Annotated in this window: 151 protein-coding genes, 3 tRNA genes, 1 rRNA gene, 3 pseudogenes and 1 riboswitch (2 of these 159 cut by a window edge); of the genes and pseudogenes, 76 read left to right on the top strand and 82 right to left on the bottom strand. The window is 37.5% G+C overall.

The features are described from left to right. A 16S ribosomal RNA gene (locus F0365_RS07680) occupies positions 1-945 on the bottom strand (it extends 581 nt beyond the left edge of the window). 1,001 nt (positions 946-1,946) lie between these two features. Next, a complete protein-coding gene (locus F0365_RS07675; protein ID WP_240961948.1) occupies positions 1,947-3,209 on the bottom strand; it encodes a multidrug effflux MFS transporter in 1,263 nt (420 codons plus the stop codon). Between the two features lie 134 nt (positions 3,210-3,343). Here F0365_RS07675 and F0365_RS07670 point away from each other — a divergent pair, with 134 nt between their 5' ends. The 7 genes from F0365_RS07670 to F0365_RS07640 all read left to right on the top strand — a co-directional run bounded on the left by F0365_RS07670 (position 3,344) and on the right by F0365_RS07640 (position 10,255). Further along, positions 3,344-4,045, top strand: a complete 702-nt coding sequence (locus F0365_RS07670) for a selenophosphate synthetase (RefSeq protein WP_169933165.1) — start codon at positions 3,344-3,346, stop codon at positions 4,043-4,045. Continuing rightward, complete coding sequence (gene kynU / locus F0365_RS07665; protein WP_169933164.1) at positions 4,045-5,307, top strand: kynureninase; 1,263 nt, start codon at positions 4,045-4,047, stop codon at positions 5,305-5,307. The genes F0365_RS07670 and kynU overlap by 1 nt, the downstream gene beginning before the upstream one ends. Positions 5,308-5,362: 55 nt before the next feature. Continuing rightward, positions 5,363-6,757, top strand: coding sequence for an FAD-dependent oxidoreductase (locus F0365_RS07660; RefSeq protein ID WP_169933163.1), 1,395 nt, complete (start codon positions 5,363-5,365; stop codon positions 6,755-6,757). A 190-nt stretch (positions 6,758-6,947) separates the two neighbouring features. Beyond that, a complete protein-coding gene (locus F0365_RS07655; protein WP_169933162.1) occupies positions 6,948-7,172 on the top strand; it encodes a hypothetical protein in 225 nt (74 codons plus the stop codon). A gap of 280 nt (positions 7,173-7,452) precedes the next feature. After that, a complete protein-coding gene (locus F0365_RS07650; RefSeq protein WP_169933161.1) occupies positions 7,453-7,857 on the top strand; it encodes a RidA family protein in 405 nt (134 codons plus the stop codon). Between the two features lie 57 nt (positions 7,858-7,914). Further along, positions 7,915-8,895, top strand: coding sequence for an isoaspartyl peptidase/L-asparaginase family protein (locus F0365_RS07645; RefSeq protein ID WP_169933160.1), 981 nt, complete (start codon positions 7,915-7,917; stop codon positions 8,893-8,895). A 25-nt stretch (positions 8,896-8,920) separates the two neighbouring features. Then, entirely contained in the window at positions 8,921-10,255 is a 1,335-nt protein-coding gene (locus tag F0365_RS07640) for a sugar MFS transporter (protein ID WP_169933159.1), read from the top strand. Positions 10,256-10,568: 313 nt separating this feature from the next. On the opposite strand, the gene F0365_RS07635 is transcribed toward F0365_RS07640, so the two are convergent. From F0365_RS07635 to F0365_RS07605, 7 genes are all read right to left on the bottom strand, one after another. Beyond that, positions 10,569-14,024 (bottom strand): T9SS type A sorting domain-containing protein, encoded by a 3,456-nt coding sequence (locus F0365_RS07635; RefSeq protein ID WP_169933158.1) that lies wholly within the window; start codon positions 14,022-14,024, stop codon positions 10,569-10,571. 777 nt (positions 14,025-14,801) lie between these two features. Further along, positions 14,802-16,088, bottom strand: coding sequence for an NADH:ubiquinone reductase (Na(+)-transporting) subunit F (nqrF, locus tag F0365_RS07630; RefSeq protein ID WP_169934798.1), 1,287 nt, complete (start codon positions 16,086-16,088; stop codon positions 14,802-14,804). A 27-nt stretch (positions 16,089-16,115) separates the two neighbouring features. After that, entirely contained in the window at positions 16,116-16,730 is a 615-nt protein-coding gene (gene nqrE, locus F0365_RS07625) for an NADH:ubiquinone reductase (Na(+)-transporting) subunit E (protein ID WP_169933157.1), read from the bottom strand. An 18-nt stretch (positions 16,731-16,748) separates the two neighbouring features. Then, positions 16,749-17,450: an NADH:ubiquinone reductase (Na(+)-transporting) subunit D gene (locus F0365_RS07620; protein WP_169933156.1), complete on the bottom strand. Its 702-nt coding sequence runs from the start codon at positions 17,448-17,450 to the stop codon at positions 16,749-16,751. Positions 17,451-17,494: 44 nt separating this feature from the next. Continuing rightward, on the bottom strand, positions 17,495-18,220 hold the full coding sequence (gene nqrC / locus F0365_RS07615) for an NADH:ubiquinone reductase (Na(+)-transporting) subunit C (RefSeq protein WP_169933155.1): 726 nt from the start codon (positions 18,218-18,220) through the stop codon (positions 17,495-17,497). A 2-nt stretch (positions 18,221-18,222) separates the two neighbouring features. Continuing rightward, positions 18,223-19,398, bottom strand: coding sequence for an NADH:ubiquinone reductase (Na(+)-transporting) subunit B (locus F0365_RS07610; protein WP_169933154.1), 1,176 nt, complete (start codon positions 19,396-19,398; stop codon positions 18,223-18,225). 3 nt (positions 19,399-19,401) lie between these two features. Beyond that, complete coding sequence (locus F0365_RS07605; protein WP_169933153.1) at positions 19,402-20,745, bottom strand: Na(+)-translocating NADH-quinone reductase subunit A; 1,344 nt, start codon at positions 20,743-20,745, stop codon at positions 19,402-19,404. A 235-nt stretch (positions 20,746-20,980) separates the two neighbouring features. Here F0365_RS07605 and F0365_RS07600 point away from each other — a divergent pair, with 235 nt between their 5' ends. The 4 genes from F0365_RS07600 to pruA all read left to right on the top strand — a co-directional run bounded on the left by F0365_RS07600 (position 20,981) and on the right by pruA (position 25,642). After that, a complete protein-coding gene (locus tag F0365_RS07600) occupies positions 20,981-22,189 on the top strand; it encodes a DUF5103 domain-containing protein (protein WP_240961947.1) in 1,209 nt (402 codons plus the stop codon). Positions 22,190-22,218: 29 nt separating this feature from the next. Further along, entirely contained in the window at positions 22,219-23,439 is a 1,221-nt protein-coding gene (locus F0365_RS07595) for a DUF3667 domain-containing protein (protein ID WP_169933151.1), read from the top strand. 3 nt (positions 23,440-23,442) lie between these two features. Further along, the gene (gene apaG / locus F0365_RS07590) at positions 23,443-23,829 is read left to right on the top strand and encodes a Co2+/Mg2+ efflux protein ApaG (protein ID WP_169933150.1); all 387 of its coding nucleotides are present in this window, start codon (positions 23,443-23,445) and stop codon (positions 23,827-23,829) included. A gap of 184 nt (positions 23,830-24,013) precedes the next feature. Beyond that, on the top strand, positions 24,014-25,642 hold the full coding sequence (gene pruA, locus F0365_RS07585; RefSeq protein WP_169933149.1) for an L-glutamate gamma-semialdehyde dehydrogenase: 1,629 nt from the start codon (positions 24,014-24,016) through the stop codon (positions 25,640-25,642). Between the two features lie 60 nt (positions 25,643-25,702). Here pruA and rsmG read toward each other — a convergent pair whose 3' ends face one another. Continuing rightward, on the bottom strand, positions 25,703-26,344 hold the full coding sequence (rsmG, locus tag F0365_RS07580; RefSeq protein ID WP_169933148.1) for a 16S rRNA (guanine(527)-N(7))-methyltransferase RsmG: 642 nt from the start codon (positions 26,342-26,344) through the stop codon (positions 25,703-25,705). A gap of 95 nt (positions 26,345-26,439) precedes the next feature. Here rsmG and F0365_RS07575 point away from each other — a divergent pair, with 95 nt between their 5' ends. Beyond that, a complete protein-coding gene (locus F0365_RS07575) occupies positions 26,440-27,627 on the top strand; it encodes a pyridoxal phosphate-dependent aminotransferase (protein ID WP_169933147.1) in 1,188 nt (395 codons plus the stop codon). Positions 27,628-27,877: 250 nt separating this feature from the next. On the opposite strand, the gene F0365_RS07570 is transcribed toward F0365_RS07575, so the two are convergent. From F0365_RS07570 to F0365_RS07545, 6 genes are all read right to left on the bottom strand, one after another. Then, entirely contained in the window at positions 27,878-28,222 is a 345-nt protein-coding gene (locus F0365_RS07570) for a hypothetical protein (RefSeq protein ID WP_169933146.1), read from the bottom strand. A gap of 381 nt (positions 28,223-28,603) precedes the next feature. After that, positions 28,604-28,894: a type II toxin-antitoxin system RelE/ParE family toxin gene (locus tag F0365_RS07565; RefSeq protein WP_169933145.1), complete on the bottom strand. Its 291-nt coding sequence runs from the start codon at positions 28,892-28,894 to the stop codon at positions 28,604-28,606. After that, on the bottom strand, positions 28,894-29,178 hold the full coding sequence (locus F0365_RS07560) for a hypothetical protein (protein WP_169933144.1): 285 nt from the start codon (positions 29,176-29,178) through the stop codon (positions 28,894-28,896). The genes F0365_RS07565 and F0365_RS07560 overlap by 1 nt, the downstream gene beginning before the upstream one ends. Positions 29,179-29,240: 62 nt before the next feature. Beyond that, complete coding sequence (locus F0365_RS07555) at positions 29,241-29,681, bottom strand: hypothetical protein (protein WP_169933143.1); 441 nt, start codon at positions 29,679-29,681, stop codon at positions 29,241-29,243. Between the two features lie 601 nt (positions 29,682-30,282). After that, on the bottom strand, positions 30,283-30,585 hold the full coding sequence (locus F0365_RS07550; protein WP_169933142.1) for a type II toxin-antitoxin system RelE/ParE family toxin: 303 nt from the start codon (positions 30,583-30,585) through the stop codon (positions 30,283-30,285). Beyond that, on the bottom strand, positions 30,585-30,824 hold the full coding sequence (locus tag F0365_RS07545; protein ID WP_240961945.1) for an addiction module protein: 240 nt from the start codon (positions 30,822-30,824) through the stop codon (positions 30,585-30,587). The genes F0365_RS07550 and F0365_RS07545 overlap by 1 nt, the downstream gene beginning before the upstream one ends. A gap of 869 nt (positions 30,825-31,693) precedes the next feature. Between F0365_RS07545 and F0365_RS07535 the strand changes: the two genes are divergently transcribed. Together F0365_RS07535 and F0365_RS07530 are read left to right on the top strand one after the other, a co-directional pair. After that, a complete protein-coding gene (locus F0365_RS07535; protein ID WP_169933140.1) occupies positions 31,694-31,930 on the top strand; it encodes a hypothetical protein in 237 nt (78 codons plus the stop codon). After that, positions 31,920-32,210 (top strand): type II toxin-antitoxin system RelE/ParE family toxin, encoded by a 291-nt coding sequence (locus F0365_RS07530; protein ID WP_169933139.1) that lies wholly within the window; start codon positions 31,920-31,922, stop codon positions 32,208-32,210. Before F0365_RS07535 ends, F0365_RS07530 begins: the two co-directional genes overlap by 11 nt. Positions 32,211-32,641: 431 nt before the next feature. On the opposite strand, the gene F0365_RS07525 is transcribed toward F0365_RS07530, so the two are convergent. The 8 genes and pseudogenes from F0365_RS07525 to trkA all read right to left on the bottom strand — a co-directional run bounded on the left by F0365_RS07525 (position 32,642) and on the right by trkA (position 42,010). Further along, the gene (locus F0365_RS07525) at positions 32,642-33,319 is read right to left on the bottom strand and encodes a hypothetical protein (RefSeq protein WP_169933138.1); all 678 of its coding nucleotides are present in this window, start codon (positions 33,317-33,319) and stop codon (positions 32,642-32,644) included. Positions 33,320-33,514: 195 nt separating this feature from the next. Beyond that, entirely contained in the window at positions 33,515-34,387 is an 873-nt protein-coding gene (locus F0365_RS07520) for an RHS repeat domain-containing protein (protein WP_262889041.1), read from the bottom strand. An 892-nt stretch (positions 34,388-35,279) separates the two neighbouring features. Then, positions 35,280-35,711, bottom strand: coding sequence for a hypothetical protein (locus F0365_RS07515; protein WP_169933136.1), 432 nt, complete (start codon positions 35,709-35,711; stop codon positions 35,280-35,282). Between the two features lie 8 nt (positions 35,712-35,719). Continuing rightward, entirely contained in the window at positions 35,720-36,727 is a 1,008-nt protein-coding gene (locus tag F0365_RS07510) for an RHS repeat-associated core domain-containing protein (RefSeq protein ID WP_262889040.1), read from the bottom strand. Between the two features lie 766 nt (positions 36,728-37,493). Then, positions 37,494-38,027 carry a hypothetical protein gene (locus tag F0365_RS07505; RefSeq protein ID WP_169933134.1) on the bottom strand — a complete coding sequence of 178 codons (534 nt, stop codon included), beginning with the start codon at positions 38,025-38,027 and terminating at the stop codon, positions 37,494-37,496. A gap of 118 nt (positions 38,028-38,145) precedes the next feature. Further along, a pseudogene (locus F0365_RS07500) lies at positions 38,146-39,120 on the bottom strand (RHS repeat-associated core domain-containing protein); the annotation flags it as partial. A 44-nt stretch (positions 39,121-39,164) separates the two neighbouring features. After that, positions 39,165-40,661: a TrkH family potassium uptake protein gene (locus F0365_RS07495; RefSeq protein WP_169933132.1), complete on the bottom strand. Its 1,497-nt coding sequence runs from the start codon at positions 40,659-40,661 to the stop codon at positions 39,165-39,167. Continuing rightward, a complete protein-coding gene (gene trkA, locus F0365_RS07490; RefSeq protein WP_169933131.1) occupies positions 40,661-42,010 on the bottom strand; it encodes a Trk system potassium transporter TrkA in 1,350 nt (449 codons plus the stop codon). Before trkA ends, F0365_RS07495 begins: the two co-directional genes overlap by 1 nt. Positions 42,011-42,214: 204 nt before the next feature. Between trkA and ubiE the strand changes: the two genes are divergently transcribed. Both ubiE and F0365_RS07480 read left to right on the top strand, forming a co-directional pair. Beyond that, positions 42,215-42,949 carry a bifunctional demethylmenaquinone methyltransferase/2-methoxy-6-polyprenyl-1,4-benzoquinol methylase UbiE gene (gene ubiE, locus F0365_RS07485; protein WP_169933130.1) on the top strand — a complete coding sequence of 245 codons (735 nt, stop codon included), beginning with the start codon at positions 42,215-42,217 and terminating at the stop codon, positions 42,947-42,949. A 1-nt stretch (position 42,950) separates the two neighbouring features. Beyond that, positions 42,951-43,652, top strand: coding sequence for a porin family protein (locus F0365_RS07480; protein ID WP_169933129.1), 702 nt, complete (start codon positions 42,951-42,953; stop codon positions 43,650-43,652). Between the two features lie 138 nt (positions 43,653-43,790). On the opposite strand, the gene F0365_RS07475 is transcribed toward F0365_RS07480, so the two are convergent. Continuing rightward, on the bottom strand, positions 43,791-44,519 hold the full coding sequence (locus F0365_RS07475) for a TrmH family RNA methyltransferase (RefSeq protein ID WP_169933128.1): 729 nt from the start codon (positions 44,517-44,519) through the stop codon (positions 43,791-43,793). Positions 44,520-44,547: 28 nt separating this feature from the next. Between F0365_RS07475 and F0365_RS07470 the strand changes: the two genes are divergently transcribed. The 5 genes from F0365_RS07470 (at position 44,548) to F0365_RS07450 (ending at position 50,761) form a co-directional block, all read left to right on the top strand. Continuing rightward, a complete protein-coding gene (locus F0365_RS07470; RefSeq protein WP_169933127.1) occupies positions 44,548-47,100 on the top strand; it encodes a BamA/TamA family outer membrane protein in 2,553 nt (850 codons plus the stop codon). 56 nt (positions 47,101-47,156) lie between these two features. Further along, positions 47,157-48,224: a class II fructose-bisphosphate aldolase gene (fbaA, locus tag F0365_RS07465; protein WP_169933126.1), complete on the top strand. Its 1,068-nt coding sequence runs from the start codon at positions 47,157-47,159 to the stop codon at positions 48,222-48,224. Between the two features lie 56 nt (positions 48,225-48,280). Then, positions 48,281-49,144, top strand: a complete 864-nt coding sequence (gene accD, locus F0365_RS07460) for an acetyl-CoA carboxylase, carboxyltransferase subunit beta (RefSeq protein ID WP_169933125.1) — start codon at positions 48,281-48,283, stop codon at positions 49,142-49,144. Positions 49,145-49,298: 154 nt separating this feature from the next. After that, entirely contained in the window at positions 49,299-49,733 is a 435-nt protein-coding gene (locus F0365_RS07455; protein ID WP_169933124.1) for a DUF4174 domain-containing protein, read from the top strand. A 47-nt stretch (positions 49,734-49,780) separates the two neighbouring features. Continuing rightward, positions 49,781-50,761, top strand: coding sequence for a YpdA family putative bacillithiol disulfide reductase (locus tag F0365_RS07450; RefSeq protein ID WP_169933123.1), 981 nt, complete (start codon positions 49,781-49,783; stop codon positions 50,759-50,761). A gap of 202 nt (positions 50,762-50,963) precedes the next feature. Here the strand turns inward: F0365_RS07450 and F0365_RS07445 are convergent, their stop codons facing one another. Then, positions 50,964-52,556, bottom strand: a complete 1,593-nt coding sequence (locus tag F0365_RS07445; protein WP_169933122.1) for a 4Fe-4S binding protein — start codon at positions 52,554-52,556, stop codon at positions 50,964-50,966. Positions 52,557-52,580: 24 nt separating this feature from the next. Continuing rightward, positions 52,581-53,921 (bottom strand): NAD(P)/FAD-dependent oxidoreductase, encoded by a 1,341-nt coding sequence (locus F0365_RS07440; RefSeq protein WP_169933121.1) that lies wholly within the window; start codon positions 53,919-53,921, stop codon positions 52,581-52,583. Positions 53,922-54,556: 635 nt separating this feature from the next. Between F0365_RS07440 and F0365_RS07435 the strand changes: the two genes are divergently transcribed. The 4 genes from F0365_RS07435 (at position 54,557) to F0365_RS07420 (ending at position 58,682) form a co-directional block, all read left to right on the top strand. Next, positions 54,557-54,940: a type II toxin-antitoxin system death-on-curing family toxin gene (locus F0365_RS07435; RefSeq protein WP_169933120.1), complete on the top strand. Its 384-nt coding sequence runs from the start codon at positions 54,557-54,559 to the stop codon at positions 54,938-54,940. A 5-nt stretch (positions 54,941-54,945) separates the two neighbouring features. After that, positions 54,946-55,989 carry a glycoside hydrolase family 113 gene (locus F0365_RS07430; RefSeq protein WP_169933119.1) on the top strand — a complete coding sequence of 348 codons (1,044 nt, stop codon included), beginning with the start codon at positions 54,946-54,948 and terminating at the stop codon, positions 55,987-55,989. A gap of 807 nt (positions 55,990-56,796) precedes the next feature. Next, on the top strand, positions 56,797-56,982 hold the full coding sequence (locus F0365_RS07425) for a hypothetical protein (RefSeq protein ID WP_169933118.1): 186 nt from the start codon (positions 56,797-56,799) through the stop codon (positions 56,980-56,982). A gap of 47 nt (positions 56,983-57,029) precedes the next feature. Beyond that, on the top strand, positions 57,030-58,682 hold the full coding sequence (locus tag F0365_RS07420; RefSeq protein ID WP_169933117.1) for a M1 family metallopeptidase: 1,653 nt from the start codon (positions 57,030-57,032) through the stop codon (positions 58,680-58,682). Here the strand turns inward: F0365_RS07420 and F0365_RS07415 are convergent. Beyond that, entirely contained in the window at positions 58,674-58,874 is a 201-nt protein-coding gene (locus F0365_RS07415) for a DUF1731 domain-containing protein (RefSeq protein WP_240961942.1), read from the bottom strand. The two genes, F0365_RS07420 and F0365_RS07415, sit on opposite strands and share 9 nt — an antisense overlap. Positions 58,875-59,234: 360 nt before the next feature. Here F0365_RS07415 and F0365_RS07410 point away from each other — a divergent pair, with 360 nt between their 5' ends. From F0365_RS07410 to F0365_RS07395, 4 genes are all read left to right on the top strand, one after another. Beyond that, positions 59,235-59,906, top strand: coding sequence for an HD domain-containing protein (locus tag F0365_RS07410; protein WP_169933116.1), 672 nt, complete (start codon positions 59,235-59,237; stop codon positions 59,904-59,906). 10 nt (positions 59,907-59,916) lie between these two features. Continuing rightward, positions 59,917-60,462: a hypothetical protein gene (locus F0365_RS07405; protein WP_169933115.1), complete on the top strand. Its 546-nt coding sequence runs from the start codon at positions 59,917-59,919 to the stop codon at positions 60,460-60,462. After that, complete coding sequence (locus F0365_RS07400; RefSeq protein ID WP_169933114.1) at positions 60,459-61,265, top strand: tRNA pseudouridine(38-40) synthase TruA; 807 nt, start codon at positions 60,459-60,461, stop codon at positions 61,263-61,265. Before F0365_RS07405 ends, F0365_RS07400 begins: the two co-directional genes overlap by 4 nt. Before the next feature lie 81 nt (positions 61,266-61,346). Continuing rightward, the gene (locus F0365_RS07395; protein ID WP_169933113.1) at positions 61,347-61,946 is read left to right on the top strand and encodes a DUF2911 domain-containing protein; all 600 of its coding nucleotides are present in this window, start codon (positions 61,347-61,349) and stop codon (positions 61,944-61,946) included. 76 nt (positions 61,947-62,022) lie between these two features. On the opposite strand, the gene F0365_RS07390 is transcribed toward F0365_RS07395, so the two are convergent. The 3 genes from F0365_RS07390 to F0365_RS07380 all read right to left on the bottom strand — a co-directional run bounded on the left by F0365_RS07390 (position 62,023) and on the right by F0365_RS07380 (position 64,373). Then, positions 62,023-62,820, bottom strand: a complete 798-nt coding sequence (locus F0365_RS07390) for an acyloxyacyl hydrolase (protein ID WP_169933112.1) — start codon at positions 62,818-62,820, stop codon at positions 62,023-62,025. A gap of 165 nt (positions 62,821-62,985) precedes the next feature. Next, the gene (locus F0365_RS07385; protein WP_169933111.1) at positions 62,986-63,306 is read right to left on the bottom strand and encodes a 2Fe-2S iron-sulfur cluster-binding protein; all 321 of its coding nucleotides are present in this window, start codon (positions 63,304-63,306) and stop codon (positions 62,986-62,988) included. Further along, positions 63,306-64,373, bottom strand: a complete 1,068-nt coding sequence (locus F0365_RS07380; protein WP_169934795.1) for an NAD(P)/FAD-dependent oxidoreductase — start codon at positions 64,371-64,373, stop codon at positions 63,306-63,308. The genes F0365_RS07385 and F0365_RS07380 overlap by 1 nt, the downstream gene beginning before the upstream one ends. 399 nt (positions 64,374-64,772) lie before the next feature. Here F0365_RS07380 and F0365_RS07375 point away from each other — a divergent pair, with 399 nt between their 5' ends. Then, entirely contained in the window at positions 64,773-65,675 is a 903-nt protein-coding gene (locus F0365_RS07375; RefSeq protein WP_169933110.1) for an IS1595 family transposase, read from the top strand. 336 nt (positions 65,676-66,011) lie between these two features. Here the strand turns inward: F0365_RS07375 and F0365_RS07370 are convergent, their stop codons facing one another. Next, positions 66,012-66,419, bottom strand: coding sequence for an RrF2 family transcriptional regulator (locus tag F0365_RS07370; RefSeq protein ID WP_169933109.1), 408 nt, complete (start codon positions 66,417-66,419; stop codon positions 66,012-66,014). A gap of 109 nt (positions 66,420-66,528) precedes the next feature. Between F0365_RS07370 and F0365_RS07365 the strand changes: the two genes are divergently transcribed. Together F0365_RS07365 and F0365_RS07360 are read left to right on the top strand one after the other, a co-directional pair. Continuing rightward, complete coding sequence (locus F0365_RS07365) at positions 66,529-67,755, top strand: tail fiber domain-containing protein (RefSeq protein ID WP_169933108.1); 1,227 nt, start codon at positions 66,529-66,531, stop codon at positions 67,753-67,755. A gap of 205 nt (positions 67,756-67,960) precedes the next feature. Beyond that, the gene (locus tag F0365_RS07360; protein ID WP_169933107.1) at positions 67,961-69,166 is read left to right on the top strand and encodes a sensor histidine kinase; all 1,206 of its coding nucleotides are present in this window, start codon (positions 67,961-67,963) and stop codon (positions 69,164-69,166) included. Positions 69,167-69,230: 64 nt separating this feature from the next. On the opposite strand, the gene F0365_RS07355 is transcribed toward F0365_RS07360, so the two are convergent. The 3 genes from F0365_RS07355 to F0365_RS07345 are packed head-to-tail and all read right to left on the bottom strand — an operon-like array spanning position 69,231 to position 72,649. Next, positions 69,231-70,316: an aspartate kinase gene (locus F0365_RS07355; protein ID WP_169933106.1), complete on the bottom strand. Its 1,086-nt coding sequence runs from the start codon at positions 70,314-70,316 to the stop codon at positions 69,231-69,233. 23 nt (positions 70,317-70,339) lie between these two features. Then, entirely contained in the window at positions 70,340-71,356 is a 1,017-nt protein-coding gene (locus F0365_RS07350) for an alpha/beta fold hydrolase (protein WP_169933105.1), read from the bottom strand. Further along, a complete protein-coding gene (locus tag F0365_RS07345; RefSeq protein WP_169934794.1) occupies positions 71,357-72,649 on the bottom strand; it encodes an O-acetylhomoserine aminocarboxypropyltransferase/cysteine synthase family protein in 1,293 nt (430 codons plus the stop codon). A 288-nt stretch (positions 72,650-72,937) separates the two neighbouring features. Then, a riboswitch (SAM riboswitch) is annotated at positions 72,938-73,059 on the bottom strand. Positions 73,060-73,793: 734 nt separating this feature from the next. Here F0365_RS07345 and metK point away from each other — a divergent pair. Further along, positions 73,794-75,050 (top strand): methionine adenosyltransferase, encoded by a 1,257-nt coding sequence (gene metK, locus F0365_RS07340; protein ID WP_169933104.1) that lies wholly within the window; start codon positions 73,794-73,796, stop codon positions 75,048-75,050. A 366-nt stretch (positions 75,051-75,416) separates the two neighbouring features. On the opposite strand, the gene F0365_RS07335 is transcribed toward metK, so the two are convergent. The 4 genes from F0365_RS07335 to F0365_RS07320 all read right to left on the bottom strand — a co-directional run bounded on the left by F0365_RS07335 (position 75,417) and on the right by F0365_RS07320 (position 84,621). Continuing rightward, entirely contained in the window at positions 75,417-77,876 is a 2,460-nt protein-coding gene (locus F0365_RS07335; RefSeq protein WP_169933103.1) for a sodium-translocating pyrophosphatase, read from the bottom strand. Positions 77,877-78,131: 255 nt separating this feature from the next. Continuing rightward, complete coding sequence (locus tag F0365_RS07330; protein WP_169933102.1) at positions 78,132-80,447, bottom strand: BspA family leucine-rich repeat surface protein; 2,316 nt, start codon at positions 80,445-80,447, stop codon at positions 78,132-78,134. A gap of 487 nt (positions 80,448-80,934) precedes the next feature. Next, positions 80,935-83,397 (bottom strand): DUF5686 and carboxypeptidase-like regulatory domain-containing protein, encoded by a 2,463-nt coding sequence (locus F0365_RS07325; protein WP_206071313.1) that lies wholly within the window; start codon positions 83,395-83,397, stop codon positions 80,935-80,937. 243 nt (positions 83,398-83,640) lie between these two features. Continuing rightward, positions 83,641-84,621, bottom strand: a complete 981-nt coding sequence (locus F0365_RS07320) for a pyruvate dehydrogenase complex E1 component subunit beta (protein ID WP_169933101.1) — start codon at positions 84,619-84,621, stop codon at positions 83,641-83,643. A 280-nt stretch (positions 84,622-84,901) separates the two neighbouring features. On the opposite strand from F0365_RS07320, the gene F0365_RS07315 reads away from it, so the two are divergent. The 10 genes from F0365_RS07315 to F0365_RS07275 all read left to right on the top strand — a co-directional run bounded on the left by F0365_RS07315 (position 84,902) and on the right by F0365_RS07275 (position 94,616). Further along, positions 84,902-85,450, top strand: coding sequence for a hypothetical protein (locus tag F0365_RS07315; protein WP_169933100.1), 549 nt, complete (start codon positions 84,902-84,904; stop codon positions 85,448-85,450). A 317-nt stretch (positions 85,451-85,767) separates the two neighbouring features. After that, positions 85,768-86,514 (top strand): electron transfer flavoprotein subunit beta/FixA family protein, encoded by a 747-nt coding sequence (locus F0365_RS07310; RefSeq protein WP_169933099.1) that lies wholly within the window; start codon positions 85,768-85,770, stop codon positions 86,512-86,514. A 181-nt stretch (positions 86,515-86,695) separates the two neighbouring features. Then, the gene (locus F0365_RS07305; protein ID WP_169933098.1) at positions 86,696-87,664 is read left to right on the top strand and encodes an electron transfer flavoprotein subunit alpha/FixB family protein; all 969 of its coding nucleotides are present in this window, start codon (positions 86,696-86,698) and stop codon (positions 87,662-87,664) included. Positions 87,665-87,929: 265 nt separating this feature from the next. Further along, the gene (locus tag F0365_RS07300; protein WP_169933097.1) at positions 87,930-88,541 is read left to right on the top strand and encodes a bifunctional nuclease family protein; all 612 of its coding nucleotides are present in this window, start codon (positions 87,930-87,932) and stop codon (positions 88,539-88,541) included. A gap of 17 nt (positions 88,542-88,558) precedes the next feature. After that, entirely contained in the window at positions 88,559-90,001 is a 1,443-nt protein-coding gene (locus F0365_RS07295; RefSeq protein WP_240961941.1) for a NupC/NupG family nucleoside CNT transporter, read from the top strand. Then, on the top strand, positions 89,931-90,272 hold the full coding sequence (locus F0365_RS16545; protein ID WP_240961940.1) for a nucleoside transporter C-terminal domain-containing protein: 342 nt from the start codon (positions 89,931-89,933) through the stop codon (positions 90,270-90,272). Before F0365_RS07295 ends, F0365_RS16545 begins: the two co-directional genes overlap by 71 nt. A 74-nt stretch (positions 90,273-90,346) precedes the next feature. After that, the gene (locus F0365_RS07290) at positions 90,347-90,748 is read left to right on the top strand and encodes a thymidylate synthase (protein WP_240961939.1); all 402 of its coding nucleotides are present in this window, start codon (positions 90,347-90,349) and stop codon (positions 90,746-90,748) included. A gap of 105 nt (positions 90,749-90,853) precedes the next feature. Further along, positions 90,854-91,678, top strand: coding sequence for a thymidylate synthase (locus tag F0365_RS07285; RefSeq protein WP_169933096.1), 825 nt, complete (start codon positions 90,854-90,856; stop codon positions 91,676-91,678). An 809-nt stretch (positions 91,679-92,487) separates the two neighbouring features. Then, positions 92,488-93,654 carry an ergothioneine biosynthesis protein EgtB gene (gene egtB, locus F0365_RS07280; RefSeq protein ID WP_169934791.1) on the top strand — a complete coding sequence of 389 codons (1,167 nt, stop codon included), beginning with the start codon at positions 92,488-92,490 and terminating at the stop codon, positions 93,652-93,654. Next, a complete protein-coding gene (locus F0365_RS07275) occupies positions 93,651-94,616 on the top strand; it encodes an L-histidine N(alpha)-methyltransferase (protein ID WP_169933095.1) in 966 nt (321 codons plus the stop codon). Before egtB ends, F0365_RS07275 begins: the two co-directional genes overlap by 4 nt. A 53-nt stretch (positions 94,617-94,669) precedes the next feature. Here the strand turns inward: F0365_RS07275 and F0365_RS07270 are convergent, their stop codons facing one another. Next, a complete protein-coding gene (locus tag F0365_RS07270; RefSeq protein ID WP_169933094.1) occupies positions 94,670-95,683 on the bottom strand; it encodes a zinc metalloprotease in 1,014 nt (337 codons plus the stop codon). Positions 95,684-95,839: 156 nt separating this feature from the next. Between F0365_RS07270 and F0365_RS07265 the strand changes: the two genes are divergently transcribed. The 6 genes from F0365_RS07265 (at position 95,840) to F0365_RS07240 (ending at position 100,985) form a co-directional block, all read left to right on the top strand. Beyond that, on the top strand, positions 95,840-96,124 hold the full coding sequence (locus tag F0365_RS07265; protein WP_169934790.1) for a DUF427 domain-containing protein: 285 nt from the start codon (positions 95,840-95,842) through the stop codon (positions 96,122-96,124). Between the two features lie 943 nt (positions 96,125-97,067). Next, positions 97,068-97,523: a 50S ribosomal protein L13 gene (rplM, locus tag F0365_RS07260; protein ID WP_169933093.1), complete on the top strand. Its 456-nt coding sequence runs from the start codon at positions 97,068-97,070 to the stop codon at positions 97,521-97,523. Position 97,524: 1 nt separating this feature from the next. After that, a complete protein-coding gene (rpsI, locus tag F0365_RS07255; RefSeq protein WP_169933092.1) occupies positions 97,525-97,911 on the top strand; it encodes a 30S ribosomal protein S9 in 387 nt (128 codons plus the stop codon). Positions 97,912-98,100: 189 nt separating this feature from the next. After that, a complete protein-coding gene (gene rpsB / locus F0365_RS07250; RefSeq protein ID WP_169933091.1) occupies positions 98,101-98,922 on the top strand; it encodes a 30S ribosomal protein S2 in 822 nt (273 codons plus the stop codon). Between the two features lie 38 nt (positions 98,923-98,960). Continuing rightward, entirely contained in the window at positions 98,961-99,926 is a 966-nt protein-coding gene (gene tsf, locus F0365_RS07245; RefSeq protein ID WP_169933090.1) for a translation elongation factor Ts, read from the top strand. A 153-nt stretch (positions 99,927-100,079) separates the two neighbouring features. Beyond that, complete coding sequence (locus tag F0365_RS07240; protein ID WP_169933089.1) at positions 100,080-100,985, top strand: hypothetical protein; 906 nt, start codon at positions 100,080-100,082, stop codon at positions 100,983-100,985. A 205-nt stretch (positions 100,986-101,190) separates the two neighbouring features. Here the strand turns inward: F0365_RS07240 and F0365_RS07235 are convergent, their stop codons facing one another. Together F0365_RS07235 and ruvC are read right to left on the bottom strand one after the other, a co-directional pair. Continuing rightward, positions 101,191-101,703, bottom strand: coding sequence for a rhodanese-like domain-containing protein (locus F0365_RS07235; protein ID WP_169933088.1), 513 nt, complete (start codon positions 101,701-101,703; stop codon positions 101,191-101,193). 3 nt (positions 101,704-101,706) lie between these two features. Next, positions 101,707-102,261, bottom strand: coding sequence for a crossover junction endodeoxyribonuclease RuvC (gene ruvC / locus F0365_RS07230; protein WP_169933087.1), 555 nt, complete (start codon positions 102,259-102,261; stop codon positions 101,707-101,709). 18 nt (positions 102,262-102,279) lie between these two features. Here ruvC and F0365_RS07225 point away from each other — a divergent pair, with 18 nt between their 5' ends. Together F0365_RS07225 and F0365_RS07220 are read left to right on the top strand one after the other, a co-directional pair. Beyond that, the gene (locus tag F0365_RS07225; RefSeq protein WP_262889032.1) at positions 102,280-103,194 is read left to right on the top strand and encodes a flippase-like domain-containing protein; all 915 of its coding nucleotides are present in this window, start codon (positions 102,280-102,282) and stop codon (positions 103,192-103,194) included. Next, positions 103,191-104,333, top strand: coding sequence for a glycosyltransferase family 2 protein (locus F0365_RS07220; protein ID WP_169933085.1), 1,143 nt, complete (start codon positions 103,191-103,193; stop codon positions 104,331-104,333). The genes F0365_RS07225 and F0365_RS07220 overlap by 4 nt, the downstream gene beginning before the upstream one ends. On the opposite strand, the gene F0365_RS07215 is transcribed toward F0365_RS07220, so the two are convergent. Together F0365_RS07215 and F0365_RS07210 are read right to left on the bottom strand one after the other, a co-directional pair. Then, on the bottom strand, positions 104,305-104,793 hold the full coding sequence (locus tag F0365_RS07215; RefSeq protein ID WP_169933084.1) for a hypothetical protein: 489 nt from the start codon (positions 104,791-104,793) through the stop codon (positions 104,305-104,307). The genes F0365_RS07220 and F0365_RS07215 overlap by 29 nt on opposite strands. Before the next feature lie 20 nt (positions 104,794-104,813). Then, on the bottom strand, positions 104,814-105,938 hold the full coding sequence (locus F0365_RS07210) for a tetratricopeptide repeat protein (RefSeq protein WP_169933083.1): 1,125 nt from the start codon (positions 105,936-105,938) through the stop codon (positions 104,814-104,816). A gap of 52 nt (positions 105,939-105,990) precedes the next feature. On the opposite strand from F0365_RS07210, the gene F0365_RS07205 reads away from it, so the two are divergent. Then, complete coding sequence (locus F0365_RS07205; protein ID WP_169933082.1) at positions 105,991-106,536, top strand: dihydrolipoamide dehydrogenase; 546 nt, start codon at positions 105,991-105,993, stop codon at positions 106,534-106,536. Positions 106,537-106,588: 52 nt separating this feature from the next. Here the strand turns inward: F0365_RS07205 and F0365_RS07200 are convergent, their stop codons facing one another. Then, entirely contained in the window at positions 106,589-107,392 is an 804-nt protein-coding gene (locus F0365_RS07200; RefSeq protein ID WP_169933081.1) for an HAD family hydrolase, read from the bottom strand. A gap of 263 nt (positions 107,393-107,655) precedes the next feature. Here F0365_RS07200 and F0365_RS07195 point away from each other — a divergent pair. From F0365_RS07195 to F0365_RS07185, 3 genes are all read left to right on the top strand, one after another. Beyond that, positions 107,656-107,729 (top strand) — tRNA-Asp (locus F0365_RS07195). A 603-nt stretch (positions 107,730-108,332) separates the two neighbouring features. Further along, positions 108,333-109,418 (top strand): heparan-alpha-glucosaminide N-acetyltransferase domain-containing protein, encoded by a 1,086-nt coding sequence (locus F0365_RS07190; RefSeq protein ID WP_169933080.1) that lies wholly within the window; start codon positions 108,333-108,335, stop codon positions 109,416-109,418. A 435-nt stretch (positions 109,419-109,853) separates the two neighbouring features. Next, complete coding sequence (locus tag F0365_RS07185) at positions 109,854-110,441, top strand: DUF6642 family protein (protein WP_169933079.1); 588 nt, start codon at positions 109,854-109,856, stop codon at positions 110,439-110,441. 1,101 nt (positions 110,442-111,542) lie between these two features. Here F0365_RS07185 and F0365_RS07180 read toward each other — a convergent pair. The 6 genes and pseudogenes from F0365_RS07180 to F0365_RS07150 all read right to left on the bottom strand — a co-directional run bounded on the left by F0365_RS07180 (position 111,543) and on the right by F0365_RS07150 (position 117,646). Beyond that, positions 111,543-112,097 carry a DUF427 domain-containing protein gene (locus tag F0365_RS07180; protein WP_169933078.1) on the bottom strand — a complete coding sequence of 185 codons (555 nt, stop codon included), beginning with the start codon at positions 112,095-112,097 and terminating at the stop codon, positions 111,543-111,545. Between the two features lie 252 nt (positions 112,098-112,349). After that, entirely contained in the window at positions 112,350-112,586 is a 237-nt protein-coding gene (locus tag F0365_RS07175; protein WP_240961938.1) for a DUF262 domain-containing protein, read from the bottom strand. Between the two features lie 158 nt (positions 112,587-112,744). After that, a complete protein-coding gene (locus F0365_RS07170; RefSeq protein WP_169933077.1) occupies positions 112,745-113,605 on the bottom strand; it encodes a DUF2971 domain-containing protein in 861 nt (286 codons plus the stop codon). A gap of 14 nt (positions 113,606-113,619) precedes the next feature. Continuing rightward, positions 113,620-115,518 (bottom strand): annotated as a pseudogene (locus F0365_RS07165) (Eco57I restriction-modification methylase domain-containing protein). Positions 115,519-115,581: 63 nt separating this feature from the next. Continuing rightward, positions 115,582-117,382 (bottom strand): annotated as a pseudogene (locus tag F0365_RS16540) (Eco57I restriction-modification methylase domain-containing protein); the annotation flags it as partial. Between the two features lie 182 nt (positions 117,383-117,564). Further along, positions 117,565-117,646 (bottom strand) — tRNA-Leu (locus F0365_RS07150). Positions 117,647-117,756: 110 nt separating this feature from the next. Here F0365_RS07150 and F0365_RS07145 point away from each other — a divergent pair. Continuing rightward, the gene (locus tag F0365_RS07145; RefSeq protein ID WP_169933075.1) at positions 117,757-119,142 is read left to right on the top strand and encodes a dipeptidase; all 1,386 of its coding nucleotides are present in this window, start codon (positions 117,757-117,759) and stop codon (positions 119,140-119,142) included. A 109-nt stretch (positions 119,143-119,251) separates the two neighbouring features. Here the strand turns inward: F0365_RS07145 and F0365_RS07140 are convergent, their stop codons facing one another. After that, positions 119,252-120,691: a cell wall anchor protein gene (locus F0365_RS07140; protein ID WP_169933074.1), complete on the bottom strand. Its 1,440-nt coding sequence runs from the start codon at positions 120,689-120,691 to the stop codon at positions 119,252-119,254. A 317-nt stretch (positions 120,692-121,008) separates the two neighbouring features. On the opposite strand from F0365_RS07140, the gene F0365_RS07135 reads away from it, so the two are divergent. The 5 genes from F0365_RS07135 (at position 121,009) to F0365_RS07115 (ending at position 128,468) form a co-directional block, all read left to right on the top strand. Continuing rightward, positions 121,009-121,374: a BlaI/MecI/CopY family transcriptional regulator gene (locus F0365_RS07135; RefSeq protein ID WP_169933073.1), complete on the top strand. Its 366-nt coding sequence runs from the start codon at positions 121,009-121,011 to the stop codon at positions 121,372-121,374. A 2-nt stretch (positions 121,375-121,376) separates the two neighbouring features. Beyond that, entirely contained in the window at positions 121,377-122,918 is a 1,542-nt protein-coding gene (locus tag F0365_RS07130) for a M56 family metallopeptidase (protein WP_169933072.1), read from the top strand. A 72-nt stretch (positions 122,919-122,990) separates the two neighbouring features. Further along, complete coding sequence (locus tag F0365_RS07125) at positions 122,991-124,505, top strand: M56 family metallopeptidase (protein WP_169933071.1); 1,515 nt, start codon at positions 122,991-122,993, stop codon at positions 124,503-124,505. Positions 124,506-124,828: 323 nt separating this feature from the next. Then, positions 124,829-127,255 carry a M56 family metallopeptidase gene (locus F0365_RS07120; protein WP_169933070.1) on the top strand — a complete coding sequence of 809 codons (2,427 nt, stop codon included), beginning with the start codon at positions 124,829-124,831 and terminating at the stop codon, positions 127,253-127,255. A gap of 112 nt (positions 127,256-127,367) precedes the next feature. Further along, complete coding sequence (locus F0365_RS07115; protein WP_169933069.1) at positions 127,368-128,468, top strand: DUF4407 domain-containing protein; 1,101 nt, start codon at positions 127,368-127,370, stop codon at positions 128,466-128,468. 243 nt (positions 128,469-128,711) lie between these two features. Here the strand turns inward: F0365_RS07115 and F0365_RS07110 are convergent, their stop codons facing one another. Continuing rightward, positions 128,712-129,740 carry an App1 family protein gene (locus F0365_RS07110; RefSeq protein ID WP_169933068.1) on the bottom strand — a complete coding sequence of 343 codons (1,029 nt, stop codon included), beginning with the start codon at positions 129,738-129,740 and terminating at the stop codon, positions 128,712-128,714. Between the two features lie 377 nt (positions 129,741-130,117). On the opposite strand from F0365_RS07110, the gene F0365_RS07105 reads away from it, so the two are divergent. The 4 genes from F0365_RS07105 (at position 130,118) to F0365_RS07090 (ending at position 131,963) form a co-directional block, all read left to right on the top strand. After that, positions 130,118-130,510: a hypothetical protein gene (locus F0365_RS07105; RefSeq protein WP_169933067.1), complete on the top strand. Its 393-nt coding sequence runs from the start codon at positions 130,118-130,120 to the stop codon at positions 130,508-130,510. A gap of 32 nt (positions 130,511-130,542) precedes the next feature. After that, positions 130,543-130,701 carry a hypothetical protein gene (locus F0365_RS07100; protein WP_169933066.1) on the top strand — a complete coding sequence of 53 codons (159 nt, stop codon included), beginning with the start codon at positions 130,543-130,545 and terminating at the stop codon, positions 130,699-130,701. 192 nt (positions 130,702-130,893) lie between these two features. Continuing rightward, a complete protein-coding gene (locus tag F0365_RS07095) occupies positions 130,894-131,166 on the top strand; it encodes a hypothetical protein (protein WP_169933065.1) in 273 nt (90 codons plus the stop codon). A 41-nt stretch (positions 131,167-131,207) separates the two neighbouring features. Next, positions 131,208-131,963, top strand: a complete 756-nt coding sequence (locus tag F0365_RS07090; RefSeq protein ID WP_240961935.1) for a hypothetical protein — start codon at positions 131,208-131,210, stop codon at positions 131,961-131,963. Positions 131,964-132,065: 102 nt separating this feature from the next. Here F0365_RS07090 and F0365_RS07085 read toward each other — a convergent pair whose 3' ends face one another. The 6 genes from F0365_RS07085 to arsS form a co-directional block, all read right to left on the bottom strand. Continuing rightward, positions 132,066-132,890: a metallophosphoesterase family protein gene (locus F0365_RS07085; RefSeq protein ID WP_169933063.1), complete on the bottom strand. Its 825-nt coding sequence runs from the start codon at positions 132,888-132,890 to the stop codon at positions 132,066-132,068. Next, positions 132,872-134,221: a sodium:solute symporter family transporter gene (locus tag F0365_RS07080; RefSeq protein WP_240961934.1), complete on the bottom strand. Its 1,350-nt coding sequence runs from the start codon at positions 134,219-134,221 to the stop codon at positions 132,872-132,874. The genes F0365_RS07085 and F0365_RS07080 overlap by 19 nt, the downstream gene beginning before the upstream one ends. A 615-nt stretch (positions 134,222-134,836) precedes the next feature. Continuing rightward, on the bottom strand, positions 134,837-136,291 hold the full coding sequence (locus F0365_RS07075) for a SusD/RagB family nutrient-binding outer membrane lipoprotein (RefSeq protein WP_169933062.1): 1,455 nt from the start codon (positions 136,289-136,291) through the stop codon (positions 134,837-134,839). A 224-nt stretch (positions 136,292-136,515) separates the two neighbouring features. Next, positions 136,516-139,725 carry a SusC/RagA family TonB-linked outer membrane protein gene (locus F0365_RS07070; protein WP_169933061.1) on the bottom strand — a complete coding sequence of 1,070 codons (3,210 nt, stop codon included), beginning with the start codon at positions 139,723-139,725 and terminating at the stop codon, positions 136,516-136,518. Between the two features lie 51 nt (positions 139,726-139,776). After that, positions 139,777-140,340 carry a DUF2064 domain-containing protein gene (locus tag F0365_RS07065; RefSeq protein ID WP_410505479.1) on the bottom strand — a complete coding sequence of 188 codons (564 nt, stop codon included), beginning with the start codon at positions 140,338-140,340 and terminating at the stop codon, positions 139,777-139,779. Between the two features lie 129 nt (positions 140,341-140,469). After that, positions 140,470-141,534 (bottom strand): arsenosugar biosynthesis radical SAM (seleno)protein ArsS, encoded by a 1,065-nt coding sequence (gene arsS, locus F0365_RS07060; protein WP_169933060.1) that lies wholly within the window; start codon positions 141,532-141,534, stop codon positions 140,470-140,472. Between the two features lie 173 nt (positions 141,535-141,707). Here arsS and F0365_RS07055 point away from each other — a divergent pair, with 173 nt between their 5' ends. Next, positions 141,708-142,169 carry a hypothetical protein gene (locus tag F0365_RS07055; RefSeq protein ID WP_169933059.1) on the top strand — a complete coding sequence of 154 codons (462 nt, stop codon included), beginning with the start codon at positions 141,708-141,710 and terminating at the stop codon, positions 142,167-142,169. 236 nt (positions 142,170-142,405) lie between these two features. Here the strand turns inward: F0365_RS07055 and F0365_RS07050 are convergent, their stop codons facing one another. The 8 genes from F0365_RS07050 to F0365_RS07015 form a co-directional block, all read right to left on the bottom strand. Further along, on the bottom strand, positions 142,406-142,741 hold the full coding sequence (locus F0365_RS07050; protein WP_169933058.1) for an arsenosugar biosynthesis-associated peroxidase-like protein: 336 nt from the start codon (positions 142,739-142,741) through the stop codon (positions 142,406-142,408). Between the two features lie 266 nt (positions 142,742-143,007). After that, positions 143,008-144,429: an alpha-amylase family glycosyl hydrolase gene (locus tag F0365_RS07045; protein WP_169933057.1), complete on the bottom strand. Its 1,422-nt coding sequence runs from the start codon at positions 144,427-144,429 to the stop codon at positions 143,008-143,010. A gap of 67 nt (positions 144,430-144,496) precedes the next feature. Continuing rightward, complete coding sequence (locus F0365_RS07040) at positions 144,497-146,854, bottom strand: alpha-amylase family glycosyl hydrolase (protein WP_169933056.1); 2,358 nt, start codon at positions 146,852-146,854, stop codon at positions 144,497-144,499. A gap of 300 nt (positions 146,855-147,154) precedes the next feature. Continuing rightward, positions 147,155-149,104, bottom strand: coding sequence for a glycoside hydrolase family 13 protein (locus tag F0365_RS07035; protein ID WP_169933055.1), 1,950 nt, complete (start codon positions 149,102-149,104; stop codon positions 147,155-147,157). Positions 149,105-149,107: 3 nt separating this feature from the next. Further along, entirely contained in the window at positions 149,108-151,411 is a 2,304-nt protein-coding gene (locus F0365_RS07030; RefSeq protein ID WP_169933054.1) for a glycoside hydrolase family 65 protein, read from the bottom strand. After that, positions 151,408-152,070, bottom strand: coding sequence for a beta-phosphoglucomutase (pgmB, locus tag F0365_RS07025; protein WP_169933053.1), 663 nt, complete (start codon positions 152,068-152,070; stop codon positions 151,408-151,410). The genes F0365_RS07030 and pgmB overlap by 4 nt, the downstream gene beginning before the upstream one ends. Next, on the bottom strand, positions 152,071-153,528 hold the full coding sequence (locus F0365_RS07020; protein ID WP_169933052.1) for an MFS transporter: 1,458 nt from the start codon (positions 153,526-153,528) through the stop codon (positions 152,071-152,073). 161 nt (positions 153,529-153,689) lie between these two features. Next, complete coding sequence (locus F0365_RS07015) at positions 153,690-154,709, bottom strand: LacI family DNA-binding transcriptional regulator (RefSeq protein ID WP_169933051.1); 1,020 nt, start codon at positions 154,707-154,709, stop codon at positions 153,690-153,692. A 190-nt stretch (positions 154,710-154,899) separates the two neighbouring features. On the opposite strand from F0365_RS07015, the gene F0365_RS07010 reads away from it, so the two are divergent. The 4 genes from F0365_RS07010 to F0365_RS06995 all read left to right on the top strand — a co-directional run bounded on the left by F0365_RS07010 (position 154,900) and on the right by F0365_RS06995 (position 163,341). Continuing rightward, a complete protein-coding gene (locus tag F0365_RS07010) occupies positions 154,900-157,782 on the top strand; it encodes a SusC/RagA family TonB-linked outer membrane protein (protein WP_169933050.1) in 2,883 nt (960 codons plus the stop codon). Between the two features lie 12 nt (positions 157,783-157,794). Then, positions 157,795-159,393 (top strand): RagB/SusD family nutrient uptake outer membrane protein, encoded by a 1,599-nt coding sequence (locus F0365_RS07005; RefSeq protein ID WP_169933049.1) that lies wholly within the window; start codon positions 157,795-157,797, stop codon positions 159,391-159,393. Positions 159,394-159,412: 19 nt separating this feature from the next. Beyond that, a complete protein-coding gene (locus F0365_RS07000; RefSeq protein ID WP_169933048.1) occupies positions 159,413-160,549 on the top strand; it encodes a SusE domain-containing protein in 1,137 nt (378 codons plus the stop codon). 62 nt (positions 160,550-160,611) lie between these two features. Further along, the gene (locus F0365_RS06995) at positions 160,612-163,341 is read left to right on the top strand and encodes an alpha-amylase family glycosyl hydrolase (protein ID WP_169933047.1); all 2,730 of its coding nucleotides are present in this window, start codon (positions 160,612-160,614) and stop codon (positions 163,339-163,341) included. A 408-nt stretch (positions 163,342-163,749) separates the two neighbouring features. Here the strand turns inward: F0365_RS06995 and F0365_RS06990 are convergent, their stop codons facing one another. The 12 genes from F0365_RS06990 to F0365_RS06935 all read right to left on the bottom strand — a co-directional run bounded on the left by F0365_RS06990 (position 163,750) and on the right by F0365_RS06935 (position 176,217). Next, positions 163,750-164,679: a DUF58 domain-containing protein gene (locus tag F0365_RS06990; RefSeq protein ID WP_169933046.1), complete on the bottom strand. Its 930-nt coding sequence runs from the start codon at positions 164,677-164,679 to the stop codon at positions 163,750-163,752. A 130-nt stretch (positions 164,680-164,809) separates the two neighbouring features. Next, positions 164,810-165,808, bottom strand: coding sequence for an NADP-dependent oxidoreductase (locus F0365_RS06985; RefSeq protein ID WP_169933045.1), 999 nt, complete (start codon positions 165,806-165,808; stop codon positions 164,810-164,812). Positions 165,809-165,996: 188 nt separating this feature from the next. Further along, positions 165,997-166,317, bottom strand: coding sequence for a thioredoxin (gene trxA, locus F0365_RS06980; RefSeq protein ID WP_169933044.1), 321 nt, complete (start codon positions 166,315-166,317; stop codon positions 165,997-165,999). A gap of 462 nt (positions 166,318-166,779) precedes the next feature. Further along, entirely contained in the window at positions 166,780-167,616 is an 837-nt protein-coding gene (gene rsmA, locus F0365_RS06975; RefSeq protein ID WP_169933043.1) for a 16S rRNA (adenine(1518)-N(6)/adenine(1519)-N(6))-dimethyltransferase RsmA, read from the bottom strand. Positions 167,617-167,995: 379 nt separating this feature from the next. Next, complete coding sequence (locus F0365_RS06970) at positions 167,996-168,319, bottom strand: DUF4286 family protein (RefSeq protein ID WP_169933042.1); 324 nt, start codon at positions 168,317-168,319, stop codon at positions 167,996-167,998. Positions 168,320-168,342: 23 nt separating this feature from the next. Beyond that, a complete protein-coding gene (locus tag F0365_RS06965) occupies positions 168,343-170,133 on the bottom strand; it encodes a tetratricopeptide repeat protein (RefSeq protein WP_240961933.1) in 1,791 nt (596 codons plus the stop codon). A 12-nt stretch (positions 170,134-170,145) separates the two neighbouring features. Further along, complete coding sequence (serS, locus tag F0365_RS06960; protein WP_169933041.1) at positions 170,146-171,417, bottom strand: serine--tRNA ligase; 1,272 nt, start codon at positions 171,415-171,417, stop codon at positions 170,146-170,148. A 68-nt stretch (positions 171,418-171,485) separates the two neighbouring features. Further along, positions 171,486-172,847: an HTTM domain-containing protein gene (locus F0365_RS06955; RefSeq protein WP_240961932.1), complete on the bottom strand. Its 1,362-nt coding sequence runs from the start codon at positions 172,845-172,847 to the stop codon at positions 171,486-171,488. Continuing rightward, the gene (locus tag F0365_RS06950) at positions 172,807-173,742 is read right to left on the bottom strand and encodes a bifunctional riboflavin kinase/FAD synthetase (RefSeq protein ID WP_169933040.1); all 936 of its coding nucleotides are present in this window, start codon (positions 173,740-173,742) and stop codon (positions 172,807-172,809) included. Before F0365_RS06950 ends, F0365_RS06955 begins: the two co-directional genes overlap by 41 nt. A 178-nt stretch (positions 173,743-173,920) precedes the next feature. After that, positions 173,921-174,559, bottom strand: coding sequence for an aminoacyl-tRNA hydrolase (pth, locus tag F0365_RS06945; RefSeq protein WP_169933039.1), 639 nt, complete (start codon positions 174,557-174,559; stop codon positions 173,921-173,923). A 68-nt stretch (positions 174,560-174,627) separates the two neighbouring features. Beyond that, on the bottom strand, positions 174,628-175,248 hold the full coding sequence (locus tag F0365_RS06940; protein ID WP_169933038.1) for a 50S ribosomal protein L25/general stress protein Ctc: 621 nt from the start codon (positions 175,246-175,248) through the stop codon (positions 174,628-174,630). A 24-nt stretch (positions 175,249-175,272) separates the two neighbouring features. Beyond that, positions 175,273-176,217 (bottom strand): ribose-phosphate pyrophosphokinase, encoded by a 945-nt coding sequence (locus tag F0365_RS06935; protein ID WP_169933037.1) that lies wholly within the window; start codon positions 176,215-176,217, stop codon positions 175,273-175,275. Positions 176,218-176,350: 133 nt separating this feature from the next. Between F0365_RS06935 and F0365_RS06930 the strand changes: the two genes are divergently transcribed. The 6 genes from F0365_RS06930 to F0365_RS06905 all read left to right on the top strand — a co-directional run bounded on the left by F0365_RS06930 (position 176,351) and on the right by F0365_RS06905 (position 179,872). Next, positions 176,351-176,432 (top strand) — tRNA-Leu (locus F0365_RS06930). Positions 176,433-176,704: 272 nt separating this feature from the next. Beyond that, entirely contained in the window at positions 176,705-177,448 is a 744-nt protein-coding gene (locus F0365_RS06925) for a MotA/TolQ/ExbB proton channel family protein (protein WP_169933036.1), read from the top strand. 22 nt (positions 177,449-177,470) lie between these two features. After that, positions 177,471-177,953 (top strand): hypothetical protein, encoded by a 483-nt coding sequence (locus F0365_RS06920; RefSeq protein ID WP_169933035.1) that lies wholly within the window; start codon positions 177,471-177,473, stop codon positions 177,951-177,953. Between the two features lie 3 nt (positions 177,954-177,956). After that, positions 177,957-178,586 (top strand): ExbD/TolR family protein, encoded by a 630-nt coding sequence (locus F0365_RS06915; RefSeq protein WP_169933034.1) that lies wholly within the window; start codon positions 177,957-177,959, stop codon positions 178,584-178,586. A 2-nt stretch (positions 178,587-178,588) separates the two neighbouring features. Next, positions 178,589-179,074 carry an ExbD/TolR family protein gene (locus F0365_RS06910; RefSeq protein WP_169933033.1) on the top strand — a complete coding sequence of 162 codons (486 nt, stop codon included), beginning with the start codon at positions 178,589-178,591 and terminating at the stop codon, positions 179,072-179,074. An 87-nt stretch (positions 179,075-179,161) separates the two neighbouring features. Further along, on the top strand, positions 179,162-179,872 hold the full coding sequence (locus F0365_RS06905; RefSeq protein WP_169933032.1) for an outer membrane beta-barrel protein: 711 nt from the start codon (positions 179,162-179,164) through the stop codon (positions 179,870-179,872). A 373-nt stretch (positions 179,873-180,245) separates the two neighbouring features. Here the strand turns inward: F0365_RS06905 and F0365_RS06900 are convergent, their stop codons facing one another. The 3 genes from F0365_RS06900 to asnS form a co-directional block, all read right to left on the bottom strand. Then, positions 180,246-180,851, bottom strand: coding sequence for a hypothetical protein (locus F0365_RS06900; RefSeq protein WP_240961931.1), 606 nt, complete (start codon positions 180,849-180,851; stop codon positions 180,246-180,248). A gap of 6 nt (positions 180,852-180,857) precedes the next feature. Further along, positions 180,858-182,318, bottom strand: a complete 1,461-nt coding sequence (rpoN, locus tag F0365_RS06895; RefSeq protein WP_169933031.1) for an RNA polymerase factor sigma-54 — start codon at positions 182,316-182,318, stop codon at positions 180,858-180,860. A gap of 154 nt (positions 182,319-182,472) precedes the next feature. Then, positions 182,473-182,874: the 3' portion of an asparagine--tRNA ligase gene (gene asnS, locus F0365_RS06890; protein WP_169933030.1), read on the bottom strand. 1,047 nt of this gene lie beyond the right edge of the window; 402 of the gene's 1,449 nt are visible here — the last part of the coding sequence; its start codon lies beyond the right edge, outside the window; the stop codon is at positions 182,473-182,475.

The following is a 182,874-nucleotide window of genomic DNA, read 5'->3' as shown; positions in this document are numbered from 1 at the left end:
ATGCTCCACCGCTTGTGCGGGCCCCCGTCAATTCCTTTGAGTTTCATTCTTGCGAACGTACTCCCCAGGTGGGTTACTTATCACTTTCGCTTGGCCACTCAGTACTCAATCGTACCGAACAGCTAGTAACCATCGTTTACGGCGTGGACTACCAGGGTATCTAATCCTGTTCGCTACCCACGCTTTCGTCCATCAGCGTCAATATATTGTTAGTGATCTGCCTTCGCAATCGGTATTCTATGTAATATCTAAGCATTTCACCGCTACACTACATATTCTAACCACTTCACAATAATTCAAGACTAACAGTATCAATGGCAGTGCCGGAGTTAAGCCCCTGCATTTCACCACTGACTTATTAGCCCGCCTACGGACCCTTTAAACCCAATGATTCCGGATAACGCTTGCACCCTCCGTATTACCGCGGCTGCTGGCACGGAGTTAGCCGGTGCTTATTCTTACGGTACCGTCAACTCTCTACACGTAGAGAGGTTTCTTCCCGTACAAAAGTAGTTTACAACCCATAGGGCCGTCTTCCTACACGCGGCATGGCTGGATCAGGCTTGCGCCCATTGTCCAATATTCCTCACTGCTGCCTCCCGTAGGAGTCTGGTCCGTGTCTCAGTACCAGTGTGGGGGATCTCCCTCTCAGGACCCCTACCTATCGTAGCCATGGTGAGCCTTTACCTCACCATCTAGCTAATAGGACGCATACTCATCTATTACCGTAACCTTTAATTACTAAATCATGCGATTCAATAATACTATGAGGTGTTAATCCAAATTTCTTCGGGCTATCCCTCAGTAATAGGTAGATTGTATACGCGTTACGCACCCGTGCGCCGGTCGCCATCATCTAGCAAGCTAGATATGCTGCCCCTCGACTTGCATGTGTTAAGCCTGCCGCTAGCGTTCATCCTGAGCCAGGATCAAACTCTTCATCGTCGAATCTTTTTAAAGATCATTTAATATATGATGCTTTTTTGAAACTACTTAATTAGCATTGTGCTTATCTAAATTTATTATATAACTATAATTACCACCCTAAAGTGATAACTCTAATTTGTGCTGTCAATCAATATCTCAATGAACATCTTCAAAATCTAAAACTAAAATCTTACCATAAATCTTCACGATTTTATTGTTGATCTTTTAGCCTTTTTTGAAGAACATTTGCCTCGTTAAACATATACCTGTTTTCCTTAGCGGGTGCAAATATACAGACACTATCTGTTACAAACCAAACTTTTTAATGAGAAAAAATGAAAATAATTTGAAATGAAAAACAAACACCTCATTTACAGTAAACTACTATTTGAAATGATTTGATATACTCTTTACATATAAGCCCCATCTTGAGCTAAACGATCCTCCTCCCCGCGGCCGCGTTATAACCGCTACATAAATACCTCTATCTTAAAAATAACAAAACAGCCGAAAGTGATAGATAAAACCAGTCATTAAGCAAGTGTTTCTTTGATTTAAAAAAATTAGAAGGTGCAAAGACCTCCTTTAGATTTCCTTAACTGGTAATTATAAGATCTATTTATACCGCTCCAAAATTTTGTTAACGATGCATCTGCATCACCCAACAAGTTACTACCTTCAAATACCTTATCCCCTTTAACCCATTAAAAGCTTGCTGGCTCGGATATCAATAGGGCTTCTAATGTCAGAATAATGACTGATAGTTCTACCTATTCTATAGTTTCCTAGTTCCACTGTTATAAAACCCTATTTCAAAAGCTGCTTTAAAAGCCTTGTCTATTGAGCCTCTATGATGAGTTGATCTCTTTTTAGGAAAGCATAATAAACATCAAACTCTGATACTTCACCATTAAAAAGGAATCGGCTACATCAATAAGGTCATGTTTAAAAACGCTTTTGGGGAATCAGAAGACTTTGGTTATTCTATATACTTGGAACATAATAGCGATCCCCTCTATCTAAAAGTCTGATAATTGGTCTTCTCTTTTTTTAAACTTATAAGGGTGTTTTAAGTAGGCTTTCGCGAAAGCGTAACCCTGAGCATAATTCATCCTAAAATATTCTACTGCGATATGAGCGAGCAGTGCCCCACCTGAAAGCATGGCAAACAGAGGAAATAAAGAAACAGTTACAAATCGAGACACATACCAGCTGGCTATCGAACCAAAAATCATACTTACCGCACCTACAAAGGCACTGGCACTACCGGCGCGCTTGGTAAACGGATTCAAAGCAAGAGCCGTGACATTTGGGTTTTGAAAACCTATACACATCATCATCATAAACAAGGTAGGATACACCACCCAAAATACAGGCGTAAAATTCCAAACATAGATAAAACCAAAACCAGTGATCAACACCAATAACAAACTCACCACATAAGTTATTTGAAATGTAGTAAATCGAGTAAGGGCGAGTCGGTTCAACTGGCTACCGGCTATTAATCCAGCCGCATTACTACCGAAGATGTAGGCAAAGTTCTCTTGACTCATATCAAAGTAATCCATAAAAATAAATGGTGCCGCTGCTACGTAACCTAACAGTAAGCCTATTACAAAACCACGAGCTGTGGCAAAGACAAAAAAGTCTCTGTGTTTATAGATACCTATATATTCCCGCAGCACCGGAATAGGATGTAAACTGGTCGCCCGATTAGGTTTAGAACTTTCTGGAAGTACAAAAATAACATTGAGCAACATCAAGGTAGCAAAGCCTGCTAACCCATAAAAAATCATTTCCCAATGATAATGCTTGATCACAAAACCGCCAATGGTAGGAGCTATAATAGGAGCAATTCCCATGATTAACATTAAAGTAGAGAGTACATCTGCCACTTTTTCTTCATCAAATAAATCCCTAACTATGGCCTTACTAGCTACCATTCCTGCACAAGCTCCAAGCGCAGTAAAAAACCTCAAAGTTGCTAGAGAAGTCACATCCCAAGCATAAGCACTCATAAGACTGGTTACAATATATAAGACCAGTCCAAACATCAATGGCTTTCTTCTACCGAATCGATCCATTAACGGGCCGTAAGCTAACTGTCCTATACCTATACCTATAAAATAAGTGGTCAATGTAATACCTATAGCACTAGTATCTACTTTAAAATCACCAGCAATTTGTTTAAAAGCGGGCAAGTAGGCATCTATGGAAAATGGTCCTACCGCGATTAAAGTACCTAGGACGAGAATAATACTCACTCTGCGCCCTTTACTCATTTTATTTTTTTCTACCCACTTCACTTTCATGCTGCAAAGCTACGTTTTAGCATAATCTTTATTCAGATTATTCACAAAGCTTTACCATTTAGTAACCCCTTATAATTTGTATTTTTAGACCAAATATATTTCCGATGAAAAATACCTTTTTAGTTCTTTGTGCCATTGCAATGATAAGCAGTTGTAAAAATGAAACATCAACAAGTACTGACTCAGAGACGGCAGCTTCTGAAAAAACAACAGAGCTTTCTACTTCTCAACGTCTAGCAAAAATAGCTGGTCTGGAAAGCTGGAATGAGGTAGAAGAAATCAAATTCAGCTTTAACGTAGGTAAAACAGGTAAAACGGTGTTGACTAGAAATTGGACTTGGAACCCTAACACTAACGACGTACAGTTGATCGCTTTAGGAGATACCATTAGCTACAATCGCGACTCCAAATTAGACAGCCTTCAAATTAGTTCTGATCGCGCTTTTATCAATGATGTGTATTGGTTGATTCCTGAATTTAAACTTGTCTGGGATCAAGGAACAACTATCACTGAAAAGAAATCTCAAACGGCCCCTATATCAAAAGACACAATGGATATGATTAGCATACTTTATAATAATAAAGCCGGCTATACTCCAGGGGATGCTTATGATATCTATTATGACGATGACCACAAATTTAAAGAATGGGTATACCGCAGAGGAAATGACAGCACTCCTTCTATGATCACTACTTTTGAAAAATTTAAAACTATTGAAGGCCTTACTTTTGCAACAGATCACCGCTCTTCAGATGGCACTACCAGTATTAATTTTACCGGTATCGCAATTACTAAAACCAAATAATGACTTTTAAAACAGATCGTAATTTTGCTTTACAGTTAGATCGTGAAGATTCTTTGTCTCGCTTTCGCGAAAGCTTCTACATACCAAAACATACAGACGGAACAGAGTCTATATATTTATGTGGAAATTCGTTAGGACTGCAACCGCGTCAGACGAAAGCTTATCTCGATCAAGAACTAGATGATTGGGCACGACTAGGGGTTGAAGGACATTTCCATGCCGCAAATCCATGGATGCCTTATCATGAGATCTTAACCGAAACTACGGCTCAGGTGGTAGGAGCAAAACCTCACGAAGTAGTTATCATGAATACCTTAACGACTAACCTGCATCTAATGATGGTTAGTTTTTATCAACCTAAGGGCAAGCGCACTAAAATCATTATCGAGGCCGATGCCTTTCCTAGTGATCGCTATGCGGTAGCTTCTCAGGTACAATTTCATGGTTATGATGATAAAGAGAACATCATAGAGTGGTCACCGAGAGTTGGCGAGCATACCCCGAGAATAGAAGACCTGGAAACCTTATTAAAAGAACAAGGCGATAGTATTGCTTTGATCATGGTAGGTGCTGTAAATTATTATACAGGCCAGTTTTTTGACCTTAAAAAAATCACCTCTTTGGGACATGCAGCTGGGGCTATGGTAGGCTTTGACTGTGCACACGGAGCTGGAAATGTAAATTTAGAGCTGCACGACTCTGCAGCCGACTTTGCCGTGTGGTGTACTTACAAATATATGAACTCTGGACCTGGTAGTCTAGGTGGTTGTTTTGTACACGAGCGTCATGCTAACAATACGGACTTACCGAGATTCACCGGTTGGTGGGGACATAATAAAGATACCCGTTTTAAAATGCGAGACGACTTTGAACCTATGCCCGGTGCCGAAGGTTGGCAACTATCCAACCCTCCCATATTGAGTATGGTAGCGATAAGGGCTAGTTTAGACTTATTTGCACAGGCAGGTTTTGACCATCTTCGAGAGAGATCCATAAAGCTTACCGGTTATTTAGAGTACCTTTTAAAGGAACTCAAAGACGACCGTATTTCGATTATCACCCCTAGTACTGCTAAAGATCGCGGTTGCCAGTTATCACTAGCGGTTAAAAATGCAGATAAATCACTTTTTGAGGCCATAACTGCAAAAGGTGTGATTGCCGACTGGCGGGAACCAGATGTTATTAGAGTAGCACCTGTTCCTTTATATAACAACTATGAAGATTGCTGGAGATTTGTAGAAGTTTTAAAGAGTGAGATGTAAGAGACTCCTTATAAAACGTCCTAATACTACATACTAATTACTTAGTACTTACAAAATGAAAACAACTAACAAAAAAACTAAAATACTCATCACCGGAGCTGGACTTTGCGGTTCACTTTTGGGTTTGCGACTCGCACAAAAAGGATATCATGTAGATATTCTTGAAAAACGTCCCGATATGCGTAAAGCAATTGTAGATGGTGGTCGCTCTATCAATTTAGCACTTTCTGATCGTGGTCTAGCTGGATTAAAGTTAGTTGGCCTTGAAGAAAAAGTACGCGAGTTGTGTATCCCTATGAACGGAAGATTGATTCACGATATAGAAGGAAGTACCTTTGCTTCCAACTACAGCGGCCGTGAAGGAGAATATATCAATTCGATCTCACGAGAAGAACTCAACAAACTTCTGCTGGACGAAGCTGAAAAGTACGATGACGTACAAATAGACTTTGATGATAAGGTAACTGCCGTAGATTTAAAAAATGCTTCTGTCACCTATCAAGATTCAGAAACAGAAACAGAGAAAGAATGGAAAGCTGACATCCTTTTAGGAACTGATGGAGCTGGTTCTGTGGTGCGCAAGGCGATGATGAAACAACGCGACTTTTTGTTTTCTCAAGGCATGAACTGGTTGCCTCACGGATATAAAGAGCTCAGCATTCCGCCTGCAGAAAATGGAAAGTGGCGTATAGAAAAAAACTTCTTACACATCTGGCCACGTGGTGGTTTTATGTTGATCGCTTTGCCTAACCTAAATGGTAGTTTTACATTGACTTTATTCATGCAATATGATGGTGATGGACCTGCATTTAACAGTATTACAACAGACCAAGAAATAAAAGACTTCTTCAACACCTACTTTAAAGATGTGGTAGAACACATTCCAGATTTAGTAGAGCAATACCATACCAATCCAGCACCACCACTAGGAACTGTACGTTGCTCCCCATGGTCAGCTTACGGTACGAGTCTTATTATAGGGGATTCGGCACACGCGATTGTTCCTTTTTACGGTCAAGGAATGAATGCTAGTTTTGAAGACGTCGTGGTTTTTGACCAGATGCTGGACCAAAACGAATCTTGGGCCGATGCCTTCACCGCTTTTTCAACAAAGAGAAAACCAGATGCTGATGCTATTGCAGATCTTGCTCTAGACAATTTTGTAGAGATGCGAGATAGCGTAGCTAATCCTAACTTCCAGTTAAAACGTCAGATTGAAATGCGATTAGAGTCCGCTTTTGCGAAAGCGGAATACCAATCTAAATACTCCTTAGTTACCTTCCCGCAAGAAGGAATCAGTTACCGAGATGCGATGCTTAAAGGGCGTGCCCAAGACAAAGCTATATTATGGTTGTTAGAAAAAGAAATGATCGCCGTAGATGACGACTTGGATACTTTACTCCTTAAAATCAAGGAGAAAACGGAGGAAGTTCTTTGGCTGCGTGGGTAATTTAAAAATCAGGATAGTAAAAACCCCAAAGGTTTTCAAAACCTTTGGGGTCTGCTAATGCTGATAAAGATAGAGAGAAATACGACCTTCTAGAACCGGATCAATACTATCATATCTACCATCGAGGTAATGATGAAATTAGCCTGTTTAAAAACGAAAGTAAGTAATTATTTATTTTTCTTACAGCCTTTTGAAAGATATAATTGCAGTTGCTCCTGTTTATGCTTATGCATTGATGCCTAAGCATTTTCATTTCTTAATTCAAATAAAGACTGGTTCTAATGAGAAACTGGCATCTCAGGCTTTTAGTAATTTGTTTAATAGTTATGTAAAAGCTTTTAATAAGCAACAAAACAAAAGTGGTAGCTTATCTAGAAGAAAGTTCAGGAAAAAATTGAAAGTGAGCAGTATTTAAATAATACCTTAATATATTTTCATAATAATCCAGTATAACACGGTTATTCCAATAGTGTGATAGAATATCCTTGGACTTCCTATCGCGATTATCTTTCAGATGATACAACATTTATAAACAAAGAAGCTATCAAATGTTTTGATGGACTAGAAGTTTTTAAAGAAGCGCATCGATAATTGAAAACACCCAAAGATTTTGGAAACCTATGGGGTATAGTTCTTGAAAACCTTTCACGTATAAAATTAAATCTTCATCTTTATACCAATAATTAAAAACAACCATGGCAGTATTACAAGACAAAGCAAGACCTAGAGGTAACTACCCACATATCAAACGGGTGGGTGATTTTTTATTTGTTTCAGGAACTAGTAGTCGTAGGGCAGACAATACTTTTGCAGGTGTAGCAGTGGACGAAATGGGAACAACCAACCTTAACATCAAAGCGCAAACCGCTGCGGTACTTGAAAACATAGATGCCATTTTACAAACAGAAGGTGCCTCTTTAAAAGATGTTGTTGACGTGACTACGTTCTTAGTAAACATGAATGATTTTGGCGGTTACAATACTACGTACGGTGAGTTTTTTGATTTTAATGGTCCTACCAGAACTACTGTTGCCGTGCATCAATTACCGCATCCACATTTATTGATCGAGATTAAAGCGATGGCTTTTAAGCCTCTTTAATATTCCTTTTGAAAGAGTTTCGAGTTTTTAATTGCTAAAATCGTATTTTTCGAGCTCGTGAACAGACGTAAATTCATCATTAAAAGTACTAAAGCTGGTGTTGCCCTTTCCCTAGGAGCGACATTACTAGCTTGTGTAGACAAATCTCCCTCCACTATGACCGATAAAAAACAACCCATTGCCATTTGCACTTGGGCGTTTGCAAAAGCTAATGACGCTGCTGGAAAAGCGCTAGATGCAGGAGTTTCAGCTCTAGACGCTGCCATAATAGGTGTTGCTGTTGAAGAAGAAAATATTAAAAACACAACCGTAGGGAAAGGCGGAACTCCAGATCGCGAAGGTAATGTGACACTAGACGCATGTGTTATGGATTCTAATGGCGATTGCGGCGCTGTGGTTTGTGTAGAGAACATCACTAATGTTGCAGCACTTGCAAAAATTGTTATGGAAGAAACGCCACACGTAATGCTCGCTTCTCAAGGTGCTGAAGAACTGGCATACAAATACGGTTTTCAAAAGGAACAATTACTCACAGAATCTTCAGAAAAAGCTTATCGCACATGGCTCAAAACCAGCGAATACAAACCCATCATCAATATCGAAAATCACGATACCATAGGCATGCTGTGTATGGATCAAAATGGTGATATTGCTGGTGCTTGCACCACATCTGGTCTTTCTTATAAAATGAAGGGTCGTGTAGGTGACTCTCCTATTATAGGTGCTGGACTGTTTATAGATAATGAAATAGGCGGTGCAGCGGCTACGGGTATGGGTGAAGAGATCATGAAAAATGTGGGCAGCTTTTTAATTGTCGAGCTCATGCGACAAGGGAAAAGTCCTCAAGAAGCCTGTGAAGAGGCTTTAAACAGAATCGTCTTAAAAAACGATCAAATAGACCACTTTCAAGTAGCCTACATTGCCATAAATAAAGCTGGTGAAACGGGTAGTTATTGCATACATCCGGGGTTTGCTCGAATGGAATATAAAAACTCTATAAATACCAGAATAGAATCAAGAGCCTATTTAAAGTCTTAAAATCATTAATTGCAACCTATTTAGTATGAGTAATAAAAAAGATTATACGTCAGCCTTTGCCTTTTTAACCACCCTTTTCTTTATGTGGGGTTTTATAACGGTATTAGTAGATGCCTTAGTTCCCAGGTTAAAGGATGTGTTTGAACTAAGTTATGGGCAGTCCATAATGGTTCAGTTTGCATTTTTCGGCGCGTTTTTTTGTTTTGCTATTCCGTCTAGTTTTTTATTGGAAAAAATAGGCTATCAAAGAGGCATTGTTACCGGCCTTATAGTCATGGGAGTTGCTTGTTGCTTATTCTATCCCGCAGCCAGCTACCGACAGTTTTGGATTTTTATAACCGCTTTCTTCACATTAGCTGCTGGAATTACATTGCTGCAGGTTGCTGCAAATCCATATGTAACACTGCTGGGTGATGAAAAGACGGCTTCTAGCAGGTTGAACCTATCACAGGCATTTAATAGTTTTGGAACCCTACTCGCTCCTATAGCTGGAGCATTATTCTTACTGAGTGATAGCGTGATGTCTAGTGAAGGTATTTCAAAATTATCCGATTCAGATAAAATTACTTATTACGCTGGAGAGGCATTAACAGTTCAGGAACCCTTTCTTATCATTGCAGGGGTACTCTTTACACTTGCAGCTATATTTGGCTTTACCAAACTACCTTCTCTCCTACAAAAAGCTCCTAAAGACGGCTATTCCAAATTGCTATCTAACAAAAGGTTTTTACTAGGAGTCTTAGCTATTTTCATGTATGTAGGAGCAGAAGTCTCTATAGGTAGTTTCTTAGTGAACTATTTTCAAGAATTAGATGTCATAACGACCATAAAAAATAGCGACTTTTTAAGCAGCTTATCTTCTTTCCTTCTTATAGGGAAAGACATCAGCGAGGTGGATGCTAATGCTATCCTAGGTTCCTTTGTAACTCTTTATTGGGGTGGAGCGATGATAGGAAGGTTTGTCGGGGCCTTGTTAATGAGGTTTATAAGCAGCGGCAAATTATTGATGGCTTTTGGCATACTAGCTATCGCGATGATTTTGATTTCTATAAGCAGCAGTGGCACAACAGCCATGTTTGCTATACTAGCGGTAGGCTTGTTTAATTCTATCATGTTTCCAACTATATTTAGCCTTGCTTTAGATGGCTTAGACAACTTAAAAGCGCAAGCCTCAGGTCTTCTCGTGATGGGAATAGTAGGTGGCGCGTTTATTCCGAAGTTAGTTGGTACAATAGCAGATGCTTTTGGTACAGACGTTGATGGAAATACTACTGGAACAGGTTTAAGCATTGCCTTTCTTGTTCTTTTATTGTGCTACGGTTACATTGCTTACTACGGTTCAAGTAAAAGAAAAGTGTAACCTATAACTTAAATAATAATTTAAAGCCATTGCAATTGCGATGGCTTTTTTTTAGCTCGTTGCTCAAATAGTTTATTAAAACAGGTACGCCTGCTTCCAGAATTGTAAGCTGGGAACATTAGCTGAGTTAAATAATGAATTCAACCTTATCTTTATGAAGTAGCACCTCTTATTTGCTCCTATAAGTTAATGATGAAACCGTTGAAATTGGATGTTTGTTCCGCTTTCGCGAAAGTGATACAACTAAAAATCCTTAACCATTTTCATGATTAAGGATTTACATAACAGTGTAAGCTTCTAATTTCCCAATAAGTTACTTCACTAATAATTTCTCTACATATTTCTGACCGTCTACAACAACTTTCACTAGATACGTTCCTGCAGATAAGTCGCTCGTATGAATAGTCAGCTTAGACAGGCCTTTAGTTTCTTGCGTGCTTACCAATTGACCTAAAACATTATAAACACTTACCTGTGCATCACTAGATTTAAGACCTAGATCTAAGGTCACAAAGTCTCCAGTTGCTGGGTTAGGATAGATCTTAATTCCTGTAGTATCTGTGATCACATCATCAACACCTAAAGTCGTGTTTTCAAATACAATTTTAAAACGATCTGAGGCGATGCTTTGAGCATTAGCATTATCCACTGTAAAACTGTAGCTCGTGGACTGACCTTCGTTTAAAATAGTTCTAGTGCTGTTTAAGTTATCCACAAGCACCCCTTGAACTTGACCAAGGTTGGTTGCAGCTACTTCAATAATATAGTTAGTGTTTCTATAGTTGTTGTTAAATAATTGAAGCTCTTCTCCATCAAAAGGAAGCGCTCTGTTCTCTATACTCAATAAGGAACCACTAGTATGTTGTCTAGCCATGTTCTCATCGATATTGCTAAATTTAACTGCATCGCTATTATCAACACCGTTGTTAGAACCGTTTTCAAATCTAATCATCAATCCATCTATAGAGGCTGCAGCAGATGTAGTACTAGTGTTATCAAATAAAGAGATCATTAAAGAGGAGTTAGAATTTATTTGGTTTCTAAGACCCGGTATTAACGGAGTATCATTTGAAGTTCTGTTAAGAATCACATTCCCGTTTGCAGCTCCTGAAGCAGCTATAAAAAAGGACTGACCAGGTGCTATAGTACCAGGTATCATTCTGGAATTAGGTATTTGCGCTCCTACAAAACTATTTGTCACTAAGTCATACGTTCTATAAACTCCCTCTTGATTTCCTAAGGCGTCCCATACATAGTAAAAATTAGGATCTACAGCAGTAAGATCGATAGAGCTATTAGTTAGGAGCTTTCTTAACTCTGATGCCAAATCTAAATTAGACTGGTATGGATTTCCTATCATCATATATTCGCCTGAATTTAGCGCTATATCATTTACTACTTTACTGCTATTTTCTAAGGTTCCATTTGCTCTTAAAACGGTTTGTGAAGGAGCACTTGAATTAGAAGTTAAATCCGTCTGTCTATCTCCTCTTACCAATAATCTATATGGTTTTCCAGCTGTAAAAACATCCTGTTGTTGATTGGTAGACGTTTGTGGTATCCAGCTTTGATTTAGGTTATCATACCCAAACATAGAAGGGTTGTTAGAACCACTGGTGTCAAAACCATTTGCAGTCCCACCAGCCCCAGTAATATGAGTACCTAGTCCCACAATAAGGTCGTCTCCACTTTCTTGCCAATTTTGATATATAGAGGTAGTAGAACTAACTGAAGATGATAAGAATCGGAATGATCTGCGGCTTTCCATAAAGTTTTCTGTATCAACACTTCCAATAACATTTATAAAAGCACCGTCTATAACAGCCGTTTTATCAGCAGTCGATCTGAAAATCACATCAGCATTAGAAGCGTCAACTATAGATGTGGAAGTCGCATCATTATTGAATAGCTTGCTATTGATGATATAGTTCCCTGTAAGTACCAGGTTGGAATTTTCAACCGCAAGAACTTCAAAAGATGCTTTGTTAGAAAACCAAGCTACTGTATTATTTACTTCAGCTGCTGTGAAACTTCTTGTGCTAATCATGTTCCCTTGATTATCTAATTTGTTGTAGACAGACACATCACTAGTAAAGGAAACATAAACCGCTGGTGCTATGATAATGTTTTTTGCGATAAGTTGGTCCCCATAAACAATATCTTCCATTATTTGAATGCTGTGATCTCTTGTAGAAGGGTTGTTTAGATCACTTGGATCATTTGGGGTCCATGCGCCATTGTTAAAAATAAAATCCTTTTCTATTTTGATATCTACCGTTTCTGCACCGCTACAATCCCCATCAGTAGTATAAGTTACTTGATACGCTCCAAAAGCAGATGCCACCACATCAACAACTCCAGTTAAAGGATCTATCACAAGACCATTTGTTCCTGTAAAAAATCCATTTGAAACAGTAGCTGCACCTAACTGAGGTACTGCCGTTATATCCTCTGGATAAAAAGAAATACTTGCATAACTAAACTCTGCCACATCTCTCGCCGTCATCGTCACTACAATTTCATTAGAGTAATTGGCATTACCACAAGTATCGCTTACTTTCTTACGAAAAGTAGTTGATCCAGTTAAAGGAGCATTAAAGTCTAAACTCCCATCATTTTCATTTACTAAATCCACCCAGATTCCTGCAACATTCTGCTGCCATTGTTGAGTTAAACCATTATATAAAGTGTTCGTGTAATTTACAGTTCCTAAAGCATTAGGTAATTCACCTGCACAAAAGGATTGTGCCCCATCTATAGAACCAGCGTAAATTGGCTCGTTATTGTTAAAACTAATATCATCTACAAAACCTCTATCTAAATGTTCAGAAACGTAAGCATCCTTAGCATACTCCCATGTTATAATATTCGTTCCACGATCAAGAGGTAATGTTACTGTAGCCCAATTTGTCTCTCCAGAAATTTGTCTTTCTAAGTTCCCGTTTACATATACCTTTAAAAAATCATAAGAAGCTTCAGAAGAAACTCTCCAATTAAAACTTACTTCTGTCATACAAGTGACTGTGGTACTAAAAGAAGAAGTTTGATGGTCGTCTATAGATCCAGAAGCAGCGGTATTCTCATTTGAATTACCCCAAGCTCCTTGCGCTCCCCAAAAAGGAAGGTCTCCATCAGTTGTGAAGGTCCCATTATAGCTGGTAGCATTTTCTAAAGAAGTAGTTGCGTATTGATAAGAGAAAGAAACCCTCATGTTCATTTTGGAAGTGCCACATCTCCAATTTCTAGATTGCGAAACATTCTCCACAGCATCTGTGACACTGAAATAACTTGTTTTTTGCACTCGACAGTCGTCAACAGCACTATCATAGTTACATAGATCAACTCTACTACCGCCATTTCCATTTCCATTTCCATTTCCATTTCCATTTCCATTTCCGTTTCCATTTCCGTTTCCGTTTCCGTTTCCGTTTCCGTTTCCGTTTCCGTTTCCATTTCCGTTGTCATTACTGTCGTCTTCCCAACCGTCAAATCTTGTTATGATTTGAGTAGAAGCTATATTAGTTCTGGTTCTTGTAAGGAAATTTCCTGCGTGGGTCGTTGGACCGTTAGATTCGTTAGTTATACAACCTGTTGCATCTTCTGTAACATCAAAATCATCAGAAAGCCATCCGTTCCAAGTATACTCTTCATTGCCGCTTCTATCTGGGCAATCCCCGAAGAACCCAGTTACATTACTTGTATAATCAATGTTTTGACCTAAAACAGGCAACATTGCAAATAAAATTACTAATTGTAGGTATTTTTTCATGAATTGTGTGCTTAACAAATGTTTAGTATATCTAGATTATTTAACAATCAGATAATAGTTATCCCTGATTACTCAACAATTATAGTAGGATTCCTGCTTCTGTACACCATTCAAAACATCTGAAAAAGCAACTTTCAACGAATAAAATAACCTGTTAACGAAAATATATCAGAAATACTAAAAATACATGCGTATTCTAGATGCGTGCATAGGAAAAAAAGCAATCAAAATACCATATGTTATTGGATAAATAAACCTTAACCATTCGATAAACAGCGCTTTATAGCGTTCATTTAATAGATGTGATCGGTTAAAAACCATTATTTAAGACCAAGTGAAACACTTAAAAATACCGATAAAGTGTGGAAAGGGCTACTTTGAAAGAACTCCCTGAGTATTTGGATCGTCTCTTATCATAAAACTACAAATTTCACTAGTACCTTTTACAACAATAACATCTGTGGCTTGCAAATTAAACATTGTTATTAAACGAAACCAATAAACAATTCTTTTCCATTCATAGGAATTGGCTATTAAAATCGTTGCGCCTTTATTTATGTAGAGCCAAACAAGTATCACCATCGATTTATAACCTATATCCACTTTAAAGAGTATTTAAAATGCCAATTATCGAACTGGAAAAGGATGATGAAGACCTATGTTTAACGCAAAGTTTATAATCTAAAGGTTTCTTTAAATCGTCTAAATAAGGAGCAAAAAAAAGCCTGATCTTACTTAGATCAGGCTTTAATATTTAATGTAAGAATGATGCTATATCTATCCTCCAAAGTCATCAAAACGTATATTCTCAGGATCCACACCAAAATCCTCTGCCATTTTACCAACGGCGTTATTCATTAATGGCGGTCCACAGAAATATACCTCCATATCTTCTGGGGCTTCATGTTTGTTTAAGTATTGATCTATAACCACCTGGTGAATAAAGCCTACAAATCCATCACCTTCAGAATCGATGTCTTCTTTTACTTTCCAATTATCTCCTTCAGCTGGCTCAGAAAGTGCTAGATAGAATTTAAAATTAGGAAATTCGCGTTCTAAGGAACGAAAGTGTTCTATGTAAAACAATTCTGCTTTGGAACGACCTCCGTACCAATAAGTCACCTTACGGTTAGTTTTGAGTGTTCTGAAGAGCTCGTACAAGTGAGAACGCATAGGAGCCATTCCTGCTCCACCACCTACATAAAGCATTTCTGCCTCAGAGTGATTGATAAAGAATTCACCGTAAGGTCCAGAAACAACTACTTTATCACCTTTCTTTTGATTGAATATAAAAGAACTAGCGATACCTGGATTCACATCCATCCATCCGTTCTTTGCTCTATCCCATGGTGGCGTAGCAATACGCACGTTTAACATAATCTCACGACCTTCAGCTGGAAAGGAAGCCATAGAATAAGCTCTTTCTACTGTCTCCGGATTTTTCATTACCAGAGGCCATAGATTGAATTTTTCCCACTCTGCTTTAAATTTATCTGGTGTATCGTGCTCTTCTGGATGAGCGGTGATGTCCATATCTTCAAATCGCACTTCACACTTAGGAATTTCAATTTGTATATATCCACCCGCTTCATAATGCATGTCTTCTGGAAGTTGAACGACAAATTCTTTGATAAAAGAAGCTACGTTGTAATTACGAACAACCGTTGCTTCCCATTTTTTGATCCCAAAAACTTCTTCAGGAATTTCAATCTTCATATCCTGCTTTACTTTAACTTGACAACCAAGTCTCCATCCAGCAGCAATTTCTTTTCTTGTAAAATGAGGTACCTCTGTAGGCAAAATAGAACCACCACCTTCAGTAACAATGCATTTGCATTGCACACATGTACCACCACCACCACATGCAGATGGCAAGAATAATTTATTATCCCCTAAAGTTCCAAGAAGCGTACTTCCCGAGCCTGTAGTAATATCTTTTTCTCCGTTAACGTTAATAGTAACCGGCCCAGAAGGAAGCAATTTAGATTTTGCTCCTAATAGAAGGGACACTAATAATAAGATAAGTGTCAAAAATATTGAAACACTTGCTAAAACTGTAATCATGTTAGAATCCATAACGATGTTTTCTTTTTAAATTTCTATTCCCATAAAACTCATGAAACCTAAGGCCATAAGTCCTGTGATGATGAATGTTATTCCCAGTCCACGTAGCGGTGCTGGTACGTTTGAGTAAGTGATTTTCTCCCGTATAGCGGCAATAGCTAAAATCGCAAGGAAAAAACCTATACCGCTTCCTATACCATAAGTCGCAGCTTCTGAGATTCCTGAAAAATCTTTTTGTTGCATGAATAGAGATCCTCCTAAAATGGCACAGTTTACAGCAATAAGAGGTAAAAAGATACCTAATGCACCATATAATGCCGGAGCGAAACGTTCTACCACCATCTCTACCAGTTGCACCATACTAGCGATTACCGCAATAAACATGATAAAACTAAGGAATGATAAATCTATACTGGCATACTCAGCATCTAACCATGCTAAAGCCCCTGGCTTTAATAAATAGGTGTCTAATAACCAGTTAATAGGCACTGTAATACCTAAAACAAATACTACTGCAGCTCCAAGACCTACGGCGGTCTTAACCGACTTTGAAACGGCTAAGTAAGAACACATACCTAAGAAATAGGCGAAAACCATGTTCTCTATAAAAATACTTTTTACGAAAATGTTGATTAAATCCATTTTGTTCGATTTCTTAAATTAATTTTGTTCTATTAAAGATCTGCTGCGACTACGTTGCACCCAGATAATAAGACCGACTGTTATCAAAGCCATGGGCGATAATAACATTAAGCCGTTATTAGAATAACCAGCTTCATACCAAGAGTCTGGGATGATTTGATAACCTAATAACTTTCCAAATCCTAAAAACTCTCTGAAGAAAGCCACTAGAATAAGTATAAAGGCGTATCCCGCTGCATTCCCTATTCCATCTAGGAATGATTTATAAACGCCATTTCCTAAAGCAAAAGCTTCCAGACGTCCCATTACTATACAATTCGTAATAATTAATCCAACAAAAACCGATAGTTGTTTAGACACATCATAAGCATAAGCTCTTAAAATTTGATCCACAAGAATTACGAGAGCAGCAACAATTACCAACTGCACGATAATTCTGATACGAGATGGGATAGAATTACGTAACATAGAAATGATCATGTTACTAAAGGCCATCACCGCCATCACCGCTAGGGACATTACAATTGCAGGCTCTAATTTAACAGTAATTGCCAATGCACTACAAATACCTAAAACTTGTACTGTTATGGGGTTATTATCTGTAAGTGGATCAGAAAGTAACTTTCTATTTTTCTTACCTAGAAGTCCTTCTCTCTCATCGGTATCCGATAGAAAAAGAATCAAATCTTCTTTTTTACTTAATTCTTTATTTTCAGCCATTGCGGTTGTTTTTATATCGCTTTCGCGAAAGCGAAACTAATAAACTAGTTATATGCCACTTTTACGTTAGTCTTATTTTTAAAGTAAGGTAAATAGTTTACCAGACGCTCTGAAATCATGTCTGTAACACCATCACCGGTAATTGTGGCACCAGAAATAGCGTCTACTGCATTATCGTTTTTATTATCGCCTCCTTGGTATCCTTTTGCTACGTCAACGCCTACAAAGGTACCACTTGCGCCCATAATTTTCTCATCAGTAAAACTTTCCTTGAACCACGCCTGTGTAATTTCAGCACCTAGACCAGGTGTTTCCCCTTTATGGTCAAATACCGCACCTTTTATAGTGTTTACATCTTCCTTAAGAGCAACGTATCCCCAAATAGCATCCCAAAGACCTTTACCTCTAAGTGGAACAATATAATATTTGGATCCTTCAACGTCTGCAACATAAAGTGGAAAAGCTTGTTCTGCAACTGGCTTCTTCAATTCTTTTTTAAGTTCTATATCGAAAGCATTTACGTCTGTTCTCTCATTACCCTTATTATCTAAAGCAATGCGCTCTATAATGTATTTTTCAAAAGGAATCTCAGCACTGTCTCTTGCTACTTCAATACCTACTGTACCGAGTATATTTTGCATTTTTTCGTTCTTCACATTCTCTGCTTGCGCCGGTTGTAATGACGTAGCCGTTAAGGCTAAAGCACTTGCCACTACCGCAATAAGCAGTATCACAAATAAGAAAGTATAAGCATTTGAATTTCTATCCATTTCTAAGCTGTTTGAAGTTGAACCTTTGCTTTTGCTAGGCGTTTTTTACGTTTAGACACATTTCCTTGAATCACATAATGATCAATAGTTGGCGCAAATACGTTCATTAATAATATCGCTAGCATAATTCCTTCTGGATATGCTGGATTGAATACCCGTATCATGACGCCAAAAAATCCACAAAGAAAACCGTATATCCATTTTCCTTTCATGGTTTGTGAAGCACTAACTGGGTCAGTAGCCATGAACACAAGTCCAAAAGCTAAGCCACCTACTACTAGATGCATGTACCAATCGAATTGCATTAAGGAATTAAGACCAAAAGCATTAAAAATTAATCCCATCACTGCTGCACCTGCAAAACCACTTAAAATGATTCTCCAGCTACCCACCTTAGTAAGAATTAAAATTGCTGCTCCTAATAAAACTGCAATAGTTGATGTCTCAGATACAGATCCTGGTATAAAACCTGTTGCCGCATCCATAAAACTATAAGCAACCGATTTACCTTGAGCAAGCGTACCTAATATAGTTTCTCCAGACATACCGTCCATAGCGCCATTATGGACCCACACGGCATTACCTGACATATACAAAGGATACGCAAAGAATGCAAATGCACGAGCCGTCAGTGCAGGATTCAAAATATTCATTCCCGTACCACCGAAAGCTTCCTTTCCTATCAATACTGCAAAAGCCACAGAGATAGCCAGCATCCATAAAGGGATATCTACTGGAAATATCATGGGAATCAATAAACCCGTTACTAAATAACCTTCATTGACCTCGTGACCTCTATAGATCGCAAAAATAAATTCGATGGTTAATCCTACTACGTAACTCACAATAATTAATGGAGTAACTAGTATCGCACCTTCTATAAAAGCATCCCAAAACGGTACATCTGTAACGTTTGCAAGGCCCAAGTCTTGATACAGATATTGAGCCCCTGTATTCCACATACCAAAAAGAAGTGCTGGTACTAAAGCAAATACAACAGTGATCATTGTACGCTTTAAATCCACAACATCACGTATATGTGCTCCTTTTTTAGTGGTGTGATTAGGAGTGTATAAAAAAGTATCAAAAGCATTGATCGCCGGAGCAAATTTTTCAAATTTTTGCCCAGGCTCAAATGGCTTTCTTGCTTGATCTAGTTTGTTTCTAACCCATTTCATAATTTATCCTACTTCTGTTATCATTAAATCTAATCCTAGACGAATCACTTCTTGAGCCTCTAGTTTAGACGTATTTGTAAAATCAATTAATGCAAAATCCTCTGGAGCTACTTCGTAGATTCCTAAATTTTCCATTTGTTCAATATTTCCTGCCATACAGGCCTTAATTAGTTGCAATGGATAGATATCCATAGGCAACATTTCTTCCATTTCTCCAGTCACAACTAGTGCACGTTCTTCCCCATTAAGATTGGTATCCACGGTGCGCTTTCCTCCTAGTAATTTAGAAAAAGAGGTACCTGCATTAGAGGGTACATTGTTGCGGGTAAATGGCATCCAACCTAAGAAAGCGTATTCATTACCTTCTGGAATTAGAGTTAGCGTATTGTGGTAATAGTTCAAAAACTGATCATTGCTCAATTTATCTCCAGTCAACACGTCACCTGAAATGATACGTGTGTGATTTGTATCTACTGTTCCGGCTATAGTATTCACTTGCGACCCTACTAAAGTTTTATAGTATTTGCGATCTGCTTCTTTTACATCAGTACCTACTAACGCAACTGTTCTTTCTGGTTTAAACTCTCCAGTAAGGAAAAGGTGACCTATAGTGGCTACATCTTCTGGACCTACCGTCCAAACGCGTTCACCCATATTGATGGGATCAAGCCTGTGAATTTGCACACCTACATTACCTGCAGGATGCAATCCTGTTACGGTATGCACCTCAGCGTCTTTACCACCTTTGATAGCAGAATCTTTGCCTACACAAAGATGTACTTTCCCGCTAGTCAATTTGCTTAAAGCAGTAATACCGACTTGAAAATCTTCCATCTTATCTGCAAGATATACTTCTGGATCTCCCGCAAGTGGAGCCGTTGCATATGCTGATATAAAAATAGATTTAGGTGTGTCTTCAGAGTTGGCTATAATGCTATATGGACGCTGTATAATAAATGGCCAGCAACCACTTTCTAACAACAGGTCTTTCACTTGATCTTCAGTTGCAGTAGACAGGTCGACATTCCCATAATTTATAGCTTGATTACTTGCGTTAGCCGTAATTTTAACTTCAAGAATGCGTCTTTTTGCACCACGTAGAATTTCAGTAATAGTTCCACTCACTGGAGCAGAAAATTTTACCTTCTCATCATATTTGGAATAAAAAACAGGTTCACCAGCTTTAACCGTTGCTCCTTCCTTAAGAATTAATTTAGGAACAACCGCATGAAAATCAGCAGGTTTTATGGCATAAATAGAAGAATGGGGGGCAGTAACAATATTCTTGCTAGCCTCACCTTTGAGCTTTAAATCAAGCCCTTTTCTTACTCTAATGTCCTTTGACATAGGATGTTATATTTAATCTTTTTTAAAAGTCTGCAAATTTACGCAATAAAGCCCTGATAATATACTCTTAATATTATTTAGATATGTTCTAAATAGATATTTTCCTTTACTTTGGCATCGCTTTCGCGAAAACGCAACTATTACCAGCAATTCCTCTATATTTATACCTTTCAATCCAACTTATATGAAGTCGTATATTTTATTCCTTATTACAGTTTTTTTAATCTTTTTCACTGTGAACTCACAGACTGAAAAAGAACTGATCAATGATCCTGATTATATCAAATCAGTGACCTTTAATAAACCTCCTGAAAACATGCTGCCCATATTCAACTTGGGCGATGCCTTTGAAATGAGTTTTGACGATGTCATAGGAGATGAGGCCGATTACTATTATAAGTTTGAACATTATGATTACGACTGGAAACCTAGCCAGCTCTTTAAAAATGAGTTTCTTTTAGGAATCGATGACATGCGCATATTTAATTACCGCAATTCATTTACCACCATCCAGCCTTATTCTCATTATGATTTAAGAATACCGAATCAGTTTACACAAGGTTTCAAAGTAAGTGGCAATTACATGATACATATTTATAATTCTAACCAAGAACTTGTTTTCTCTAGAAAATTTATGGTCTTGGATCAAAAATCTGTAGTAGGGGTCGAAATCAAACGCGCACGTGATTTGAATTATGTTTTGACTCAGCAACGTGTGCAGTTTTTTATAGATTCTAAACAAATTAATTTTATCAACCCAAATGATCAGCTTCAAGTAGCGATTATTCAAAACAGTGATTTAAACACCACCATCACAGATATAAAGCCTCAGTTTAATTTAGGAAATAAGCAAGTATATCGATATGATGAACAAACGTCTTTTTGGGCAGGAAATGAATTTCTCAACTTTGAAAATAGAGATTTCAGATCTCCTAACATGAATATAGATTTTGTACGCAAAGGAGAACTTTACAATGCTTATCTGTTTGTGGACGGGCCGCGTAAAAATCTTGAGTATACTTTTAATCCAGACATCAACGGTAATTATCTGGTAACAACTTTAGATAATGAAGACAATGATGTGCAAGCAGAGTATGTCAATATTCATTTTGCTCTAGATACACAAGGAATACAGTTGCCACCAAACGCAAAAATTTACATCATGGGGAATTATAATGCCTTTGAATTACAGCCCGAAAACGAGGCTATCTATAATGAAAAGTCTGGAAAATACGAAGCTATCATACTGTTAAAACAAGGTTTTTACAACTACCGTTATACCGTAATTTATGAGAACGGATCGCAAGATACAGGCTTTATAAGTGGCAACAAATGGCAAACGGAAAACCAGTATTCTGTACTTGCCTATTACAGAGAGTTAGGCGGTCGTTATGATCAATTGATAGGTATAGGTGAAGCTAATTCGCAAAATATAACGAATTAACTACCTTTACCAGCGACCAACCATCATTCATGAAACCTACCACCAGATCGCATATTAAATACAGAGGGGAAGAATGCCTTAACTGCGCTACACCACTTGATGTAGAAGATAAATACTGCCATCAATGTGGACAACTCAATTCTAAGAAGCCGTTAGCTCTTAAGGATTTCTTTGGTGAGTTCTTTTCTAATATGTTTTCTTATGACAGCCGCATTTGGCGTACGATTAAACATTTGTTATTCAAACCAGGATATGTAAGTAAGCACTTTATAGCCGGTAAACGTTTTAGTTATGCAAATCCGTTTCGCTTTTTCTTGAGTGTGTGTATTGTGTTCTTTTTAATGATACAAGCACAGGAATTGGTTCAACTATTTACCGATGACCAGATAGAAAAAGCAGTTGCAAATGTGAGGAATGATAATGCTGATATAGAGATAGAGAATGGATTGCTCTCCGTTAAAGTGTCAGATAAAGATAAAGTCACAGAAAAGGAATTACAAGAAATTGAAGAGGCCTCCTATGCTGGTAAATTTATTGCAAAAAAAATAAGAGAAGAATATGCTGAAGAAATCAAGCAGCAAGAGGACTCTATTTTAAATACCAAAGCTACAGATAGCATCACTAACCTAAAAGGTGAAAAAAAAGCAGCAGTTATTGAATCCTTCACACAAAGCGAAATGGACAGTCTAAGTTCCTTTTTACGCTTTTTTGAGCAAATGGACTATTATCAGACCTTCTACACAACACATAAAATATCTGATCCAGAAACGGCATTGGTTAAAATGAAACACAACAATACCAGATACAATCAAGCACTTTATGAAAAAATGACGTTCATAGATAAGATAGGCAATGATCCTTCTATTTTAATAGATATCATGTTACCTAAACTGCCGGTATTTCTATTTCTGTTTACACCTGTTTTAACTTTATTTCTTTGGTTGCTTTATGCGCGCAGGGAATTCACTTATATGGAACATTTGGTTTTTGCATTCCATGTATTTACCTTTATTTTCTTGAGCATGATTCTTCTATTCTTGATTAAATGGATCACTTTTGGTTATATAAACCTCACTCAACTCTTTTTTTGGTTTATTGGACCTTTCTATTTGTACAAATCCATGCGCAATTTTTATGGACAAAGACGTTTTAAAACCATTACTAAATTTCTTTTAGTAAGCTTTATATTTGTAGTGGGACTATTATTAGGAGTTAGTTTATTACTTTTGATAGGAATAGCACTTTATTAAATTATGATACAACAAGTTACAAGAGGTATTAAAATCTCGGTACAAACGAGTTTTGAAGGTACATTTTATAAAAATTATAAGATGCACTTTGCCTTTACCTATGTCATAACTATAGAGAATCAGAGTAAAGATTCTGTACAACTCAACAGTCGCCACTGGCGTATTAAAGATAGCTTAAGTCGCACAGAGCACATAGATGGTGAAGGTGTGATAGGTAAAAAACCAGTTCTTAAACCCGGACAATTACACATGTATCAAAGCGGTTGCTTACTTACCTCTCCTTTTGGAAATATGAGTGGTTTTTACAATATGATTAATTTTACCACCTCTAACCAATTCAGCGTTATTATCCCTGCTTTTAAACTCAGCGCCCCTTTTGCGTTGAATTAGATTTCAAGAATCTCCGTTTTTATTTTATCCAAAAATAGTAGCTCACGATCAACCTTGGTTTATTCTAAAAGCGCAATTCCTATACATCTACTATTCTACATTAAGATTACTTTACCAGCATAGAGTCCAAAGAAACGCTAGATTATTTGTAATTTCACGCGTAAATTAAAAAAACAAATACATCATGGGAAAAGGATTTTTCAACGTCCCAGTTGCCGTAAACGAGCCTATTAATACATATGCTCCAGGAACTGTAGAAAGAGACCAAGTGCTAGCAGCTTACAAAGAATTGTGGAACGCAAATACAGAGGTGCCTTTATATATCAATGGAAAAGAGATAAAAACTGGAGATACTGTACCTATAAGACCGCCACATGATCACCAACATATAGTAGGGAACTACCACAGAGCTGGAAAAAAAGAAGTTCAAGATGCCATCGCTACTTCGTTAGAAGCACGTAAAAAGTGGTCGCAGATGCCATGGGAACAAAGAGCTGGTATTTTCTTAAAAGCTGCAGAGCTTATAGCTGGCCCCTACAGAGCACGTATTAATGCTGCGACCATGATCAACCAGTCTAAAACTGTTTTCCAGGCAGAAATTGATGCTGCTTGTGAGCTGGTAGATTTTTTAAGGTTCAATGTGCAATACATGACAGAGATTTATGCAGAGCAACCTGAATCCACTTCTGGCGCTTGGAATAGATTAGAATACAGACCTTTGGAAGGTTTTGTATACTGTATATCTCCATTTAACTTTACGGCTATTGCTGGTAACCTTCCTTCTAGCGCTGCCTTAATGGGTAATGTTTGTATATGGAAGCCTAGTGACCATCAAATGTTGAGCGCACAAGTAATTGTAGAAGTATTTAAAGAAGCTGGAGTACCTGATGGTGTTATCAATATGGTAAATGCAGATCCTGTGATGATGACTAACGAGGTAATGACGCATGCAGATTTTGCTGGTGTTCACTTCACTGGTTCTACAACAGTATTCAAAAGCCTGTGGACTAAAATAGGTGAAAACATAAATACCTATAAGACTTATCCTAGAATAGTAGGTGAAACAGGTGGTAAGGACTTTATCGTTGCTCATAAAAGTGCTGTTCCTGCACAAGTCGCTACAGCTATAGTACTAGGTGCTTTTGAATTCCAAGGTCAGAAATGTAGTGCCGCTTCCCGTGCCTATGTACCTAAGAGTATGTGGCCAGAGGTGGAAAAACTCATTCGCAGAGATGTAGATAGTTTTAAAATAGGATCTCCAGAAGACATGAGTAATTTTATTACTGCTGTGATTCATGAAGGTTCGTTTGATAAGCTTGCCACCTATATAGACGGAGCAAAAAAAGATGCAAATGCTGAAGTGATCATAGGAGGAAACTACGACAAGTCTAAAGGATGGTTTGTAGACCCAACGGTTATTTTAACTACCGACCCAAAATATGTAACCATGGAGACCGAATTATTCGGCCCAGTGATTACTATTTATGTGTATGAAGATGATGAATATACAGAGATGTTAAAACTGGTTGATGAAACTAGTGAATACGCTCTTACTGGCGCTATTCTAGGACAAGATCGCTATGCAGTCACACAAGCCACTCAAGCACTTGAAAACTGTGCAGGTAACTTCTATATTAATGATAAGTGTACAGGAGCAGTGGTAGGTAAGCAACCGTTTGGCGGGGCTCGTTCTTCTGGAACAAATGATAAAGCAGGTTCTAAATTGAACTTACTAAGATGGGTTTCTGCTCGTATGATTAAAGAAACATTTGTAACACCTACAGATTACAGATATCCTTTTATGGGGGAGTAATGAAATACCTCTAAGAATTATTAAAATCCGTTATCATAAAAATGATAACGGATTTTTACTTTATAAAGGCAAGTGCACTACTTTCTTCGTTTCAAAGAAGGGGTCTTCAAAAACTTCTTCTAATTCGTAAATACGCGCTTTAGGAAACTGTTTTAACTCTTCGGTAAGATCACCTCCTTTTAAATAGAGAATCCCATTTTTCAAGGTATGAAAACTGTCTTTTCTAACTTTATTCTTTACCCAACTAACAAAATCAGGCATGTTAGTAACTGCTCTGGAAACTATAAAGTCAAAACGACCTTTCACCGTTTCTGCTCTTCCGTGCTCTGTAGTTACGTTCTCTAATCCCAAAGCCTCAACAATAGCATCTACTACCTTGATTTTTTTACCTATCGCATCGATAAGGTGGAAACTTGTTTTAGGAAACATAATAGCCAGTGGTATCCCTGGAAATCCGCCGCCAGTTCCTACGTCTAGTACTCTAGTTCCACCTGGTTTATTGGGTAAGCTTTCGCGAAAGCGGACAACAGAAACAATCCCTAGAGAATGTAAAACATGTCGTGTATACAATTGATCGATGTCTTTTCTAGAGATCACATTGATCTGAGCGTTCCACTCCGTATACAAATCTCCCAGTCTTGAAAATTGTTCTAACTGATGATCTGTAATATGTGGGAAGTATTCTTTTATTTTTTGATGCACTATTTATAATTTGTGCAAAAATAAAATATTAATTGTCGTCATATGCGATTGTTAATTCAAGTGTTATGATATTTTTGTATTATAATTCAACTATTATGAACTCTCAACTATCTGATCGCATTAACAATTTACCTGTAAGTGCCACACTTGCCATGGCAGCGAAAGCTCGCGAATTAAAAGAACAAGGTAAAGACATCATAGGTTTAAGCCTTGGTGAACCTGATTTTAATACTCCAGATTTTGTCAAAGATGCGGCTATCAGAGCCATCAACGAGAATTACAACAGCTATTCTCCTGTAGATGGCTACAATGAACTCAAAGATGCAGTCATACTCAAATTTAAAAGAGATAACAAGCTTACTTACGACCGCAGTCAGATCGTAGTGTCAACAGGAGCAAAGCAATCTATTGCAAATGTTGCTTTGGTGTTGCTCAATAAAGGAGATGAATGTATTCTTCCTGCTCCTTACTGGGTAAGCTATGCAGCCATAGTGGAACTTGCTGAAGGAACACCGGTAGAAGTAAAAGCTGGTGTAGATCAAAATTTTAAAATTACCGCTGAGCAATTGAGAGCTGCCATTACTCCTAAGACTAAAATGATGTTGTTTTCTTCTCCTAACAATCCAAGTGGCAGTTTGTACACAGAAGAAGAGCTTCAAGCATTTGCAGATGTACTTGTTGATTATCCGAATATTATCGTAGTAAGTGATGAGATTTATGAACACATCAACTATACTGGAACGCATGCAAGTATGGCAGCTATTCCAAGTATGTACGATCGTACCGTCACCATTAACGGTGTAAGTAAAGCCTTTGCCATGACTGGATGGAGAGTAGGTTATATAGGCGCTCCAACATGGATTGCAAGAGCTTGTAATAAAATGCAAGGTCAAATTACCAGTGGCACCAATTGTATCGCACAACGCGCTGTAATCACTGCACTAGAAGCTCCGGTTTCTAAAATACAGTACATGATTGATGCCTTTGCAGAACGTCGTGACTTGATTTTAAACCTGCTTTCTGAACTTAAAGGCTTTACTACAGACGTTCCTGACGGTGCTTTTTATGTATTTCCAGATATTTCAGCATGGTTTGGAAAAACAGTAAAAGGACATCAAATAGAAAACTCAACAGATTTTTCATTGATGCTCCTTGAAGAGGCCAATGTAGCCACCGTTTCTGGTGATTCTTTTGGGACTCGTGAATGTATACGTATTTCTTATGCTGCTAGTTCAGAGCAAATCACAGAAGCTGTTAGAAGGATTAAAGAGGTGCTTTCTTAATATCCTAATATTTGCGGCTTAAAGGTCAAGTAACAGGAAGTAAACACTTGCTGTTTATAACACAAAAAGGAAAGCTAGAAATGGCTTTCCTTTTGTTTTTTACTTCCTGTTTACTCCTGCCCGTACTAGTTGCAAACTAGCATCAGCGAAGCTGTTATATGAGTGCAAGCAAAAGATCGCAAACACATTCTTTATGCCCTGGACGTTATGATCAGGGATACTGAGGCTAGATTTACTTATTCTATGAAGTTTACCAGCCTGCTACATCTTGATAATACTCCTGTAATTCACCATCCACGTCCACGTAGACATAAATAAAAAAACCGCCTCTACCTCGTAGATTCGAAAACTTATACCATTGGTCTTTTTCTAGATTGCCGATGGTAGTATGTATTTCGTTCTCCTTATAATTACTTGCTACTTTGGTCCATTTCCATCCGTTATCCCTATTAAAATATACCTTGCCTTTAGGATTTGGTCTCTTATCCCTAAAGCCGCTATACTCATAAATATAGGTGCTATCCACTTGCAACAGCGTAAAATTTTTACCTATGCTATCCAAATCAGTTCTTATCATCTGGACTGAATCACGCATCTGCATTTTTTCAACCTTGATTTGGTTGTTATAGTCGTCCCAAGCTTCATTACTTATGTAAGTTCTGGTTAAAACAATGTCGCCGGGATCGAACGGATTGCAAGATACCAGCAATATTAAAAATAATAGAACCATATATTTTCTCACATTCGTCAATATCTGCCATTATGTGGTGTTGCATCATTCTTCTTTTCTTTCCTACCTCCATGCAAAGCATATATCTTCCCTCGCTGGCGACAGCTTCTCGCTCCTGACCTTTTTTATGGTTTCCTTACTTTTTAAATAGACAACATTTTATAAAAAAGCAAGGTGCAGCTTGAGCGTTGGCAAGCGTCCATAGCAGGTGCGGCTGGGTTGGGTTGGTTGAAGTTGTTGCTAAGTTTATTTCTTCTTCTTTTCTGGGTTTTGCCAAGTGTTGAACACAGCATATATAATCACTTTGTTTTTCTCGATTTCATAGATTATTAAGAATGGAAAACGTTTTATAAATGCTTCTCTATATGGCTTGCGTTTTTTCGGGAAGTGTTTAGGGTTGGTAGTTATTCTCTCAAAATATATGCTTAAATGTTCTAAAAACTCTTCGCCTAATCCTGTGCGTTTTCCTTCATAATAAAGATAAGCTTCGATAGTTTCTAAATTAGCTTCATCTTTAATTTCTAAACTGCATTTCATTATTCAATAGCCTTTCTTGCATTTTGTTTTACTTGTTCCCAAGTGAAAGACTGACTTTCATTTTTTAAATGAGATGCTCTGCGTTTGTCAATCATATCGTACTGCTCTTCACTCAAGGTAAAGGTTTCTTGCTGATCATTTTGATAGCTTTCTGCTAATGCTTTTATCATTTTTAAAAGCCTCACATCTGCCGTATCTATATAGTCTTTGACTGTATCTCTTAAATCTGTCGTTGCCATAATAGTTGTCTTTCTCTTATCGTAAAGGTACAATTTCTGTTCCATAGACTTACTATTTCTAACTAAACGGATAAAACAAATTGACCGTTTCATGCAAACTTTCTAGATCATTCTGCTGTTATTTTTCTGTAGAACTGATGTCTTTGTGTCCTGCCATGTATTGGGTTTTTCTTAGATTGTTTGAAGAAAGCCAATTGACGATTACTGATTTGCTGCATATTGACAAAACTATTATTGATCGTTTTGAGCTCTTTGGTTAAGGCATAAATTATATTTGATAAACGGTTGCTTTTGCCTTTATATAATTCTACTTCTTCTGTTCTGATTCTTTGTAGTTCGCTAGTTGAAATTCCTTGATATACTAGTAATCCTAAGATGATCTTGTTACGTTTTCGTACCCTAACACGTGCGGCATAAACTTCTCCTATACGCTTTCGCGAAAGCGTATAGGAAGAAAGCGTACTTTTAATTTCTACTTGATAACTATAATAAAAACCTTCTTTAATAAAAATGTAGCTTCGCTTTAAACCGCTTTTTAAATAACTCATTCCATAAAACAACACTCAGAATCCCTATACCACGCTCACACTAACAGCAAGGAACTTTAAAAAGGTCCTAAAACCAACTGTTTAAAATCCTTATCTGTTGGAATCCTTTATACACGGTGCTTGTCCCAACCTTTCGATATACTCAGGACAGGCTTTGGAACGCTTTTGTCGCGGTTTTGATGATTTGCAACTCTTTTTTACTTCCTGTTTACTCCAGATCACGAGCGAGACGCTCGCGCCAGCTGGGGACTGTTGAGATCCATTTATACATAATACTTGTCCCAACCTTTCGATATACTCAGGACAGGCTTTGGAACGCTTTTGTCGCGGTTTTGATGATTTGTAACTCTTTTTTACTTCCTGTTTACTCCAGATCACGAGCGAGACGCTCGCGCCAGCTGGGAAGTGCTAGAACTTCTATTATATAAAGATCGCTTGGGGCTTTTGGATGGTGTGAGCGCAATGGCAGCAGCTCTTTACCTTTTTTATGGTTTCCTTACTTTTTAAATAGACAACATTCTATAAAAAAGTAATGTGCTGCGGGAGCGCAAGGGCAAGCCAAAAATGCAGGTGCGGCTGGCGAGCGCAATGGCAAAAAGCCTTATATTCTTTTTCTTGCTATTTCTGGATTTCTACTCGTATGTAAAACACCAAAAATTACGATACGCTTTTGCTCTTCTTCAACTAGATAGAAAATAGCATAAGGAAAACGAGTTACTAAAGACTGACGCAACTCTTTATACCTAAGTTGATAATGTTCTGGATATTGCTTTATATAATCGATTTCTTTATTGACTTCGTGCTTAAATTCTATAGATAATTTTTCATTTTTATCGCCATACCATTTTTTAGCTTCTTTTAAGTCTTTTAGAGCAATAGGAAGTAACTTAATTTTACAACTCATTACCAGTCAGCTTTTACATCTTCCCAATCTAGAACATCGCCTGGATTGTTTTTATAGCTTTTTAAACGACTGTCTAATTCCTTTTTATGAGCTGTTGATATTTCTTGACTTTCTTCTTTCTCTCTTTTTAAAACACGTTCCAAAGCTGTCATTACTTGCTCTTTATCAATTTTAAAAAGTTCTTGTATAAACTGATATTTACGTGCTTCTAAATCCATGACATTACTATTTACATTCATAACAAAGGTAATTTATTGTTTGGTCTTTTCTTTGCAAAATTTATTTCTAACTAAAAGGATGAAACATATTTACCGTTTCCTGCAAACTTTCTAGATCATCCTGCCGATATTTCTCTGTAGAACTGATGTATTTGTGTCCTGCCATGTATTGGGTTTTTCTTAGATTGTTTGAAGAAAGCCAATTGACGATTACTGAGTTTCTAATTTGCTGCATATTGCTGAAGAAAAACGCTCGATGATTTTTTAAATGATTGATTCTTCTCTTACTAAAAAGAAATTCAAAGACTTCTTTAACAAAAATGTAGCTTCGCTTTAAAATATAAAAGGAAAACCATTTCTAGGTTTCCTTTTGTAGATTTAAAAATTCTTTAAACCGCTTTTTAAATATCTCATTCCATAAAACAACACTCAGAATCCCTGCACCAAGCTTCAAGCTCATACTAACAGCAAGTAACTTTAAAAAGGTCCTGTGACCAACTCTTTAAAATGCATGACTGTTGAGATCCATTTATACATAATACTTGTCCCAACCTTTCGATATACTCAGGACAGGCTTTGGAACGCTTTTGTCGCGGTTTTGATGATTTGTAACTCTTTTTTACTTCCTGTTTACTCCAGATCACGAGCGAGACGCTCGCGCCAGCTGGGGCAACTAAAAAGGGAGTGCTAGAACTTCTATTATATAAAGATCGCTTGGGGCTTTTGGATGGTGTGAGCGCAATGGCAGCAGCTCTTTACCTTTTTTATGGTTTCCGTATTTTTAAAATAGATAAAATGCTATAAAAAAGCAAGGTGCAGCTTGAGCTAGGCAGCCAGACAAAAATGCATGTGCGGCCAGCGCGCGTTGGCTTTTTTACTATATTTGTTTTATGGATGTTCAAACAGCAAAACTTGAGCTTATTAACTGGCTCGTTAATCTAAAAGATGAAGCCGTAATCAGCACGCTACAATCAATTAAAAACAGCAAGCAAGATTCCATTGATTCCTTTATTGATAGCAATAATGATGTTCAACAACTTCTTGATAATCGTCTAGAAGAAAATGCTGCTGATTTTATAGATGCAAGAAGTTCCTTAAAAAAGTTGAGGCATCAACATGGAATTTAAAATTACGATCTCTCCACTTGCGGATGTAGACGTAGCAGATGCTTATCAGCATTATTCAGATGTTTCTTTAAAAGTTCTCAAAGATTTTGATATCGAGATAGAAGCCTCATCCAAAGCTTTAGAACAAAATCCTTTCTTTAAAGTACGCTATAAAAACGTGAGAGGTTTACCTCTTAAAAATTTTCCTTTCATCATTTTTTATACGCTAGATGAAGTAAATCAAACCGTTGAAATCAGAAGTGTTTTTAACACACATCAAGATCCTGCAAAATACCGATAGATTCTTATTGACTAAGAGGATGAAACCTATGAACCGTTTCATGCAAACTTTCTAGATCATCCTGCTGATATTTTTCTGTAGAACTGATGTATTTGTGTCCTGCCATGTATTGGGTTTTTCTTAGATTGTTTGAAGAAAGCCAGTTTACGATTACTGAGTTTCTGATTTGCTGCATATTGCTGAAGAAAAACGCTCGATGATTTTTTAAATGATTGATTCTTCTCTTACTAAAAAGAAGTTCAAAGACTTCTTTAATAAAAATGTAGCTTCGCTTTAAAATATGCAAGGAAAACCATTTATAGGTTTCCTTTTCATTACTTTTTTACTCATACTCGGTACTAGTTAAAAACTAGCACTAGCCGTCGTGGATACTAGCGCCAGAAGGAGCGCCAGCTGGGTGGTATTAAAAGCGTCATTTTAATATAGAAGCCCTAATTTCTATTAAAAGGTGACATTGTGTCTTTTTGTTGATAGATAGCTACTATAGTTCCTGGAAAAGGAATGTAAATAAAATACAAGTCACCCCTTAAATGCGATACCCTAATGTCATCTCCAAAATAAAGAGGCTCATACCAATCTTTACACTCATCTGTCTTCATATGAAGATTATAGGAATTATTTAGGTATTCTAATAAAATATTACAATCTTCAGTAAATTCTATTTTTTCCACAAGCCTTCCTTTTTCATTAGTAAGTGTACATTCCGCTTGTAATTTTTTTTCTACAAATGGTTTAAACTCTATTTTCTGAATATTTTTTGGGATTTCAGGCAGTTTTATAAATACTTTCGTCCATTCATAATGAGAAAATAATTTTGTGTTCTCTTTTGAAAAACATACTACAATAAAATACTCAAATTTTCCTTTTTCATAATCTAATGTTATATTGAATTCTTCATTCTCTTCAAAACTATGATTCGCATAATCATAAGTAGAATTATACTTAATGTCTGAATATATTCTATCCACTATATATAAGTCTTCAGTTAGCGTATCAAAGTATAAAAGACCATTAACTGATTGCCCTTGAAAAGTAGAGACTTTCTGTGCATTAAGATTTTCAAAGCATAACAGTCCAAAAATTAAAATTATAAATTTCATATTAATCATAAGTTGTTGTTTTAACAGACATCTGAGGTGGTGTATCTGGATCAATAGTAGATTTTACTTCGAACTGACTTTCTGGAATATTATAAGCCCTCAAATGTTTCTTGACTCTTTCCACCCTGTCTGCTGCTAAATCTGAAGCTCTATATGTTTCTCTATCTTCTCCTATTCCAAAGAAACTTCTAGTACCAGGTCTAACTACATGATAACCCTAGGAATTTCAACCTTGACAGTAATCACAATTTTGCTCATAGGATCAGATTTAATTTTATCCAGAATTGGGTTTAATGTTGATCTTGCTGAATTGTAATTTTCATATTTTGCTTCCGTAGGCAAAAAAGGTATATCTACTAACGTGTTATTTACAGTGGGGCTTCTTCTTTCTTGTGGTATGGGATTTTCATTTGGTATAACTGTATTCGCTTTTTCTCCCTCCTCTACTCTGACAGCTGGCTTTTTCTTTTGGATATTTTCTGGTGGCTCAGGATTTTGAATTGGTGATGGTGGTGGTGGTGGAGTAGGTTGATGGATACTATCTAGACTCCTAGTTATATATGCTTGCATAAAAATGGTTCCATTTTTATTAATTGATGGCATTGGTGGTATTGTATATTCATTAGAACTATAAACTGTACCACTTCCTTTATAACTATCTCTAACAGTTTCCCAACCTGTGGTTATATTTTTTTGAAACCTCTTATTAGGGTTAGACTCATTTAGGAGATAGAGGTTAAAAGTTTGTCCATCAACACCTTCTTGTATTTGAGTCCTATCACTTTTGGTAACGACATGTTTTACAACAATTTGTTCTTCCAATCCATCTAAGTCAATAGCATATATAGGTTTGTTTCCCGCAAATTGATAAGGAGTATAGAAAGGATCTAGGTTCAAGAATCTTGCCAATCTTGGATCATAAATTCTAAACCCATAATCATATTGTGCGCCACCACCTTTCACTTCATCATCACCTTCCTGTCCTTGGAAACCGTAGCGATAGCTATCAGAATCCACAGCTCCATGTCTATTATTAAGTAACATACCATACGGATAGTAATCAGCGCATTTTTTCAGAAAAAATCACTTTTTTTTGCGCATACCTTGGCTTAAAACCTGCTTTTTTTATTTTAAAGAACGACTGCCTTTTACGGTAACTTAAATATAGTCTTTTCCTTGATTCCTACCATAGCCTGTGCTGAGCTTGTCGAAGTGCTTTGCCAGCTGCACAGCACTACAGCCACTATGACCAAGCAAGCCTTTTTAATTTGTTATTGTTTTGGGTTTGTAAAAACCCTTACTCAAAATGGTCGTGGCAGTAGTACTTCCCAAAGCACTAGCTGTTGTGGATAGTCAGCCCAGCAGGGGATATAATCGGAGAAGACAAGGGTCTGATTATTAAATTTCATGATGTAACTATTAGAGAGTATAAAGCAAAGAAAGCTTACGCATCTTAAAAGCACACCATAAAAAAAGGAAAGCCCGTAACGACTTTCCTTTTTAAATAACTCATTCCATAAAACAATACTCAGAATCCCTGTACCAAGCTCACACAAACAGCAAGCAACTTTAAAAGATTCTAAGACCTACTCTTTAAAATGCATATCTATTAGAATCCCATTATACACGGCACTTGTCCCAACTTTGGAACGCTTTTGTAGCGGTTTTGACGATTTGCAACCGGTGCTTGTCCCAACCTTGGAACGCTTTTGTAGCGGTTTTGATGATTTGTAACCTAAAATAGTTGCGATTATAACGACCTCTATTTGAGCTACATCCCATTTATGGGACAGCCTATTTCAAAACACCCTCGCAGGTAGCAGCGCTAGCTTTCCTTTTCATTACTCTTTTACTCATACTCGGTACTAGTTACAAACTAGCACTAGCCGGCGTGGATTCTCACGCCAGCAAGAGGTTCCTGCGATTTACACCGGTTGTACTACACTTGATACTTGCACTACCATTTTTTCTACCAACAATTATTATGTGTTATATCATCTTTAAAGCGTACAAACAAATACTCTTTTCCACTTTTTTTGAAATAAATAGTATCATTTTGAATTTTAGACACCTCTAAACTATAACTTTTATATTTTAAGGTCAATTTATTATCTATCTCTTTAATTATATAGGTATTATTTGTCCATTCAACATCATCAAATTGATATGTGCTTAACACTTCAGGATTAAGATAATTTCTTTTGCATTCATGCCATTCTTTGTTATTATAATCGAAGGCGACTATCCCATTAAAAACATAACTTAAATTATTTTTTTCATATTCTTTCCAAATTTTAATTTTTTGATTCGTTAGGTCATTTTCAAATGATACTTTCTTGTTTTCACAACTAGTTAGTGTAATTAAAAGAAAGTAAAGATAAATAGTTAAAAATCTATACATAAAATTGTTTATTTACCAATGTCAATAGGTGGAGCCACGTATATTTGTTCATAAGATACTCTTAAGTTTTCTTCATCAAAGTTTAATTGAAACCCTGTGAAAACTGATCGGAGATTAAAATCATTAACTCTATTTTTTACATTATCAATCCTACTGCTAAAAGATTGATTGTCAAAACTGTTCAGTTCATTATTCCTAAGATACTTATTTAGATAGTCTGTAGAATGGCTAAATAATGTTTCTTTATAATCTTGCGAAATTTCGTCAAATGTTTCATGATCAATTTGTTCTAAATATCTCTCAGTATGATCTAGATCCGTTCTCTCATCCTTATCTCTTATATGACCATCCTCATGAACGATAGTACTTTTCATATTACCTATATGACCAATAGCAGGAGATATATTACCTTTATTATCCAAGCTAATAAAAATTTCCTTTTTGTTTCTCGTAGTCATAATAGATTTTCGTTTTCCATTTAGCTTGATGTTTTCCTTTACGCTATTTACTTCATGAACGTTTAATTTTCCGGAATAATAATTTGCTATAGTCAGTAACATGTTTTGATTTTCAAAAGTATTAAAATTATAATCTGTTAATAAATTACTATTATTACTGATACTCTCTACACCGAGTATTATAGAATTATAAAATGATATTTCTTCACCTTCACAAACAATTTTTATCAATTTAGATTTTTTATCGTCTGACCCTAAGTAAGCACCTCTTATTGAGAAGTAATCATCATCACCTAAAGGATCAATTTTTACAATTGGATTATTTGACATCATTCCATACATACTCATTTCAGATCTCATTACAGGGTCTAAACTAAAAGTTCTTCCCAGCCTAGAGTCAAATTTTCTAAAGAAAGTAGTATAACTATTCCCTTCACCTTTTACTTCATCATCCCTTTCCATACCGTTAAAACCATATCGGTATGCGTCAGAATCCACACTTCCATGTCTATTATTAAGTAACATACCATACGGATAGTAATCAGCGCATTTTTTCAGAAAAAATCACTTTTTTTTGCGCATACCTTGGCTTAAAACCTGCTTTTTTTTATTTTAAAGAACGACTGCCTTTTACGGTAACTTAAATATAGTCTTTTCTTTGATTCCTACCATAGCCTGTGCTGAGCTTGTCGAAGTGCTTTGCCAGCCGCACAGCACTACAGCCACTATGACCAAGCAAGCCTTTTTAATTTGTTATTGTTATGGATTTGTAAAAATCCATACTCAAAATGGTCGTGGCAGTAGTACTTTCCAAAGCACTAACTGTTGTGGATAGTCAGCCCAGCAAGGGATATAATCGGAGAGGACAAGATTCTGATTATTAAATTTCTTGATGTAACTATTAGAGAGTATAAAGCAAAGAAAGCTTACGCATCTTAAAAGCACACAATAAAAAAAGGAAAGCCAGTAACGACTTCCCTTTTTTAATAACTCTTTCCATAAAACAACACTCAGAATGCCTGTACCTAGCTCACACCAACAGCAAGAAGCTTTAAAAAGGTCCTAAAACCACCTCTTTAAAATGCATATCTATTAGAATCCCATTATACACGGCACTTGTCCCAACTTTGGAACACTTTTGTCGCGGTTTTGACGATTTGCAACATACGCTTGACGCACTGATCAAAAATGTAAGACTTAAATCTATCGCATAAAAAAAGGAAAACCATCTCTAGCTTTCCTTTTCTTTACTCTTTTTACTCACTCTCGGTACTAGTTAAAAATTAGCACTAGCCGCCGTGGATTCTCCCGCCAGCAGGAGCCGTTACCATAGATTTAAATAATTAGATTCAAAAACCTTAATTAAATCATTCAATTCATTTTTAGTTTTATCGACTAATGCAAAACTTAGCTCTTGTATAACTTCATCTTTATTCAAAAAATAATCAGTAAAACTATTTTTTATAAGCTTATCTATTTCCAAATTCCAAAATATCATACCTAACTCTAGACACTGTTCACCATATATAAACCAGTTACTATTGCTTGCCTGAACTGATAGCCCTTCAAAAGAGTTGAAATGAAGACCATCAAAAAAAGTTGTCTCATAAGTATTAATGATTTTTTTCAAAGTAATATCTGATGTCTCTTTGAGTTGTATCTCCACGGTTAACTCCAAATCTCTTCCCGAACGAAATATAATTTTATCGCAATTTGTTGCATAACATAGCTTTACAATTCTTTCTAAAAAATCAAAATCATCGCTATCAACACATAATATATCTGCGCTCCTTATAAATTTATTATTATTATATTTTTTATCCTTAAAAATATATTCTGGAAAAATAGATCTATTCATAATTATTATTCATTTTGTGATATTCTATATGATTCATCATCTTTCCATTTACCATTATTTTTTTGAACAGATCTTTTAATGGTATTTCCACCTGTAGATTTGGCTTTATCATAATAAGTTAGTTTAAAAGCGTCCCCGTTTTATTATTTTTTATCAAATAACTTTGAGTTGCTGATGTAGATGTGCCATGTACCACCTCTACAGTAAGATCTTTTGCTTTTTTCAAATCATCAATAACAGATTTAAAAAGATCCCTTCCAGACATACCATTAAGTTTTGCTGTATAATTTCTTAAGCCTTTAGTACTTGTACCTGTAAGCTGAAGGTTACCATTTGTTCTAGTAGCTAAACCTCCTTTTAAAGCACCTAATCTACCTAATGTTGGCACACCTACATTTGCCAAGTTAGAAACATCCGCAATTTCCTGTTGAGTATACACTGCATCTGGTGCTTGATTGTTTCTGTTCCAAATGGCCTGTTCTATAAATAGCTCATCCATCCCTGGCGCCCAATGACCTCTAGATCTGTAGTTACTAGCGAATTCTGAATCATCTTGTTTTCTAATAGATTCAGTGAAATAATCGGTATAATTATAGCCTGCACTAGCTTTCAAACCCCTGAGCCTTGGATCATAATCCCCATAATCTGCAGGTTCCATTGTATTATATTCTTGTTGTGTTTGACCATTAGCTACGATCCTGTGTACTGTCATTGCCAATGGCATATCCTTACCACCATATTTACCTTCCAAAGGATAATCAGGCCATATCTTAACACTTATAACTTTTTTAATGTAAGAATCTCCATTTTGATGAAGTCCAACTTCGTAAGTAACAATTTTAAGTTCCAACCCCTCTAATTCAACAGCGTCTATAACACTATTCTCACTAAAAGCGTAAGGACTATTATAAGAGTATTTAACAGACAAAGGATCCACCGCAAAGAAACGCCCTAATCGAGCATCATGCATCCTATATCTATAATTATAACTATTCCCTTCACCCTTCACTTCATCGTCTCTTTCCTGTCCTTGAAACCCATATCTATAAGAATCGCTGTCTACACTACCGTGGCGGTTATTTAGTAGCATCCCATACGGATAGTAGTCATTAAAAAACTAAATACCCTTTATATAGCCTACCTATTCCTCCAGAAGAACGGTGTCAACAATATCAAAACCGTGAATAATTCCAGCCTTCCTATCAACATTAAAAAACAACACCACCATTTTCCTAATTGCGGTAATCCAGAAAAATTATCTACAGGAGATAGATCACCAAAAGCTGGCCCCACATTCCCTAGACTACTTAAAGCCCCACCTATGGCTGTTTCAAAATCTAAGCCTAGCGCTGCTAGTACAGTTGCTCCTACGATAAAAGAAAGCATGTAGAGAATAAAGAACCCGAGCACGTTGAAAACAATACCACTTTGTAAGGCTCTACCATTATACCGTATCGGTAAAATAGCATTTGGATGCAGTGTTCTTTTAAATTCCATAATACCATTACGTATTAAAACAATGTGACGCACCACTTTAATTCCACCGGCAGTAGAACCCGCACTACCTCCTAAAAAGAACAAGCCAAAAAACATGATGGTTAAAAATGGCGTCCACATGGTATAATCTGCAGAGACAAATCCAGTTGTTGTAATGACCGCTAGCACCTGAAAAGTACCGTGTCTGAAAGCGCTTTCTGCTTCACCTAAAACCATAGGGTGAGCAATTGAGGAGGTCAATGGGTCTGCTTGAAAATAAATCAAAACCCCTGCTAAAACAGAGAAACCCACTATAAAAACGGCGTACCATTTGAACTCGGTATCATTTAAGATTCTACTAAACCTTCCCTTAATAGCAAAATAGCTTAAAACAAAGTTGGTTCCAGCAATAAACATAAATAAGATGATGATCCATTGTATAGCAGGATTGTCATTCCAAAAAGCTACACTGGCATTTTTTGTTGAAAAACCTCCTGTAGAGAGTGTACTTAACGCGTGATTCACCGCATCAAACCATCCCATTCCAGCAATCCTAAGCAGCAAGGTTTCTACCGCAGTAAAACCTACATAGATCAACCAGAGTCTTTTTGCAGTGTCTGTGATGCGGGGATGCAATTTATCAGCACTAGGCCCAGGAGCTTCTGCAGCAAAGAGTTGCATACCACCAATTCCTAATAATGGCAATATGGCGACAGCGAGAACAATAATACCCATACCACCTATCCAGTGCGTAAGACTACGCCAGAACAGAATTCCTCTAGGCATGATCTCGATATCGTTGATGATACTTGCCCCAGTAGTGGTAAAACCACTCATAGTTTCAAAAAAAGCATCGGTATAACTAGTGATCGCCCCTGTAAACATGTAGGGCATGGTGCCGGCAAAAGCCATGATCAACCAGCCTAAAGTTACAATAAGATAACCTTCCTTTTTATTCAGTTCTTTTATATGATGACGTGTCAGGAACATAACTAATCCTCCTACTGCAACGGCCACGCCTGCAGCTGCAAGAATATCCAAAGCTTCACTTTCTTCATAAATAGCGCTGACTAATGCTGAAATCAGCATAAACCCACCGTTAAAGACTAAAAGCAATCCCATAATAAAAACAATGATCTTATAATTAAGTTTGGTCATTATAAGAACAGTTTTTCCACTTTTGAAATGGATCGTGGTAAACAACAAACTACCACTCTATCACCAGCCTTGATAATAAAACTTCCCAAAACTATATTACCTATTCCTTCTCTTATTACACCACCTATGATCGCGCTTCTAGGTACACCAGCATTTGCTATGGTTTTTCCACATACGGGGCTTTCTGGTTGCACAATAAATTCTAGCAGCTCTGCATTCATGTTGTTAAGTTTTGTCATCGCGACTACTTCCCCTTTGCGCACATATCTAAAGATATTATTTGCTGCAAGTAATTTTTTATTGATCAACGTGTCAATTCCTATACTGTGAGACAATTGGAAGTAATCCATATTCTCCACAAGCGATATCGTTTTCTTGACACTTTTACTTTTAGCCATAAGACAGGAGATGATATTGGTCTCACTATTTCCAGTAACCGCTATAAAGGCATCCATTTCATGTATATTTTCCTCTTGAAGTAATTCCACATTGCGACCATCCCCGTTGAGAACCAGCACGTCTGGTAATGCATCAGCAAGATCAAAGGCTTTTTTTGCATCCTTTTCTATCAGCTTAACGTTGATACCGGCCTTAGAAAGTTGCATAGCACTTTGCTTACCTATGTTACTACCGCCTAGTATCATGACGTTACGCATGGCTTGTTTTGTTTTACCAGTAAGTTTATAAAGCTCCTCCACTCCACCAGTTGTGGTTATAAAATAAACTTGGTCTCCTTCTTTGAACTGGGTATCCCCCCTAGGTATGAGCGTATATTGCGTACCAAAACGCTGTATGGCAATGGGCATAAAATGAATTTCAGGAAAAATTTCACCCGCCTGTTGTACTGTTTTACCAACAAATTGTGCCGTACGTTGAAGGTTGACTCCTACCATCGTAAGCGCACCTTCCTCGAATTCATAACTGTCATTAAAGGCACTTTGATTGAGAAGTAATTCGATTTCCTTACTTGCTAATGCTTCGGGAGAGATCAACTCATCAATCCCAAAACCCGCAAAACCTATGGAATCTTGATGTTCCAGGAATTCTGTATTGGTTATACGGGCGATAGTTCGTTTTGCACCCAGTTGTTTTGCCAATACGCAAATAGTAATGTTTGTAGTCTCGCTACTGGTCACCGCAATGACCAAGTCTGCTTCGTCTATACGAGCATCTTGAAGAATTTTTATCGAGGTAGAATCTCCCCGCATTACTCGTATATCTAAATGCGTATCAGCGTACTGTAAATTTTCTTGAACCGGATCAATAAGCGTGATGTCTTGTGACTCGTAGGACAACAGTTTTGCCAGGTGAAAACCTACCTCACCAGCTCCTGCAATAATGATTTTCATAGAATCGTATCTGTAGTAGATCAAAGATACTAGAATGTGACCTAAAATATAAAAAAAGCTAAGTTTTTAACGGTAAATTGGATGATTATCCCGCTTTCGCCTTGAGCTACACTAGGGTAAACTTCCATTCTAAAGATAGAATAGAAAGGGAATAGCAATAACCTCAACACTCTGCATTATCTTTGCTGCTCTAAAAAAAAGATTGTGTCAGAAGAAGTAAAGCCTTATAAAGAAGAAGATTCTGGAAAAAAAGAACAAGTCACAAAGATGTTTGACACCATCAGTGGTGAGTACGATGGCCTCAACCGAATGATTTCTCTTGGTCTGGACCAAAAATGGCGTGATAATGTCGTGAAAATGGTAGCTGCACAGCATCCTGAAGTGATTATGGACATCGCTACTGGAACCGGTGACTTGGTTATTAAAATGGCGCAGCAAACGGACGCAAAAAAATTAATAGGACTCGATATTTCTAGTGGTATGCTGGAAGTAGGAAAAGTGAAAGTGAAAGAAGAGCATCTAGATGACCGTATAGAAATGGTATTAGGAGATTCTGAAAATTTACAATTTGAAGACGCCTCTATAGATGCCGTAACAGTTTCTTATGGAGTGCGTAATTTTGAAGATCTTGAAAAAGGATTGTCTGAAATTTTAAGAGTTTTAAAACCTGGCGGAATTTTAGTTATTTTAGAAACCAGTGTGCCGACAAAGTTTCCTTTCAAACAAGGTTATTATTTGTATTCTGGTGTGATCGTACCTGCACTGGGGAAATTATTTTCAAAGGATAAAATCGCCTATCGTTATCTTTCTAATAGTGCCTCTAAATTTCCTTATGGAGAGAAGTTCAACAATATTTTAAAGAAAGTAGGGTTTAAAGAAGTAGAAAACGAATTACAATTTCATGGTGCATCCACCATTTATAAAGCAGTAAAAGCATAATATGAGACACCTTATGGTCATCATAGTTGTAGCAATGGGTTTTCAGACCGCAAATGCGCAATTATTTTCAAAAGAAAAAATTAAAAATTTAGAGAACTTTGATCAGAAGACTTTAACTTGGGGTTATTATTTGGGTTTTAATTCTTATGATTACAAGTTTGATTATAATGAAATTACTGAAGATATCATCACAGAGTCCAGTGCGGGTTTTAATGTAGGCCTTATAGGTGATTTACGTCTTAACGATTACTTCAATTTAAGGCTAGAGCCCGGAATTGTTTTTGCCACTAGAAACTTAACTTTTCCGGATCCTTCTCTGACAACAGTTGCGCAAATGGAACGTGAGGTTACCTCTACTTACATTCATATCCCTCTACTTGTAAAATTTTCTACAAAGAGGTCTAACAACTGGAAACCTTTTATCGTAGCTGGAGCTTCCTGGTCCAATAACTTGAGCAGCAATCAAGATAATCCAGACGACAATAGCGCAGGACAATTTAGACAGACTAGCAGTGTTTTTAATTACGAATTGGGAATAGGTATAGATCTTTATTTGTTTTATTTTAAATTTTCTCCTTCTATAAGAGGGGTGTTTGCCATGGGAGACGAACTCGTGCGTGACGCAGATCCTAATAGTGCATGGACGAGTAATATTACAAGCATGCAGTCTCGAGGACTTTTTATCAACTTCACATTTCAGTAACCTCTATTTAGCGAAAAATCGTCTTCTCAATTTGGACTATTTGTAATTCAGATGATCTGTAGAACCTCAGCACCGCTTTAACTACTGTGATATCTTAATATGTCAAAAAGGAAACTAATGATATGCCCTGTTTTAGGGCTAAATAGATGAAGAGCGCAGCCATTCTCCCAATATGACAGATGTGGCCATAGCCACATTAAGACTTTCTGTGTTTTGCAGCTTTCCATATTGAGGTATACTGATAGGAGTCCCTGTAGCTAATAAGTCTTCACTTATTCCGTGAGATTCATTTCCCATTATAATGATCCCTTGTTCTGGAAGTGTTGCTGTATAAATACTTGTTCCACCCATAGCGGTAGGAAAAATAGGAAGTAACGAATTACTGAGGTATTCTTTAAGGTTCGTATAGTGAATTTGAACTCTTGCTAGCGATGCCATACTGGCCTGCACAGACTTTGAATTATAAACATCAACTGTTTCCATACTACAAACGATATGTTCTATACCGAACCAGTCTGCCAGTCTTATAATGGTGCCTAAATTACCTGGATCTTTTACATCATCCAGAACTATAATTTTACCCGTCTTAGGAAGCTCTTGCTTTTTATTCATCTTAAAAACAGCCAGATATCCCGGTGCAGTTTTAAGGTTTGAAAGAATATTCATATCCTTTGCACTTATTATTTCAGGTTCTATAGCATCCAGTTGATGATTCCCAGAAACAATAAGAATATCTGCTGCAATAAGCCCAGAATTGAGGAGTTCTCTAATAGATTTGTATCCTTCTACGATAAAAAGCTGGTGCTCTTCCCTTATTTTTTTCCTATGAAGAGATTTGATAAGCTTTAACTTGCTTTTGGTAATCATTTATAATCGTATTTTTGAATATTGTACTATGGGAAAAACAGGACTTCATGCAAAAATAGGCTTAATTATATTGCTTATTATCTTATTAGTTTCCTGTAACGCTATCAAACGCGTTCCTGAAGCAAAAACACTTCTTACAAAAAGCACCATCCTAATCGATAGTGCCTCACCTAGAGACCCAAGAGTAAATACCCTTCCTGTATTGCAGCCTAATCAAAAGGTACTCGGTATACCACTGCGTCTCCATATTTATAATCTTGCAAGACCTCATCGCGATTCAATTTATTTAAAATGGATGCAAGACCATCCCAAAGGTTTGAAAAGACGTAACGCCATACTGTCTGAGAAGCAAACTATGGGATTAGGACAAAGCCTTGTAGATTTTAATAATTGGTTAAAAAGAACCGGAGAAGCCCCTGCACTAATTGATGATGTGGCAATTGATAAATCTAAAGAAAGGCTAAGAGCATGGTACTGGAATCAAGGCTGGTTCAACACAGCGGTCGATCACAAAGTAATTGACAGTAAAAACAAAAAAAGAGCCCGAATAGAATATTATGTTACCAAGAATCAACCCTATAAAATAGATAGTATTACCACTCAAATAGCTACTCCTATTATCGATTCTTTATATCAACTCGTTAAATCAGAGAGTATTCTAAAAAATGGAGAACAATATTTCACCCCAGATATCAATGCAGAAAGAGACCGACTTAACTCTTATTTTCGTAACCACGGTGCTTTTCATATGGAAAAGGAAAACATAAGATTTGAAGGAGATACCGTTCAGACCAATCAAAGAGCAAACATCACGTTAATTATAAAAGATCGTGAAGTACAAGATGGAGACTCAACCATTACCGTTCCCTATAGAGTCCATAAGATTAGTGAAGTAAATATCATTCCTGACTATCAAAATGCGACAAGCAATAACGTGGCAGACACCTCAGGATATGAAAATTATAACATACTGCGCTTTGGAAAACGTAAATACAAAAAATCTACCCTTACTGACGCTATCTTTTTTCATAAAGGAGATGTTTATAGAGACATAGATCGTGACAGGACCTACAGAAGAATCACTGAACTTCAGAGCTTTTTATATCCTACTATCCGGTATGATGCAGATCCTAGAGATTCCACTGGTACAGATCTTATTGCAAATGTATTGTTGACTTCAAAAAAGAAATTTGAATTCACCTATGGAGTTGAGGCTACACATAGCAACATACAAGCGATAGGAGTAGGTCTCAATACTTCCTTGTTGATTAGAAACCTTTTTAGAGGTAGCGAATTGCTTGATATCTCTTTTAGAGGTAATATAGGCGCTAGTACCAATGCTGCAACTGGGGACTCTAGATTTTTTGATCTTCAAGAATTAGGCGCAGATGCACGTTTGAGTTTTCCACGTCTCTTCCTTCCATTTAGACTCGACAACTTGATTCCTAAATACATGTCTCCATCAACAAATTTTTCAGTTGGTTTTTTTAGCCAGACAAATATAGGACTCGATAAACAAAGTCTCAATGGAGCACTTACCTATAACTGGAGACAGACTGCTATAAAAAGTACACGACTAGACCTAGTCAACGCCCAATATGTACGAAATCTAGACCCAAGTAATTTCTTTAATGTGTACCAAAGTAGTTATGGTAGTATTAATGATCTAGCAAACGATTTGAACATTAATGATCCTACTTATGTGAATGATAGCGGTAACCTGACCATTCCAGAAGGCACTACAGCATTTATAAATGATGCGATAGCAGGTAATTTAGGTGCAGACGCAGCTCAAAGAGAGATCATAAGAAATGTAAGGGAACGCCGGAATCGATTATCGCAAAACAACTTGATCATATCATCAAGTTACAGCTGGACACGCAACAATAGAGTAGGGATTTATGACGATGACTTTTCTAGATTCAATTTGAGAATAGAAGCTGCTGGAAATGTGCTTTCAGGAATATCAAGTCTTGCTGGTATTAATAAAAATGACAATAACAGAAGACGTGTTTTTGGGGTAGAATACAGCCAATACATAAAAACAGAAATTGACTACATCAAACACTGGCAATATGTCAATAACCACGTACTTGCCATAAGAGCTTTTGGTGGTATAGCGATTCCATATAGCAACTCCGATAACATTCCATTTATAAGATCTTTTTTTGCCGGTGGACCTAATGATAACAGAGCCTGGCAAGCCTATGAATTAGGACCTGGGAAGACTGGCGGCCTTAATGATTTTAATGAAGCAAACATGAAGCTAGCCTTTAATGTAGAATATCGATTCCCTATATCAGGAGCTTTTAAAGGTGCTGTTTTTGCAGATGTAGGTAATATTTATAACGTACTTGATATTGAAGATGATCCAGATGCTATTTTTAACAATATAAGTGATCTAGAATACTTAGCATTAGGCACTGGTGCTGGCTTGCGTTATGATTTTGGCTTTTTTGTATTGAGATTTGACATGGGCTTTAAAACCTACAACCCAGCTCTAGAAGAAAACAGAAGGTGGCTCAAAGAATTCAAGATTTCTAAGTCTGTTCTTAACGTTGGGATTAATTATCCTTTTTAGTAACCGTAACAAAGGCGTTTATTTTTGCTTATTTTTGCTATTCAATACACAGAAATATGAGTCATAAAATTAAACCAGGAGTTGCCACTGGCGACCAAGTTCAAGAAATATTCAATCACGCAAAAGAAAACGGCTATGCACTTCCTGCAGTAAATGTCGTAGGTTCTAATACCGTGAACGCTGTTATGGAAACTGCTGCAGAGTTAAACTCTCCAGTAATTATTCAATATTCCAATGGAGGCTCTGTTTTCAATGCTGGAAAAGGATTGAAAAATGACAACCAAAGAGCCGCTATTTTAGGTGGTATCGCTGGTGCAGAGCATGTACACCGACTTGCTGAAGCATATGGTGCAAGCGTTATCTTACATACCGACCACTGTGCAAAAAGCTTACTCCCATGGATCGATGGTTTATTAGATGCTAGTGAAGCACGCTTTCGCGAAAGCGGGAAAAGTTTATACTCTTCACACATGATCGATCTTAGTGAAGAGCCATTAGAAGAAAATATAGAGATCTGTAAACGTTACTTAGAAAGAATGTCTAAAATGGACATGACTTTAGAAATAGAGTTAGGTATTACAGGTGGAGAAGAAGATGGTGTAGATAATAGTGATGTAGATGAGTCCAAGCTGTACACCCAACCAGAAGAAGTGGCTTATGCCTATGAAGAGCTTAAAAAGGTGAGTGATAAATTCACTATTGCAGCAGCATTTGGTAACGTTCACGGTGTTTATAAGCCTGGTAATGTAAAATTGACTCCTAAAATTCTTAAAAACTCTCAAGAATACATCTCTAAAAAATACAACGTAGCGCATAATCACATCGATTTTGTATTCCACGGTGGTTCTGGTTCTACACTAGAAGAAATAAGAGAAGCCATAGGTTATGGAGTTATAAAAATGAACATCGATACAGACCTGCAATGGGCATTTGCAGATGGTATTAAAAAATACATGGACCGTAACGATGACTTCTTAAGTTCCCAAATAGGAAACTCATCTGGTGCCGATTCACCTAATAAAAAATATTACGATCCACGTAAATGGTTGCGTGTAGGAGAAGAGTCTTTTAAAGCTCGATTAAAGCAAGCTTTTGAAGATCTAAATAACATCAATACGTTATAAATAAACCCTAGTATCTGAATCCTAAAGGATTTAAATACTTTTTTACGGAAAAATATATGGCTTGGTTTAAAAGAGACAAAAAAGGAATTACTACACCTACAGAGGCAAAGAAAGACACACCTAAGGGATTGTGGTACAAATCGCCTACTGGAAAGATAGTAGATACCGATCAACTTAAAAATAATTTTTATGTGAGCCCAGAAGATGGGTATCACGTAAGGATAGGAAGTAATGAGTACTTTGAAATCTTGTTTGACGACAATAAATACAAAGAGCTCAATCCTAATATTGTTTCTAAAGATCCTTTAGATTTTGAGGACACTAAGAAATACACAGATCGTATAGAGGCAGCTCAAAAGAAAACAGGACTTAAGGACGCCGTGCGCACAGCAGTAGGTAAATCTGATGGTAATGATCTTGTAATAGCTTGTATGGACTTTGCATTTATAGGTGGTTCTATGGGTAGTGTTGTAGGAGAAAAAATTGCTCGAGCAGCAGACTATTCCCTTAAGAACAACATTCCATTTATGATCATTTCTAAGTCTGGTGGTGCGCGTATGATGGAAGCGGCACTATCATTAATGCAGCTGGCAAAAACAAGTGCTAAACTTGCTCAATTAAGCGATGCAGGAATTCCTTATGTCTCTTTATGCACAGACCCTACTACCGGTGGGACAACTGCCTCATTTGCTATGTTGGGAGATATTAATATAGGAGAACCTGGAGCTTTAATTGCCTTTGCGGGACCTCGTGTGGTTAGAGATACCACAGGAAAAGAACTTCCAGAAGGATTCCAAACAGCAGAATTCCTTCTTGAAAAAGGCTTCCTAGACTTTATATGTCCTAGAAATGAACTTAAAAAGAAAGTGAATCAATACCTTAACCTGATTCTGAACAGAAAAGTAAAGGTGGTAGCTTAACTTAAAATAATTAATTATAAATCGTCTTATGGAAGTCCGTTGATCTCCATAAGACGATTTTTTTATGCTTTAAAAAGTACCAACTACACTGAAAATTATTTGTTAAGCTTCTATTATTAAGTTGAATGATGCGCTTATTTGATTATTTTGGAACATGAAATTTATAAGCACCCTACTTCTCTTTATGACTTCGTTTATAACAGTTTCCCAAACCCTTCAAAAACACCAATGGAACAATAGAATTGCCATTGTTTTAAGTGATGGCCTTTCTAACCCTTTGTTTCAAAAACAAATAACTGCGCTCACTAATGAAGCAGCAGCTTGTATGGATCGTAAATTGATTATTTACCAAGTCCTGCTCAATAACTGGAGACTTGAGGATTTTACTACGGAGACAACCAAAGAATGGAAGTCTACCTTTACTCTGTTTGACCAGTTTATGGGAAAGAGCCACCACTTTAAAGTTGTCCTGATAGGCTTAGATGGAAACCTTAAAGAAGAAAGAACAGATTTCTTTGAACCGCAAGAGCTTTTTAGTATTATTGATGGAATGTCGATGAGAAAAGCAGCGTTACGACATAAAAAATAATATTTTCTTAAGATCCTTTCTCCCTTGGGTAAGTACCTTTGAATGCTATGGAAAATGAAAAACTAATGGATGTTCTTATTATAGGTGCAGGACCTATAGGTATTAATTGTGCTCTAGAAGCAAAAAAGAATAACCTATCCTACCTAATTATTGAAAAAGGACCTATAGTTAACTCGCTTTACAACTACCCATCGAACATGAAATTTTTCTCTACCAGTGAGAAATTAGAACTGGATGATATACCTTTTATTTCTAAAGAAGCAAAACCTAGCAAACAAGAAGCTTTAGAATACTATAGGCGTATAGCAGTTTCAAACGACCTGAATATAAAGCTGTTTGAAACAGTAATTGCCGTAGATAAAGTGAATAACTTTAAAGTCACTACTGATAGAGGTAGTTACAAAACAAAAAACATCGTAGTCGCTACTGGATTCTATGACATTCCTAATAAGATGGATGTTAAGGGTGAAGACCTTTCTAAAGTAACTCATTATTACAATGATGCACATTTATATGCCTTTCAGAAAGTTGCTATTGTAGGGGCTAGTAATAGCGCAGTGGACGCCGCGTTAGAAATTTACCGCAAAGGCGGTGAGGTTTCTATGATCATACGAGGAGAAGCAATAGGGGATCGTGTCAAGTATTGGGTAAAGCCAGATATAGAAAATCGTATTAAAGAAGGTTCGATTAAGGCCTACTATAACAGTGAGATTAAAGAAATATCAAAAGACAAAATAGTCATCAATGAAGAGGGTAAAGATATTTCTATCCCTAATGACTTTGTCGTAGCTTTAACTGGTTACCGTCCTAATTTTACATTTTTAAAAGCTATGGGGATAAAGCTCGTGGGCAAAAAACAGATTCCATCCTACAACGAAGACTCCATGGAAACTAACGTGAAAGGCATATTTCTAGCCGGGGTTATTTGTGGTGGTGAAGAAACCCATAAATGGTTCATTGAGAACAGCCGCATACATGCCAAACAGATTTTAGAAACGCTTTCTAAAAGATCTAAAGTGACGTTTTAATTGGTTTGCGATATTAAATCACTATAAACCTTCCTGTTCGGGTAAGGTGTCTGCTGTTAAAATTAATTCGGCTGTATTTTTATTTATGATCAAGAACTCAAGGCATGATTAGGAACTGATATTTGGCTCGCTTTCGCCCTGAGCTGCATCAAGATAAACTTCCTTTCCTTAAAAAAAGAAAAGAAAGAGAAAAGCCTTCCATTTATTTATCTTTATTTAATAAGGTCATTAAGTCCACATCATTTCCTAACAATATTTCTGTAGGGTTGATACGTCCATCTTCTGGACCGTTCTCCAACTTTAATACGCCACGCGGGCACACCGCACTGCAAATACCACAACCTACACAGCTGGAACGTACGATGTTTTCCCCTTTTTGAGCATAAGCTCTTACGTCTATTCCCATTTCACAATAAGTAGAACAATTTCCACAAGAAATGCACTGACCACCATTAGTTGTGATTCTAAAACGTGATTTAAAGCGTTGCACAAATCCGAGATAAGCTGCCAGTGGGCAACCAAAACGACACCAAACTCGATTCCCAAAAATAGGATAGAATCCAGTACCTATAACTCCTGCAAAAATAGCCCCTATCAAAAAGCTGTACACATTCATAATACTTTGTACCTTAATACCTAGGACTGCGCTCGCCTCTGTAAAAAAACCATACAATGTAAAACCAGTCATGACCACAGCAAAAACGAGTACGCCATGAACCAACCAGCGTTCTACTTTCCAAGAGAACAGCGATTTACTGGAATGCTGACGGTAGGGATCTCCTAAGGTTTCGGCCAGTCCACCACATCCACAAACCCACGAACAATACCATCTTTTTCCAAAGAAATAGACCATTACTGGAACAATCACCACGGTCAATATAATTCCCCATACCAGAATAAATAGACCTAATCCTCCACTAGAAATCAACTCTGACAGATTCCAGCTAAAAAAGAAATCGTAATCTAAAGGGAAGGCATTTTTAAAATCATAGCCTTTAGAATAAGATAATTGTAATCGTACCATGATTTCAGGAATGAGAAACGCAAAAACGATTTGAAAGAACAACACTGAGGTAGTTCTCAAAACTTGGTACTTATTGTAACGGTATTTGACATACATTCTAATGGCCATAACTGTCATTACCGTACAATACATAAAACCATATACAAACCAATGACTTGCCAGATTACCGCTCAAACTTTTACTTATAGGATCTACTAGATAGGTCCAGTTTACCGTATATTCTGATTGAAAATAGAGAACTAAGTAAAAACTAACTAAGAAGATAAAAACAAGCCATGCGATCCAGCCTCTATTGGTCGAACTTTGATGATAAATACCATTGTTTTTAATTCCTTTTCTACCTAAAGTAATCACTTGTGGTAAAATAAACATCAGCGCACCTAAAATACCAAGTCCAAATGTGAGGAACCACATCAAGCCTTTATTTTCTGGAATAAAGCCGTAACCAGATTCCTTTCTTATGGATGTTGCTAGATCATCATCACTGGCATATACTTTTTTATCCCATTCCTTATTCTCCGTATGGATGGCATTGGCATTTTCAGTAACTTCTGCCACTATAGAGGCTAAAGGCGTGATACCAGAAAAATCTTTACCTACTATTTCGGTTTGTAGATCCTGAATAAAAATCTCGCTTTTTATTCCTTGATTGACCATTATCTGATCAAAACTTTTTTGATCGAGTTTAAAGTGGCCTAAAAAAGGAAGGCTGATAAAAATTCCAAAACCCACTAAAAAAATGGCTATGCCTATATGTTGTATGGCTTTCATAAAGCGTAATTTGTTAGGTTTTGTTTAAGCAAAAATGCGTTTCCAGCTTTTTTTAAATGGCTTGATTTGTTTTCCTCTTTGTTGATTGTAATGATCAACTATGGCATTTTCATGTAGCTTGTAAAATTCTGGATCAAAGTTCGCATCCTTTAAATAGGTCATTACCTCATCTACTTTGCGACCCTCCGTAAGCCAGCGATCAAATATCTCATGTCGCATTCTGATTCCGAAGGTATTGATGCCTAAAAACACATCTGTCTCTTTATGATAAGCAATGGTGACACATATCATTTCTTCATCGTGTCTCCAGTGAAATTGCTCTTCAAAATCTGGCTGAAGCTCTCCACTTACCCATCCATAAGTCTGGTATTCTACGTCCATGAATTTAGCACTGTTAAACCAGTGACCCGGATTGTATTCCATAGGGTTCCCACAAATAGTTTGAGCGATAGCCTCTCCCATCATACGTCCTGTATACCATACAGCTTCTATAGGTCTTCTCCTGCCTATTGCCTCTCGCTGTTCTGCACAATCACCTATCGCATAAATATCTTTTACACTAGTTTCTAGAAGTCTATTTACTTTTACACCGCGACCTACTTCTATATCGGAATCTTTTAAAAAGTTCACATTAGGACTTACTCCAGCGGTAAGCCCTACCACATCGCATGCTATTACCTCTCCCGTTTCTTTTATTTTGATTGCTTTGCAATTTCCGTTACCATCATCGATGATTTCTTCCAGATTAGCCCCTAAGCGCAAATCAATGCCATTTGCCATAATTTCTTCATTGACCATCGCACTTTCTCCAGCTGGTAATACTGCATTCCAAAAGCTATCTTCTCGAACTAAAAAAGTAACTGGAATATGGCGCGAGTGCAACATCTCGACCATTTCAATTCCTATAAGTCCGCCGCCTACGATTACGGCATGTTTACAGGTCTCATTGTCAGGAGCATTTTTCTCTAGTTGTTCCAGATCTTGTTTGTGGTATAAACCTTGAACCCCTTGGAGATCTTGACCTGGCCAGCCAAATCTATTAGGAACACTACCCGTAGCTATAATCAACTTGTCAAAACTCATAGTTTCTCCTGTAGTGAAGAGGATGGTTTTATCAGCACCAGAGACCTTTTCCACCCAAGCGGTTTTTAATTCTATTCGGTTTTTTTTCCAAAACCAATTTTCATAAGGTTGCGTGTGTTCAAATTTCATATGCCCCATATAAACATACATGAGCGCTGTACGAGAGAAAAAATAATCCGCCTCACCAGAAATGATAGTGATGCGATGATCAGAATTTTTCCTAATATGACGCGCTGCGGTAACTCCAGCGATACCATTTCCTATAATGACTATGTGGTCCATGAGTAGGTGAGTTATTAAATAACAAATCAACTGATTTATTAAAGATATAGACAGGTAGAAACTTCCCTTGAAGTGACTCTTTGTTCCCTAAATATAGTTTTCAGCTCTTTAAAAAGTGTAAGTTATACATTTATGGGTAATCGAGATCATATTTTTATAAAGATGGAGTGTTATTTAGGTTACAGTTTCCTGCCACAACACTTCGATGCTTCGATAAGCAGCACAAGTAAAATCAAAGTATACAACTGCGGCATAAACTTCTTATGCTTTGCTTTCTGTTTTCATTTCTGAAAATAGAAGTTTATCCTGAGGGAGCTCAGGGCGAAAGCGAGATCAATACAAACAACTTAACCTCACACATAAGCTGGCAAGAATCTTGCTCGACTCATAGTATTCAGTTAAAAAAATAAAATCGGTCAAATTTGATTAATTTTATAAAAGGTAAGAATTGGGAATACGCAAGAATTAAAAGAACAAATACATAATAAAGTTTCCCATATAAACGATGACAATATATTGTCAAAAGTAATTAGATTATTGGACACAGTAGAGCCACAAACGACTGAAAAAGAAATGCATGATATCATGGATAAAATCATGAAGGATAATGATGGACTTCTTAGAAGATTAGCCCAATGATAGAATTAAAATTGGCAGTTGCATTTCATCCTAAAGCACTTCAAATTTATGGTGGTGGAGAAGGGATAATAGATCGAGGTGCTCTAGAATCTGCTTTGCATAGACCATTTTCATTATTTGATGGTATTGATCTTTATCCTACTGCTATTCACAAAGCGGCTGCAATCATGGAAAGCCTTTTAATCAACCAACCGTTTATAGATGGTAATAAAAGAATAGGATTTATGTTGATGATGTTTATTCTACGCACTAATCGTTTAGACTTAACTATTACAGAAAATGAAAAATATGCCTTTACGATTAAGGTGGCAGAAGGCAAAATGAACATAGATCAAAAAACCGAATGCTTAAAAATTCACGTAACTGAATTAAACTCATAATTTCCATGAAAAAAAAACTTTTCTTACTTCTAACTATAGCAATTGCCTCCTGCAATTCACAAAGCAAGGATCTAGCGCAGCATCAAACCACAGCTCAGGCTACCGGTGCTTCAAAAATCAATGGCATTACACTAGTAGCCACACGTGATTCTATTGATCATAAGGCAATAACTCCTATAAAAAACTATAATGCCAACTACGCTGCTATAATTCCCTATGCGTGGATGCATAGTCTGGATCAGCCACAAATTAATTATGAAGAAAAAAGAGGCTGGTGGGGCGAGAAACCTAAAGGAGTAGCGGTTACCATTCAATTAATGAAAGATCAAGGAATTGATGTATTGCTCAAACCACAAATATGGATAGGGCGTGGAGATTATACGGGCCATATCAAACTAAAAACAGAAGAAGCTTGGAAAACTCTAGAAGATAGTTATACGGCCTACATCATGAGATTTGTCCATATTGCTGCAAATGAAAAAATAGGCATGTTTTGTATAGGTACAGAATTAGATTCCTTTGTAAAAGAACGACCCGCCTACTGGCAACAACTTATCAAAAACATACGCGAGATTTATACTGGAAAACTAACCTATGCCGGTAACTGGGATAGTTATAAACATGTATCGTTTTGGAACGAACTGGATTTTATAGGGGTAGATGCCTATTTCCCTTTGAGTGAAGAAAAAACTCCAGATGCTACTACGGTAACAAAGAACTGGCAAAAGTGGAAAAATGAAATGAAAGGGATTTCAGAAAAGTTCGATAAAAAAATCCTTTTTTCAGAATACGGTTATATAAGTGCCGACTTTGCTGGCAAAGAACCCTGGAAAAATGCACAAGAAGAACATGAAGTAAATGAAGAAGCACAGCACATACTTTTTCAACAGCTTTATGAAAATATGTGGCAGGAAGACTGGATGGCTGGTGGCTTTATCTGGAAACATCATGCCGAAAATAGCAAATGGCATGGCTATGAAAAACGTTTTACGCCACAAAATAAAAAAGCGCAGAAAACGATAACTGAGGCTTATCGCAAGGCGAGTTAAGAGTTAAGAGTTAAGAGTTAAGAAAAATCGAAATTCTAATATTCTCTAGAAAGAAAAAGCGGAATTCTCCAATTATCTCGCAAGAAAAAAGCGGAATTCATTCCGCTAAATAAAAGGAACGCCGCAGGCGACAAAATAAATTCCCAGGGGCGGAATTCATTCTGCTAAATAAAAGGAACGCCGCAGGCGACACAATAAATTCCAAGGGGCGGAATTCATTCCGCTAAATAAAAGGAACGCCGCAAGCGACACAATAAATTCCCAGGGGCGGAATTCATTCTGCTAAATAAAAGGAACGCCGCAGGCGACACAATAGATTCCCAGGGGCGGAATTCATTCCGCTAAATAAAAGGAACGCCGCAGGCGACAAAATAGATTCCCAGGGGCGGAATTCATTCCGCTAAATAAAAGGAACGCCGCAGGCGACAAAATAAATTCCCAGGGGCGGAATTCATTCCGCTAAATAAAAGGAACGCCGCAGGCGACAAAATAGATTCCAAGGGGCGGAATTCATTCCGCTAAATAAAAGGAACGCCGCAGGCGACACAATAAATTCCCAGGGGCGGAATTCATTCCGCCAGCGATATGCAAATTATGAAAATAGCTTTTCCAAAGGTTAGGTTTTATTCTACTCCTTAGATACAGAAAAAGTGAAAATATGTGAATATCGATAAAATGAGAAGTCTGCTGCCCATTATCAATGTTTTTTTTAACTTATTTTTTAGATTTAGATTTGAGAACTTAAATATAAAGCTTACGAAAATACTATAGATTAAAAATTTATTCTCATTCTTAACATTATCGCTAATGCTTGTTTTAGGCGGCGGCGGTATGGGTGGTGGAAAAGGTGGAAGTAAAAGTGCAACTGGAAAAGTAGGGAATTCCTGTGTTGTTGAACTTACAGATCAACTAATATCAATAATAGGTTTTTTAAAATTGTCAAAATTAAAATACCTGAAAAAGCATTCCGTTAATCAAAGTTTGTTTTTTTGAAGACTTAGATATATTTTTATCCATTTCCATAAATCAAAAGATAGCACATGAAATATATTTTAATAGTATTGACAATAATAAGTTTTTCTCAGACAAGCCAAGGTCAGTTACTCACCAATAAAAAGCAATTTACCAGACAGGATTCTTTACGTGGTTCCATTACGCCAGAGCGTGCTTGGTGGGATTTGAAATATTATGATTTAGAGGTAAGGGTGATACCAGAAGATAAATTCATTAAAGGATCTAATACCATTACTTATGAAGTGTTAGCACCCTATCAAGTCATGCAAATAGACCTTCAAGAACCTATGCGTATTCTTAGCGTTACTCAAAACAACAAAGAACTTGAGGTACGTCAGGAAGGCAATGCGCATTTTATTCAATTAGTAGATCAACAAATGGTAGGCGTTACCAACACTGTTAAAATAACTTTTGAAGGAAATCCGCGAGAGGCTAGAAATGCTCCTTGGGATGGAGGTTTTTCTTGGAAAAAAGACGCTAATGGTAAACATTTTATTGCCACTTCTAATCAAGGCCTAGGCGCTAGTGTATGGTGGCCCAATAAAGACCATATGTACCAAGAGGTAGATGGAATGACCATGTCTATTAACGTGCCAGCAGGCTTAATGAACATTTCTAACGGTCGCTTAATCGATACAGCAATACAAGCAGATGGCAGCTCGACTTACACTTGGGAAGTAAAAAACCCTATCAATAATTATGGAGTCAATATCAATATAGGAGATTATGTGAATTTCTCTGAAGTCTACAAAGGAGAAAAAGGTGCTCTGGACATGGATTATTACGTACTGCGCGATAACCTAGAAAAAGCCAAAACACATTTCAAAGATGCGCCTAAAATGATGAAGGCTTTTGAACACTGGTTCGGTCCTTATCCTTTTTATGAAGACAGTTATAAATTAGTCGAAGTCCCCTATTTAGGAATGGAACATCAAAGCTCTATTACCTATGGTAATAAATATGTAAAAGGTTATCTAGGTAGCGATCTTTCAGGAAGTGGCTGGGGAATGAAATTTGACTTTATCATCATCCATGAATCGGGTCATGAATGGTTTGCAAACAATATTACCAACAAGGATATTGCAGACATGTGGATCCATGAGAGTTTTACTGCTTATTCAGAAAGTCTTTTCTTGGACTATTATTACGGTAAAAAAGCCAGCTCAGAATATGTGATCGGTACAAGACGTACTATTAAAAACGACCGACCTATTATAGGTGATTATGGTGTGAATCATGAAGGTTCTGGAGATATGTATTACAAAGGATCTAACCTCTTGCATACGCTAAGACAGATCGCAAATGATGACGAAAAATGGAGACAGATCCTGCGCGGTCTCAATAAAGAGTTCTATCATGAAACAGTAACCACCGCTCAAATAGAAAACTATATTTCTGGTCAAATGGAAATCGATCTCGATCCAGTATTTGATCAATATTTACGCGATATACGTATTCCTAAATTAGAGTATTCCATCAATAGGAAGACTATGCAATACCGATGGGCAGACGTGGTAGACGGTTTTGAAATGCCTATTCAAGTACTTATCGATGGAGAAAAGACGTGGATCACACCTAGTTCAAAAATTCAAAAAATAAAGTTACCTTCTAAGGATGCTGAATTTGATATCGTGGAAGATTTTTACGTCGATTATAAAAGAAAAGATGCTTTAGACTAACTCCTTCAAACAATCCTCAACCGATTCATACTCAAACTTAAAACCAGTATCCAGCAATCGCTGCGGATACACATACCTGCTCTTGAGTAATAATTCTGTCTCTGTTTTGATCACCACACTGGCCAACTCTAACAACCATACCGGTTGAGAAATCCCTATGGGAACCGACAGCTGACCTCTCAAAACACTCATGAATTCCTTATTACGTCTAGGATTAGGCGCAGTAATATTTACAGATCCTGTTACATCAGAATGGATTAAAAAGTCTAGGGCCTTGCAAAAATCAGTCAGTCGCTCCAGCGTCTCTCTTTATTGTTCTGTCATGGTTAAAAAGCTGTGTAAATCAAATTTAGATCGCAAATTTAAGTGATGATAAAGGGCTTTTTAATAATTTTGCTTTCGTACCGAAACATTGAGATAAACTCAATGCTAACGAGTGCGGCATCAATTTCTTTTGTCTTGCTTCCTATTCTCCTTTTTAGAATAGAAGTTTATCCTAAGGCCGCTCTGGGCGAAAGCGAAACAATAAAGAAAGCGAATCAAAAACCAACAATGACTCAACAACAAGTAATAGAAAAAACCATACAATTTGTAAAAACGCAATTACAAAATGCCGAAGGTGGACACGACTGGTTCCATATAGAACGGGTGTGGAAAAATGCAAAGCTAATTGCACAAGGAGAAGATTGTACTACCGCAGTAGTAGAATTAGGGGCCCTATTGCACGACATAGCCGACTCCAAATTTCACGACGGAGATGAAACGGTTGGGCCACAAGTAGCGAGAGAATTTCTAGAAACGCTAGAATTACCAGAAGATATTATTGCACATGTAGAAAATATTATCAAATACATCTCTTACAAAGGTGGGCAACAGAGTAAAGAATTTACGAGTAAAGAATTAGACATCGTTCAAGATGCAGATCGTCTTGACGCGATAGGCGCTATAGGAATTGCTCGTACCTTTAATTATGGCGGATTTAAAAACAGGTCTATTTACGACCCCAGTATCGCTCCAGATCTCCGCATGACTAAAGAAGAATATAAAAAGAGTACCGCTCCTACTATCAATCATTTCTATGAAAAGTTGTTGCTTTTAAAAGACCTGATGAATACCGAAACTGGGAAAAGGGTCGCTCAACAACGTCATGATTATATGCTAGGTTTTCTAGACCAGTTCTATGCAGAGTGGAATGGTGTAAGAAATGATTATTTTTACTTTTAAACTTAACGCAATGTTTGACGATGATGACTATGATATAACAAGACATGAAAAACTTCCTGTTTATATAAAGGCTCAAGAAATTTCTACTCTTGTAAGAAGTTTACTAAAAGGTGCTGAAACTGAAGATCTAGAAGTCCTTGAAGAAGAGGTAGAAGATCAAGAATTCCTACAGCAATTATTTAAGTACAATAAAGAGTCTATGATTTCGAACGCCTTAATGATTCCTGCAAAAATTGCTGGTGCTGAAAGTGTAAATCTCTACGATATACGCATGGAAAATGCAGCGGTTATAAGAAAAGCCGCAAGAGAAATCCTAACGGATGCTTCTGGATTGCAATTAGCCGGTTTCAAAGACATAGAATACCTAGATTTACTGCGTATAGAAATGGAGGGATTCAGGGTTCTCTTTGCAGAATGGGTAAAGTCCTTTGATCCAGAAAACTATAAAATAGATCGCTGGGGACTTTTTAACCCGCCCGGTGTAAATTATGACGATCCCGATGATGATGATGATGATGATATTCCTTTCGATCCAGATGATTTTTTAGATTTATGAACCCAGGACCCTTTGCTCAAAATAACCGTCAGTTTTTTCTGATCAAGTTGCAGTACCTAGGATTTAGATTTCATGGCTGGCAAAAACAACCTAATAACATACCAACCGTAGAACGCATGGTCTTAAGAACCTTAAGGTATGTATTTGACCATTACAACTTTAAAGTACTTGCTGCTGGTAGAACAGACGCTAAGGTTTCTGTGAACGAGACTTGGATCGAACTATTTCTAGATGATTCTGAAGAATTAGAAATCAATCAATTCTTGATAGACTTCAATCAAAATCTACCAAGTGATATTAGAGCTTTAGAAATCGAGAAAACCAACAAGGATTTTAACGTGATACAAGCGCCTAAAATCAAGGAATACATCTATCTCTTTTCTCATGGAGAGAAATTCCATCCTTTTTGTGCTTCTATGATGGTGTATATGAAAGCACCTCTTGATTTATCATTAATGAAAGAAGCAGCAAGACTTTTTGAAGGCACCCACGATTTTTGGTCCTACACCTATAAACCTTCTGACACCACAGAAACTAAAGTGACTATAGAAAGCGCTCTGATAGAAAAAAATGAACTTTTCACTGCGAGTTTCTTTCCAGAACAAAGTTTTGTTTTCAGAGTAAAAGGAGCAGGTTTTAAACGCCATCAAGTGCGTTTAATGATGGGGATGTTATTTGATTTGGGAATGCACAAATTCACTCTTGAAGAATTTAAAGAAACGCTAGATGGCAGTCTTAAAATTCACCTTTCACACATCGCTCCGCCTAGTGGTTTGATGTTGTACAGCACTCAATTCCAGTAGAACTCAACTCTTATAGATTTGTTAAAGTGACCCGTTACTTATAGGTTGTCTTTATTTTTAACATTTATAAAAAACATCATCATGAAAAAATATATTTTATTACTAGCCGTAATTCTATCTACCTCATCACTTTTTGCTCAAGATTTTGACAAAACAAATAACAGTCCAATGGATGCCGCTTTCTTTCCAGCACAAGCACCAAAAAGACAGTTTGCAAAAACTGAAGAAGCAAAAATGGCAATGGAACCTAAAATTAGAGTTCTTTACAGTCGCCCTTCTTTAAAAGGTCGCAACATTTTCACAACAGAAGACAAAAAGGAAGACGGCATTACCGTTTATGGTAAATCCTGGAGATTAGGTGCTAATGAAAGTACTGAATTACTCTTGATGCAAGATGCCATGATAGGTAGAAAACTAGTAAAAGCAGGACGTTATTCTGTAGTAGTAACCCCTACTGAAAAAGAATGGACCTTTCACATCAATTCAGAAAACGATGGATGGGGAAATTATTCTCATAAACCAGAAATGGACCTAGTAACTGTAAGCGTTCCTGTTACGATGAGTGAGGAAAGTATTGAAAATTTAAGTATCGCGCTTTACTCTCCTAATAATGACAAGGTCGTTCATTTAAAAACTGGATGGGGGAAATTCAGAACCGAGCTTCCTATCGTATTAAAATAATTATTGAGGAATAATCAACCTACCTTGACCTGTTTCTTGAACATTCACGTTTGTAGGACGTTCCTTTAAAAACACATCACCGTAACCAGAAATGGTTCCGGTGATGTGTTGTTTTACATCCATATGCCATGCCGCCGTTCCTCGATGAAAAATTGTAAAAAGGAAACTGTCCACTACCGCGATAATCACTTTCATTAAGCCCCATTCTTACAACAAAATTATAGCTGATCGGTTCTGAATACGAACGTTTATTCCTGGTTTTAAATTCAGGAATAGCATCAGGATTCAACGTATAATTAAGTCCGGCTTGAAAAAACCAAGTATTGGTAGAATTATTAGGTGCTCTGACATTTGCATTGGAATAGTGAATAATGGTAACACCCGCGTGAAAACCTAATCCTGCCATAATATTTTCTTTTCTATAAACGGCATTTAAATAGGTAGTACTCGTTATTCTGGTTCTGTAAGCATTATTACGAGAGTTTTCAATAGCATCAAAAGGTTTTGTCATATAAGCTGGACCTTGTCCTTTCCTCCACTGCAAATGGCGTTTGAAAAAATGAAAATTATAGTGCGCATAGGCACTATAAGCTTCCCCTAACTCGTAAGTTTTCATGTCTTGACAAGCAGCACTAAAACCCCAGACGGGGAAACCATACCTGGATTGCCACTCCTCTTCTCCAAATATTTTACGGTTATAACTCCACAAGATTCCCGTAGGATGATCGGTAATTAAATGGGCGATATCTGGATTGTGTTCTAAGATACTTCCATACAGTAAGGAAACATCTATCGTGGATACATTAGGAAATTCTGAGGGGTTTGTGCGGTTACCGCTTTCGCGAAAGCGAGCATCATAAAAATACCGAAACACTTATTCATTATACAACCGAAACTACAAGGAAAGAAAAGTTCCTTCTAAAGAGATGAAAATAAATCGATAAAGAGCCATAAAAAGAGTTCTAAATGAACCTCATCTGGCTCCTGTGGCACTGCTATGATTAGGCTAAAGAAGTCATTGGGAAGTAAGGGGTAGCATTTAATCCTCTGGAGCCAGTTCAACAATTAAACCTTCGAGATCTTCGGTAATGGGAACTTGACATCCTAAACGAGAGTTGTCTTTTACATTTTCTGCTTCCCATAGCATGGCTTGTTCATCATCATTACGTTTGCCTAAGTCATGATCACTTATGATATAGCATTGACATGTAGCACACATAGCCATACCGCCACAAACCGCTTGTACTGGGAGGTCGTAAGCTTTACAGACTTCCATCAGGTTCATGTTCATGTCGGTAGGAGCGAGAACTTGGTGCGCTACTCCTTCTCTATCAATGATAGTGATATTTACATCAGACATTAATGATTTCCTATTTTCTTAACCACTGCTTTTTCTGCCTCTTTGCGAGATCCGTCAAAACCGTCTATACCTCCTACAGTTGTATATTTCATGACATAACGCTTTTCTGGGAAAATGCGTTGGTAAGCACTTTGACACATCAGAGTTGCTTCATGAAAACCACAAAGAATCAATTTTAATTTACCTGGATACGTATTAACATCTCCTATGGCATAAATTCCAGGAACATTAGTTTGATAATCCAAGGTGTTATCTACTTTGATCGCGTTTTTTTCTATTTCTAGCCCCCAATTTCCAATGGGACCTAACTTAGGTGCTAGACCAAATAAGGGTATAAAAGCATCACACTCGATGATTTCCATACGCTTAGCTTCGTCATTATGTTGTAGTAAAACCGATTGTACTTTATCTTCTCCTTTAATGTCTAAAATTTCAGCTGGTGTGACCAACCTTATTTTATTTTCATCTACAAGATTTTGAACTTTCTCCACACTATCTAGTGCCCCACGAAATTCTTCCCTTCTGTGCACCAGTGTTACCTCAGAGGCTACATCAGCAAGGAAAATCGACCAATCTAGTGCCGAGTCTCCTCCACCAGCGATAACCACTTTTTGATCTCTGTAAACTTCTGGGTCCTTGATCATATAAGCAAGACCTTTGTCTTCATACCTCGCAATTCCTTCTATAGCAGGCTTACGAGGCTCAAAAGAACCTAAACCGCCGGCAATAGCGACTATTTTTGCATGATGCTTGGTTCCTTTACTCGTTGTAACTATAAAAGTACCGTCTTCGAGTTTATCGATAGTTTCTGCTCTCTCCCCTAATGTAAAGCCAGGCTGAAAAGGCTCAATTTGTTTCATCAAATTGGTCACTAAATCGCCTGCAAGAACTTCTGGAAAACCTGGAATATCATAGATAGGCTTTTTGGGATACAATTCTGAACACTGTCCGCCTGGTTGTGCCAGTGCATCAATTAAATGGCATTTGAGCTTTAATAATCCAGCTTCAAAAACGGCAAATAGACCTGTAGGTCCAGCACCTATTATTAATATATCTGTGGTGATCATATCTTGTTCCATAGCAACTTTAAGGCTATTATTTTAGCGATGCAAAGGTCGTCATCATTCACTAGTTAAGCAAATGATTAACGGAATTCTATGATTACAGAAAGAAGTTGAAAGGAGATTCTTTTTGAAAAATGGGTAAAAACAAAAAATCCATCACAAAGGATGGAGATGGGATTTTTTGAACGGTCAACCACGAGATGTTAAAATAAGAAAACAGCCCATCTTAATATTGTAAGCAACTCGCGGTATTTGACCTATCCAAAACAATTTGTTAAAACTTAACATCACGAATATACAGCTTTATTTAAACCCTACAAGTCATATAGGATAATATCGTATTATTATTTTTTGAGTTAGTCATATAGTTTCCGTATCTTGTTATCATTAATAACACGGGTTATGGAAGTATTTAAAGGTCAAAATATACTGAGTTTTGTGAAAGAACTGCCAGATGATGATGCTTGTAAAGCATATTTAGCAAAAATAAAATGGCAGGATGGTTTTACATGTACAAAATGTGGTCACACTAAGGGCTGTGAAAAATCTGGTTATAGATATCACTGTTACAGTTGCAATCACGTTGAAAGCGCCACTGCAAACACCTTGTTTCATAAGGTTAAATTTGGTTTGCAAAAGGCATTCTGCGTTGTGTTTGAAATGAGTACTAGTACCAAGAGTGTTTCCAGTGTTCAAATGGGAAAGCGATTTGATATCCGTCAAGGTACCGCTTGGTATTTCATGCAGAAAGTTAGAAAGTCAATGAAAAGCAGTCAAAAATATCCTCTAACCGAAATAGTTCATGTAGATGAATTTACCGTAGGGGGAAAAGAACAAGGCAAGCAAGGTAGAAGTTACGATTCAAAAAAGAAAAAAGCAGTGATAGCGGTAGAACTGAGCGCCGAACATAAAATCAAAAGAGTTTATGTGAAGTCTATAGATGATTACTCAGCTAAATCACTAACTCCAATATTTGAAGAACATATAGATCCCTCTGCAAAAATAGTTACCGATAAATGGAGAGGTTATGCTCCACTTAAAAAGAATTATGATATAGAGCAGAAACTAAGTAATAACGGAAGTAATTTTAAAGAACTACATGTTGTAATTATGCAGTTAAAATCTTGGTTGAGAGCAATACCTACACATGTTAGTAAATGGCATGTGCAAAGCTACTTTGACGAATTCTGTTTTAGAATTAATCGATCTCAATCCAAACAGAGCATATTCCATAAAACAATAGAAAGAATGGTAATAGCTAAACCAATTTATCATAAAGATATAAAACAGATGCTAAGTGTGTAACTCAAATTATTTTAATAGCTTCATTTTTGAAGTTCCTTTAATAAAGACAGGTATATTTTACAGAATCTTTTTTTTCATAGGCAAGAAACGGCCTTGTCAAACCTATAGAGAATCAATAAAATCTTTGAGCAAATCACTAGGAAAAAGTTTTTAACTGTTCCTCTTTAGAAATAGGTAAGTCATTAATAATCTGATACCAGCCTTGCTTGTACGGAGTTTGCCGGTACTGATTTACCTGCACGGAGTACTTCGATAAACGTTGGATAAATTTATTAAAGTGTCAACCTAATACGAAAGAGAGATCGTTAAAAATGAAAATTAAGGCAGTATTTGAACTTAGAGCAAATCCTGTAAGGTTTGATTTTCTAAAATAGCAAGGGTATTATCCCTTACTTGAACCATAAGTCGGTTCACGGAGCAAGCGTCTTCATCCAAGCAGTCCTCACATTTTTCATAAAAATTAAGACTTACACAAGGAAGCATAGCAATAGGACCTTCTAAAATACGATGAACAGTAGACATTCTAATTTTTTCTGGGCTTTGCATTAAATAGTATCCACCGCCTTTTCCTTTACGACTACCCAAGATACTATTCTTACGCAGTTCTAAAAGAATGGCTTCTAGAAATTTATGAGGTATATTCTCAGCATCGGCAATAGTAGCAATCGCTGTAGGAGACTGGCTTTCCAGTTTTGCAAGGTAAGCAAGTGCTTTAATACCGTATTTCGTTTTTCTTGAGAGCATAACCAAATCTAATACTTTCTCCTCTTCTACACTATGTCTGGAATGGTAATCTTAACTTTTCATTCACATCTCGGCTTTTATTCTAAACGTAAATAGATAAAATAAACTTATGAAGTCCATTTTACTCAGCTTACTTTTTAGCACTACCCTATTTGCCCAGATAGGCATAGGAACATCAAATCCCTCTTCAAGTGCTATCCTAGAGGTTACTACCAGCACGCGAGATAAAGGAATCCTTATACCGCGTGTTGCTATAGAAGATTTAAATACCCAAGCCCCTATTACAGGAAACATGGAAGAGAGCCTTTTAGTGTATAATACGGATATGGCATCGGGCAAAGGCTTTTACTATTGGAACGGAATGATATGGCAACCCTTGACAAGTAATAACACATCCAATGGAGTTGATCCTTCATCTTTCTGGAAAACTACTGGTAACTCTAGTACTACTGCAGGAACCAACACCGGTGAAGATTTTTTGGGAACCCTTGATGATCAAGATCTGGTCATTGCAACAAACACCCAGGAACGTATGCGAGTTAAAACAAATGGAAATATAGGAATAGGAGAAAATAATGCTACTCAATTACTCCACATCTCTACAGCTGTAAATGGCCAAGGAATTAAAATACAACGTGGGTCAGACAACTTTGAAATCACTCAGAGCAACACTAATTTAAATTCCAACGCTTCTAATAATAATGGAACCTTTTCCTACTCCTTTTCTGGAGCTAATAAATTAATAATGGATAACAATCAGTTTTATCCAGCAGTAAACTCTACTGATAATACCAATTCAACAGGTTATGATTTAGGTATATTTAGTCGTCACTTTAGACGCGTGTATACTCAGGGAGTACATACTAATGACAATGATCCCGATGGCGGACTTAGAATAAATATAGGAAGTGGAGGAGGAACCACTGCAGATTATATGTTTAGCGATTTTGCTCATTTTCCTTTTTTGAACGGTGTAAAGGATCTAGGAAGAAATGGTAATTCTTGGAATAATTTTTATTTTCAAAATGCCTTTAGAACTTCTGATAGAAGGAAAAAGCAAAACATTGAACCATTACAACCAGGTTTAGAAGTGATCAATTCATTAAACACCTATCAGTACCATTATATAAACGATAAAGAAAACCAACTTCAATACGGTTTTATGGCTCAGGAGCTTCAGGGTCAGATTCCTTCTATAGTCGATGAAGGAAAAGACGATCAAAAATCTCTTGCAGTAGACTACGGACAAGTAATTCCTATACTTGTAAAAGCTGTTCAAGAGCAACAAGTTCAAATAGAGCTGTTAAAAGAGGAAATTAAAGCTTTAAAAAAATAAGATCACAAAGCTTCTTTGTATCCTTAAATTTCTATTTCAAAACGAGCTATTTATAATTTTAATGTTTTGATAACAAACATCCTTAATAACGACCTCTTATCGAAAACAATGCAGTCACCCAAAACTGCGGCAATAATTCTCCTTATATTTGAGAATGCTTCTAATTAAATAAGAAGTGGAGAGCTTATAAACCAACCCTTACTTAATGATTGCCCCTAAAGATCCTAAAAATGAAAAGGCTAGATTAAATGCTTTACAAAGTCTTCATATTCTAGATTCTCTTCCAGAACAGCAATATGACCACATCACAGAGCTTGCTTCCTATATATGCGGTACCCGCAATGCTGTTATTTCGCTTGTTGATGAAAATAGGCAGTGGTTCAAATCTAAGGTAGGAATTGCCGCTTGTGAAACCTCTAGAGAAGTCAGTTTTTGTGCTCATGCTATTCACAACCCAACAGAGCTTATGGAAATCTCTGATGCATCTAGTGACCTTAGGTTTAAAGACAACCCCTTAGTTCTCGATAAAGAAAACCCAGTCATCTTTTATGCTGGAGTACCCATATTAGACCCATCAGGACATGCATTAGGAACCTTATGCGTTATCGATGACCAACCTAAAAAGCTAGATGAAAAACAGAAGAAAGCTTTGCAACATTTAGCACAGCAAGTGCAGGAACTCCTCAAGCTTCATGTACTTAATAATGAACTTCAGGAATCTAGAAGTCATTTGAAAAAACATAATGAATTATTAAAAGATTTTGCCGGTACCGTTTCCCACGATATGAAAATGCCCCTAGCAAATCTTATTTTGACCTCAGATATTCTTAAAAAGAAATATTCAGAACTTTTTGATGATAATGGGAAAAAATATTTAGGCTATCTTAAAAAGTCTTCCCTATCCTTGAGTAATTATATCACTGACATCCTAGCGCATTATGAAAGTTCCTCTTACGATATGGACGACCGTAAAAGTTTTAATGTTAACGATCTTCTTGAAAACATCATCGAGCTTATCAATATCAAGCATGATTGTGAGATCAACCTGCCAGAATTTAATCATACGTTGCACTGCAATCGGGTGGCTCTAGAACAAATCTTTTTAAATTTAATAGGAAACAGTATTAAATACAACGATAAGGAAAAGGCCGTCATTGACCTGAGTATTTCCTTAGATACCACTCATTATATCTTTAAAATATCTGATAATGGTAGAGGAATTCCAAACGATAAACTAGAAACTATTTTTGACCTCTTTTCTACGGTAGGAGCATATGATCGTAACGGCCAAAAGGGACATGGAATAGGTCTTAGTACTGTAAAAAAACTAGTTTATAAATTAGGTGGAGAAATTTCAGTAGCATCTGAGCTAGGTTCATATACTACCTTCACTTTCAGTATTGCTCAATAAGTTTTAGGTTATAGTTCTGCTTTCGCGAAAACGAAACTAATACACCTCCCTTTCCTATTTGAACTTATCGAGCCACTAAAACCTCTTTAGTAGACTTACTCACTTTTATTATATCTGATAAAAGACCCCGAGCAGTAACCGCCTTTCCAGCGCCAGCTCCTTTGATCACTAAAGGATTTGTCGCATAGCTTTCTGAATAAATTTCAAAAAAGCCGTCGCTGCCTTTTAATTGGCCGGATGGACTTTCTTTTTTTACAGCTTTCAAAGAAACTTTAAGTTGTCTATTCACCACATCCAGCTCGCCTAGATGCCTCAGAACTTCTCCTTCTTCTAAAGCGTCCTTCTTTTTTTGTAAAACAGGATCTAAGCTTTTAACCTCATCTAAAAACTGATTTAAAGAGGCTGTTCTTAAGGATGGAATAACTAAATTTTCTATTTGAATATCGTCAAACTCTAGTTTTAAACCTGCCTCACGAGCAAGGACCAACAGTTTTCTAGCCACATCATTCCCAGAAAGATCTTCTCTAGGATCAGGCTCTGTATAGCCTTCTTTTAAAGCTTCTATTACGATCTCTGAAAAAGGTTTGTCTTCTTCACTAAAGCGATTAAAAATGTAGCTCAAAGAACCAGAGAAAACGCCATTTATAGCAAACAGTTGCTCGCCGCTACTGTACAAGTCTTTAACCGATTGAATAATAGGCAATCCTGCTCCCACGTTAGTTTCATATTCAAAGCCTAAGTTCTTTGTAATTAATAATGTCCGGATCAAATCGTAGAATTCTTGTGACAAAGTATTGGCAATTTTATTAGCAGTTACGATATTAAAATCATTTTCTAGCAGCACTGGATAGTACTGAGAAACCTCTTTACTTGCCGTTGCGTCTATGGCAATTTTAGTCGCATCATAAAGACTGGAAATCTTATAAAAACTATCTGCTTCTCGAGCTTCAGATAAATTGCCAAAGTTTTCTTTCCAGTTCTTTGAAATTCCGTCTAGATCCAATAATACTCGTTTTGAATTAGCAAGACCTACAATTCGTAGGTCTATACCGTGTTGTTGTTTAAAAAAGGAACGCGACTGGAGTACTTGATCAATCAGGGTACTCCCCACATTCCCGACTCCGAATATATATAAGTGTATGTTTTTCAAATTATTAAGTTTTGGATAGATCACTAAGCACTTTGCAGTGAACTGATATTATTACAAATGGTTTTTGAAGTTTTAGACAGTCGGTTTTGTAGGACCTCGCAAAGAATTTCCTTTACCTGATCGTGCTCGATTAGGAAGGCATCATGGCCATGGATGGAAGAAATTTCATGATAATTAACATCTCTTTCTTCTTTTAATAAACCATAAGTCCTGCGATCTTCATCAGCAACAAAAAACCCGTCCGTGTCTATAGCAACTAACTCAATGGCTGTTTGAGAAGGAGCGATAGTTGCGACTATATTTTCATCCCTATGATTGGCAGCATTGGCTGTACATAACAATTGGTTTAATAATCTATAAGCAGGTAATGAAAATCGCTTTTTTAATTCGACACCATGGAAATCCAACCATTCTTGCACCTTAAAAGCTGTATGATCTTTACTCCTTTTAAATTTATAGCGCAATCCTTGCGGTGATCTATAAAAAGTCATCGCGTGTTGTCTAGCCACTTCTACAGGTTTGCTCGATGTAGCAAGGATGGATTCTTGAATATGACAACAAGCTATGATCCAGTCGGTTGCTTTCCAGTCTGCTGCGATAGGCACGATAGTTCCAAATAATTCTGGTTGTTGCGCTAGCATTTCCCATAATAAGGCACCGCCTATACTTCCTCCTATTCCTAGGTCTATAAACGAGATGTTTAATGATTGTAGCGCTTTCGCGAAAGCGAAACCTACATCAAACAGCGTCCAATCTTGATAATTAAAGATCAAATGATCAATGTTTCCATCATAACCATTTCCTGGAATATCAAACGCGAGAACTGTAAATTGCAAGGTATCAATCACTTTTTTATCGCCTATTAGGTCCCCCCACCAGTCGGTCACAGAAGAATTCCCTGTAAGCGCATGATTGATCAGAATAATGGGCGCCGTATGCAACGCACGCCCAAAAACCTGATAAGAAACACTAATATCCTGCACTTTTCCCGACTTTAATTTAAAATCTAGAAGGTCGATATGTTTTAAATTAAGAGCCATCTATGCAAGGACTTTTTTATCGATTGAAGCAAAAGCCTGTTCTAAATCTGCAGTCAGATCAGTCAGATCTTCCAGACCTACAGACAGTCGGATCAAGTCTTTAGTAACTCCAGTAGTCAATTGATCTTCATCTTTTAATTGCTGGTGAGTCGTACTCGCTGGATGGATGATCAATGATTTGGTGTCTCCTATGTTAGCCAGTAATGAAAATACCTTTGCACTATCTACCACTTTCTTTGCAATTTCATAACCACCTTTTACGCCAAAAGTGACAATTCCGCTTTGCCCTTTAGGCAAATACTCTTTTGCTAGGTCGTGGTAATCGCTGGTTTCTAGACCAGGATAATTGACCCATTCTACTTCTTCTTTAGATTGTAACCATTTAGCTAGTTCCAATGCATTTTGAGAATGTCTATCCATGCGTAAAGGCAATGTTTCTAGTCCTTGGATAATTTGCCAAGCATTAAATGGAGAAATCGCTCCCCCTAGATCACGTAATCCTTCAATACGTACTTTAGCAATAAAAGCTGCTGCCTCCAGTGCTTCACTGTAGATTAATCCGTGATATCCTGCACTAGGTTCTGTAAATTCAGGGAACTTGCCATTGGTCCAATCAAAGGTTCCTGCATCGATAATAATACCACCGAGTGCCGTCCCATTGCCATTGATGTATTTAGTAAGTGAGTGGATCACGATATTTGCTCCATACTCTATTGGATTTAATAAATAAGGCGTTGCAACAGTATTATCTACGATCAAAGGAACACGAGCTGTTTTTGCCTGCGCGCTAATTTTTTTAAGATCGAGTACATCTAGTTTTGGATTCCCTAGGGACTCCACAAAAATGGCGCGGGTATTTTCTTGAATTGCATTTGTAAAGGCATCCTTATCATTAGGATTCACAAATGTGGTTGTAATTCCTAAACGAGGTAAGGTCACCAACAGCAAATTGAACGTACCTCCATATAGAGAATTGCTCGCAACGATATGATCGCCAGCACGTAAAAGCGTTAAGAGAGTTGTAGAAATTGCACTGGTTCCAGAAGCGGTTGCCACTGCGGCTATTCCTCCTTCTAGTGCAGCAAGACGTTGCTCGAGCACATCTACCGTCGGGTTGTTAATTCTGGTGTATATGTATCCGGGCTCAGCCAGTGCAAAAAGATTTGCAGCATGATCGCTGTTATGGAACACATAACTAGTGGATTGATACAATGGAACAGCTCTGGTGCCACCGTTGTTCTTTACATCATGACCTGCATGAAGTGCGTTTGTTGAAAATTTTTGAGACATAATAAGTTTCTTTTAAAAATTAAAAATGGAATCATTTTAACAATCGGATGGCGTAAAGAAAACGATGTTGCTTTTTTGTTTTATGAAGCTGTGAACAATTTACTTAACCGTCGCTATAGAAATTGAGAACAATAAAATAAAACGAGAAATGAACAAGTTTAAATGCGTCATATCCTTATTAAACTGATATAAAGCTCAAAACCAATTAGAAATACAGATTTAGTTCCCCGAATTCATCGGGAAATAAAAATCAAAAAAGAAACTTGTGGTAGTATAACCTACTATTTGTTTACATCATCTAGTCTCACAAAAGCTGTGAGCAGAAGTTAGCACCTTCTCTATTTATTGTCTAGATAAATAAAGGGTTGCTAAGGAGTCGATGGGTCTGATCCCTCGTCCTTTCTTGATAATTTCAATAAGGTTATGAACGTGAGTGTAAAGATTCAGAAAACTTTTTGTTATTTCCAAATTTTTAAGAGCTTTTTATCCTATTTGTTTTATAGGGTAATGGTGTACTTCTTTATACTTACTTGAATTTATGACAGTTAAATCTTTTTTTGGTTACTCATTCACCCTGATTTTGGCATAATTGTTCCTACAGATATGATGCATAAGTCTTGTTACTCACCTTAGATGTCGTAAAAGAGAAGACGAAAAATAGGTGTTTATGACATCTAATTAGGACTCCGATTCCTGAATAATGCTATTATTTTATCTAACTCCCTATCTCGTAGAGAACCTGTCTAACGATTTTTTTATCATCTACCTGTCTTAAATAAGCTTTCTGTTTCCTTAGGATATCATTTAAAGAACCGGTATAAATTACCATAATAAGGTCTGATTATGATGGTTGTTAATAATCCTATAACGCAGCTATTATTAAAGATTTACATGTATTACATTTGCAATTCAATAAAGAGGAAAGATTTGGCTGCTTGCGACCTCGTCCCGAGATTACATTCGAGACATAAAACGCTAAAACCGTGTACTGCGCAAAACAATACAGCCACCTTATCTTCTTGTAGTATTAATCACGCGAGGTTATACAATTCAAGCGATTTTAAAAAGTTGATCCTAAACTAAAAAGGTTGATCATCATAAAAAATAGTTTGTTTTTGTTTCGCTTTCGCGAAAGCGCAACTATAAAATGCCCTACTTATTTACATCAGAGTCCGTTAGTGAAGGACATCCAGACAAAGTTGCTGACCAGATCAGTGATGCTTTATTAGATAATTTTTTAGCCTTCGATCCCGAATCAAAGGTGGCTTGTGAAACCCTTGTAACTACTGGACAGGTAGTACTTGCAGGTGAAGTGAAATCTGACACCTATATAGACGCTGCGCAAATTGCTCGCGACGTGATCAATAAAATAGGCTACACCAAAGGAGCTTATAAGTTTTCTGGTGACTCTTGTGGAGTGATCTCATTGATACACGAGCAATCTCAAGACATCAATCAAGGAGTGGATCGCGCCACAAAAGAAGAGCAAGGTGCTGGAGATCAAGGTATGATGTTCGGTTATGCGACTAACGAGACAGAGAATTACATGCCCCTGGCGTTAGATATTTCTCATAAGATCCTTATTGAATTAGCAGCATTGCGTCGGGAGATGAAAGACATCACCTATTTGCGTCCTGATGCAAAATCACAGGTAACTATTGAGTATAGTGATGATAATGTACCCCAGCGCATCGAGGCAATTGTTATTTCTACACAACATGACGATTTTAATGATGATGACCATGCGATGCTGGCACAAATCAAAAAAGACCTTCTAGAGATTTTGATACCTCGTGTCAAAAAATTGCTTCCAGATTATGCTCAGAAATTGTTTAATGATGACATTACATACCACATCAACCCTACTGGTAAATTTGTAATCGGCGGTCCACACGGAGATACTGGGTTAACAGGTCGTAAGATTATTGTAGATACTTATGGTGGTAAAGGTGCTCACGGTGGTGGTGCTTTTTCTGGGAAAGATCCTTCAAAAGTAGATAGAAGTGCTGCCTATGCATCTCGTCATGTTGCTAAAAACTTAGTAGCTGCCGGCCTTGCTACAGAAGTATTGGTCCAGGTTTCTTATGCGATAGGTGTGGTAAAGCCTACTTCTATCAACGTATATACTTATGGAACTGCAACAGTAAATCTTACCGATGGAGAGATTTCTAGAAAAGTTGCTGAAATATTTGACATGCGTCCCGCGGCAATAGAATCTCGCTTGAAATTAAGAAATCCCATTTATTCTGAAACAGCTGCTTATGGTCATATGGGTAGAACGCCAAGAATAGAAAAATTAGTGTTTGAATCTCCGTATAACGGAAGAGTAGAACGTGAAGTAGAATTATTTACTTGGGAGAAGTTGGATTATGTAGATGTAGTAAAAAAAGCATTTTCACTTTAGTATTAGGTACTAATACTATTTTAAATCCCTTTGAAAACAAGTTTTAAAGGGGTTTTCTCTGTTTTTTTTTAATTCATTTTTTACTCTTAGTAAGCCGTGAACAACCATTAGCTGACGGCATTATGCATTCCTCTCTTTCGGCAAAGCAGAGGTCGAGAAGTCGTCGGATTCAAGAAGGGAAAAATCTCAATTTCTAGCTCTGGAGCATAGATCATAAAACTTTCTAATTACCGTCGTGCATTCCTCTCGTAAGAACTCGTCAGATGCAAGAAGGGACGATAAGGGATAGGTGTTGTGCCCTATTAAAATTAAAAATCCCATTGCGCCTATAGCGCAATGGGATTTTAATTTTAAACAGTAGTTGTTCTATTTGAAGTTACCCACTTCCTTATCCATTTTTGCGATTTGAGCATCAACTTCTTCTTTTGTACCACTTAAATTATGAGTCTTGCTCACTGTTGCGCCATTCACTTTTTTCTTGATAGTAACCTTTGCTGTTACCATACCAGTTGCTTCGTCCACTGATTTTTGAATATTTACGTCTTTTAAATTGGTCACCTCATCAATATTCACAGCAACTTGCTGAACTACTGGAGTAGGTGTTGATAATCCCGCTTGTCCTTCTTCTGTATGTCCTCCTAAAATAGGAGCTATAACAAGACCGATTAAACAAGTCAATTTAATCAAGATATTCATAGATGGACCAGAAGTATCTTTAAATGGATCTCCTACGGTATCCCCAGTTACAGCTGCTTTATGAGCGTCAGAACCTTTGTAAGTCATCTCCCCATTGATTTCTACACCTGCTTCAAAAGATTTCTTAGCATTATCCCAAGCGCCACCAGCGTTGTTTTGAAAGATTGCCCAAAGAACACCACTTACAGTAACTCCAGCCATGTATCCACCTAACATCTCTGCAATCGCTAGATGATCCATACCAAAAATCATCGGTACAAAAGCAATTACCAATGGAAAACCAATGGTCAATAAACCTGGCAACATCATTTCCTTCAGAGAAGCCTTTGTAGAAATGTCTACACACTTATCGTATTCAGGTTTACCAGTTCCTTCCATAATTCCAGGAATTTCTCTAAACTGACGTCTGACTTCTTCCACCATTTCCATGGCTGCTTTTCCTACCGCATTCATGGCAAGCGCACTAAATACTACAGGAACCATTGCTCCTACAAATAACATCGCAAGAACTGGTGCCTTAAAAATATTAATTCCTTCTATTCCTGTAAAGGTGACGTAAGCTGCAAATAAAGCCAGCGAAGTCAATGCTGCCGAAGCAATTGCAAATCCTTTACCTGTCGCTGCCGTTGTATTTCCTACAGCATCAAGAATATCAGTGCGTTCTCGCACAATAGGTTCTTGTTCGCTCATCTCTGCGATGCCACCAGCATTGTCTGCTATAGGACCGAATGCATCAATGGCTAACTGCATTGCTGTAGTTGCCATCATGGCACTTGCTGCAAGAGCTACCCCATAGAAACCTGCAAAAGCATAAGAGGCCCAGATCGCTCCAGCAAATAACAATACCGATGGAAACGTTGATATCATACCAGTCGCAAGACCAGCAATAATATTTGTTCCTGCACCTGTAGAAGATTGTTGTACAATTTTAAGAGTAGGCTTTTTACCTAATCCAGTATAATATTCTGTTACAGATGATATCACTGCTCCTACTACGAGCCCCACTAGAGTGGCATAAAATACATTCATTCTAGAAACCAACATGGGTATTTCATTGCCATTTGCATCTAGATTTTCTCCAAAAAACTTCATCTGCATCGTTTCTGGAAGCATCCACATACAAAGTCCGTAGCAAGCCACTGCCACTAAAACTATGGCAGTCCAGTTACCGATGTTTAAGGCACCCATTACTTGAGCTTCTTTTGCATCCTTATTTTTTAATCGCACCAACATCATTCCTATCATAGAAATAATAATACCTACACCAGCAATGGACATAGGTAAAAGAATAGGTCCTATACCGCCAAAGCCTTCATTGACGATGTTGCCACCCATATCTTTTATCACGTAGTTTCCAAGAACCATGGCAGCGAGAATTGTCGCTACATAAGAACCGAATAAATCTGCTCCCATTCCTGCAACATCACCTACATTATCGCCTACATTATCTGCAATAGTTGCTGGATTACGTGGATCATCTTCAGGGATTCCTGCTTCTACTTTCCCTACAAGGTCAGCACCTACGTCAGCTGCTTTGGTATAAATTCCACCACCTACTCGAGCAAAAAGCGCAATAGACTCTGCGCCAAGAGAGAATCCGGCAAGTGTTTCAAGTACAATAGTCATTGTTTCTGTATTAGTCCATTGACCACCCATAAAGAAATGATAGAACAGTAAAAAGAATCCTGTTAAACCTAAAACAGCAAGACCAGCAACGCCTAATCCCATCACCATTCCTCCACCGAAGGAAACTTCTAAGGCTTTGGGCAAACTTGTACGAGCTGCTTGTGTGGTTCTCACATTAGTTTTGGTGGCTATTTTCATTCCTATATTTCCTGCGTAAGCAGAGAATACTGCTCCGCAAATAAATGCGATAACAATCATCCAGTGCGTAGAAGGAACAAAAAGAGATACTACAAATAACAGAACACTTACCACTACCACAAAAATGGCGAGTAGTTTGTACTCTGCTTTTAGGAAAGCGAGTGCCCCTTCATAAATGTGATCTGAAATTTCTTTCATTTTACCGTCGCCGGCATCCTGTTTCATCACCCAGGATTTTTTAATGAGCATATAAACAAGCCCTAAAACTGCCAAAACAATTGGCAAATAAATCATATACATTTCCATAGAATAATTGATGTTTGGTTATAAAATCTCGCTAATGTAATAAAATAATGTTAAGAAAACGATTGCGATATTTCGAATCGAATAAATGGGCGCAAGGGATGCTGTCAATCCAACAAATATCATAACAATAAACTGCGATTTGAATAATTATAAGTCTGATTAAAAATTGATGTGATTCCGCTTTCGCGAAAGCGGAAACCAAAAAACCCATCTACATACCGTAAATGGGTTTTTAAGATTCTATAATTTAGAGAACTACTCTTTAATCATTTTTACAACAAAACTGCCTTGATCACCTCTTAGCTCAACAAAGTACAATCCAGAAACCAAATTGTTTACTTGTATATGATGACTTAAACTTGGGCTCTCCAGTTTTTGTTCAGAAACTACAGCTCCTAAAGTATTATAAATGGTGTACTGATGGAACTCTAGGTTGCTTTTTACACTTATTGAGTTTTGAGCTGGATTAGGAAACAGACTTGCTTGAAATAAATTACTCTCATTTAAACTTAATGGAACAGCAACTGCTGTCGTTTCTAGATTGGTAATAATCGGAAAGTTAAAGTCAAAATAAATCTCTGCTTGATTGGAGAAGTCATCTCCTAAAACCAGCGTATCTAACGTTTTAATTTTAAACAACACATAACCTTGACTGGCTGGTGCGGTGAATGGCAAGTTAATATTATCAAACAAAAACTCTACTTTATTGCCTTCAGTAATTGTAGCCAAATAATCATGGCTACCGCTCAATGGAGTTAAAGTAGCGATATCAAATTTAGAAGTATCAATATAATCTACTATTCTTACGTTTACAGCACTTGCCGTTCCTTCATTCTCAAAACGAATTCTATAATGCACGTATTCTCCTACCATAGTTGGTAAAATTGTCTCCCCTTGTAAACAGGATTTATCATTAGGGTCAAAAGAATTGACAACGATTTGTTCTAAACTGAATATAGCATCTGAAGGTGTGTTATTAGGAATGTTATGACTCAATCTCGCTTCAAAATCCAAAACATCATTTATATTTAAAGGGTATACTAAGTCTGTAGGAGTATTTAAATTTAAATTCAATTCGATTTCTTGAGTTTCAAAAGGATTCAAATTAGAAAAGTCCCATGTTAACTTTCTAAAAAGAATTGCATTAGGTGCAGGGTTTGCTGACATAAAGTCTAGATAATTATCTTCAAAATCTAATTCAATCGTTCCTGAAAAAGTTATTGTACCTGTATTTGTGTAAATCAGTTTATAAGAAGCATCAAAACCAGGACGGGCATCATTAACAGGTAAAATAGTTAAATCGACCGCATCAAAATCTAATGGTGTACTAATACAAAAATCTTGTGTGATTAGTCCATTAGATGTAATATTTACATTAGCAGAAGTTGGACTAACATTAAAACGCTGTGAGTCTATCAAAGGGGTAACTGTATAAATACCGGGTCTTAAATTTGAGTTGTAAATTCCATTTTGGGTATAAAAATCGTAGAAATCAGTTGCATTAGAAACTCTTATGGCTAAACCATTTGCTTCAAAGTCTGATGCAGAACAACCATTTGAGTCATGGTCAAATTTAACAGAACCTGTTAAAGTTTGGTCAGTGCAGTTGATTGCTTCTGAATCATTAAGTATGGTCCAACCTCGATTTATAAGTTGGTTTCTTGAGAAGCTATCGCAATATTCCAGATAAGTAAGCCCTAAATCAACATTATCAACCTGAATCTCTACAAATTTACGTAGTAATGCATCGTAGTTATAAACATCTAAGCCGCTGTTATGGATAAAATTTCTGATATTACTATTCTGATTAAAATCCCATGAAGAAAGATCCTGATTAAAACTTGATGCTCCAAAAAAGAGGTAAGACAACCAAGTAATGTTTGATACATCCCATGAATGTAATGGTTGATTAAAGTTATTTGCACCTGTAAACATGCCACTAAGTGTTCTTGCTCCACTAACGTCCCACGAATTTAAGGGCTGGTTAAATAATCTTGCAGATTGAAACATATCGTTCATTTCACTTACACTAGAGACATCCCAACTTGATATATCAGAATTAAAAGAATAAGCACCCTTGAACATCTCTGTCATATCGATAACATTAGATACATCCCAATTTGATATGTCTGAATCAAAATTTATAGCGAAACGGAACATAAACGACATATTTGTAACTTGAGATAAATCAGGAACATCTAATGCATTAATCGATAAATTCTGACAGTATTCAAAAGCATTTCTCATGGTCTGAAAAATTGAATTACCCCATTGTGTGATAGATATAGGATCATTTAAATAAAATTCAAAAGAGTCTAACGGACCATTTACTATAACTGTGTAAACTCCATTACTTGCAAATGAATGTGCAGCAGACTGGTTACTTCCACTTGTATAGTTTGTCTGTTGACCATCGCCCCAATCAATGGAAATATTATTTGAAGTACTGAAATTGAACCTATAATTCGCAGAAGATCTAATAGTGAGATCAACGGTAAAAACAAAATCATCAGCTGTCTGCGCACTTGCAAACAAACCAAAAAACAAAAGTGCAAGCGTAAAAAGCCTCATAAATAAAATTTTTGCTAAAATAGTTGAATGTTGTTGTTAATTCCTACAAAATAAAGGTTTTATATAGTCTTGTTTATAATTTTGCGCTGCGCTGCGTCAGGATGAACTTCCATTTTTTTTGTAAAAAATCATGAAGGAACACAATTTCTAGGTACAGCCATATCAACCAAACATGCCAAGACCAAAACTTGGGATGTTGGTTTCTGAAATAATTTTGATAAAGGTAACTGAGTTTCGACATGCCAACTATTTGTGTTGGCATCGTCTGGAACTAATCGAAATGCTAGATTTAGACTATAAAAAATAGCTATAAGGAAGTAAATGGGTTTTTAAGATAACTTCCAGCCGATACCGCTCTACAGCGGTATGACCATAAAGGAATCAGTTAAAAGCTATAGAAATAGATTCCAACAGATCCCTGATAAATTTGGAACCAGCTAGTTCTTAAAGTAATGGTTTATAAGCCAAATTTTCTGGGATGATCATCCTAAAAGAAAAACCCAAAACTACCCGTAACAGAAATCTGTCGCGCATCTGGCAAATAATTGTAACCACCTCTAAAATTCACATCTAGTCGCAACACCTTAAAAATATTTCCGATACCTGCGCTGTACTCCCAGAAAATATCTTCTGGAGCTAAGTAATTAAGACCACTTGCGTTTAATGCTATATTCTTATCGCTTATGCGACCGTAAGCGGCTTTTATCCCTACCAGTTCCCGTAAATTCAAATCTCTTAAACCAGGAATACGGGAAAAAAGACGTCCATTAAAATTGTGATTTAAATTCACCATAAGGTATTCGTCTGTTACAAACTCGTAGAAATTCATCGTATTAAAGGAGCCGGGGATATTGAAATAAGTCTGGTTTCCTGGAATGACATCCAGTAATGCTAGGGGCACTTCTCCAAAAGTTTTCCCTGCTTCAATACGAGCGGTTAACCTACCAAAAACACCTATCTGAAAAGGATGACTGTAATAAAACTGTGCTTTATCATAATCAAAGTTACTACTCAAAAGATCCTTAAAACCTCTGGCATAATTCAAGAAAAGCACGGGATAATCACCCTCATTAATGATCGTGCGGTCCACGCCATAGTTTGTGGTCTTGCGACCTGGTTTATACGTAACAGAAAGATCTACCTCAGCTTGATTTGTTTCAGAACGTATTCCTCCCGGTGCCGTTGCATCAAAATAATCCAGACTGAAAAAACCTGGATTTGCCGTTTCTATCTTTCTGTAACTGGCTCCCAATCTAAATTCTAGATTGTACAAAGGCTCAAAACTTACCGCTGCTACTCCTAGTTTGATTTTGGAAAGCCTACCGTTGTTTCCTGCACTGACTAAAGCGCTAGATGCGAGACTACGTCCTAGAACATCATTTGTTCTGGTAAGACTGGCAGCGAGTTGTTCTACATCATCACGATAACCAGCGCTTACTATCAGTCTGCTTTGCTTATCTAATAAGTATTTACCTCCTATTCCAAATTTGAACTGTTGGTCTCTAAATCCATAAGCTCCATAACCCTCTATTCTCCAAGGATCATTTGCGTCAAAGTAAGTTCTTCCACCAGCGCGCAAACGTATCCCTTCTACATCATTAAATCCGAAAGTGGAAAAAATAGGACCAAAGTCAAAGCCATCAAACTCATAATATCCAGATGCGAGAACCGTACCTATATTATAAAGACGCTTGAACTTCTTGTTCTTTTTAAGCGTATCCAGCATCGTGTAGACTTGCTTCTCATCTTTATTGAGTTTTTCTAATCTGTTTTTGTCCCAGTATGCCTCATCTCTATCATAGATTTCTGGATGGTAATCATTTACTCTACGCCTGTAAAAATCCGGTTCTTTTTCAATGTCAAATTGATAATTGTCAAATAAGGTGGTGCGTTTTCCATAGATACCTTTGGATTTTTCCTTTTTATTCAAAGCAAAATCACTTAAAAAGTAATCGCGAGTAATTAAAAACAAGCTATCGTTTAAGACATCATATTCTTGCTCGATATAGATTTCTTTGACCCAGTTGATGTTGGCACTTTTAGTCGCCTGCATGTTGATTTCTTTGATCGCATAGGATTCTGTGGCCACCCAAAAATCTCCTTTAAAGGTGAGCTCGCCTTTACGACGAGGGTAATAGACAATGTTGTACGCCTCTACTCCATCAACAATAGCAGTATCCCTCAATACATAGTTATAGGTGTCGATACCGCTTTTACCTACTGGACTGGTAAAACTCTTATCAAAGAATTTTAAATAACGATCATACACATCAATATCATTATACAAGTCTTTTACAAAAGCAATCAACGTCTGGTTATTGGAGAAGCCAGAGTTTTTATTAGCATTTACATCGTCTAACTCTTTGTTGATTTCATTATCTCCATAAACCGTAGAAAGGGATTCATTGATAAAAATAGGCAAATAGGTTTTACCTGTAATCCTGCTGGTATCAGCATAATTAAAAACAAACTCCATCCCCCTAAATAACTTGGATTTAATCATAGAACTGTCTATGGTATTCATGTCAAATTCCAGCTTTTCATATTTATCGTACTGATATTGTTTGAATTGAGAAAGCCCATTTTTACGTCTGTTTTCCCATACTTTACGTAGGATATCGATCGCAGGATTATTTTTCTTAGAAGTTTTACCCGCATAGACCATTACAGCATCTAATTCTGCCGTATCAGTTTGCAAGGTAATTTTCAGGTCCAGGTTTATCTTGACATCCAATTTAAGGATTTGTGTTTTATACCCTACAAATGAGAATTCCACCTCCTGGTATGTATTCTCAGACTGTATGTAAAACCTACCGTTATCATTAGAGATGGTTCCTTCACTAGAACCTGGAAAGATTACGTTTGCAAAAGGTACCGTAGCTCCAAATTCGTCATAGATCACGCCACCTACTTTAGTCTGTGCAATACTAGTCAAGGTGAAAATTAGCATCCCTATACATAAGATTCGTTTATATACCGCTTTCCTTTTTTTTCCTAAATGGCAATTCATCCTAAGGCAGCTCAAGGCTAAATCGTCATTATTTAAATCATTTTTCATAAGCAGACTAAAGATCAAAAGTAAAACTACTATCGTTAGGGTGAGGTGTTTAATTTATAAAAAGTATTGTTGACCTTTTAAAACAGAAAAAACCCATTTCATACGAAATGGGTTCAAATTATATGCATAAAGAAACTACTTCTTGTACATCACTTTCTTCACGCCTTCTACCACATCTTTATGGTTAGGCAACCATTCTGCAAATAATACTGGAGAATAAGGTGCTGGAGTATCTTGAGTGTTGATCCTATATATAGGAGCATCTAGATAATCAAATGCCTCTGCTTGTACCATATGAGAAATCTCCGTAGACACATTACCAAATGGCCATGCCTCTTCAAGAATAACCAATCGATTTGTTTTCTTAACTGATTTCAAGATTGCTTCCTTATCATAAGGACGTACAGTTCTTAAATCGATAATTTCACAAGAAATGCCTTCTTTTTCTAATTCGTCTGCTGCTTTATAAGCTTCTTTGATAATTTTTCCAAAAGAAACGATAGTCACATCAGTTCCCTCTCTCTTTATCTCTGCAACACCTATAGGCAACACATACTCACCTTCCGGCACTTCACCTTTATCACCATACATTTGCTCAGACTCCATAAAAATAACTGGATCGTCATCACGTATTGCGGCTTTAAGAAGCCCTTTTGCATCATAAGGATTTGAAGGTACGATTACTTTAAGGCCAGGAGTGTTTGCAAACCAGTTTTCAAAAGCTTGTGAGTGCGTTGCTCCCAGCTGCCCTGCACTTGCTGTAGGACCACGGAAAACGATAGGACAGTTAAATTGTCCACCAGACATCTGGCGTATTTTTGCAGCGTTGTTGATGATCTGGTCAATACCAACTAATGAGAAGTTGAACGTCATGTACTCTACGATAGGACGGTTTCCTGTCATCGTAGAACCTATAGCTACTCCTGCAAAACCAAGCTCAGAAATAGGGGTGTCAATAACTCTTTTGGCACCGAACTCGTCTAGCATTCCTTTGGAAGCTTTATAAGCCCCATTATATTCTGCAACCTCTTCACCCATTAAATAGATGGTCTCGTCGCGTCTCATTTCTTCACTCATCGCTTCGCAAATTGCCTCGCGGAATTGTATTGTCTTCATATATTAGGATATGATGTTATCGTATTTTAAAAGAAAACAAAAATAACTTACATAATCTTAGGATGCGATAATTTTAGGCTAAAAAATCTCTTATTTACCTACTATTATTATACAAAGGACTAAAACCATTATCTGATTGTGGTTTTTACAGGACTCTTTGTGGCTTTTGAAAAGACAGTTGTCTGACTTTTAATATGAGATTCTAAATAAATATTAAAATTCTTTGTAAAGTTAATATGTATGTATATTTAATTGATAATCAATTAAAAACATTGCGACAATGAAAAAATTATTTGTTTATTTCGCCATTGTTATCTCAGCAGTTGTCATGACGACATCATGTACAACAGATAAAAATGAATCTGATGAAAACAACACCGTCATCAAAACAAAATCTAATGCTCCAGAAAATGCGTTTGGAACTTTTAACGGTAAAAATTATGTAATTTTTGAGGAATCAAAATTAATTGTAGCCGTAAATGAGTATATAAATGAAAATCAAGAATTCAAATCTAAAGTTCCATCATTAAGCTTTGAATATGTAAACTTAGGAGAAACAGATCAACAAGCACTTCATCTCGTTGCTGAGGATTTTGAGAATATGAGCAAAACTGCATTTATCGTTGATGTTGAGAAAGGATTTATGTCTTTTTCTACAAAGTCATCAGGTCTTACATACACAGGCTGTACTAAAGGATGTAGTCCTAGAAGAGAAGAAAATGGCGATGGATATTGTACGAATTGTGGACCATACGAATCTGGATGTGCAAAAACTGAAACGGAAAAAAGTATTACACCGGTAATTAAAGACAAAACAAAAAAGGTCTAAACTTATTAATTTTAACCACTGGGATAGTTTTCAGTGGTTTTTTTTATTTTTAGAAGTAAGGTTAACATCAGTGAGAGGTAACATTTTAACCAAGCATTTTAGGCTAAAAAACATCTCATTCACCTATAATTATCATAAAATCTGGCGACATTAAGACTGTAGCAGTATATTTAACCATACTTCAAGTGATTCTAAAAAATAGGGAAAACCACGAATCAATAAAAATTAAACAAAAATTTATTATGCACGCATAGTTTATTATTTGTTTTTTTTGTAATTTCGCAATCGATTGAAAAGGATTTAAAAGACCATAAAATATGAAGATATTAGTATGTATCAGCCATGTGCCAGATACCACTTCAAAAATCAATTTTACAGATAGCAATACACAATTTGACACCAGCGGTGTTCAATTTGTCATCAATCCAAATGATGAATTTGGTCTGACTCGTGCCATGTGGTTCAAAGAAAAACAAGGAGCAAGTGTTGATGTAATTACTGTAGGTGGAGCAGAAGTAGAACCGACATTGAGAAAAGCGCTAGCAATAGGTGCAGACACAGCTATTAGAGTAGACACACCAGCCACAGATGGTTATCAAGTAGCAAAGCAATTAAGTGCTGTTGTAAAGGATGGGGGTTATGATCTTATCATAGCCGGTCGTGAATCAATCGACTATAACGGTGGAATGGTTCCAGGAATGGTCGCTGCAATGACAGGAGCTAGTTTTGTAAACACCTGTATTTCTCTAGAAGTAGATGGCTCTAATGCCACTGCCATACGTGAAATTGATGGTGGTAAAGAAACCGTAACAACAAGTCTTCCTCTGGTAATAGGTGGACAGAAAGGTCTTGTTGAAGAAAGTGACTTGAGAATTCCTAATATGCGCGGAATTATGATGGCACGTAAAAAACCATTAACTGTAGTTCCTGCAACAGATGCTACTACAGAAACCAATAGTATTTCTTTTACAAAACCAGAGCCTAAAGGTCAGGTAACTCTTGTAGATGCTGGAGATCTTGACAGATTAATCGATTTACTTCACAACGAGGCAAAAGCGATTTAAACCCTGATGATTAAAAAAGCAAAATAATTAAATGCTGATTTAAAATATTTTAAGTATTTCGCTTTCGCGAAAGCGAAATTAAAAAAGGCTTATACCGCAATTGATAAGGTAATAAAGCCAAACCATAACTAAACAAGTATCTGTCCATTACATATGGACGCTACAATAAAAATCAAAATACATGTCCGTACTCGTATATACAGAATCAGAAAACGGTAGTTTTAAAAAGACTGCTTATGAAGTAGCCAGTTATGCAAAAGGTGTGGCAGATATGATGGGAACAGATGTTGCCGCTATATCTTTTCATGCAAATGACGCTGGAGATTTAGGAACTTATGGAGTGAGCAGATTGCACAATGTAAGCGATTCCAAATTAGATAAATTTAATGCTGCAGCTTATGCTAACGCTATTGCACAAGCTGCAAAAGCTGAAAATGCAAAAGTAGTAGTGATCAGTTCTAGTGCAGACTCAAAGTACTTAGGATCCCTAGTAAGTGTACATTTAGAAGCGGGTTATGTTTCTAATGTAACCGAGCTGCCTTCTTCCAAAGAACCTTTTACGGTAAAAAGAACTGTCTTTACAAACAAAGCATTTGCTGATACAGCAATTACTACAGATGTAAAGTTAGTAGGAATATCTAAAAACGCTTACGGTCTTAAAGAAAAGGCAACTGATTGTGCCGTACAAGCATTTGCTCCATCATTAAGTGATGCAGACTTTACCGTTCACGTGCAGTCTGTAGATAAAGCTACTGATAAAGTGACTATCGCTGATGCTGAAGTAGTGGTAAGTGCAGGTCGTGGTATGAAAGGACCAGAAAACTGGGGAATGATAGAAGAGCTTGCTGACGTTTTAGGAGCAGCAACAGCTTGTTCCAAACCAGTTAGTGACTTAGGATGGAGACCTCATGGCGAACACGTGGGGCAAACAGGTAAACCAGTTGCTTCTAACTTATACATTGCCATAGGTATTTCTGGAGCGATACAGCACCTTGCAGGAATCAACTCTTCTAAGATTAAAGTAGTCATTAATACAGACCCAGAAGCTCCTTTCTTTAAGGCAGCAGATTATGGAGTTGTAGGTGACGCTTTTGAAGTAGTTCCAGCTTTGATTGAAAAGTTAAAAGCCTTTAAAGTGGCAAACGCTTAAGATTCTTGATAAGTTAATTAAGAATTTCTTAAATTTAAAGCTGTGCAATAAGAGAAAAACCTCATTTTTGCACAGCTTTTTTCATGAACTCGTTTAGGTTTTTTAAGTCTGGACGTAAATTATAACTTTTAATAGCAACTTAAGTCTTTTTAAACTGCATGGCATCGCTACGGAGTCTTAAAAAAAGCATTGAAATTTAAAAGAATAATTTTATAGCACATCATAAAAAGTATAACCGATTTCCATTCCCAGCAATTAACTAATCATGAGTCTAAAACGACTTAACATACGAGGCATATCTTACAGCCAAACTCAGAACGGTGCTTATGCATTAGTGCTTAAAGAAGTTGATGGCCCAAGGCAATTACCTATAGTTATAGGAGCATTTGAAGCGCAAAGTATTGCCATCGCGCTAGAAAAAGAGTTGAGTCCGCCGCGACCTCTTACCCATGATTTATTTAAAAGTTTTGCCCAACGATTCTCGATTACTGTTAAACAAGTGATCATTCACAAGTTAGTAGATGGTGTTTTTTACAGCAGCCTTATTTGTGAAAGGGATAAAATTGAAGAAATCATTGATGCCCGAACGAGCGACGCAATCGCTTTGGCGGTAAGATTTAAAGCACCTGTTTTTACTTATGAAAATATTCTGGAAGAAGCAGGAATTCAACAACACATCAAACCAGACAAAGAACTGGAAATTGCAGAATTGGATAGTGAAGAAATGATTGACGAGCTCATCAGTGCAGCAAGCGAAGAAGCAAACGATTACAGTAAATTCTCTTTAACCGAACTTAAAAAAATGTTAGGAGAGGCTGTTTCTAAAGAAAACTATGAACTAGCAGCACAAATCAGAGATGAAATATCTAAACGATAACCCCTTTCCGAAAAAATATGAATTCTTTTCTGCCCAGACTTCTTACTGCTTTAACTTTTATCTGTTTTTCATTTATAACAAATGCTCAAGACAACACCCTTATAGAAGGAACATGGGTGCTTAACTCGGCAAAGGCAGATGATCTTTCCCAAACAACACCCTACCAACTAGACAGTATTTCCTTTAACAAACAGAATTACAAGTACTACACTGGAGTAGACAGTCTCAATTCTAATGGCAGATTTATTTTACAAGGAGACTTTATCGCTCTTTATCCTAATGAACCACAAATAGACCTTAAACAGTTTGATCTAGAAAAGGTAAATGGCGATAGCTTATTATTAAAAAACAAGAGCGTTACCTATACTTTTTTAATCAAGAAAAAGATCATCTCTTCTAACATTGAAATATCTAATGAATTAGGATTTAGCTTTGAAAGCTTTTATCGAGGAATACTGGGTATCTTGTTTATTTTAGGACTTTGCTTTATACTAAGTAAGAATAAAAGGAAGATAGACTGGCGTTTAGTTATAGTAGGTATCACATTGCAAGTCGTTTTTGCTATTTCTGTTCTTAAATTTGAGAGTGTAGCCTACATTTTTGACGCTATTTCAACCGGTGTTGTTAGATTTCTTGCTGTGAGTGAAGCTGGAGCAGAGTTTGTTTTTGGTAATTTTATAGACACTAGTGGTAATTGGGGTTATGTATTTGCTTTTAAAGTACTCCCGACTATCGTTTTCTTTTCAGCCTTTACTTCTCTTTTATATTACTTAGGAGTCCTTCAGAAAGTAGTTTATGTCCTGGCGTGGATCATGAGTAAAACCATGCGATTAAGCGGTGCAGAATCACTTGCAGCTGCGGCTAATATTTTTATTGGACAGACAGAAGCTCCTCTAGTAGTAAAACCCTATCTGGAGAAAATGACCAAATCAGAAATGCTATGTCTTATGGTAGGTGGAATGGCCACTATTGCCGGTGGCGTCCTTGCTGCTTTTATCGGATTTCTAGGTGGAGAAAGTGAAGCTCAACAAATATTATTTACCAAGCACTTACTCACCGCATCCATAATGAGTGCCCCTGCAGCAATCGTAATAGCAAAAATGCTCTACCCAGAAGAAGACAAAACTAAAATAGACAGATCCCTTAAAGTTTCTAAAGATAAAATAGGTAGTAATATATTAGATGCTATTTCGCGTGGTACTACAGATGGATTAAAATTAGCTGTAAATGTAGGGGCCATGCTTCTTGTTTTTACAGCATTAATTGCGGTAGTAAATTTTGGACTAAAGGATTTAATAGGAGAATATACTGGGTTAAATTCTATCATAGAATCTTCTAGTAGCGGTAGGTACGACGGTTTTTCTATGCAGTACATTTTAGGTAACCTATTTGCACCTATCGCATGGGTTATTAGGTGTTCATACAGACGATATTGTTTTAGTAGGACAACTCCTAGGTGAGAAAACAATCTTAAATGAATTCATTGCATATGGATCTCTTAAAGATCTTAAAGAAGCGGGTAAAATAATGCACCCTAAATCTATTATTATAGCCACCTATGCGCTTTGTGGATTTGCAAACTTTGCCTCTATTGGAATACAAATAGGCGGAATAGGCGTTCTTGCGCCCGGACAACGCAAGACCTTAGCCGCTTTTGGTATTAAGGCACTTATAGGAGGTACTTGTGCTGCACTGCTCACAGCCACTATAGCAGGGATGCTTTTTGGATAAATTTTAAAAAGAGAAGGTTTTGTTAAAGAAATGTTTATTTTTGCGACAGTTCTTATTCTAAAACAGGACCAGCCTTGAAATTTACCTCCTTCCACCATAAAATTGATTACACCTTTGGCTCCATGTATTGCTATGACAACTACGTTATAGGTCACTTACATTCTGGCGTAATTGTTAACAATGAAATTGCCATGCGCATGCTTACTGATATCAATGATTATTACGGCAAACAAAAAATAGTGTTTATCTCTAATCGTGAATTTGGCCATGAAGTAGATGCTAAAGTATACCAACTTGTGAACGCAAAAACTATGGTAGGAATCGCTATAGTTGGAACTACTCAAGAACAAAAAATTCAGGCTGCTACAGAGCAATCTTTATATTCTGGCTCCTTTGGCTTTTTTAGTAATATGGAAAGTGCGATCTCCTGGGCAGATTCATTTACTCATGATGAAGACGAGCGTCACGCTGGTTAATAAAAGCTTATATCTTCCATAGCATTTATTCGTTTTTAATTATAGATTTCAAGTAATTTGTATTGTTTGGCTTGCACAAATGTCAACAAAGCAACTTTATTGATTATGAAACAATACCAAGATTTACTTCAAGATATTTTAGAAAACGGCATCGACAAAGGCGATCGCACTGGAACTGGAACTCGCAGCCTATTCGGCCATCAAATGCGTTTTAATCTTCAAAAAGGCTTTCCTTTAGTAACAACAAAAAAGGTACACTTAAAATCCATTATTCACGAATTGCTGTGGTTGCTATCTGGGGATACTAACATACAGTACCTCAAAGATCATAACGTAAGAATATGGAATGAATGGGCTGATGAAAGTGGCGATCTAGGACCGGTTTATGGGCACCAGTGGCGCAATTGGAATGATGAAGGAATAGATCAAATCAAAGAAGTTATCAACACCTTAAAGACCAATCCTAACAGTCGCCGTATGATAGTAAGCGCATGGAATCCGAGCGTGCTACCTGATACTAGTAAAAGTTTTTCAGAAAATGTAGAAAATGGTAAAGCTGCTTTACCTCCTTGCCACGCCTTCTTCCAATTCTATGTGGCAAACAATAAGTTAAGCTGTCAACTGTACCAAAGAAGCGCAGATGTATTTCTAGGCGTTCCTTTTAACATTGCAAGCTATGCCTTATTAACAATGATGGTAGCGCAGGTATGCGATTTGGAATATGGTGATTTTATCCACAGCTTTGGTGATGTGCATATTTACAACAACTTAAGGGAGCAAGTAGAACTGCAACTAACCAGAGAACCCAGAGAATTACCGCAAATGAAACTGAATCCCGAAATCAAAGATATATTTGATTTTAAATATGAAGATTTCAGTTTAGAAAATTACGATCCGCATCCTGCTATTAAAGGGGTCGTTGCTGTGTAGACAAGTCTTATAAAATTTCTGTTTTCTTTATTATTTGTATGCTCTAGTCTATGCTACACTCCGGAAGATAGGTGTGAACATACCGAATACAAGACACCGCTACATACCGACCTATACGTATTTTATATTTTTATGATCTGGCCTTAAAAGAATTTGAAAATAACGGCAAAGTAGTACTAAAATAAAAAACCAGCCCAACATCACCTATCACCTGATAGAGATGCGTAATCCAGAAACAGTCGAATTAATTTACCGACAGAAACACTACACCAACAAAGCTGAGTTTCCAAACTATGGAAAGTTCACCAACTATTCTTTGTAAAAACAACAAAGAGGAGTACCACTTCCATAAACTTAAAAGCGGTTAAAGCTAGAAATTATAAACCTATCAGTCCAGATGGTTACTACAAAACCTTAGAAAAAGAACGGGAAATTAAAGATTGGGAAAAGCAACGCATAACATGGGAGAAAGAGGAATCCCAAAGACGTAAACAACCTGCAGGTGCACTTGCTAATTGCGTTGCTCCCAGAAATTTTGCTTTGATTGTCATCCTTTGGGCAGTAACAATACTTATTTTTTTTGGTGTTGGGCTTGTCAGGTACCTTACCATACACAAAGAGCCTCTCCCAAATAGACGTCGCAACAACGATATCGTATGGTATTAGATCTTTTCATTTGCTCTACCTACCATTATTTTGAATAAAGTAGAACTATATTAAATGAAAGCATGTATCTTCAAAATCCAATTAACTTGAGGTTAACGCTTTCGCGAAAGCGAAATACTCAAAAACATCTTAACTTTGACAAAATGATTTCTACAAAGCAACTTCTTCAACTTTTTATTGAAACCCGAACCGCTACAGAAGGTATATGTCAACCATTACAAACAGAGGATTATGTGGTACAGCCTAATGTGGATATATCGCCGCCTAAGTGGCATCTGGGCCATACAACTTGGTTTTTTGAAGAATTTTTACTCGATGCACACCTCCCCAATTACAAAAGATATCATGAAAACTACGCCTTTGTTTTCAATAGCTATTATGAAAGTATAGGAAAACGAGTGGTACGCACTGATCGTGGTAATCTTTCAAGACCTAGTGTTAAAGATATTTACGATTACCGAGTTTATGTGACTTCTCACATGCAAGAGTTGATTGAAAGTCACCTGACAGAAGAGCTTATACCCGTTTTAGAAATAGGCATTCATCATGAAAAACAACATCAAGAATTACTGCTTACCGATATCAAGTATATTTTAGGAAACAATCCTTTACAACCAGAATATGGCAGCGTTACCAATGAAGAACTCCTTGAAAATGCCGCTGTTGATTTTATAGAAATAAAAGAAGGGATTTATAAAATAGGTCATGCTTCTAAGGAATTTTGTTATGATAATGAGCAGCCTAGACATCGGGTGTTTTTAGAACCTTACGCCATCTGCAACTCTTTAGTAACAAATGGAGAATGGATAGAATTTATAAATGACGGTGGTTATTCTAACCCGATGATATGGCATACCGAAGGATGGGATTGGGTAAATAAAAACTCCATTGTTGCTCCTATGTATTGGCATCATGATAACGCTAAGTGGACGCACTATTTATTGAGCGGTTCAAAGGAAGTTAATCTGGCTGCTGCCGTAACTCATATCTCCTATTATGAAGCATTTGCTTTTGCACAATGGAAAGGCATGCGCTTGCCTACCGAGTTTGAATGGGAAGTTGCCCAGTCCAACTTCAAACATGGCAACCGATGGGAATGGACAGAAAGTGCCTACCTTCCCTACCCTAACTATCAAAAACCTGATGGTGCCTTAGGCGAGTACAACGGTAAATTTATGGTCAACCAGAAAGTACTGCGAGGCAGCTCTATCGCAACGCCGGTAAATCATGTGCGACCCACTTATAGAAACTTTTTTCACGCGCCACTTAGATGGCAATTTACAAGCTTGCGACTTGCCCAATCATTATGACAAAAAAAGAATCGTTCCAACAGGAATTTGAACAACACGTAAAAGAAGGACTGAGTAAATTTCCTAAGTTTTTAAGCTCTAAATATATTTATGACGATCGTGGTGATAAGCTCTTCCAGCAAATCATGGCATTGCCAGAATATTACCTGACAACGGCAGAGTTTAATATTATCAACCAGTACAAAAGTGATTTGAGGTCGCTTTTTGAGAATGATAAGGGATTTGACCTTATAGAACTAGGTGCTGGAGACGGAAAGAAAACTAAAGTATTTCTTGAAGAACTTGATCATCATAAATCTAACTTCACCTACATACCCATAGATATAAGCCAGCACGCTATAGACGAACTTTCTTCGTCTATTAAAAAAGTCTGGCCCAAAATGGATGTTCAAGGTGAACAAGGAACCTATTTCAAAGTCCTTAAACAACTGGCTAAATACAATAAAAGACCCAAGATGATTATGGTATTAGGCTCCAACATTGGAAATCTAGCCCATGCAGAAGCTATAGATTTTTTGAAACAGATTCAAAAAATTATGTCTTCAGAAGATAGATTGTTTATGGGGTTTGATCAGAAAAAAGACCCGTTGACGATTCAAACTGCCTATGCCGATACTACTGGTGTTACTCAGGAATTTAATCGCAATCTATTACATCGAGTAAATCGTGAAATGAATGCCGATTTTGATGTCAGTACGTTTGAGCACTGGGAAGCTTATGACCCAGAAAGCGGAACCGCAAAAAGCTACCTGCTGGCTACAAAAAAATGCGAGGTGAATATTAAAAAGTTACCTCTTAAAGTAAGTTTCAATAAATGGGAAACCATCCACACTGAAATTTCTCAGAAATACGACGACCATATGGTAGAATGGCTTGCAAAAGAATCTGGACTTCAAATATCTCAGATTTTTGAAGATCAAAAAAAGCTTTTCAAAGATTACCTGTTTAAAAAGAAAATTTAAAAAAAGCCATCCTAAGTTTTTAGGATGGCTTTATAAATTAGAGTTTTAAAAGTCTAGTTGTTCAAGGATGCTCTAACTCCACCTGATGCAAATAAAGACCTCATTCTCGCTTTTTGTCCAGTACTGAACATGTACATACAGCTATCATCTACATAATCCATGTAATTCATAGTCATATCTGTAGATCTACAGTTGGTAGTTGGGTAAGAAGGGCAACCGTAATTTGCTCTATCTGAAGTAGGAGTGTCAGAAACAAAATCGTCTCTATTACATCTTCCATCACCCCAAATATGACGTAAGTTAAGGTAGTGACCTACTTCATGAGTTGTTGTTCTACCTCCATCAAATGGAACACTTAAATATCCGGTGTTTCCGAAATATTGAGGACCAACAACGATTCCATCAGTACTAGCGCTTCCTCCTGGAAACTGCGCATAACCTAAGATTCCACCACCTATATTACAAACCCAAATGTTCATTGCATTTGCAGGATCCACCACATCAACACCGCCATTAGCCGCACTTTTCATAGCGTCATTAGTTCCCCATGACGTACGAGTGGAAGATTTTCTAGTAACACCAACAAGGTTGAATTGGATTTCTGTATCTGATGCTAAACCAGCAAATTGAGTTGGAACCTGAGCAGCATCGCTATTGGATTTTCTAAAATCAGCATTAAGTACGCTAATTTGAGAATTGATCTGAGCATCGCTTATATTTTCATTGGCATTACTATATATAACATGTACATAGACGGGTATATTAATTACCCCAAGATTATCAGCTGGAGGAGTACCGTCGCCACCACCCCCACCACCTCTAACAGGCTTCTTTTTCGACATAAACTCATTAGTAAATTGCTCTGTTTGCTCTTCAATCTCTAACACCTTTTGTTGAAAAGAAGGATCGAGCAACATTTTTTCATAGTTTTCATTAGCGTGACATTTTCTAGCTGCTGCTAGTTGAAGGCCGTCATTGTTAATGGCATCTAATGATTCTTCGTTGGAATCATTGCTACAAGACACAACTGCAAGAGCAACTAAAACGGATAATAATAATTTTTTCATTATGAGGTCTTTAAATTAGATTCTAAATATATATGAACAAGGCTTAGTCTTAACCTTTTTATAACATTTAATTAATTTACATCAATAAAAGGAATTTTTAACATAGATTTCTATAGAACCAACAGTTATTTATCGAGATTTATGCAAACAAAAAATATGAAAGCTACTTGGAATAATCATGTAATTGCCGAAAGCAATGCCACCAAAGTAATAGAGAACAACCACTATTTCCCCGCAGAGAGTATCAAAAAAGAGTACTTTAAAGACAGCAGTACAAAGTCCAGCTGCCCATGGAAAGGAACAGCGAGTTACTATTCTCTTGAAGTAGATGGAGCCGAAAATAGAGATGCCGCCTGGTACTATGCAGAAACAAAACATGCTGCAAAAGAAATAGAGGGACATGTGGCGTTTTGGAAAGGTGTGAAGATTGAAGAATCATAAATACCCTTGATAGATATTAAAAAAAGGCAGTGTTCTAACTTTAGTGCATAGAACTCTTTTAATGTTAAACAAGATGTACTCCTGGATATTTAAATGCTGTATTTTCATATAAATCGCATTCGGAGAAATATAGTTGCTGCCGACGTTACTGTGCGACCTCATTCATATGATTAAGGTCCTGTCCTGTAATTGCGGGTTCAAAGGTGGTTGGCATAAAATGACTACGTTATTTTCTGTAATAGCAGCCTCTTTTATAGGAGTAACAATCTTTAAAACACTGCTCGCACGGGACAAATAAGTCCCATGTTAAAAACTTGTAAGACAGGATAAATTACTATTGAGGTCAACATCTGGATCAGCACCTGTAACAAAAAAAGAAATTTGCCGTAAAGTCCACCTGCCTATTAGAAAAACAAGTCGTTTCATTAAGCAGCTTTGTATCCCTGACCTTCTCATTATTAAGATCCACTGAGGTGTTGCTATAAAGAATGGTAAGTCGAAATTAGCTGCTATGTGAACATGGAGACAGTTTCTAACAGCAGATTCTGTTTCACAACCCATAGTAACACAAAAACAATTATATATCACAGCAGCTTTTTCAACATTCTAATTTTTAATTACTATGAGAAATCCTAGCAGTAGGCTCTTAATCAACAGGTTTCTATTTCAAATAGAAAGTTTAAATAGAATTTAAAAATATCCCATTCTAAATAACCTAGCACGGGTTACCTATGCCTTTAGAATAGAAAGCAACATCACTAAAACTAAACCTATAAAAAAGCTGCACAAGGGAAACAAAGAGCTAATATTGCACAAAATATTTCTAGTCTGAGAATTTATAAATAAAATTAAAAAAAGCAGCTTGTGATTCTAAATTAAAAGATTACATTTGCAGCCCGATTTTAGTTAGTAAAATCAGACAAAGAATTAAAACTATTTCAAGGTGAATACTTTAAGTTACAAAACAATTTCAGCGAACAGCGCTACAGTAAACAAAGAATGGGTACTGATAGATGCTGCTGAACAGCCACTAGGTCGTATGTCATCAATAGCTGCAAAGTTTTTGAGAGGTAAATACAAGACCAATTTTACTCCACACGTAGACTGTGGTGATAATGTCATCATTATAAACGCTGATAAGATCACTCTAAGTGGTAACAAATGGAGTGAGAAAACATACATCAGACACACTGGCTATCCAGGTGGACAACGTAGCCTTACTGCAAATGAATTATTTGCTAAAGACCCTACTCGTGTTGTAGAACGTGCTGTAAAAGGTATGTTACCTAAAAATAAATTGGGAAGCGCAATCTATCGCAACCTAAAAGTGTATTCTGGTGCTGAGCACGGTCATGAAGCACAACAACCTAAAACCATTAATCTTAACGAGGTAAAGTAATATGGAAACATTACACAAAATAGGTAGAAGAAAAACTGCCGTTGCTCGTGTTTACCTTACAGAAGGTAAAGGTGAAGTAACAATTAACAAGAAAGATCTTACAGACTATTTTACAACAGGAATGTTGCAATACAAGGTAAAACAAGCTTTCACACTTACAAACACTACAGACATTTACGATGTAAAAGCAAGCGTTCACGGTGGTGGAATCACTGGACAAGCTGAGGCTATACGCCTTGCTATCGCTAGAGCTCTTGTGGAAATCGATGAAGAAAACCGTATAGCTTTAAAGCCAGAAGGTCTTATGACTCGTGACCCAAGAATGGTGGAACGTAAAAAATTCGGTCAAAAGAAAGCGAGAAAGAAATTCCAATTCTCCAAACGTTAATACAACAATATTATTACTCCCGTTTGGTTTTATTATCAAACGGGATTTGTTCTTTTTTTATTTATATTAATTTGCTGTCACGCCTGGTTGCCGCCAGAGCTAAGTTTAGCATCTAAATAGTGAAGGCAATTAAGCTAAAGCTTATGACCACTTCATTATTGCTATCGACAGAACGTAAACTATTTAACTATGGCAAATAACTCAGATGTCAAGTCTTTACTTGACGCAGGTGTCCATTTTGGTCACCTAACCCGTAAGTGGGATCCTAACATGGCTCCTTACATCTACATGGAACGTAACGGAATCCATATCATCAATCTTTATAAAACAGCTGCAAAGCTAACGGAGGCTACTGAAGCACTACGTAAGATCGCTGCATCTGGACGTAAGGTTCTTTTTGTTGCTACTAAGAAGCAAGCAAAAGACATCGTTGCGCAGCACGCTAGTGATGCAAACATGCCTTACATCACAGAAAGATGGCCTGGTGGAATGCTTACCAACTTTGTAACCATCCGTAAAGCTGTTAAGAAAATGGCTACAGTGGATCGTATGAAAAAAGATGGTCGTTATGAAACTCTTTCTAAAAAAGAACGTCTTCAAGTAGACCGTATGCGAGCAAAATTAGAAAAGAACTTAGGTTCGATTACTGAAATGACACGTATGCCAGCAGCACTTTTTATCGTTGATACGGTACGTGAACACATCGCAGTAAAAGAAGCTTTGAAACTAGGTATTCCTATTTTTGCAATGGTTGATACCAATGCAAATCCACGAGATATCGATTATGTAATCCCTTCTAATGATGATGCATCTAAGTCTATAGACATTATTGTAAAAGAAGCTACAGACGCTATCCAAGCTGGTCTTGAAGATCGCAAGTCGGAAAAGAACGCAGAAGATCAAGCAATAGAACAGGCAAAAGAAGAAAAAGAAGAAAAAGATGCTGAAAAAAAAGCAGCTAAAAAAGAGAAAGCTAAAGCCGATACTACTGCAAAAGACGAAGAAGAATAAACTTATAACGCTAGTTAACTAGTACAAAACTTATTAAAATGGCTAAAATATCTGCTGCTGAAGTAGGAAAATTAAGAAAGACAACTGGAGCTGGAATGATGGACTGTAAAAAGGCCCTTGTTGAAGCTGAAGGTGATTTTGATAAAGCAATAGAAATCCTTAGAAAAAAAGGTCAAAAAGTAGCTGCAAAGCGCGCTGACCGTGATTCTTCTGAAGGAGTTGTTGTTTCAAATATCAATGAAGCTAACACAAGAGGTATTCTTTTATCCCTTAATTGTGAGACTGACTTTGTTGCAAAAAACGATACATACGTAACCTTAGCAAATAAGATTGCTACTGTAGCCCATACCTGTAACTCAAAAGAAGAAGTTCTTGCTTCTAAATTTGACGACAGTATGACTGTAGAAGAAAAACTTATTGAGCAAACTGGCGTTATCGGTGAGAAACTTGAAATTGGTGGTTTTGAAGCTTTTGAAGCTCCTTTCGTAGGCGGCTATGTTCACGGTAATAAAATCGGTGCATTAACTGGTCTTTCTACAAGTAGTGATCACGCTGCAGAGGTTGCAAAATCTGTGTCTATGCAAGTAGCTTCCATGGGAGCAACAACACTTTCATATAAAGACTTTGATGGTGCATTTGTGCAGTCTGAAACAGAATCAAGAATTGCTGCTATTGAAAAAGATAACATCGAACGTGGACGTTTAGGTAAAAATCTTTTGAATATACCTTTATTTATCTCTAGATCTCAATTAACAGATGATGCTCTTGCTACTGCAAAAGCAACTTATGAAGCTGAGCTTCAAGCGGAAGGGAAACCAGAAGCTATCTGGGAAAGAATTATACCAGGTAAAATGGAGCGTTTTATTGCTGACAATACTTCTCTTGATAAAGAGCAAGCATTATTAGACCAGGACTATATTATGGATGACAAACAAACTGTAGCACAGTTTGTATCGTCTAAAGAAGCTCAAGTAGTAGGATTCAAAAGAATCTCTATCGCTTAATAAAGCTTTTTAAGAATTGTAAAAATCCGACTCATTCCACTGAGTCGGATTTTTTGTATTACACCTTTTCTTAGTTCCTTATCCAGTAATTTCCAAATTATAATATCTTACCAAACGCTTTATAATTATTAGTTCTTTTGCGAACTTTATACAATGAAAAAAATAGCTTTTCTTACCCTATTACTTCTAGGCTTTACCTCTTGCAAAACACCTGTTTCAAAAGTTATAGCCTCCAAAGCATTACCTAATATTGAGTTGAAGCTGGTAAAAAACCTTGCTCCTCAACTCACAGAGACCTCTGGACTGGAATATTACCACAACCTCATCATCACTCACAACGATAGTGGCGATCAACCTACTTTATACTTTTTAGATCAACAAGGAAATCTGCTCTATAACAAGACATATAAAAACATGAATGCCATAGACTGGGAAGACGTCACAAAAGACGACACCTACCTTTATATAGCTGACATAGGCAACAATTACGGAAATCGCAAAGACCTTACTATTTATAAAATTGCCCTCAAAGATCTTGACAATGAAAACGCCTTAGTCGAAGAGTTACACATCTCCTATCCAGATCAAAAAACATTTACACAAGGGTATCAAGACCACCCTTATGATGCCGAATCTATTGTCGCAATAGAGAATGACCTTTACCTATTTTCTAAGGATTGGACATATCAAACCACCGTAATCTACAAACTCCATAAAAATCAAAAGAACCAGGCAGCTCAGAAAATAAGTTCTTATAATATCAAGGGTCTTGTCACTGGAGCCACTTTTAATGGAACAGACACAGTGCTCCTTTGCGGGTACAACAGCAGCCTTACTCCTTTTGTTTTCAAAATTCTTTACGAAAATGGGAGATTTGAATTCCTTGATAAACAAGAAATAGATATCTATGGTGGTGCTCAAGTAGAAGCAATTTCTTATTTGACTACAAAGAATAATAAGGAAATTTATTACTTCTCCTGTGAAGCAGCAAATATCCAACTAGGAGAGGACGAAGCCCTCTCGCAAGCACAACTTTATCAATTAAAATGGAAAAGGTAAAATGCTACATAAAATGAATTTCTGATGTACAGAAAAAATCGGAATGACCTATTCTCGCCCTTCACTAAGGACTCATTTCTATTTTCACAACCTGCTGTTTAATAAAAGTAAATTAATTAAACCTATATTTTTTATTTTCCATTTGTTAGGAAAGGTTTCTATATTCCATAAGTGCTACGGTCCAAGTTTTTAACAGACGATGCTGTTAATAGACCTTTTCTCCGGTCTTCAGATATTTGGACCATGATTTTGTGTATACATGAACTTTTTCGGTAGGCTCATTTTTTTGATCTACTACCACATAACCGGCGTCTTTCCATGAAAAGATACTCCCGTAAAGATTATAAACCTCCTTATAACCATCCTTCAGCATTTTCTCACCATAGTCTTCCGATCGTATTCCGACACTACAATAAACCACTATTTTAGCTTTCTTATCTATTGCTACTACCTTATTTACATCATAACTAGGTCCTACCCATACGGCACCTAGTAGGTGACTTACATCAAACTCTTCTTTATTACGAGTATCTAGAATTACATAATCCTTATATTCCATTTGAAGCATCTGCACGCTCAAGTAAGGAACGGTCATATGATTATAGTCCCTCAGCAAACTAGGAATATTCTTTTGTGAAGAATCTTTTTCTTGGGACATCAACCCAAGAGGTATCAGTATAAGAAGCAAGAATAAGATAAGAAAACTACTTTTTTTCATAAACTACTTTTTGATTCGTTTTTCATTTTGTTTCACAAAGGCTGCCCAACCCGTATAACTTTTACCGACTTCTATTCTACCGCTATTATAGAAATGACATACGGCGGCAGCAAGACCATCAGTCATATCTAGATTTTTAGGCAATTCTTTTAATCCCAAAAGATTTTGCAACATCTTTGCCACTTGTTCTTTACTAGCAGTTCCTTTTCCGGTAATGGCCTGTTTTATTTTTAGGGGTGCATATTCAAAAACAGGAATATCTCGAGACAGTCCTGCCGCCATCGCAACACCTTGTGCACGGCCTAATTTGAGCATGGACTGAACATTTTTACCAAAAAAAGGTGCTTCTAATGCTATTTCGTCTGGATGATAGGTGTCTATCAATTCTATAGTACGTTCAAAAATGCGGCGTAGCTTCACGTAAGGGTCTTTTAATTTTCTCATGTCCAGCTCATTCATCTGCACAAAACTCATGGAATTACCGTTTACCTTTATGATCCCAAAACCCATGATTGCCGTACCAGGATCTATACCAAGAATGATTTTTTCTGTTGCCAATTGTTGTATTTTTCGCACATGTCTGTCGCGCTTCACAAATCTAAGCAATTCCTAGCTCCGTTGATAAAAATCATTGTTATCTCCATTTGCGCATACGTGCTTTACTTGCAGTGGATGGAACGGCCTTTGCAAATTGATGAGCTATGGATCGCTCTTCAAAACCTACCTTGGTTCACCTTGGTGTTTATGATTGTCATAAGCCTATCGAGCTGGCTGGTAGAAAGTAAAAAATGGCAGTATTTAGTAGATGATTTTTATGAGTTAGGCATTTGCAAAAGCGTCACACAAAACCTCACTGCACAAGCAGCAAGTTTTATAACCCCTTTCAGAGCAGGAGAATTTGCTCTAAAATCGCTGTTTTTCAAAAAATATTTACGTAAAAAAGTCCTCAGTAGGATTCTCGCAGGTAATATTTCCCAAATGCTGGTTACCGTTATACTAGGTGTAATAGGAGTCCTGTTTTATTTAAAAGAAACTCTTGACTTAGAAAGGGCATTTTATTTGATTTGTACAGGAATCTTATTGCTTTTACTTGTCATAAGCGTCTCTTTATGGCTTATCAAAAAATGGAATTCTGGAACCATGACCACACAAAAATGGCGTAATACCATTTTTTTTTCTCTACTGAGGTACCTCCTATTTGCAAGCAACTGGCTCCTTCTATTATGGCTGCTCGATTATGAATCTTCTGTTCTTATCACGATTAGAAATGTAACGGTGTTTTATCTCGTAGTTTCCATTATCCCCGTATTTCAAGTTTTTGATATAGCCGTAAAATGGACTGCTGCCACGTATATTTTTGAGGGTACTTTTTTTAACTCCGAACTTATTCTCGCAGTGACAACCATCATCTGGTTGACCAATTCTATACTACCTACTTTATTGGGTTGCACATTACTTCCATTTCAAAAACTTAAAACTTTAGAAGAATGAGTGGGCTGTTTTTTATAATTGTCTTTGGTTATGCACTGATGATCCTTCTATTATCTAAGGAAATACTGACCTATCCCGCAACAAAAATAGACCCAACCAAAGAACAGCTCCCTTTCAGCATCATCATCAACTATCGCGATGAACAAAACCGTCTACCTGCATTATTAAATTCTATAAAAAAACAGCAGTATAGGTTAGAAAAAACACAGTGGATTTTTGTGAACGACAAAGCAACAGATCATAGCCTCGAGATACTTCAATCCTTTAAAGTACAAAACCCCAAACTCCAAATTTTACTCCTGGACAGAATACCAAAATCTGCTAGTGGTAAAAAAGACGGCATTACACAAGCCTTAGCATCGAGTAAATACCGTCACATCCTTACTACCGATGCCGACTGTATTTTACCAACAGAATGGGTCTTATCTTATAACGCCATTTACAACGAGCACCCCGACGCTCATTTTATTGCGGCTCCGGTAGTCATAAAACAAGAAAACACCATCCTAACTGCTTTACAGCAGCAAGAAATGATGGCCTTGCAATTGATCACCGCTGGTAGTTTTTCCTATCGCCAGCCTTTTATGTGTAATGGGGCAAACATGAGTTTTACTAAAGAAGCTTTCTACGAAGTAAATGGATACCATGGCAACAATCATATTTCCAGTGGCGATGATGTATTCTTACTTGAGAAACTCGCTGCAGAAGATGTTATGAAATGCCGTTACCTAAAATCTACAGCTGCGATGGTGATCACCTTTCCAAAACTCCATTTGAAAAGCATGATTTACCAACGTGCTCGCTGGGCACAAAAAGGCAGTAAAACTAAAAGCATGCTCAACAAACTTCTCAGCTTTCAGGTATTGCTAATGAGCCTATTATTTATAACGAGTCCTTTATTATGGTCCTTTTCAGTCATCACAAGTCAGATGTTTATAGGGGTGCTTTTAGTCAAAGCCTTTACTGATATAATAGTTCTTGTTATAGCAGATCAATTTTTTGGAGGTGTGAAATGGAGATTTGTAATTATTAACTTTTTGATCTATCCCTTTCTGGTACTTATGATAGCCGTCAAGAGTTTGTCAAAACCTATATGGCAAGGAAGAACCGTTAATACTCCAGCGAGTCCACAGGACTAAAAACAATAGGTAATTTATAAGTAGTAGCAACCGGGATAGCTTTTTTTTGAGCACTTTTAATAACAGGGAAATTATTCAATCTCTTTTTAAGCAATTCATGCATATAGTCTTTATCAATTGTGGGAGCACATTTATATAAACTATCGTATCTAATACGACCTTCTTTACTTACCGTAATCGATATGTAAATACTATCCTTTTTATCTAAATGTATAGGAATGTCTCCCGTATTTAATTTTTGATCGACTACTGCGTGAAGTTGTTCGTAAAAACAGTCTGCTGTAGTGAGCATCTCGTCACAGTTATCAAATAATGGATAGCGATCTATAGAGTTCATATCTAGGTACTCCAGCTTCTTCATCGCCTTCTCATCTGCCTGTACTTTTTTTTGCTTGTCAGAAAGGCAAGAAAAACAGAGCGCCATGAGCAGCATCATTAAAACAACAGAACCTTTCTTCATAGAGCTAATGTACAACCTTTCTATTTTTTGGCAGCTAGAAAAATTTCCCTCCGAAGATCTTCTGCACGTGCATTGGCAATTTCTTGATAGGGACTCTCTAGATATTGCTTTATGAATTCTTCATAGAACTCCAGCTTCTTGCTTTTACCGGCATAATATTGATCTGCTGCAAGCGCATATTGATACCCGATGACATCGTCATCTGGTTTTTCCTTTTTAGCTCTTTTAGTAGCATAAAAAGCATTTCTATAATCTTCTTGCCTCACATAAACAGTGGCTAGCTGCAAGTATTCCTGATGCAACTCAGGAGTCTTAAACACTATAGCACGCTCAATATAATCCTGCGATAGCTTTAATTTACCCAATTTTAAATAAGCCTGTGACATGATAAAATGAACTAGCGAATTTGCAGCTTCATAATCATTATTGTAGCGCTCATAAGTATCTATAGAAAGCTGCCACTGACCCTCATTAAAATAGCACCACGCCAGATTTTTACGATTGTACTCGGTATCATTTCCAAGACTAAAAAGCAATTCAAAATGCTCAGTCGCCTTGTCGTATCTCTTTGCTCCGAGGTAGGCCTGCGCAATTAAACTATTTATTTTTATGTCATTGGGATAAATTGCTAATGCCGGTTTTGCATGAAGAATTGCTTCTCGAAACCTTCGCTTTTTGATCAATAATTTTACCCACTCGATTCTAGCGGCTCGGTATGATTTGTTTAAGGATACCGCTTTCGCGAAAGCGGAAATAGCAGCGTCATCATTGCTTAAATCCTCATGAGTCTTACCCATATAATACTGATAACTCGCGTTATTTGGCTCCTCTACAATAAGGGGCAATAAGCTGTTAAATGCAGTCACAGGATCGTTATTACCCAATGCGAGACGCGCATATTCAAATCGTGGTTGCACACTAATACTGTCTCGTTTAAAACCTTTTTGATAGGAATCTAGCGCCGCATAGACATCACCTATTTGAGCATAAACTCGTGCCATTTTGAATTCGCTTTCTGACTCTGACTTATACATCTCAATCCCCTCTTGATAATTTCCTGACTGTACGAGACTATCTGCTGGAGTAAGTTGTGCCATCATTTTAGAGGAGCAGATGACCAGTGTCCATAAAAAATATTTTTTCATTTGATAAATTTAGGCACACTTATTGGAAATAAGAAAGTCTAAACTACTAATTATGAAATATATTACCCTTCTTTTTGTTCTCGCTATAACGTTAACCAGTTGTGATGGACCACAAGGACCTCCAGGATTTGACGGCTTCGACGGTCTAAATGGTGCAGATGGTGTAAACATTACTGCAACTTCCATAGAAAGAACCGTAGATTTCTTTGCCCCAGACTATGAGGTATTGATTGATTACCCAGCAACCGTAACGGTTTTCCCAAATGACATGACCTTAGTTTATCTATTATGGGACGAAGTTCCTGGAAATAACGGCGGTACCGTAGATGTGTGGAGGTTATTACCACAAACTATTTATAGCAACTTTGGAGAATTTCAATACAATTTTGACGCAACTAATGGAGATGCGAGAATATTTATAGACGCTCCAGCAAGTACTGACCTCAGTCAACTTGCTCCTGCTGACATCTCTAACCAGACCTTTAGAATTGTAATTCTGCCAGTAGATCTTTTAAACTCTGGTGTAGACCTGAACGATTACAATGCAGTTATGAGTCTAGCAGGTTTAAACACAGAAGACATCATCGTGATAGAATAATCACAAGAAATATTTTTTGAAGAAGGCGGTTCCTATATGGGACTGCCTTTTTTTATGCGTTTTGCTCTAGCCATAGTGCTACTCCGTCTTCTTTATGATGACTGGTGATAAATCGAGCGGCTTTCTTGACGACCTCTCGAGCATTTTCTACTGCGACACCATAACCTACTGCGGCCAGCATATCGGTATCATTGTAATTATCTCCAAAAGCTACTACGTTCTTCATATCCACTTCTGGATACCTCAATTCTAGTAGTTTTCTAAGCGCTACTTCTTTAGATGTTCCGCTAGGAGTAACTTCAGTGTATGTACTTTTTGATCTGTACAAATGGACTTTAGGGCCTAATAGCTGTTCCGCTTTCGCGAAAGCGACATTCATATTTACCTCATCACCCATAAACATAATCTTGTGAGCGCCACCTTGATCTTGGGTCTGTTTAAAATAATTTAAAGTAACGGAAGTATCTTGCACCGTAGGAGTTACTCTGGTATTGTTCACCTCCCGCTTTGCCCACTGATCCATAACAGGAACAAACCACTCCTGATTGCGGTATAGCGCCACATGCAGATCGTGTTCCTGCCCTATTTCGGTCAACTTTTTAATCTCTTCAAAAGGAATACTCAATTCGTGTAAAATATCAGAACCGTGCAGTACTAATGCACCGTTATAACAGATCAATGGAGAATTAACGATGTCTAATGCTTCCTGCAAATAATACATTGCTTGTGGCATTCTAGCAGATATTAGAATTTTAGGAACAAGAAGTTTTTCCAATTCATGGCAGGTACGATCAGATAAAAATCTGTTTTTATCCAATAAAGTCCCATCTATGTCTGTAGCAAAAAGTTTTATCATCTTTCAAAGATAAATACTAGGCCCGTTGCATCTATTATTACAACCAAGTATTATCAACAGCTTAAAATTTAAACAAAACAAAAACAAACAAAAATACCTTAATGACTGATTTTTAGAAGCTAGGTAATTTCTAAATTTGCTGCTGGAAAACGAATTTTATTTTTTGAAAAAAAAAAGATAAAAAAGACTTGCCTATTCATAAATGAAAAGTATATTTGCATCCGCTAACGCAGAAATGTGATAGCATCGTTCTATAGGAACACGGTCTGGTAGTTCAGTTGGTTAGAATGCCTGCCTGTCACGCAGGAGGTCGCGAGTTCGAGTCTCGTCCAGACCGCAATCTCGATTAACGAGATGCAATTCAAGTTGTGTGTCCTCAGAAATACTTGAGGATTTTGAAGGTGTCAAAGACACTTTTTGAGAAGCTTTTCCAAACGGAGAGGCTTTTTTGTTTTATGAAAGTTATCTTCGGAAAATGATTAATTAATCTCCATATAGCTTAACTAACAATCCTAGAGTCACCTTTCTTTTAAGAGCTAGAGCTAGTTTTATTTCCGTTCCGATATTTGACGAACAATCAGCTTCATTAAAAAAGACACTTTTTGAGTCTCGGCTAAGCCGAGATTCCAAACGGAAAGGCTTTTTTGTTTTATGAAAGTTATCTTCGGAAAATGATCAATTAATCTCCATATAGCTTAACTAACAATCCTAGAGTCACCTGTCTCTTAAGAGCTAGAGCTAGTTTTATTTCCGTTCCGATATTTGACGAACAATCAGCTTCATTAAAAAAGACACTTTTTGAGTCGCGGCTAAGCCGAGATTCTAAACAGAGAGGCTTTTTTGTTTTATGGAGGTTTGGTTTTTGAGTCTAGAGCTATTTTGTTTTAGGAAGGTTTCTATTCTTTTAAATAAACCTTAGTTTTGCGCCAACTGAACAACCTTGAAAACTGACCGCCTTTTCTTTATAGATGCCGTACGTGCTTTTGCTATCATTATGATGATGCAAGGACATTTTGTAGACGCACTACTCGCGCCAGAATACAGGGATATGAACAGCTCTATTTTTCAAGTTTGGAGTTATTTTAGAGGAATAACCGCTCCGACCTTCTTTACTATTTCTGGAATTGTTTTTACTTATCTTTTAATGAAGTCCAAAAAAAAAGGACGAGCACCAGAGCGCATACGTAAAGGCTTGATTCGAGGATTATTGCTCATCGCTATAGGTTATGGACTTAGAGCACCTATTTTTGACTGGCTTACAGGTAATTTTAGCAATTCCTTTTTAATTATTGATGTATTGCATTGTATCGGACTTTCCATCATCATTACTGTCGGCATTTATTACTTGACTTTTAAAAAATCCTTGATTTTCTCTATACTTATGCTTGTGCTAGGCGTTTCTATCTTTATCATGGAACCTTGGTATAGAGATCTAGATACAAGCAGAATTCCTTTAGTATTTGCCAATTATTTGACCAAATCAAACGGTTCTATTTTTACCATAATACCTTGGTTGGGATATATGTCTATAGGAGCTTTTATCGCTTCCCTGTTTTATCGTTATTTCGGGAGAGAAAAATTCAAACCTATTTTAGTTTCTGCTTTCATTGTTGTGGGAACCGTATTGATTTATAATTCGTCCTATCTGTTTATGAAACTCTATTACTGGAGTGATGTACTTCTTTTTAAGCAAGTAGCATATTATAATTACTTATTTACCAGATTAGGAAATGTATTTATATTACTGGGATTGTTTTATGCTTTAGAAAAGTTTTTAAAGAACCAAATGATATTTAAAATAGGCCAGAAAACACTTTCTATTTATATCGTTCACTTTATCGTCATCTATGGAAGCATCACTGGCTTTGGCATATCTCTGCTCTTAGGCAAATCGCTTAATCCCTACCAAGCAGCTATAGGTGCTGTTCTTTTTATCATTACCGTATGTTGGATTTCGTTATACGGCATTAAGACCAATGCTTTTATTTACAAAAAGCTGAGAGGCTTATTTAAAAGATCCTCATAAACTCCGAGAAGCAGTAGATCATCCTCGCTTGCCATTATCAAACTTAGGCTTCCCCAAGGTGTTTCATGACTCCTATTTTTTAGCCATTGAATAAGCAACATCATAGCATCTTATTTCTTCTTCTATGAGTCATTTAAAAGCTGATCATCCATTTCATTCTGTGTTGGTACGTTTGAAAATGAAAGAGGTATTCATATGGGTCAAACTCTAAGCCTTTCACTTTAGGCTTCGTCTGAGTCCAATTTCAACATATATTTATTTGTTACATTCCTGTGCCTTTGAACTTGTCATTTCATTTCAGGAGCTTGCCTATTATCTGACGCGTTACAGGCATACATCCTATCATTGATTTTTATATGGCAATTTGCGTAATGAATAGGTGCTTATTCGTCCAAGACTACTTACATTAAGTCACAAAAAAGAATAACGAAGTCCATGAGTGAACTGGAAATCCCTATAACAGATGCTGAAAATTTTATTTATTGCCTAGAGGTAGTTCCTGATACCGATACTACAGAAACTACCGAAGTAGTCAAAATTCTTGAAGACATCGCTTTGAACCAAAACATAACCAGCATTTACAAAGCATGCGATACCATGGAAGGCTTGGAAGAAAGCCTGAACTATTTACTATATGATGACCACAACTTTAAAGATTATGAAATCATATACCTTGTTTTACCAGGAGAAGCAAATAACATTCTTATCAACAACTACTATTATAGTATGGAAGAGATTGCAGAGCTTTTTGAAGGTAAATTGAACGGTAAAGTGATCCATTTTGCCAACAAAAAGATATTGGATCTTACTGATGAAGAGTCTCAGTACTTTATGGATGTAACTGGTGCTCGAGCCATTTCTGGCTATGGATTTCATTCAGAAAGTATGTCCAGCGCATTTACCATAGACCGCGTGTTTTTTAGTCTATTTTATGAGAATGATGACCTTAAAGAAGTCGTAGAGCGCATGTATGATAAGTATTATAAATTATGTACGTTGCTAGGTTTTAGATTGTATTATTAAATACCCTATTAGCTTTACAATGGAGCTCATAAATCGTTTGTTTATGAGTTTTTAATCCTTAAAAGATACTCTCGCCGCACTTGCTACAAAATTATTTTTTGCCTCCATAAACCCAACTCATATAAGGTGCTGGTGGATGGTACCGCTTTCGCGAAAGCGAGACGATTGCCACATCATTAAAGCTTTAAAGATACTTTCCATACAAGGCAGGTTCCGTACGCATTGCTTTGTGATTCCTCTCCAAGCACGCTAACCTTTATGGATCCTTAGTATGGATGCCTAAAGAAGCTCAAGTGGTTGGTGAAAGTCTGCTTTAAGCTTATGTATTCACAGAACATTTCTCAAATTAATGCTGCCTGGTCAATAGATAATTCCCCTATTATTTAAGCCAATTCTAATTTAAACCCTGTAAAACTGGTGTCATAGGTCGTCAAACTTTGACTTCATGGTCAGGTTGCCGTGAGTCAATTTTTTTATGGTCAACTCCTCTGTTTTATTATTGGCAAGTCTCAGGTTGTTTCTTAAAGAAAATAACAGCAGCTACAAAAAATATCATGTCGCATAAAACGTTAGCAACGAGCGTTATTTAAATAGCACAACGTAACAAGGACGGCATTTTGTCTTTGAAAAGGCTTTTGTTGATGGTTTTTAGTTGTTTTGTAGCACATCTACAACAATTGCAACGCCTACAACAACAACAGTAGCACAACAACTTTGCAACAACAATTCATTAGTCGTTTTTGCAGGTTTGTTTGCTTTTAGTTGATGGCTAAATTAAAGTTATACCTGGAGTCCGCTTTGATTTACAACATCACACAGTTCTAGACTTAGGCATATGAGCACCCCATTTAACTAATCAAGAAGGCTAAATAAGTGACAGATAAAAAAATAGTTATTAGTATTCAAACGAAATTTGTGAGTGTGAAAAAAGTAGAACAAATAGCAGCCATAACACTCGTACGTGTTTTTATCGGTATATTTCTATTTATATCTAGAGTCGAAGTAGGGGAAACTCTATACCTATAGACTCATTAATTTTCACAATAATGATAGTTAATACATTGAGGTTTAAAGTGTGTTCATTTTTTTTTTAAGAATCAATTACCAGTGGCCTGTCCCGCTGTCCCCTTTAAAAGGTCCAGTTAAGTCTGGTGTGATCCAGCCCGCATAAAACTCCCCTTGTTGCGATTTTACTCGAATTCCATCTACAAAACATTCCAGATGTTGTGGGTAGAAAGCCAAGTAGTCTTTTAACTCTTCAAATTCTTGTAACGGATTTGCATAGGACCAAGCGATAGGTCGATTCATATCCTCCTTTAATCCCCAGTACATTGCGTTACCCTTCCACTCGCAAAATGAGCTTTTACCGGGTATTTGAGCAAGCAAATCCATCTCTACATCCTCCCGTGGGATATAATAGGTAGGCGGGCTTGCTGTCTCTAATACTGCTAGTGCATTCTGGGTATCTACAATTGTTTTGCTTAGGTATTTTACAAGTACCCTTTCAGTCACCTTTTCAATGACAGGCGGACGCGGAAAGTCCCAAACAGAACGCTGACCTTCCTCTGGCTCGATAGCAAAAGGTGGTCTTTTACTACCTCTATTGCTCCAGCTATCGCGGGCCTTTTGTAACCTATCTTCTTTTTTGTCGTTCATAGCGATTTGATTTCAGTATTCGGGTGATCGTTGGGTTACCTGAAAATTTGTAAGGAATTTTCAGATAAGAAATTAATTAAACGTTGTTTCTGTTACACAACTCTACCTAAAAATAGTAAGAATACCTATATCACTTAAGGTAAGGAAAAAAGATCTACTAGGAGAAGCTTTTTCTACTAAACTAATTCACGGGATTTTATAAATCTTGACAAAAGAGGAATTGATGGAAAATGAAATAAGGAACCAACGGTTTTACGCCATGAACATTGAAGAAACTCTGATCATAAAATATTTCAAAGTGCCATTTGATCGAAGTAGTCCTAAAGCGTTCTTAACTTCGCTGGTACTATAAGTTCCTTCATGAATAAAAACAATGCTACCAATGAAGTGCGTACCTCTATCGTGTTTTTCAACGGCAATTACATCGTTGAGTAACTCTTTACACTCGCTATTTGTCCAATTATAATTACGCTGATACACAGGAATCACAAATTGCACATTAGGTGATTGTTAAAAAATTACTGATGGGTAGTTCGTTTGCTTTCATATTTTACTGTCTCGAAAATTAACTATTATACACTGCTTAAATCTCCTTCTCCGTCACCCCATACGATTCATAAACCATCAGGTCGGTATTCAATTTTACTTTAGATATTGCGATAAGGACACTCACTCTTTCTTAAGTAAATCTTTTCTGGATTCTTCTCACGACTTAATTTTTTTTTCTTTTGACCTAAAAATAGAGCGAGAGCAGTAGATAGTTTCTCTGACGATAAACACGGCCCCAAAACAATTTCAGTTAGATACTCGAAAGGAATTAAAATCTCCCTGTAAGGTTTTAACAAGGTATCAGTTGTATGGAATTTTAGGGTATCCTTTTCTTTAATTTTGACCGGTATGATCAATCTACGCTCTTCTTCATACTTATAACTTTTATCCTTTAAGATCGGAAGATACTTATAGTGTTCTTTAAGTACGCTTAATTCAAGATCGCTTGTAAAACCTATACTGTATGAACTAACATTGATACTGGCGTGGATTTTTTGGATATTTTGAGACAAATAATCTTCATAGATTTTAGCATCGTAAACACAGCTTTCTAACTTATATCCTTTTGATAACGCAAACTTTTTTAATTTAACTTTATCAAAACCTAATGCCACACCATTGGATTTGTTTGAATAAGTGTTCCACATTGGCAGACTGTCACCATGTTCTGAAAAGGATATAATATGCAGATACATTTCATCAAATTCACTTATCCTAAAAAATGACATTCGCTTATCATTTAGCATAGTGGCAAGGTCTTTTGATCTTCGACCATTAAGACCAGTATCATATTTAATTAATGCTTTTTTTAATAAGTCTACCGCTATGGTATGTTCTGTGAAATCATTTAAAAAATCAACGTGCGTAGCTCTCAATGTTAAATGTGTTTCACTAGCCTCATTGATTATATTATAAAGCGTTTCTAATGACGTGTAATGATAAACTGTGTTTTCTGACATTTACTTATTTTTATCTAACTCCCCTCAACTATTAAAATCTCCTCCTCACTCAACCCATACAACTCATAAACCATCTGGTCGATTTCTTTTTCAGTAGCTTTAATTTGTGCTTGTAGTTTCTGGGCTTCTTGTTTTTTAGGTTCAAAGAGTTCCATCCATTCAAACTCGTCTTTTTTGGTTAATTCTGGTATGGGGGAATGGCCTTCTTTGATGCGGACTTTATTGGTCGCTTTTATGGCTTTGGTGAGCTCCTTTAGGAAATCGGCGAACGTGAGTTCGTGCCAGGATTGTAGTTTTGAACTGGTCTCCCCTTTCAAAACAGCTTTTATATAAGAAGCCAAATCGCCTACTAATCTTAAAAGTGAATTATTAAGGCGCAATACCTTTTTTGATAAATCTGTTAGGTTAGAATCATTAGATCCAAAAGATTTCGGTAGAGGCAGAGATTTCAGTTGATAACCTTTAATCTTTGGAAATGTTTTCTTCTCGTCAGAATAGTTCGTTTTCCATAGGTATGCTATCAACTTAGAATTGATGATTGTCATTAATTGTAAAACGCTCTTTTGATCAATATGCTTTTTTGGATATAAATTATAAATAGTGTTTGATGCTAATATACCTTCCTCGCAATATCCGGCAATGGGAACTGATCCAATCTGTCTTATTAAAACTCTTGGTTGATTACACACATTCCAGTCTCCTCCAGATTTAATGGTTTGAGGTTGGTAATCGTACCAATACTCATGAATTGCTTGTGTGTTTTTATTAAAATCTTTCCCATTTACTATTGGTTTGTAATGGTTGCTGGTTTTGATTTCAGATGTAGATGTTTTCTTGTCGTAGGCTTGTATTCCAAAATAGGATTCAAAACAATCCGATAATGGAATTGTGCCTTTTAACTCTAACATCTTTTCGCTTGAAGTATTGAAAATTAGGTTGGTGTTTGTTCTCCAATCCTGCGTATTTATTTGGTGCGAAAACACGACCTGATGATCTAGTGTTCTATTTATTTCGGCCAAATTTGTTTCATGATTCAATCGTAAGATTATGGTTGCAGTATCAACGCTTGCATCAGGAAAAACCGATTCGTCATGTCGGATTAATTTATATATCGAAGATTTATCCAAAATAAATTTTCTCAATGGCTCGATATATAGATTGGTCAAATAAGTGTTAGGAGTGATGAACCCCAAAATCCCATCAGTTTTGAGAAGATGTATCAACCTTTCAAAAAAGAGATGATAGAGATCAACCTTATAACTTGCAACCTCAAACTCCATATAAATTTTCAATAAATCCTCTTTGGTGTTAGATTACTGACATAGTAGGTAAGGCGGATTCCCAATCACAACATCAAATCCTCCAGAATATTCTGTTTTAAACGCATCGTTCACACCGCAGCACATGTTATCAATAGCGTTTTGTAGATCCCTATCGTGTGGGGGCAGTTCGTGCTTTTTGCGATTGCCCTTGATATATTTGATCGTGTTTTGCAATTGTTCCTCCGTCGTGATTTCTTTTGGGGCGCTGTATTTTTGCGTCCAGAGGGGTTTTTTATGGGTGTTCTGGTGTTGTTTTTCCTCTACGGTTTCTTTGTCAAGGGGCTTAAGCCCCTTGTCGTGTGTTGTTACTTCCGTTTGATCCTCTGTTCCTTTATTATATTGCCCGTGCTTGTATGAAGTGCGGCCTTTTATCTTTTGCATAATAGAGGGTATTTCCTCTAGTTCGCAAACTAACAATAGATGTATATGATCTCCACATATATTATAAGCCAACAAATGGAGCTGGTTTTCATGTACAACCTCGGCAATGGTTTCTGTGATGAGTTGATCCTCGGTTGGGGTAAAGTAGATGACATTAGGGTATGGGTTCGTACCTGCTTCTCTTTTTTCCCGAACCTTATACTTGCGCATCCTATCTGATGTGCGGCTGTCGTGAATAGCAGTTGTGATGTGGTAGGCTTTCTTATTTTTCTCCTGAAACACTTTCGCGAAAGCGGTTTCCCACTTAAAGGCTTTATCACCCGCTACCTTTTTATCGTCGATCAGGCTGTTCCCGCATTTGATATTGCTGCTTAAATCATTGAGCTTGCGGCGCGGTTGTGCGGTACGTAGCCATAGGGATAGTTTTGCAATCTCCACACTTTCCTCATTGAGATCCACACCATAAATGTTGTTTTCTAGAATGGTATTCTCGATGTCTGGAAACTGTAAACCGCCGCCCAGGATCTTCGTCTTGAGCTCGACAATGTAGGTGTGTTCCTTGATCAAAAAGTCCAGCGCCTGATTTAAAAAAGCACCAGAACCACAGGCAGGATCGCAAATGGTAATCTGCAACAGCCACTCGCGGTAATCGTCCAGTATGGCGACCAGGTTTACAATGGTGTCTTTGTTCCTATTCTTACGACCCTTAAAATATTGCTCCTCATCAAAGCCCAGTGCTGCTTTCTTTTCCTCGCAGAGTTTGCCTAGAGTATTTTCAACAATGTATTTAGTGATGTATTTAGGGGTGTAGAAAACGCCGTCTTTCTTGCGTTTGCTGGTCTGTTTGTCAAACTCGCCGCCTTCAATCTCTGCATTGACACTTTCGATCTCGTTAAGGGAGTTTTCAAAAATGTGTCCTAGAATGTTGACATCCACCTGGCTTTCAAAGTCATAGTTGGATAATTTGAGTGTGTATTTGTAAAGCAAGTCGTTATCAATTTCCAATGCATCCAGAATAGCATCAGGCTTGAACAATCCACCGTTGTAGGCATAGATTTCCGCACGCTTCTCGGTTCCCTTTCGTCCTTGATCTAAGAACGTAAAGTATTGTTGGAACAGCTGGTACAATGAGCGCTCATCGCCAAAATCCCAATCGTCCTTCCACTTGTTCAAAATCTGTAGTGTAGAGTTGGATGGCAGCAACATTCTATCCTCTGCAAAGAAGATAAATAGGAAACGGTCAATCAGTTTCTGCGATTTTTTAAACAGCGTTAACCGCACGTTCTTTTCCAGACGATCTCTATCTTCCTGATCGTCTGCATCACCGCCACCGCTCAGTTTAGCCTTTACCGTTTTAACATTATTCTTTACCAGATCCCGGTAGAGTTCGCGTTTGAAAACCGAGTAATCCTTATAAAATGCTTTGGTAATCTGCTCCTCTTCAGCAATGGACGCCTCCTTAATTTTAAGCGGTACATTGTTGAGCACCTTATCTAAATGCAGGCACAGATATAGCAGGTCAAACCGCTTTCGCGAAAGCGTAAACAGATCAAATTCTTCAAATTCTGTTGCATCATTGATATAAAACCGCAGCTTTTCAAAGTTGGAGGTAATCACATAAACGCAGCCTTTTTGGTTGGCCTTGTAATCAAATGCCTGGCGCCGGATGCTCTCCAGATCTCTCGTATTCGTTCCCTTGAGTTCTATCACTGCCATTACGGTAGGTGTCAAGGGATTTAAACCCTTTGTTGTAGTGGTAGTAGATGTCAAGGGGTTTGAACCCCTTGTTGTAGTGATGGCAGCATCTGCCTTGCGCGCATTTTTCTCGTTCTTAAATTCTGTGGTCAGGTTAGAATCTGGATTGGGGAATAGGGTATAGGGTATAGCCCAAGATATTTACAAACAGCTCGTGCAAGAAGGTGGCCTGGTACTGTTCCTCTTTGGCCGTTTTGATATTTTCCTGAATGGTGGTATTCCAGAAGTAGGCTTGGTATTTTTTATACGCCTTGTCAACAGCGGTCTGGTCTAATCGAGCTAAGTGGGATTTAAGTACGGAGGTTTGGAATAATGCCATTGAAAATTGTAAGTATAAATAATTAAAGGTAGGTAAAAAAGGCTACTTATTCCTTCAAACAGATCAAACTAGGTTCAAATAAGCACAACCTAAACCAGTAATTTTTCGGCAGAAATTCGGCATAATTGCACAAAAAAAGAGCTCAACTCACTGTTTTTCAGTTTGTTAAGCTCTTTACTAAGTGCGGATGACAGGAATCGAACCTGCACACCTTGCGGCACTAGATCCTAAGTCTAGCATGTCTACCAGTTCCATCACATCCGCATACTGATACCCCTATTTGGGACGGCAAATATACATACTTTTCACATATTACAAATTCTTTATCATATAAAAATTACCCCTTTCTTATCTTTACCTCAAATACATTTCAAATGAATACCAAACCTTATGTTGATCAACACAAAGATCGATTTATAAATGAACTCATAGACTTACTTAAAATTCCATCTATAAGTGCTGATGTCGCTTATAAAAACGATGTGATTAGAGCAAGTGAAGTAATTAAAGAATCCCTAAAAAAAGCAGGCTGTGATCACGTAGAAATTTGTGAAACACCGGGTTACCCCATCGTTTATGGAGAAAAAATGATCGATCCCAAACTGCCTACGGTACTGGTTTATGGTCATTATGATGTACAACCACCAGACCCTATTAATTTATGGGACAGCCCGCCATTTGAACCGGTCATTAAAAAAACAGAACTGCATCCAGACGGAGCCATTTATGCTCGTGGTGCTTGTGATGACAAAGGGCAAATGTACATGCACGTAAAGGCCATGGAATACATGACAGCAAATAAGAAGCTGCCTTGTAACGTAAAATTCATGATCGAAGGTGAAGAAGAAGTAGGTAGCGAGTCACTAGGATGGTTTTTAGAACGAAACAGAGAAAAACTAGCTAACGATGTGATCTTGATTTCTGACACGGGTATGATCGCTAAAGACGTTCCTAGCGTCACTACCGGACTGCGTGGTTTGAGTTATGTGGAGGTTGAAGTTACTGGACCTAATCGCGACTTGCACTCGGGACTCTATGGTGGAGCAGTAGCAAATCCTATCAATGTCTTATGTGATATGATTGCTCAATTACATGATGAGAACCATCACATTACCATTCCAGGATTCTATGATAAAGTAGAAGAACTGAGCAAAGAAGAACGTGCCGAAATGGCTAAAGCGCCATTCTCTCAAGAAGCCTACAACAAGGCTTTAGACATCGCAGAAGAACATGGCGAGAAGGGTTATACCACTAATGAACGCAATAGCATACGACCTACACTAGACGTCAACGGAATTTGGGGCGGATACACCGGGGAAGGCGCCAAGACCGTTATCGCCAGTAAAGCCTTTGCAAAAATATCTATGCGTCTTGTTCCTGATCAAAATTGGCATGAAATTACCGAGTTGTTCCAAAAACACTTTGAAAGCATTGCGCCAGCAAGTGTTACTGTAAAGGTAAAACCTCATCATGGTGGAACGGCTTATGTAACGCCTATAGACTCCTTGGGATATCGTGCCGCAAGTGCAGCATATGAAGATACATTTGGGAAAACACCTATTCCTCAACGTAGCGGAGGATCCATTCCTATCGTTGCTTTATTTGAAAAAGAATTGAATTCAAAGTCCATTCTTATGGGATTTGGACTGGACAGCGACGCTATTCACTCGCCTAACGAGCATTTCGGAATATGGAATTACTTAAAAGGAATTGAAACTATTCCGCATTTTTATAAGCACTTTACCGAGATGAGTAAATAGTTTTTGAATCTTGAGTTCGTATGCTCTGAGATCGCATTAAGACAAAAATCCCATTCGTTATGAGTGGGATTTTTTTGTGTTCGCTTTCGCGAAAGCGAAATCAATAATATTATCTTACACTTAAGTTTTCTGAAAACACGATTAGTGAATCACTACCGCTTCCCGTAAGACGTCTTGTAAAAACTTCTATACGATCACCTGGAGAAACAGTAAGGACACCATTTAGAGCTACGTTTTGAATTTGATTATCATCTGCAATAATGACTATGGAATTCGTTTCAGTTGCAATGACTCCATTTTTTGCTATAGCAAATGCATAAAAATCATTTGCTGCGCTAGTCACTCTTATACTGAGTGATACATTGACCTGTATATTTCGTATTTTGTTACCATCATAGATCAAATCATTGTTGTTATCTGCTGCGGCAAACCTAAAAAGGCCTGATGTGACAAAATCAGCAGAGCTCTTGACCTGCACGGCTGTACCATTTGAAATGGTCTGCCCGAAACCACTTGTCAAATCTCCATTAAAGTAGAAATTTGCTGCAGCGACTTGATCGCTCTCAGTCGGGATTCCAGAGCAGTTGACGTTCCAGTCATTAGTGAAGTTAAATCCTGTATACGATTCCGTAGTGTAGCTTTCCACTGCTGTCCCATTCCCTACAAAACTGAGTTGGGCCAAGGTAGCATCATTCACAATACTAGGATTTGAACTTACATCAATCCCTATTTCACCAGTATCTGCTTCTACACGACCACCGTTCATTTGAAGGTTTTGAAAGGTTCCTGACAGTTCTAGGAAAGTACCTGTGTTGGAACTTGGCCAAAAAATATTGCTCACAAAAAAACTGTTGATGTTACTAACACTTAGTCCGTCATCATTACCGAGATACTGTGTAACACTCAAAAAAACAGTCCCTAAACCACTCATCGTACCTACCTTACTAGCGCTAGCGAAGATGGTGTTATTAATCAGCAACAAGTCAGCAGCTGTTCCTGTTATATCAAACAATTGATTCGCATTGCCGCTTAAAGTAAGATTACGCAAACCCCCGCCGCCAGCACCTTCAAAAAGGCTGCCGCCAGTGAAGCCATGTACAAGGATGTCCCCTGAAGAATCTACTCCTTCTATATAGGCACCGTTCAGATTGATAGGAAAGTCAAAAGTGATGGTTCCGCTTATTTCATATAAATAATCTGTATTTAGCAGGTACGAAGTTCCTCCGCCGGCAGTGAGTTCTTCTGACAGATCAGATATATCTTTAACTAGCTTGTAGTTTTCTCTGTAAGGAATGTCGCCTAGATAGGTCCAGTCCGAGCCATCATAAAATTGAAAGGAATTTAAATCGATGTCAAAAACCATAAGGCCAGTCGCTGGACTTGCTATGGCGATCCTTTGTGCGCTGGTCATTCTAGGTGTTAAAAGACCTTGAGTTTCAGAATAAATCTCTAAAATAGAACTGGGATCAGGAGTGTCTGTATTGATTCCGACTTGAGATGTTGCTACTAATGTCATGAACAACAAAAAGAAGGTAACTAAGGATTTCATAAATATTTATTATTATCAAGTTATTAGAGACAAAAATAACATTATTATTTAAGTAAATATATATCTATTTATCATTTGTTAATTATTACGTGTTTTGAGTACTCTTTTTATCTTTAATTTATGCTTTTTAATCAGTTTGTCGATTTTACAAGCTCTACCACTGTTTTTGGATTCATGATTGTTTATCTTATTTATTCGTGTTTTTTGCTTCCATATAGTTTACCCAGAATACCACTTCGGGCAAATTAAAACACCTCTACACTTGTAGAATTAAAATATTGTTCTACATTTGTAGAGTTAATTCTAATAACATAAACATGAAGCTTTCAAAAACTGAAGAAGAACTGATGAGTCACTTGTGGAAACAAGAAAAGGCTTTTATGAAGGACCTTCTAGAGGCTTACCCAGAACCAAAACCGGCTACCACTACTATTGCGACACTTTTAAAGCGCATGACCGATAAAGGCTTTGTAGGATACAATCTTCTTGGGAACAGTCGTCAATATTACGCGTTGGTAGAAAAAAGCGCTTATTTTTCTAAACACGTCAACGGGCTGATCAAGAATTTCTTTAACGATAGCGCTTCCCAGTTTGCTTCTTTCTTTACCAAAGAAACCCAACTAACGCAAAAAGAGTTGAAGGAACTCAAAAAGATCATCGACGACCAAATTAAAGACCAATAGCCATGGAACATTTTTTAATCAATAGTTCGGTTTGCTTGTTCAGCTTATGGCTGGTGTATAAGTTGCTTTTGGAAAATGTAAGTTGGCATTATTTCAAGAGGTTCTATTTACTGGGTTCCTTGGTGATTTCTGCAGTGATTCCGTTTTTAGTGGTTCGCACCGTGACCATTCCGTTACCACAAACTACGCCTTTGGTTTTTCCAGAATTGGAAGTTATGGAAACTACTACCGCCACCACTGGTTTTGAATTCGAATGGAGCAGCGTTTTACTGTTAGTTTATGTGATAGGCGTTTTAATCATGGCATTTCGCTTTATTAAAAACCTCTATGCACTGAGAATCAAATCTACCGATGAGATCCGTGGTTATGAAGCCTACACGTTGGTATTAAGAAAATTAATCGAAGTCCCGCACTCGTTTCTCACTAGAATTTATGCCTCAATAACCGATTTTAAATCTGGAGCTATTCCAGACTCTGTATTGCAGCACGAGAAAGCGCATCTGGATCAAAAGCACAGTTTGGATATTCTAGCTATTGAAGTTCTATTGATTCTCATGTGGTTTAATCCGTTGCTGTACCTCATTAAATATTCCATCAAACTCAACCACGAATTTCTGGCAGATCAAGCGGTGTTATCAAATGGAATCGATACCAAAACCTATCAAGAAACACTACTCGCCTATTCGTCCAACAGTCAAAACAGAGTACTCGCCAACACCTTTAATTTTCCCATCATCAAAAAAAGATTTACCATTATGAAAACACGTACCTCAAATACCAGTTTATTATTGAGAACGATCGCCGTTCTTCCAGTTCTTGCCGTACTAGTCATTAGCTGCGGACAAGAAGAAATTGTAGTTGAACCAGAAGTTATGGAAATTGTTGAAGAGCCGGCAATTGTTAAGCGTTTAGACCCTAAAATAATCGTGATTAAACGAGGAGAAAAACAAGGATCTGCTACACTTTATGATGGAACCAAATATTCGTTTAAACGTAAAGCTGATGGCAGCATTCAATTTTTCGATGATAAAAATCAAGAATGGAATTATCAGAAAGAAGGTTATAAAGTCGAGGAAGTCGACATAATTGAGGAAACGATAATAGAGGTACCGATAACATTGATTTCATCAGAGCCCTCTACACTACTTGAGTTTATCGAAAAAAATAAAACCAACCTAGTATATTACAAGGACGGAAAAAAAATAACTGAAACTGAAGCTATAAAAAACATTGAAGTTTTTGGACAAAGCGGCGTAGAAATAGGGCGTGATGAAAATGGTAAACGAGCCATTAAAATAAAAATGAATCAGGCTAGATGGAGCAAAATGCCACCACCACCGCCACCAGCCCCAGCGAACAGTCCAACTCAAGCTAAACAGATTACCGACGGTACTTTAAAGATTTACATCAACGATAAAATAGCGACACCAGCACAACTGGACAACCTCGCAAAACTAAAGCCGGCAGACTGGAAAAACATAGCTGTTTATCCTAAGGAAAAAAACGGTGTGCGCAGCACGTACTTCTATGGCGAAGGGCTTTAATTAGCTGCTGACAATCGACTGGGCTTTTAAGAAAGCAGTAATTAAAAAAATGAACCTAATATAATTAGTGAAATGCAACACTTCATCCTCAACTTCTCAATTTGTCTATTCAGCTTATGGCTGGTGTATAAGTTGCTTTTGGAAAATGTGAGTTGGCATCGTTTCAAACGATTCTACTTACTGGGTTCTTTGGTGATTTCTGCAGTGATTCCGTTTTTAGTGGTTCGGACGGTTACCATTCCGTTGCCACAATCTACGCCTTTGGTTTTTCCAGAATTGGAAGTTATGGAAACTACTACCGCCACCACTGGTTTTGAATTCGACTGGAGCAGCGTTTTACTGTTAGTTTATGTGATAGGCGTTTTAATCATGGCATTTCGCTTTATTAAAAACCTCTATGCACTGAGAATCAAATCTACCGATGAGATCCGTGGTTATGAAGCCTACACGTTAGTATTAAGAAAATTAATCGAAGTCCCGCACTCGTTTCTCACTAGAATTTATGCCTCAATAACCGATTTTAAATCTGGCGCCATTCCAGACTCTGTATTGCAGCACGAGAAAGCGCATCTGGATCAAAAGCACAGTTTGGATATTCTAGCTATTGAAGTTCTATTGATTCTCATGTGGTTTAATCCGCTGCTGTACCTTATTAAATATTCCATCAAACTCAACCACGAATTCCTAGCCGATCAAGCGGTGCTAGCGAACGGTGTAGACACCAAAACCTACCAAGAAACACTACTCGCCTATTCGTCCAACAGTCAAAACCGAGCATTAGCCAACACCTTTAATTTTCCCATTATTAAAAAAAGATTTACCATTATGAAAACACGTACCTCAAATACCAGCCTGGTCTTTAGAAGTCTAGCGCTTATTCCTGTTATCGCTTTACTTGTTATAAGTTGTGGAAAGGAAGAAACCGAATTTATAGAAATAGAAGAAATCATTATCATAGAAGACGATTCAAATGATACAAATCAAAAATTAATTGTGGTTGACCCCAATGATCCTGATTTGAGTATTACTATTAATGGAAAACCGCATTTTTATCAAATCAAAGGAGATCAAATCGATATCTTTAACGAGGCTGGAGAGCTTCAAGACTTTGAAAGCCAAGGTTATGAAGTTAGAATAGCAGAAATAGTCGAAATTATTGAAGTTATTGCAGAAATCTCTACAGAAGATATAAAAGAATACAACCAGCTTGCAATTTTGCATCAACAAAAAATGAAGTTAGATAACCAACTCATAGTTTTAAAAGATAAAACTTTACGCATGCAAATGTTGTATTACTCCATGAATGAAGTGCAACAAGCCAATAATGAACCGTGGCCGTATTTAGGAAAAGGGAATGATGTTAAGGCTGGGCAAATCCCGCCACCGCCGCCGCCAGCGAGTCCTTTAGATTATATTGAAAACGCTGGTGATCACATCAATTACTACATTGATGATGAAAAGGTAACTGCAGAAAAAGCAAAGTCATTTCTCAAAAAAAATGGAAATAAAGGTGTTCAAATCATGCCGGTGAATGGAGTAAATTCTTTGAAAATGTACACTAGAGTAGGCGTACTAAGGGGAACATAGAAAGATGTAGAGAAAACTTTAGCAGATGCTCCGAAAGGAAGTGCCGATACAATGAATCCTATTAAAACTAATTTTGTAGGTGACCCCATTGATGTCATCAACATCAACAAATAAAAATATATTTATGATGTAGATGGTTATATCAAAAACTATGAAAAAGCCTTATTAATAGTAGCAAAAAATGAGCATTGGAATGTTTATTTAGATACTATAATTAACAAAGATGCTATGATGATCAACACCTATAATGTGATCGTAGGTCCAGAAGAAATTAAAAAACGCGGCTGTTAATTCCAATGCATCCCACAGACTAAAAACACCTCATGGAACACTTCTTAATCAACTCGACTGCTTGTCTTTTTGCGCTATGGTTATTTTATAAAATAGCCTTAGAAAATACTTCTTGGCATCTGTTTAAAAGGTATTATTTGATAGGAAGTATTATCCTATCCATTACTATCCCTTTTATAGTGGTAGAAACACTAGTTATTCCTGTCCAAGAATTTCCTTTTACAAATTCTTATAGCAACAATAGTGGTATTTCTATAGCTCAAGAAATCATTCAAGAGCCAGAGTTTACTGTTAATTGGTTTTACGTATGGTTGCTGATTTACTGTATAGGTTTTTCGGTTATGTTATGGAGATTTGTTAAAAACATGTACTCTTTTAGAATCTTGAAAGATGATCAACTTAGTTCCTATAAAACTTACGAACTTGTTTTGCGCAACAGTTTTACCATACCACATTCATTTTTAAAACGCATTTTCTTATCTAAAGAAGAGTATGAATCTAATCAAATACCTCTTGTCGTATTAGAACATGAAAAAGCCCATTTAGATCAAAAACATTCTCTAGATATTTTGTTTATTGAATTGCTTATCGTGCTACTGTGGTTCAATCCATTATTATACATCATAAGGTATTCCATTAAATTGAATCATGAATTCCTAGCAGATCAAACTGTTTTAAATCAAGGAGTTTCTACATCAGACTACCAACAAACATTATTAGATCACGCCACGACTAACTACCAACAGGCGATGGCCAACACATTTACTTTTCCAATAATTAAAAAAAGATTTCATATTATGAAAACACATACCTCAAATACCAGTTTGGTCTTTAGAAGTCTAGCGCTTATTCCTGTTATCGCTTTACTTGTTATAAGTTGTGGAAAAGAGAAAACCGAATATCAAGATACGACTGCAGATTCTAAATTCAATGAGACCATAAAATCTGAAATGTCAGGCTCCATAAAAACAGAAGATGGAACTGATTATTATTTCAAAACGCTTGATAATGACAAAATGCTGTACTTTGATCAACAAGGTAATCTTCTTAAAGATTTTGATATAAATGCTCAAAACATAGATGTATTCACCATGTTTCCTAAAAAAGGGCAAAACCAAGATAACACTAACTCTCCTACCCTAGAACTTATAGAAAACAGTAAAGAAGAGTTAAAATATTTTATAAACGATTATGAAGTTACGAAAACAGAAGCCGTACAAACTATAAAAAATACTGGGGAAAAAGGTGTGATAATCGATGTTGATGAAAACGGTAAGTCTGCAATAAAAATCACTATGACTGCAGAAAAGAGGAAGAAAATGCCTCAAATTGGATCTATGAAATTAGAAAGTGGCGCGATCGCATCCTTTTCTCCGACGCTCATAAATCCCGATAAAAATAAGGACAACAAGCTCTATCAAATGAAAAAACAGATCGTCTCTGTCGCAGAAATGCAAGAAAAACCTACTAAATTCTATATCGATAACGAGCAAGTAACAAAAAGCGAGATTCATTATTTATTACACGACAATCCAGACGCTGGAATCTCCATAAAAGATAATAATGACAGCTCAAAATCACTTCATTTCACTTCTAAAAAGGAAAGTATAAGTAATGAGCAACTTCAGGAGATCTATAGTCAATTATTTAAAGATGATAAGTTAGGTGCCTTACGAACTTCAGAAAAAGAACATGCTACTTCAAATTCAGACGTACAAGTTACAAATGAGCCTGACAGCGAAGATTTTTACTATCGTAAATCGATTCTAATGGCAAGCTTTAATCTAAATAAAAAACCAAACTATCAGCTCAACGGTAAAAGTGCAACTCTAACAGCTATTCAAAAATACTTAGTTGACAATGAATCTGCAAATATGACTTATACAGAAGGTGCTCAAAACACGTTAAATTTTAGTGATCATATTGGAAAGAAAATGACTCTCCTGGAAATTCGAGATATTGCTGAAGTTATGGCAAAAAACGGCCCTAAAGAAACACCTACCACATTTGTAGCTATAAATGAAACAAGTTGGAAAGTCGTTACTGTAGACGCAACTGTCCGTAAAGGAGCTTTTGAAAGAAAAGGAGCTAATTATACGTATGATTCTAGCGATTTGAACCAAATCAAAATATTTGATAACAAGGGTCAACTATTGAATGAGACAGCATATAAAAATCTTGCAGTAGGCTTTAGTGTAATATGGTGGCAAGGAGAACAAAAATATAGGGAACTTATAAAACAACCTGAAATTATAGAAGGTATGAAAAATGGTACTTTTGCCGTTTTTTATGTTGGCGGCTACACAAAAGATTATGAAGAAGCTTTGAAATTAGATGCTAGTAACACATTTTTATCAATGGGTTCCACTCTAGAAGGTAAGACCATTAACATGCAGCCACATTCTTGGGCATACACTAACCCATCGCTTCAACAATTTCAAAAATATCTTGAAAAATAAAAGAACCATTATTTATAGAATCAGTGATGGTATTTGATGTTCTGGTTCAAGGATTGTAACAATTCTGCATAAAAGGCGTTATTAAATTACCCCTAATTATATACAACTCCTTATGCAATCCTTTTTCATCTTTTGTAGCGGCGCTGATACTCCATTGCTAGACCAGTGCAGCGCTGGCGAGCGTAATAAATATGCCGGTATAGGCGCAACGGTATTCTTTACGGCGCTAATGGCGTTTATTGCCGCGAGTTATGCCTTATTTACCGTTTTTGATAGCTACTGGATCGCGAGTGCTTTGGGCCTCGTCTGGGGTTTATTGATCTTTAATCTGGATCGCTATATTGTTTCTACACTCAAGAAAAGTGATCGTAAAATCAACGAGTTATGGCAAGCTGCTCCTCGTATTGTTTTGGCAATTATCATCGCTGTTGTCATTTCAAAACCCTTGGAGCTAAAGATTTTTGAGAAAGAAATTAATCAAGTTTTACTGGAGGAGAAACTAGCGATGACTTTAAATAATCAAGAGCAAGTTGGGGCGTTATTTGCTGTTGAGGTGTCCGCTTTCGCGAAAGCGATACAAGAATTAAAATCTGAAATCACCACAAAAGAAGTAGAAGTAGAAGCACTCTACTCCACTTACATCACAGAAGCCGAAGGAACCTCTGGAACAAACAAGCTGGGCAAAGGACCTGTCTATAAAGAGAAACGAGAAAAACACGACGCCGCACTAGCCGATCTTAAGGAATTGAAAACAACAAATGCGGAGAAAATAGCAGCCATAGAATTACAATTAGCCGACTTAAATACCCTTAAAACAGAGCAGCTAGCAGCTTCACAACCAATTATAGAAAACTTTGACGGATTGATGGCACGTATCGAGGCCTTGAATAAATTGCCTTTTATTACCTCTTTCTTCATCTTCTTATTGTTTCTAGCTATTGAAACCTCACCTATAATTGCCAAATTATTATCACCCAAAGGAGAATACGACTACAAATTTGCAGAGAGAGAAGGCCTGGTTCTATCTTGGGTCACCCAGCAAAAACAGCAGCAGACTGTACTCGTACAAACCGATAAAGAATTAAACAACCGGATCTACAAGGACATCGCAGACGAGGACGAACTGTACGCCTATAAGAAAAAAATAGCTAGAGAGCTCCTAAAAAAACAAGCCGATGCTTTTTATAATAAGCAGAAAGGGGTATTGGGGTAAATGATTGAAGATTAACGTTTGAAGATTTTTGATTTTTGATTTTATGCTTCTTCCCCAAACCTTAAAGGGTGGAAGCTACTTTTATTCAATTGTCATTCCGCACTTGATGCGGAATCTGTTTATAGCTTTCTCCACCTTATAATTACTGCAACACCCATCCCAACCTTCCCTAAAAGGAAGGAGCTTTCAAGTTCGAGTTCGAGTTCAAATTCAAGTTCAAGTTCGAGTTCGAGTTCGAGTTCTTTAAACTATCCAACCATTCTCTCTGGCATGTGCGACCGCTTCTTTGGACTCCTTAATTAACAACATCGGGCAAATAGTAAAACTGTCTGCAATAGATTTTACTCGTTGCATTTTCTTTTTGTGGTCTACAGATCTTAAATAAATAGCCATGATACGGTCCGGGAATCGTTGAGCTACGACTTTGTAATAATCCACATCGTGCTCGCCACTGTCACCTATAAGTATAAAACTCATATGTGGGTAATGCTTAAGGATATTGACCAGTTCGTTTTCCTTATGTGATCTTTTTAATTTTGGCGTTCGATCCCATGGAGTAGGAAAATCTCGGAGCAAAATAGGCCCCTTAGGAAACCCATGAAAATCTAGAAACTTCTCTAAATATTTATATAAATTCCAAGGACTATTACTCAAATAGAACATGGGGTTTTGATCTTCAGAAGACGGGCCTCGGTGCAATAACTGGTAAAAACTAGCAGCTCCTATTAAGGGCAACCTGCGATCGTAATTTTTAAAAAAAGTGTTAAAAGCCACTCGCATTTTTAAAAAACTAGTCACCCCCGTGTGCATGATCGTATCGTCTATATCGCTTATGACTCCATAAGCAGCATCCTTTGGCGGCACTAAAGTCTCACCGGTAAACTTATTGAATTTGAGACGCTTTTGTTGTTTCGCTTTCGCGAAAGCGGCATTATCCTCATCAAAACCGACGCTAATAAGCAAGTATCCTTCCTTATCAGTGAGCTCGTGCAAATTGAAATCGGTTTTGATATCAAAGAGAAAATAACCTTCATGATCTGCTTTTACCTCAAATAATTTCCCGTTCGAAAGCGTGAGTCGTACTTGTGCATTTCTAATCTCGTCGGTAGCAAAAGTACGCCAGGTATTGCGCAGTGTTTGATAAAGTGTTTGCTGCTCATAATGCTTTAGCGGCTGGTCTTCTAAGGCACGACCACGCAGGTACAGGTGATTTCCACCACTATAGGTGCGGTAAACATCAAGAATCCAGGGATCGCGTTTAAAGATTGCCATGGTGTGAAAATAATGGATTTAAACGAACTGTTTTCAGGAATGCACGTTAATAAATTTCTAGGTATTTAATCTTTTGATCGCAATTGCCTTAAGGCATACCAAATGGCCATTAAAAACAAAAAACCAAACCATATAAAACTCCGGTCCTGCTCGCCATCGGCTATTTTATAACCTATGATGCAAAGACTGATAACGCACATGGCGATAAGGAATTTATAAAACCAAGAAGGGATCATGTGAATTAGGTGATTGATTAAATTTTATTCTATAGAACTTTGTAATTAAAATTACAATAATAAAAATTCATAAAATTACACCTCAATAAAATTTTTATAAGAAAGTTTGAAATAGATTTATATTAAACTAAAAACAACTAGGTGAAATACAACTTTTTGAGAATGACTGCTATGTGTGCAGTTCTCTCTTATTCATTTTCTCTAACTAACTGTGAAGTAGAAGACGAAATCACAACTACTGCAGAAAACAAAAGTTCTTCTGTATCGAATACACCTGATTTGATTTCTTTCACAATTCAAGGAGCTCAAAATCAAACCGAAGTAATTACGATGTTGAAATTTGCCTCTTGGGAGCATTTTGATAGTACCGCAAACCAACTGAGTGAAGAATTAGAAATATATGACGACGCTTTTTTGGCTGCAAATGAGAGCTTAGGAGAAGAAGAGTTAGATGAATTTGAGTTTACAAGTGGCTATAATGATCAGGTACCACAAATCAACTTTGAGAACAGTCTTGAATTCAAAATCCATTAAGAATCCCATTTAATGCAATGAATGAGGCTTACATGGAAGGAAATCTTGAAGGAACTAGCCCTTATGCTGCATTTGCATGGTCTGGATCAGAACTTTCCTTAATCAATAATAGACAGCAAGTAGCTATAGGAAACGAGACTTTTCAAACTATGGATGATGGATATGTATCTTTTTCACAAGACTATGTGTAAAACTTAAGCTTACTAGCTCAAAATAATCTAGATGCTTTAAAAGATAAAGAAGGTGTAACTGTAAATGTTTCAAAGGCATTAGATTGTAGATTTTGGAAAGCTTCTAAAATATCAGATAATATTAGTAGCGATCGCAGAGTAGATCTTGTAGCAAAAATTAGAAGCTTTCCTCTTTATTCTAAACAAGAAAAAATGTCCATTAGTTACAAACATAGAAGAGGTAGAATGAGAGAACGACGCACACATATGAGTGTAAATATTGTATCTACCTTATACAGCACTAGTTGTGGTAGCGATCCAGTGAACAGATCAAAAGCACACAATACTTATAAAAAGAAAAGACGTCGTGATATTAAAACCACCGTTTGGGGTGGAGGTTTAGTTTACGCTCCTAATTTAACTGGAATAAAAGGGGAACACAGGCATTATACTGCACCTCATCCTACATATTCTTTACAATGGTAACCAACATATCGTTAAATATAAATTTCAAAACTGCAAGCATTTTGCTTGCAGTTTTATTATCATCGTTGTTCTCAACTTCACAAGATTTGCTAGAGCCAGCATATCCTGAATTTGGAGAGTACAAAAAATGGGGCTATCATTTGGGTTTCATGACTTACGACGCGACTAAAAACGTGAACCCTACTGGACCTTATGTACTAGATCACGAAGCTCAAAATGGTTTTAGTGTGGGCTTTACAAAACTTTTAAGAGCAGAATATGCTATTTCTTACAAAATAGGAATCTATTACCAGTCCACGCCAGTTTACAAAACAACTTTGTTATTAAGAAATGAAGATGCATTTTTTCAACCTCAACGAAGAGATCTCTATAGAGTCTCTAGATTTAATTTTCATATTCCTTTATTAGTGCAGTTTAAAAAACAGTTGGACACTAATTTATATTTTAATATAGAAAGCGGTTTAATGCTGGCGTTGATTCAACCAGGAAGTGCTGATACTACTTCAGCAAACTTTGTGACATCACTAGAAGATAAAAGAGTAGTTTTCGGCATAAGAGCAGAAAATATCACACAATCATGGATTTTACCTAACCTCATTATTTCACCTGGTATTTATTATATGACTGAGCCAGCTTTATATCAATTGAACTTTATTTATCAAAATTCATTAATTAGATATTATGAAGGACAGTATGTGGTGGATAACCTTGCAGTATCAGAAAGATCTGAAAGCGACACTACCTTAAGTGGTGATTATATAGGGATTAGTTTTAATATTCATTTGCGTAAGAAGTAAGCCTAAATTAAGATTTAAATTGCTTTTATATGCTATGCAAATTTGATCTAAAACCTTATTCTGTTAGCATTTAACAGTGAATTGTATCTGAGGAAGGTCTATTTAGAGATAAAATTTTTTCCCTTGAAGCAATCGCTCCTCTTCTGGCAAAATCTCCATGTTATCCCAAATCCCAGTTTCTAAGGTCTGTGCATATTCTTGTGGAAGGTGATTTTTCTTCATTTCTTCTATAGCAGTTAGGTAATCGTAGGACAATTGAATGTGCTTGTATTCAAAGCCGTTAGCATCATCTATAAGCATCGCCCAAGTCTCGCTGTTTCCATCATTTGCCGGCATGCCTATCACTCCTGCATTGAGCCAGAGTTGATCTTCTTGTTGATCTACGAATGGCAAACCACAATGTCCTGCGATGATTACCTCAGCTTGTAAAGCAGCTAGACTGGCTTGTTTTTCCTGCCAATCGGTAGATTTAAATACAAATTGGGAAACCTGATCGTAGCTTCCGTGTACGACTCCTATTTTCTTGCCCGCATAATCAAATCTAATATGATCTGGTAGGGACTTGAAAAAATCTCTGGTATTGGAGTGTAGGTTCGCTTTCGCGAAAGCGTACCAAATCTCACTAAATCCATCACAACGAGATCCTTCCGTAAAATCACAACCACAGTCTTCTTCATCATCTCGCAATTGGATTTCTACATTTCCTAAAATACTGTGTGCTCCCCAGTCTTTAAACTTATCTAAAGTTTCTTGCGGCTGCCCACAATAACCGATGATATCCCCCGTACAAATACAGTTTTCTGGTGGAATATGGTATTCTTGTGCCATTTGTGTCAGGCTGGAAAGGGCCTGTAAATTGCTGTAAACACCACCAAAAAGGAGCATTTTGCCTGATTTTTTACCTAAATCTATAATTTTTTTATCCATGTGGGTATTAAGTATAAGAGGAAACTCATAAGTATCCCGTAAACATTGATCCATAAAAGTGATGCATATTTTCCTGTGGTAAATAGAAGACTGTTTGGAAAGCATTCAAAAATGAGCAATCCGCCAAAAATGAGTCCGCAAAATACGGACAAAAAATAACTGATTTGTGGCACTTTCATTTTCCATAAAATAAATACGGGAGTGAGTCCTATCACCATAGTACCACTTATAGTGGTAGCGCTTAAGATCTCGGCATTTAAGAATACGGGGATGGTACCCAAAACAGCAACGAGTACCATCATTATTCTGCCAAAAGAGACTGTTTTTCCCAGTCTTAAATCTATGGTCAGTAATTTTGAAAAACTAGAAAACGTACTGTCTAGCGTACTTGCTGCGCTGGTAATCATTATAAAGTTAATGATCAATAATAAGACAACGCCTAGTTTCTTAGCTACGGCAACAGCGGCTTGCCCTTTTAATCCTGCTTGTTGTGCATAGACACCTACCAGACTAAAAAGTACGATACAAATACCTCCTAAAACAGCTGCCCAAAGAAAGCTCTTACGAGTAACTTTAGGACTTGTGATAAAGCCTCGGTCAGTCAATACTGGATCGTGAAAAGGGTAACTAAAACTTTGTAAAATAGCAGCAAAAAACAAATTCAAGCCCAATTCCATAGACCAAGTTCCAGAGGTAATCATTTCGCCTACATGCACTTCAGGCTCTGCAAAGATGACGGCTAGAATGATGACCAATAAAATAGAAAACAGTACCATTTGAATGAGGTCGGTAAAAATAGAACTGCTTAAACCTCCTTTTAACGTATAGGCAAGTGTCATTAATGTAAAAACAACAATAGCGGCGTAATAAGCGGTACTTCCCATTTCGCCAAAATAGGTTCCGATCACCATCGTATTGGACCAGACTTCATTGAACAATCTAAAACTGATCAAAATAGAGAACAAACCAACGGCTCTTCTTCCGTATTTGTCGGTTAAAAAATGATGGATGCTGGTATAACCGCCTTGAGTACGCAGCTGATAAATAATAATTCCAGCAACCACAAAGGACAAATAATAACCTGCATAAGCCACTCCACCTACCAGACCAAACTCCAAACCTAGATTTGCCGCATTGGTAATGCTTTTGGCAAATATCCAAGAGATGATCAAACTGCCCGTAAGCATGAACATACTAGGCTGCTTACCTCTATGCTGCGCCTTAAAAAAGGTCGCTACATCTTTAGCATAAGGTGCCAGTATAAAAAATACCACACTGCTGATGATAATGAGCAGCCACTGTAAGGTTGCTATTTGGGTTAGGAATTCCAAGTTGTCAATTATCGTTTATTAGTTATTTATTCTGTCATTCCCCACTCGATGCGGAATCTATTTATAGCTTTTTCCATCTCATCAACATCCCAACACCCTTCCCTCAAGGGAAGGCTTTTTACTCCTTTTTTCAAGTTCGAGTTCGAGTTCAAATTCATTATTCCTTGATCGATATTCAAAATTCAAAATTTTCCATCTGAGTAAACAAATCAAAAATCGCTGATCTTTCTCGTTACATAATCGTTTTCGACTATCGCTCAAACTGGCATTTATTTTAAATTGTTTTTCCGCACTTGATGCAGCATCTATTTTTGTCCTCCTGAACTTGATTCCCGATCTGTTGGTGTCTTTCTCGATAAGCAAAGGTTCTCGACTGCGCTCGAACTGACATTTATTTTAAATTGTTTTTCCGCACTTGATGCAGCATCTGTTTTTGTCATCCTGAAATTGATTCCCGATCTGTTTTCCCATCCTACCTTCCCAATTCGACAGGCTCAGTGCAGCGCAAAGGGAAGCTGCTTTTCATTTCGAGTTTATTTTCGATATTCGATATTTCATATTCCATATTCCATATTCAAAAAACTCAATCCCAGTGGCTATCGGGACACGACTCATTTATTCATCCCACCATACCGGCACATTGATATCATTATCATTTGTAGCCGCTGCGGCAACGTTGTAATTGTCGGCATTAAGAGATGCTTCCTCTGCAGGGTAAGGCATTCTTACAGGAATCAAGTCGTTATTAAAACTGGCTGATATAGTTTTCAAAGCTGGAAAACCAGTACGGCGGTATTCGATCCATCCTTCATAACCATTGATTACACTAGCAATCCATTTTTGAGTAATGATTTGCTCTATAGGATCGTTAGCATTTGCATTATAAGCAGCTACTGTGGTTAAGTAATTTGCTGGTAACGGCGTATTCCAATATTCATAAGCTTGTGTCACCCCTGTTTCATAAAGCGTTTGTGCCGGAGCTGTTATCAATCCTTTTTCTGCCGCTTCAGCGAGAAGGAAGTTGGTTTCCCATGCCGTCATATAATTGGCGTCTAATACCCCTGTATTTTCTCTAAAAATAGTTCCTGCAAGAGAATAGTCGGCTAGAGTTACGGAAGTAGATGAAGCATCAATACCGTTTAATAGGCCGTTGAAATCTTCACCATTTCCATTGTTTCCTCTAGCTCTAAAAAGCACCTCGATACGCTGGTCATTTAATCCCTGCAATACTTCTTCCATGGTTTCACTCATGACAAAGTTGTTAAAATCTCCTGCTCTCAATCGCGCCATACGGAAGTTATTAGGCTCTGAATCGGAGAAATTAAATACCGCATTTTGAGAATTGGTGCTGATGTAATTTTGATCGTCATACAAGGTCTGTAAACGTGCGTTCACATTCTCTTTTGCAGAGATGCGCAGCAATGCTTTAATCTTTAAACTATTTGCAAATCGTATCCAAGCATCGAGATCTCCATTGAATAACACATCTCCTTGGAGCGCAATGGAACTGCTGTAATTCTCAATTGCTGCGATTCCTTGATCCAGATTGTCCAGAATTCCGCCTGGTTGTACGTAAATATCTTCTTGAAGATCGTATTTAGGCTCTACGATACCGTCTAGTCCGCGGAATGCCTCGGAGTAAGGCACATCCCCAAAAATATCTGTCAATCCAGCTGCCATATAGGCTTTAAAGATCAACGCGGGACCTTCATAAACAGCAAAGGCGGGTGTTTCTCTAGATTGATTGATAATGATCTCATTATCTCTCAAATTTCTATAGAAAATAGGCCACGGATTCCCACCCAATTGCGGACTTTTGAGCGCATGTCTATCAAATAAGTTAAAATCTAATGCGGTCATGTGCTGACTTAATAAGCCACCCGCTACAAAACCTTCATAAGACATCTCTTCTCCATAATTATAGATCACCTGTCTCAACAGAAGACTGGGTTGTACACTAACCGGTGCATTAGGATTGGTATTGATTTCTTCAAAATCATTGGTGCAGGAAACCATTATTAGGCTTATAAAACCTAGAAGTAGCAAGCTGTATTTTATTTTGTTTTTCATTTTTTATATTTTAATCGCTTCTTTTCCCTACCGATGAACAAACGTACTCGACTGCGCTCGAAATGATATTATTTTTAAATTGTTTTTCCGCACTTGATGCAGAATCTATTTGCGCCTTTCTCGATCTGTAACTTTTCAATTATCCACGTGAGTAAAAAATCAAGAATCGTTCTCGACTGCACTCGAACTGACAGTTTTTTCAAATTCAAGTTCAAGTTCAAGTTCTAAAACGTAATCCCAGCTTTAACCCCTATACTTCTTGTTGAAGCATAGGACATATCTTCCACTCCATTGATAAATCCTTGTCCTTGAACAGCTAGCTGCTCTGGATCAAAATGTGGGATCTCACTGAAAGCAAAAAGATTTCTACCTATCAAGGAAACTCTCATTTGTGCTCCATCAGTAAACAGTCCCAACGCCCCTTCATTCAAATCAAAACTATAACCTACTGAGAACTGACGTAGTTTTAAATAACTCGCATCATACACGTTGTTCTCCTCGTGGTTGCGGTCGTAAAACTGTCGGTAATAACTCTCTGCACTAACGGCCGTAGTATTTTGAACATAAGTAGGGTTTGTTGCAGTTCCCGTATTGATCACACCGTTTGCAACGATTCCTCCATCGGGTCTGTTAGCTGTCTCAGCGAGCTGTCCACCTACTGCACCAAGGGCCAATGTTCTTGAAACGATAATTCCGCCTTGTCTCCAGTCTAATAAGAAAGAGGCATCCCAATTTTTATAAGTAAACGAATTATTGAATCCCATGGTGAAATCGGCATGGTAGTTTCCTAATTTCCTCAATTCAGGATCGGCAATAAAGCGTCCTTCTGCTGTGAGTACAAAATCTCCATTTTCATTTCGTAAATAACCAGTTCCATAAAGATCACCTATACGGCCACCTTCTTCTACTTGATGCCATACGGTTTGATCTTGACTGTCATAAACCCTCGAATAAGCTAGTGTTAATCTTCCGTCTTCTTGAGGCAAATCTTCTACTATGGCTCGGTTAGTAGCAAAATTGACCGTAGCACTCCATTCAAAATCAGCTGTTCTTAACGGAATAGCATTTAAGACTACTTCAAAACCTTTGTTTCTTACGGTACCTGCATTGACTACTTGCTGACTAAAGCCTGAAGCGATACCTATAGGCAAAGAAAGAATCTGATCTTTAGTTAAGGAGTTGTAATAGGTAACGTCCAGATTGAGGCGCTGTTTTAAAAATCTAACATCAAATCCCAACTCCACACTCGATGTGAGCTCTGGTCTTAAATTTTGATTGGGAATAAAGTCTTGATTGCTAAAAGTAGGTTGTGAGTTCACATTTGTTTGTGAAATAAAAGTTCCTTGAGTTTGGTAAGGGCTGGTATCATTTCCTACTTGCGCATAACTGGCTCTGATCTTAGCAAAGTCAATGGCGCTGGGTAAATTCACTACATTACTCAAAATAAAACTGGTAGAAACTGACGGATAGAAAAATGAGGTGTTATAGGCACTAAAAGGTGTTGCTAGTGCACTAGACCAGTCGTTCCTGGCGGTTACATCCACATAAAGGAAATTTTTATAGCCTGCTTTTGCAAAGGCATACAAGCTATTGATACGCTTCTCACTTCTAAAGCCAAAACTCTCAATAGGGCTAGCCGCATTATTCAAAGAAAAAATGCCTGGTTGCGCGAGACTGGTCGTTTGCACTTGTGTAGTAGACGCCATTTGCGATAATCGATTTCCTCCTACACTGGCGTCAAAATTAATCACACCCAATTGCTTTTTATAGTTCAACAAGAAGTCGGTATTGATCTCTCTGTAAAATACATCGTGCTCTGCATAGGCTCCATTTCTAAATCTGTTGGTAGAAAAATTACGTATAAACCTTCGTTTTTCACTACTGTAATCCATTCCTGTTCGCACCGTTGCAGTAAGATCTGGCGTTAGCTTTCGCGAAAGCGAGACATTTCCAAACAACCGATCACGAGCAAAACTATTGCGATTTTCCTGTAGAATAAAATACGGATTATCAAAAAAGGTGTAATTAAAAGAATACTGCTGCACGCCTTCCAAACCTGGCTGCCAGTAATTTCTCAAATTGTCGATATTTAAAGAACGCGGGCCCCAGGCGACCAGTGAATAATTTACATTTTCACTTCCATAACCGTTTGATGGACGGTTTCCAGAAGCACTATTCACATAGTTGATACTCGCTCTGACTTTTGTTTTATCGTTAGGTGTAAAATTCAATTTTGCAGCAACCGTCTGTCGATCCAAATCCACACCAGGAATAATGCTTTCACTGCGCAAATCTGTGAAGCTTAAGCGGTAGTTTCCATTTTCAAAACCGTCTGTAATCGCGATATTATTGATCGCTGTATAACCCGTATTGTAAAAATTCTTAAGGTTGTCAGGGTTGCTATTAAAAGGAGTTGCTGTAATGGGTAAACCGCTGTATAAGGAAGTATCGCCACCACGCACCACGGTTCCATCAGGTAAAGTCACCGGACTATCAAATTGCGGTATCAAGATCCCTTGATCCAGTCGTGGACCCCAAGAATAAGTAATGTTATCGTTGATACCACCACCTAGACCATCTACATATTCAAACTGACCGCTGTTTCCTTGACCGTATTCGTTTTGAAATTCTGGTAATTTAAAAGCACTGTCCACAAAGAAACTCGTGTTATATGAAATACCCATTCCTTTGTTTCTACCAGCGTTTTTAGTTTCTATAATGATCGCCCCGTTTGCTGCACGAGTTCCATAAAGGGCCGCGGCGGCTGGGCCTTTAAGAACAGAAACACTTTCAATATCGTCTTGATTTACTTCTCCTGCACCATTTCCAAAATCGACTTCTTGAAAACCAGCAGCTGCTTCATTAGAAAAGTTAAACACCGTATTGTTATTTATTGGGGTGCCATCCACAATAAACAGCGGGTTGTTATTAGAGAAACTCGCTTCACCTCTGATGGTAATTTTTGAAGAAGATCCCACACCAGTTGCGCCAGGAGTTACTGTGATTCCCGCAATTTTACCTTGTAGGTTATCGATTAGATTGACTGATTTTACTTCTTGAATTTGCTCAGCATCTAGCGTTTGAACGGCATATCCTAACTCTCGCTCTTTACGTTTGACCCCTAGTGCGGTGACTACTACAGCTTCTAGTTGATCTCCTTCTTCAAGAGTCACGTTAATGGTTACTTCCTTTCGAACAGGAATTATTGCCGTTTGGTACCCTATATAAGAACATACGAGTACGGCATTATTTGCAACTGTTAAGCTATAAAAACCATTAGCATCTGTAGTTGTGCCGTTTTGAGTGCCACGCTCCGAGATATTTGCAAAAGCAATGGGATCACCAGCAGTATCGCTAATTTTACCCGTAATAGAAATTTGAGCTGCTCCTATAAAACCGCATAGAAGTAGCATGAATAGAGTAATTCTCTTCATGTAAAGGTTTAAAAAAATAAATGAATTGCCAATAAAGGCTTTAGCTCGAGATCAAGCTGCCTGCGGTGATCCTTTATTCAAAGGCTTTGAAAAAAGAACATAAGATAGTGATTCTTTTAAGTGTTTGTAATTGTTGCGCTTTCGCGAAAGCGCGATTAAAAGCATTCTTATGATCGAATCACGAGCATCTTTCCCTGCGAGAAAATCTTCCAGATCTTGCTCCGTGTCTATATCGGCTAGGGATTCTAAAACGAGTAATTTTTGATTTTGCGAAGCAATATATTCATGAAAAGCAACAGCCAAACCTGACGATTGCCAAGGCAATGCTCTGAAAGAAACTTTATCAAACACCTTTTTATGCAAACCAATCAAATAAAGGCCCCCATCAAGTGACTTTCCTTTTACAGCTTTACCGGTTTCCAGTGCTGCTGCTGCATCTTGAATAAGTGAAAGTGTCAATAAAGGGGTGTCATTACCGAGACAGATCACCGACTCATATCCTTTATCAAAAACGTCTTGTAAAGAATTAGAAAGTCGTTCTCCAAAACCTACCCCGTGTTGCTCCTGTTCTGTAAAATGAAAATAATCAATCCCAGAAGATTTTACCGTTCGCATCGCATTTGTATTCAACACCTGCATAACGGCACTATTATGAGCCAGTTGTTTATGCAGTGCATCGGCCTTTGCAGTTTGTGCAAAGAGAAGAATGGCGGTATTTGAAACCTCTTTTTTGATGGTTATATATTAAGCAACAACTCCTTGACAACTGCTTCCTGCTCCAGCGGTACAGCCGTAACAGTGTTGTGAGATTTGAATGGTACGATCGTTTAATAAATCTTCGTTATAATCTTTAATATGCTGGATCTTGTTATCTACTTTAAGGTCTAACATCTGATTGAAATCACAATCGTATAACCAGCCGTCCCAAGAAATAGAAATGGTGTTTTTACACATCACATTTTCTACAGCTGCTGGATTATAAGCTTCTACAAGCGCATACATGTAATCTTCATAATTCTCGCTTGCCACTAGATAATCTAAGAAACGTGCGATCGGCAGATTGGTAATTGCAAAAAGACTGTGAAAATGGATGTCAAAATCTGCTGACAAGGCCGCTTTCATTTCCTTTTCCATACTTGCTTGATCACCTGGTAAATAAGCACCATTAGGATTGTAAACCAAGTCCAGTTTTAAATCACTACCCGGCATTCCATAACCACGCTCATTGAGTTCTTGCAATGCTTTTATGGACTTATCAAAAACACCATCACCACGTTGCTTATCTGTTTTTCCTTTTGTCCAGTGTGGCATGGAAGACACCACATGAATGTTATGCTTCTTAAAGAAATCTGGTAAGTCGTGGTATTTAGGGTTGGCTCTAATAATCGTTAAATTAGAACGTACTATAAAATCTTGGATCCCAGCTTCAGCGGCTTGTTCTACAAACCATCTAAAATCTGGATTCATCTCTGGGGCTCCACCAGTAAGATCTAATGTATGGGCACCACTTTTTTTAACAACATCAAGAATCAACCTCATCGTGTCACGAGTCATGATTTCTTTGCGATCTGGACCTGCATCCACATGGCAATGAGCGCAAACTTGATTACACATATAACCAACATTTACTTGAAGAATTTCCAATTTATTAGGTCGCATGGGCAACTGACCTATTTCTTTGATTTTTTTTGCAAAATAAGGCAACTCTCCGTTAGAAAATGGTGCTCCATTAAGCACTTCCATTTGCTTGTTGATATTAGCCAGATCTGCATCTCTATTTTTAAGAGATTTTGTAGTATTTACAGCCATGAATTATGGTGTCTTTTGTTTAGTTATCACAATTACGTAATTCGTATTGCTATGGTTGTACATAAGTAGTCAGAATTTATAACAAAACTGTCACTATTCTGTTTTTCTAACAAGTGTAAAGGGAACATATATCGGTTTATGGGAAAAATTGATAAGTCGGTAGGGGTTTTTGAATGGAAACAAAATCAAAATTCCTGTTAAACTCCAGCACAGCGCAACATTTCCGTCTGTACCGCTACCGAGTCGCATCCACCTTTCCCATCCCAGAAATTTGTCTTCGCAAATTATCAGGAACTGAGGAAAGGTGCTTTTATGGCGGAAACAAATTCAAAATCTACCCTAAATTCCAGCACCGCATCAAGCTTTCCGACCAAAATTCGCTACCGCTCTTTTTGCCCACCTTTCCTATAATTAGGAAAGGAGCTTTTTTAAATCGAGATATAGAAGCTCCTCGCCTAAGAAGCCTGCATCCTACGAGCTTTTTTGATGGAGGAATGCACTGGAAGATTTGCCTCGCAGCAAATGCTGTGATGCAATCAGGAGTGGTTGAAAGGTATTTGTCTTTATGGATCAACCTAGTTTTGTTCTCATTATCTGCACCGCGCAAGCTTTCCATATTTGCCGCTGCCGAGTAAAATCCACCTTTCCCATCCCAGAAATTTGTCTGAACAACTTATCAGGGATTAAGGAAAGGAGTTTTTACAAGGAACACAGATCCCAGATAAATCGCTACCGCGATTTTCTAGGATAGCAATTCTAGCGATGCTGCTGCGCACTAAACTCTGAGAAAATACAGATCCCAGATAAATCGCTACCGCGATTTTCTAGGATAGCAACTTCTACGGTTTTGCTTTGGCAAAACCTAGAGTTGCTACATCTCTAGTTTGTTCACTTTATTCATCATTTGAACACCGTGTACTAATGTCGCGCCCCCTTTTATAGCTGCTGCTACATGAACAGCTTCCATCATCTCTTCTTTAGTGATTCCTCTTTTTAAGGCGTCACCCGTATAAGCATCTATACAGTAGGGACAATGTACTGCATGAGAAACAGCCAGCGCCATTAATGATTTTTCTCTTGCGCTTAAAGCGCCTTCTTCAAATACCTTAGCGTAATAGTCAAAGAATTTAGTTCCTAATTCTTCACTCCACTCTGTTATTTTTCCAAATTTTTTAAGATCTTTAGGATCGTAATAGGTCTTTTGCATGTTGTTGTTTTTAGAAAATCGAAAGTAATACAACTCTATCGGGAAATATATAATAATCTCGTCCGATAAAAGAATAAAGACAGAACTCTAACTTTCTGGAAACAGTGTTACATATCAAGAAACTCGTTGATCCAATAAAAAGGCCCATAACTGATTTAAAAGATTTGAAAAGAAAGTTTCTATATATGCTGTCTAGGCATGACTCTACCTCAACACAAAAAAGCCCTCCAAATGGAGGGCTTTTTACTATATAGGTCGAGAGATTTTTATTTTTCTAAAGTAAAAATACGATAGCCGTAAGGAGGAAAATCCAAGCTACTTCCTTCTGTAAAATTGACAGCACCGCCTCTTAACGCATCTGTTATTCTTCCATTTAATCCTTGTACTGTAGTCGATAGTTTTTCGTTAGAAAGATTGGCCACATAAAAAACTGTCGCGCCATCCTTTTCTCTTTTAATAGCGTATACGCTGCTGTCATCGCTCGTTTTAAGTCTCGTGTAACTGGCAGCATCTTTACCACCATTTAGGGCTGGGTTATTTACTTTAAGAGCTCCTAATTTCTTCATGAGCTCCCAGGTCTTTCCTTTGGTCTTAGGAATCGTGTCTTTTTCAAAAAACTTTAATCGATAATCCATGTCGTATTCCTGACCAGAATAGATCAATGGCATTCCTGGAATCAAATAGGAGAACGCTAACATCGTTTCTGCTGTTGCACCCATTCGTTCTTTTACAGATCCATTCCAAGAATTCTCATCATGGTTGGTAATAAAATTCATAAGAATATCATCTTTCTCATAATTCTTAGAATTGCGATTCATATAAGCATCCCATTTTTCAAGGGAAGTTTTGCCTTGAGCCAACTCATTCATAAGGTGATGTCCTTCCCAATTGTAACCCATATCAAATGCTTCTGTAAAAAGATCTTTCTTCTCACTTTCTGCCAGCATAAATAGTGGCTTTTGATCTTGTAATTGCGCCGTAGCATAGTTCCAAAACTCGGTAGGCACTTCATGAGCTACATCGCATCTAAAACCATCCACATTGTATTCTGTGACCCAAAAAGACATCGCATAGGTCATGGCATCCCATAAATCACGATTGTCGTAATTAAGATCTGCGGTATCGGTCCAGTCGGTTCCAGCTGGATGCATCATCTTCCCATTTTCGTCCTTGGTGTAGAATTCCGGATATTCCTCCATCCATGCATGGTCCCACCCGGTGTGATTGGCCACCCAATCCAAGATCACGTACATTCCGTTTTCATGGGCTGTTTCTACTAATTTCGTAAGATCTGCAGGGGTTCCTAAGTCTGGATTTATCTTCTCATAGTCTGCCACTGCATAGTAACTCCCTAAATATTTTTCTTTCTCTTTAGGATCCTTGATATCTTCAACTAGCAAGTTCCCTTTTGCCTTTCTATTCTTTTCTGAAATGGGAAATACAGGCATCAACCAGATGACCTTTACTCCTAGTTCTTTCAGCTGTGGAATATCTTTAGTAAACTCATTAAAGGTTCCTTCTGGAGAATACTGCCTGATGTTTGCCTCATAAATAATAGCGTTTTCAAGATCTTGATCCTGAATAGGGCTGTATTCTTTAGTAATTGCTACTTCAACTTCTTCCTTTTCTTCATTTTTACAAGCGAAAACAGCTGTTAAGGCAAGTAATCCTAAAATGTATTTTTTCATTCTTTTATTTTTTATTTGGTCTATAATTGCTTCTGATCTTCAAGTCAGAATCAAATGTACTGGTTAATTAATTTGGCGTATTGCTTTTTTTACTTTTGATCTGTAAAATCATAAAGTTACCAGGTTTTATCTGGAAGTTTTTATCTGTTTCTATGGCGTTTATTGCGGTTCCGCTTTCGCGAAAGCGTGCATCATTTCCCGCTATATTCATACTAATGGCATTTTCATTAAAGAAAATGGTCGTTTCTTCTCCAAAATAGCTGCGCTTGATCACCAGCAACCCATTATTCTCTGCCATCACTTGTGTAGTTCCATAAAGTAAAGACATGGAATTGCGTCTCAAATGCACCAATTCCTGCACCAGTTGACGCAGGTTCTTCTCCCGATCTGAAAGGCCGTTAAACTTCATCATCTTGCGATTATCAGGGTCGTTTGCTCCTATAGAACCGTACTCGTCGCCATAATAAATAACCGGCACACCTGGCATAGTCATATTAAAAGCTTGCAACATTCCCAATCGATCAAAAGCGGTAGAATCGCTCATCATTATTTCACGAGTCCAGCCCGCTTTTTTAGCATCTTCATCAAACTTTACATCACCACTCGCATAGCTTATAAACCTTGCTCGGTCTTGATTTCCAGAAATATTCCCCATTAAGTGATGGTGACCGTAATATTCCAATCCTTTTTGAAGCGTCTCTGTAAGATTTGCATAGTTCCCATCTTTTGTAGCAAAAGCACTCACCGCAGCATCATACTGGTTGAAGTCAAATTGGGCATCCAGCATTCCCGTGCTTACATAGCTTCTTATCAAATCGTAAGAGCCGTAGGTTTCCCCTATTTGATAAATGGGTCTGTCGGTATTTTTACGTACTTTTTGAGTTAGTGTTCTCCAGTAAATTTCCGGAACATGTTTGGTCGCATCATGACGGAAACCGTCCAGCTTATATTCAGTTACCCAATATAAAGCAGAATCTGTCATTTTTTCTACCACTTCTGGTTTTGAAAAATCCAGGGTAGGCATAAAAGTATCAAACCAAGTTGTCAAACGATGGTCGTCCCAGCGCTCTGTGTTTAAGCTTCCGTCTTCTAGATATAAATTAGTCGCCCATTCTGGGTGTTGTTTATATAAAGGATGTTCTTCATGTACATGATTTGCCACATAATCTAGAATGACATTCATATCGCGTTTGTGCGCTTCTTTGATGATTTCTTTTAGGATCTTTTCATCTCCAAATCTATCATCAACCTTTGTATTAGAAATAGGCCAGTAGCCATGATAACCGCTAAACTTTGTGCGCGGCTCTGGCCACAATCCATAAGCGCCCTCTGGATTTTGAGTAATAGGCGATAACCAAACAGTATTGATTCCCAAGTCTTCAAAATAACCCTCTTTGATCTTTGCCAAAATGCCAGCCAGATCACCACCCATATAGTTAGCTTTAGGCAAAACCTCTGGATCTGGCACTGGCTTTGTATTGGCTCTATCTCCGTCAAGGAAACGATCTACCATCATAAAATACAATATTTGCGTATGGAAATCACTACGAGCTAATTGACTAGGATCTTTTACAACTTGTCTATTTTGAACCGGAATCAACAAGTCGTTGGTACGTCCATTTGCATCGCTGGCATAAACTCGTACCAATTGTGTTTTTGAAATACGCTTTGAGAAATCTTTTTCAGGCAAATTGACCGTGTAGGTGTTTTGGTTTTTGGTCTTCACCGCTTCTATAAGCTGGTTTTCATAAAGTGCCACCACATTATCTAGCCCTCCAGAAGCTTTAAAAGTAAAACCTTGATCTATGATTTCTCCGTAAAAAAGTTGAGCTGGATCTGCCAGGCGACTGTTGTCTAACAACCGATTAAAACCTCCCATTCCATTGCTAATAACACCGGGTTCATTTCCTGTTAGTGTTTCTTCATTTCCACCTTCTAAGAAAAGGTATTGAAACTTGCCTTGTGGCACCCTTGCTTTGTAAACTAACTCTTCTCCGTTATACTCTAATTCTTTACTCGCCCAATTGGTAAACTCTCCTTTTATGGTAACATTTTTAAAATTCCCATTATAAGGGATTTCAATGATCTTACTGTTGCTTTTAAAAACAGGAACATCGTTTCTGATCCCTTCTGTCCATAAAGTGATATGGGAAATAAATGGAGCGTCTTCTTCCATCTTAAAAGTATAAACGCTGTCTATAGGAACAGATTCCCGCTGCGTAATTCCGTAACCTAAAGTGACACTATCTGCCTTTTTTATTCCTAGATAATCGGCATATAGAACAGCTGTGTTTCCTTGAGAAGATTCATAAACCGGAGTCGTCATCACCTCGATCACACTAGCTCTTCTATCGAGTGTGTTTTCTTCTTTTGTACCGCAGCTAAGTAGGAGCAAAGCTGCAAATAGGACAATTAGTTTTTTCATTTAATAATTTGTTTCTTTTTTGATAAAAAGGTTTTTTTACTCGTTTGCTAACAGCCTTTGCCTATCGGCATTTACCTCAAGGGAAAATCTTAACTATGAGCACTTTCTTTATAGTTCAACCTTGTTAGGTTTTTACTCTTGCGCAAGCACTATTATCCTGCGTACATTATGCATTTCTCTTGCTGTTCTCGTCGGGTGCAAGTAAGGGAAACCTTCATTTCTAGCTATGGTCGTTAGTTTATCTAACACACCAACTACCGTCTTTCCATAAGGAAAGATAAGAGTTAGGTGTTTGCAGTGCTAAAAACTATATTCCATCACCATGCTTGTTTTACCAGCGACTTTTAAATCAGCAGTCAGTTTCACTTTTTTATCTGTCAAGATATTAGTTCCTTCTTTTGCGGTATAAATTCCTTCTTTGAATCTAGAAATGTCTAAAGTTACTTCTTCTGGATTGTTATTGATGATCACCATCACACTATCGACACCATTTTCTCTAAAATAGACATAACAATTATTCTCAGGGACGTATTGAAGTAATTTCCCATTATGGATCACTTCTTTATTCTTTCTATAATTCAGCAGTTTCTTAGTGAATTCTTGAAAGGCTTTTTGCTCTAGAGTAGGTTCTTTAAAAGCATTCCCCTCATCGCCTTTCCATCCTCCAGGAAAATCTCTTCTGATGTCACCGTCACCATCGGTATCTCGGTTACCACCCATTCCTATTTCATCACCATAATACAATTGCGGAATCCCTCTAGTGGTTAACACTAAAGTCATAGCCAGTTTGTATTTGGCTAGATCGCCGTTGTACAATCCGTTGCCGTTGATGCGATTGGTATCGTGATTTCCTGCAAAAACCAAGATATTATCAATATCCGGATATAAAAAGTCATTGACAAAATTCTCATAGACTTTTACCATTCCTTTGTCCCAACCTTGATCATTTTCATTAAATGCACTTGTGATCGCATCGTGTAAAGTAAAATCCATCACGCTGGGCAAGTGTGTATTGTAATCCTGAAGGGCAGCGATTTTAGAATCTTTTTGCCAGTAAGCAATTTGCGCTTGATCGTGTAACCAAGTTTCCCCTACTATATTAAAGTTAGGGTACTCCTCCATGATGGCTTTGGTCCATTTTGCAATGCCTTCCTTTTCATTATAGGAATAGGTATCTACGCGCAACCCGTCTAATCCAGCATATTCTATCCACCAAATGGTATTTTGAATCAAATAATTTAAAACTAATGGATCACTTTGATTGATGTCTGGCATGGAACTGACAAACCAACCTTTCTCTGCATAAATAGCATCTCTTTTACTGACATTAGGATCCATTTGTGTGGTCTGTCGGTAAGAGGAGTTGGCATATCCAGCAACAGGAAAATCTTCTCCTTTATGATCATCAAATTGATGGATCCAGGTTTGCGTAGGTAAATCCTGCATCATCCAGTGCGTTGCGCCCCAATGGTTGGTCACATAATCCATGACCAATTTCATATCTCTTTTATGCAACTCATCGCCCAGTCGTTTATAATCGGCGTTTGTCCCGTATCTTGGGTCTATTTTATACAAATCACTTTGAGCATAACCATGATACGAATAACGCTCATCATTATCTTCTAATAAAGGCGTACTCCAGATGGCAGTAGCTCCTAACTCATTGATATAATCTAAGTGATCCATAATCCCTTGAATATCGCCTCCATGGCGACCACCTTTTAATTCTCGATTTACTTTTTCTAGGGTATCATCCGTACTATCGTTAGAAGGGTCCCCATTTGCAAATCGGTCGGGCATGATTAGGTAAATAGCGTCACTGGAATCGAAGCCTTTTCTTGATCTAGAATTAAACTCTCTTTCCTTTAAGGTAAAGTCAATTACATTATAGGTATCGTAAACGTTTAAAAGAATCTTATAATCACCCGAAATGGCATTTGCAGTGTCTAAAGTCAAAAACAGATAATTGGGATTCTCTGTTTTACGAACTTTTACTATTGGTAAATCACTATCAATTGGAGCAGAGTAATTGGCTATATTTTCTCCATATAACAGCACCTCCACTTGAGAATGTTCCATATCAGTCCACCAGAAAGGAGGTTCTACTCTCTCGATAGATGGTGCTTGTACCGCTTTCGTACCGCAACAAGTGAGGTATAAACTGTTTTTTAAGTCCGCTTTCGCGAAAGCGAAATTAAAAGAACAAGCGAGATACACAACACTACTTAATAAAATGGCTAATCTATTCATAGGTTAAGCATTTACAAATTGTGGCTCCAAAGTGATGTGCTCACCATTGAGAATAATATCTTGATCGTGCTTTCCTTCTAGACTTACTTTAGTTCCAGAGGTCGTGACCTGCACTTCTATAATCTGATGTCTAAAGTTGATTTTAAAACTGAAACCGCTCCATTGTTGAGGAAGTTTGGTCGTAAAACTAGGTTTGTCATCAATGATTTGAAGACCTCCAAAACCTTCTACAATACTCATCCATGTTCCTGCCATACTGGTAATATGACAACCTTCTTCTACTTCTTGATTATAGTCATCAAGATCGAGACGAGCGGTTCTCACATAAAGCTTATAAGCCTGATCCATACGATCTAACTTTGCTGCTTGTATACTGTGAACACAAGGAGAAAGCGAGCTTTCATGAACGGTTAAGGGTTCATAAAAGTCAAAGTGCTTTGCGAGTTGTTCTTTGGTAAAGTGATCTTCAAAGAAGTAAAAGCATTGCAGCACATCAGCTTGTTTTATATAACAGCTTCTTAAAATACGATCCCAAGACCATTTCTGGTTGATAGGCCTGTTTTCTTTAGACAGCTCCTCTACAGGAATGATTTCTTTATCTAAAAATCCATCTTGTTGTAAGTAGATTCCTAATTCTTCATCGAAGGGCATGTACATATTTGCTGCCACATCCATCCATGCTGAGATCTCGTGATCTGTCAGTTTGGTTTTGGCCATGATGCGCTCGTAATCAGATGGGTGTGCGTCTTTTACTTTATGGATATTTTCTACTGCATACTCAATACACCATTTTGCTAAGTAATTGGTATACCAGTTGTTGTTGACATTGTTTTCATATTCATTAGGTCCAGTAACGCCTAGGATCATGTACTTCTTAGCTCGCTGGGAATAAGTAGCCCGTTGGTGCCAAAATTTTGCAATAGCGATCATTACTTCAAGTCCCATTTCTGGAACGTAACTGTCATCTCCAGTATACCTGATGTAATTGTAAATGGCATAAACCATCGCCCCATTGCGGTGTATTTCTTCAAAGGTAATTTCCCACTCGTTGTGAGATTCTTCCCCGTTCATAGTAACCATTGGATATAGAGCAGCTCCAGAAGAAAACCCTAATTTCTTAGCATTTTCAACGGCCTTGTCTAGCTGCTCATATCTATATCTCAATAAATTACGTGCTACCTGTTGATCTTTGGTAGCCATGTAGAAAGGAATACAATAAGCCTCTGTATCCCAATAGGTAGAACCTCCATATTTCTCTCCAGTAAATCCTTTAGGACCTATGTTAAGACGAGAATCCTTACCTGAATAAGTTTGGTTCAATTGGAAGATATTAAAACGAATCCCTTGCTGTGCTTTGAGATCACCGTCTATGGTTATATCTGCCATGGCCCAAATTTGCGCCCATGAATCTGCCTGCAATTTAAGCAAACTTTTATAACCTAATGCTGTCGCTTTATGTAAAACAGCTTTTGCAGCCGTAAACAAGTCCCAATGTTCATGATTTAAACTAGAAACATAACCGGCATACTTGATAAGCGTGACGCTTTCGCCTTGAGCGATATCGCAAACAGCTTTATGTCTGATCAGGGTATTATTCTGATCAAAATGCGCAGCATATTGCACATGCTCGCCATTTTTAATCAGCTCTGATTGCATGTAAGTTGCTACATAAAAGTTGGTTTTATTAGTTCGGCTGCGTACCAGACCTTGATGGTCTTCAGAAACCAGTTCTTCTACTTCCCAGAACTTATCATCCCAGTTAGTGTCTTCATTAGTAATTCCTGCATCAATATACGGCTGAAAAGAAATTCTTACATCTCCTTTTACTGCTGTTACTTTGTAGTTCATCACTGCAAGCTCATCTATTTCTAGACTCATAAACCTGCGCGCAACTACTTTAATCGCTTTATCATCAGAAAAATGAGCGACAAAAGAACGCTCGTACCAGCCTTCTTTCATATTCAGTTCCCGACGGTAATCACTCACTTCTTGAGCTGTCGCAAGGTCCAACTCTTCTCCATCTACAAAGACATCTATTCCTATAAAGTTAGGAGCGTTTAAAACTTTTGCAAAGTATTCTGGATAGCCATTTTTCCACCATCCTACTCTCGTTTTATCTGGATAATAAACTCCTGCTAGGTAACTTCCTTGAAAGGTATCTCCTGAATATTTTTCTTCAAAATTTGCTCGTTGCCCCATAGCACCGTTACCGATGGAAAAAAGGCTTTCGCTAGATTCTACTTGAGACGGCTTCCACCCTTCTTCAATGATAGACCAGGCGTTTGGTATGATATATTCTTGATTCATTTCTTTTGACTTAGTAATGTGTTGATATAATCCTGGGGCATATCTGTAAAGTGTGTAAAAACCTCATCTGCCTCATGCAATATGTTTTCTTCTCCCAATCCTATGGAAATCATTCCAGCGGTGTTTGCAGCTTGCACTCCTGCAACACTGTCTTCAAAGACGATACTGTCTTGAGCCGTATAATTTAATTGCTGGCAAGCGCTAAGGAATACTTCTGGATCTGGTTTTGCTTTAGTAACGTCAGTTCCATCTACAATAACTTCAAACAGGTCTAGTATTCCTAATTTTTGTAAAATAGGCCGTGCATTTTTACTCGCACTTCCTAATGCAATAGGTAGCTCTTGCTTTTTTAAGTTTAAAAGGAAGTCGTGCACTCCTGGCATAATGTCTTTTGTGCTTAGGCTTTTTATAAGATCGAGATACTCTTCGTTCTTTTGATCCATTTTTTGTTGAAAGACTTCTGGAGAGATTTCTTTCTTTCCCCATTCTAAGATTTTCTTAAGTGAATTCACCCTAGAAACTCCTTTCAGTTGTTCGTTTTCTTCTTCTGTAAAATTGATGTCTAAAGACGCCGCTAATCGCTGCCAAGCTATAAAATGGAACTTTGCTGTATCCACTATAACGCCATCTAAATCAAATATGAATGCTTTTTTAACCATTTAATCGTTTGTAATAGCAGGCTGATAAGTAATCGCCTTTTTATTTGTAATTAGTAAATTAGAGAATGCTGCAATAATTAAGAATACTCCAGCAATAGTCATCGCATGAATAGATTCTTCTCCAATTAAATTATGCAATAAAACTACCCCTCCTACAGCGGCTATTATTTGTGGGATGACAATAAACATATTAAAGACCCCCATCATTAATCCCATTTTAGAGGATTCAACAGAGCTGGAAAGCATGGCATAAGGCATGGATAAAATACTACCCCACGCAATACCGATGAGCCCAAATGATATGTAGAGGTTATCTGGGGCCCCTGGACTGTAAAACATATACAAGAAACCGAGAGCTCCTGCGAGCAAACTTCCCATGTGAATGTATTTTCTGTTGATGGACTTGTAAGCGGTATAGAACGTAAGAAGTAACGCAAAAATCATGGAGGTTAATCCGTAGATACCCATTTTAGAACCCACATCATCACTAGCTTCATTATAAGCTTTATCTAAGCTTTTGTATGCTGTTTTTGATGTTTCACTTAAAAATACGATTTCATTTTCTGAAGACCTAACAGCCTCTTCTTCCCCATCTTCATTAGTTGTTAATTGAGCAAACTCCATGACATCTGGTTTAGAGGCATTGTATATATGACTGGTAAGCGCAGGATTTGCCAGTGTCCACATCGCAAAGAATGCAAACCAGGAGAAGAATTGTACCACTCCTAATTTTTTCATGATTAAAGGCATTAAGGCATAGGTCCCTAATATGGTAGCGAGCATTCCTTTTTTCTCTTCTGGCTCCCCGGCATCATCAAACGCAGCCATTTCTTCAGGAGTATATTCTTTTGTAGTAAATATGGTTACGAGAATGGAAGTAATAAAAACAAAAGCGCCCACCCCAAAAGCTACTTTCACAGAATCTGGAACGACTCCAGGAGCAGCTTCATTTGAAATTTCTAATGTATTGTTGACCCATTTAGGTAAGTTGCTGGCTACCCATGTCCCCACACCTATGATTAAGGTTTGTACTACAAACCCGTAACTGCGTTGTGATTCTGGCAGTTTATCTGCAACAAGCGCTCTAAAAGGCTCCATAGAGATGTTAATGGAGGCATCTAGGACGAGTAGTAAGCCCGCAGCCATCCATACTTCTGAAGAATAGGGCATAAATAGCAAGGCGATAGAACTCAAAATAGCTCCTATAAGAAAGAAAGGACGGCGACGTCCTAATCTTTTGTGCCAAGTATTGTCACTGAGGTAACCTATAATGGGTTGTACGATAAGACCAGCAAGTGGCGCGGCAATCCATAATAATGGAATTTCAGACTCCTCTGCTCCTAATGTTTCAAAAATACGTGACATGGTAGAGCCTTGAAGGGCAAAACCAAACTGAATACCGAGAAATCCGAAACTCATGTTCCAAATATCCCAGAAACCTAACTTAGGTTTTTGCATATCGTTATTGATTTAATGACGATAAGCCTTATGACTTATCAAAACTTATGGTGTGTGTGAAGAAGATAAGTTTTGATTGATCAAATTGAATGAAATGGTAAAATTTTCATTCAATTTCTCGTTAAAGATATAACTTTAATCGGAAGTGTAAAACTATTAATTTATGGTGTAGATTCTCTTTCTATCAGTGTAGTTTTTACGATAACGGTTTCGTAAGTTTCATTATCGTGATCTTTAGACTCTAGCTTTTCAATCAGTTTTGCAGCAGCGATCCCTCCCATTTCTTCACCGTTCTGTCCTATAGTCGTTAAAGTAGGACTGGCAAATTTAGAAAGTATTCCATCCGTAAACGCAACAATAGCAACATCTTCTGGTATTTTCTTGCCTGCCTTTTGCAAGGCTTTACTCGCCATAACTGCAAACAACTCGTTTACTGCTACTACGGCATCAAAATTGTTATTTACTACAAAATTTTCGATAGCGCTTTCACAACTGTCAATGTCTTCTATTTTGAGAAATTGCTGGTCTTCTACTTCAAAACCCCGTTGTTGCAATGCTTGTTTAAAGCCTTGAGAACGCAATCTACCCACGTTAACGTAGTCTACGGTACTGATAATACCTAATTTGTTTTTACCTTTTCTCAATAAGAACTCCGTCGCTTCATGACCTGCGGCAACATCATCAATAATCACTTTATCGCAAGGTATATCGTTAGATACACGATCAAACATTACTATAGGCATTCCTTGATTAGTCACCTCTCTTAAATGGTGGAAATCCTGTTTCTCCATGGTTTCTTTGGAAAGGCTCATGATAAAACCGTCTATACTGCCATTTGCCAGCATATCCATGTTGACAACTTCTTTATCAAAACTCTCTCCAGACAAGGTGATAATGACCTGATAGCCTTTTTCATTTGCCACGCGTTCCACTCCCGAAATAACTGTCGCAAAAAAATGGTGAACAATTTCGGGAATGATGATCCCGATCTTTTTTGTCTTCTGATTCTTAAGACTCAGTGCTATACTATTAGGCTTGTAATTGAACTCCTTTGCGTACTCTTTGATCTTGTCTCTAGTCTCAATACTTATTTCATGTGAATCTCTCAATGCCTTAGAGACAGTTGATATAGAGACTTTTAAGTCTTGCGCTATTTTCTTAAGTGTAATCTTTTGAGCCATTATAACTTAGGTTATGAATAATTGTATGTTTCGCTTTCGCGAAAGTGAAGATAGTTTAAAATAATACTACAATGAACCGAAAACGTTTTCGTAGAATGTGGTAGAAAAAAGGTTTTGTTAACATTTACTTTACATAATTTAGCTGCCGTGTGAGAAGAAGATGACACTAACAACTAATTAAATCAACGAAATGAATCAAAAATCCAAAGCAGTTTTACTGTTATTTTTACTACCGTTTTTTGCATTTGCTCAAAGTGTAATTACTGGAACAGTATTGGAATCTAACGGCTTACCAGCTTTAGGAGCTACTGTTTCAATAAAAGGAACATCTAACGGTACATCAACCGATTTTGATGGGAAATACACGTTAAATAATGTTCCTAGCGATGCTGTCATTCTGTTCTCTTTTGTAGGTTATACCACTCAGGAAATTCCTTTTACGGGACAGACCTCCATCAATATTACTTTAGAAGAAAATCCTTCTGAGTTAGATGCCATCGTACTTATAGGATATGGAAGCACTAAAAAAGCAAATGTAACCGCAGCGCAAACGACTGTAAATGAAGAAGAGTTTAACAAAGGAGCCATCGTATCCCCTGGCCAATTAATAGCTGGTAAAGTGGCAGGTGTGCAAGTTACCGCTGCTTCTGGTCGTCCAGGCGACGGCCCTACCATCAGAGTACGTCCTGGTTCTACACTAGGTGGAAATCAAGATGCTCTTTATGTAGTAGATGGGGTGCCATTAGATCAGCGTAATGCGAGTCTTAATTCTATCAACCCAGCAGACATTGAGTCGTTCACTATTCTTAAAGATGCGAGTGCTACCGCTATATATGGTAACCGTGCTTCTAATGGTGTCGTTTTAATCACGACCAAAAAAGCAAAATTAAATAGCGACCTTAAATTGGGATACGATGTTCAATTTGCAGTCAACCAAGTTCAAAACTATGCTGATGTATTAAGTGCAGACGAGTTTAGACAACTGATTACAGACCAAGGAAGAGATCCTTCTGTATTAGGTACCGCAAATACTGACTGGCAAAATGAAATTTACCAAAATGGTACTAGAGTCATCCATAGCCTTACTGCAGAGAAAGGTTATGAAACTACCTCCATACGTGCGTCACTTGGTTACACTAACGAACATGGTACTTTGTTGAGGTCTGGTTATGAAAGAGCTACATTAGGACTTAATGTGAGACAGAATTTTCTTAAAGGAGATTTAAAACTAACCTTCACTTCTCAAATGGCTCAAGAGGAAATCAGAAATGCTGATGGTGGTGCTATAGGCGCTGCTGTAGTTTTTGATCCTACGCAATCTATTTTTAATAATACCGGCGCTTTTGGCGGTTATTTTGAATACACCAACACTACAGGTCCAGAACCTAATGCACCTCGTAATCCATTAGGACTATTAAATAGTTTAGATTCCCAATTAGACAATTCACAAGCCAGATTAAATCTTAACGCTGCTTATAACATCAGACAAGTTCTTGGTTTAAAATTTACTGGTAATGCAGGTATCGATTATAATGAATTTGATAGTTATTCTATTAGAGACTTCAACTCTGGAGCTGGTGCTCGTGGAAATAACAGAAGCTTTAGTGAAGGGTTTAGAAGAAACCAATTGCTAGATGGTCGCTTTGATTATAAGCGAACTTTAGAATCTCTAGATACTGATATGGATCTAACATTAGGTGGAAGTTATCAAGATTTTACTCGTCAAACAACTGGTCGTTCTACCATAAACAACTCCTTGCAAGAAAATCCAGTAGGCATAGATGACTCTGCACTGGTCACCGCATTTGCAAGAGCTTCCTTTGACATTAAGGATTTAGTTGTTTTATCAGGTAGTGCTTCCCGTAATGGTAGTTCTCGTTTTTCTGAAGAAAATAGATGGGCTAATTTCTACGGTGTTAGTGGAGCCTTAAAATTAACCAACACTAATTTTGTTCAGAACAGTGGCTTCTTATCTCAATTAAAACTACGTGGCGGTTTTGGTCAGACAGGACAGCAAGATATCCCTGTATCTTTTGCATTCCTATCCGTTTTCACACCAGGACAACCTCAAGCGGCTGTACAATTTGGAGATCAATTTGTCACTACAATACGTCCAGAAGGAGCCATTGACTTAAAGTGGGAAACTACAGATCAGTGGAATGCCGGTATCGACTTAGGTTTCTTTGACGACCGTATTACGGGTAGCGTAGATGGTTTTTATAGAGAAACAAGTGACCTATTGCTTTTCGGCCCGCTTCCATCTGGAGGGTTAGAAAATGGAAGTTTTCAGAATGCTGGTTCTACTTTAAGTAGAGGTATCGAGTCCAGTATTTCTGTAAAGATGATTCAGTCTGAAAATATGAATTGGACCTTATCTGCAAATGCTACCGTACAAGAAATAGAAATTACCGACCTTGCCGGTGCTGAAAACGCTCCCGTACAAGTAGGCGGGATTTCGGGAGGTGTAGGAAACAATATCCAAGAATGGTCGGTAGGATCTGACCCGACTACCTTCAGTGTTTTCCGTCAAGTATACGATCAAGATGGAAATCCGTTAGATGGTGTCTTTGTAGATACCAATGGTGATAATATCATCAACGATGCCGATAGAGTTCGTTATAAAAAAGCAAATCATGATGTGTATTTTGGATTCACTTCCAACTTCAATTATAAAAATCTAGATTTAAGTTTTACCTTTAGAGGTGCCGCTGGCGGTTACAACTACAATAACGTGGCTTCTAACGCAGCTAACTACGGTAGTATTTTCCCAACGAACACACAGAATCCAATTTATGTCAATGCGCCGGTAGATGTTTTAGATACCAACTTCTCTCAACAGCGATTATTTTCTGATTACTACATCCAGAAATCTGATTTTATCAAGTTGGATAACATCTCGTTAGGTTATAATTTCCCAGGCGACAAAGTAGATATAAGAGCCTCCGTTACAGGAACTAACCTTATAACTATTACAGATTACGACGGGGTTGATCCTGAAGTATTCGGTGGTATAGACAACAATCTTTTCCCTCGTAACAGAGGACTAATCTTTGGATTAGGGTTTAATTTTTAAAAAAGCAATACTATGAAAATATACAAATCAATTATCTTTTTGTTTCTTGGGATGCTTGTTTTTACTGCATGTGATGATGCACTTACAGTAGAGCCGAGAGATAACCGGGTTACAGAAGCAGAGTTATTTCAAGATCCTGCCACCTATCGTGGCATTATTGCCAAAGCTTATGCAGGTCTTGCCGTAGGTGGACAAGCTGGTGGTGACGGTGATGCAGACATTTCTGGAATCGATGGTGGTTTTTCCAACTACCTAAGATTATACTGGAACATGCAAGAACTGACCACAGACGAGGCGATTATCGCTTGGAATGATGGAACGATCAAAGATTTACACGGCCATGTATGGACAGATGGGAATGAATTTATCAACGCCATGTTCTCAAGAGTGAATTATCAAATAGCGGTTTGTAATGAATTCTTAGCTCTAAGTACAGATGCAAAACTAAATGAATACAATATCCCAGCAGATATTAGAGCAGATGTTGCAGAGTATCGCGCTGAAGCAAGGTTTTTAAGAGCTTATTCTTACTATCATGGAATGGATCTTTTTGGCAAAATGCCTTTTAGAGATGTAAACTACGATCCAGCGGTTTTACCAGAAGTGAAAAATCGCGCTGAGTTATTTGAATTTATAGAATTAGAATTGTTAGCTATTGAAGATGATATGGTAGACGCTCGTATGAATGAATATGGACGCGCAGACAAAGCGGCGCTGTGGATGCTTTTATCAAAAATTTATCTAAATGCTGAAGTCTATACAGGTTCAGAAAGAAATACAGACGCAATTACACAGTTGAATAAAGTAATTTTAGCTGGCTATACAGTACCTAACGTACCTTATGCTTACAGTTTCCAAGCAGACAACAATCGTAATGGTGCAGAGAGCGAATTTATCTGGACTATCAATTTTGATGGTTTAAATACACAAACTTTCGGTGGTACTACTTATTTGACTCACGCTCCAGTAGGTGGAAATATGGACCCAACAGAATTCGGTATCAACGGTGGTTGGGGCGGTATTAGAACTACACCAGAATTTGTAGAATTATTTCCAGGAGAAGAAAACTCTGCTGACACGAGAGAGACGTTCTTTACCGATGATCAAACAAAAGAAATTGCAGATGTAGGACAATTTAAAGATGGCTTTGCTATTCAGAAATTTAAAAACATCAACGTAGACGGATCTGCTGGTGTGGATCAAGCAGGTGATTTTGTAGATATTGATTTTCCTGTCTTTCGTTTATCAGATGCGTACTTAATGTATGCTGAAGCTGTCTTAAGAGGTGGCGCAGGTGGAGACCTCAACACGGCCGAAGCCTATATCAACATCATACGTGAAAGAGCTTATGGTAACACTAGTGGAAATGTAACTGCTGGACAAATAGACTTAGGTTTCTTACTAGATGAAAGAGCTCGTGAATTACACTGGGAAACACATAGACGTCAAGATTTAGTGCGTTTCGGACAGTTCACTACTTCTAAGGTATGGGCTTGGAAAGGAAATGTACAAAATGGTACCACAACAGCCGCTTACAGAAACCTCTTGCCTATTCCAGCACAAGAGTTAAATCAAAATCCTAATCTACAACCACAAAACACTGGTTACTAATCTTATAAATCAAATACAAATGAAAAAGTTTTCAATATTAATGCTTTCGTTTTTAGCTCTCGCAGCAGTTATGTCTTGTGATGATACCGATAGCGAAGAGTTTTCACTAGACACGAACAGCTCTGGAGAAATCGTTTTATCTCCAGAAATAAACACCTTTGAGGTGACAGAAACAAATGGTGCAGATCTTGCAGAAAGGTTTTCATGGAACAGAATAACTTTTGAAACTCCTGTTCAAATTGATTATCAGCTAGAAATGGATCTTGAATCAGGTGACTTTAGCTCACCTGCTGTATTAGGGGCTAACAATAGTACTAATGCAGCGGTTACTTACAATGCATTAAATGATGCTGCCCTTGGATTAGGTGCAGAGCCAGGCTCAGCTAACAACTTCAAGTTAAGAGTAAAAGCTACCACTGCATCTGCAGCTGTAAATCCAGTATTTTCTAATGAAGTTACTGCAGTGATTACTCCATTTGAAGCCTACCCTTTCAAACCTTTGTATTTTGTAGGTGCTGCAACAGAGCCAGGATGGAACAACGGTGATGGAAACGGAGAAACGAACCCAGCTCTTTATGTAGATATCAATGATGTGAACAAGCATTATTACACAGGTTACTTCAATGCTGACGCGTTTAAAATTCTTTCTAATCTAGGAATGTGGCAACCACAGTACGGGGAAAGAAATGGTGCTGTAGGTGTAAATGATGGTGCTGGAAATGATCCCAACGTTTTTTCTGCTCCCACTGCTGGATATTATGACTTTACAATAGATGTAACAGGAGTAACTAATGATTCAGAAGGTTCTTCAAGTTTTAGCATGGTTCCAAACACAACTGCTGCCGCTGCTCCTACTTTCACGAGTATAGCAATTATAGGTGCTGCGACTCCCAATGGATGGAATGATCCAGATACGGACCTCACACAATCTACTTTTGACCCTCACAAATGGGTAGGACGCGATATCGTATTAATAGCTGGTGAAATGAAGATCAGAGCAGAAAACGACTGGACCAACAGTTGGGGTGATGCAACATCTGCTTATGCTGGACAGGGTAATAATAATAATGACCCAAATATTACTGTAAAAGCGGGTACTTATGACATCTTCTTCAATGATTTAGATGGAAGTTTCTTACTTATCCCTCAAGAATAATTTAATAATTTACTTTATTACAAGGGCTGTTCGCAGCCCTTTTTTTGCTCAAAACTCAAGCTATGAAAAACTTTACTTTATGTTTGATGTCCTTTATTTGTTTCGCTTTCGCGAAAGCGCAAGTAACCACATCACCATCCACACCCACACAATCCGATCAAGTAACATTAACTTTTGATGCTACAGGAACAGGCTTGGAAAATGCGACAGGGACTCTTTATGCCTACACGGGAGTGAACATTAATGGAACTAGGTGGCAAAATATAGTCAACAGTACTTTTAGTGATAATGCCACTGCTCCTCAATTTGTAAATACGGGCGGCAACATTTACCAACTTACTCTAGGAACAAGTATTGATCAATTTTACAACGTTGCCCCTGGGGAGGTAGTTTCTGAAATTTGCTTGGTCGTAAGAAATGCCACAGCAACTGCTCAAACCAGTCCAGACATTTTTCTAGATGTTTTTCTTCCTGGATTGAACACAGTGATTACTTCACCTCAAGATGGAGACATATTTACCCTAAATCAAAACATAACTATTTCTGGTGACTGTTCTCAAAATACAGCTCTTGATCTCAGTGTTAATAATTCTAGTATAGCATCTACGACGGCTATGAATATTAGCGGTTCTTATACATTTACTACGGCTGGATCTTATGATATTACCATAACAGCAACTAACGGAACTGATACGTCCAGCGATACGGTAAACGTGTTTGTGCCTGGTACGACTCAAAATCTTCCGCGTCCAACAGGATTGAAAAATGGAGTCAATGAAAATGCCGACGGTAGCGTCACGTTCCTTCTTGCTGCACCTCTTAAAAATGATGTGGCTCTGGTAGGAAGTTTTACCAACTGGAATCTAGATACCAATTACCAAATGAATAAGGATGGGGATTACTTTTGGATAACTGTTCCCGCCAGCGAATTCTCTGCAAATACAGAGTTTATGTATCAATATTTAGTGGACTTTGATATCAAAGTGGCCGACCCATATAGCCAGCTGATATTGGACCCTGGAAGCGACCCCTTTATTCCTGTAGGCAATTACCCGAATCTAACAGCGTATCCATCTAACGAGACTACAGGGGATGTAACTTTGTACACTTACCAAAAAACAGCTTATAACTGGACCGTAACTAATTTTACAAAACCCGATCAAGAAAATCTTGTAGTCTATGAGTTACTCGTAAGAGATTTCTCAGAGCAAGACAGTTACCAGCAAGTAATAGATCGCATTGATTACTTAGAAACATTAGGAATCAATGCCCTTCAATTAATGCCTATTAACGAATTTGAAGGCAGCGACAGTTGGGGTTACAACCCTAAGCTTCATGGAGCGGTTGACAAAGCCTACGGTACTCCAGAAAAATTTAAAGAACTGGTAGATTTATGCCACTCCAAAGGCATTGCGGTTATTATTGACGTCGTGTACAATCACGCTTTCAGCCAGAGTCCTTTGTGTCAAATGTGGTGGGATCCCGCTAACTTTAGGCCTGCAACAAATAGCCCTTACATGAATGCTACAGCACGACATGACTTTAATGTAGGCTATGACATGAATCATGAGAGTTCCTTTACTCGTGACTATGTCAAACAAACCTTGCAATTTTTAATTGATGAGTACCGAGTGGACGGATTCAGATTTGACCTTTCTAAAGGATTTACTCAAAACAATACGTTAGGAAACATAGGGGCATGGAATGCATATGATCAATCCAGAGTAGATATCTTAAATGATTACCGCAATACCATATGGAATGCAAACACTAATGATATTTACATGATTCTAGAACATCTATCAGATAATAGTGAAGAAAAAGTTCTTGCTGACGCCGGATTTATGCTTTGGGGAAAAATGACCGATGAGTACAATCAAAACTCTATGGGATTCGGTGGTAATACAAATATCTTTCGGTCCTATTTTAACTCGCGTAACTTTAATAATCAACATTTAGTTGCTTATGCCGAAAGCCATGACGAGCAACGATTGATGTATAAGAACCTCCTATTCGGTAATAATTCCAACTCTTCTCATAATGTTAGAACATTGCCAGTGGCTTTAGATAGACAAGAAGCGATTGCTGCGATGCTGTATAGTATTCCTGGACCTAAAATGTTATGGCAATTTGGAGAACTAGGCTATGAATTAGACATTGATTTAAATGGTCGCACAGGTCGCAAACCTATTCCGTGGACATTGGGTTATGATACAGATACAGACCGTATGGATTTGTATCATGTGACCGCTACTATGATCAATTTTAAAACCTTGTACCCAGATACTTTTAATAGTACCAATAACAACCTTGATGTAAGCGGACTGGTAAAAAGAATTAATCTTAACGGTTCTCAATTTGATGCTGTTGTTATAGCTAACTTTGCAGTGACTGCACAAAATATCAACCCTAATTTCTCACAAACAGGAAGCTGGTACGATTATTTTAATAACAACACCGCTATCAACGTAACGAATCAAACGGCCTTGATTAATTTACAACCTGGGGAATATAAACTGTACACGACTCAGCAATTACAAGATCCATTAAGTAATGAGGATGTCCGTTCTTTATCCTCCTCAATCAAGTTATTTCCCAATCCAGCATCCGATACTTTTAAGCTATCTGAAGAAGTAGAAACCGTACGTATTTACCAGGTATCTGGTCAACTGGTAAAAAGTTTTAAAGGACCACAAAGCCATTATGGAATTAGTGATTTAAAACAAGGAATATATTTTGTAGAATTGATAAATAGAGATCAAGTTCAAGTTGAAAAACTCATAAAGAGCTAATCTTTGTTCGTTCCAACACTTGATCTGATACAAATAAAAAGAGCTAGGCATTTTATGAAAGCAAAGAAAAATGCCTGTTGACATCAATAGGATTTAGCCAGTAATTCCTTTACAGCAACTCGAACTCTTTTCATCAATCGTCCAGTTGCACTAAGCCTATCTTCGGATGGGCTTTTTTTATTTTATAAAAAAACCTGATTTAATACCAATTTGTTTTCTGAATGACATATTATAAATTCGAATTGTTTTTTATCCAGTTTAGGAATAAAATCTAAGCATAGCAGTAGCTAGGGTTCTATTTTATGACAACAAATGGGTGGAAGAGAAACTAATTTTATACGGCATTTAAAAGATAAATTAGTGTAAAATAACATCAGTTGGTGTATTTAAATTAGAATGTGACGCTATCTATCTAAAAAGCTGTCTTTCTAACAAGAAAGTAGTCATTACAACATCAAAATTTTGCTGAATGTCTACCGGCATATACTTGATTCTGTTTTGTCCACAGCGCACCCGTAGTTTTTCAAAATATTCCTTTACCGCTTTCTGATACTCTTCTCTAACATTATCTGCATAAAGGTTGATGTATTCTCCTGTTTCCACATCTGTATAACGGGTCGGTCTATTGGAGAATTCAAAATTGACCTCAGTAGCACTATCGTAAGTATGAAAAAGCACCACATCGTGTTTGTTATATTTTAAATGCCTTAAGGCTTCAAAGAGTTCATCCTCATGCCTATCACTTTGAAACATATCTGTAAAAAGAAAGATAAGCGACCTGCGTTTGATGTTCTCTGCTATTTCATGCAGGTATTTATAAGTGTCTGTAGTTTGACCACTTGGTTTGCTGCTACTTATTCTAGAAAGTTGGTCCAACAACATATTGTGATGCCTCTCACTTCCTTTTTCTGGAGCGTAATATTCGTACTCGTTAGCATAAATACTCAATCCAACGGCATCGCGTTGTTTCTTTAATAGGTTCATCACACTTGCCGCTGCGAGCGCAGTAAAACCTATTTTATTAAGCGATCCTATTTCTTGCTTTTTAGTAAGCGGATAATGCATCGATGGACTATTATCTATAATAAGGTGACAACGCAAGTTGGTTTCCTCATCATATCTTTTGGTATAAAGCTTGTCTGTTTTAGCAAATAATTTCCAGTCGATATGACGCGTACTTTCTCCTTGGTTATAAATCTTATGCTCAGCAAACTCAGCACTAAAACCATGAAAAGGCGATTTGTGCATCCCACTGATATAGCCTTCCACCACTTGACTAGCAAGTAACTGTAGGTTTTTAAAACCCGTAGTTTTGTTGAGTTCTTGTTGTACGTCCATAGGGTGAAGATAATAAAATAAAGCAGGAATCGCTGCTTTGGCTTTCCTGCTTTCTCTTGTAGTTTTGAGTTTGTTTTGTTCTCGCTTTCGCGAAAGCAAATCCTAAATCAGATCGTTTCACCACTACTAACTAGTAGACTTTAACCACCATTTTACCTTTATTCTTACCATTAAAAAGATCTATAAATGCCTGAGGTATTTGATCAAATCCTTCCACGATGGTCTCTTCATGCTTTAATTTTCCTTCGCGCAGCCATTGAGAAAGTTGTTGTATGCCTTCAGGAAAATCGTTCTCATAATTACTCACTATAAAGCCCTGCATCTTGACACTTTTTTTTACTAGGGTCGTTTCTAATCTAGGTCCAGTAGGCGGTTCTGTCTCGTTATAAAGTGAGATCGCACCACAATTTACTACACGACCGAATCGATTGATATTCTTCATTGCAGCATCCAGTATATTTCCTCCCACATTATCGTAATAAACATCTATACCGTCTGGAGCATGTTCTTTAATGGCACTCGCCATATCGGTAACTTTGTTGTAATTGATCGCCGAGTCAAAACCAAATTTATCTTTGAGCATGGCCACTTTTTCATCGGTTCCCGCAATCCCTATTACCTGCATGCCCTTAATTTTCCCAATCTGTCCAACAACAGAGCCCACGGCACCCGCAGCACCAGAGACGAGAAGAGTCTCTCCTTTTTCAGGGGCTCCGATTCTATTCAAACCAAAATAAGCGGTCAATCCAGTCATTCCTAAAATTCCCAAATAGGCACTTAGTGGAACCTGTTGCGGATCTACTTTGCGCAATTCCTTACCTGAATGCGCTTGAACCTCTTTCCAATCTAACATACCAGTGAGAAAATCACCTTTTTTAAAATCGCTATGCTTAGTTTCCAACACCTCAGCAACAATAGCAGATACTATAGGCTTCTCTAGTTGAAATGGTTCTACATACGACTTTTCATCCCGCATACGTCCTCTTAAGTAGGGATCTACAGAAACGTATTTTGTTTTTAATAGCATTTCGCCTTCTTTTGGTATAGGCTGTTCCTCCTCTATAAATTCAAAATCACTTGTCTTTGGAGTTCCTTTTGGTCGCTGCTTTAATACTATGGTCTTACTCATGATGTGTTGTTTTGATTTCAAGATAACACATTAGCCATTAGCACTCTATTAGTATTTTATTAAAGTATGGCTAGGAAATCCCAACTTTCAGCAAAAAAATAAATTAAATAAGCCGTGCACAAATCTGAAAAAAGTGCATAAAAAAGCCCGTTCCAATAAAACAGGCTTGATTATATAGTATTTTGAAACTAGTTCAAAAGAGCGTCTAAAGCATCTGTGTAAGCGTTCTTAGGAGCGACTCCTACCTGACGGCCTACTACTTCACCATTTTGAAAAACTAATACTGTAGGGATGTTACGCACGCCATATTTAGCAGCAAATTCTTGATTTGCATCAACGTCCATTTTACCTACAAGAGCTTTATCAGCATATTCTGTAGAAACCTCATCAATGATAGGTCCTACCATGCGACATGGTCCGCACCACGCTGCCCAAAAGTCAACCAATACTGGTTTATCACTTTTTAATACGGTTTCTTCAAAGTTTGCATCTGTTATTTCTAGTGCCATGATATTTTTCTTTATTAATTTATACAAAGTTAAACAAAAGTAAGCCCATACTCACAAGACAAGTATTGTAGTTACTTATATCGATATTTTGGTTTTTAATATGGTGAAATTTTTAATGCCTTTTTCACTACAAAACATTTGGATATGGGATGGGGATCAGAATTCACCACTGCTCATTTCATCCCATCTGTGCTGCAAGAAAATCTGTTCTATGCATTCCTCTCGCAAAAAGCTTGTTGGGTGCCAGTTCCAGGCGAGGATCCTGTGTTCTTTTGATCCTGGTACAACACCTCCGATTCTATCTTATAAATTACAAGTTCTAAGTAGTATCTAATCTCGATGCAACTGCTCGTCTGCATAGCCCAGGTGACAATAAGCGAGCTAAATCGCAGTGCAATTGGCATAGTGGTGGATTGCGATGTGAATTAAAATCAAAGCTCCCTATTCTCACTTCAGTATATTTTAAGACTCCAATGCCTCAATCTCTTGCACCAATTCCACAAACATCTCCACACTGATCTGTTCTGGTCTTAGATTAAAGATCTCTTTTTCACGCATTTCATCAGGTAATTTCATTGTTTTCAAAGAGTTTCTCAAAGTTTTACGTCTTTGTTGAAAAGCTAATTTCACAACTTGACGCAACTTTGCATAAGAACAAGGCAACTTATCATAATCTTCCTTGCGCGTTAACCTCAGCACACCACTGTCCACTCTAGGTGGCGGATTGAACACTTCAGGGCCAACGGTAAAAAGGTACTCAGCGTGGTAGTAAGCCTGAGCTAAAACGGATAGTATACCATATGTTTTAGAACCGTGAAGCGCACAAATACGCTTAGCCACTTCTTTTTGAAACATCCCACCAAATTCTGGAATCTGGTCTCTATTTTCAATCGTCTTAAAAACAATTTGTGTACTGATGTTATATGGAAAGTTACCTATAATCGCAAATGAGCCGTCTCCGTAGATTTCAGTCAGATCTTTTTTAAGAAAGTCTGCTTCTACGACTTCAAAAGTATGTTCGTTGACAATTTTAGAATGTTCTACAGGAAAGTTTTGCTTTAAATAGGCTACCGATTCTCGATCCAATTCTAGAGCAGTAACTTTGATTTCTTTCCTAATCACATGCTTGGTAAGCACCCCTGTTCCTGGACCTATTTCCAGAACTTGATCATATCCTTTGTAACTCAAGCAGTTTGCTATACGTATGGCTACGGTATCATCTTTTAAAAAGTGCTGACCTAGGTGTTTCTTTGCAGTAACGCCTTTATCGTGTGAAGTGTATTTTTTGTATTTAGCCAATTTATTTTATTTTTCAGTCGCAGTTTTCAGTCGCAGTTTTCAGTCGCAGTTTTCAGTCGCAGTTTTCAGTCGCAGTTTTCAGTCGCAGTTTTCAGTCGCAGTTTTCAGTCGCAGTTTTCAGTCGCAGTTTTCAGTCGCAGTTTTCAGTCGCAGTTTTCAGTCGCAGTTTTCAGTCGCAGTTTTCAGTCGCAGTTTTCAGTCGCAGTTTTCAGTCGCAGTTTTCAGTCGCAGTTTTCAGTCGCAGTTTTCAGTCGCAGTTTTCAGTCGCAGTTTTCAGTCGCAGTTTTCAGTCGCAGTTTTCAGTCGCAGTTTTCAGTTTTTAGCAAAGCTAAAAACTAACTTCCCGTTATTAACCGAACATTGATACTGCTACTGAAAACTAATCTCGTCTCACATGATACTCATCAATCAATTCCAGTTCTGTTCTAAAAGACAGTACTCGTTCTCCAAATTTAGCTAGTCCTTCTTTCCTTAATGCAGGAGCGTAATCGTCGTAATATTTTTGTAGCGCATCTTTATCAATAGCTTTATACTGAATAGAGAAAGTGCTGGAACCATCTTTATCTTCTACCAGAACTCTTGTGAGTCTTGCATCCATAAATAGTCCTGTCCCTAATACTTTAGCAATATGCTCTCTTATCCATGGGATCCATTCGGACTCTAGCGAAGCGTCCATATTACAAGTGACATTATATATAATCATAAATAGGTTGATTTTATTTAGCTTTAAAAAGCCTTTTCATTTTCATCACCACGCAGCCTGCGATAGCGCCTGCGGGCATCTACAAAATGAATACTATCGGCATGGTTAAATATTATTTTTTCAAAAAGCTCTTGTGCTTTTTGAGGATCTGAGAGTTGTTCTTGATACAACAATCCCATTCTGTAATAGGCATCATCTGCAAGGATTCCATCTCCATAATTATCGATGATCACCTGGTAGTTGTCTCTAGCTTTTTCAAACCTTCCCTCTACTTCGTATAGCTGAGCTTGTTTTAGTAAGGCCTCATCTTCGATAGGATCTCCTTTGTGATCTAAGAGTAATTGATCGTATAAAATGATGGCTTCAGCTCTTTTATTCTGATATTGTTTTAATTCCGCTTTCGCGAAAGCTTTCAGCGCAACAAAAGTAGTGTCTTCTTTAGAGTGGTCGGCAATAGTCAGGCTTAACTCCATTGCATCGTTTGCAATGAGTTTACTCGCAGCGCTGCGCAGTACCTTCAACTGAGTAAGGCTCCAAGGAAAATCGCCTTGAAAATAGCTGGTACGCGCTACTTTAAATTGAGATTCCTGAGAACGTAAATCGTTGGGCAAATCATTTTGAATCTGGCTGTAATAAATCAGAGCTCTATTGAATTGCTCCTGCAACACAAGAATATCAGCCAGTAACATTTTTACATCTGCTTTTTGAAATTTACTCAAGCTTGTTTTCTCTAAGGCGACAAGTAAATCACTTGCCTCTTGAGGTTGATTTATTTTGAATGCTAAGAAGTTAGCAAAGTCCAGTTGCAATCTAAAGGTTTCTTTATCTCTACCGTAATAGGTTAAAAGACTTTCATAATCTTGTTTGATCAGTTCATATGCTTCAGCGGTTGCCGCATCAGCTCTTAATTTGATCCTAAGGCTTTGGGCTGTATACTTGACACTTATAGATGGTGTTTCTTCAATCATATAGTCCAGTATCTCTCCTGCTGCTTCCAGATCGTTCTCATCTATAGCCGTTTCTACCAGATCTTGAATATTGTACATATTGGTTTGATCACGCTTATAAATGGCCTTTTCTTGAATAAAGGCTTTTTTAAAATCTTTTTGCTGTACAAAAAGCCATGACAACAGCTGATTGTATATAGGGTCTGGATTTTCACGTAAGCGTAATAACAACACTTTTCTTAAGATCTTATTTCCTTCATTCTCTGCATCATCGGTTACATATTGAGAAAAAAGTGCTTGAGCGCGGGAACGATACACCGCATTTTGCTCTATCATTTTGATATTGGTATCAAACATCTTTTCTAGATTACCTTGCTCGCCGTATAACCTAGCCAGCTGGTAATTGTAATTGAGCTTGTCATTGAGCGCCATTCCCTTTTCATAGGCGGTAATAGCCTCTTCTAGCTCATTGCGTTGTTCAAATCTATAAGCGATTCCGTAGGTGAGTTGTGGTAGGGAATCTATGGCCTTTATGGCTTTTTGATAGTATGTACTGGCGAGACTATCTTTTCCTTGCAAGGTGGCATTGTACCCTCTTTCTATAGAAAACATTTCATCACGAGCTGTTGTTTTCTGAGCTATATCTATTAATGAATCTACACTTTCATAGCGTTCTAATTGCTGATAAACTTCTACCAAAGCAAACACGCTCCTCGGATTGCGCTTGTTGAGTTCATATATTTTTTGATAGATTTTTAGCGCTTTAGTATATTCCCCTTGATCCATATAGTTTTCGGCAAGCTTAGAATCCTGAGCAAAGCCCATGGAACAAGAAAGCACCGCAACAACTAGAAAAAGAGTACGCATAAGATTTTAAAGTTAATTTATAGTATCAAAACCACAATATGGAATCAATACTTTAGGGATATGAATGGCATTATTGACTTGAAAGTTTTCAAGAATACTTGCAAGGATACGAGGTAAGGCTAAGGAGCTACCGTTTAAAGTGTGGGCTAGTTCTGTTCCTTTATCTCCAGTTCTGTAACGCAATTTCAAACGATTTGCTTGAAAGGTCTTAAAGTTAGAAACACTGCTTACTTCTAACCATTTTTCTTGAGCCGTACTGTACACTTCAAAATCATAAGTTAAGGTAGAGGTAAACCCTAAATCACCCCCACAAAGTCTCAAAATACGATAAGGCAATTCTAGTTCTTCAAGAATTCCTTTCACATGTACCACCATAGCATCTAGGGCAGCACCACTTTGATCTGGATGCTCGATGCGTAGGATCTCTACTTTATCAAACTGGTGCAAGCGGTTCAATCCTCTTACATCACTTCCATAACTTCCAGCCTCACGACGGAAACATGGGGTATATCCTGTCATAGCGATAGGAAAGTCTTTCATATCTAATAGACTGCCACGATATAAATTGGTGATAGGCACTTCCGCTGTTGGGATTAAATACAGGTCATCTATACCTACGTGGTACATCTGCCCTTCTTTATCTGGTAACTGACCTGTGCCATAACCACTCGCTTCGTTAACCAATAGAGGTACTTGCATCTCCTCATAACCAGCAGCAGTATTTTTATCCAAGAAGTAATTGATCAACGCACGTTGCAATCTTGCTCCTTTATTTTTATATACAGGAAATCCAGCACCAGTAATTTTATTACCGAGTTCAAAATCAATGATATCATAATCTTTGACCAGTTCCCAGTGTGGTTTTGCACCATCGTGCAATACAGGTATTTCTCCATGTTGAGAAACCACCTCATTATCTTCATCGCTATTACCGGCAGGAACGCTGTCATGAGGTATGTTGGGAATCGCATATAAAATGGTCTGTAATTCTTCTACAGCTGCATTCAATTGGTCGGCCAGCTCTTTTGAAGATTCTTTTAGATCAGTTGTTTGGGCCTTGAGCTCATTTGCTTCAGCGGCTTTTCCAGACTTGAATAACTCTCCAATCTCTTTAGAAAGCTTGTTGCTCTTTGAAAGCGTCTCATCCAGCTGCCCTTGAAGATTGCGGCGATTTTCATCTACAGCAATAGCACTTTCCAATAAAGGAAGTGCATCGATATTTCTCTTTTGTAAAGCTTTTGCAAAAGCGTCTTTATTTTCACGTATTTCTGCTATTTGAAGCATGTGATCTGATTTAAAATGTAAAAAGTAAAATTAGGGATTATCGGTAACATAACGACTTTAAGTATGGCTTAGTTTTTAAGCGGCTTATTTTCTTTATAAAGGGAAGAAGGCAGGATCCATTTATGGTGTTTAAAATGACTCCATTCTTCCTTTGTCAGATCTATTTTAGGGTCTGTAAATTGTTTTCTAATTCTTCCGTTTATGGATACTTTTAAATCTGCATAGACCTCGATTTCTTTCCCTTCTTCAGCGTATATTTCTTTTAGCTCCTGGGCAAATTGCCATATAAAATCGGGCTTTGATTGTACAGATCGTTGCTGTTTAGGACTCAAATAATACTCTAATGGAACAGCTGTTTTCTTACCGGTATCTTTTTCCACGATATAATATACACCTGATCCAGCTCTACTGCGCAGCATCATGCGCCAGCTCAATCGGTGACCTTCTTCAGTCCAAAGCACGTCATCTTCTATGATCCAATGTCGCAAGGGCAACAACAGCATGGCCAAAAGGAATACTGTTCCAGAAAAAACAATAAGGTTCTTTGTTTTAGGGACGAGAACTTCAGCAGCTGCATAATAAGATTTCTTCTTAAGGAATCTTTTATGCAACACCTCTGTAGAAAAGAAAAAGAGCAAAAAGGATAAAGCGAGATAAGGAAAAATGCCAATTTGAAAAACCACACTATTAAAAACATGAAAAAATACAGAAGCAACAACAGCTATCCACCGTGTTTTTTTCCACAGTAAAAAGGGCACGATCAATAGGTCAAAAAACAATCCGAAATACAATATTGCTTGATGTACCCAATCCTGTTGTAGGATATCAAAATTCCTACCTCTAGTGCTCATTAAATATTTAGGAAAACTTCCATCCAGCCAGTCTGGGTAAAATTTTGCCACACTAGCATAAGCGTATATGATTCCTAAAAAGCTAATGATGAATATATAAATCCATCTGGACATGTGCTCTTTTCTAAAAGACGGGTTCCATAGCGCATCCAAAGAAGCCGATCGATTTGCTGGAAGCAGCAGCATTAAAAAATTGAGCAGCATTAATAGATAACAATGGTTGTTATAGCTGCTCTTTTGCATTAAATAAACGTAGGCCCAGCTAATGGCATAGAACAATAAGGCCATGCGGTATTTGTAACCTACCATGACTAATAAACCTGCCACTCCCATTAGAGCATACAACACATACATCCAGTTTCCTGGAAGTGGTTCTAAGAATTCAAATCCTATAAAAGTAAAGGTAAAATCCGGCTCTATAAAAAGTTTGTTCACGGCTCCTAATGCGATAGAACCAAAAGCCTCACAAGCAATAAGCAACCCGAACAACATTCTAAAAAGAACCAGTGCCGTGTTATCCACTTGTGTAAAAAGCCATCTATTCCATTTGCCGTACATATATCCTAGTGTTTTTCTCATCCAGCTGCATAGCTGCTACTAGATCTGAAAGATGGTGAAATTTCTTTTCACTTCTCAATCGTTTATGAAAGAAGAGTTCCATCTCTTTATCATAAAGATCTTCCCTAAGGTCCAAATAATAGGTCTCTATAGTCTGAGAAGCGTCGCTAGAAACTGTAGGGTTATTACCTATGTTAGTCATTCCGTAAACACGCTGCCCATTGATCATAGAGCTTGTAATGTAGACTCCTGATGCAGGTATGATTTTATAAGATTCTTTTACAGATAAATTTGCTGTAGGATAGCCTATGGTACGCCCTATTTTCTTTCCAGAAATAATGACCCCGTGAATACTAAAGTCGCGATTCAAATATTTGTTAGTGATTTCAATAGAACCTTTTTCCAGTGTAGTCCTTATTTTGGTACTGCTTACCGCTACTTCTTCTACTTCTTTTTTTGAAATCTCGATAACTTCAAAATCAAACTCGGCCGCATATTCTTTTAATTCTTTAATACTTGCCGATCTATTGATTCCAAATCTGTGATCATAACCTATAACCACTACTTTGGCTTGTAAGCGGTCTACAAGAATTTCTTTCACATAGTCTATCGCAGTAGTTCTGGAAAATTCTTTTGAAAAAGGATGGATCACTATGTTTTCTATCCCTTGACTTGCCACAAGTGCGACACGCTCATCGATGGAATTGATCAATTTAAGGTCTTGATCTGGCTGTAAAACCATTCTAGGATGTGGAAAAAAAGTAAGTAAAACACTGGTCAAAGAATCCTTATGAGCTCTCTTTACGACTCGCTCTAGAATTTTTTGATGTCCTTGATGCACCCCATCAAAGGTCCCTATGGTTACCACAGCGCCTTTAGAGGTTTTATATTGATCAATATTAGTATACGTATTCAATTCAGGATATTCTTTGAAAGCATGCAAATTATAATAATCTCCTCACATTTGGGGACTTTTAAGAGCCTTTTAATGATTGTGATATAGGTGGGTTGCTTTGTTTTTGTCTCGCTTTCGCGCCATGCCTGCCGGCAGGCAGGAAAGCGGGAATATCATCCAGCTATCTCCCCTCTAATAACTACTTGCCATTAAACTGGTTCATTGTATTAGCAAGTCCGGCATGTGTAAAGGATAGCGCCATATCTACAGCAGTACTCAAGCGTTCTGGCAAATCTTTCTTTTCTTCCTTATTCCATTCTCCGAGTACATAATCCACCTGACTTCCCTTTGAAAATTCATCAGAAATCCCGAAACGCAATCGAGGATATTTAGGAGTATTTAATGTAATTTGGGTGTCTTTTAGACCGTTGTGACCTCCATCAGTTCCTTTGGCCTTCATACGCAGGGTACCAAATGGCAAATTCAAATCGTCTGTAACGACAAGAATATTTTCTATGTCAATGTTTTCTTGTTTCATATAGAACTTAATCGCTTTACCGCTCAAGTTCATATATGTATTGGGTTTTAGTAGGAGGACGCTTTTACCTTTATGAGTAATACTTACGACGTCTCCTAACTTTAAAGTTTCAAAAGCAGCTTCCTTTAAAATAGCGATTTCATCCAGTACTTTAAAACCTATATTATGCCTGGTTTGCACATATTTTGCGCCTGGATTTCCCAGACCTATAATCATGAATTTTTTCATGGGATCTTCTTCATTTAGAACAGTCGTGATTGTGGGTTCACGAACAAATATTTTTTTAAGCCAATTCAACATGGTATGGTGTAAAAATAAAAAAGCTGCAAGAAATAAATCTTGCAGCTTCTATATAAAATAAAAAATACTTATTCAGTTGCTTCCTCATCTTGAGAAGAAGGAACTTCTCCTGCCTCAACTTCTTCTTCGTCCTCAAGGACAGCTGTACGAGAAGTTTTGATCATAACTACTACAACAGAGTCTGGGTGCATGATTTCATACTCGTCCACTCTTAAGTCACGTACATATCTTTTGTTTCCTATTTTCATAGGTGTGATATCAATAGTGATAAAATCTGGTAAATTAGCTGGTAATGCTTTTACTTTTAATTTACGGTTGTTGCGACGTAAAACACCACCATTAAGTACCCCTTTTGAAATTCCTTCAAGAATTACAGGCACTTCCATAGTCACCATCTTATCATCAAAGATTTGGTAGAAATCTGCATGTAAAAGAAGTTCTCTTACTGGGTGCCATTGCATGTCTTGAGCAATTGCGTTGAATTTACCATCTTTACCTAGATCGAGAACCACGGTGTGCGCGTCTGGAGTGTAAACCAATTTTTTAAATGCTTTCTCTTCTGCTGAAAAGTGTATAGGCTCGTCTCCTCCGTAAATTACGCAAGGAACCAATCCAGCATTACGTAGGGCTTTAGTTGACTTTTTGCCCACGCTTTCTCTTTTTGATCCTGAGATCGTGATTGATTTCATGTTATATATATTTAGTTAATGAAATTACATTATAAAGTTGTCACTGATCGATTCATTGTTTTGCACGCTTTGCATTACTCCTGCAAATAACGATGCACAAGACAGCACTCTAATTTTAGGGCTTTCTTGTTTCAATGGGATCGAATCTGTAACGATTAATTCTAATAATTGAGAGTTATTGATACGCTCATACGCCTTTCCTGATAAAATCGCATGGGTACAGATAGCTCTAACACTTTTTGCTCCTCTCTCCATCATCACGTCTGCAGCTTTAGTAAGCGTGCCGGCAGTATCTACCATGTCATCTACTAAAACTACGTTTTTTCCTGTCACATCACCTATGAGTTCCATATGAGAAATCACATTTGCCTTCTGACGTTGCTTGTAACACACCACTACGTCACTTTCTAAGGTCTTAGCATAGGCGTAAGCACGCTTAGAACCACCCATATCTGGAGAGGCTATAGTAAGATCAGTTAAATTAAGACTCTTTAAATAAGGTATAAATAAAGAACTCGCAAAAAGATGATCCACTGGCTTTTCAAAAAATCCTTGAATCTGGTCTGCGTGTAAATCCATAGTAATAATACGAGTCGCACCAGCAGATTCTAAAATCTTAGCGATCATTTTTGCTCCTATAGGAACACGGGGTTTGTCTTTACGATCTTGTCTCGCCCAACCGAAGTAAGGAATCACCGCTGTAATGTGTCTTGCGCTGGCACGCTTTGCAGCATCCATCATCAAAAGCATTTCCATGATGTTATCACTACTAGGTTGTGTGGACCCAATGATAAAAATACGACGCCCTCTAATAGATTCCTCAAAAGATGGCTGAAACTCTCCATCGCTAAAAGTTGAAAAATTTACCTTACCTAAAGTGGCCCCATATTTGCCTGCAATCGCAGCTGCAAGGTCCATGCTCTGGCGACAGCCGAATAATTTAGCATCTTGTTGTAAAGCGTAGTTCATATTAAAATCTTTTAAGTCTTGATTTTAAGGCTGCAAATGTACTTATAATTTTAGAGAAGACATTCTAAATAACAGTCAATTTGTATATAGAAAGTGTTTTTATTTGTTACTTTTGCCATCCCAGTTACAAAATGCCTCAGTGGTGGAATTGGTAGACACGTTGGATTCAAAATCCAATGCTTCACGGCGTGCCGGTTCGATTCCGGCCTGAGGTACTTAAAGGGCTCTTTTTTACATTATAAAGGGAGCTCTTTTTACATTTTATTGCTTTCTTTTCATTGTTAACAATTAGATAATACAAGTGAATGAAAGCCGCTAAGCTGCTGAATATCCATAGGTTTCTTTGTAATTAAATCTATTAAATAGTAGCAGTATACCCTATTTCATTAAATTTTATGGATACATTAAGAAATGTTGTGTTATTTTCGCTCCAGAAATTATATATTTACCCCCTTAATCTGAAAATTAAATTAATTAAATAAGTCAAATGAAACGATCCCTTTCAATTCTATTCACGGCAGCCATGACATTCGGTGTTGCTGGTGTAGCTTCAGCTACAGCATTCGTACAAGATGCTACTGAAACAAAAACGACAGAAACCTTCCACCAAGTATTAAAGAAAAACTTTATAGATGGAGGTCCTGGATTTATGGCAATCGTATTAGTATGTCTTATATTAGGACTTGCTATTGCCATTGAAAGAATTATCTATTTGAATCTTTCTACAACAAACTCTAAGAAACTAGCTGCAGACGTAGAACAAGCTCTAAAAAGTGATGGTATAGAAGCTGCTAAAGACATATGTCGTAATACTAAAGGACCTGTGGCATCTATCTACTATCAAGGACTTGACAGAGCAGACGAAAGCATTGAAGCTGCTGAAAAAGCAGTTATTGCTTATGGTGGTGTTCAAATGGGCCAACTAGAGAAAAACGTATCTTGGGTCTCTTTATTTATCGCACTTGCTCCAATGCTTGGTTTTATGGGTACCGTAATAGGTATGATTGGATCCTTTAACAGTATTGAAGAAGCTGGAACAATGGAACCATCTCTCGTAGCTGGTGGTATTAAGGTAGCACTTCTTACAACTGTATTTGGTCTTATAGTAGCGATTATCCTTCAGATTTTTTATAACTACATCGTTTCTAAAATCGATAGTATCGTAAATGATATGGAAGACGCATCTATTACTCTTATCGATATTCTTGTAGATTACAAGAACGGTAAGTAATTAACCATAACAAAAACACATCATGGTTTTACATAAAGCATTAAAATACCTAGTTCTTCTTTTGAGCCTTATAGCGATGGGATTCTTTTTCTATACGCTAGCTATAGGTGATGAAGCCATAGAACTAAATACAGCCGGCAGCCAGGCTGTTACCGTATCGCCCCTCATATTTCTTGCGTATGTTACGCTTGCGCTTACTATAGTGATCGTACTTATCTTTGTAGTGAAAGGTTTATTCACCAATCCAGCAGCTCTTAAAAAGGCAGGGGTTTCGGTAGGCCTTTTAGCTCTTGTAGCCTTAATTTCTTACTATGGACTTGCTGATGACAGCAATACAGTAGGATTTATTGAAGGTGGCAAGATTATTGAACTTGATAATGGAGCGCAACTTACAAAGGGAACCTCTCAATGGATAGGAGCTTCTTTATATATGTTCTACATACTTGCTGCTGTAGCAGTAGGAACAGTTGTATGGTCTGGAGTAAGCAAACTTATAAAAAAATAAATCATGGCTAGAAGATCTGCACCAGAAGTAAACGCGGGATCGATGGCAGACATCGCATTCCTACTATTGATCTTCTTCCTGGTTACGACCACGATCGAAGTAGATAGTGGTATTGCTAGTAAGCTGCCACCACCTATAGAAATTGAATCCCCGCCACCGCCAATTAAAGAAAAGAATATATTTCAGGTCGTAGTAAATGCTGAAAACAGACTGCTTGTTGAAGATGCTGATATGGAAATTGGCAAGTTAACAGATGCAGCGGTTAAGTTTTTGGATAATGGCGGAGGAACTGATGCTAGGAATGTTTGTACGTATTGTAGAGGTGATAAAAACCCTAAATCCTCAGACAATCCTAAAAAAGCAGTTATTTCCTTAGTTAATGACAGACAGACCTCCTATAAAATGTACCTCGCGGTTACTAATGAACTCGTAAGAGCTTATGCGATCCTAAGAGATCGAGAAGCAAAACGTCTTTATAATGAAACCTATCAATCTATGTCCAAGAGGTCAGACGATTGGCCAGCAGACGAAAAAGAAACTCCAGAATACCTAGAGTTGCAAGACAGAATGGAAAATGTTAGAGATTTGTTTCCTAGAAACCTTTCTGAAGCTGAACCTCAAAATAGAGAATAATTATGTCTAAATTTAAGAAAAAAAAGAGTGGTGCATTACCAGCTGTAAATACAGCTTCTCTTCCAGATATTGTATTTATGTTATTGTTCTTTTTCATGGTAGCAACCGTAATGAGAGATGATGAACTACAAATTGAAAATAAGCTTCCACAAGCAAATCAGGTGGAAAAGCTTGCTGAAAAAAAGAAAATAATTACTATTTACATAGGAAAACCTAATCCTAATTTTACAAAGCAATTCGGTATTTCTGAAGTGATTCAACTAGGTGATAAAATTTCACCAGTTAGTGACGTACAGACTTTTGTTAACACTAAAAGAAATGCAATGGATGAAGATGATAAAGATTCCATGACCGTTTCTCTAAAAGTAGATCAAAATTCCCAAGTTGGAATATTAACAGATGTTAAACAAGAGTTGAGGGATGCTATGGCGCTTAAAATTAGTTATACGTCAATTGAAGGTGACCCTTTAAAAAATTTAAAGAAGTAATCTTTTTGTAAATAAAACTTTTAAAATAGCCGTTCTCCTAAGAACGGCTATTTTTATACCTTTACTTTTCAATTATAGATGTACTATATGAGGTTTATTTCCCTGCTTTTATTGTTTTTATTAGGAACCTTATCTTCCGTAGCTCAAGATAAGAAGCAAACGGAAAACGCTATACCTAGTGTAGTGGATTCCCTTTATAGAGAAGATCAATTCTATGTTGGATTATCTTTCAACCTCATCACTGAGCAACCCAGATCTTTTTCCCAAAACGGATTTTCTGGAGGTCTTCATATGGGTTTTATCAGAGACATGCCTATCAATAAGCGACGTAATCTAGCCATAGGAGTCGGACTAGGGGTTTCAACTAACACGTACAACTCCAACCTATTTATAGGGGAAGAACCTAGTGGTGAGACTATTTTTAGCATCATTGATGACAGTATCGACATAGATCGCAATAGATTCAACACCAACCTTATCGAGATGCCCATTCAGTTGAGATGGCGTACTTCTACTCCTACTAACTATAGCTTTTGGCGTATTTATGCTGGAGTGAAATTCTCGTATATCTATTATTACAAAGCAAAATATAAAAGCGGGGGCAATAGCGTTATTCAAACTGATATTCCAGAACTGAATAGGTTGCGCTATGCTGCAACACTTACTTTAGGTCATAGTAGTTTTAATGCTTTTGTGCAGTATGATTTGATCACACTATTCCGTAAAGACGCTTTAATAGATAACCAGCGTGTAAACCTACAACCGATCAAATTCGGTATTGAGTTTTATATTCTTTAATAGTGACATCCTACAAAGAACAAAAAACGCTTAACTCGACAATAAGATGCTTCGATCAACTCAGCACAAGTAAACTCCGTACTAGTAAACTCATTACTAGTGAAAGCAATACTGGCGAGATCAACACAGGTATCTCAATGAAAAAAGAGGAACCTAGCTATTTTTAAAATGATTTAGACAATGCTGATACAAGTAGTTCGTGTTTCTAATCTCAACAACTCTTTTCTAAAGAAAACCTCTATAGAAAACAACGTACCGCATATTTGTCTTATGATGTTTAAGGGAAATCCACCTCATCAAATACTGATCTCATTGCCCGTTTACAAAAAGAAAAAGAGTCGATCCAATTCAACTTAAAGTTCCACTTTTACTTCTAAGTTACCGAATAGCTAAAAGCCAGTACCTGACTTACTAACCCCAACGCAAATCCAAAAATAAGTTCGTGGCCTTTGTGAGCCTTCATACTCAATCTAGAGGTCGCCGTAAGACCAGAAACGACACCCATGAGAGCCATTGGTAACAAGAGACTTATTCCTTGTGTAAAGGAAAGCATTATACAAAAACCCAAAACACCTCCGGTTGCCATCAAGTGAAGACTTATTTTGTATCTCAAAGCAGTCATTAACGTAGCCACCAAAGTTGCTATTAAGATTCCTATAAAAAAGTAATACAATGATAAATGCAAACCGTCTCTAAAGGCACCGCGCAACAATATAACTAATAAGATCATGTAAACCAGTAAAGGAGTGATGCGTTCCCTAGTGCTGGAAAGGTGAATGCTATTTACAATACCTAGAATCTTAAGCATCGTATAAACGAGTAACGGAATGGCAGCGGTAAGAATAACTATAAGGTACAATTTTATCTGTACATTCTCTGGATCGTTGTAATAGTTGAAATTAAAGTACCATAGCGACACTACCGAAGGAATAAATAGCGGGTTGACAATGTAACTCCACAGCTTTAGAAACCACTTCATAAGGCTCTAAATCTCTTTTCTTAAGCGTGCAACAGGAATGTCTAATTGTTCTCTGTACTTAGCAACTGTTCTACGAGCAATAGGGTACCCTTTTTCCTTAAGCAATTCGGCTAGTTTTTGATCTGTAAGCGGCTTTTTCTTACTTTCATCATTGATAACCGTTTCTAGAATTTTTTTAATCTCTCTAGTGGAAACCTCTTCTCCATCCGTATTGGTCATAGATTCAGAGAAGAATACTTTTATTAATTTAGTTCCGTATGGCGTATCAACATATTTAGAATTTGCCACTCGAGAAACCGTAGAAACATCCATATCAATCTTATCGGCAATATCCTTTAAGATCATAGGTCTTAAATTACGCTCATCTCCAGATTGAAAATACGCCTGCTGATAATGCATAATGGTGGACATGGTGACAAATAAGGTTTCTTGTCGTTGTTTAATAGCGTCTATAAACCATTTAGCTCCATCTAATTTTTGTTTGATAAACATGACCGCATCTTTTTGAGATTTGGTTTTTTCTTTAGCCTCTTTATACCCGCGCAACATATTAGAATAATCTCTAGATACGTGCAACTCTGGGGCATTACGCCCATTAAGTGTGAGTTCTAATTCTCCATCTTTGATTCTAATGGTAAAATCAGGAACTACTTGTTCTACGACTCGGGTACTTCCACCAGCATAAGAACCTCCAGGTTTAGGGTTTAAATGCTCTATATCGTCTATTGCATCCCGCAATTCATCTTCCGTGATATCATATTTAGCCATGATTTTCGAATAATGCTTCTTACTAAATGCATCAAAGGAATCTCTTATTAATTTTATGGCGATCTCAATACTTTCTGTTTTCCGCTTTCGCGAAAGCTGTAACAATAAACACTCTTGCAAATTACGAGCTCCTACCCCAGCAGGATCTAATTCATGAACGACTTTAAGTACTTTTTCCACCTCTTCCACTTCGGTATACAAATTCATGGTAAAAGCAAGGTCATCAGTAATGTCTTCCAGCGATCTTCTTATATAACCACTCGCATCGATGCTGCCCACAAGAAACTCTGCAATCGCTCTGTGATCTTCACTTAATCTGCGCGTGTTGAGTTGTTCTAATAAGGTTTGTGTGAAGGATTTTCCAGCGGCATATGGAATGCTTTTCTCATCGTCATCTGCGCTGTAGTTATTTGCTTTGGTACGGTATTCAGGAATGTCATCATCGCTCAGATAATCATCTACATTAATATCGTCTGTTTCAATAGACTCATTTCCGTCCTCGTAATCTTCTTCATTAGAAAACTCATCGTACTCATCATCTGTTTTTTCTTTACCGTCATCTAAAGCCGGATTTTCTTCCAGTTCTGATTTTACCCGTTGCTCAAAAGCCTGAGTCGGCAATTGTATCAATTTCATCAACTGTATTTGTTGAGGAGATAACTTCTGAGATAATTTAAAATTTAGTGACTGTTTAAGCATGTATGTTTTATAACTAAGTAAAAATACTAAAAGCCTATTTGATTAAAGACAAAGTTGTTAAAATTATAACAAACCTATACCTTTAGTCCCTTTTCAAACAGAAAGTCCCGATTTCTGGCTTAGAAATCAGGACTTCCATATAGTTGAATTTCTTTTAAAAAGAAGCGTTTCCAGGAGTACGCGGATAAGGGATCACATCTCGCACATTCCCCATTCCAGTTACGAACATAACCAGTCTTTCAAATCCGAGACCGAACCCACTGTGCACCACACTACCGAATTTACGCATTTCTAAGTACCATCCTAACTCTTCTAAAGGAATACCCATCGCGTCCATTTTTCCTTTAAGGACATCATAACGTTCTTCACGTTGTGAGCCCCCTACTATTTCACCTATCCCAGGGAATAGAATATCCATAGCTCTTACGGTTTCACGACCTTCACTATCAGCATCATTTAGCCTCATATAAAAGGCTTTGATTTTTGCAGGATAGTCAAATAAGATAACAGGGCATTCAAAATGCTTTTCTACCAGATAGCGCTCATGCTCTGATTG

It is taken from the genome of Nonlabens sp. Ci31, assembly GCF_012974865.1.
GTDB lineage: Bacteria > Bacteroidota > Bacteroidia > Flavobacteriales > Flavobacteriaceae > Nonlabens.
This window is presented reverse-complemented; position numbering and strand designations above follow the sequence as displayed.

Bases quoted from the DNA above. Each gene is read 5' to 3' on its own strand.
- F0365_RS07085 (WP_169933063.1), bottom strand. From the start codon at position 132,890: ATGGATAAAAAAATTATAGATTTAGGTAAAAAATCAGGCAAAATGCTC.
- pth (WP_169933039.1), bottom strand. From the start codon at position 174,559: ATGTTGAATTGGCTTAAAAAAATATTTGTTCGTGAACCCACAATCACG.
- F0365_RS07130 (WP_169933072.1), top strand. From the start codon at position 121,377: ATGGAACATTTTTTAATCAATAGTTCGGTTTGCTTGTTCAGCTTATGG.
- F0365_RS07660 (WP_169933163.1), top strand. From the start codon at position 5,363: ATGAAAACAACTAACAAAAAAACTAAAATACTCATCACCGGAGCTGGA.
- F0365_RS07575 (WP_169933147.1), top strand. From the start codon at position 26,440: ATGAACTCTCAACTATCTGATCGCATTAACAATTTACCTGTAAGTGCC.
- F0365_RS07595 (WP_169933151.1), top strand. From the start codon at position 22,219: ATGAAACCTACCACCAGATCGCATATTAAATACAGAGGGGAAGAATGC.
- F0365_RS07275 (WP_169933095.1), top strand. From the start codon at position 93,651: ATGACAAAAAAAGAATCGTTCCAACAGGAATTTGAACAACACGTAAAA.
- F0365_RS07065 (WP_410505479.1), bottom strand. From the start codon at position 140,340: ATGCGAACGGTAAAATCTTCTGGGATTGATTATTTTCATTTTACAGAA.
- F0365_RS07545 (WP_240961945.1), bottom strand. From the start codon at position 30,824: ATGAATGTAAATAGTAATGTCATGGATTTAGAAGCACGTAAATATCAG.
- F0365_RS06985 (WP_169933045.1), bottom strand. From the start codon at position 165,808: ATGAGTAAGACCATAGTATTAAAGCAGCGACCAAAAGGAACTCCAAAG.
- nqrC (WP_169933155.1), bottom strand. From the start codon at position 18,220: ATGGATAGAAATTCAAATGCTTATACTTTCTTATTTGTGATACTGCTT.
- F0365_RS07650 (WP_169933161.1), top strand. From the start codon at position 7,453: ATGGCAGTATTACAAGACAAAGCAAGACCTAGAGGTAACTACCCACAT.
- F0365_RS07140 (WP_169933074.1), bottom strand. From the start codon at position 120,691: ATGAAATCCTTAGTTACCTTCTTTTTGTTGTTCATGACATTAGTAGCA.
- F0365_RS07030 (WP_169933054.1), bottom strand. From the start codon at position 151,411: ATGAATCAAGAATATATCATACCAAACGCCTGGTCTATCATTGAAGAA.
- F0365_RS07100 (WP_169933066.1), top strand. From the start codon at position 130,543: ATGGAAGGAAATCTTGAAGGAACTAGCCCTTATGCTGCATTTGCATGG.
- tsf (WP_169933090.1), top strand. From the start codon at position 98,961: ATGGCTAAAATATCTGCTGCTGAAGTAGGAAAATTAAGAAAGACAACT.
- F0365_RS07675 (WP_240961948.1), bottom strand. From the start codon at position 3,209: ATGAGTAAAGGGCGCAGAGTGAGTATTATTCTCGTCCTAGGTACTTTA.
- F0365_RS07115 (WP_169933069.1), top strand. From the start codon at position 127,368: ATGCAATCCTTTTTCATCTTTTGTAGCGGCGCTGATACTCCATTGCTA.
- rpsB (WP_169933091.1), top strand. From the start codon at position 98,101: ATGGCAAATAACTCAGATGTCAAGTCTTTACTTGACGCAGGTGTCCAT.
- F0365_RS07605 (WP_169933153.1), bottom strand. From the start codon at position 20,745: ATGTCAAAGGACATTAGAGTAAGAAAAGGGCTTGATTTAAAGCTCAAA.
- rpsI (WP_169933092.1), top strand. From the start codon at position 97,525: ATGGAAACATTACACAAAATAGGTAGAAGAAAAACTGCCGTTGCTCGT.
- F0365_RS07405 (WP_169933115.1), top strand. From the start codon at position 59,917: ATGTTTGACGATGATGACTATGATATAACAAGACATGAAAAACTTCCT.
- pgmB (WP_169933053.1), bottom strand. From the start codon at position 152,070: ATGGTTAAAAAAGCATTCATATTTGATTTAGATGGCGTTATAGTGGAT.
- fbaA (WP_169933126.1), top strand. From the start codon at position 47,157: ATGAGTCATAAAATTAAACCAGGAGTTGCCACTGGCGACCAAGTTCAA.
- F0365_RS07270 (WP_169933094.1), bottom strand. From the start codon at position 95,683: ATGAAAAAATTATTATTATCCGTTTTAGTTGCTCTTGCAGTTGTGTCT.
- F0365_RS07320 (WP_169933101.1), bottom strand. From the start codon at position 84,621: ATGAAGACAATACAATTCCGCGAGGCAATTTGCGAAGCGATGAGTGAA.
- F0365_RS06915 (WP_169933034.1), top strand. From the start codon at position 177,957: ATGGCTAGAAGATCTGCACCAGAAGTAAACGCGGGATCGATGGCAGAC.
- F0365_RS07370 (WP_169933109.1), bottom strand. From the start codon at position 66,419: ATGCTCTCAAGAAAAACGAAATACGGTATTAAAGCACTTGCTTACCTT.
- F0365_RS07565 (WP_169933145.1), bottom strand. From the start codon at position 28,894: ATGAAATGCAGTTTAGAAATTAAAGATGAAGCTAATTTAGAAACTATC.
- F0365_RS07120 (WP_169933070.1), top strand. From the start codon at position 124,829: ATGGAACACTTCTTAATCAACTCGACTGCTTGTCTTTTTGCGCTATGG.
- F0365_RS07470 (WP_169933127.1), top strand. From the start codon at position 44,548: ATGGGAAAAACAGGACTTCATGCAAAAATAGGCTTAATTATATTGCTT.
- F0365_RS07235 (WP_169933088.1), bottom strand. From the start codon at position 101,703: ATGAAAAAAAGTAGTTTTCTTATCTTATTCTTGCTTCTTATACTGATA.
- F0365_RS07640 (WP_169933159.1), top strand. From the start codon at position 8,921: ATGAGTAATAAAAAAGATTATACGTCAGCCTTTGCCTTTTTAACCACC.
- F0365_RS06990 (WP_169933046.1), bottom strand. From the start codon at position 164,679: ATGGACGTACAACAAGAACTCAACAAAACTACGGGTTTTAAAAACCTA.
- F0365_RS06970 (WP_169933042.1), bottom strand. From the start codon at position 168,319: ATGATTATATATAATGTCACTTGTAATATGGACGCTTCGCTAGAGTCC.
- F0365_RS07045 (WP_169933057.1), bottom strand. From the start codon at position 144,429: ATGAAAAAATACATTTTAGGATTACTTGCCTTAACAGCTGTTTTCGCT.
- F0365_RS07170 (WP_169933077.1), bottom strand. From the start codon at position 113,605: ATGTCAGAAAACACAGTTTATCATTACACGTCATTAGAAACGCTTTAT.
- F0365_RS06920 (WP_169933035.1), top strand. From the start codon at position 177,471: ATGGTTTTACATAAAGCATTAAAATACCTAGTTCTTCTTTTGAGCCTT.
- F0365_RS07410 (WP_169933116.1), top strand. From the start codon at position 59,235: ATGACTCAACAACAAGTAATAGAAAAAACCATACAATTTGTAAAAACG.
- egtB (WP_169934791.1), top strand. From the start codon at position 92,488: ATGATTTCTACAAAGCAACTTCTTCAACTTTTTATTGAAACCCGAACC.
- F0365_RS07670 (WP_169933165.1), top strand. From the start codon at position 3,344: ATGAAAAATACCTTTTTAGTTCTTTGTGCCATTGCAATGATAAGCAGT.
- accD (WP_169933125.1), top strand. From the start codon at position 48,281: ATGGCTTGGTTTAAAAGAGACAAAAAAGGAATTACTACACCTACAGAG.
- F0365_RS07385 (WP_169933111.1), bottom strand. From the start codon at position 63,306: ATGTCTGATGTAAATATCACTATCATTGATAGAGAAGGAGTAGCGCAC.
- F0365_RS07305 (WP_169933098.1), top strand. From the start codon at position 86,696: ATGTCCGTACTCGTATATACAGAATCAGAAAACGGTAGTTTTAAAAAG.
- F0365_RS07360 (WP_169933107.1), top strand. From the start codon at position 67,961: ATGATTGCCCCTAAAGATCCTAAAAATGAAAAGGCTAGATTAAATGCT.
- F0365_RS07145 (WP_169933075.1), top strand. From the start codon at position 117,757: ATGAATACCAAACCTTATGTTGATCAACACAAAGATCGATTTATAAAT.
- F0365_RS07295 (WP_240961941.1), top strand. From the start codon at position 88,559: ATGAATTCTTTTCTGCCCAGACTTCTTACTGCTTTAACTTTTATCTGT.
- F0365_RS07555 (WP_169933143.1), bottom strand. From the start codon at position 29,681: ATGAGTTATTTAAAAAGCGGTTTAAAGCGAAGCTACATTTTTATTAAA.
- F0365_RS07325 (WP_206071313.1), bottom strand. From the start codon at position 83,397: ATGCTAATTTTCACCTTGACTAGTATTGCACAGACTAAAGTAGGTGGC.
- F0365_RS06900 (WP_240961931.1), bottom strand. From the start codon at position 180,851: ATGAAGTGGTTTCTAAAGCTGTGGAGTTACATTGTCAACCCGCTATTT.
- rpoN (WP_169933031.1), bottom strand. From the start codon at position 182,318: ATGCTTAAACAGTCACTAAATTTTAAATTATCTCAGAAGTTATCTCCT.
- F0365_RS07310 (WP_169933099.1), top strand. From the start codon at position 85,768: ATGAAGATATTAGTATGTATCAGCCATGTGCCAGATACCACTTCAAAA.
- F0365_RS07455 (WP_169933124.1), top strand. From the start codon at position 49,299: ATGAAATTTATAAGCACCCTACTTCTCTTTATGACTTCGTTTATAACA.
- F0365_RS07435 (WP_169933120.1), top strand. From the start codon at position 54,557: ATGATAGAATTAAAATTGGCAGTTGCATTTCATCCTAAAGCACTTCAA.
- F0365_RS07350 (WP_169933105.1), bottom strand. From the start codon at position 71,356: ATGGCTCTTAATTTAAAACATATCGACCTTCTAGATTTTAAATTAAAG.
- F0365_RS07240 (WP_169933089.1), top strand. From the start codon at position 100,080: ATGAAAAAAATAGCTTTTCTTACCCTATTACTTCTAGGCTTTACCTCT.
- F0365_RS07095 (WP_169933065.1), top strand. From the start codon at position 130,894: ATGTCCATTAGTTACAAACATAGAAGAGGTAGAATGAGAGAACGACGC.
- F0365_RS07560 (WP_169933144.1), bottom strand. From the start codon at position 29,178: ATGGAACAGAAATTGTACCTTTACGATAAGAGAAAGACAACTATTATG.
- F0365_RS07530 (WP_169933139.1), top strand. From the start codon at position 31,920: ATGGAATTTAAAATTACGATCTCTCCACTTGCGGATGTAGACGTAGCA.
- F0365_RS07200 (WP_169933081.1), bottom strand. From the start codon at position 107,392: ATGATAAAACTTTTTGCTACAGACATAGATGGGACTTTATTGGATAAA.
- F0365_RS07125 (WP_169933071.1), top strand. From the start codon at position 122,991: ATGCAACACTTCATCCTCAACTTCTCAATTTGTCTATTCAGCTTATGG.
- serS (WP_169933041.1), bottom strand. From the start codon at position 171,417: ATGCTTCAAATAGCAGAAATACGTGAAAATAAAGACGCTTTTGCAAAA.
- F0365_RS07210 (WP_169933083.1), bottom strand. From the start codon at position 105,938: ATGAAAAAATATTTTTTATGGACACTGGTCATCTGCTCCTCTAAAATG.
- F0365_RS07315 (WP_169933100.1), top strand. From the start codon at position 84,902: ATGAAAAAATTATTTGTTTATTTCGCCATTGTTATCTCAGCAGTTGTC.
- apaG (WP_169933150.1), top strand. From the start codon at position 23,443: ATGATACAACAAGTTACAAGAGGTATTAAAATCTCGGTACAAACGAGT.
- F0365_RS06910 (WP_169933033.1), top strand. From the start codon at position 178,589: ATGTCTAAATTTAAGAAAAAAAAGAGTGGTGCATTACCAGCTGTAAAT.
- F0365_RS07400 (WP_169933114.1), top strand. From the start codon at position 60,459: ATGAACCCAGGACCCTTTGCTCAAAATAACCGTCAGTTTTTTCTGATC.
- F0365_RS07610 (WP_169933154.1), bottom strand. From the start codon at position 19,398: ATGAAATGGGTTAGAAACAAACTAGATCAAGCAAGAAAGCCATTTGAG.
- F0365_RS07300 (WP_169933097.1), top strand. From the start codon at position 87,930: ATGAGTCTAAAACGACTTAACATACGAGGCATATCTTACAGCCAAACT.
- F0365_RS07635 (WP_169933158.1), bottom strand. From the start codon at position 14,024: ATGAAAAAATACCTACAATTAGTAATTTTATTTGCAATGTTGCCTGTT.
- F0365_RS07495 (WP_169933132.1), bottom strand. From the start codon at position 40,661: ATGACCAAACTTAATTATAAGATCATTGTTTTTATTATGGGATTGCTT.
- F0365_RS07480 (WP_169933129.1), top strand. From the start codon at position 42,951: ATGAGACACCTTATGGTCATCATAGTTGTAGCAATGGGTTTTCAGACC.
- F0365_RS07365 (WP_169933108.1), top strand. From the start codon at position 66,529: ATGAAGTCCATTTTACTCAGCTTACTTTTTAGCACTACCCTATTTGCC.
- F0365_RS07375 (WP_169933110.1), top strand. From the start codon at position 64,773: ATGGAAGTATTTAAAGGTCAAAATATACTGAGTTTTGTGAAAGAACTG.
- F0365_RS07265 (WP_169934790.1), top strand. From the start codon at position 95,840: ATGAAAGCTACTTGGAATAATCATGTAATTGCCGAAAGCAATGCCACC.
- F0365_RS07430 (WP_169933119.1), top strand. From the start codon at position 54,946: ATGAAAAAAAAACTTTTCTTACTTCTAACTATAGCAATTGCCTCCTGC.
- F0365_RS07070 (WP_169933061.1), bottom strand. From the start codon at position 139,725: ATGAAGAGAATTACTCTATTCATGCTACTTCTATGCGGTTTTATAGGA.
- F0365_RS07525 (WP_169933138.1), bottom strand. From the start codon at position 33,319: ATGATTAATATGAAATTTATAATTTTAATTTTTGGACTGTTATGCTTT.
- metK (WP_169933104.1), top strand. From the start codon at position 73,794: ATGCCCTACTTATTTACATCAGAGTCCGTTAGTGAAGGACATCCAGAC.
- F0365_RS07015 (WP_169933051.1), bottom strand. From the start codon at position 154,709: ATGGCTCAAAAGATTACACTTAAGAAAATAGCGCAAGACTTAAAAGTC.
- trxA (WP_169933044.1), bottom strand. From the start codon at position 166,317: ATGGCACTAGAAATAACAGATGCAAACTTTGAAGAAACCGTATTAAAA.
- F0365_RS07335 (WP_169933103.1), bottom strand. From the start codon at position 77,876: ATGGAAATGTATATGATTTATTTGCCAATTGTTTTGGCAGTTTTAGGG.
- nqrF (WP_169934798.1), bottom strand. From the start codon at position 16,088: ATGATTACAGTTTTAGCAAGTGTTTCAATATTTTTGACACTTATCTTA.
- F0365_RS07215 (WP_169933084.1), bottom strand. From the start codon at position 104,793: ATGAAGAAAGGTTCTGTTGTTTTAATGATGCTGCTCATGGCGCTCTGT.
- nqrE (WP_169933157.1), bottom strand. From the start codon at position 16,730: ATGGATTTAATCAACATTTTCGTAAAAAGTATTTTTATAGAGAACATG.
- F0365_RS06995 (WP_169933047.1), top strand. From the start codon at position 160,612: ATGAAAAACTTTACTTTATGTTTGATGTCCTTTATTTGTTTCGCTTTC.
- F0365_RS07220 (WP_169933085.1), top strand. From the start codon at position 103,191: ATGAGTGGGCTGTTTTTTATAATTGTCTTTGGTTATGCACTGATGATC.
- F0365_RS06905 (WP_169933032.1), top strand. From the start codon at position 179,162: ATGAGGTTTATTTCCCTGCTTTTATTGTTTTTATTAGGAACCTTATCT.
- F0365_RS07110 (WP_169933068.1), bottom strand. From the start codon at position 129,740: ATGGCAATCTTTAAACGCGATCCCTGGATTCTTGATGTTTACCGCACC.
- F0365_RS07005 (WP_169933049.1), top strand. From the start codon at position 157,795: ATGAAAATATACAAATCAATTATCTTTTTGTTTCTTGGGATGCTTGTT.
- F0365_RS07180 (WP_169933078.1), bottom strand. From the start codon at position 112,097: ATGAACGACAAAAAAGAAGATAGGTTACAAAAGGCCCGCGATAGCTGG.
- trkA (WP_169933131.1), bottom strand. From the start codon at position 42,010: ATGAAAATCATTATTGCAGGAGCTGGTGAGGTAGGTTTTCACCTGGCA.
- F0365_RS07205 (WP_169933082.1), top strand. From the start codon at position 105,991: ATGAAATATATTACCCTTCTTTTTGTTCTCGCTATAACGTTAACCAGT.
- F0365_RS07445 (WP_169933122.1), bottom strand. From the start codon at position 52,556: ATGAAAGCCATACAACATATAGGCATAGCCATTTTTTTAGTGGGTTTT.
- F0365_RS07285 (WP_169933096.1), top strand. From the start codon at position 90,854: ATGAAACAATACCAAGATTTACTTCAAGATATTTTAGAAAACGGCATC.
- F0365_RS07035 (WP_169933055.1), bottom strand. From the start codon at position 149,104: ATGAATAGATTAGCCATTTTATTAAGTAGTGTTGTGTATCTCGCTTGT.
- F0365_RS07450 (WP_169933123.1), top strand. From the start codon at position 49,781: ATGGAAAATGAAAAACTAATGGATGTTCTTATTATAGGTGCAGGACCT.
- F0365_RS07515 (WP_169933136.1), bottom strand. From the start codon at position 35,711: ATGTATAGATTTTTAACTATTTATCTTTACTTTCTTTTAATTACACTA.
- F0365_RS06955 (WP_240961932.1), bottom strand. From the start codon at position 172,847: ATGAGAAAAACACTAGGATATATGTACGGCAAATGGAATAGATGGCTT.
- F0365_RS07425 (WP_169933118.1), top strand. From the start codon at position 56,797: ATGCTTGTTTTAGGCGGCGGCGGTATGGGTGGTGGAAAAGGTGGAAGT.
- F0365_RS07415 (WP_240961942.1), bottom strand. From the start codon at position 58,874: ATGAGTGTTTTGAGAGGTCAGCTGTCGGTTCCCATAGGGATTTCTCAA.
- F0365_RS07420 (WP_169933117.1), top strand. From the start codon at position 57,030: ATGAAATATATTTTAATAGTATTGACAATAATAAGTTTTTCTCAGACA.
- F0365_RS07330 (WP_169933102.1), bottom strand. From the start codon at position 80,447: ATGAGGCTTTTTACGCTTGCACTTTTGTTTTTTGGTTTGTTTGCAAGT.
- F0365_RS06925 (WP_169933036.1), top strand. From the start codon at position 176,705: ATGAAACGATCCCTTTCAATTCTATTCACGGCAGCCATGACATTCGGT.
- F0365_RS07135 (WP_169933073.1), top strand. From the start codon at position 121,009: ATGAAGCTTTCAAAAACTGAAGAAGAACTGATGAGTCACTTGTGGAAA.
- F0365_RS07620 (WP_169933156.1), bottom strand. From the start codon at position 17,450: ATGGCTGAAAATAAAGAATTAAGTAAAAAAGAAGATTTGATTCTTTTT.
- F0365_RS06965 (WP_240961933.1), bottom strand. From the start codon at position 170,133: ATGCGTACTCTTTTTCTAGTTGTTGCGGTGCTTTCTTGTTCCATGGGC.
- F0365_RS07550 (WP_169933142.1), bottom strand. From the start codon at position 30,585: ATGAGTTGTAAAATTAAGTTACTTCCTATTGCTCTAAAAGACTTAAAA.
- F0365_RS07505 (WP_169933134.1), bottom strand. From the start codon at position 38,027: ATGAATAGATCTATTTTTCCAGAATATATTTTTAAGGATAAAAAATAT.
- F0365_RS07570 (WP_169933146.1), bottom strand. From the start codon at position 28,222: ATGCGTGATTCAGTCCAGATGATAAGAACTGATTTGGATAGCATAGGT.
- arsS (WP_169933060.1), bottom strand. From the start codon at position 141,534: ATGGCTGTAAATACTACAAAATCTCTTAAAAATAGAGATGCAGATCTG.
- F0365_RS07000 (WP_169933048.1), top strand. From the start codon at position 159,413: ATGAAAAAGTTTTCAATATTAATGCTTTCGTTTTTAGCTCTCGCAGCA.
- F0365_RS07055 (WP_169933059.1), top strand. From the start codon at position 141,708: ATGGAAACAAAATCAAAATTCCTGTTAAACTCCAGCACAGCGCAACAT.
- F0365_RS07395 (WP_169933113.1), top strand. From the start codon at position 61,347: ATGAAAAAATATATTTTATTACTAGCCGTAATTCTATCTACCTCATCA.
- F0365_RS07225 (WP_262889032.1), top strand. From the start codon at position 102,280: ATGTCTGTCGCGCTTCACAAATCTAAGCAATTCCTAGCTCCGTTGATA.
- F0365_RS07380 (WP_169934795.1), bottom strand. From the start codon at position 64,373: ATGATCACCACAGATATATTAATAATAGGTGCTGGACCTACAGGTCTA.
- F0365_RS07040 (WP_169933056.1), bottom strand. From the start codon at position 146,854: ATGAAAAAACTAATTGTCCTATTTGCAGCTTTGCTCCTACTTAGCTGC.
- F0365_RS06935 (WP_169933037.1), bottom strand. From the start codon at position 176,217: ATGAACTACGCTTTACAACAAGATGCTAAATTATTCGGCTGTCGCCAG.
- F0365_RS07010 (WP_169933050.1), top strand. From the start codon at position 154,900: ATGAATCAAAAATCCAAAGCAGTTTTACTGTTATTTTTACTACCGTTT.
- F0365_RS07535 (WP_169933140.1), top strand. From the start codon at position 31,694: ATGGATGTTCAAACAGCAAAACTTGAGCTTATTAACTGGCTCGTTAAT.
- F0365_RS07020 (WP_169933052.1), bottom strand. From the start codon at position 153,528: ATGCAAAAACCTAAGTTAGGTTTCTGGGATATTTGGAACATGAGTTTC.
- F0365_RS07185 (WP_169933079.1), top strand. From the start codon at position 109,854: ATGAGTGAACTGGAAATCCCTATAACAGATGCTGAAAATTTTATTTAT.
- F0365_RS06940 (WP_169933038.1), bottom strand. From the start codon at position 175,248: ATGAAATCAATCACGATCTCAGGATCAAAAAGAGAAAGCGTGGGCAAA.
- F0365_RS07440 (WP_169933121.1), bottom strand. From the start codon at position 53,921: ATGGACCACATAGTCATTATAGGAAATGGTATCGCTGGAGTTACCGCA.
- pruA (WP_169933149.1), top strand. From the start codon at position 24,014: ATGGGAAAAGGATTTTTCAACGTCCCAGTTGCCGTAAACGAGCCTATT.
- F0365_RS07050 (WP_169933058.1), bottom strand. From the start codon at position 142,741: ATGCAAAAGACCTATTACGATCCTAAAGATCTTAAAAAATTTGGAAAA.
- kynU (WP_169933164.1), top strand. From the start codon at position 4,045: ATGACTTTTAAAACAGATCGTAATTTTGCTTTACAGTTAGATCGTGAA.
- F0365_RS07475 (WP_169933128.1), bottom strand. From the start codon at position 44,519: ATGATTACCAAAAGCAAGTTAAAGCTTATCAAATCTCTTCATAGGAAA.
- F0365_RS07075 (WP_169933062.1), bottom strand. From the start codon at position 136,291: ATGAAAAACAAAATAAAATACAGCTTGCTACTTCTAGGTTTTATAAGC.